The organism is Kitasatospora sp. NPDC101235, assembly GCF_044767505.1.
Classification (GTDB): Bacteria; Actinomycetota; Actinomycetes; order Streptomycetales; family Streptomycetaceae; genus Kitasatospora.
Genome location: NZ_JBIWNZ010000001.1, coordinates 521,367 through 722,568 on the forward strand (window position 1 = coordinate 521,367; position 201,202 = coordinate 722,568).

Consider the following 201,202-nt stretch of genomic DNA (forward strand, 5'->3'; position numbering starts at 1 on the left):
GCCCCGCGCGGCCCGCGCCGCGGGGCCGCCCCCCCCGGCGCTATCGGAGCCGCGGGCCCGACCCCCCCCCGGCGGGGGCGGCCCGCCCCCCCCCGCCCCCCCCCGGCTCGTGTCCGGATCAGGATTCCGGATCAGGATTCCGGTGTGGACCGCTTGCGCCGGCCGAGGATCCGCCGCACCGGCGCGGAGACCGTCTCGACCACCCGGCCGAGCCGGGTGCCGACCACCGCCCGGGCCGCCCGCACCGCGTCGGAGATCCGCCACCACAGCTGGGCCGAGGACGGCGGCAGCAGCAGAGCCCTGGTCCGCCCGGCCCGTCCGGCGCTCGCCAGCAGCCCGCGCCGGACGGTGTGGACGTCGGCGGCCAGCGGCTCCGCGGTGAGCTGCCCGGGCGGGGCGTAGAGCACCCGCTCGGTGGCCAGCGCCAGCCGGCCGGTGGCCGCCGCCGAGTCGGCGTCCAGTTGGGCCTTCTCGGTGATCCGGCGGGCCGCCGAACGCGGGGTGCGTGACTCGTCCGGGGGAATTCCGAGGTCCCAGGCGGAGTCGATCAGCTCGTCCCAGGCGGCCAGCACCTGGGCGTCGGTCAGCTCCGCCGGTCCGCTCCCGCCGGGCCCGCGCCGTCCGCCGCCGCCCAGCCGGCGGCGGCGCACGGCGGCGCGCCAGACCATCGGGGCGAGCAGCAGTGCGATCAGTGCGAGCACCGCGGCCAGGGTGCCGAGCACCTGGCCGGAGAGCAGCCAGGACTCGTCGGCGGCCTTGGTGACGGCCTTGCCGTCGGTGCCGCACTCGCCCAGCTGGCGCTGCTTGGCGGTGCAGTCCGAGCCGGAGGTCGGCGCCGGGGCGGCCGGGGCGGTCTGCGGGGCGGCGGTGGCCTGCTGGGTCGGCGCGGTGGTCGGTGCGCCGGACGCCTCGGTGTAGCGGGTCGGGACGCCGCGGCTCGGGGTCGGCTCGAAGCGCAGCCAGCCGTAGCCCGCGAAGTACAGCTCGGGCCAGGCGTGGTACATCCGGCCGGTCACCGAGTAGACGTTGCCGCCCTTGCTGTCGCCGGGGGTGAAGCCCACGGCCACCCGGGCCGGGATCTTCAGCACCCGGGCCATCGCGGCCATGGTGGAGGCGAAGTGCACGCAGAAGCCCCGGCGGTCGCGCAGGAAGACGGCGATGGCGTTGCTGCCGGTGCCGCCGTTGACCGTGGTGTCGTACTTGAAGCCCGGCCCGGTGAACCAGTTGACCAGCGCCGTCGCCCGGTCGTAGTCGTTCTGCGCGCCGGCGGTGACGGCCTTGGCCTGCTCGGCGACCACCGACGGCAGGTCGGACGGGACGGTGGTGTAGTGCTCCCTGATGTCCTGCGGCGCGGCGGACGCGAGGCGCAGCTCGTTGGCGGTGGGCCGCAGGTCCAGGGAGCTGACGTGGTAGCGCAGGCCGCGGATCGCCTTGTCGTTGGCCGGCAGGACGGTGCGGGTCAGCGGGTCGAGTTTCCAGTCGCCGCGGTCGGGGACCTGGACGGACGCGGCCGGGTAGGGCATCGGCAGCCAGCTCCCCTCCAGCCGGTCGCTGACCTGGAAGTCGCCCTCGATCCGGGGGACCTGGGCGTTGCGCAGGCCCTCGGGCGAGGGCAGCGTCGCCGGGAGGTCGTTGACCGTGGTGCTGCCGAGCTTCCAGTTGGTGCCGTCGAACTGGTCGAGCGAGCCGGTCCGCAGGTAGATCTGGTCGGCCAGCGGACTGTCCAGGGTGTAGGTGAGCAGCTCCGCGTCGGTGGGCTTGGAGATCGCGGCCTCCAGGCTGACCAGCGGGTCGAGACTGGTCGACAGGCTCCCGCCGACGCCCTTGCCGTTCGATCCGCCGGAGCCGGAGTGCAGCAGCCCGAAGCTCCAGTTCGGCAGGGCCACCGGCAGCAGCAGTGCCACCGTCAGGGCCAGCACGCCGACCTGCCGCCCGCCCGGGTTGACCCGGCCGGACTCCACGGAGCCGCGGGCGCCGCCGTAGAACACGCGGCCCCAGCGGGAGACCCGGTCCTGGCCCTCGGCGAACAGCAGCAGCAGGTAGCCGGCCGCGGCGACGGCGAACCAGACCCAGCTGCCGTGCTCCTCGGCCAGGCCGTTGCCGACCGAGTACAGCGCCAGCAGCGGCAGCCCGGCCAGCGCCGAGCGCCGGTAGGTCACCGCGACGGTGTCCACCGCGACGGCGATCAGACCGACCGCCGAGACCAGGATCAGCCGCAGCCCGGCGGTGGGCGGAGCCGGGATGGCGTACTGCTGTATGTCGTCCAGACCGGAGGAGAAGACCTGGTCCAGGACCCGCATCGTGGACGGCCCGGGCAGCACCCCGCCGGCGCCGGCGAAGCCGAGCAGCATCAGCAGGAGCAGCACCAGCAGCTGCCCCACCGGCACCGTCCAGCGGTACACCGGGGAGCGGCGCAGGCCCGCGCCGACCGCGGCGATCACGGTGATCACCAGGAGGGCGTGGGCGAGCCAGTTGTCGGTGGTGAGCAGCGGCCTCAGGCACAGCGAGGCCAGGGCGGTGGCCAGCGCCGAGTACACGGTCAGTTTGGCCCGGGTGGTCACGCGCCGGCCTCTTCTCGGTAGGGGGCGGTCGTCCTGCTGCCGTCGGCGGCCCGCCACAGGTCCGGTACGGAGTCCCCGGCGCGCACCGGGATCACCGTCCAGCCGGCCTCGCGCAGCTGCCGGACCCGGGCCTGGAACTCGTCGCCGCCGGTGTCCGGGGCGAGCATCCGCAGGCCGGCCCAGGTGCCGGTGTCCAGCAGGAAGGCGATCGCCCCGCCGGTGCGGCTGCGCAGCCGGCCGAGCCGGGTGGCCTGGGTGTCGTCCAGCTCGCCGAGGACGGCGACCAGCAGGCCCTCGCCGCCGGTGCGCAGCGGGTCCTCGGCGCGGGAGAGGGTGCCGCCGTCGGACAGGTCGGCGACGGCGAGGGCGTCCAGGATCAGCCCGGAGGTCTCGGCGTTGCTCTGGTTGCCGCCCGCGCCCGGCCCGGGTACGGACTGCCCGGTGTCGGTGAGCATCCGGGTCCGGTAGCCGCGCTCCAGCAGGTGCACGGCGACGGAGGCGGCGCAGCTGACCGCCCACTCGAAGGAGGAGGCGGGGCCGCTGCCCCGGTGGGCGATCTCCCGGGTGTCCAGCACGATGGTGGCCCGGGCCTGCTGCGGCTGCTCCTCGCGGCGCATCATCAGCTCGCCGTACCGGGCGGTGGAGCGCCAGTGCACCCGGCGCAGGTCGTCGCCGGGGCGGTACTCGCGCAGGATCACGTCGTCGTCGCCGGCCAGCGCCAGGGTGTGGCTGTGGCTCTCGCCCTGGCCGATCCACTCGCCGCTGAGCCGTACGGAGGGCAGCGCCTGGACCTGGGGGACGACGGTGAGGACGTCGGAGGCCGTGAAGGCTCGGGTCACCTCGCACATCCCGAACGGGTCGGACAGCCGCAGCTGGAGCGGCCCGAGCGGGTAGCGGCCGCGCAGGTCGGAGCGGACCCGGTAGGAGACCTCGCGGTTGCCGCGCGGCTCGACCCGGTCCAGCACGAACCGCGGGCGCGGCCCGAGCACGTACGGGACCTTGTCCTCCAGCAGCAGCACCCCGGTGGGCACCCGGGAGACGTTGTCGACCCGCAGGTGGACCCGGGCCTCCTGGCCGGCGATCGCCCGGCGCGGGCTGAGCCGGCGTCCGCTGGCCACCCGGTAGCGGGTGTTCGCGACCACCACGACGGCGACCAGCGGCAGCGCGGCGAGCAGGACGCCGACGCGCCGCAGGGCGTCCTGGTCGAGCAGGTAGGAACAGACCACCGCGGTGACCCCGGCGGCGAGGAAGGAACGCCCCCGGGTGGTGAGACCGCGGAACCCGGCCCGCAGTCCTGATGCGGAGTCGGACTGGGTCACCTCAGCCCCTCCGGACGGCCGGGCCGCCCTGCGGGCGAGGCAGCGGCAGCCGGGCGACCAGGTCGGCCACGATCTGCTCGGAGGTGCGGCGGCTGAGCTGGCTCTCGGCGGTCGCCATCAGACGGTGCGCCAGGACCGGGACGGCGAGGCGCTGGATGTCGTCCGGGGTGACGTAGTCGCGCCCGTCCAGCGCGGCGGCGGCGCGGGCGGCCCGGACCAGGTGCAGGGTCGCGCGCGGCGAGGCGCCCAGGCGCAGCTCGGGGCTGGTGCGGGTGGCGCCGACCAGGTCGACGGCGTAGCGGCGGACCGGGTCGGCGATGTGCACGCTGCGGACCAGGTCGATCAGCTTGAGGATGTCGGAGGCGTGCGCGACCGGCTGGAGGTCCTCCAGGGGACTGGCGCCGGCGTGCACGTCCAGCATCGCGAGCTCGGCCTCGGGGCTGGGGTAGCCGATCGAGATCCGGGCCATGAAGCGGTCGCGCTGGGCCTCCGGCAGCGCGTAGGTGCCCTCCATCTCGACCGGGTTCTGGGTGGCCACGACCATGAACGGCGAGGGCAGCTCGTAGCTGGTGCCGTCGATGGTGACCTGGCGCTCCTCCATCGACTCCAGCAGTGCGGACTGGGTCTTGGGCGAGGCGCGGTTGATCTCGTCGCCGACCACGATCTGGGCGAAGATCGCGCCCGGGCGGAACTCGAAGTCGTGCCGCTGCTGGTCGTAGATGTTGGTGCCGGTGACGTCCGAGGGCAGCAGGTCGGGCGTGAACTGGATGCGGCGCACGGTGCAGTCGAGCGAGCGCGCGAGCGCCTTGGCCAGCATGGTCTTGCCGACGCCGGGCACGTCCTCCAGCAGCAGGTGGCCCTCGGCGAGCAGGACGGTCAGGGCGATCCGTACGGCCTCCGGCTTGCCCTCGATCACGCTCTCGACGTTGGCACGGACACGGTCGACGACCGCGGCGAGCTCGGGAAGCCCTACCTGCTGGTACCCGTTCGCCCTCTGCTGCCCGCCCCTCGCAGGACTGCCGAGTCCGGCCTGGTCGTTGTAGCTCGTCACCCGTTTACGCTCCCTGGCACCCTGTGCCCGCCCCGTCCCGAGGCCGGGCCCCACCCCATGCTTGACGCGGCCGTCCCGGGGGCGGTTCCGAAGGAGGATCCGGCGCCGGGAAGGCGGCCCGCGGCCTGGCCGCCCCAGGTGGTTCGGGGTCCGACCGGCAGGCGCATTCTCCCCTGCGCGATGGCCGGAAGTCACCATGCGGCGGTACCCGAGTGCCCGGACGGCCGGGACGCGCCGGACCGCCTCCGGGCACTCGGGCCCCGACGGCTCGGCGGGGCCGGGTCGGTCGCTCAGTCGATCTCGCGCAGCAGTCCGGTGTGGACGTCGAAGACGAAGCCGCGGACGTCGTCGGTGTGCAGCAGGAACGGAGAGGTGCGGACGCGCTGCATGGACTGGCGGACGTCGCCGTCCAGGTCGACGAAGGCCTCCACCGCCCACTGCGGGCGCTGGCCGACCTCCAGCTCCAGCTCGCGGCGGAAGTCCTCGGTGAGCCCGAGCAGGCCGCAGCCGGTGTGGTGGATCAGCGCGATCGAGCGGGTGCCGAGGGCGCGCTGGCTGATGGTCAGGGACCGGATGGTGTCGTCGGTGACGACGCCGCCGGCGTTGCGGATGACGTGCGCGTCGCCGAGTTCGAGGCCGAGCGCCGCGAACAGGTCCAGGCGGGCGTCCATGCAGGCCACCACGGCGATCTTCTGCACCGGGCGGGCGTCCATGCCGCCGTCCTGGAAGGTCACCGCGTAGGTGCGGTTGGCCGTGACGAAGCGGTCGATGACGGTGGGTCTGGCAGGGGCGGCAGCGGCGTTCGGCGAGGGCCGGTCGGGTGTCACTGTCATGGTGGCGACGTTAGTGCCGATCGGGCCCGCGCGGTGGGGCGAGGAGCTACAGAACAGGGCGCTGTGATCGAGTGCATAGCCACAACGGGAAGGTTTGTCCGGGCTGGTCCCGCAGTGGCCCGCACGCGTGGTGGGCAGGGGGCGCGCGCCCGCCGCCGAAGGCCCCCGATCCGTACCGTCGACGGGCCGCCCCGACGGCCGCGACCTGCGGTGATCCGTACCGCCGCCCGGGTGGTGCGCCGGAGCGGACCATTGACGGGCAGGGCCCGCGCGATAGAGTTTGCGGCGCAGTGGAGCACACCCGCCGGGGCCCGTCAACGGGGCCTTCCCGGCCGGTGCGGCCCGGTCGACGCGGTCCGTGGCCTCCACCCGCTCCGTGCCCACCTGACGCACCTTCCCCGGCGCCGGGCGGTCACGACCTTCCCCTTGAGCGGGCGGGGACCACGGGCCGCTTCGTCGTGCCGGGGCGCGGTGGGCGAGAATGGTCGCAGCTCCCGGACGTCGGGCTGCTCCGCACCGAGGAAGGGCGCCACCGCGCATGACCACCAACGAACCGGGCCCCAAGCACGTTCCGGTGATGCTCCAGCGGTGCATGGACGCGCTGGCCCCCGCGATCTCGCGCCCCGGTGCCGTCGTGGTGGACGCCACCCTCGGTCTCGGCGGGCACAGCGAGGCGCTGCTGACCCAGTTCCCGCAGGTGCGGCTGATCGCGGTGGACCGCGACCCGCAGGCGCTGAAGCTCTCCGGCGAGCGGCTGGCCCCGTTCGGCGACCGGGCCACCCTGGTGCACGCCGTCTACGACGAGATCCCCGAGGTGCTGGAGCGCCTGGGCATCGAGAAGGTGGACGGCGTCCTGTTCGACCTCGGCGTCTCCTCGATGCAGCTGGACGAGGCGGAGCGCGGCTTCGCGTACGCGCAGGACGCGCCGCTGGACATGCGGATGGACCAGACCCGGGGGATCAGCGCGGCGGAGGTGCTGAACACCTACAGCCACGGCGACCTGGCCCGGATCCTCAAGGTGTACGGCGAGGAGCGGTTCGCCGGGAAGATCGCCTCGGTGATCCTGCGGGAGCGGGAGAAGGAACCGTTCACCAACAGCGCGCGTCTGGTCGAGTTGGTGCGCAACGCCATCCCGGCCGCGACCCGTCGGACCGGCGGGAACCCGGCCAAGCGGACGTTCCAGGCACTGCGGATCGAGGTCAACGGCGAGCTGGAGGTCCTGGACCGGGCGATCCCCGGGGCGCTGGACGTCCTCGCGGTCGGCGGCCGGATCGTGGTGATGTCCTACCAGTCGCTGGAAGACCGGCTGGTGAAGCAGTACTTCGCCGCCGGCGCGACCAGCACCGCCCCGCCGGGGCTGCCGTTCATCCCGGAGGAGCACCAGCCCTGGCTCAAACTGATCACTCGCGGTGCCGAGCTGGCCACCGAGGAGGAGATCGAGGAGAACCGGCGCGCCGCGCCCGTACGGCTGCGGGTGGCGGAGAGGATCAGGGACCGAAGCAAGCGGGGCTGACGAACCGGCCCCGGCGGGGTCCGAAGGGCGGAGGAAGGCAGTGGGGCCGGTGGCCGGTGAGGTCCGGGCGGGGCGGGGAGGACTCCCCGGGCAGGGCAGGGCGCGGATCACGGTCCGGCCGGGCAAACGTCCGGTACGGGGGCGCACACCGTTCGCGGTGCTCGTCGTGGTGCTGCTGGCGGCCGGGCTGCTCGGCCTGCTCGCGCTGAACACCGCGCTCAACGAGGGCTCCTTCGAGCTCTCCCGACTGCAGAAGCAGACCACCGTGGCGACCGACGAGCAACAGAGCCTCCAGCACGAGATCGACCAGAGCTCGGCCCCGGACGCGCTGGCCAGGCGCGCCGCCGAGCTGGGCATGGTCCCGGCCGGCGGGATGGCCTTCCTGGACGTCCCGAACGGCGGCAAGGTGATCGGCACCCCGGGTCCGGCCCAGGGCAGCCCGCCGGTCAAGCGCTCCACGGCCGAACCGTGGCCGACCAAGGCCCAGCCCAGCGCGGCTCAGCCCGCTGCCGGGCCGTCGCCGGCCGCGCCGCAGCAGGGCGGTGCCCCGTCGCCGGCCGCCCCGTCGCCGGTGCCGACCCCGGCGGCGTCCGCCGGTGACTCGGTGATCCAGCTCAACCCCGTCCCGCCCACCGCGGCCGCGAAGCCGAGCGGGGGTGCGGGCCGATGACCACGCCACGCTCCGGCGGGTCCGGCGCCTCCGGCGGCGGCAACGGCCGCCGTCCGGCGCCCCGGGGCAGTGCGCCGCGCGCGCAGTCCGCCTCCGGCCGCAGTCAGCCCGCGAAGCCCCAGCCCGCGAAGGGCCAGCCCGCCAAGGGACAGTCCGCGAAGGGCCAGCCCGCCCGCAGCCAGTCGGCCAAGGCCCAGCCCGCCAAGTCGGCCTCCGCCGGCCGTACTCCGCGGACGCCGCAGCAGCGCCGCCCCGAGGGGCGGCCGCCGGCCCGCAGCCAGGCGGCGGTGCGCCCGAAGAGCCGTCCGCCGCTGCGCCCCAAGGCGCTCAAGCTGGCCGAGCCGAAGCGCCGGCTGCGGGTGATCACCGTGGTGCTGTCGCTGGTGTTCTCCGTCTTCGCGGGCCGCCTGGTGCAGCTCCAGCTGGTGGACGCCGACGCGCTGGCCGCCGACGCCAACACCAACCGCTACCTGAACATCCCGATCACCGCCGAGCGCGGCTCGATAACGTCCTCCGACGGGGTCGCGCTGGCGGCCACCGTGGACGCGTACGACATCACCGCCGACCCGGCGATGTTCACCCCGGAGGCGACGGGCCTGCCGGACGCGCCGGAGCAGGCGGCCGCGCTGCTGTCGCCGATCCTCGGCGTGCCCAAGGAGAAGATCGCCGCCGACCTGCACACCCCCAAGAGCCGCTACAAGCGGCTCGCGGCCCAGCAGACCCCGGCCGCCAAGAGGCAGATCAGCGACCTCAAGTCGGGCCTGGAGAAGCAGGCCGGCTCGCGGGCCTGCCAGGCCCAGAAGAAGCTGCTCGGCAAGCCCGCCGACCAGGGCGGGCGCACCCGGGTGGACAACGAGTGCGCCAATCCGCTGGCCGGGGTGTTCAACCGGGAGACCCAGAAGCGGATCTACCCGGCGGACGGGCTGGCCGCCAACCTGGTCGGCTTCGTCAACGCCGAGGGCGAGGGCGCCGGCGGCCTGGAGCTCCAGTACCAGAAGCTGCTGGCCGGCAAGGACGGCCACAGCAGCTACGCCCAGTCGGGCGGGCGGCTGGTGCCCACCGCCGGGGGCTCGATGGAGCCGGCCGTGCCGGGCAGCGACGTGAAGCTGACCATCAACCGGGACATCCAGTGGGCCGCCCAGCGGGCGATCACCGACCAGGTGGCCAACTCCGGCGCGGAGAAGGGCTACGTGGTGGTCCAGGACGTGAAGACCGGTCAGGTCCTCGCGATGGCCACCGCACCCGGCTTCAACCCGAACGACCTGAGCCTGTCCAAGCAGACGCAGCTGGGCAACGCCGCCCTGGGCGACGCGTACGAGCCGGGCAGCACCGCCAAGCTGATGAGCATGGCCGCCGTGCTGGACTCCGGCAAGGCCACCTGGGACACCAAGGTGACGGTGCCCAACCGGCTGGTCCGGGCCGGGCAGCAGTTCAAGGACGACGTCGACCACGACACCTGGTACCTGACCCTGGCCGGGGTGCTGGCCAAGTCCTCCAACATCGGCACCATCGAGGCCGTCGAGACCCTCGGCGGCGGCGACCAGCTGGAGGCCAACAAGGTCCTGGACGGCTACATGCGCAAGTTCGGCGTGGCCCAGCCGACCGGCCTGGGCTTCCCGGGGGAGACCTCCGGAAAACTCAAGAAGCCGGAGGACCTGGTCGCCTCGGAGAAGTACAACATCTCCTTCGGCCAGGGCCCGATGCAGATGAACGCGCTCCAGGCCACCTCGGTCTACTCGACCATCGCCAACGGCGGGGTGCGGGTCGCGCCCAGCATCGTCCAGGGCGTCAGCGACCCGAACGGCAAGTACACGCCGAGCGCGCCGGCGGAGCAGACCAGGGTGGTCAGCCAGGAGACGGCCAAGACCCTCACCTCGATGCTGGAGTCGGTCGTCGACGACGAGCAGGGCACCGGCGGCAAGGCCGCCATCCCCGGCTACCGGGTCGCGGGCAAGACCGGCACCGCCAACCGGGGCGCCGCCAACGGCGTCGGCTACGACGGCTACACCGCCTCCTTCATCGGCTTCGCCCCTGCCGACGCCCCCCGCTACACCGTCTCCTGCACCCTCCAGGGCCCGGTCAACGGCCACTTCGGCGGCCAGCTGTGCGGCCCGGTGTTCAAGCAGGTGATGGAGTTCACCCTGAAGACCATGCAGGTCCCGCCGAGCGGCAGCCAGGCCCCCAACCTTCCCGTCGACTGGAAGCCGTGAGCGAGCGATGAACAACGAACCGGCCGGGCCGGAGCACGGCGCGGCGGAGGGCCGGTTTGGCCCTGGACACCCTTCGGCGGATAGCCTTCCCGCCGTGCCGAAACCCGATCAAACCACCGTGAGTCCGCCCCGCCCGACCGGGACCACCGCCCTGCCACTCGCCGAGCTGGCCGCCGCACTGGGCCTGGCGCCCGTCGAGGGCGGCGCCGTCAGCGGCGTCACCCACGACTCCCGCGCGGTCCGTCCGGGCGACGTGTACGTGGCCTTCCCGGGCGCCAACCACCACGGCGCGGCCTTCGCCGCCAAGGCCGCGGAGTGCGGCGCGGTGGCGGTGCTCACCGACCCGGCCGGCGCCGAGCTGGCGGCCCCCACCGGCCTGCCGCTGCTGGTCGTCGACCGGCCGCGGGCCGTCATGGGCGAGCTCGCCGCGATCGTCTACGGCCGTCCCTCCCAGCGGCTGCTGATGATCGGGCTGACCGGCACCAACGGCAAGACCACCACCTCGTACCTGGTCGAGGGCGGCCTGCGCGGCGCCGGGCGCAGCCCGGGCGTGATCGGCACCGTCGAGATGCGGGTCGGCGAGGAGCGGATCAAGAGCGAGCGCACCACCCCCGAGGCCACCGACCTGCACGCGATCCTCGGTGTGATGGCCGAGCGCGGCGCCGACGCGGTGACCATGGAGGTCTCCAGCCACGCCCTGGTCTTCGGCCGCACCGACGGGGTCGCGTACGACGTCGCGCTGTTCAACAACCTGACCCCCGAGCACCTCGACTTCCACCCGGACATGGAGGACTACTTCCAGGCGAAGGCCCGGCTCTTCCAGCCCGGCAAGTCCCGCCACGGCGTGATCAACCTGGACGACGAGTACGGCCGCCGGCTCGCCGCCGAGGCCAAGATCCCGGTGACCACCTTCTCCGCCACCGGCGCCGCCGAGGCCGACTGGCGGGCCGTGGACGTCCGGCTCGGGCCGGTCGGCTCGACCTTCCGGGTGCTGGGCCCGGACGGCGCCGAGGCCGAGGCCTCCGTCCCGCTGCCCGGCCCGTTCAACGTCGCCAACGCGCTCGCCGCGATCACCGTGCTGGTCGCCGCCGGGCTGCCGCTGGAGCGGGCCGTGGCCGGTGTCGCCGCCGTCCCCGGCGTGCCGGGCCGGCTGGAGCGGGTGGACGCCGGACAGCCGTTCGTCGCCGTCGTCGACTACGCGCACAAGCCGGACGCCCTCCAGGCGGTCCTCGCCTCGCTGCGCGAGGTCACCAGGGGCCGGCTGCACGTCGTGGTCGGCTGCGGTGGCGACCGCGACCCGCACAAGCGCGGCCCGATGGGCGCCATCGCCGCCCGCCTCGCCGACACCGCCCTGCTGACCAGCGACAACCCGCGCAGCGAGGACCCGCTGGCGATCCTCGCCACCATGCTGACCGGCGCCGCCACGGTGCCCGAGGCCGAGCGCGGGGACGTCGTGGTCGTCCCCGACCGGGCCGAGGCGATCAGGATCGCCGTCGCCCGCGCCCAGGCGGGGGACACCGTGCTGGTGGCCGGCAAGGGCCACGAGCTCGGCCAGTACGTACGAGACGAGATCCGCCCCTTCGACGACCGGGAGGTGCTGCGCGAATCCATCACGCAGACCCCGGCCGCGCGGGGCGACCGAGGAGTAGAGCAGCAGTGATCGCACTGACCCTCGCCGAGGTGGCCGCCGCCGTCGGAGGCACGCTGGACGGCGCCGACCCGGACGCCCTGGTCACCGGCCCGGTCGAGGTCGACTCGCGGAAGGTGAGCCCCGGCGGCCTGTTCGCGGCCTTCGTCGGCGAGCACGTGGACGGCCACGAGTACGCGGCCAAGGCGGTCGAGGACGGCGCCGTCGCGGTGCTGGCCTCCCGCCCGGTCGGCGTGCCCGCCGTCCTGGTCGACAGTGTGGTGGAGGCGCTCGGCCGGCTGGCCCGCGCCGTGGTCGCCCGCGCCGAGGGCACCGCCGTGGTCGCGCTGACCGGCTCGGCCGGCAAGACCAGCACCAAGGACCTGATCGCCCAGCTGCTCCAGCGCCACGGCGAGACCGTCTACCCGCCCGGCTCGCTCAACAACGAGATCGGTCACCCGATGACCGCGCTGCGGGTCGAGGCCGGCACCCGGCACCTGGTCATGGAGATGGGCGCCCGGCACAAGGGCGACATCGAGTACCTCACCTCGATCACCCCGCCCCGGATCGGCCTGGTCCTCAACGTCGGCACCGCCCACGTCGGCGAGTTCGGCTCCCAGGAGGCGATCGCCGAGGCCAAGGGCGAACTGGTCGAGTCGCTGCCCGCCGACGGCGCCGCGATCCTCAACGCGGACGACCGGCTGGTGCGCGCGATGGCCTCCCGTACCAAGGCGAAGGTGGTCCTGTTCGGGGAATCACCGGACGCCCACGTACGGGCCACGGACGTTCGCCTGGACGCCACCGGGCGGCCATCGTTCACGCTCACCACCCCGGCCGGTTCCGCGCCCGTGCAGCTGCGCCTGTACGGTGAGCACCACGTCTCGAACGCCCTCGCCGCCGCCGCGGTGGCGGTGGAGCTCGGGATGTCCGTCGACGACACCGCGGCAGCCCTGGGCGAAGCGGGTGCGCTGTCCCGCTGGCGCATGGAGGTCGTCGACCGGGCCGATGGTGTCACCGTCGTGAACGACGCCTACAACGCGAACCCCGACTCGATGCGGGCCGCGCTGCGGGCGCTGGTCTCGATCGGGGGCCGGGGCCCGGAGCGCCGCCGCACCTGGGCGGTGCTCGGCGAGATGCGGGAGCTCGGCGAGGAGAGCCTGGCCGAGCACGACGCCATCGGGCGGCTCGCCGTCCGGCTCGACGTCACCAAGCTGGTGGCGGTCGGCGGACGCGAGGCGGCCTGCATGGAACTCGGCGCGAGGAACGAAGGTTCGTGGGGTGAGGAGTCGGTGCTGGTGTCCGACGCGGACGCGGCGGTCGAGCTGCTGCGCAGTCAGCTGCGGCCGGGGGATGTGGTCCTGGTGAAGGCTTCCCGTTCGGTGGGGCTGGAGAAGGTGGCCGAGGCCCTCCTGGCGGACGGTGTGGCCGAATAATGAAGCAGATCCTTTTCTCCGGGATGATCGGCCTCATCCTGTCGCTGCTCGGCACCCCGGCCCTGATCAAAGTGCTCGCGAAGCACGGCTACGGCCAGTACATCCGCGACGACGGCCCCAAGGCGCACCACAGCAAGAAGGGCACGCCCACCATGGGCGGCATCGCCTTCATCCTGGCGACCCTGATCGCGTACTTCGCCACGAAGGCGATAACGGGCGAGAGCCCGACCGCCTCCGGGCTGCTGGTGCTCTTCCTGACCGCGGGCCTCGGCCTGGTCGGCTTCCTGGACGACTACATCAAGGTGGTCAAGCGCCGTTCGCTGGGCCTGCGGGCCAAGGCGAAGCTGGCCGGCCAGTCGATCGTCGGCCTCGGGTTCGCCGTCCTGGCGATGCAGTTCCCGGACGACCGCGGGCTCAACCCGGCGTCCCAGAGCCTGTCCTTCGTCCGGGACTTCAAGTGGGCGATCGGCCCCGTCCTGTTCGTCATCTTCGCGTACTTCATGATCGCCGCGATGTCGAACGGCGTGAACCTGACGGACGGTCTGGACGGTCTCGCCACCGGTGCCTCGGTGATGGTCTTCGGCGCCTACACCTTCATCGGCATCTGGGAGCACACCCAGAGCTGCGCCTACGCCATCACCGCGACCGCCAACTGCTACGACATCCGCGACCCGCTGGACCTCGCCGTCGTGGCTTCCGCCCTGATGGGCTCCTGCTTCGGCTTCCTGTGGTGGAACACCTCGCCCGCCAAGATCTTCATGGGTGACACCGGCTCGCTCGCCCTCGGCGGCGCCTTGGCCGGTCTGGCGATCTGCTCCCGCACCGAGCTGCTGCTCGCCCTGCTCGGCGGCCTCTACGTGATCATCACCCTCTCGGTGATCATCCAGGTCGGCTCCTTCCGGATGACCGGCAAGCGCGTCTTCAAGATGGCGCCGTTGCAGCACCACTTCGAACTCAAGGGCTGGACCGAGGTCCTGATCGTCGTCCGGTTCTGGATCATCCAGGGCCTGTGCGTCGCCGTCGGCCTCGGCCTGTTCTACGCGGGATGGGTGACCGGATGACCAACCCCGACCAGGCCAACCCCGAATTCGGCGGCCTGCCGGTCGCCGTGGCCGGGCTCGGCGTCTCGGGCATCAGCGCCGCGCGCGTCCTGCACGGCCTCGGCGCCCGGGTGACCGTCGTGGACGGCGGCAGCGGGCCCGGCCTGGCCGCCCGGGCCGCCGAGCTGGAGGCGCTGGGCGTCACCGTGCGGCTCGGCGACGGCGCGAGCCTGCCCGAGGGCACCGAGCTGATCGTCACCTCGCCCGGCTGGGCGCCGGACAGCCCGCTGTTCGCCGCCGCCGAGGCGGCCGGGGTGCCGGTCTGGGGCGACGTCGAGCTGGCCTGGCGGCTGCGCAAGCCGCTGCCCGGCACCGGCGAGCCCGCCCCCTGGCTGGCCGTCACGGGCACCAACGGCAAGACCACCACCGTCCAGATGCTCGCCTCGATCCTCACCGCCGCCGGCAGGCGCACCGCCGCGGTCGGCAACGTCGGGGTCTCGGTGCTGGACGCGGTGCTCGCCGAGGAGCCGTACGACGTGCTCGCCGTCGAGCTGTCCAGCTACCAGCTGCACTGGGCGCCCTCGCTGCGCCCGTACTCGGCGGCGGTGCTCAACCTGGCGCCCGACCACCTCGACTGGCACGGCTCGATGGAGGCGTACGCCGCCGACAAGGGCCGGATCTACGAGGGCAACGCGGTCGCCTGCGTGTACAACCTGGCCGACCCGGCCACCGAGGCGCTGGTCCGCGAGGCCGACGTCGAGGAGGGCTGCCGGGCGATCGGCTTCGGCCTCGGCGCGCCCGGCCCGTCGAACTTCGGTGTGGTGGACGGGCTGCTGGTGGACCGCGCCTTCGTCGAGGACCGGGCCAAGAACGCGGCCGAGCTGGGCGCCGTCGAGGACGTTTACCCGCCGGCCCCGCACAACATCGCCAACGCGCTCGCCGCGGCGGCGCTGGCCCGGGCGTACGGGGTCGAGCCGAAGGCCGTCCGGGAGGGCCTGCGGGCCTTCCGGCCGGACGCCCACCGGATCGCCGAGGTCGGCGTGGTCGGCGAGGTCACGTACATCGACGACTCCAAGGCCACCAACACCCACGCGGCGGCCGCCTCGCTGGCCGCCTACCGGCCGATCGTCTGGATCGCCGGGGGCCTGGCCAAGGGCGCGACCTTCGACGACCTGGTGCAGGGCGCGGCCGAGCGGCTGCGCGCGGTGGTGCTGATCGGCCAGGACCGGGCGGTGATCCGGGAGGCGCTGGAGCGACACGCTCCGGATGTGCCGGTGATCGAGGCGGCCGAGGGCCAGACTGGCGCGGTGGCGATGACCGAGGTCGTTCGAACGGCCGCATCGCTCGCCCGATCGGGTGACACGGTGCTGCTGGCACCGGCCTGCGCCTCGATGGACATGTTCACCAACTACGGCGAGCGCGGCGACCTCTTCGCGGCGGCCGTCCGGGAGCTGGCGGGCGAGTAGGCGGGCCGGCGAGGGCGTCGGACGGGACAAGTGAGCGGGGAGCGGTGGCGGGGCAGGGCAGAGCGGATTCCGGCGTTGTGAAGCGGGATGCCGCCGAGCCGATGAGAGTGATCTCCGCCACCACGACCAAGTACAAGTCGGCCGGTCCGCTGGCCCGGGTCCAGGTCTTGCGGGCCAGGGTCCGGTACTGGCTGGACCGGCCGCTCACCCCGTACCTGCTGGTCCTCGGCAGCACCCTGCTGCTGGTCGTGCTCGGCCTGATGATGGTCTTCTCGGCCTCGCAGATCCTGGCCCTGAACCAGCACCACGCGGCGCAGTACTACTTCCTCAAGCAGCTGATCGCGGCCATCCTCGGCCTGGTCCTGCTGATCGGCTTCGCCTCCGTCCCGCTCGCGGTGCTGCGGGTGATCGTCTACCCGGTGATGATCGGGGTGATCGGCGCCCTCACGCTGGTCGCCATCCCCGGCATCGGGGTGCGGATCAACGGCAACCAGAACTGGCTGGATTTCGGCTTCTTCCAGTTCCAGCCCTCGGAGTTCGCCAAGCTCGCCCTGGTGCTCTGGGGCGCCGACCTGCTCGCCCGCAAGCAGAAGGCCGGCACCCTCAACTCGTGGAAACACCTGCTGGTGCCGCTGGTGCCGGGGGCCCTGCTGCTGCTCGCGCTGATCATGTTCGGCGGCGACATGGGCACCTCGATGATCCTGGTGGCCATGGTGTTCGCGCTGCTCTGGATGGTCGGCGCGCCGCTGCGGCTGTTCGTGTCCACCCTCGGGGTCGCGGCGGTGGTCTGCACCGCCCTGGTGGTCACCGTCCCGCACCGGGCGGAGCGGCTGAGCTGCATCGGCGTCACCAAGATCGACCCGGAGGGCGCCTGCTTCCAGGCCCTGCACGGCGTCTTCGCGTTCGCCAACGGCGGCGGCTTCGGCACCGGCCTCGGCGCCGGCGTGGAGAAATGGGGCCAGCTGCCCGAGGCGCACACCGACTTCATCTTCGCCGCGACGGGTGAGGAACTCGGTCTGGTGGGGACGCTGTCGGTCCTCGGTCTCTTCGCGGCACTAGGCTACGCGGGTATCCGTGTGGCCATCGGTACGAAGGATCCCTTCGTCAGGTACGCCGCGGGAGCCGCCACCACCTGGATCATGGCGCAGGCCATGATCAACCTGGGGTCGGCGCTGGGACTGCTGCCCATCGCGGGTGTCCCGCTCCCGCTGTTCTCCTACGGCGGTTCCGCCATGCTGTCGGCCATGTCCGCGATCGGAGTGCTGCTGTGCCTGGCGCGCAGCTCCTCGGGCGCGAAGGCGGCCCTGGCCGCCCGGAGCAAGAACTCCCGGATCAGGAGACAACTGGCCCGGGTGCTGCCACGACGACGAACCACAGCGCGCCCGGCCCCGGGGCCGGCACGCAGGGAGCGGTGAATTTCGGTGCATGTCGTACTCGCCGGCGGGGGGACCGCCGGTCACATCGAGCCGGCCATGGCCCTCGCGGATGCCCTCCGCAGGCACGACCCGTCCGTCGGGATCACCGCCCTGGGCACCGAGCGCGGACTGGAGACCCGGCTGGTACCCGAGCGCGGCTACCAGCTGGAGCTCATCCCGGCCGTCCCGCTGCCCCGCAAGCCCACCCCGGAGCTGATCACCGTCCCCGGCCGGCTGCGCGGCACCGTCCGGGCCGCCCAGGAGATCATCGAGCGGGTCAACGCGGACGCCGTGGTCGGCTTCGGCGGCTACGTCGCGATGCCCGCCTACCTGGCCGCCAAGCGCGCCGGGGTGCCGATCGTGGTGCACGAGGCGAACGCACGCCCGGGCCTGGCCAACAAGATCGGTGCCCGCTACAGCGACTTCGTGGCGGTCTCCACGCCGGACAGCAAGCTGCGGGACTCCCGGTACATCGGCATCCCGCTGCGCCGGACCATTGCCACCCTGGACCGCAACGCGGTCCGCCCGGAGGCCCGCCAGTACTTCGGCCTCGACCAGCGGCTGCCCACCCTGCTGGTCTCCGGCGGCTCCCAGGGCGCGCGCCGGCTCAACGAGACGATCACCGCGATCGCCCCGCGGCTCCAGCAGTACGGCGTGCAGATCCTGCACGCGGTCGGCCCGAAGAACGAGCTGCCGCAGGTGGCGGACGTCCCCGGGATGCCGCCGTACCGCCCGGTGCCGTACCTGGACCGGATGGACCTCGCCTACGCGGCCGCCGACATGATGCTCTGCCGGGCCGGCGCCATGACGGTGGCCGAGCTGGCGGCCGTCGGCCTGCCCGCCGCCTTCGTCCCGCTGCCGATCGGCAACGGCGAGCAGCGGCTGAACGCCCAGCCCATGGTCAAGGCCGGCGGCGGCCTGCTGGTGGACGACGCCGAGCTGACCCCGGACTGGGTGCTCCAGAACGTGCTGCCGGTGCTGACCGACCCGCAGCGGCTCTGGGACATGAGCCGGGCGGCCGCCGAGTTCGGCCGCCGGGACGCCGACGACCTGCTGGTCGGCATGGTCTACGAGGCGATCCAGGCCCACCGCGGCGGCCGCCGCCGTGGCTGACGGCCGGCTCGCCGACCCGCTGGAGGAGGAGCTGGAGGAGGAGGAGTCCGCTCCCCGCCTCCGGCTCTCCCGGCGGGGCATCGTGGTGCTGGGCGCGCTCGGCGCCACGGTGCTCGGCGTGCTGGCCTGGCTGGTGTTCTTCTCCTCGGTCCTGGACGTGCGCAGCGTCGCCGTCCAGGGGACGAGCGACGACAAGCTGACGGCGGACCAGGTCCGCGAGGCGGTCGGCGGGCTCGGTGACGGGCCGCTGGCGCGCGTGGACCTGGACGACGCCCGGCACCGGGTGGAGGCGATCCCCCGGGTGGCCAGGGCCGAGGTGTGGCGGGGCTGGCCGCACACCCTGCGGGTGAAGGTCGTCCAGCGCACGGCGGTGGCCGCCGTCAAGGGGGAGGACGGCCAGTTCACCCAGGTGGATGCCGGGGGCGTGAGCTTCGCCACCGAACCGGCTCCTCCGGACGGTGTTCCGGTGGTGGAGCTGCGGCTCAGTCAGCAGGCGAACGACGTCGACGGGGTGATCTCCCGTTCGCAGTTGGTGCAGGGCGCGGTGGCGGTGGCCGCCGGGCTGCCGCCGGAGGTCGCCAAGCGGGCCGGCTCGGTGCTGGTGCACTCGTACGACGATGTCGAGTTGCAGCTCAGCGGGGGTGTGACGGTGCGCTGGGGGAGTCCGGAGCAGATCGACCGGAAGGCCCGGGTACTGGTCGCGCTGATGAACCAGAAGGGCACGAACTTCGACGTGACGGCGCCGGAGGCGCCGGCGGTGTCGGGATGATCCGGTAGGTTCTCTGCCTGAGGGAGGGGTTGACGCCTCGGAGTGTCGGCCCGACTCTTGGTGGTCACCCCCGGTTTCCTATGCCGGCCGATGATCACATAGGCTCAAAAGAAAAAGGGAAGCTCGGCGTGTTCGTTGAAACACGTGCCTGGAGCCACCTAGTGTCCTGTGTCACCAGGCTGTGTTTCCTGGTGATGTGACGGAGACACAGAACTAACCCTAAAGGTCAAGTTTAGGGTTGGGGTCGGCGGTCGGCATTTCGGACATTCAGTCAGAAACCAGGCTCCCTACCCATCGACATCCGTCGGTACGGCCCCGCTCCGGGCCGGGCCGACCCGGAAATTCGAGGCGAGAGGCCTTCGACGTGGCAGCACCGCAGAACTACCTCGCAGTCATCAAGGTCGTCGGAATCGGCGGCGGTGGTGTCAACGCCATCAACCGGATGATCGAGGTCGGTCTCAAGGGCGTCGAGTTCATCGCGATCAACACCGATGCGCAGGCCCTCCTGATGAGCGACGCCGACGTCAAGCTCGATGTGGGCCGTGAACTCACCCGGGGCCTCGGCGCCGGCGCCAACCCCGAGGTCGGCCGCAAGGCCGCCGAGGACCACCGCGAGGAGATCGAGGAGGTCCTCAAGGGGGCCGACATGGTCTTCGTGACCGCCGGCGAGGGCGGTGGCACGGGCACGGGTGGCGCGCCCGTCGTCGCCAACATCGCGCGCTCGCTGGGCGCCCTGACCATCGGCGTGGTCACCCGCCCGTTCACCTTCGAGGGCCGGCGCCGGGCCAACCAGGCCGAGGACGGCATCGCCGCCCTGCGCGAAGAGGTCGACACCCTCATCGTGATCCCCAACGACCGGCTGCTGTCCATCTCGGACCGCCAGGTCAGCGTCCTGGACGCGTTCCGCTCGGCCGACCAGGTCCTGCTCTCCGGTGTCCAGGGCATCACCGACCTGATCACCACCCCGGGTCTGATCAACCTCGACTTCGCCGACGTCAAGTCCGTCATGTCGGACGCCGGCTCGGCGCTCATGGGCATCGGCTCGGCCCGCGGCGAGGACCGCGCCAAGGCCGCCGCCGTGATGGCGATCTCCTCGCCGCTGCTGGAGGCCTCGATCGACGGCGCCCGCGGCGTGCTGCTGTCCATCTCGGGCGGCTCCGACCTCGGTCTGTTCGAGATCAACGAGTCGGCCCAGCTGGTCAGCGAGGCGGCGCACCCCGAGGCGAACATCATCTTCGGTGCGGTCATCGACGACGCGCTCGGCGACGAGGTCCGGGTCACCGTCATCGCGGCCGGCTTCGACGGCGGGCAGCCGCCGGCGATCGTCCGCGACCCGGTGGTCAAGTCCACCACCCCGGAGCGCCCGGCCACCCCGCCGGCCGCCCCGGAGCGCCCGGCCGGCCGCCCGTCGTACGGGAGCATCGGCTCGGTGACCTCCCGTTCGGAGAGCGAGTCCTCGACCGCCGCGCCGAGCCGGACCGCCGAGACCCCGGCCACCACGACCGCCTCCGCCCCGGTGCCGCCGCAGGTGCAGCCGGCCCGGCAGCCGTTCGTGGAGAGCCCGGCCGAGGAGCTTGACGTCCCGGACTTCCTTAAGTGATCGATCACGCGATCCGCGCGGGTGCTCACTTCGCCTTCACCTCCCGGTGGGGCGGGGTGAGCACTTCGCCGTACGGGGAGCTCAACCTCGGCGGCGCGGTGGGGGACGACCCGGAGGCCGTGCGGGAGAACCGGGCGCTGGCCGCCCGGCAGCTGGGGCTCGACCCGGCCGACGTGGTGTGGATGAACCAGGTGCACGGCGCCGAGGTCGCCGTGGTGACCGGGCGCCAGCCGCTCGGGCAGGCCCCGACGGTGGACGCGGTGGTCACCGACCGGCCGCTCGCGCTGGCGGTGCTGACCGCCGACTGCACCCCGGTGCTGCTGGCCGATCCGGTGGCGGGCGTGGTGGGCGCGGCCCATGCGGGCCGGCCCGGCCTGGCGGCCGGGGTGGTGCCCGCGGCCGTCCGGGCGATGGTCGAACTGGGCGCGGAGCCCGGGCGGATCACCGCCGCCACGGGGCCCGCGGTCTGCGGCCGCTGCTACGAGGTGCCGGCCGAACTGCGGGCCGAGGTCGCCGCGGTGGTGCCGGAGGCCTTCGCCGAGACCTCCTGGGGGACTCCGTCCCTGGACGTGCCGGAAGGCGTCGCGGCCCAGCTGGCCGTGGCCGGGGTCAACGAGCTGGTGCGATCACCGGTCTGCACGCTCGAATCCGCCGATCACTACTCCTATCGCCGCGAGCAGCGCACCGGCCGGCTCGCGAGCTACGTCTGGTTGGGCTCTGATCACTGATGACGAACGACATCTACGGACCGTTCCCGGGAAGCACCGAGTTCGTGGCGGCGCTGACGGACGGCCAGCGGGCCCGCTACGAGGAACTGGGCACCAACCTCGACGTGGTCGAGCGCCGGATCGCGGACGCCTGCGCGGCCGCCGGGCGCGCCCGGGACGAGGTCACCCTGGTCGTCGTCACCAAGACCTACCCCGCCGAGGACACCGCGCTGCTGGCCGGACTCGGGGTGACGGACGTCGCGGAGAACCGCGACCAGGATGCCGCTCCCAAGGCGGAGCAGTGCAGAAACCTTCCTCTTGACTGGCACTTCGTCGGCCAGCTCCAGACCAACAAGGTCCGCTCGGTCGTCCGGTACGCGAACCACGTGCACTCGGTGGACCGGCTGCGGCTGGTCGGGTCGCTCTCCGCGGCGGTGCTCAAGGCGGAACGCCCGGACCTGGGCTGCCTGGTGCAGGTGGCGCTGGACAAGGCGTACGGGGAGGGCGAGCACCGGGCGGGGGTCGCGCCGGAGGACGTCGCGCAACTGGCCGACGCGATCGCCGACACGCCCGGGCTGCGTCTGGACGGTGTGATGACCGTCGCTCCGCTGGCCGGCCCGCTGGCCGGGGACCCGGCCCGCGCCTTCGATCGGCTGGCGGAAATCGCAACCGCCGTACGGGCGGACCATCCGGCTGCCACCATGGTCTCCGCAGGAATGAGCGGTGACCTTGAGCAGGCGATTGCCGCCGGGGCGACACATGTGCGCGTCGGAACGGCGGTACTCGGAGTGAGGTCACCCCTCAGGTAACGTCACCGGGTAAGTAGATCAGACAGCAGGACAAAATAGGACAGAATCTAGCAGCTCTTCGGAGCGCTAGCGAACCGTGGATCGCAGCTCCGCGGCCCCCACTCCACGAATCTGACCGGCCGTCGGGCTGACACGCCGTCGTGGAGGGACCGCGGAATCCGCAGGCGGGGCCGTACGGCCCGGGCCGGAGCCGGTCCGCACGGAGCGAGCGAGCGAGCGACCATCAGAAGGTGCGCGTTTCGCGAAGCTGCCACCGAGCGTCAGCGAGGTGGCTATGAGCGGAGGAGACAGGAGCATGGCCGGCGCAATGCGCAAGATGGCGGTCTACCTCGGCCTCGTGGAGGACGAGACGTACGACGGCCAGGGGTACGACCCCGATGACGACTACGACGCGGACCCCGAACCGATCCGGACGGGCCAGCGGACCGAGGACATCCCCCGGCCGGCCCCGGCTCCCGCGGCCGCCGCGCCCGCCCCGGTCTCCTCGATCACCCCGCAGCCGGTGCCCGCGGCGGTGCCGATCCGGCAGGAGACTCCGAGGATGGCCCCCGTGTCGTCCATCACACCCGAACGCCGCCACAACCTGGAGAAGAGCGCACCGGTGATCATGCCCAAGGTCGTCAACGAACGAGAGCCCTACCGCATCACCACGCTGCACCCCCGAACCTACAACGAGGCCCGTACCATCGGGGAACAGTTCCGTGGTGGGACTCCCGTGATCATGAATCTGACCGAGATGGACGACACCGACGCGAAGCGCCTCGTAGACTTCGCCGCTGGACTCGTCTTCGGTCTGCACGGCAGTATCGAGCGCGTGACACAGAAGGTGTTCCTGCTGTCGCCTGCTAACGTCGATGTCACGGCGGAGGACAAGGCTCGGATCGCCGAGGGTGGGTTCTTCAACCAGAGCTGACCCGGCCACGACTTTACGTGTGGATCTGATCAACAGTGGGTTAGCGACAGGTGACGAGCGGCAGGCCCGAGGGATCGGGACCGGGGAGAGGGAAACGCGATGGACATCGTGTGGGCGGTGCTCTACTACGCCCTGACCGTCTTCCTGGTGTTCCTGCTCGTACGGCTGGTCATGGACTGGGTCTTCCAGTTCGCGCGTTCGTGGCGGCCCGGCAAGGCCATGGTCCTGGTCCTGGAGGCCACGTACACTGTCACGGATCCGCCGCTCAAGCTTCTTCGGCGGCTCATTCCGCCGTTGCGTTTCGGGGGCGTGGCGCTCGACCTGTCCTTCTTCGTACTGATGATCATTGTGTATGTCCTGATCTCGCTTGTGCACCCCTAGTCGTAGGTGAGCGATGCGACAGGATGCCGGTGTGCCGACGATCACGTTGAGGTGAAGAGATGCCATTGACCCCCGAGGACGTTCGGAACAAGCAGTTCACGACCGTCCGCCTGCGTGAAGGCTATGACGAGGACGAGGTCGATGCCTTCCTCGACGAGGTCGAGGCGGAGCTGACCCGCCTCCTCCGGGAGAACGAGGACCTGCGCGCCAAGCTGGCCGCCGCGACTCGTGCCGCCGCGCAGAACCAGGCCAACCTGCGCAAGGAGCCGCAGCAGGACGCGCCCCGCCAGGGCGGCGCCCCGGTGCCCGCCGCCATATCCGGCCCGCCGGTCCCCGGCCAGCAGGGTCCGGGTGGTCCGCAGCAGATGGGCCCCGGTGGTCCGCAGCAGATGGGTCCGGGCGGTCCGCAGCAGATGGGTCCCGGTGGTCCCCAGCAGCAGATGGGTCCGGGTGGTCCGCAGCAGCAGATGGGCAACCAGCCCCTCGGCCTGCCCGCCGGCTCCGCGCCGCAGCTTCCGGCTGCCGGCGGCCCGCAGCAGCAGATGAACCAGACCATGGGCGGCCAGCAGCAGCTGGTCCAGCCGATGGGCGGGCAGATGCTGCAGCCCATGGGCGGTCCCGGTGGCCCGCAGCAGATGGGCAACCCGATGGGCCAGGGCATGGGCCAGGGCATGGGCCAGCAGCAGATGCAGCCGATGGGCGGCCCCATGGGCGGCCCGCAGCAGATGGGCGGCCCCATGGGCGCCCCGATGCAGCAGCAGGGCCCCGGTGGCGACAGCGCCGCCCGCGTGCTCGCGCTCGCTCAGCAGACCGCCGACCAGGCGATCTCCGAGGCCCGTTCCGAGGCCAACAAGATCGTCGGCGAGGCGCGCAGCCGGGCCGAGGGCCTGGAGCGCGACGCCCGTGCGAAGGCCGACGCGCTGGAGCGGGACGCGCAGGAGAAGCACCGCGTCGCGATGGGCTCGCTGGAGTCGGCGCGGGCCACGCTGGAGCGCAAGGTCGAGGACCTGCGGGCGTTCGAGCGTGAGTACCGCACGCGTCTGAAGTCGTACCTGGAGACCCAGCTGCGCCAGCTGGAGTCGCAGGCCGACGACTCGCTCGCCCCGCCGCGGATCCCCGCCACCGCGTCGCTGCCGCCGGCGGCCTCGTCGATGGCTCCGGCCGGTGCCGGCGCGCCGAGCTTCGGCGGCAGCCAGCCGTCCTTCGGGGGCAACTCGCCGTCCTTCGGCGGGAACGGCTCCTTCGGCAGCAGCTCCTCGGCGCCGAGCTTCGGCGGGCAGTCGACCGGCGGCAACAGCGGTGCTCCGCAGATGCAGCCGGCCGGCATGACCCAGCCGATGGCGGCCGTCCGTCCGCAGCCGCCGCAGCCGATGCAGCAGGCTCCGGCACCGATGCGGGGCTTCCTGATCGACGAGGACGGCGACAACTGAGGTTGTAGCAGGGCCTTTTGAGGGCGCCCCCTTTCCGACCCGAGGGTCGGGGAGGGGGCGCCCCTCTGTGCGCTCGGAGACTGTGCCGGATCGGGGAGCGGAGGGGTGCTCTCCTGCACTAGGGGAGGGGCGCGCGGGGGTGGAGAGGGGCGCGTGCTCTGAGGTGGAGCGCGGGCGTGGAGAACTGGGAGGGGGCGTGCGGGAGTTGGGGAGACTGTGGGGCGTGGGCAGGTACGGCGAAGCCGCCGTCACCCTGGGGTGACGGCGGCTTCGTGGTCGGTCGTCAGGCCTTGCGGAGCTGGAAGGCGAGGCCGAGGGAGTCGTCGGCGAAGGTCTCGGAGTCCCAGTCGGCTGCGCCGGCGGCGAAGTCGGTGGCGAGGACCTCCTCGGCGACGAGGGGACCGTGCTCGGTGATGGCCTCGGTGGTCTCCTCCGAGGTGGCGCGCCAGCGCAGGACGATGCGGTCGGCGACGTCCAGGCCGGAGTTCTTGCGGGCCTCCTGGATCTGGCGGATCGCGTCGCGGGCGATGCCGAGGCGCTTGAGCTCCGGGGTGATGGCCAGGTCGAGGGCGACGGTGGCGCCGGACTCGTTGGCGACGGCCCAGCCCTCGCGCGGGGTCTCGGTGATGATCACCTCGTCCGGAGAGAGGGTGATCGTCTCGCCGCCCAGCTCGACCGAGGTCTCGCCGTTGGCGCGCAGCTCGGCGGCCAGGCGGGCGGCGTCGGTGGCGGCGACCGCCTTGGCGACGTCCTGCACGCCCTTGCCGAAGCGCTTGCCCAGCGCGCGGAAGTTGGCCTTGGCACTGGTGTCGACCAGCGAGCCGCCGACCTCGGCGAGCGACTCCAGGGTGGAGACGTTGAGCTCCTCGGCGATCTGCGCGCGCAGGTCGGCGGGCAGTTCCTCCCAGCCCTGGGCGGCGACCAGCGCGCGGGAGAGCGGCTGACGGGTCTTCACGCCGGACTCGGCGCGGGTGGCCCGGCCCAGCTCGACCAGGCGGCGGACCAGCGCCATGTGCCGGGAGAGCTCGGTGTCGATCAGCGACTCGTGGGCCTGCGGCCAGGTGGTCAGGTGCACCGAGGCCGGGGCGTCCGGGGTGACCGGGACGACCAGGTCCTGCCAGACCCGCTCGGTGATGAACGGGGTGAGCGGGGCCATCAGGCGGGTGACCGTCTCCAGCGCCTCGTGCAGGGTGGCGAGCGCGGCGGCGTCGCCCTGCCAGAAGCGGCGGCGGCCGCGGCGGACGTACCAGTTGGACAGGTCGTCGACGAAGCCGGAGAGCAGCTTGCCGGCACGCTGGGTGTCGTACGCCTCGTAGGCCGCGTCGACCTCGCGGACCAGGGTGTTCAGCTCGGACAGCACCCAGCGGTCCAGCTGCGGGCGGTCGGCCGGGGCCGGGTCGTTCGCCGAGGGCGCCCAGTTCGAGGTGCGGGCGTACAGGGCCTGGAAGGCGACGGTGTTCCAGTAGGTGAGGAGGGTCTTGCGGACCACCTCCTGGATGGTGCCGTGGCCGACCCGGCGGGCCGACCAGGGCGAGCCGCCGGCCGCCATGAACCAGCGGACGGCGTCGGCGCCGTGCTGGTCCATCAGCGGGATCGGCTGCAGGATGTTGCCCAGGTGCTTGGACATCTTGCGGCCGTCCTCGGCCAGGATGTGGCCCAGGCAGACGACGTTCTCGTAGCTGCTCTTGTCGAACACCAGGGTGCCGACCGCCATCAGCGTGTAGAACCAGCCGCGGGTCTGGTCGATTGCCTCGGAGATGAACTGCGCCGGGTAGCGCTTCTCGAACAGCTCCTTGTTCTGGTACGGGTAGCCGTACTGGGCGAAGGGCATCGAGCCCGAGTCGTACCAGGCGTCGATGACCTCGGGCACGCGGGTGGCGGTGCCGCCGCAGTCGCGGCAGGCGAAGGTCACCGCGTCGATGTACGGGCGGTGCGGGTCGAGGCCGCTCTGGTCGGTGCCGGTGAGCTCGGTGAGCTCGGCCAGCGAGCCGACGCAGGTGAGGTGGCCCTCCTCGCAGCGCCAGATCGGCAGCGGGGTGCCCCAGTAGCGGTTGCGGCTGAGCGCCCAGTCGATGTTGTTGTTCAGCCAGTCGCCGAAGCGGCCGTGCTTGACCGTCTCCGGGAACCAGTTGGTGGCCTCGTTCTCGCGGATCATCGCGTCCTTGACGGCGGTGGTCCGGATGTACCAGGACGGCTGCGCGTAGTAGAGCAGCGCGGTGTGGCAGCGCCAGCAGTGCGGGTAGCTGTGCTCGTACGGCAGGTGGCGGAAGAGCAGGTCGCGCTCCTTGAGGTCCGCGACCAGGGCCTCGTCGGCCTTCTTGAAGAACTGGCCGCCGACCAGCGGGACCTCGGGGGCGAAGGTGCCGTCGCCGAGCACCGGGTTGACCACCGGCAGGCCGTACCTGCGGCAGGTCGCGAGGTCGTCCGCGCCGAAGGCGGGGGACTGGTGGACGATGCCGGTGCCGTCCTCGGTGGTGACGTAGTCGGCGGTGACGACGTAGTGCGCGTTCTCGATCTCGACCAGGTCGAAGGGGCGGCGGTAGGCCCAGCGCTCCATCTCGGCGCCGGTGAAGGACTCGCCGGTGGTCTCCCAGCCCTCGCCGAGCGCCTTGGCGACCAGCGGCTCGGCGACGACGAGCTTCTCGTCGCCGTCGGTGGCCACCACGTAGGTGACCTCCGGGTGGACGGCGGCGGCGGTGTTGGAGACCAGGGTCCACGGGGTGGTGGTCCAGACCAGCAGGGCGGCCTGACCGGCCAGCGGGCCACTGGTCAGCGGGAAGCGGACGAAGACCGAGGGGTCGACCACGGTCTCGTAGCCCTGGGCCAGCTCGTGGTCCGAGAGGCCGGTGCCGCAGCGCGGGCACCAGGGGGCGACGCGGTGGTCCTGGACCAGCAGGCCCTTGTCGAAGATCTGCTTGAGCGACCACCAGACGGACTGGACGTACGACGGGTCCATCGTCCGGTAGGCGTCGTCGAGGTCGACCCAGTACCCCATGCGGGTGGTCAGCTCGGAGAAGGCGTCGGTGTTGCGGGTCACCGACTCGCGGCACTTGGCGTTGAACTCGGCGATGCCGTACGCCTCGATGTCCTGCTTGCCGGAGAAGCCCAGCTCCTTCTCGACGGCGAGCTCGACCGGCAGGCCGTGGCAGTCCCAGCCGGCCTTGCGGGCCACGTGGTAGCCCTTCATGGTCCGGTAGCGCGGGAAGACGTCCTTGAAGACGCGGGCCTCGATGTGGTGGGCGCCGGGCATGCCGTTGGCGGTGGGCGGGCCCTCGTAGAACACCCACTCGGGGCGGCCCTCGGACTGCTCCACGCTGCGCTGGAAGATCTTGTTGTCCTGCCAGAAGGACAGGATCTGGTGCTCCAGGGCAGGCAGATCCACCTGCGCGGGGACGGGGTTGTAGGTCATGGCCATCGCGGGCGTCTACCTCCGGCGGATGCTGGGACTGGATCCTCCGGAGGGACGAGACGGCACGGCCGTCCCGCGGTACCACCCTCCTTGGCCGCGGTGCTGCGTTCGCGGCCCTCTTGTTTGGGCTTGCTGCCGGGTCTAGTGGGCCGCCGCGTCCGGTGTGCGGTGGCCGTTCTTCCGGCGGCTCCGGGGTGATCTTCCCGCCGTGCACACCCCCGGGCTCGCACCGTCCCCGGGTCGCTGGTGGCTGCGTACGTCGGTACTCGTCCCATCTGCGCCTTGCAGAGCCAGTGTATCGGCCGGGCGAGTCGGTTTGTCCAAACCGTTTCCGGACGGGCGCCCGGGGGCGTTCGGCGGCGGAGGTTAGCCGGAGTCGATCTGGGCACAAATCCCTGAGCGCAACGGGGCGTGACGATTGGGGCGGCTGCCTGGGTGGGATCGTTATGAGGCGCCGGTATGTCACGTTGTGACCGGTTTTGCTCGGGATTATCGTTCCGGCACTGGAAGCCGCCGGGAACCGGCGGCTCGATTCGTTCGTAGATGGGGTCGAAAGCCATGGCTGAGAAGGGAACCGGCGCGGGTACCGCCACCAAGCGGGCACGCAAGGCCGTGGCGGTCGACCCAGGGGAGGGGACCGTGACCACTACCGCACCGAAGAGCAGCACCGACACCGTCACCGCACCGCGCGGCGCCGAGTCCGTGGACCCGGCCACGCTGCCGGTCCGGCCCGGCGAGGACCCGTGGACCACCGAGGAGGTCCACGAGCTGCACGACGAGCTGATCAGTGAGCTGGAGCGGCTGCGCAACGAGATCGGCGCCGCCGAGGCGGCCATCTCCGGCCTGATGCGTGACTCCAACGACGGAGCCGGTGACGACCAGGTGGACGCCGGTACGAAGAACATCTCGCGGGAGAGCGAGCTGGCGCTGGCCAACAACGCGCGGGACAGCCTGGCCCAGACCGAGCGCGCGCTGGAGCGGCTGGAGGGCGTCGGCTTCGGCATCTGCGAGTCCTGCGGGCAGGCCATCGGCAAGGCCCGGATGCAGGCCTTCCCCCGGGCGACGCTCTGCGTGCAGTGCAAGGCCAAGCAGGAACGCCGCTGAACCGGGCGACCGGAGCGACGTGGGGGGTCGGGCTTGCCGTACGCTCGACCCCGTAACGTCGCCTGACGCGTTCGCGAACGCGGGCAGGTCGTCACCGGCCCACCACCCTCCCCCTCCTGCGGACCGGGGGAGCTCCATCGGCAGCGGAGCGGATCATCAGTACGCAAGGTTCCCCCCAGACCCGGGACGACGCCGTCCCGTCCCCCGCCGATGCCGTGGAGGTGCCCGTGGCCGATCCGAGCGGGGCGGCGTCCGTGGACGACACGACGGCGGAGCGGCCCAAGGGCCCGCGCCGGGTCGGCGTGCTGCTGGTCGTCGCGGTGCTCGCCTTCCTGATCGACCTCGGCAGCAAGCTGCTGGTCGTCGCCCGGCTGGAGAACCACGCCCCGATCAAGGTGATCGGGGACGTGGTCACCTTCCAGGTGATCCGCAACTCCGGCGCCGCCTTCGGGATGGGGCAGGCGCTGACCGTCGTCTTCACGATGATCGCCTCCGCCGTCATCGTGGTGATCTGGCGGATCGCCCGCCGGCTGTACAGCCTGCCCTGGGCGATCGCGCTCGGGCTGCTGCTCGGCGGGGCGCTCGGCAACCTCACCGACCGGCTGTTCCGCGCGCCCGGCGTCTTCCGCGGGCACGTGGTGGACTTCATCTCCGTCCAGCACTTCGCCGTCTTCAACCTCGCGGACTCGGCGATCGTCTGCGGCGGGATCCTGGTGGTGCTGCTCTCCTTCCGGGGCAGCAACCCGGACGGAACCGTCCACCAGCAGCCCGAGAAGGCCGAGAAGGCGGAGCGGACCGAGAAGTAGCGCCCGGGCCACCGGCGCGCAGGGGCGTGTCGTGTTTCCGGCATACTCGTACGGGTGAGTACCGCAGCGCAGATCCGCAGCCTCCCCGTACCCGACGGCCTGGAGGGTGAGCGCCTCGACGCCGCCCTGGCCCGGATGTTCGGCTTCTCCCGGACCAAGGCCGCCGAGCTGGCCGCCGACGGCAAGGTGACGCTCGACGGCGCCGTGGCCGGCAAGTCGGACCGGGTCACCGCCGGCTCCTGGCTGGAGGTCGAGATCCCGGCCCCGGCCGCCCCGGTGCGGATCGTCGCCGAGCCGGTCGAGGGCATGCGGATCGTGCACGACGACGAGGACATCGTGCTGGTCGACAAGCCGATCGGCGTCGCCGCGCACCCCAGCCCGGGCTGGACCGGCCCCACCGTGATCGGCGGACTGGCCGCGGCCGGGTACCGGATCTCCACGTCGGGCGCCGCCGAGCGCCAGGGCATCGTGCACCGGCTGGACGTCGGCACCTCGGGGCTGATGGTGGTCGCCAAGTCCGAGCGCGCGTACACCGACCTCAAGCGGCAGTTCCACGACCGGATCACCGAGAAGCGGTACCACACGCTGGTGCAGGGCCACCCGGACCCGATGAGCGGGACGGTGGACGCGCCGATCGGGCGGCACCCCAGCTCGGACTGGAAGTGGGCCGTCACCCAGGAGGGCAAGCCGTCCGTCACCCACTACGACCTGATCGAGGCGTACCGGGCCGCGTCGCTGCTGGCGATCAAGCTGGAGACCGGGCGCACCCACCAGATCCGCGTCCACATGTCCGCGCTGCGGCACCCCTGCGTGGGCGACCTGACGTACGGCGCCGACCCGACGCTGGCCAAGCGGCTGGGGCTGACCCGGCAGTGGCTGCACGCGGTCTCGCTCGGTTTCGAGCACCCGTCGGACGGGCAGTGGGTCGAGTTCTCCAGCGAGTACCCGGCGGACCTCAAGAAGGCGCTGGACATCATCGCGGCGGAGAGCTGAGGTGCCGGCCGCTGCCATCCGGGTCGCCGAGGACGAGGCGGACCTGGAGCTGGTGCGGGCCGTCCGGCGTGAGGTGTTCATCGTCGAGCAGGACGTGCCGGAGGAGCTGGAGTACGACGAGTACGACGCGACCTCGGTCCACCTGCTGGCCGTCGCGGCGGACGGGGCCGCCCTGGGGACGGCGCGGCTGATCTTCGGCGAGCAGGCGCGGAAGCTGACGGGCGGCATCGACGGACGGGTGCTGCTCGGGCGGCTCGCGGTCGTCCCGGCGGCCCGGGGGACGGGGCTGGGCGCGGAGCTCGTCCGGGCGATCGAGGCCGCGGGCGCCGAGCGCGGGGGCGTGGAGGTCGAGCTGCACGCGCAGGTGCAGGCGCTCGGGTTCTACGAGCGGATGGGTTACGCGGCGCAGGGGCCGGTGTACGACGACGCGGGGATTGCGCATCGGACGATGACGCGGGTGCTGTAGGCGTTCGGGGCAGGTGGGGCCGGACCTTCGGGACGGGTTTCCGGTGGTCGCCTCCCGCTTCGCGCGGTTCCGCCCCCAGCCTTCGGCCGGGACCACCCCCAGTACCCCTCTCGGGGTGCTGGGGGCTTTCGTCTTCGGGGGGCGCGGGTCAGCAGTCCGTGGTGCGCAGGCGGGGCAGGGCGTGGGGGTGCTCGTCGCGCAGGTGGGCGATGAGCTGTTCGCGGATGTCGAAGCGGAGCTGCGCGGCGTCGTCGGGGGTGCGGGCGGTCATGGTGGCGCGGACGACGATGGTGCTGGGCGTGGTGTCGGTGACCTGGAGGGCCCATTGCGCGCCGTCCCAGAGCGGGTGCCGGTCGAGGCGGGCGCGCAGCGCGGTGCGCAGCTCGTCCACCGGGGTGGTGTGGTCGAGGTGGAGCAGGACGGCGGCGAGCAGGCCGGGGTCGCGGCGGGTCCAGTTCTCGAACGGCCGGCTGACGAAGTACGAGACCGGGACGATCAGCCGACGCTGGTCCCAGAGCCGGACCACCAGGTAGGTGAGGGTGATCTCCTCGACGGCGCCCTGCTGGCCGTCCACCACCACGATGTCGCCGATCCGGACGGTGTCGCCGAAGGCGATCTGGAGGCCGGCGAAGAAGTTGCCCAGGGCGCTCTGGGCGGCGATGCCGGCCACGATGCCGATGATGCCCGCCGAGGCGAGCAGGCTGGCGCCGATGGCGCGCATGGCGGAGAAGGTCAGCAGCATCACGGCCACCGTGACCACGACGATCAGGGCGCTGACCACCCGGCGCAGCATGCTGATCTGGGTGTGCACCCGCTGGACGCGTGCCGGGTCCTCGATGCGGGTCTCGTAGCGGCTGAGCAGGGCCTCCAGGACGGCGGCCACCACGCGGACGGTGAGCCAGCCCAGGGAGGCGAGCAGGAACAGCAGGAGCAGGTGCTGCGCGCCGTCTTCGCGCTTCAGGTGGAAGACCCGCTGGAGCGGCTTGGCGGCGATCAACAGGGCTGACACGACGGTGAGTTGGAGCGGGATCCGGCAGCGGCGGAGCAGCGGCCAGACCGGTGCCGCGGGGTGGCGGGCGGCGGTCCGCTGGAGGGCCTGGTCGACGATCCAGCCGATCGCCAGGGTGGCGGCGACGGCGGCGAGCAGCGAGATCAGCAGCCAGGGCATGCGCCGTACGATACCCGGGCAGGGTGGGGTGAAACGGACGAAACAGTGTGGTGGCTTTATCGGACGCCTACCCGGACGGCGGATACGATCAGCGCCCATGGAGTTCGGTGGGGCATGGCGTCGCTGGCGCGCCCGGGGAACAACGGTCAGACGCAGGCTGCTCGCCGGGGCGGTGGCCCTGGTGGCGGTGGCCGGAGCCGGTACCGCGACGGTGGCGTCCGGCGGTGAGCAGGCGGTCCATCAGGAGGACCGTTTCCTCAGCATGCCGGAGACGCCCGGCAGCGCCCAGCAGGTCCAGCTGGACACCTCCTTCTTCACCGCCGGCGGCGGCGGTCCGCGCCCGGCGGTGCTGCTGGCGCACGGCTTCGGCGGCTCCAAGGAGGGCGAGCGCGAGCGCGCCGAGCAGCTGGCCCGGCAGGGGTACGCGGTGCTGACCTGGTCGGCGCGCGGCTTCGGGCACTCGGGCGGCAGGATCGGGCTGAACGCGCCCGACCGCGAGGTCGAGGACGTCAAGCACCTGGTGGACTGGCTGGCCCAGCGGCCCGAGGTGCAACTGGACGCGGTCGGCGACCCGAAGGTCGGCATCACCGGCGCCTCGTACGGCGGGGCGGTCTCGCTGCTGGCCTCCGCGTACGACCACCGGATCGACGCGGTGGCCACCCAGATCACCTGGTGGAACCTGGCCGATGCGCTGTTCCCGCAGGGCGTGCAGGGCTCGGGCGCGGCGGACGGCGTGTTCAAGAAGCTGTGGGCCGGGATCTTCTTCACCACCGGCTCGGCCGGGGACCTCGGCCCCTCGGGCGAGGCGCCGCGGGAGAACGGCGGGCCGAAGCCGAAGGCGGACGAGCCGGTCGGCTGCGGGCGGTTCCTGGAGTCGCTCTGCCAGATGTACGACCGGGTCGCCACCGCCGGGCACGCCGATCCGGAGGCCGTCGCGCTGCTGGAGCGCTCCAGCCCGTCCTCCGTGGCGGCGCAGCTCAAGGCGCCCACGCTGGTGGTGCAGGGGCAGCAGGACTCGCTGTTCCCGCTGGACCAGGGGGACAGGATCGCCAAGGCGGTGGCCGCCAACGGCGCGCCGGTGGCGGTGGACTGGTTCGCCGGCGGTCACGACGGCGGGACGGACACCAGCGCGCGGGTCGACGACCGGGTGACGGCCTGGTTCGATCATTTCTTGAAAAATCACAGCCCGAAGGGGCACGGCAACGACACCGGCGCCGCGTTCCGGGTCACCCGCACCGGCGGGGTCGACTCGACCGGCTTCCAGGCGGTGCTGCGCGGGGCCACCGCCGACCGGTACCCGGGGCTGGGCGGGACCGGCTCGCGGACCGTCGAGCTGACGGGCGGTGAGCAGACCCTCGCCAATCCGCCCGGCGGCGCGCCGCCCGGGATCTCGACGCTGCCGGGCGTCGGTGCGCTCAGCCAGGCGGCCTCCCTGGGCGCCGGGCTGTCACTGGACTTCCCCGGGCAGAACGCCGCCTTCGACTCGGCGCCGCTGGACTCGCCGCTGCACCTGACCGGGCAGCCGACCGTGCCGGTGCGGGTGACGGCGGACCGGCCGGACGCGGTGTTGTTCGCGAAGCTGTACGACGTCGGGCCGGACGGCAAGGCGGTGCTGCCGCAGCAGCTCGCCGCCCCGCTGCGGGTCACCGGTGCGGACGCCGGGCAGACGGTCACCGTGGCGCTGCCGACCGTGGACCACACCTTCCCGGCCGGGCACCGGGTGCGGCTGGTGCTGGCGAGCACCGACCTCGCGTACGCCTCGCCGGCCGAGCCGGCCACCTACCGGGTGGTACCGGCCGGGGCGCTCACCGTGCCGACCGTCGAGGAGCTGGTCACCGAGGCGGCGCCGCTGCCCTCGCGCACCTGGGCGCTGCCGGTCATCGCCGTACTGGCGGCCGCGGCCCTGGTGCTGGCGCCGCGGCTGCGGCGCCGGCGGGGCGCCGCCGGGCCCGGCTTCGATCCGGAGCTGGCCGCGGTGCCGCTGCAGATCAGCGGGCTGAGCAAGCGCTACAAGGGCGCCCAGGACCGCTACGCCGTACGGGAGCTGGGTTTCCGGGTGGAGCAGGGGCAGGTGCTCGGACTGCTCGGGCCGAACGGCGCGGGCAAGACCACCACGCTGCGGATGCTGATGGGCCTGATCCGGCCGGACGCCGGGGAGATCCGGATCTTCGGGCACCTGGTGCGGCCCGGTGCGCCGGTGCTGTCGCGGGTCGGTGCGTTCGTGGAGGGGGCGGGCTTCCTGCCGCACCTCACCGGGCGGGCCAACCTGCGGCTGTACTGGCAGGCGACCGGACGCCCGGAGGCCGACGCGCGCTTCGACGAGGCGCTGGCCATCGCCGGGCTCGGCGAGGCGCTGGACCGCGCGGTGCGGACGTACTCGCAGGGCATGCGGCAGCGGCTGGCGATCGCGCAGGCGATGCTGGGGATGCCGGACCTGCTGATCCTGGACGAGCCGACCAACGGGCTGGACCCGCCGCAGATCCGCGAGATGCGCGAGGTGATGATCCGGTACGCGGCCGGCGGGCGGACCGTGATCGTGTCGAGCCACCTGCTGTCCGAGGTCGAGCAGAGCTGCACGGACCTGGTGGTGATGGACCGCGGGCAACTGGTCACGGCCGGCCCGGTCGGGGACATCGTGGGCGCCGGCGAGCTGCTGATGATCGGCATCGCCGGCCCGTACGACCCGGTGCCCGTGGCCGAGAAGGTGGCCGCGCTGGCCGGGGTCGGCTCGGTGGAGGCCGTCGAGGGCGGACTGCTGGTGCGCCTGGAGGGACTGACGGCCGGCGGGCTGCTGGCCGAACTGGTGCGGCTGGAGGTGCCGGTGGAGAGTGCCGGCCCGCAGCGGCGGCTGGAGGACGCGTTCCTGTCGTTGATCGGAGGTGGAGCGTGAGCGTCGTCCCGATGGACCACGCGGAGTCGATGGACCATGCCGAGGGGTACCGGGCGAGCCGGACGCTGCCGCTGCGGGTGGAAGCGATGCGGCAGCTGCGCCGGCGCCGCACGCTGGTGATCGGCGCGGTGCTGGCCGCCATGCCGTTCGTCATCCTGGCCGCGTTCCAGATCGGCGGCACCCCGGGCCGTCCGGGCCGGACCACCTTCATCGAGCTGGCCACCGCCTCGGGGGCCAACTTCGCGGTCACCATGCTGTTCGTCGGCACCGGCTTCATGCTGGTCATCCCGGTCGCGCTGTTCTGCGGGGACACCGTCGCCTCCGAGGCCAGCTGGTCCTCGCTGCGCTACCTGCTGGCCGCACCGGTGCCCCGGGCCCGGCTGCTGGCCCGCAAGTTCGCGGTCGGGCTGGCGTTCTCGGCGGCGGCGGTGGTGATGCTGCCCGCGATCGGGCTGGTCGTCGGCACGGCGGCGTACGGCTGGGGGGACCTCAAGCTGCCCGCCGGGGTCAGCCTGCCCGCCGGGCAGGCGCTGCCCCGGATCGCCATCGCGGTGGCCTTCGTGTTCCTCAGCGAGATCGTGGTCGCGGCGCTGGCGTTCTGGCTCTCCACGGCGACGGACGCGCCGCTGGGCGCGGTCGGCGGCGCGGTGTTCGCCTCGATCATCACCGGGGTGCTGGACGCCGTCACCGCGCTGGGCGACCTGCGGGAGTGGCTGCCGGCGCACTGGCAGTACTCCTGGGCGGACGCCTTGCAGCCGCAGCTGGAGTGGGGCGGCATGGTGCAGGGCGTCTCGCTGTCGCTCTCGTACGCGGTGGTGCTGCTGGCGCTGGCGTTCCGGGGGTTCGCCCGCAAGGACGTGGTGTCCTAGCCGGACGTGGGGTCACGGGGCCCGGCGGGGCATGCGGGATCATGGGTGGGTAGCTGACCTCCCTGGTGAAGGACCCGAACCGTGGCCCAGATCGTCCTCTTCCACTCCGCCTACGGCCTGCGCCCCGCCGTGCACGCCGCCGCCGAGCGGCTGCGCGCCGCCGGGCACACCGTGCACACGCCGGACCTGTTCGACGGGCGGACCTTCGAGTCCGTCGAGGAGGCGCAGGAGTTCCAGGAGGAACTCGGCGGCCGCGACGAACTGCTGCGGCGGGCCGTGGCGGCGGTCGCGTCGGTGTCCGAGAGCGGGCTGGTGTACGCCGGCTTCTCGCTCGGCGGCGCGGTGGCGCAGAATCTGGCGCTGGCCGACGAGAAGGCGCGCGGGCTGCTGCTCCTGCACGGCACCTCGGACCTGCGGGAGGACGCCGCCACCGAGATCCCGGTGCAGCTGCACATCGCGGAGCCGGACCCGTTCGAGCCGGAGGACTGGCTGAACGCCTGGTACCTGCGGATGCGGCGGGCCGGGGCGGAGGTCGAGGTGCACCGCTACCGGGGCGCCGGGCACCTGTTCACCGATCCGGAGCTGCCGGACTACGACGCCGAGGCGGCCGAGCGGGCCTGGGTGGCGTCGCTGGACTTCCTCGCGGAACTGGACGCCTGACGCGGGGCTGGGCGGCCGGCGCGGGGCTGGGGGTGGTTCGACCGGCGCGCGGGTGAGGCGGGAGCGGCGGCCAGGGCCGGCACGGCCGGGCCAGGTTTCCATAATCCATGGAATTATGGAGAATGTCTCGGGCGGGAAGCGCCCGGGCCGCCCGTCCGCACCGCCCGACGCTGCCCCGGAGACAGACATGGCCGGCACCGCCCCCGCCGAGACGACCGCCGGCATACCCGACGATCCCGGCGAGGCACAGCGCCGCATCCTGCGGGTGCTGGTCGCCTCCCAGGTGCTCAGCGGTGCGGGGCTCGCGGCGGGAGTGACGGTCGGCGCCCTGCTGGCGCAGCAGATGCTCGGTTCCACCAGCCTGGCCGGGCTGCCGAGCGCGCTGTTCACCGCCGGATCGGCGCTGGCCGCCGTGGTCGTGGGCCGGATCTCGCAGAGCCGGGGCCGCCGCCCAGGGCTGGCCGCCGGGTACCTGACCGGGGCGGTCGGCTCGGCGGGTGTGATCGCGGCGGCCGTGCTGGACAACCCGCTGCTGCTGTTCGTCGCCCTGTTCGTGTACGGGGCGGGGACGGCCACCAACCTGCAGGCGCGGTACGCCGGGGCCGACCTGGCGAGTCCGGACCGGCGGGCGCGGGCGGTGTCCACCGTCCTGGTCGCCACCACGCTCGGCGGCGTGGCCGGGCCCAACCTGGCCGCGCCGACCGGGCGTCTCGCCGAGGGGCTGGGGATTCCGGCGCTGGCCGGCCCGTTCATCCTGTCCGGCCTGGCCTACGGGCTGGCGGGGCTCGTCCTCGCGCGGTGGCTCCGGCCGGACCCGCTGCTGCTGGCCCGGACGCTCGTCGGGGCCGGGCCTGTGGGCGGCAGCGCGGTGACGGACGCGGCCGACGAGCGGGCCGGGCGCGGGGGTGTGGCGCTCGGGGGGCTGGTCATGGTGCTCTCCCAGCTGGTGATGGTGGCGATCATGACGATGACGCCGGTCCACATGCACGACCACGGGCACGGATCGGCCGCCTCCGGGCTGGTCATCGCGATCCACATCGGCGCGATGTACCTGCCGTCGCCGGTCACCGGGTGGCTGGTCGACCGGTACGGGCGGCTGGCGGTCGCGGCGTCGTCCGGGGTGGCGCTGCTGGCGGCGGGGATGCTGGCCGCCGCGGCACCCGGAGACTCGGTGGCGCTGCTGGCACTCGCGCTGGCGCTGCTGGGGATCGGCTGGAACCTCGGCCTGGTCTCGGGCACGGCGATCATCGCCGACACGGTGCCGCTGGCCACCCGGGCCAGGACGCAGGGCCTGGTGGACGTCTCGATCGCGATCGCGGGCGCCACCGGCGGGATGGCCTCCGGGATCATGGTCGCGGCCACGAGCTACCCGCTCCTGGCCCTGGCGGGTGGGCTGGTGGCGCTCGGGCTGGTGCCGGCGGTCGCGGTGAGCGCCTACCGGCGGTGAGGGCCCTTCGGGGCTCCCGTGCCGGCCGGGTGGTAATCCGATGGCCCCGCCGGGGCGCGGTCGGTACGGTGTCCGCCGACCGGTGTCGGGGTGGACGGGGGAGTGCCGATGGGCGCGGCGGAGCAGGTGGACCGGACGCGGGCGCGGGTGTTCGGCGAGGCGGCGGAGCTGTACGACGCCGCCCGGCCGGGGTACGCGGACGCGCTGGTGACGGACGTGCTGGCGTACGCGGAGCTGGGCGGGCGCCCGGCGGTCGAGGTCGGTGCGGGGACGGGCAAGGCCACCGTGCTGTTCGCCGGGCGCGGGGTGCCGCTGGTCTGCGTCGAGCCGGACCCGCGGATGGCCGAGGTGCTGCGGCGCAACACCGGGGGGTACCCGCAGGTCCGGGTCGAGAGCGGCGGCTTCGAGGAATGGGCGGCGGACGGGCGGGAGTTCGGACTGCTGTTCGCCGCCACGTCCTGGCACTGGCTGGACCCGGCGCGCCGCTGGGACCTGGTGCACGACTCGCTCGGACCGGGCGGCACGGTGGCGCTGTTCTGGAACCCGCACGGGGTCCTGGACGGCGGACCGTACGACGAACTCGCCGAGGTGGACCGGAAGTTCGGGGTCGAGAACGCGCCGCACGGGCAGCGGGCCTCGTTCTACGGCCCGGAGGCGGGCGGCGGGGACCGGGGCTGGCCGGAGCCCGAGTGCCGGCGGGACGGCCGGTTCACCGATCTGCGGGCCGTCCGGTACCGGGAGGAGGTCTGGTACGAGACCGGGCGCTACCTCGACTTCCTGGCGTCCGTCTCCACCTACCGGGTGCTGCCGGATGAGCGGCGGGAGGGAGCGCTGGCGGAGACGGCCCGGGTGCTCGACGCGCGGGGCGGCGGGATCGGGATGCTGCGCGTCAACGATCTGTTCCTGGCACGGCGGGGCGCTTAGGGCGTGGGGCGCGGGGGGAGTCGGGCCGGCCGGCGTTCCCCCCCGGGGGGGGGCCCACAGCGGGGGGGGGGGGGGGGGGTGTGGGGGGGGGGGGGACGGGGCGGGGGAGGAGGAGGGCCCGGCGGCGCGACAACGACCGGTCCCGGGCCCGGGGGGGCGCGGGGGGGGGGGGGCGGGGGGCGCGGCGGCGGGCCCCCCCCCCCCCGCGGGCGGGTAGCACAGGCCGGGGGCCGGTGAGGGGCTGGTCAGGGGCGGCGGAAGCGGCCGTGGACGAAGAGGGCCAGGAAGACGACGGCGCCGAGGCCGCAGGCCGCGATGCCGAGGCCGAGCAGCATGATCGTGGTGTCGCCGACGCCCCGGACGAACTCGCGGACGGTGTGGCCGGAAGCGTCGACGGTGACCCGCTCGCCGCCCGGGTGGTCGGAGATGTAGCGGACCATGGCGATGACGCCGCCGACGCAGAGCGCCGCGCCCAGCAGCAGCCGGCCGCCGGCCCGGCGGGTCCACGCCTCGGCGTCGAGCATCCGGGCGTCAGGGCAGTGGTCGATCACCGCGTTGCCGAGGGTGGAGGCGCCGGCGGCCAGGCCGTCCACCCGGACGCGTCCGCCGTCGGACAGGCCGAGGACGCAGCGGTAGTCGTTGCCGAACCGGTGGGCGTAGACGCCGGCCGCGCCGCTGCGGGCCGGGACGGTGATGGTGGCGATCTGCGCCCAGGTCCAACGTCCCTTGAGCCCGCGGGCGTTGCCGTGGACCAGGCCGTACGCCCGGACCTCGAAGTACTCGCCGGCGCCGCCGCGCAGGGCCCGTACGGCCTGGGAGGTGCCGAGGACGAGCCCGCAGATGCCGAGGCCGAGGGCCACGCCGAGCGCCTGGCCGCCGCCCGGGTCGCCACCGGAGCCGCCGTCCTGAAGGAGGGCCCACAGGCCCAGCCAGGAGGCGAGGGCGCCGATCGTCAGAGCCCAGACGGCGTTGATCCACCGGGTGCGGATGGCGACCGGGTGGCGGCTGACGAGGGCGCCGAGGGCATCGGGGGTGGCGGCGGTTTCGGTCACGGCGGTCAGTCAAGCAGGGGTGACCGGTCCGCCTCAAGGGTGGTGGTCCGTAAGAGGATTGACGAGCGGTCGGAACATGGTCCGCCCGCCCGGGTGGAGGTCCGGGCGGGCGGAGCGAAGAAGGACGGGGTCAGCGCGACGTGGGCCTGATCACGGCGAAGGGGGCGCCCTGCGGGTCGGCGACCACGCTCATCCGGCCGGCCACCATGTCGAAGGGCGGGGCGAGGACGGTGCCGTTGCGCTTGACCAGGGCGTCCACGGTGGAGTCGACGTCGTCGACCGCGAAGTAGGTCAGCCAGTGGGCCGGAGTGCCGGGCGGGTCGTTGGCGAGCAGGGTGGCGCCGCCCACGGCGCGGCCGCCGACCCGCAGCTCCCAGTACGTGTCCGCGCCGTCCAGCGGCTCGAACTCGATGCCGAACGCCTCGCCGTAGAAGGCGGTGGCGGCCGGGATGTCGCTGGTGTGCAGCTCGTTCCAGATCAGCGCGCCGGCTTCGTTGACGACCTTGACGCCGGAGAACTCGCCCGGCTGCCAGGCGCCGAACACCGCGCCCTGCGGGTCGGCGGCGATCAGCATCCGGCCCAGGTCGCCGACGTCCACGACCGGGACGAGCAGGGTGCCGCCCGCGGCGACGATCGCGTCCTGGGTGGCCTGGGCGTCGGTGGTGGCCAGGTAGCTGGTCCAGACGGTCGGCGGCTGCGGCATCCCGTCGGGGGACGTCGCCGCGCCGATGCCGGCCACGGCCTTGCCGTCGAGCTCGCAGACGGCGTAGCCGCCGAACTCCGCCTTGCCGACTTGTCCCTGCCAGCCGAAGAGGTCGCGGTAGAAGTCCAGTGCGGCCTGCTGGTCCTTGGCCATCAGATCGACCCAGCACGGGGTGCCGGTCGCGTACGGGGTGGTGACCTCGGGCATTTTGACCCTTTCTGGTGGGTTTTGCTGCCGGTCACGATTTCGTCGCGGGAGGCGAATCGCCACTCGACACGCCGCCACAGGGCGTGCCCCTGGCCGGCGGGTCCGGGACTTCCTGCGCGGGGCTACCGGCGGGGCGGGATGAGCGCGGTGCCACCGTCGAGGTCGATGCCCGTGCGGGGCGGGGCGCCGGCGTGGTCGTCGTCCCGCAGGGTGAGCCGGGCCTGGCGCTGCTCGATCTGGACGCGCTTGTTGGCGTTGAGGAAGGCGTGCAACTCCTCGGTGGCGGTCGCGCCGAGGCCGAGCTCGCCGGTTCGGGCGCGGGCGGAGAGCCGTCGGGAGAGCCATCCGGGGCGGCCCGAGTGCACGATGACGTGCCGGGCGGACGCGAGCGTGAAGGGCACGATCACCAGCACCGCCATGAGGAGCAGACTCGCCGTCATCACCATGTCGGCCCCAACGTGCCGTGGTGGCAGGCCAGTTCCCTGGAGGAGGAGAAGGGGCGTGCGTGTGCGGGAAGTCGGCTCGGCCGACTTCCCGCGCGGCGGGGGCGGGGCAGGAGGCGGGGTGCGGCCCCTCGCAGGGGTGGGGGCGAGGGGCTCAACTCGCCTTCACCCGAACGAGTTACGCGAGGAGTGGGAAGCCCTGGGTGTCGTCACCGCCCTCCGTGCGGTCCCGCCCGACGAGGGCGCCTGACCGCCGGCCCCCGCCGCCCGTGCTCCGGGGGCTGGGGCACGATGGACCCCATGCACACCGACCGCTACGCACCGGCGACCACCCTCCCCGGCCTCCTCCAGCGCGGCCGGGGCCAGGGCGCACTGATAGCCGCCGAGGACCGGGCTTCGGTCGCCGACCTGGTCCACGGCTGCATCCGCTGGGACTGGCGGTGGGACGCGCAGGTCGACGACCGGCACCTCTACCTCGCCCGGCTGATCCGGGACTTGGAACTTCCGCTCGCGCCGGTGGTGGAGTTCCTGTCCGGCGACGAGGACACCCGGTACCGAGCCACCAGCGTTCTGGAGCTGCTCGTGCTCGGCGGCTCGGAGGAAGCCCGGGCGGCACTGCCGGACATCGTTGCGGAGGAGGACGAGCCGACTCCGCGTCACCGCATGACGGATCCGCACCCTGACCGCGACAACGCGAGCCTGCTCGCCCTGCTGCGCGATCCGGAGGAATCCGAACGCGCCAAGGGAGCCGCTCTGCGCGCACTGTCGCTCCGCCCGCCGGAGCCCGCGCTGATCCCGCTGGCGCCCCGGCTCGGCGCCGCCGACGGCACCCGGCAAGTGCCGTATCTGGGGAGGGCCGTCGAGCAGCTCGCCGAGCAAGCCGTACCAGCGGCCCGGGAGTGGGCGACCTCGGAGCAGGGCTGGCTGTCCGGGCTCGGCTTCGCGGTGCTGGCAGGCCACGGCGACGAGAGTGACATACCGGCCCTCGTCGCCGAGCTGGAGCGGCGCTGGGCGATCCAGGCCTGGTGCGGCCCGGACACCCTTGCGCGCGGCCTGGCGCGCTTCGGCTCGAAGGCCGCCGACGCCGTCTCCCTGCTGCGCCGCTTCTGGCTCTCGACCCCGCACTCGTACGAGCGCCCCGCCTACCTGGAGGCGTTGGCGGCGATGGGGGCCGCCGGCACGGCCGAGGCGTACATCGAGTCACTGTGGGACTGCGAGGCGCAAGCCCGGCTCCTCGGCGTCGGGCACGCCCCCGACCGGGCCGACGTGAGGGCCCGCTTGACGTACCTGCGGGACGATCCGATGGAGGAACCGGAGGTCCGCGAGGCCGCCGGGGCACGACTCGCCGGGCTGGTGTAGCGCATGCCGGAGCAGACGGACCCGTACGCCTACGCGCCGGTGGACACCCTCCTCGGCCTGCTGCAACGCGGCCGGGGCCTGGGCGCGCAACTGGCCGCCGAGGACCCCACCGCCGCCGACTCCGTGTACGCCTGCATCCGTACGGACTGGCGCTGGGACTGGCTGGTCGACGAGCGCCGCGTCTACCTCGCCCGGCTCCTCCGGGACCTGGCCCTCCCGCTCGCCCCGGTCGCCGAGGCACTGGCGGCCGCCGCGGACGGCCACGACGCCGAGGAGGTCGCCCGCATCCTCGAACAGCTGGCGCTCGCCGGCTCCGGCGAGGCGCGGGACATCCTGCGGGCGTACATCCGCGAGGGCGAGCAGTGGCTGTCCGTCCTGGAGTCCGTGTCCGAGCGCTGGCCGGTGCAGTGGTGGGCGGACCTGGGCGACGTCGCGCGGGCACGCCTCGGCGGCGACGACGACCCGACGCCCTGGGCGAAGGCCTGGGAGCACTGGGGCGTCTCCATCCCCACCCCGGAACGCCGGCCCCCGCGGCCCGACCCGCCGGCCGAGCCGACGAACGCGGAACTCCTGGAGGTCATCGCCGACCCCGGCTCACCGGAGGAGCGCAGGACGGACGCCATGTACGTCCTCTACCACCACCGCGCCCCGGAGCCCGGCCTGGTCCCGCTCGTCCCCTCGCTCGGCACGGCGGACGGCAGGCACGCGCTGCCGCTGGTGACGGGCCTCCTGGCGAGGCTCGGCGTCCACGCCATGCCCGCCGCCCGCGACTGGGCGGCCTCGGACACCCGCTGGCTGGCCTGGGAGGGCCTGAGGGTGCTGGCCGAGCACGGGGAGCCGCAGGACGTCCCGGTGCTCCTCGCCGAGCTGGAGAAGGACTGGGCGCACCGCACCTGGTGCGGCCCGATGCTCATGGCGCAGGGCCTGGCCCGCCTCGGGCCCGAGGCCGCCGGAGCCGTCCCCTTCCTCCGCCGTTTCTGGGTGCGCACCCCGCACTCGTACGAGCGCCCCGCCTACCTCAGGGCGCTGGCCGCCATCGACCCCGCCGGACTGGACGAGGCGTACGTCGAGTCGCTCTGGGACTCCCAGGCCGAAGCCCGGCTGCTGGGGGTCGAGCGGGCCCCCGACCGCCCCGGCGTGCGGGAGCGCCTGGCCCACCTGCGGGACGATCCGATGGAGGAGTCCGAGGTCCGCGAAGCCGCCGGGGCGCGACTCGCCGGGCCGGCCTGGGCGCCCCTCCCGGCGGACGGGGAAGCCGTTCGAAGGGGGCTAGAGTAGACACGTGAACGTGTGAGTGATGGTCCGGACCCCGCGAGGTGCTCCGGGCCACATCCATTTCCAGGCCACCTCCGTTTCCAGAGGCGCCCCCTGTGACCTGCACGTTCGCCGGCCCACCAGACCAGCACCAGAGCCTCCGGAGGCCCCGCCTTGAGCGACCAGCCGTTCGCGCATCTGCACGTCCACACCGAGTACTCGATGCTGGACGGTGCCGCCCGGCTGAAGCAGATGTTCAAGGAGGTCGAGCGCCTCGGTCAGACCCACGTGGCCATGACCGACCACGGCAACATGTACGGCGCCGCCGAGTTCCACAAGCAGGCCACCGCCGCCGGGATCACCCCCGTCATCGGCATCGAGGCGTACGTCGCCCCGGAGTCCCGCTCCAACACCAAGCGCATCCTGTGGGGCCAGCCGCACCAGAAGCGGGACGACGTCTCCGCGTCCGGCGCGTACACCCACAAGACCATCTGGGCCCGCAACAAGGAGGGCCTGCACAACCTCTTCAAGCTGACCTCGCGCTCCTACGCCGAGGGCTGGCTGGTGAAGTGGCCCCGGATGGACAAGGAGCTGATCTCCGACCTCTCCGGCGGCCTGATGGCCACCACCGGCTGCCCCTCCGGCGAGGTGCAGACCCGGCTGCGCCTCGGCCAGTTCGACGAGGCCCTGAAGTCCGCCGCCGACTACCAGGACATCTTCGGCAGGGACAACTACTTCCTGGAGCTGATGGACCACGGCCTCGACATCGAGAAGCGGGTCCGCGACGGGCTGCTGGAGATCAGCAAGAAGCTGAACATCCCCCCGGTCGTCACCAACGACTCGCACTACACCACCGAGGCCGACGCCGGCGCGCACGACCTCCTCCTCTGCGTCCAGACCGGCAAGAACCTGTCCGACCCGGACCGCTTCCGCTTCGACGGCACCGGCTACTACATCAAGTCCGCCGCGGAGATGTACGCCCTCGACTCCTCGGACGCCTGGCAGGAGGGCTGCCGCAACAGCCAGCTCCTCGTCGCCTCCCGGGTCGACACCGAGGGCATGTTCAAGTTCAAGAACCTGATGCCCCGCTTCCCCATCCCGGAGGGCTTCGAGTCCGAGGCGGACTTCTTCAAGTCCAAGGTCTGGGAGGGGATGGACTGGCGCTTCCCGGGCGGGTACGACGAGGAGCACAAGAAGCTCGCCGAGTACGAGATGGACACCATCATCCAGATGGGGTTCCCGGCGTACTTCCTCGTGGTCGCCGACTTCATCATGTGGGCCAAGAGCCAGGGCATCGCGGTGGGCCCCGGCCGTGGTTCGGCGGCCGGCTCGCTGGTCGCGTACGCGATGGGCATCACCGACCTCGACCCCATCCCGCACGGCCTGATCTTCGAGCGCTTCCTCAACCCCGAGCGCATCTCGATGCCCGATGTCGACATCGACTTCGACGAGCGTCGGCGCGGTGACGTGATCCGCTACGTGACGGAGAAGTGGGGCTCCGACAAGGTCGCCATGATCGTCACGTACGGCACCATCAAGGCGAAGGCCGCCATCAAGGACTCCTCGCGAGTCCTCGGCTACCCGTACGCGATGGGCGACCGGATCACCAAGGCGATGCCGCCGGACGTCATGGGCAAGGGCATCCCGCTCTCCGGCATCACCGACTCCTCGCACCCCCGCTACAGCGAGGCCGGCGAGATCCGCGGGCTGTACGAGACCGACCCGGACGTCAGGAAGGTCATCGACACCGCGCGCGGCATCGAGGGCCTGATCCGCCAGCCCGGTGTGCACGCCGCAGGCGTCATCATGTCCGCCGAGCCGCTGACCGACCACATCCCGGTCTGGACCCGGCACACCGACGGCGTCACCATCACGCAGTTCGACTACCCGACCTGTGAGGGCCTCGGCCTTCTCAAGATGGACTTCCTCGGCCTGCGCAACCTGACGATCATGGACGACGCCGTCAAGGCGATCGAGAAGAACAAGGGCATCAAGATCAACCTGCTTGATCTGCCCCTGGACGACAAGCCGACCTACGAACTCCTCGCCCGTGGTGACACGCTCGGCGTCTTCCAGCTCGACGGCGGGCCGATGCGCTCGCTGCTGCGGCTGATGAAGCCCGACAACTTCGAAGACATCTCCGCGGTCCTGGCGCTGTACCGACCGGGCCCGATGGGCGTCAACTCCCACACGAACTACGCGCTGCGCAAGAACGGCCAGCAGGACATCACCCCGATCCACCCGGAGCTGGAGAAGCCCCTGGAGGAGGTGCTCCGGCCGACGTACGGCCTGATCGTCTACCAGGAGCAGGTGCAGAAGGCCGCGCAGATCCTGGCCGGCTACTCGCTCGGCCAGGCGGACCTGCTGCGCCGGGCCATGGGCAAGAAGAAGAAGGAGATCCTGGAGGCGGAGTTCGTCCCCTTCCAGAAGGGCTGCCGCGAACGCGGCTACTCGGACGCGGCCATCCAGGCCGTGTGGGACGTCCTCGTCCCCTTCTCCGGCTACGCGTTCAACAAAGCGCACACCGCCGGCTACGGGCTGGTCTCGTACTGGACGGCCTACCTCAAGGCCAACTACCCGGCCGAGTACATGTCCGGGCTGCTCACCTCCGTCAAGGACGACAAGGACAAGTCCGCGGTCTACCTCAACGAGTGCCGCAAGATGGGCATCCAGGTGCTGCCGCCGGACGTCAACGAGTCGGACTCGGACTTCACCCCGCACGGTGACACCCTGGTCCGCTTCGGCCTCACCGCCATCCGCAACGTCGGTGGGCCGGTGGTCGAGTCGATGATCCGGACCCGGAAGGCCAAGGGGAAGTTCGCGTCCTTCCCGGACTTCCTGGACAAGGTGGAGTCGGTGGTCTGCAACAAGCGGACCGTCGAATCGCTGATCAAGGCCGGTGCGTTCGACTCGCTCGGGCACACCCGCAAGGGCCTGAGCGCGCAGTTCGAGCCGATGATCGACAACGTCGTCGGGGTGAAGCGCAAGGAGGCCGAGGGACAGTTCGACCTCTTCGGCGGCGACGCCACCGCGGACGAGCCGAGCTTCGGGCTGGACGTGGTGTTCTCCGAGGAGGAGTGGGAGAAGTCCTTCCTGCTCACCCAGGAACGGGAGATGCTCGGCCTGTACGTCTCCTCGCACCCGCTGCACGGCATCGAGCACGTGCTCGCCGACAAGGCGGACTGCGCGGTGGCCGACCTCGCGGAGCGGCCGGACGGGACGATCGTCACCATCGGCGGCATCATCTCGGGCCTCCAGCGGAAGATGACCAAGCAGGGCAACGCCTGGGCCATCGCGACGGTCGAGGACCTGGCGGGCTCGATCGACTGCATGTTCTTCCCGGCCAGCTACCAGCTGGTGTCCTCGCAACTGGTCGAGGACGCCGTCGTCTTCGTGCGCGGCAAGCTGGACAAGCGGGAGGACGTGCCGCGACTGATGGGGATGGAACTGTCCGTCCCGGACCTGTCGAACGCGCACGCCGAGGCGCCGATCACCATCAACATCCCGAGCGGGAAGGTCACCCCGCCGCTGGTGGCCCGGCTCGGCGAGGTGCTCGGGAGCCACCGCGGCACCACCGAGGTACGGGTGCGGCTGGAGAGCCGCAACAAGACCACGGTGCTGCGGCTCGACCGGCACCGGGTGAAGTCGGACCCGGCGCTGTTCGGGGACCTGAAGCAGCTGCTCGGGCCGAGCTGTCTGGCGGGATGACGTCGGACGTGCTTCGCGCAGTTCCCCGCGCCCCTTCGGGCGCGGGGAACTTCCGTTTCGGGGGGGAAGTGAAAGAAGAGGGGCGGGCGGGGGCCTCAGGCGCCGCTGCCGAGCCCCGGCGGGACGGCCGTGTGCAGGGCCGAGACGAAGGCCGAGATGGCCGGGTGGGAGCCGGCGCCGGCGCGGAACGCGGCGCGGGTGCGGCGGTACATCGGCAGGCGGGTGAGGACGACGCCGGGCGGGGGCCCGGCCGTGCCCAGGTGGGGGACCAGGGCGACGCCCTGGCCGGCCGCCACCAGGGCCAGCACGGTGGTGAAGTCGTCGATCTGGTGACGGATCCGGGGCGCGAAGCCCGCCGCCTCGCAGGCGCGGACGGCCATGGTGTGGCAGAGCGTGTCCGGCGGGGACATGATCCACGGCGCGCCGCGCTGCTCGGCGACGGTGCCCGGGGTGCGGGCGGCCAGGTACATGGGCTCGGTGAAGACCGGGCGGGTCACCGCGAGGCCCGGCTCCGGGTCGGTCGGGACGAGGTCGTACTCGTGCACCAGCGCCACGTCCAGCTCGCCCGCCCGTAGCGCCGCGCCGACGGCCGCCGGGTCCACCTCGGTGACCATCGGCTCCAGCCCCGGGTGCCAGCCGGCCAGTTCGGCGAGCACCGCCGGGATGATCGCCCGGGCCGCCGAGGGGTAGGTGCCGATCCGCAGTGGACCGGCCAACCCCCGCTTGGCGTGGGCGAGTTCGGCGCCGGCCTGCTCCAGCAGGGCGAGCACCGCCTCGGCGTGCCGGACCAGGTTGCGCCCGGCCGGGGTGAGGGTGACCCGCCGCCCGGTGCGCTCCAGCAACGGGACGCCCGCCTCCTTCTCCAGGACGGACAGCTGCTGGGAGACCGCCGAGGGGCTGAAGGAGAGCGCCTCGGCGACGGCCGCGATGGTGCCGAGGTGGGCGAGTTCGCGCAGCAGGCGCAGGCGTCGGACATCCAGCATCGGGCCAGCCTAGGGCCTGCCCCGAGACCCGCCCCCGAGACCTGGTTCCGAGTCCCTTCGCGGCCCTTCGGTGTCGAGCATCGGCTCAGCTTACGAGAAGCGTCGGAAATGTGAACTGGACCTGGGCGATCGGCGGGCCGCAGGATCGTTGGCATGGAACTCAAGGGCATCCACATCCCCCTGATCACCCCCTTCGCCGCCGACGGCTCCGTCGCCCTCGACGCGCTGGAGAAGCTCGCACACGAGGTCCTGGACGCCGGGGCGGCCGGACTGGTCGCGCTCGGCACCACCGGCGAGCCGGCCGCGCTGAGCGCCGAGGAGCGGGACGCGGTGGTCGACGTCGCCGCGGCCGCCTGCGCCGCGCGCGGGGCGCAGCTGACCGTCGGCGCCTCCGGCGGCGACACCCGGGCCGTCGGCGAGGCGCTGGCCGCGCTCGGCGCTCGGGTGCCGCAGGCGGCGGCGCTGGTCACCACGCCGTCCTTCGTCCGGGCCGGCGAGGCCGGGACGGTCGCGCACTTCCGGGCGCTGGCCGCGAGCAGCCCGCTGCCGCTGCTCGTCTACCACATCCCGTACCGCACCGGGCAGCAGCTCTCCACCGCCGCGCTGCGCGAACTCGCCGCGATCGAGGGCGTGGTGGGCGTCAAGTACGCGACCGGCGGGCTGGACCAGACGGCCGCCGAGCTGCTCGCCGACACCCCCGAGGGGTTCGCCTTTCTCACGGGCGAGGACGCCTACCTCTCGCCGATGCTGGCGCTCGGCGCGGCCGGCGGCATCCTCGCCTCCGCGCACCTGGCGACCGCCCGGTTCGTCGAGCTGGTCGAGGCCTGGCAGGCCGGGGACGTGGAGCGGGCGCGGGCGCTCGGGCACCGGCTGACCGGGCTGGCGCTGTCCGCCTTCACGGCGCCGAATCCGACGGTGACCAAGGGCGTGCTGCACGCCCAGGGCCGCATCCCGACCCCGGACGTGCGGCTGCCGCTGCTGCCGGCCGGGGAGGCGGAGGTCCGCGCCGCACTGGCCCTCGCCAGTGGTCTGGACCAGTAGGCGCGCTCTCACACCGTGGAACGCCAGGCCGTCCCACCCGCGTGACAAGGCATGATGGGCAGAGTGCGGCTGTGAACAGCACCATTCAGAGGAGTAGTCGGAGATGAAGATCGGCATTGTCGGTGCCACCGGCCAGGTCGGCGGCGTGGTCCGCGAGATCCTGGCGGAGCGCGCCGGACTTCCCGGTGGAATCGGCCCCGTGGAGCAGCTGCGGCTGTTCGCCTCGGCCCGCTCGGCCGGGCGCACGCTGCCCTGGCAGGGCACCGAGATCACCGTCGAGGACGCGGCCACGGCCGACTACACCGGCCTGGACATCGTGATCTTCTCGGCCGGCGGCTCGACCTCCAAGGCCCTGGCCCCCAAGGTCGCCGCGGCCGGTGCCGTGGTGATCGACAACTCCTCCGCCTGGCGCCGCGACCCCGAGGTCCCGCTGGTCGTCTCCGAGGTCAACCCCGAGGCCATCGCGGACCGCCCCAAGGGCATCATCGCCAACCCGAACTGCACCACCATGGCCGCCATGCCCGTGCTGCGCCCGCTGCACGAGGAGGCCGGCCTGGCCGCGCTCGTCGTCTCCACCTACCAGGCCGTGTCCGGCAGCGGTGTGGCCGGCGTCGCCGAACTCCAGGACCAGGCCGCCAAGGTCGTGGACGGTGCCGCCGCGCTCGCCCACGACGGCGGTGCCGTCGAGTTCCCCGAGCCCAAGGTCTACCAGCGGCCGATCGCCTTCAACGTGGTCCCGCTGGCCGGCTCCCTCGTGGACGACGGCTCCAACGAGACCGACGAGGAGCAGAAGCTCCGCCACGAGAGCCGCAAGATCCTCGGCATTCCCGCCCTGAAGGTCGCCGGCACCTGCGTGCGGGTCCCGGTCTTCTCCGGCCACTCGCTGCAGATCAACGCCCGCTTCGAGCGCCCGATCAGCCCCGAGCGCGCCGTCGAGCTGCTCAGCGGCGCCCCCGGCGTCGAGCTGTCCGACATTCCCACCCCGCTCCAGGCCGCCGGCCGGGACCCGAGCTACGTCGGCCGCATCCGGGTGGACGAGACGGTGGACAACGGCCTGTCGCTGTTCGTCTCGAACGACAACCTGCGCAAGGGTGCCGCCCTGAACGCCGTCCAGCTGGCCGAGCTGGTCGCCGCCGAGCTCAGGGGCTGAGCCCCACCGGCCGACCACCGGCCGACCAGCGGCGTCCGCCGGTCGGAGCACCGCTGCGTGACCTCGGGCGGGCCTCGTCGTTGAACGGGGCCCGCCTTCTTGTCGCCGCGCCGCCCCGTCGCTCCACGTCGGGCCGGCTGTTGCCGGACCGGGACAACCGGCGAGGTTCGGCAGGCGAACCGCGGGTAAAAGGTGACCCAACGATCGGGCGACGACGGGGGCCCCTCACCTCGGCACGCCCGGACGGCGGGCGGACCGCCCATTCCCGAATCGACCCACCCGACAGATTCCGAGGGCGAGCGAAAAGAGGTGCGCGATGGACCGCTGTGTCGTCCTGGTGGACGCCGGATACCTGCTGGGCGCCGCCGCCAGCCTGCTCGCGGGGGATCCGTCCCGCTCCAAGGTCACCGTGAACCACACGGCCCTGATCACCGCGCTGCGCGAGCGCGCCGAGGCCGAGACCGGGCTGCCGCTGCTGCGGATCTACTGGTTCGACGCCGCGCCCGACCGGCGCCCGATGCCCGAGCACCGGCGGCTGCGGGTGCTGCCCAGGGTCACCGTACGGCTCGGCGCGCTCACCCGGGCCGAGGGGCGCTGGGTGCAGAAGGGCGTGGACGCCGCGATGCACGCCGAACTCTCCGAACTCGCCCGCAACCGGGCCTGTGCCGACGTCGTGCTGATCACCGGCGACGGGGACCTGCTGCCCGGCATGATGACCGCCAAGGAACACGGCGTGGCCGTCCATCTGTGGGCCCTCCAGGCCGCCGACGGCGACTTCAACCAGTCCGAGGACCTGGTCGGCGAGGCGGACGAGCGGCGGGTGCTGGACCGGGAGTGGATCGAGGGGTCCTTCTCGCTGCGCGAGCACTCCAGCATGTTCCCGGCCCAGGGGGCCCGGCAGGAGATCGCCAAGATCCTCGCCGCCCCACCCGCCGCGCTGCCCACCGTGGTGCCGCCGGTGGTCCGCCCCGCAGCCGCGGCCGAGGCCCCGGCGAGCGCCGCACCCGCCGCCAACGGGGGGCCGCAGCCGGCCGCGGCCGCGCTCAAGGTCGTACCGACGCCGAAGGACCTGGCCGGGCGGGCCTCCTCGGTCACCCCGATCACCCCGGTGGCGAACGGCACCAGCGGGCACAGCACCAACGGGCACGGGGCGAACGGGCACGGGGCGAACGGGCACGGGGCCGTCGCGCAGACCGGGCCGGTGCTGCGGTGGTCCTCCGACCGGGGCTGGGTGGACCGGCCCGCCCCGGAGCCCGCCGTCACCGCCGGCGACAGCCTGCCCACCCTCGCCCAGCTCACCACCGCCGAGCAGCGCTGGGCGGACCGCGAGGAGGACATCACCTCCATCGGCGGCGACGCCCACGAAGTCGGGCAGGTCTTCGCCCGCCGCTGGAGCGAACGCGTCGGCGACGCCGAAAGACTCACCACGCTCTGGCCCGACTACCCGCGCATCCCGCACCGGGTGGACGGCGAGCTGCTGCGCTACGCCGCCCGCTTCGGGCTGCTGGCGCACAAGGACGACCAGATCGACGAGCACGACCGCTACGCCATCCGGGCCGGGTTCTGGAAGGAACTGGCGGCGCGGGTGCCGGGCGGGTCGATGGTCGTCGACGACTGAGCCGGCCGATCCGTCGACCGATCCGCCGACCGATCCGTCGGCCGGGGGTGGAGCCGGGCCCCGTTGTCCGGTTCGCCCGTATGAGCGCGTAGAGTCTTCGGTCGTGAACGAGACGGCCGGGCGAGCACCCGAGGAACCCCTGCCGTGCGTGGCCGTGCGCGACCTGGTCAGGACCTACCGCAGCGGGCGCGGCGCGGCCGCCGGCGAGATCCGGGCCAACGACGGGATCAGCCTCACCGTACGGCCGGGCGAGATCTTCGGGCTGCTCGGGCCCAACGGAGCCGGGAAGTCGACGCTGGTGCGCCAGCTCACCGGGCTGCTGCGCCCCGACTCGGGATCCGTCGAACTCTTCGGCCACGACATCGTGCGGCACCCCGAGCGGGCCGCGCGGCTGCTCGGCTACCTCGGGCAGGAGTCCACCGCGCTGGACGAACTGACGGTGGCGCTCGCCGCCGAGACCACCGGGCGGCTGCGCGGGCTCACCCGGGCGCAGGCCCGGAGCGCGGCCGCGGACGTCCTGGCCGAACTCGGGCTGGAGCCGATCGCCACCCGGCCGCTCGCCAAGCTGTCCGGCGGACAGCGGCGGCTCGCCTGCTTCGCGGCCACCCTGGTGGGGGAGCGGCCGCTGCTCGTCCTGGACGAGCCCACCACCGGGATGGACCCCGTCGCCCGGCGGGCCGTGTGGAGCGCCGTCGACCGGCGCCGCGCGGAGCACGGGACGACGGTGCTGCTGGTCACCCACAACGTGATCGAGGCGGAGACGGTGCTAGACCGGGTCGCCGTGGTGGACGACGGCCGGGTGATCGCCTGTGACACGCCCGGCGGGCTCAAGGCGCTGGTGGACGGCGACGTCCGGCTCGACCTGGTCTGGCGGGACGAGGCGCCGCTCGGGGTGCCCGCCGTCGCCGCGCTGCGCGAACGGGCCGAGCGTACCGGGCGCCGCTGGACCGTCCGCACCACCCCCGAGCAGGCCCGCGAACTGGTCGCCGCCGTGACCACCGGCCCGGCCTTCGCCGCGCTCGACGACTTCACCCTCGCCACCCCGAGCCTTGAGGACGCCTACCTCAAGCTGGGTGGCCGCCACGGAGGACTGGCCAAGTGACGCTGCTCTCGGTGCCCCCGCGGACCGACCGGTCCACGGCCGCCCCCGCCCCGCTCGCCCCCGCGGCCAGGCTGCTGCCGGCGCTCGCGGCCGTCTACCGGGCGCAGCTCGCCCGGGCGCGGGTGGCGCGCATCCCGTTGCTGTTCGTGGCCACCTTCCAGTCCGTGGGCATCCTGGTGATGATGCGGGGCGTGGTGGACGCCGGGCAGTCCTCGGAGGCGCGGTCGGTGGTCGCCGGGTCGAGCGTGCTGGTGGTGGCGTTCGTCGCGCTGAACCTGCTCGCCCAGTACTTCGGCAAGCTGCGGGCCACCGGCGGGCTCGACCACTACGCGACCCTGCCGGTGCCGGCCGCCTCGGTGGTCCTGGGGGCGGCCGCCGCGTACGCCTCCTTCACCCTGCCGGGGACGGTCGCCACGGCGGCGATCGGGGCGGTGATGTTCGGGCTGCCGCTCGGGCAGCTGTGGGTGCTGCTGGCGGTCGTGCCGCTGGCCGGGGCCGCGCTGTCGGGGCTGGGGGCGGCCTGCGGGCTGCTGGCACCCCGGCAGGAGATCGCGACGATGCTCGGACAGCTCGGGATGTCGGCCGCCCTGCTGCTGGGCGTGCTGCCGGTGGACCACCTGCCGCAGCCGGTGCAGTGGCTGCGGGACCTGCTGCCGTCCACGTACGGGGTGGACGCCTTCGCGCGGACCTTCACGCCGGATCCGGACTGGGCGCTGGTCCTCGGGGACCTGGCGGTCTGCGCCGGGGTGGGCGTGGTGTCGCTGGCCGTCGCCACGTGGGCGTACCGGCGGGCGGTCTCGCGGTAGGCCGTTCCCAGCGGGCCGATTCGTGGCAGGCCGTTTCGCGTCGGGGTGTTTCGTGCCGGGGCGTTTCCCGGCAGGCCGTTTCGTGGCAGGGCGCCGAGTGGGTGTGGTGGGTCGTTCGAGTGGCCGTCGTGAAACGATGGGGCCTGTGACCGTACCGAACACACCTCCGGATCCCGCGCCCGCCGATGTGCAGGCCGTGCCGGACGCAGCGTCCGACCCGTTCGCGCCTCCGCAGGGGGTCACCGACCTCGGGCACGGGACGACCCCGCTGGGGCAGCGGCTGCTGCCGGAGGTCCGGGTCGGGGCCGGGGTCGTGATCGCCTGCCTGGTGGCCGGCCTGGTGGTGGCCGGGCTGTGGGCCTGGCTGGCGCCGAAGGTGCCGCTGGTGGTGGACGGGGACCGCATCCTCTACGCGGACCCCGAAGGGGAGCAGCGGGCCGGGGCCGACGCGCTGTTCGTGCTCATCGCCCTGGGGGCCGGCATCGTGACCGCGCTCGGGGCCTTCCTGGTCACCCGGCGGCGCGGCGGCGGCATCTCCGTCGCGCTGGGGCTGACCATCGGCGGGCTGCTCGGATCGATCGGGGCCTGGCGGATCGGGCGGTGGCTCGGGCCGAGCAGCGACCTGATCGGCGAGGCCCGGAGGGTCGGCGACGGCGGGCACTTCGACGCGAGCATCGACCTGGGGGCGCTGGGAGCGCTGCTGGTGTGGCCGATGACGGCGATGGTGGTGCTGCTCATGCTCTCCGCGGCGTTCGGGAAGCGGGAGGAGGACCCGCCGCCGTACTGGGGGGCTCCGATGGGGGCGGCTCCGGCGGGGGCTCCGCTGGGGCCGTGGGACGGGCCGGGGACGGGGAGCGGTACGGAGACGGGGAGCGGTACGGGGCACTGAGCGTCGCCGCGTGCGGGGGCGGTGCCTTCCGCCCCGCACGGGTTCCCCGCGCCCCTGCTGTGAGGGCGCGGGGGTGTTCTCAGCGGGCGATGGGGGCGGTGCGGGCCCCGGTGAGGGAGACGAGGTCGGTGGGGGCGAGTTCGACTTCGAGTCCGCGGCGGCCCGCCGAGACGTAGATGGTGGGGTGGCCGAGCGCGCTGGCGTCGACGACGGTGCGCAGCGGGCGGCGCTGGCCCAGGGGCGAGATGCCGCCGCGGACGTAGCCGCTGCTGCGCTCGGCGGCGGCCGGGTCGGCCATGGCGGCGCGCTTGCCGCCGACGGCCGCCGCCAGGGCCTTGAGGTCGAGCTGGCCGGCGACCGGGACCACGCCGACCGTGAGGGTGCCGTCCACGTCGGCGACGAGGGTCTTGAAGACCCGCTCGGGGGCGATGCCGAGCACCTCGGCGGCCTCGCCGCCGTAGGAGGCGGCGGCCGGGTCGTGGTCGTAGGCGTGCACGGTGAACGGGACGGCGGCGGCTTCCAGGGCGACGGTGGCGGGTGTGCCCTGGCCGCCCTTCCTGGTCTTCTTGGCCATGCGGGGTCCTCAAGGTCCTCGGTCAGTTGGGGCTGAAGGACTGGCGGGTGAGGTCGACGGCGGGCAGCGAGGGCAGCCAGCTGAGGACGGCGGTCTCGCGGCGCAGCAGGTCGAGTTCGGCGCGCAGCCGCTGGGCGGTGTCCGGGCAGGCGAGCAGCTGCTGCTTGACCGGCGTCTCGAACACCGAGGCGGCGGCGACCAGGTAGGAGAGCACCTGGGGGTCGTCCGGGAGGTCCTGGTGGCCGACGGTGCTGGCCTCGCGGGCACCGGCCAGGCGCTTCTGGTAGACCCGGAACGCCCGCTCGACCTCGGAGGCCAGCGCGCCGGAACCCTCGCCGGGGCGCTCCTCGATCGGCTCGATCTCGCCGGTCAGGTACGGGCCGGAGGCGTCCACCGAGCACAGCCGGAACCGGGTGGTGCCGGTGACCAGCAGCTCGTAGTGGCCGTCCGGCTGGTGCTGGACGGAGGCGACGTCGGCGACGCAGCCGATGGGGAAGATCGCCTCCAGCGGGTCCCCGGTGACGGTGCCGAGGCCGTCCAGCGGACCGGCCGGGCCCTCCTCGGGCCTGACCGGAGCGACCTCCCGGCCGTCCTTGATCGCGAGCACGCCGAACCGCCGGGGGGTGTCCTCGGACTGTTCGAGCAGGTCGGCGACGAGACGGCGGTAGCGCTCCTCGAAGACGTTCAGGGGCAGCACCAGGCCCGGGTAGAGCACGGTGTTCATCGGGAAGAGCGGCAGCCGTTCTGTCACGGCGGACAGCGTAGTTCCCCGGACGGGGGCCTTGTCGCGCGGTTGACGGTCAACCGCGCTGGAGCATCCGGGTGGCGCCGGCGACGACCGTGGAGGCGAGCAGCCAGCCGATGACGACCAGCCCGGCGGAGATCCACTGGGTGAGGCCGCCGGGGTTCCAGCCGCCCTGGTTGAGGTCCACGATCGGCAGCAGCTGGTTGAGGGTGTAGAGCACCGGGTTCCAGTGCGGGCGCTCGTCGGCCTTGAGCGGCTCCAGCGGGTGGGTGGCGAACCAGAGGCTGCCGAGGATCCAGGCGAGCAGCAGCCACAGGCCGGCCCGGCCCGGACGGTAGCCGTAGCCGACGGTGGCGTCCTGGACCGCGCCCCAGACCCGGGCGGGCAGCGGCAGGGTCCGGCGGCGCCGGCGCTGCTTGGCGTAGAGCACCTCGCGGGCGTCGTCGTCGGCGCCGTCGCGGCGCAGGGCGGCGGCGAGCTGCTCGTAGGACTCGGGCTGGAAGTCCACCGAGGAGCCCTCCAGCCAGGCGATCCGCTGCCGGACGGTGAAGGGGGTGATCGGGCGCAGGTTCTCGTACACGAAGCCGGTGAGGCCCAGGTGCCTGCCCAGCGGCCAGGCCTCCGGGTCGTCGACCAGGTTGCCGACCCGGGCGCGGGAGAGCGAGACCTTGCCGGTGGGACGGGACTTGCAGGAGAAGCGCAGCTCGGGGGTCTGGATGCGGCGCAGGGCGAGTTCGTCGTCACCCTCCAGGTGGAACTCGCCGGAGATCAGGCAGGCGCTGTCGAAGCGGGAGTCGGAGAGGCGGACCTGGCCCCAGGCGCGGAACGGGGTGACGGGACCGTCGGGCGCCGGGACCCGGCCGTAGCCGGAGCCGTAGTAGCCGCGGGAGTCGGCCCAGCCGTTGTCGGCGGAGCCGGTCAGGTAGAGGGTGTGGCCGACGCTGACGCGCACGGCGTTGAGGCAGACGCGGTTCTTCTGCGGGACGGCGCGCAGCTGGGCGCCGCGCAGCGAGAGCCGGCCTCCTATGCGGGCCGTGCGTATGCTCAACTCGCCGTTCGTCTCCAGGCGTTCGGCCTCGAAGTCCTGGTTGACGGTGATCCCGTCGGCGGAGACGGCACGGGCGTAGCGGTCGCCGCCGACCACGGTCTGGTTGAGCAGCAGGTCGGTGCCGATCTTGGAGTCGGTGAGCCGGATGCCCTCGGGGACGCGGCAGCGGGCCAGGTGGAGGTCACCGGTGGTGGAGAGCCGGGAGGCCTCCAGCCGGGGGATCAGGCAGCTCACGAAGCGCAGCGTCGAGGCCGCGGCCTCGGAGATGAGGATCTTCTGCTCGAAGCGGCAGCCCTGGAGCTCGACGTAGCGGTCGATGGTGGCGCCGGCCAGCGTGAGCGGGCCGGTGACCAGCACGCCGCTGAGCCGCAGCGAGGCGACGCGCCCGGGAGCGGGCTCGGGGCCGGCCAGCAGCAGGTGGGCGAGCACCTCGGCGCGGACGGTGCGTTCGGGGCCCCAGAGGGCGTCGCCGAAGGGGTCGTCGGTGTCCGCCGCGCCGGTTCGCAGATCCAGGATCTCGCCCTGGCGGTAGGCCTCCCAGAGCCTCTGCTCGATCCCGTCCCAGCCCTCCGGAGCGCGCTCCGCCATGGTTTCCCCCGTCCCCCCGGTCGTCTCGCCTTTCGTATCACGGACTGAAATGCGGGACCAGCGGTTCCGGCCACTCCTTACACTGGGTGGCGTGATCTCTCGAATCGACCTCCGCGGCTCGCTGGACGACCCGCGTGACCTGCTGCCCCGTGCCGAGTTCGACGTCGCGGCCGCCCTGGAGAAGGTGCGGCCGATCGCCGAGGACGTACGCCATCGCGGGGTCGCGGCGCTGATCGAGATCACCGAGCGCTTCGACGGCGTCCGACTGGAGTCGACCAGGGTCCCGGCCGAGCAGCTGACCGCGGCGCTGGAGACGCTGGACCCGAAGGTGCGGGCCGCGCTGGAGGAGTCGATCCGCCGGGCCCGCGCCGTGCACGCCGACCAGCGCCGCACCGGGCACACCACCCAGGTGGTGCCCGGCGGCACGGTCACCCAGCGCTGGGTGCCAGTCGAGCGGGTCGGCCTGTACGTGCCGGGCGGGCTGGCGGTCTACCCGTCCTCCGTGGTGATGAACGTGGTGCCGGCCCAGGAGGCGGGTGTGAAGGGCATCGCGGTCACCTCGCCGCCGCAGAAGGCCCCTTTCAACAGTGAGTGGGGCGAGGGCCGCGTCCACCCGACCATCCTGGCGGCCTGCGCCCTGCTCGGCGTGGACGAGGTCTACGCCGTCGGCGGCGCCCAGGCGGTCGCGATGTTCGCCCTCGGCACCGAGGAGTGCGAGCCGGTGAACATGGTCACCGGCCCCGGCAACATCTACGTGGCCGCCGCCAAGCGCTACTTCGCCGGCCGGATCGGCATCGACTCGGAGGCCGGCCCGACCGAGATCGCCGTCCTCGCCGACGACAGCGCGCTGCCGAGCGACGTCGCCGCCGACCTGATCAGCCAGGCCGAGCACGGCCCGACCTCCGGCTCGGTGCTGGTCACCGACTCCCCGGCACTGGCCGACGCCGTCGAGGCCGAGCTGGCCGTGCAGGTCGCGAAGACCAAGCACAGCGAGCGGGTGGCCGAGGCGCTGGGCGGCAAGCAGTCCGGCATCATCCTGGTCGACGACCTGGAGCAGGGCCTCGCCGTGGTCAACGCGTACGCGGCCGAGCACCTGGAGATCCAGACCCGTGACGCGCACGCGGTGGCGGCCCGGGTGGTCAACGCCGGCGCGATCTTCATCGGCCGCTGGACCCCGGTCTCGCTGGGCGACTACGCGGCCGGCTCCAACCACGTGCTGCCGACCGGCGGCTGCGCCTGCCACTCCTCCGGGCTGTCGGTGCAGACCTTCCTGCGCGGCGTCCAGGTCGTCGAGTACGACCGGGACGCGCTCGCGGGCGTCGCCGCGCACGTGGTCACCCTGGCGAACGCGGAAGACCTGCCGGGGCACGGGGACGCGATCAAGGCCCGTTTTGTCGGAGACGAACAGAACTGGCACAGCGTCGGAGACGAACAGAACTGGCACAGCGACTGGACGGTGTCGGGCTCGTGACTCCTGTGACTCGCATCGACGACCTGCCCATCCGGGACGAGCTGCGCGGCCAGACCCCGTACGGCGCGCCGCAGCTGGACGTGCCCGTCCAGCTGAACACCAACGAGAACCCGTACCCGCTGCCCGAGGAGCTGGTGGCCCGGATCGCCGAGCGCGTCGCCGAGGCCGCCCGCGGGCTGAACCGCTACCCCGACCGGGACGCGGTCGAGCTGCGCGAGGGCCTCGCCGCGTACCTCGGGAAGACCACCGGCTTCCCGGTCCGGCGTGAGCAGGTGTGGGCCGCCAACGGCTCCAACGAGGTGCTCCAGCAGCTGCTGCAGACCTTCGGCGGCCCCGGCCGCAGCGCGCTCGGCTTCGAGCCCTCGTACTCGATGCACGCGCTGATCTCCCGGGGCACCGGCACCGCCTGGATCTCCGGCCCGCGCAACGAGGACTTCACCATCGACGTGGACGCCGCTGCCGCCGCCATCGCGGAGCACCGGCCGAACGTGGTCTTCATCTGCTCGCCGAACAACCCGACCGGCACCGCCGTGGACGCCGACACCGTGCTGCGGCTGTACGAGGCCGCGCAGGCCGCCCGGCCCAGCCTGGTGGTGGTGGACGAGGCGTACGTCGAGTTCTCGCACCGCGCCTCGCTGCTGCCGCTGATCGAGGGCCGCCCCGACCTGGTGGTCAGCCGCACCATGTCCAAGGCCTTCGGCGCCGCCGGGCTGCGCCTGGGCTACCTGGCCGCCGACCCGGCCGTGGTGGACGCGGTGCAGCTGGTGCGCCTGCCGTACCACCTGTCGGCCGTCACCCAGGCCACCGCGCTGGCCTGCCTGGAGCACACCGACACCCTGCTCGGGTACGTCGGGCGGCTCAAGGAGGAGCGCGACCGGCTGGTCGACGCGCTGCGCGGGATGGGCCTGGAGGTCACCGACTCGGACGCCAACTTCGTCCAGTTCGGCCGCTTCGCCGACACCCGCGCGGTGTGGCAGGCCATCCTCGACCAGGGCGTCCTGGTCCGCGACAACGGCGTCCCCGGGTGGCTGCGGGTCACCGCCGGCACGCCGGCCGAGAACGACGCCTTCCTGGACGCCGTCCGCACTGTGATCAAGGAGCTGTAACCCCCATGTCCCGCATCGGACGCGTCGAGCGCACCACCAAGGAGACCTCGGTCCTGGTCGAGATAGACCTCGACGGCACCGGGAGGACCGACATCTCCACGGGCGTCGGCTTCTACGACCACATGCTCGACCAGCTCGGCCGGCACGGCCTGTTCGACCTCACCGTCAAGACCGACGGCGACCTGCACATCGACACCCACCACACCATCGAGGACACCGCCCTCGCGCTCGGCGCCGCCTTCAGGCAGGCGCTCGGCGACAAGGTGGGCATCTACCGCTTCGGCAACTGCACGGTGCCGCTGGACGAGTCGCTCGCCCAGGTCACCGTGGACCTCTCCGGCCGGCCGTACCTGGTGCACACCGAGCCCGAGGGCATCGCGCCGATGATCGGCTCGTACGACACCACGATGACCCGGCACATCCTGGAGTCCTTCGTGGCCCAGGCACAGGTCGCGCTGCACGTCCACGTGCCGTACGGGCGCAACGCGCACCACATCGTGGAGTGCCAGTTCAAGGCGCTGGCCCGGGCGCTGCGCTACGCCGCCGAGCGCGACCCGCGCGCGGCCGGAATCCTTCCGTCGACCAAGGGTGCGCTGTGAGCAATACTGCGATGATCCTCATCTTCGTCGGCCTCTTCCTGGCCGGCGGAGTCATCTCCTTCTGGAAGCAGAAGCACTCGAAGAGCGTCATCCTGGTGCTCGCCTTCGGCTCCGTGATGTGCCTGGCCTCCGGCCTCATGCGCCTGTAGACCCGCCGCCCGCCGCATAGAGACTGGACACCTGAACATGGGCAAGAACGTCGTCGTCCTCGACTACGGCTCCGGCAACCTCCGCTCGGCGCAGCGCGCCCTGGAGCGGACCGGAGCGGACGTCACCGTCAGCTCCGACTACGACACCGCGATGGCCGCGGACGGCCTGCTCGTCCCCGGCGTGGGCGCCTTCGAGGCCTGCATGCGCGGGCTCAAGTCCGTCCGCGGGGACTGGATCGTCGGCCGCCGGCTCGCCGGGGGCCGACCGGTCATGGGCATCTGCGTCGGCATGCAGATCCTCTTCGAGAAGGGGGTCGAGCACGGCGTGGAGACCGCCGGCTGCGACGAGTGGCCGGGCACCGTGGAGCCGCTGGAAGCCCCCGTCGTCCCGCACATGGGCTGGAACACCGTGGACGCGCCCGAGGAGAGCCGGATGTTCGCCGGCCTCGACCCGCAGACCCGCTTCTACTTCGTGCACTCCTACGGCGTGCGGCACTGGGAGCTGGAGACCCACAGCGCGCGGATCAACCCGCCGCTGGTCACCTGGGCCACCCACGGGCACCCGTTCGTCGCGGCCGTCGAGAACGGCCCGCTGTGGGCCACCCAGTTCCACCCCGAGAAGTCCGGCGACGCCGGCGCCGCCCTGCTGACCAACTGGGTCAACACCCTCTGACTGTCTGAGAGTTGGATCTGATGAGCCTCGAACTGCTGCCCGCCGTCGACGTCCGGGACGGTCAGGCCGTCCGCCTGGTCAAGGGCGCCTCCGGCACCGAGACCTCCTTCGGCGAGCCGCTGGCCGCCGCCCTCGCCTGGCAGAACGCCGGCGCCGAGTGGCTGCACCTGGTCGACCTGGACGCTGCTTTCGGGACAGGCAGCAACTACGAGCTGCTGCGCGAGGTCACCGGACAGCTGGACATCAAGGTCGAGCTGTCCGGCGGCATCCGCGACGACGAGTCGCTGGCCCGCGCGCTCGCCACCGGCTGCACCCGGGTCAACCTCGGCACCGCCGCCCTGGAGGCCCCGCAGTGGGTCGCCAAGGCCATCGCCGAGCACGGCGACAGGATCGCCGTCGGCCTGGACGTGGTCGGCACCACCCTGCGCGGCCGCGGCTGGACCCGCGACGGCGGCCAGCTCTTCGACGTGCTGGAGCGCCTCGACCAGGAGGGCTGCGCCCGCTACGTCGTCACCGACGTCAACCGGGACGGCACCCTGACCGGCCCCAACCTCCAGCTGCTGCGCGACGTCTGCGCCGCGACGGACAAGCCCGTGGTCGCCTCCGGCGGCGTCTCCTCGCTGGACGACCTGCGCGCCATCGCCTCGCTCGTCGGTGAGGGTGTCGAGGGCGCCATCGTGGGCAAGGCACTCTACGAGCAGAAGTTCACCCTCGAAGAGGCCCTGGAGGCGGTTTCAGGATGACGGACGGTCCGATCGTACGCGGCAGGGTCGGCGGTTTCTCCCCCTGGGAGGACGAGTTCGGATACTCCCGGGCGGTTGCCGCGGGTGACCACGTGCACGTGGCCGGCTCCACCGCCTGGGTGGACGGCCGGATCGAGCACGAGGGCGACCCGTACCGGCAGGCCCTCGCCGCGTTCGGCGTCGGGCTCCAGGCCCTGGCCGCGTACGGTCTGACCGTGGACGACGTGGTCCGCACCCGGATGTACATCACCCATGTCCGCGACGCCGAGGAGGTGGGCCGCGCCCACCGCGAACTCTTCGACGCCGCACGCCCGGTGGCCACCATGGTGGTGGTCGAGGGCCTGATCGACTCCCGGATGATGGTCGAGGTCGAGCTCGACGCCTACCGATCCGGGCTGGCAAAGACCCTGGAAGGCAAACAGCCGTGACCCTCGCAGTACGTGTCATCCCCTGCCTGGACGTGGACGCCGGGCGGGTGGTCAAGGGCGTCAACTTCCAGAACCTGCGGGACGCCGGCGACCCGGTCGAGATGGCCAAGCTCTACGACGCCGAAGGCGCCGACGAGCTGACCTTCCTCGACATCACCGCCTCCTCCGGCGACCGGGAGACCACCTACGACGTGGTCCGCCGCACCGCCGAACAGGTCTTCATCCCGCTGACGGTGGGCGGCGGCATCCGCGCCGTCGAGGACGTCGACAAGCTGCTGCGGGCCGGCGCCGACAAGGTGGGCGTCAACACGGCCGCCATCGCGCGGCCGGAGCTGATCCGCGAGATCGCCAAGCGGTTCGGGCGGCAGGTGCTGGTCCTCTCGGTGGACGCCCGGCGCTGCCCTCCCGGCACCGAGACCGATTCGGGCTACGAGGTCACCACGCACGGCGGCCGCCAGGGCACCGGCCTCGACGCCGTCGAATGGGCCGGCCGCGCCGCCGAGTTGGGGGCCGGCGAGATCCTGCTCAACTCGATGGACGCGGACGGCACCAAGGACGGCTACGACCTGGACATGATCCGGGCCGTGCGCAGGACCGTCTCCGTGCCGGTGATCGCCTCCGGCGGCGCGGGCAAGCTCGCGGACTTCGCGCCCGCCGTCGACGCGGGCGCGGACGCGGTGCTCGCCGCCAGCGTCTTCCACTTCGGGGACCTGCGGATCGGCGAGGTCAAGAGCGCGCTGCGGGAGGCCGGACACCCGGTGCGGTGATCGCTCCGTACGGTTCGAGGGCCCGCTGCGCCGGTGCGCAGCGGGCCCTGCCGTGTTCGCACGGTTCTCACGACTCCCGCGGTTCGCCGTGGATCAGGGCGAACGGGGCACCGTTCGGGTCCGCCAGCCAGGCGAGCCGGCCGACGTTCTCCACGTCCGAGGCCGGCATCAGCACCGAGCCGCCGGCCGCCGTCGCCCTGGCCACCCGCGCGTCCACGTCCTCGGTCGCGAAGTACGGCGTCCAGGCGGAGGGCTGCTCCGGGGACATGGTCGGGGCGATGCCGCCGAAACCGGTGGCCCGCTGGTCGCCCTCGGCGGTGGAGATCACCCGGTAGGCCATGCCCGGCGAGGGCTCGAAGTTCTCCTCCCGCCAGCCGAACAGCTGCCGGTAGAAGGTGAAGGCGCCGTCCTGGTCGGAGGTGTGCAGCTCCGCCCAGACCAGGGCGCCCTCCTCGGACACGGCGTCCAGCCCCTTGGTGTTGCCGGCCTGCCAAACGGCGAACCGGGCGCCCTGCGGGTCCGAGAACTGGGCCAGCCGGCCCTCCCGCATCACGTCCGTCGGCTCGACCAGGACCTTGCCTCCGGCCTGCCGGGCGGCATTGGCGGTGGCGTCCGCGTCGGCGCTGCGGAAGTACGTCGTCCAGGAGGACCGGTCACCCTCGTTGAGCGCGCCGATCGCGCCGACCGTCCTGCCGTTCAGCTGGACGAAGCCGTAGCCCATGGCATCGGGGATCTCCTGGAAGGTCCAGCCGAAGACCTGGCCGTAGAACCGGGCGGTGGCGGGGATGTCCGGGCTGCCCAGGTCGAGCCAGCAGGGCGAGCCGATGGGGAAGTCGGTGGTGAGCATGGGGGGTGCCCTTCGACGGAGAGTGACCGGGACGGTTCCGTCGGGCGTGCACACGCCCCCGCCCGGCCACCTGCGAGTCTGCACCCGGGCACCGGCATCCGCAGCCGGAGAGAAGGCCCGGCCCGTGGGGTGCGCGCTACTTCGGGGGCAGTGGCAGGACGTGGCGGAGGGCCTCGACGGCGTCCGGGGCGCCGTCGACGGCGAGGGTGGTGCGGGCGCCGCGGCCGTAGGTGAAGAGGACCAGTTCGCCCGGGTCACCGGTGATGCGGACGGTGGGGGCGCCGGCGGGGCCGACGGTGAGGGACTGGCCGTCAGGGCGGGCGAGGACCAGACGGACGGGGGAGCGGCGGCCGGCCTTGAAGCGGGCGATCATGGGCAGGCGGCGCCACAGGGCCTCGGCGCGGCCGGGCGGGACGGGCTGGGGGGTCCAGTCCTCGACCGCGCGCAGGACGTCCTCGGCGTGGACGTAGTACTCGACGGTGTTCGCCGCTTCGTCCGCGCCGGGCAGGGCGAAGGGGGAGTAGACCGGCGGGCCGGAGCGGAAGAGGCGGATCAGTTCTTCGTACGGCCGCTCGGCGTAGTCGTCCTGCACCCGCCGGGTCCGGGCAGCCAGGGCGGCGATCCGGATGCCCGCCGCGGCGTCGGGGCGGCGCTCGCGGATCACCAGGTGGGCGGCGAGGTCCCGGGTGGTCCACCCCTCGCAGAGAGTCGGGGCGTCCGGCCCTGCGGCGGTGAGGAGTTGGGCGAGGCGGTGGCGTTCGGCGAGGGCGTGGTTCGACATGGCGCCAGCCTAGGGCCCGTCGCTCGTGGGGCCGGTCAGATGTAGAGGGCGGCGGCGCGGCGGGTCGCCTCGGCCAGGCGGGCGCGGAGCTCGGGCGGGTGGAGGACCTCGGCCTCCGGGCCGAGGCGGAGCAGCTCGAAGTAGCCGATGTCCCAGGTCTCGACCGGCAGGCTCACGGTGACCCAGCCGTCGGCGTCCGGGGGGCCCGCGGTAGCGAGGGCGTCGTCGGCGGCGGTCGGCTCCAGCAGGACGGCCAGGTTGTCGACGGCGGCCGGGCTCAGCCGCACCACCGCCCGCTCGCGCAGCATGGCGCGGGTGAACTCCCGCGCCGCCGCGGCCCAGTAGCCCGCGAGGTCGAACTCCGGGTCGCGCTCGAACCGTTCGTCGCCGGCCTCGGCGGTCTCGAAGCGGTTGACCCGGTACGAGCCGACCCGGCCGGACGGGCCGCGCGCCGCGACGTACCACTGCCCGGCCTTCAGCACCAGGCCGTACGGCTCCAGCCGCCGCTCCCGGGTGCCGCCGCGCGCCGTGTAGCGGGCGTGGAGCACCCGGTCCTCCCACACGGCGCGCGACACCTCGGCGAGCAGCGGCGGGGGCTCGGCCTCGCGGAACCAGGCCGGTGCGTCCAGGTGGAACCGCTGGACGGCGGCCGCGGGGGCGTCGCCCACGGCGGCGGCGACCTTCAGCCGTGCGGCGAGGGCGTGCCCCGCCAGGCCCATGTCGCGCAGCGGACCGGGGAGCCCGGCCAGGTGCAGCACCTCGGCCTCGGCGCGTTCGAGGCCGGTGAGGCGGGTGCGGTAGCCGTCGACGAGCCGGTAGCCCCCGCCGCGGCCGCGTTCGGCGTACACCGGCACGCCGGCCTCGACCAGGGCGGCGACGTCCCGCTGCACGGTGCGCTCGGAGACCTCCAGCTCGGCCGCGAGCTCCGGGGCGGTCATCGTCCGCCGGGCCTGGAGGAGGAGCAGCAGCGCGATGGTCCGGCTCGCCCGCACGTCGTTCCCTCCCGGTCGTCCGCTCTGGTCGTGGGTCCGGTGGTCCGGGCCCCGCACCATTGTCGCCGGGAGCGGTGGCCGTCGCCGCGCGTCCGTCAGCGCCTGTCCGTCAGCGCTGGGCGTCCTGCGCGGCGTCCAGGAGCGGCAGACCGGCCGCGTACCGGCGCAGGTAGCCGGCGGTGGGGGTGTCGGCGGCGGCGACGGTGTCCGGGGTGCCCTGCGCGACCACCGCGCCGCCGTCCGGGCCGGCCCCCGGCCCGAGGTCGATCACCCAGTCCGCGGAGGCGGCGACCGGGATGTCGTGCTCGGCCACGACGACGGTGTTGCCGGAGTCGAGCAGCAGGTCGAGCGCGTCGACGACCCGCTGGACATCGGACGGGTGCAGGCCCGAGACGGGCTCGTCGAGGACGACCAGGCCGGCTCTGCGGCTGGTCGCGCCGCGCTGGACCGCGGACGCGAGCCTGAGGCGCTGGGCCTCGCCGCCGGACAGCTCGGTGGCGCTCTGGCCGAGCCGGAGGTAGCCGAGCCCGACCCGGTCGAGCGCGGTGAGGGTCTGCGCGAGCTGCCGGGGTCCGGTGAAGACCTCCAGGGCCTCGGCGACGGTCAGGTCCAGCACCCGGTCGACGGTCAGCCCCTGGTACGTGACCGCCAGGGCCTCGGGCGCGTAGCGCCGGCCGTCACAGGTGTCGCACACCACCCAGATGTCCGGGAGGAAGTGCATGTCGACGAGCCTGCGGCCGTGGCCGGCGCAGGCCTCGCAGCGGCCGCCCGGGGTGTTGAAGCTGAACCAGGAGGCGTCGGCGCCGCGCGCGCGGGCCGCTTCGGTGGCGGCGAACAGCTTGCGGACGAGGTCGAACGCCTTGCTGTACGTGGCCGGGTTGGACCGCGGCGTGCGCCCGATCGGCTCCTGGTCGACCACGGCGACCCAGCCGAAGCCGTCGAGCCCGGTCACCTCGCGCACCGTGCCGGCGTGAGTCGTGTCCTCGACCGCCGTGCCCCTGGGCGCCGTGCCCTTGAGAGCGGCCGCCACGCCCGCGCCGAGCGCGCCCAGGACGCTGCTCTTGCCGCTGCCGCTGACCCCGGTCAGGCAGGTGAGCCGTCCGATGGGCAGGCGCAGCGACTCCGCGGCCGTGTTGTGGGCGCGCACCCCGCGAAGCTCCAGCCAGCCGGTGCCCGCGCGGACCGGGCGCGGGGTACGGCGCAGCCGCGGCCCCCGCCCGGCCAGGTGGCGGCCGGTGGCCGAGGCGGGGTCGGCGGCGACCAGCGCGGGCGGGCCGCAGACCAGGACCTCGCCGCCCAGCCGGCCCGCGCCCGGCCCCATGTCGACGACCCAGTCGGCGCGGGCGATCAGCTCGGGGTCGTGCTCGACGAGCAGGACGGTGTTGCCGGCGTCGCGCAGTTCCAGGGCGATGTCGAGCAGGTGCCGCTTGTCCGCCGGGTGCAGCCCGGCGCCGGGCTCGTCCAGGACGAAGACGACGTCGCTCAGCTCGGTGCCGAGCTGGGCGGACAGCCGGGTGCGCTGCAGCTCGCCGCCGGACAGTGTGGCGGCGCCGCGGGACAGTTGCAGGTGGGCCAGGCCGAGCCGGTCCAGGAGGCGCAGCCGGCGCCCGAGGTCCTGCAGCAGGGGCTCGCCGACGGCGCGCTGCCGGTCGTCGAGGGTGTCGGCGAGGTGCCCGGCCCAGCGGCGGACCTCCCGGACGTCCACCTCCAGCAGCTCGGGGTAGGACAGGCCGCCGAGGCGTACGGACCGGGCGACCCGGTCGAATCCGCTGCCACGGCAGGTGCCGCAGGGCTCCTCGCGCAGGTACGGCAGGTACCGCTGCTTGGCGTCGGCCGTTCGGGCGTTGGCAAACACCCGCTCCACCTCGGCGAGCGCGCCGCGCAGCGGCTGGCTGGAGGTGTACGTCATCCGGGCCGTCTCGTTCCGGTTCGGGATGTCGACCGTGGCCTCGACGGCCTCGTCGCCGGTGCCGTACAGGACGTCGTGCCGGAACGCCGCGGGCAGCGACCGCCAGGGCAGGCCGAGGTCCACGCCGCGGGCGGCGGCGAGCGCGGGGACGAACACGTGCTCCCCGGAGCGCCACTTGGCGAACCAGGGGGAGGCGCCGTCGAACAGCGGGAGGTCCGGGCGGGTGATGACGAGGTCCTCCGCCGCCTGCCGGCGTCCGCCGGCGCCGTGGCAGTCCGGGCAGCCGCCTTCGGGGGTGCGGCGGTCGAAGTGTGCGGTGGTCAGGGGGCCTTCGGCGGTGTCCGGGCCCGGGCCGACCTGTGGAAGGCGGGAGAAGAGCAGGCCGAGGTGCCCGTCGATCCCCGTGATGGTTGCGACGGTGGAGCGCGGGTTGCGGTTCAGACGGCGCTGGTCGACCGCGAGGGTGGCGCCGAGGCCGAGGATGCGGTCGACCTGGGGACGGTTGCGCTGGCTGATGTACTGGCGGACGAACGGCGAAAGGCCTTCCAGGTACCGCAGTTGGGCCTCGCTGTGCAGGGTGTCGACCGCCAGCGACGTCTTTCCGCTGCCGCTGACGCCGGTGAAGGCGACGAGCCGGCCCTTGGGGATGCTGACGGACACGTCGCGCAGGTTGTTGGTCCGGGCGCCGACGACCTCGATGGTGCCGCGCGGGTTCACGCCCCGTCCGCCTTCTCCGCCGTTTCCGCCTTCTCCGTGAGCTTGGCCAGGTCGGGGGCGAACGCGGTCATCCACTGCGGGTGCAGCCGGTAGTAGACGACGTCGTTGTCCCAGTCGAAGGCGTCGTCGCCGTAGAACCCCTGGAAGTACGCGAGCAGCTCCGGCCAGTCGGCGGCCGGCTCGCCGCCGTACGGGTTGAGGACCTCCACGCTCCCGTGCGTGAACACGCCCAGGTCCTCCCCGCGCAGGTGCGCGGCACTGACCGCGGGCCGGGCGGCGAGGTGCCGGGCCTTGGCGGCACCCCGCGCGGTGCCGAAGTGCCACTTCCCGTGCAGGAAGTGCCCGTCCACGCCGCTGATCCGCGGCTCCCCCTTCGCCGTCACCGTGGACAGCGCGAGCGTGCACATCCCGGTCAGCACACCGGTGAGCTGCCCGGCGGTCAGCGTGCGCTCACTGCTGATGATCGACCGCAGGTGCGCCGTCGACCGGGAGAGCGAGGCATCGAGAAGGGCCTGGAGCCGCCGGAGCTCCTCGGGTGTTTCACGCATCAGGTTCCTCTGTCCATCCGTCCGTCGTCCCGGCCCGGCACCACCACGGCCCGACCGGCAACCCCCACCCTCCCCGGAAAACCCGACACCTCCTGTCGCCTTTCCCACGACATCCCCCGGCACACCGACAGCGGCCACCCGGACATCGGAGGTCCGACGGGAGCGGGGCTGTCGAAGGTCCTGGTGGCGATGTTCTGCGGCGCCGCCACAGGCCGGGTGGCCGCCCCCGTACGGGGCGAGTTCGGTGAAGCGGCTGTCAGACGGCGGTCGGGTGGGCCATCCTCGTGGCCATGACCTCCGAGCAGCCGTCGTCCGCAGCCGGCTCCCGTCCGACCCGCGGCCTGGTCCTCACCGTTGCCGCCGTGCTGGTCGTCCTGCTCGCGGTGGTGGCCACCGCGGTGCTCTGGCCGGACGACAAGAAGCCGGCCGCCGCGCCGCCGCCCACCCCGACGGCCACGCCGACGCCGACGCCCACCCCGACGCCCACGCCGACCAAGCCGCAGCCGCCGTACGCGTACTTCCCGGTCGGCGCCTGCTTCGACCACCCGCAGCTGAGCCCGGTGATCACCAAGCCCGAGGAGCGGCCCTGCGCGGGCGACCACGACGGCGAGGTGATCGCCGACCCGGTGCTCCCCGACGGCATCACCGGTGACATCCCGCTGGCCCTCGCGATGCGGGACGGCTGCAAGGACGCCGAGACCGCCGCCAAGGCCCGCCAGGGCGACGGGAAGACCTACTACGGCCGCCAGTTCGGCCCGTCGATGGCCACCTACCAACAGGGCTGGCGCGACTACACCTGCACCCTGGCCGCGAGCAACAAGCAGGGCGGCCCCAAGCTCACCGCGCCGCTGCACCCGTAGCGGGCGGTGCGGGCCGGGCTGACACAATGGCCCCATGTCCACCACACCCGCCACTCCCGGCAGCACCGCCCTCGCCCCCGAGATCGCCGCCCGGCTCAAGCGCACCGAGGACGGCCTGATCCCGGCCATCGCCCAGCAGTACGACACCGGCGAGGTGCTGATGCTCGGCTGGATGGACGACGAGGCGCTGCACCGCACCCTGACCACGGGCCGCTGCACCTACTGGAGCCGCAGCCGCCGTGAGTACTGGGTGAAGGGCGACACCTCCGGCCACGTCCAGGCGGTCAAGTCGGTGGCCCTGGACTGCGACGGCGACACCCTGCTGGTCAAGGTCGACCAGACCGGCGCGGCCTGCCACACCGGCGACCGCACCTGCTTCGACGCCGACGTGCTCCCGCTGTCCTGACCCCACTCCGTCCACAACTCCAGAAGGTGCCGCCCGTCATGGATCTCGAAGCCTTCCGCAAGCTCGCCGTCGACACCCGGGTCATCCCGGTCACCCGCAGGCTCCTCGCGGACGGTCTCACTCCGATCGGCCTCTACCGCAGCCTCGCCGAGGAACGGCCCGGCACCTTCCTGCTGGAGTCCGCCGAGCAGGGCCGCAGCTGGTCGCGCTACTCCTTCGTCGGGGTGCGCAGCGCCGCCGCGCTCACCGTCGGCCCGGACGGCGGGGCCCGCTGGCTCGGCACCCCGCCGGTCGGCATCCCCACGGCCGGTGACCCGCTGGAGGTGCTGCGCGCCACCCTGCAGGCGCTGCACACCCCGCGCCAGGAGGACGACGGCCTGCCCCCGCTCACCGGCGGCCTGGTCGGCTACCTCGGCTACGACATCGTCCGCCGGCTGGAGAAGCTGCCCGACCTCAACCCGGACGACCTGGGCCTCCCCGAGCTGACCATGCTGCTCGCCACCGACCTCGCGGTCCTCGACCACGTCGACGGCACGGTGCTGCTGATCGCCAACGCCGTCAACCGCAACGACCTGGCCAGCGGCGTGGACGAGGCCTGGGCGGACGCGGTGGCCCGGCTGGACGCGATGGAGGCCGAGCTGTTCAAGCCGGTCGACCCGGGCCTGGCCACCTTCACCCCGGTCGGCCCCGGCGAGGTGCACTCGCCGTTCGGCGGCGCGCCGTACCGGGCCGCGGTGGAGGAGGTCAAGGAGCGGATCCGGGCCGGCGAGGCCTTCCAGGTGGTGCCCTCGCAGCGCTTCGAGGCGCCCTGCCCGGCCTCCGCGCTGGACGTCTACCGCGTGCTGCGCACCACCAACCCCAGCCCGTACATGTACCTGTTCCGCTTCCCCGGACCGGACGGCGGGGCCGAGGGCGGCTTCGACGTGGTCGGCTCCAGCCCGGAGGCGCTGGTCAAGGTCACCGACGGCGAGGCGATGCTGCACCCGATCGCCGGCACCCGGCACCGCGGCGCCACCCCGCACGAGGACGCGGAGCTGGCCGCCGAGCTGCTCGCCGACCCCAAGGAGCGGGCCGAGCACCTGATGCTGGTGGACCTCGGCCGCAACGACCTCGGCCGGGTCTGCGAGCCGGGCAGCGTCGAGGTGGTCGACTTCATGCAGGTCGAGCGCTACAGCCACGTGATGCACATCGTGTCGACGGTGACCGGAAAGGTCGCCCCGGGGCGGACCGCCTTCGACGTGCTGACCGCCTGCTTCCCGGCCGGGACCCTCTCCGGTGCGCCCAAGCCGCGGGCGATGCGGATCATCGAGGAGCTGGAGCCCACCCGCCGCGGCCTGTACGGCGGCTGCGTCGGCTACCTGGACTTCGCCGGGGACTCGGACACCGCGATCGCGATCCGCACCGCGGTGCTGCGCGACGGCACCGCGTACGTGCAGGCCGGCGCGGGCGTGGTCGCCGACTCCGACCCGCACGGCGAGGACACCGAGTGCCGCAACAAGGCGGCCGCCGTGCTGCGGGCCGTCGCCACCGCCAATACGCTGCGGACGCCGGAACTGTCGTAGAGGTCGTGGAACCGGTGTGGTGACTGCCGGAGCACGCGAGGAGGCGGCCGGGATGCCCGAGGTAACCGAGGTGCCGTACGACGAGCTGCGCTGGGCGGTCGTGCTCGGCGCCGCCGGACAGCTGGGCGAGCAGCCGGCGGGCCACGGCCGGGTGCTGTCCGGGGTGGCGATCGACTTCCCGGCGGCGCCCGGCGGCCCCGGCCGGGACCGGCCCGACCCGGGCGCGGCGCTCGCCCCGGACCTGGCCGTGCTCGCCCGGGACGCGGTGCGGGGCGGGCGGGGCCGGTTCGGCGCGGCCGGGGTCGAGGCGGTGCTGGAGGTGGCCCGGCCCGGCCTGGCGGAGGCGGCGAAGGCGTACGCGCGCGGCGGCGTGCCGGTGTACCTGGTGGTCGATCCGGCGGCGGCGGTCTGCACCGTGCACACCGCGCCGTCCCCCGAGGGGGTGTACCGGGAGGCCGAGCGGGTGCCCTTCGGCAACGACCTGTTCCTGCCGCTCGGCGGCCGCACGGTGGTGCTGCGGACGGACGAGTTCCCCACCCCGTCCCCCACCCCGGGTACGGACCCCGGCGTCGGCCGGGGGATAGTGGACGGGTGACCGCTGAGCAGACCCCCGCCCCCGCCGCCCCCAGCCGCCGCACCCTCGGCGTGATGCTGCTACTGACCGTGCTGAGCGCCGTGCTGGTGCTGACCGCGGCCGGGCGGACCTGGGCCGAGGGCCGGGCCGGCACCCTGGACGTCTCCGTCACCGGCGGCAGGATCTCCGAACTGCCCGGCGGGCTGGCCCTGGTGGGCCTCGCCGCGGCCGTCGCGGTGTTCGCGGTGCGCGGCGCCGGCCGGCTGGCGGTCGGCGCGCTGACCCTGCTGGCCGGGCTCGGCGCGGCCGCCGCCTCGGTGGCCGGGGCGGGCGACACCGCCGCGCTGGACGCCGAGGCCGCCCGCAAGCTGGCGCTGACCGGCTCGGCGGCCACCGAGGTCTCGCACACCGGGTGGCCCTGGGTCGCGCTGGTCGGCGGGGTGCTGCTGGCCCTCGCCGGACTGCTCACCCTGCGCTACGGCCGGGGCTGGCCGGCCATGGGCAGCCGCTACGAGGCTCCGACCCGCCGGACCCCGGTGAAGACCGACACACCGGGCGACCTGTGGAAGGCGCTGGACCGCGGCGAGGACCCGACCGCGGTGTGAGCTGCGCGCATGTGACGCGATAGACCCGCCACCCGCTTTGGGTCACCGATGTGTGGCCCGGCACAATGGAACCCGTCAACCCGCCGGCGGCCCCGCAGGCCCGGCCGGGCCCCGAGAGCCAAGGAGCACCATTCAGATGGCAGCAGCAGCACACGGCCACACCCCCGCCGCCTGGACCGGCGTCGTCATCTCCTTCGTCGGCTTCGGCGTCGCGGGCGTCGCGATGATCCTGCCGTCGGTGCTGCTCGTGTGGGTCGGCCTGGCGGTCGTCCTGGCCGGCGGCGTGGTCGGCAAGGCGATGTCCCTCGCCGGCATGGGCAAGCAGGCCAGCGCCAACGTCTACAAGTCGACCGAGGAGCAGCTCGCGGCCCGTGAGGCCCGCGCCGCCGTCGCCGCCTGACGACCGGCTCGTCGCACCACACGTTTGTCGTACATCGGAACGGCGGGCGCGCCACGCCCGCCGTTCCGTCGTGTCCGGGCCCGACCCGGGCAGAATCGGGGCGTGAACGCCGCCCCCACCGCCTCCGCCCTGCCGCCCGTGCTGCGCCGGCTGAGCCCGCCGCTGACCGCGCTGGCGGCGGTGGCCGTCCCCACCGCGTACGTCGCCGTGGTGGACCCGAACACCCCCGGGCACTACCCCGACTGCCCGTTCCTGACCGCCACCGGCTGGTGGTGCCCCGGCTGCGGGGGATTGCGCTGCGTCCACGCGTTGACCCACGGGGACCTCACCGGCGCCCTGCACGACAACGCCGTCGCCGTCCTGCTGTTCGGCGTGCTGGCGGTGCTCTGGCTTCGCTGGGGCTGGGCCGCGCTGACCGGCGGGCCGCCGCCCCGGATCACCGTCGGGGCCCGGCGCTGGGCGCTGATCGCCTTGCTGGTGCTGGTGTTCACGGTGGTGCGGAACTCGCCGGTCGGCGCGGGGCTGGCGCCGCCGCTGGTCTGAGCCGGCCGCCGAACCGTGCTCCAGGGCCGTCGAACCGCGTTTCCCGGCCACCGAACCGCCCTTCCCGGCCACCGGCCGCAATCGGCCCCAAGTCCGTCCGAAAACCGGTGCGGGGCTGGCGAAAGCGCAGCTGAGGACCGCCGGAACGGGCGTCCGGTCCGCGAGACGCGGCTCGAACCAGTGCGCCCCCCGCTCCCGGGTGCCGATACCATCGAAGAGCTGGTGGGCTGTCGCCCGCCGGCTCGTGTTGGCCAACTGGCAGAAAAGATGGGGGCTCCTGAGTGAGTGTGCTCGACTCGATCATCGAAGGGGTCCGCGAGGACCTCGCCGAGCGGCAGGCCCGGGTCTCCCTGGACGAGCTCAAGGAGCTCGCCGCCAAGGCGCCGGAGGCCAAGGACGGCGTCGCCGCCCTCAGGGGCGACGGGGTCCGGGTGATCTGCGAGGTGAAGCGCTCCAGCCCGTCCAAGGGCGCCCTGGCCTCGATCGCGGATCCGGCCGCCCTGGCGGTCGACTACGCGGCCGGCGGTGCCGCCGCGATCAGCGTGCTGACCGAACAGCGCCGCTTCGGCGGTTCGCTGGCCGACCTGGACGCCGTCCGCGCCGCGGTGGACACCCCGCTGCTGCGCAAGGACTTCATCGTCACCGCCTACCAGCTGTGGGAGGCCCGCGCGCACGGCGCCGACCTCGCGCTGCTGATCGTCGCGGCCCTCGACCAGCCGGCCCTGGTGTCGCTGATCGAGCGCGCCGAGTCGATCGGCCTCACCCCGCTGGTCGAGGTGCACGACGAGGAGGAGATCAAGCGCGCGGTGGACGCCGGCGCCCGGATCATCGGCGTCAACGCCCGCAACCTGAAGACGCTCGAAGTGGACCGCAACACCTTCGAGAACGTCGCCCACGCCATCCCGGACGGCATCGTCAAGGTCGCCGAGTCCGGCGTGCGCGGCCCGCTGGACGTGATCAACTACGCCAACCTCGGTGCCGACGCGGTGCTGGTCGGCGAATCCCTGGTGACCGGCAAGGACCCGCGCGCTGCGGTCGCCGACCTGGTCGCCGCCGGGGCCCACCCCGCCGTCCGGCACAAGGACTGACACCACCCGATGAAGATCGCCACCCGACTCGCCCCCGGCTGCCGCCCGCGCGGCTGCCGCGCGCCCGCACGCCGGGTGCTGGGGCGTCGGGTGCGGTACGTCATCGGGTGCGAGCCCGGGCAGGTGCCGGGGCGGCGATGGCGCGTGACGTCCGGCTGAGGAACCAGCCGATCGGCCGGATCCCCGGCCGGTCAGACGTCACGTCGTTCATCTCCGTCTTCGTCAAGGGAAAACACCATGTCCGAAAAGGACTACCTGCCCGGTGCCCAGGTGCCGGACGCGCGCGGCTACTTCGGCGCGTACGGCGGCCGCTTCATCCCCGAGGCGCTGGTCGCCGCGGTCGAGCAGGTCGCCGAGGAGTACGAGAAGGCCAAGGCCGACCCGGCCTTCGCCGCCGAGCTCGACGCGCTGCTCAAGGACTACACCGGGCGCCCGAGCCCGCTGACCGACGTGCACCGCTTCTCCGCCGAGGCGGGCGGCGCGCGCATCCTGCTCAAGCGCGAGGACCTCAACCACACCGGCTCGCACAAGATCAACAACGTGCTGGGCCAGGCGCTGCTCACCAAGCGGATGGGCAAGACCCGGATCATCGCCGAGACCGGCGCCGGCCAGCACGGCGTGGCCACCGCGACCGCCTGCGCGCTGTTCGGCTTCGACTGCACCATCTACATGGGCGAGGTCGACACCGAGCGCCAGGCGCTCAACGTCGCCCGGATGCGGATGCTCGGCGCCGAGGTGGTGGCCGTCAAGTCCGGCAGCCGGACGCTCAAGGACGCCATCAACGAGGCGTTCCGGGACTGGGTCGCCAACGTCGACTCCACCCACTACCTGTTCGGCACGGTTGCCGGGCCGCACCCGTTCCCGATGATGGTCCGGGACTTCCACCGGATCATCGGGGTCGAGGCACGGCAGCAGGTGCTCGACCGGACGGGGCGGCTGCCCGACGCGGTCGTGGCCTGTGTGGGCGGCGGCTCCAACGCGATGGGGATCTTCCACGAGTTCATCCCGGACGCCGGGGTGCGGCTGATCGGCTGCGAGGCCGCCGGCGAGGGGGCCGAGACGCCCCGGCACGCGGCCACCCTCACCAAGGGGGACCCGGGGGTGCTGCACGGCTCCCGGACGTACGTCCTCCAGGACGAGGACGGGCAGACCATCGAGTCGCACTCGATCTCGGCGGGGCTGGACTACCCGGGGGTCGGGCCGGAGCACGCCTGGCTGAAGGACACCGGGCGGGCGGAGTACCGGCCGGTCACGGACGCCGCCGCGATGCAGGCGCTGCGGCTGCTGTCCCGTACCGAGGGGATCATCCCGGCCATCGAGAGCGCCCACGCGCTCGCCGGGGCGCTGGAGCTGGGGCGCGAGCTCGGGCCGGAGGCGACCATCCTGGTCTCGCTGTCGGGGCGCGGGGACAAGGACATGCACACCGCGGCCGAGTACTTCGGGCTGTACGACGAGAAGACCGACGGCTCGGGCAACGGCTCCGCCGAGGGGGGTAAGTGATCATGACTTCCAAGCTGAGCGCCAGCAAGCTGGGCGGCATTCTGGCGGCCGCCAAGGCGGAGGACCGGGCCGCGCTGATCGGGTACCTGCCGGCCGGGTTCCCGACCGTGGACGGCGGCATCCGGGCGATCAAGGCGCTGATCGAGGGCGGCTGCGACGTGGTCGAGGTCGGGCTGCCGCACTCCGACCCGGTGCTCGACGGTTCGGTCATCCAGACCGCCGACGACATCGCGCTGCGGGGCGGTGTGCGGATCAAGGACGTGCTGCGGACCGTCCAGGAGGTCGCCGCGGCGCACCCCGAGGCGGCGGTGCTCGTGATGACGTACTGGAACCCCGTCGACCGCTACGGCGTGGCGCGCTTCGCGGCGGACCTGGCGGCCGCGGGCGGGGCCGGATGCATCCTGCCGGACCTGCCGGTCGAGGAGTCCGAGGAGTGGCGCAAGGCGGCGGACGAGCACGGACTGGACACCGTGTTCGTGGTCGCCCCCAGCAGCAAGGACGCGCGGCTGGCGGAGGTCACGGCGGCGGGGAGCGGGTTCGTGTACGCGGCCGCGGTGATGGGCGTGACCGGGACCCGGACCGCGGTCGGCTCGATGGCCGAGGACCTGGTCGCCCGGACCCGGGCGACGACGGACCTGCCGGTCTGTGTCGGGCTCGGGGTCTCGGACGCGGTGCAGGCGGCGGAGGTCGCCCGGTTCGCGGACGGGGTGATCGTGGGGTCGGCGTTCGTGAAGCGGATCCTGGCCGCGGGCCAGGACGAGGCGGCGGCGCTGGATGCCGTGCGGGGGCTGGCGGAGGAGCTGGCTTCGGGCGTGCGGAGGCGCTGACGCGCGGTGGAAACGCCGGACCGGCGGCCCCTCACTCCTTCGGGAGTGGGGGGCCGCCGGGCTTCGGGGGCTGGGGACGTGGTGGGGTGCGGGCCCGAACGGGTGAACAAAGAGCGGGGACACGCATCAGCCGGGGTTGACCGACGTTGAGAGGAGGGACGAGTACACGAACGGTTGTGGGGGTGAGTGGAAGGGGTAAGCCGGTGCGGGGTCTCCAGCGGGCCGTTCTGCTGCGGGCGGCGGCCGCCGTGTTGGTGCTGGGTGGTGCGGTCGGGGTGCATGCCCAGGTGGGGCACGCGCTGGCCAAGCGGGGGGCCGAGCGGGCGGAGCGGGAGGCGGTGGCGTGCGCGGAGGCGGCTCGGCATCCGGATCTGTTCGAGGCGGGGTGGCCGGCGGGGTGCCGCTGACGTGCGGGTGTTCGGTCTGTTCGGACAGAACGTCACCCGTCCGGCTTAATTCCTGAATGCGGAGGAACCACCCTTCATCCCTGACGGTTCATCAGGGAGTGAACGAGTTTCCCGAGGGGGGTTCCCTGGTGGTCGCGCAGCCCGACGGCTCCGCGCCCACGCCGACGGCGGGCCGGCCGGTGCCGGTCTGGAGTGAGTGGCTCGGCACGGTCGTCCGGCTCGGCCTCGCGGTGGTCTGGGGGTGGGCCGGGCTGGCGAAGATCTCCGATCCGGCGGAGGCCGCGCAGGCCGTCCGGGCCTACGAGATCCTGCCCGAGGGCCTGGTCAAGCCGATCGGTTACGGCCTGCCGTTCCTGGAACTGGCGCTGGCACTGCTGCTGCTGGTGGGCCTCGGTGTCCGGCTGGTGGCCGGGGTCTCCGCGCTGCTGTTGCTGGCCTTCATCGCCGGGATCGCCTCCGCCTGGGCGCGCGGCATCTCGATCGACTGCGGCTGCTTCGGCGGCGGCGGGCACGTCGACGAGTCCCAGACGAAGTACCTCCAGGAGATCCTGCGCGACACCGGCTTCCTGTTGCTGGCCGGCTGGCTGCTGTGGCGGCCCCGTACCCGGCTGTCGGTGGACCGCTGGCTGGCGAGCTGACCCCCCACATCCCTGCACCCGACGAAGGCCCCCGACCGTGGATGTCAAGGCAATGAGCGAGAAGAACCGAGAAGGCAAGCGCACCGCCCGCGAGCGGATGCTGGAGCACCGGGCGGCCGAGGAGGTCTCCTCCCGGCGCAGGAAGAAGCTGATCGTGGGCGGTTCCGTGCTCACGGTGATCGCCGCCGCGGTGATCGTCGGCGTCGTGGTGCAGAACCAGCGCTCCAAGCCGGAGACGCCGGCCGCCGCCCCGGCCGGGACGATCGGCGACAAGAACCTCGTCATCCCGGTCGGCGCGGGCAACGCGCCCTCCGTCCTGACGGTCTACGAGGACCCGCGCTGCCCCGCCTGCGGCATCTTCGAGCGCGAGTTCTCGTCGACCATCGACCAGCTGGAGGACGCCGGGAAGATCTACACGAACTACCACATCGTGTCGTTCATCGACCGGGCCGCGGGGGGCAAGGGCTCCAGGACGGCCGCCAACGCGCTGGGCTGCGCCCAGAACGCCGGGCACTTCCGCGACTACCACGACGTGCTGTACCGCAACCAGCCGGACGAGACCAACGACGCCTTCGCCGACAAGGCCGTCCTGATCGGCCTGGCCAAGCAGGTCAACGGCCTGGACACGCCCGAGTTCCAGTCCTGCGTCAAGGACAACAAGTTCGGTGGATGGGTGTCCGCGGTGCAGCAGGACTTCGACAAGTCCAGCTTCAAGTCCACTCCCACGGTGCTGCTCAACGGCCAGCCGATCTACCCGAAGAACGGCAGCGAGGAGATCACCCCGGCGAACCTGGTGAAGTGGGTGGACGCCGCGAACCAGGGCAAACAGCTGGGCACGGCCGGCTCGCACGGGCAGACGCCGGCGCCGACCAGCACCGCGTCGGAGGCGAACAACCCGTCGCCGACGGCCGGCTGAGCCCGTTCCGCCGTGCCGCCCCCTCCCCGTCCGGAGGGGGCGGCGCCGCCCGTTGTTCGATTTCTGTGACCCCAAGGGTGTCCGAGCGGGCCTTCGGACCCTGTAGCGTCGGAACTGCCATGGATATCGCCTACATTCCCAGCCCGTCGCGGGGCGTCCTGTACCTCGGACCGATCCCGCTGCGCGCCTACGCCTTCTGCATCATCCTCGGTGTCGTCGTCGCCGTCTGGCTCGGCAGCAAGCGCTGGGTCGCCCGGGGCGGTGCCAAGCACACCGTCGGCGACATCGCCGTGTGGGCCGTGCCCTTCGGCCTGGTCGGCGGCCGCCTTTACCACGTGATCACCGACGGCGGCCGACTGTACTTCGCCGAGGGGAAGAATCCCTGGGACGCCCTCAAGATCTGGGAGGGCGGCCTCGGCATCTGGGGCGCGGTCGCACTGGGCGCGGTCGGCGCCTGGATCGGCGCCCGACGCCGGGGCGTGCCGCTGCCCGCGTACGCCGACGCCATCGCGCCGGGCATCGCGCTCGCGCAGGCGCTGGGCCGCTGGGGCAACTACTTCAACCAGGAGCTGTACGGCCGGTCGACCACCCTGCCGTGGGGCCTGGAGATCAACAAGACGCTGCCCGACGGCGAGGTCGTGAAGGGCGTCTACCACCCGACCTTCCTGTACGAGTCGCTGTGGTGCGTCGGTGTCGCGCTGCTGGTGATCTGGGCGGACCGCCGGTTCAAGCTGGGCCACGGCCGGGTGTTCGCGCTGTACGTGGCCGCGTACACGGTGGGCCGGTTCTGGACCGAGTGGCTGCGGATCGACGAGGCGCACGTCTACCTCGGCCTGCGGCTGAACGACTGGGTGTCCATCGGGGTGTTCATCGGCGCCGTGGCGTACTTCGTGATCGTGGGGAAGAAGCGGCCCGGGCGGGAGGATCCGGCGAGCATCGATCCGGCCGCGCACGTGGCGGAGGACGCCCAGGCCGAGGGGAAGGGCGACGAGAACGGCAAGGGGAAGCCGGTGCCGCGCAAGCCGGCGGAGCCCGAGGACGAGAAGGTGGCCGCCGAAGCGGTCGGCGAGGACGCCAGGAACCCGATCTGACCTGGGACTTCCCCCGGCTGAGGCCACCCTTCGCGAGGTTTGCGAAGGGTGGCCTCAGTGGTGTTCGGACAGCCTTACTTTGCTGGAAATGCCCAGGTCAGACGGGCTACGTTCGGGGCTGACGAACGACGACGGAGGGGAACGACGATGAGTGCGATCGCTGTGGAAGCCGATGCCGGACACCAGCCCCGGATACCCGCGGCCGACCACCACCGGGATGTCAACGGCGGTTGGCTGCGGCCGGCCGTGTTCGGTGCGGTGGACGGGCTGGTGTCCAACTTCGCGCTGATGACCGGGGTGGTCGGCGGTGCGGCGTCCAACGGGACGGTGATCCTGACCGGGCTGGCGGGCCTGGCGGCCGGCGCCTGCTCGATGGCGGCGGGGGAGTACACCTCGGTGGCCTCGCAGCGGGAGCTGGTGCAGGCCGAGATCGAGGCCGAGCGGCTGGAGCTGAGCCGCAACCCGCACGGGGAGCTGGCTGAGCTGGCCCAGCTGTACGTCTCGCGCGGGGTGGACCCGGAGCTGGCCCACGAGGTGGCCCGGCAGCTGTCCGCGGACCCGGAGCTGGCCCTGGAGGTGCACGCCCGCGAGGAGCTGGGCATCGACCCGACCGAGCTGCCCTCGCCGCTGGTGGCGGCCGGCTCGTCGTTCCTGTTCTTCGCGCTCGGTGCGCTGCTGCCGCTGCTGCCGTACCTGCTGGGGGCGACCTCGCTGCTGCCCGCACTGCTTCTGGCGGGGGCCGGGCTGTTCCTGTGCGGCGCGGTGGTGGCCCGGGTGACGGCGCGCAGCTGGTGGTTCAGCGGGCTGCGGCAGCTGGTGCTGGGCAGTGCGGCGGCCGGGGTGACCTACCTGCTCGGGTGGCTGATCGGCGGCCACGTGGGGTGACTCGCAGTCGTGCATGGTTATGCTGGACAGTGAGTGATGTTTCACACATGGGCATCGGGCAACGCCTGGCCTGGTCTCATCATTCGGGCCCCCGTGCCGCGGATTCGCAACCGCGGACGGGCTCCCGAGATGGATTCGCAGGCGCCCATGATCGGGTCCTGTGGCGACCCGGTTTCGCCCCTGTTTCAGGCCGTGGACGGTTGGGCACAATCGTCGGGACGTGCACTGTGGCACGTCCTCCTCACACAGCCCCTGGCCAGCGCATCATCCCGCCATGTGGACGGGGTATTCCGCTTCTCGGGATCACGGGCATCATGGAACTTGCACGACACCGCACCATCGCATCAGGGCCAACGTCGTCCCTCCTTGCACCACTTGCCGAAAGACGACGACGGGAGAGCCGATGCTGTCTGCATCCATGCACTCCGCCAACGAGCCCCAGGCCGGCGCCGCCCGCCGCCCGTACGCGCTCGTGCCGGATGCGCGACCTGCTGCCCAGGGCCTGTACGACCCGCGGAACGAGCACGACGCCTGTGGCGTCGGTTTCGTCGCCACACTGACCGGCATCGCCGACCACACCATCGTCGAGCAGGCGTTGAACGTCCTGCGCAACCTGGAGCACCGCGGCGCCACCGGCGCCGAGCCGGACTCCGGCGACGGTGCGGGCATCCTGACCCAGATCCCGGACGCCTTCCTGCGCGGGAAGGTCCCCTTCGAACTCCCGGCGGCCGGGTCCTACGCCGTCGGCATCGCCTTCCTCCCGGACACGGACGAGGCCGACGCCGCCGTCGCGCGGATCGAGGACATCGCCGCCGAAGAGGGGCTGACCGTCCTCGGCTGGCGCGACGTGCCGGTCACCCCGGACCTGCTCGGTGCCACCGCGCGCAGCGTGATGCCGCGCTTCCGCCAGCTCTTCCTCGCGTCGGAGCCCGTCGGACAGGGCCCGGCCGGTGCCGGCAAGGCCGGCATCGAGCTGGACCGGGTCGCCTTCGTGGTCCGCAAGCGCGCCGAGCGCGAGGCCGGGGTGTACTTCCCGTCGCTGTCCGCGCGCACCATCGTCTACAAGGGCATGCTGACCACCGGCCAGCTGGAGCCCTTCTTCCCCGACCTGTCGGACCGCACCTACGCCTCCGCCATCGGCCTGGTGCACTCGCGGTTCTCCACCAACACCTTCCCGAGCTGGCCGCTCGCCCACCCGTACCGCTTCGTCGCGCACAACGGCGAGATCAACACGGTCAAGGGCAACCGCAACTGGATGCGCGCCCGGGAGTCGCAGCTGGCCACCGACCTCATCCCCGCCAACAGGAACGGGCAGGGCCTGGAGCGGATCTTCCCGATCTGCACCCCGGAGCACTCCGACTCCGCCTCCTTCGACGAGGTCCTGGAACTGCTCCACCTCGGCGGCCGCTCGCTGCCGCACTCGGTGCTGATGATGATCCCGGAGGCGTGGGAGAACCACGCCACCATGAACCCGGCCCGCCGCGCCTTCTACCAGTACCACTCCAACCTGATGGAGCCCTGGGACGGCCCGGCCTGCGTCACCTTCACCGACGGCACCCGGATCGGCGCCGTGCTCGACCGCAACGGCCTGCGCCCGGCCCGGTACTGGATCACCGAGGACGGCCTGGTCGTCCTCTCCTCCGAGGTCGGCGTGCTCGACATCGACCAGGAGAAGGTCGCCAAGAAGGGCCGCCTCCAGCCCGGCCGGATGTTCCTGGTGGACACCGCCGAGGGCCGGATCGTCGAGGACGAGGAGATCAAGTCCGCCCTCGCCGCCGAGCACCCGTACGAGGAATGGGTCGGCGCCGGGCAGATCCAGCTCGCCAAGCTGCCCGAGCGCGAGCACATCGCGCACACCCACGCCTCCGTCACCCGCCGCCAGCAGACCTTCGGGTACACCGAGGAGGAGCTGCGGGTCGTCCTCGCGCCGATGGCGCGCGCCGGCGCCGAGGCGCTCGGCTCGATGGGCACCGACTCGCCGATCGCCGCGCTGAGCGAGCGGCCGCGCCTGCTGTTCGACTACTTCGTGCAGCTCTTCGCGCAGGTCACCAACCCGCCGCTGGACGCCATCCGCGAGGAGCTCGTCACCTCGCTGCTGTCCAACCTCGGCCCCGAGGGCAACCTGCTGGCCGCCGAGTCCGCCTCCTGCCGCTCGGTCGGCATCACCTTCCCGGTGATCGACAACGACGAGCTGGCCAAGCTCGTCCACATCAACGCCGACGGCGACCAGCCCGGCCTCAAGGCCGTCACCCTCTCCGGCCTCTACAAGGTCGCCTCCGGCGGCGAGGGCCTGGCCTCCCGGCTGGCCGCGATCGCCGCCGAGGCCGACGCCGCGATCGCCGACGGCGCCCGGATCATCGTGCTCTCCGACCGGCACTCGGACGCCGAGCACGCGCCGATCCCCTCGCTGCTGCTCACCTCGGCCGTTCACCACCACCTGATCCGCACCAAGCAGCGCACCCAGGTGTCGCTGCTGGTCGAGGCGGGCGACGTCCGCGAGGTGCACCACGTCGCGCTGCTGATCGGCTACGGCGCCGGGGCGGTCAACCCGTACCTGGCGATGGAGTCGGTCGAGGACCTGGTCGCCCAGGGCGTCTTCATCGTGGGCGTCGAGCCCGAGAAGGCGATCCGGAACCTGATCAAGGCGCTCGGCAAGGGCGTGCTCAAGGTCATGTCCAAGATGGGCATCTCGACCGTCGCCTCCTACCGCGGCGCCCAGGTCTTCGAGGCCATCGGCCTCTCCCAGGGCCTGGTCGACGGCTACTTCGCCGGCACCACCACCAAGCTCGGCGGCATCGGCCTGGAGGAGATCGCCCGCGAGACGGCCGCCCGGCACGCCAAGGCGTACCCGGCCTCCGGCATCCCGGCCGCGCACCGCGCGCTGGAGATCGGCGGCGAGTACCAGTGGCGCCGCGAGGGCGAGCCGCACCTGTTCGACCCGGACACCGTCTTCCGGCTCCAGCACTCCACCCGCAACCGCCGGTACGACATCTTCAAGCAGTACACGGACCGGGTGAACGAGCAGTCCGAGCGGCTGATGACGCTGCGCGGCCTGTTCCAGCTGGACGGCCTCGGGCGGGAGCCGATCCCGGTCGAGGAGGTCGAACCGGTCTCCGAGATCGTCAAGCGCTTCTCCACCGGCGCCATGTCGTACGGCTCGATCTCGCGCGAGGCGCACGAGACCCTGGCCATCGCGATGAACCGCCTCGGCGGCAAGTCCAACACCGGCGAGGGCGGCGAGGACCCGGAGCGGCTGTACGACCCGGAGCGCCGCTCGGCGATCAAGCAGGTCGCCTCCGGCCGGTTCGGCGTCACCTCCGAGTACCTGGTCAACGCGGACGACATCCAGATCAAGATGGCCCAGGGCGCCAAGCCCGGCGAGGGCGGCCAGCTGCCCGGCCACAAGGTGTACCCGTGGGTCGCCAGGACCCGGCACTCCACCCCGGGTGTCGGCCTGATCTCGCCGCCGCCGCACCACGACATCTACTCCATCGAGGACCTGGCACAGCTGATCCACGACCTCAAGAACGCCAACCCCGCGGCCCGCATCCACGTGAAGCTGGTGTCCGAGGTCGGCGTCGGGACGGTCGCCGCGGGTGTCTCCAAGGCGCACGCGGACGTCGTCCTGGTGTCGGGGCACGACGGCGGGACGGGCGCCTCGCCGCTCACCTCGCTGAAGCACGCGGGCGGGCCCTGGGAGCTCGGGCTCGCCGAGACCCAGCAGACGCTGCTGCTCAACGGGCTGCGCGACCGCATCGTCGTCCAGACCGACGGCCAGCTGAAGACCGGCCGCGACGTGGTGATCGCCGCGCTGCTCGGTGCCGAGGAGTTCGGCTTCGCGACCGCCCCGCTGGTCGTCTCCGGCTGCATCATGATGCGCGTCTGCCACCTGGACACCTGCCCGGTCGGCGTCGCCACCCAGAACCCGGTGCTGCGCGAGCGGTTCTCCGGCAAGCCCGAATTCGTGGTCAACTTCTTCGAGTTCATCGCCGAGGAGGTCCGGGAGATCCTGGCCTCGCTGGGCTTCCGCTCGATCGAGGAGGCCGTCGGCCACGCCGAGCACATCGACGCCCGCGCCGCGATCGACCACTGGAAGGCGGCCGGGCTGGACCTCGCCCCGCTGTTCCACGTGCCGGCGCTGCCCGAGGGTGCCGCCCGGCACCGCACCACCACCCAGGACCACGCGCTGGACAAGGCCCTGGACAACCAGCTGATCGCGCTGGCCGAGGACGCCCTGGAGCGCGGCGACACCGTCCGCATCCAGCTGCCGATCCGCAACGTCAACCGCACGGTCGGCACCATGCTCGGCCACGAGGTGACCAAGCGGTACCGGGGCGAGGGCCTGCCGGAGGGGACCATCGACGTCACCTTCACCGGCTCCGCCGGGCAGTCCTTCGGCGCGTTCCTGCCGCGCGGCGTGACGCTGCGCCTGGAGGGCGACGCCAACGACTACGTCGGCAAGGGCCTCTCGGGCGGCGTGGTCGTCGTCCGCCCGGCCCGCGAGGCGGCGGCCATCGGCAACGACGCGCAGAACCACGTCATCGCCGGCAACACCATCGGCTACGGCGCCACCTCGGGCCGCGTCCACCTGCGCGGCAAGGCCGGCGAGCGCTTCGCCGTCCGCAACTCCGGCGCCACCCTGGTCGTCGAGGGCGTGGGCGACCACGGCCTGGAGTACATGACCGGCGGCCGGGTCGTCGTCCTCGGCGAGACCGGACGCAACCTCGCGGCGGGCATGTCCGGCGGCATCGCGTACGTCCTGGACCTGCGCCCCGCGAACGTCAACGACGGCATGGTGGGCATCGAGGCCCCCACCGCCGCCGACCGCGACTGGCTGCGCGAGACCGTGCAGCAGCACTACGAGGAGACCGGCTCCACCGTCGCCGCCGAACTCCTGGCGGACTGGGGCAGCGGGGTCTCCCGCTTCTCCAAGATCATGCCGACCGACTACAAGGCAGTGCTCGCCGCCAAGGACGCCGCTGAGCGCGATGGCCTCTCCGAGGCCGAGACCACTCGCAAGATGATGGAGGCGGCTAATGGCTGACCCCAAGGGCTTCCTGACCACGCCCAAGCAGCTGGCGGAGCGCCGCCCGGTCGACGTCCGGATCAAGGACTGGAGCGAGGTCTACGTCGAGCGCAGCCTCCTGCCGATCATCACCAAGCAGGCCGGCCGCTGCATGGACTGCGGCATCCCGTTCTGCCACAACGGCTGCCCGCTCGGAAACCTCATCCCCGAGTGGAACGACCTGGCCTACCGGGACGACTTCGTCGGCGCGATCGAGCGGCTGCACGCCACCAACAACTTCCCGGAGTTCACGGGCCGCCTGTGCCCGGCCCCGTGCGAGTCCGCGTGCGTCCTCGGCATCAACCAGGACGCGGTGACCATCAAGAACGTCGAGGTCACCATCATCGACAAGGCCTGGGACCGGGGCGGGGTCACCCCGCAGGTGCCCGAGCGGCTGTCCGGCAAGACCGTCGCCGTGGTGGGCTCCGGCCCGGCCGGCCTCGCCGCCGCCCAGCAGCTCACCCGGGCCGGGCACACCGTGGTGGTGTACGAGCGGGCCGACCGCATCGGCGGACTGCTGCGCTACGGCATCCCCGAGTTCAAGATGGAGAAGCGCCACATCAACCGCCGCATCGAGCAGATGCGGGCGGAGGGCACCCGGTTCCGCACCGGCGTGCACGTCGGCGAGGACGTCACCGGGCAGCAGCTGCGCGAGCGCTTCGACGCCGTGGTGGTCGCGGCCGGCGCCACGACCGCCCGCGACCTGCCGGTGCCCGGGCGCGAGCTCAAGGGCGTGTACCAGGCCATGGAGTACCTGCCGCTGGCCAACAAGGTGCAGGAGGGCGACTTCGTCGAGTCGCCGATCAGCGCCAAGGGCAAGCACGTGGTCGTGATCGGCGGCGGCGACACCGGCGCGGACTGCGTCGGCACCGCGCACCGGCAGGGGGCGGCCTCCGTCACCCAGCTGGAGATCATGCCGCGGCCCGGCGAGGAGCGGCCCGGCCACCAGCCGTGGCCGACCATGCCGATGACGTACAAGGTCACCTCCGCGCACGAGGAGGGCGGCGAGCGGATCTACTCCGTCAGCACCACCCACTTCAGCGGCGACGAGGACGGCAACGTCCAGGAACTGCACCTGGTCGAGGTGGAGTTCAAGGACGGCCGGTTCGAGCCGGTGCCGGGCACCGAGCGCGCCGTCCCGGCACAGCTGGTCACCCTGGCCATGGGCTTCACCGGGACGGACGTGAGGAACGGGCTGGTCGAGCAGCTGGGAGTGGACCTCGACGCGCGCGGTAACATTGCCCGCGATGGCCGGTTCGCCACCAATGTCGATGGCGTGTACGTCTGCGGAGACGCCGGCCGTGGCCAGTCGCTGATCGTCTGGGCCATCGCGGAGGGCCGTTCGGCCGCCGCCGCGGTGGACGGATACCTGGGCGGCAAGACCCCGCTTCCGGCCCCGATCCGGCCCACGGACCGCCCCCTGGTGGTCTGACGGGCGGACGGTCCCGACCGGCCCCCACCGAACGCCCGGCGCCGCATCGCCGGGAGCTCAACCCGCTGCCCCCGCCAGTGTCGCCGGGCCAACGCGGTCTCCTGGCGCCTGCCCTCTTCCCCGACCAGTTGGAGGGCGGGCGCCGTCGCGTTCTCCGGGGAAGGTCCGCTCAGCTCCTCCCCAAGCGACGCTCCATGCTGACGGCCGTCCCGCTCTCCAGGTCGAGGACCGGGCGGGTGCCGAGCGGCCGGGAGAGGCGGAAGACGGTCCTGTCCGGCCGCCCGGTCCTCCAGCAGCCGACGGAGCCGGTCGGCGGCAGGGCACGGGCGATCAGCACCACCACCTCCTCGGTCTCGTACACCAGGGGCGGCAGCGCGGCGGTGCAGCGGGCGTACCGGATGCGGGCCTCCACCGCCTGCCCGTCCTCGCGGTACGACGTCCCGCGGGTGTCCACGACGTCCTGCGGACGATCCCGGGAACCGACACCACGGGGCTCCTGCGGGTCCACCGCGACCACCACCAGGGGCTCCGGGTACCCGGCCAGGGTGAACTCCCAGACCGGGGCGGTCGCCGGACCGCGGCCGGTCTCCACCCGGTGGGTCGAGAGACGGGCGGCGGTGATCACGAGCGGAGGCCCGCAGGGCGTCCGGGCGCACTCCCGGAAGGGCGGGGCGAGGGTGCGCAGCGCGGCGGCCGCGTCGAGCAGCGGCAGGGCGAGGCCCCGGCGGGATCCCGAACAGTAGGCTGTTGTCCGTCGGTGCCAGGTGGCAGACTGCCGCCGACGGCCGGGGGGCTGGGCTAGCGCGGAGGTTGACTTCGATGGGCACGACTCAGGCAGGTGGGGGCGCCACCGTACGGCGGCTGCTGCTCGGCACCCAGCTGCGCAAGCTCCGCGAGGCCAGAGGCGTCAGCCGGGAGGAGGCCGGGTACTCGATCCGGGCCTCCGAGTCCAAGATCAGCCGGATGGAGCTCGGCCGGGTCGGGTTCAAGGAGCGCGACGTGGCCGACCTGCTGACCCTGTACGGGGTCGAGGCCGAGCAGGAGCGCGCCACCGTCCTCGGGCTGCTGAACGACGCCAACGCCAGCTCCTGGTGGCACGAGTACGGGGACGTGCTGCCCGGCTGGTTCCAGAACTACCTGGGGCTGGAGGAGGCCGCGGCCGAGATCCGCAGCTACGAGGTCCAGTTCGTCCACGGGCTGCTCCAGACCGCCGACTACGCCCGGGCCGTGGTCACCGCCGGTGGGCACGCCAACGGGTCGGAGGAGATCGAGCGCCGGGTCGACGTGCGGATCAGGCGGCAGGCGGTGCTGACCGGCGAGCACGCGCCGCACCTGGTCGCGGTGCTGGACGAGGCCGCGCTGCGCCGGCCCTGGGGCGGGCCGGAGCAGATGCGCGGCCAGCTGGACCGGCTGCTGGAGCTCGGCGAGCTGCCCAACGTCCGGCTCCAGGTGCTGCCGCTGGGCAACGCCGGGCTGAGCGCGGAGAGCGGTGCCTTCACCGTCCTGGGCTTCGCCGAGGCCGAGTTGGCGGACGTCGTGTACCTGGAGCAGTTCACCACCGCGCTCTACCTCGACAAACCCGCCGAGGTGGCCGAGTACCGGCAGGCGATGGACGCCCTGGTCGCCGACAGTCTGAGCCCGGAGCGGACCCGTGAACTTTTGTACGCAGTGCGCCAGGAGTTGTAGTACGTCAGTACGATGAATTTCCATCAGGTCGGTGCATGAGAGGGATCAGATGTCGTACTTCTCCGAGTTGGCGCTGCAGTACATCGATGGTGAGTGGCGCACTGGCAGTGGCTCCTGGGACATCGTGGACGTCGACCCCTACACCGGCGACAAGCTCGCCACCATCACCGTCGCCACCGTCGCCGAGGTCGATCTGGCCTACCGCGCCGCCGAGCGAGCCCAGAAGGAGTGGGCCGCCACCAACCCGTACCAGCGGCGGCTGGTCTTCGAGCGTGCGCTGCGACTGCTGGAGGACCGCGAGCCGGAGATCGTCCGGGCGATCATGACCGAGCTCGGCGGCACCGCGCTGAAGGCGGGCTTCGAACTGTCGCTGGTCAAGGACCTGCTGCGGGAGTGCCTGCACCTGTCGGTGGCCTCCGAGGGCCGGCTGCTGGCCTCGCCCGCCCCGGGCCGGGAGAACAGGCTCTACCGGCTGCCGGTCGGCGTGGTCGGCGTGATCAGCCCGTTCAACTTCCCGCTGTTCCTGGCGCTCAAGGCCGTCGGCCCGGCGCTCGCGCTCGGCAACGGCGTCGTCCTCAAGCCGCACCAGGAGACCCCGGTCGTCGGCGGCGGGCTGATCGCGAAGCTCTTCGAGGACGCGGGGCTGCCGCCCGGCCTGCTGAACGTGGTGGTCACCGACATCGCCGAGATCGGCGACAGCTTCATCGAGCACCCGGTGCCCAAGGTGATCTCCTTCACCGGCTCCGACAAGGTCGGCCGGCACGTCGCCACCGTCGCCGCCGCGCACTTCAAGCGGACGGTCCTGGAGCTCGGCGGCAACAGCGCGCTGATCGTGCTGGACGACGCCGACGTGGACCACGCCGTGGACGCCGCGGTGTTCAGCCGCTTCGTTCACCAGGGGCAGGTCTGCATGGCCGCCAACCGGGTGCTGGTGGACCGCGGCATCGAGGCCGAGTTCACCGAGAAGTTCGTCGCCAAGGTCGCCTCGCTCACCGTCGGCGACCCGAAGGACCCGGCCACCCACATCGGCCCGCTGATCAACTCCGTCCAGGCCGACGTCCTCTCCGCCCAGGTCGACCAGGCGGTCGCGGCCGGCGCCACCGCGCTGCTGCGCGGCAGCACGGTCGGCAGCCTGATGGCGCCGACGGTGCTCACCGGCCTGGCGGAGGACGCGCCGATCCTGCGGAACGAGCTCTTCGGCCCGGTCGTGCTGCTGGTGCCCTTCGAGGGCGAGGACGAGGCCGTGCGGCTCGCCAACAACACGCCGTTCGGGCTCAGCGGCGCGGTGCACACCGCGAACGTCGAACGCGGCGTGAGGCTCGCCCAGCGGATCGAGACCGGCATGATCCACGTCAACGGCGCCACCATCGCCGACGAGCCGGGCGTGCCCTTCGGCGGCGAGAAGAACTCCGGCGTCGGCCGCCTCAACGGCGAGTCCACGGTGGACGCCTTCACCACCCTGAAGTGGATCTCCGTCCAGCACGAGCGCGCGGTCTTCCCCTTCTGATCCGGGGGGTACCGAACGCGCGGGTCTCCCGGCGGCAGCCGCCGGGAGACCCGCGCTGCCCGACCGTTCAGGCCGGGTAGCGGATCAGGCCGTCGGTGGCGAGCTCGAAGCCGAAGGGAGCCGGGATCGGGACAGGAGCGCCGAACTCACCGCTCCGAGCCGTCCGACAGCGGCTGGTTCGACGGGGAGACGATCTCCACCGGACAGGCCGAAAGGCCGTCGCCGGCGGGGCGACGGCCTTTCGGCGAGGACCGTCGGTCAGAAGACCGGCTGGCCGGCGCGGACGAGGCGCCAGGAGTCGGTGAAGAAGTCGGCGGGGTCGATGGTGCCCTTGGCCTTCACCCAGGCGATCATGGTGTTGCGGATCTCGTCGGAGTTCGACCAGACCATCTTGGCCTTGGCGACGTGGGGGAAGTTGCCGCCGCCGTTGGCGCGGTAGTTGTTGACGGCGAGGACGAACTCGGCGGCCGGGTCGATCGGCTTGCCCTGGAAGGACAGGTTGACGATCCGCGAGCCCTTCGGCTGGGCGATGTCGATGTCGTAGCTCAGGCCGTAGACCGAGTCGTAGTTGTAGTCCGGGGTGGCCTCGGCGCCGGTCAGGGCCTCCTTGTCGACCGGGGCGCCCGGGGCGAGCTGGTTGTAGTACTTGACCGAGTACTCCAGGTAGTCCTTGAGCTGGGCGCCCGTCAGGATGCGGGCCTCCAGGGTGTTCTCGTAGATGTAGAGGCCCGCGGCGTCGCGCAGCTTGACCTGGCCGGACGGGATCAGGGCGGTGCGGTTGAACGGGGCGGCCTGGGCCAGCACCGGGAGGTTGGCGTACTGCCCGCTCGCCAGCGCGGCCTTGACGGCGTCGGCCTGGACCTTGCCGATCAGGTCGATGATCGGGGTGGCCTTGAAGCGGGCGTCGGCGATCGACAGCTCGATCTTGCTGGTGCCGATGTTCTGGTTGACGTACGCGACGACCTTCTTGTGCTGCTTGGTGATCGCGTTGGTGATCTCCGGGTTCTCCGGCACGGTGTTGGAGTTCAGCAGCCGCGAGGAGGCCGAGGTGACCTTCCAGACGCCGCCCGCGAACTCGACCTCGAAGTCGAAGCAGGTCAGCCGCTGGCCGTAGCAGAGCGGCTCGGAGAGCACGACCGTCCTGCCGGTCTTCTTGTTGACGACCAGGCGCTGCGCGATCTCCTTGTGGGCGTGGCCCACCAGCACCGCGTCGATGTCGGGGACGGTCTCCGCCAGCGCCACCGAGGCGTTCTCGGCCCAGGGCAGCTGGTCGCCCCAGGTGGTCGCCTCGTCGCAGCCGGAGTGCGAGGAGACCACGATGACGTCCGCGCCCGCAGCCTTCATCCGCGGTACCCAGGTGGCGGCGGTCTCGACGATGCCCGGGAAGACCATCTTGCCGCTGACGTTGGCCTTGTCCCAGATCGCGATGCCCGGGTTGGTGAGGCCGAGGATGCCGACCTTCACCGGACGGCCCCCGCCCAGGCGCAGCTCCTTGATCACGTACGGCTTGAAGGCCGGCTTCTCGTTCTTCGCGTTCAGCGCGTTGGCGCCCAGCAGCGGGAACTCCAGCTGGTCCTGGTAGGCCTTCAGGAGCGGGATGCCGTAGTTGAACTCGTGGTTGCCGAGCGCGGCGGCGTCGTACTCCATGAGGTTCATGGCGACGGCCATCGGGTGGTCCGGCACGGTGTTGGCCTCGGTGTCGATCGACTCGATCCGGGCGTAGTAGTAGGACAGCTGGGTGCCCTGGATGGTGTCGCCGGCGTCGATCAGCAGGCAGCGGTCCCAGCCCTTCTCCTCGCGCACCTGGTTGGCCAGGGTGGAGATCTTGGCGAGGCCGACCGCGTTGTGGGCCTTGTCGGTGTACTCGGCGTCGGTGAAGTAGTCCCAGTTGAGCACCCGGCCGTGCAGATCGGTGGTGCCCATGACGGTGAAGGCCTGCTTGTGCGGGTTGCGCTGCTGGCCCTTGGCGGCCGCCGTGTCCGGCTGAGCGGCCGCGGCGGAGGGGGCGGCGGCCAGGGCGGCACCACCGGCCAGGGCGGCGCCGGCGGCGGTGGCGGCGGACCGGGTGACGAAGTCACGGCGGTTCAGGGGCATGGACGACTCTCCCGAGTGGGAACGACGGCAGATGGACCGTCAACTGGCATTCGTTGGCAAGTGTGCGTGTACGCGTCCACGCGCGTAGAAGGACGCGCGTAGAAGTGTGCCGTGCGGGCCGGGGTGCTGGATAGTCCCCGGACCTGTCCAAGAGGTGAGATCTTGGCGACTCGTTCGTGACGGGAACGGGGGAGGTCCGGGGTGGTAGGGCGGACGGTGGGTCAGGACAGTTCGCCCATGAGCCGGTCGACCTCGTGGCCCAGCCGGAGCGCCGGGTCCGGATCGTCCGGCGCCGCCCAGGGCTGCCAGGTCCGCGCCCGAAGGTAACCGGCCACCGCGACCGGCAGCCGGTGCCGGACGATCCGCTCCGCCACCGGGCCCGGCCCGGCCTCGCGCAGCGCCGCCAGCAGGCCGTCCACCCCGGCCGAGGGCGGCAGCGGCACGCTCTCCAGGTACGCGGCCAGCGCCACCAGCTCCGGGTCGGGCACGGGGGCCGGCTCCGGCTCGGGCAGCGCGGACGGCGGCTCCCCGTGCTCCGGCACGTGCGACCCGGGAACCTCCGTCCGCCCCTGGCGTGGCGTTCTCGGGCGGGGCTCCGGGGCGGGCGTCAGCAGCGCGCCCACCCCGTACAGCCCGGCCACGACCCCCGGCCACCAGGCCCCGCCCAGCCCGGCGAAGTGCAGCCCCAGACCGACCGCGCCGCCCGCGCAGCCGACCAGGTTCCGGGCCGACTCCAGGTAGCGCAGCACCCGGGGGCCGAACCCGTCACTGGTAGCCACGGATCTCCTCGAACACCCCGTCCAGCGAGCCCGTCCCGTCGAACAGCTTGCCGCCGCTCAGGTCCGCGATCCCCTGGAGCTGGTTCACCGCCGCCTCCCCGAACTTGATCGGGAACACCGGGATCGACTTCTCCCCGGCCGGCAGCGCGTCGTGGAAGCGCTTGAAGTCGCCGTCCGTCGCGCCGGCGTTGCTCTCCCCGTCGGTCATCAGCACGATCGAGGTGAACCGGTCGTCGCCGGCCGCCGCCTGCTGGCGCTCGATCACCCGGTACGCCTCCTCCAGCGAGGAGTACACCGCCGTGCCGCCCGAGGCGGCCAGCGACTGCACGTCCGCGTTGATCGACGCCAGCTCCGCCTGAGGGCCCGGCTGACTGCCGGTGGCCGGCACCACGTGGGTCTTGGTCCACTTCACCGAGGAGGCGAAGGAGAGCAGCGTGATCTCCTCGCGGTCGCGGAAGCGGCGCACCCCGCGGGTGTCGTCCGCCCCGGTCAGCCGGCCCAGCGCGGTCTTCAGCGCGGCGATCCGCGAGCCCTCCATCGAGCCCGAGGTGTCCAGCACGTACACCGTCCGGGACGGGCGGCGCAGCTCGTTCTGGTACGCGGCCAGCAGGCCGTCCGCGACCGCCCTGGTGCCAGGGAACGGCAGCTCCTTGCGGCGGTCCGTGGGCAGCCCGGCGGCCGGGGCCACGCCCGCCGTCACCGGGCGGCGCAGCGTCACCTCGGAGATGCGTTTCTGCACGTCCTCCTTGAGCAGGTACGCGGTCAGCCGCTGGAAGGAGTCGCGCTGCTCCGGCGCGGCGGAGGACATCAGCGAGAGCGGGTAGTCCGCCGACACCACGCCGTCCACCGGCCGCACCACGGTCAGCTGCTGCTGCGGCGGCAGCGTCTTGTTCAGCGACAGCAGCACCGACTCGTAGTTCACCAGCGCGCCCACCACGCCCGACTCGGCCCGGGTGTACGCCTGCGCCAGCCAGCCGGAGGAACCGGAGGTCAGCTTCTGGCCCTTGAAGAACTCCTTCAGCTGCGGGCTCGCCTTCTGCACGTCCGCGTCGGTCAGCGCCGCGCCCGCGCCGGAGAAGGCCGAGGCCACCGCGACGAGCGTGGAGAAGCCCGAGTTGGAGCGGGACGGGTCGGCCATCCCGTACGGCAGCTTGCCGGCCGCGGCCGCGTCGCCGACCTGCGCCCAGGTGACCTTCGAGCCGTCGCCCCAGCCAAGTTCGCCGAGCGCGGAGGAGCGCACCCCGATCGCCACCGGCGAGACCATCACCGGGGTCTCGGAGACCACCTTGGACTTGCCGGCCGGATCGAGTCGCAGGTACTGGTTGGACGGGAACCACACGGCGTCGTACTTGCCGTCGGCCCGGCCCGAGGAGACGGTGTCCGCGCCGTCCAGGGAGCCCGTCCAGGAGAACTGCACGGTCACCCCGGTGGCCTTCCGTGCGTCCTCCAGGACCGGTGCCAGGTCCTGGAGTTCACTGCCGGCCAGGACGCGCAGCACCCCGGGACGGGCCGTCTCGGCGGGCGGGTCGGTGGGCTTGGGGCCTGGGCCGGGGCCACCGGAGGAGGTGCAGGCGGTGGCCGCGGCGAGCACGGCGGCCACCGCGGCCACGAGCCGGCCGCGGCGTTTCGTCGGGATGGTCACTTGGTCCCCTTCGCCGCGGCGGTCAGCTTGATCAGGTTGTCCAGCGAGGGCAGGGTCGCCTGCTTGACCTTGGCGGCGGTCAGATCGGGTGCGAAGGTCGGTTTCTTGTCCCGCATCAGGTTCGCGAAGGCCTCCGGCCTGGCCTGCGGCCGGAGCCCGAACCGGGCCTCCAGACCGCGCAGCACCTCGTTGTTCTGGAGGACGTCGGCGAGCTTGCGGCCGTTGTCGGTGTGGGCCACGACGGTGTGGTCCGAGTAGACCGTGGTGTCCGGGTAGAGCACCACCATGTCCCCGGTGGGCTTGCCCTGCAGCGACAGGGCGGCGGCCTGCGACTCGTACGCGAAGATCAGCGGGCTGCCGATCCCCGCGCCGAAGTCCCGGAACGGCTCGTCGCTGCTGCTCTTCTGGATGCCCTGCAGCGCGTTCGCGGTGTGCAGGACGTCCTTGACGGCGGCGACGCCGGTGTCGTCCGACACCACCTGGTGGTTGTTCGCGATGTAGGAGAGCAGCGCGAGGTACATCGCGCCGGAGGACGAGCTCTCCGGATCGGTGGTGGTCACGAAGAGCTGGCCGGACAGCTCGGGGTGCTCTCGGGCGCCGGCCAGGTCCTCCCATCTGCGGCCGCTCTTCAGCGCGTTGACGTACTCGTCCATTCGGAACGTCCAGACGCCGGTGGCGGTGTCCACGTCGGCCAGCTTGTTGTTCCTCAGGACCTGGGCCACCGGCTCGTGTGCCACGATCACCAGCGGCGAGTAGAACGGCACCAACGGGGAGTCCTGCAGCTTCCAGATGCGCTGGATCTCCCGCGCCGGTGCGGCGCTCGCCGGGAAGGCGAAGTCCAGCCCCGGGGTCTTGCCCGCCTGGTCGCTCATCGTCCAGGAGCCGGTCGAGTCGGTCCGGACGTCCAGGCCCTGATTCGCCAACTCGGCCTTGACATCGGGGTTTTCGAAGAAGGCGCGCTTCTCCGAGCCGATCAGGCCGGTGACGGTGACCGTCTTGGCGGTGTCCTTCTTCGGGTCGTCGGGGATCAGCGCGAAGGCGACCCCGCCTAGCAGTGCCAGGGCCGCAACCACCCCCAGTGCGCGTCGCATGCCGAACGCCTCCCCCTCGTCCGCTACTTCGTCCGGGTGGTCACCCGGGGCGCCCGGGCAGCCGCCCGGGGGTGACGAGCGTCCCGCCGGGCGGGGAGCGGTGGCGGAAGCGGCGGTGAACCGCGGGTGAACACCCCTTCACGGAATCGCATCGGAGGGTGGCTCGGCGGGCGTGAGGGAGGGGCGTGGGGAGGGGCGCTCGCACAGCGGTCCGAGGATGTGTCAGATTGTTCAACTGGCCTTATGGCAACGGTCATCCCGCAGTCCGGACCCGCGTCGTGGTTACGCGCCGGTAATGCCTAGTCTCAGCACTATGCGCCGAGCAAAAATCGTCTGTACCCTCGGGCCCGCCACCGACTCGTACGACCAGATCAAGTCCCTGGTCGACGCCGGGATGGACATCGCCCGACTGAACCTCAGCCACGGCACGCACGCCGAGCACGAGGAACGCTACCGCCGCGTCCGCAAGGCCGCCGACGAGACCGGCCGCAGCGTCGGCATCCTCGTCGACCTTCAAGGCCCGAAGATCCGGCTCGACACCTTCGCCCACGGGCCGGTACTTCTCGAACGCGGCGACGAGTTCACCATCTCCACCGACAAGGGCGTCGTGGGGGACAAGGACCGCTGCGGAACCACCTATTCCGGGCTCGCCGGGGACGTCAGCCGCGGTGAGCGCATCCTGGTCGACGACGGCCGGGTCACCCTGGAGGTCGTCGCCGTCGACGGGCCGCACGTGCGGTGCCTGGTCATCGAGGGCGGCCTGGTCTCCGACCACAAGGGCCTCAACCTCCCCGGCGTCGCCGTCTCCGTCCCCGCACTCGGCGACAAGGACGTCGCCGACCTGCGGTGGGCGCTGCGGACCGGGGCCGACCTCATCGCGCTCTCGTTCGTCCGCAGCGGGCGGGACATCGAGGACGTCCACCGGATCATGGCGGAGGAGGGGCGCCACGTCCCAGTCATCGCCAAGATCGAGAAGCCGCAGGCGGTGGAGAACCTGGAGTCCGTCGTCGACGCCTTCGACGGGATCATGGTGGCCCGCGGCGACCTGGGCGTGGAGATGCCCCTCGAACAGGTCCCGCTGGTCCAGAAGCGCGCCATCAAGCTGGCCCGCCGCAACGCCAAGCCGGTCATCGTGGCGACCCAGATGCTCGACTCGATGATCAACGCCTCCCGGCCGACCCGCGCGGAGGCCTCCGACGTCGCCAACGCCGTCCTGGACGGCACGGACGCGGTGATGCTCTCCGGGGAGACCTCGGTGGGCAAGTACCCGGTCGAGACGGTCAAGACCATGGCCCGGATCGTCGAGGCCGCCGAGACCGACATCCTCGCCGCGGGCCTCCCGCCGCTCACCACCGGCAGCAAGCCGCGGACCCAGGGCGGCGCCGTCGCCCGCGCGGCCGCCGAGATCGGCGACTTCCTGCACGCCAAGTACCTCGTCGCCTTCACCCAGTCCGGCGACACCGCACGCCGGCTGACCCGCTACCGCTCGCCGATTCCGGTGCTCGCCTTCACCTACGAACCGGCCGTCCGCAGCCAACTCGCCCTCACCTGGGGCGTGGAGACCTTCCTCGGCCCGTTCGCCCCGACGACGGACCAGATGGTCGAGCAGGTCGACGCGGCGCTGCTCTCGCTCGGCCGCTGCCAGAAGGGCGACATCGTCGTCATCACGGCGGGTTCGCCCCCGGGCCTGGCCGGCTCCACCAACCTCGTCCGCGTCCACCACGTGGGAACGCTGGACGCCTGAGGCCCCTCGGCGGCGCGGCCCTCTCGGGGGCTGCGCCGCTGTCAGTGCTTGGGGCCGATGTGGGCGTCCATGAGGGCGACGGAGTCCTTGCGGGCGACGGAGATGTTGACCTGGCCGGTGGAGCGGGGGATTGCAGCCTTCCACTGGACGCCGACGGCGTCGAGGGTGGCGGTGAAGATGCCGATGATGTCGGTGGACGTGTTGGTAAAGAAGTACCTCGGGTACTCGTAGCGCTTCTTGACGCCGCCGACCGTCCTGGTGGCCCAGTTGGTGATGCGGCAGCCGTCGGAGTGGATCAGGCCGCGGAGGAACTCCCAGGGGTGGGCGTCGACGATCTTCTGCTGCCAGGGCTCCAGGGCTATGGTGCGCTCGTGCTTCTTGCCGGGACCGTGTTGGGGGAAGTAGCACGTCAGGTGGTTCGAGTAGACCTTGACGTCGCGACAACCGGTGCGCTGGACTCGGCATGGCTTGTTGTTGGGGAGGACCTGGCGCATGGCCTGCTCGACGGAGTCCATGACACCCGGCCACTTCTCGTCGCAGGTGATCTGGAGGCTTTGGGTCCTGCGGTACTCGTTGGGCAGCAGGATGTGCCCGTCGCCGAGGTAGAGGCCCAGGAGGTAGGCGTATGCAGGGTGGTTCAACTGGTCGCCGTAGCAGTGCGGACAGGTGGAGCGTTTGCGGCCGGGGAGCTTGCCGTGCTTGGCGCGGTCGTAATGCTTCCAAGCGCCGACCGTGCCGTTCGGGACGCCGAGTCGGCGGGCCACCTCGGCGTTGCGGACGCCCCGGCGAAGGAGGCGGACTGCTTGTTCGCGCACAGAAAGAGTGGTCATGTGCGTCAGATTGAGACACGTTAGACCGGGTGGTGGACGCTTTGGGTGTGGTCCACTGGATAAGGTGAATTCCCCCAGACCTGGGAATATGAGGAAAATTCTGGTGCCGAGTGTGGGATTCGAACCCACACGCCCTTTCAGGCAATCGCTTTTGAGGCGATCGTGTCTGCCCTTCCACCAACTCGGCTTGTTCGCGTCCGTGAAGGATACCCTGTGAGCACTGTCTGGCGCAGCTAGGTACCCTCGTGCATGCAGTACCCCGCCGGAAGCACTGTTGCAGTACTAGGAGCCCCGTGAGCACCGCCGACGAGCAGGCGCAGCCGCTTGAGACCGATCCGCCCCAGATCACCCGAATTGTGATCGCCGAGGACGAGGCGCTGATCCGCCTCGACCTCAAGGAGATGCTCGAGGAGGAGGGGTACACCGTCGTCGGTGAGGCCGGCGACGGGGCGACGGCGGTGCGGCTCGTGGAGGAGCTGAAGCCGGACCTGGCGATCTTCGACGTGAAGATGCCGGTGCTGGACGGGCTGTCCGCGGCCGAGCAGATCCACGAGAAGCACCTGGCGCCTGTTCTGATGCTGACGGCCTTCTCGCAGCGGGAGCTGGTGGACCGGGCCCGCGATGCCGGGGCGATGGCGTACATCGTCAAGCCGTTCTCGAAGTCGGACCTGGTGCCGGCGATCGAGATGGCGGTCTCCCGGTACGCGGAGATGCGGGCGCTGGAGAAGGAGATCGGGGACCTCAGCCAGCGACTGGAGACCCGGAAGCTGGTGGACCGGGCGAAGGGCGTGCTCCAGACCAAGTTCGGGCTGAACGAGCCGGCGGCCTTCCGGTGGATCCAGAAGACCTCGATGGACCGTCGGATGACGATGGCGGCGGTGGCCGAGGCGGTCATCGAGGAGGGTGAGGCCCAGGACCGCAAGAAGGCGGAAGAGGGCAAGTCCGAGTAAGGCATGCGCGAAGGGCCCGGCAGAGCGTTTCTGCCGGGCCCTTCGCGCGTTCAGGGGCTCAGTCCTCGCCGAGGTAGGCCTTGCGGACGGACTCGTCGTGCAGGAGGTCGGCTCCCGTCCCCGAGAGGACGATGCGGCCGGTCTCCATGACGTAGCCGCGGTCGGACAGGGAGAGCGCCGCCTGGGCGTTCTGCTCGACCAGGAGGATGGTCGTCCCGGACGACTTCAGCTCGACGATGGTGGACATGATCTTCTGCATCATCAGCGGGGACAGGCCCATCGAGGGCTCGTCCAGCATGAGCAGCTTGGGCTGGGACATCAGCGCCCGTCCCATCGCGAGCATCTGCTGCTCGCCGCCGGAGAGCGTCCCGGCGGCCTGCCGGCGGCGTTCGCCGAGGATCGGGAACAGCCCGTAGGCCCGCTCGACGTCGGCCGTGATGCCGGCCGCGTCGGTGCGCAGGAAGGCGCCGAGGAGGAGGTTCTCCTCGATGGTCATCCGGGGGAAGATGTGCCGCCCCTCGGGGGAGTGGGCGAGGCCGAGTGCGACGATCTTGTGCGCGGGCACCGCACTCAGGTCCTGGCCGTCGAAGGTGATCCGTCCGGCGGTGGGCTTGAGCAGGCCGGACAGGGTGCGCAGGGTGGTGGTCTTGCCGGCACCGTTGGTGCCGATGAGGGTGGTGACCTCGCCCTGGGCGACGGTGAAGCTGATGCCCTTGACGGCCTCGATCTTGCCGTAGGCGACGCGGAGGTCCTGAACTTCGAGAAGTGCGGTCACTGGTCGGACTCCGTAGCAGCCGGGGTGGTGCCTTCGAGCGGGGCGCCCAGGTAGGCGGTGATGACGCGTTCGTCGTTCTGGACGGTCTCGCGGTCGCCCTCGACGATCTTCTGGCCCTGGACGAGTACCGCGGTGCGGTCGCAGAGGTTGAAGATGAAGCGCATGTCGTGCTCGATGACGAGGATGGAGATCCCCTTGTCGCGGATCGCGAAGACGAGTTCCTCGGCGGCCCGGGTCTCCTGGGGGTTCATGCCGGCGGTGGGTTCGTCGAGCAGCAGCAGGCCGGGTTCGGAGGCCAGGGCGCGGGCGATCTCCAGCTTGCGCTGCTCGCCGTACGGGAGGTTGCGGGCGAGGTGGTCGGCCTTCTCGGCGAGGCCGGTGAACTCCAGGAGTTCCATGGCCTTCTCGCGGCTCTGCGCCTCGGCGCGGTGGTAGCCGGGGCCGCGCAGGATGGCGGAGAAGATGCCCTCCTTGGTGCGGGTGTGCCGGCCGACCAGGACGTTCTCCAGGACGGTCATGTTGGCGAACAGCCGGATGTTCTGGAAGGTGCGGGCGATGCCGGCCTGGGTGACCAGGTGGGGCTTGGGCGGCAGCAGGGTGTCGCGGAAGCGGACGGCGCCCTCGGTGGGGACGTACAGGCCGGTGAGGCAGTTGAAGAAGGTGGTCTTGCCGGCGCCGTTGGGGCCGATCAGACCGATGATCTCGCCCTCGCCGACGGTCAGCGAGACGTCGTTGACCGCGGTGAGGCCGCCGAAGCGCATGGTGACGCCGGTGACTTCGAGCAGGGGTGCGGCGGTGGTGGTCATCGGGTCGGTCACGCCCCTGCCTTGGTGAGTGCGGTCGGCTCGTCGGAGGCCTGGGCCGGGACGGCGGCCTCGTGGAACTCCAGCTGCCGGCGCCGGTTGGGGATGAGGCCCTCGGGGCGTACCCGCATGAGCACGATGAGGGCGGCGCCGAAGGCGAGGAGCTGGTAGTCGGCGAGGAATTCGAGCTTCTTCGGGATGAGGAAGAGCAGGGTGGCGCCGGCCAGCGGGCCGCTGATGGTGCCCATGCCGCCGAGGATGACCGCGGCGAGCAGGAAGGCGGAGTTCGGCGGGAGGGCCTCGGCGAAGGTGTACTGGTCGGGGGTGACGGTGTAGCTGACGTGGGCCTGGACGGTGCCGGCCAGGCCGGCCAGGAGGGCGCCGAGGGCGAAGGCGAGCAGCTTGAGCCGGAAGCCGTTGATGCCCATGGCCTCGGCGGCGGTCTCGTCCTCGCGGATGGCGACCCAGGCGCGGCCGATGCGGGAGTTGCCGACCCGGGCGAAGACCAGCACGACGAGGGCGGTGACCAGCAGCATCAGCAGGTAGTAGTTGGAGAAGCGGCCGAGTTCGACGCCGAGGACGGTGTGCGGGTTGCCGAGGTCGAAGCCGAGGATCTGGAGGTCCGGGATGCGGGGGATGCCGTTGGAGCCGTTGGTGACCTTGGGGCCGGTGGTGCCGTTGAGGTTGAGCATGGTGATGCGGAAGATCTCGCCGAAGCCGAGGGTGACGATGGCGAGGTAGTCGCCGCGCAGCCGCAGGGTGGGGGCGCCGATCAGTACGCCGAAGATCATCGAGACGACGGCGCCGGTGAGCATCGCGGCCCAGAACGGGAACTGGACGTGGATGGGCGAGGCGGGGGAGCCGGAGACCAGGGCGGCGGCGTAGGCGCCGACGCCGAGGAAGGCGACGTACCCGAGGTCGAGCAGGCCGGCCAGGCCGACGACGATGTTGAGGCCGAGGGCGACGGTGGCGAAGATCAGGATGTTGGTGGCGACCGAGGTGTACTGGTCGCTGGTCTGGGTGAACGGGAAGCCGGCGGCGGCGGCGAAGGCGGCGCCGGTGGTGACCGGGCGGTGCTTGACGGTCAGCGCGCGCAGCCGGGCGAGCAGGCCGGACTTGGCGAGGGCGGGGACGGCGAGGGCGACGAACAGCAGGTAGCCGGTGAAGAGTTCGCCGTACTCGGTGTCGATGCCGAAGGTGATCGCGAACAGTCCGATCCCGAAGGCGAGGACGATCAGCAGCACCTCGACCCAGGAGGGGAGCGCGCGCGGCGTGGCCAGCGGGCGGTCGATCCGGCCGAGCCGCAGCCCGCTGTTGGCGAGGTGGCCGAGCTGGAGCAGCAGGACGGCGCCGGCCGCGATGGCGAGGCCGCCGGCCAGGGCGGTCATGACCGGGGCGACCGGCTTGTCCTCGGGGATGGCGTGGGCGCCGAACCAGGCGGCGGGGGCGACCGGGACGAGCAGGAAGAGGCGCTTGTCGAGGATCCGCAGCGGGACGGCGGTGCGGCGGTCGAGCGGCAGGCCGAGGGCGCCGAGGACGGCGATCAGGCCGCCCGCGGCGAGCACCCAGCCGCCGGGTTCGAGGTTGGCGAGGCCGCCGAGTTCGGCGGAGATGGAGGCGACCGCGTAGACGGCGACGGCGAGGGCGCCGGTGGCGGCGTACAGGACGGCGTTGTTGCTGCGGGCGGGGGCGGCCCAGCGCAGGCCGGGGACGCCCTGGCCGGCGAGCAGCAGGACGAGGGTGAGCAGGCCGGCGGCGAGGGCGAGCCACTGGAGGCCGGCCGGGGAGCCGTAGTACGTGAGGTCGCCGGGGAATTCGGAGGTCCAGGTCCAGGACATGGCGGCGGAGGCGGCGGTGGCGAGGGCGCCGAGTCCGGTGACGGCCGCGGCGGCGCGGGCCGGCAGCGGGATGACCGGGGTCGTCTCGGTGTGGGTGGTGGTCATGGTGGTCACGCCCTGTCCGCGACGCGCTCGCCGAGCAGGCCCTGGGGCCGGATCAGGAGTACGAGGATGAGGAGAACGAAGGCCCAGACGTCCTTCCAGGCGCCGCCCCCGAAGAGGTGCATGCCGGGCAGGTGCTGGATGTAGCCGGTGGCGAGGGCTTCGGCGAGGCCGAGGGCGATGCCGCCGAGCATGGCGCCGTAGATGTTGCCGATGCCGCCGAGGACGGCGGCGGTGAAGGCCTTGAGGCCGAGGATGAAGCCCATCCGGAAGTCGACCTGGCCGCTGCGCAGCCCGTAGGCGACGGCGGCGACGGCGGCGAACGCGGCGCCGATGGCGAAGGCCATGACGATGATGCGGTCGGTGTCGATGCCCATCAGCTTGGCGGTGTCGGGGTCCTGGCTGGTGGCCTGCATGGCGCGGCCGGAGCGGGTGCGGGTGACGAACCAGCCGAGGGCGAGCATGCACAGCGGGGCGGCGATGATCAGGAAGAGGTCGCTGCGCTGGATGGTGACGGAGCCGAGGCTGAACGGGTCGCCGGGGAGCTTGGGGAAGACCCGGGCCTTCTTGGCGTCCGGGTAGAAGGAGAAGACGAGCTGCTGGAGGAAGATGGACAGCCCGATGGCGGTGATCAGCGGGGCCAGCCGGGGGGCGTTGCGCAGGGGGCGGTAGGCGAAGCGCTCGGCGGCGACGGCGGTGAGGGTGGAGACCAGGATGCCGGCGATCAGCATGAGCGGCAGGGCCAGCCACAGGGTGGTGCCGCCGGGGAGGGCGAGGTAGGCGGTCAGGGCGCCGAAGCCGCCGACCATGACGATCTCGCCGTGGGCGAAGTTGATGAGCTGGACGATGCCGTAGACCATCGTGTAGCCGATCGCGACGAGCCCGTAGAGGGCGCCGAGGATCAGGCCGTTGGCCAGCTGCTGCGGTAGGTCGTGCACCGCTGGGCCTCCGTAGTGCGTTCGGGGGTGTCCGCGTGGGTGGTGGATGTGGGTGCGCGCGGGGGCACTCGTGGCGCCCCCGCGCGCGGTGGTGGAGAAGTGGCGCTGGTGGTGCTGTTGGTGACTTGGCGTCAGCCCTTGAAGGTGCCGGACTTCTCCACGGCCCACTTGCCGTCCTTGACGACGTAGACGGTGAGCTGCTTGTTGGTGGTGTCGCCGAACTCGTCGAAGGAGACCGTGCCGGTCACGCCGTCGAAGGTGACCTTCTGGACGGCGTCGCGGACGGCCTGGCGGGTGGGGGCCTTGCCGTTGCTGTCCTTCGCGGCCTGCTTGACGCCCTGGATGATGGCCCAGGCGCTGTCGTAGGAGTAGCCGCCGTAGGTCTCGTAGGCGTCCTTGTAGCCGGCCGTCTTGTAGTCGGCGATGTACTTCTTGGCGGTGTCGAGGGTCTCGACGGGCAGGCCGACGGCGGTGGCGTAGTCGCCCGCGCTCTTGGGGTTGAGCTTGATGTAGTCGCCGCTCTGCATGCCGTCGCCGCCCATCAGCGGGATGTTGACGCCGGCTTCCTTGAGCTGGAGGGAGAGCGGGCCGGCCGCGGGGTACTCGCCGCCGTAGTAGACGGCTTCGGCGCCGGAGCTCCTGACCTTGGTGACGATGGCGGCGAAGTCGCGGTCGTCGGGGTTGACGTGCTCCTCGCCGACCAGGGTGCCGCCGAGCTTGGTGAACTCGCCCTTGAAGGTGCCGGCCAGGCCCGCGCCGTAGGTCTTCTGGTCGTCGATCAGGAAGACCTTGGTCTTCTTGGCGTCGTTGTAGAGGAACTGGGCGGCGAACGGGCCCTGGACGGCGTCGGTGGTGGCGGTGCGGAAGTAGGACTTGAAGGGGCGCTTCTTCTCGCCGTTGGCCCACTTCTCGCCCTGGCTGAGGGCGACGCCGGTGTTGGCGGGGGAGACCTCGACCAGGTTCGCGTCGTCGAAGATCTGCTGCATCGACTGCGCCACACTGGAGTTGAGCGGGCCGACGACGCCGAGGACCTTGGAGTCGCCGACCAGCTGGGTGGCGTTCTGCTGGCCGGGGGCGGGCTTGCCGGTGTCGTCGAGGGCCTTGATCTCGAACTTGATGCCGGGGACCTCGTTGGTCTCGTTGGCCTTCTTGACCGCGAGGTCGACGGAGTTGCGGATGCCGAGGCCGAGGGCGGAGAGGTCGCCGGTGAGCGGGGCGTCGACACCGATGACGACGGTGGTGGAGCCGGAGTTGGCGTTGCCGCCGTCGCCGCCCTTCTTCTCTCCGCGGGAGCCGCAGGCGCTGAGGCTGAGGGCGCCGATCACGGCAATGCTCACGACAACTGCTGAACGGTGACGCACGAGGGTCCCCTTCGGTTCAGGAGGCGCCCGCGCCTGAGTGGCGGGAGCCGAAATGCGCGGAGGGCCTGGCCCAATCGAATGGCGCGGTGACTGGCCGTGACTCTAGATGCCGTTGGGCGGCTCGGGCAGTGTTGGGGGCAGGCTGTGATTCTCTTGTTATGAGCACACGGAGCATTTGTCTCACCATGTGGTCGTTCCGGCTCGATCGACCCTGCGATGTCGGGCGTTTACGCGCTGATGGGGCGATGTAAGGGCCAGAAATGGGGGTTGCAGCTGGCAGCGTCGACTATCGGACACTGGTGTCCGATGCCCTGGTTTCGGCCTTGAGCGTCCGCATTGCGGACATCGAGGGCGCGACCGAGCGGCCCCGGGGCGCCTGAAGGCCCCGGAACCGGCAATTGATCGGATTTCTCACTTGTTACGCAGCGTTACGGGCGCCGGTTTTGCGCCGGATGCGCCCGGACATGCGAACGCCCCCCTGTCCAGACCAACGCCTGCCCAGGGTGGCGGAAGGTCAAACAAGGGGGCGGAAAAGGGACTTGATGTCGTCCGGAGTGAACTCGCGGATGCCCGACGGACGTTGTCGGGTCTCCGGGCGTCAGAGGTCGCGCAGCATGCAGGTCAGCCGGCAGCTGGTGATCCGCCGGCCGGTGTCGTCGGTGATCGCGATCTCGTAGGTGGCGGCGGTACGGCCCTTGAACACGGCCGTCGCGACCCCGGTCACCAGCCCGGAGGTGGCCGAGCGGTGGTGGGTGGCGTTGAGGTCCACGCCGACCGCGTACCGGCCGGGGCCGGCGTGCAGCATCGCCCCGATCGAGCCCAGCGTCTCGGCCAGCGCCGCCGACGCGCCGCCGTGCAGCAGCCCGTACGGCTGCTGGTTGCCCTCCACGGGCATGGTGCCGACGACGCGGTCGCCGGAGGCCTCGACGACCCGGATGCCGAGCTTCTCGCCGAGGTGGCCGCCGGAGAAGGTCTCCGGGTTCACGCCGAGCTTGGCGAAGTGGTCCAGCACGTCCTGCGGGACGTGCAGGACGGGGGCGGTGTCGGGGGCCGCATCGGTCATGGGGAAGCTCCTGCCGCTCGGGGATGTGCCGCCTGTGATCGTACGACCGTCCTACTCGTAGGTAGCAGGTGCGGTCGGACCGGCGCGGCGTCCTTTTTGTCGGTGCCGGGCCATAGGATCGGTGGCCGGTAGTGGAATCGGCAGGAACGGACGTTGACGTGGCTACGCAGAGTACGGACAAGGGCGCGACGGGTGGCGGCGGGGCCGGCCCGCGGCCCCGGCTGATGCTGCTCGACGGGCACTCGATGGCCTACCGGGCCTTCTACGCCCTGCCCGTGGAGAACTTCAACACCTCCACCGGCCAGCCCACCAACGCGGTCTACGGCTTCGCCTCGATGCTCGCCAACACCGTCCGGGACGAGCAGCCCACCCACCTCGCCGTCGCCTTCGACCTCTCCCGGCAGACCTTCCGCTCCGTCGAGTTCCCCGACTACAAGGCCAACCGTGCCAAGACGCCGGACGAGTTCCGCAGCCAGGTCGGCCTGATCGGCGAACTGCTCGACGCCATGAACGTCCCCCGGCTGACGGCCGAGGGCTTCGAGGCCGACGACATCATCGCCACCCTGGCCACCGCCGCCGAGGCGGCCGGCTACGACGTCGACATCGTCACCGGCGACCGTGACTCGCTCCAGCTGGTCACCGACCACATCACCGTGCTCTACCCGACCAAGGGCGTCTCCGAGCTCACCCGCTTCACCCCGGAGAAGGTCACCGAGAAGTACGGCGTCACCCCCCACCAGTACCCGGACCTCGCCGCGTTGCGCGGGGACCCGTCCGACAACCTGCCCGGCATCCCCGGCGTCGGCGAGAAGACCGCCGCCAAGTGGGTCAACCAGTTCGGCTCCTTCGACGAACTCGTCGCCCGCGCCGACGAGGTCAAGGGCAAGATCGGCGAGAAGCTGCGCGACCACCTCGACTCGGTCAGGCGCAACCGGGTGCTCACCGAGCTGGTGCGCGACGTCGAACTCCCGCTCGGCGTAGCCGACCTGGACCGCAAGCCGTTCGACAAGGGCGCCGTCGGCACCCTGATGGAGTCGCTGGAGTTCCGCAACGCCAACTTCCGCGACCGGGTCTTCGGCATCGACCCGTCCGCCGGCGAGGAGGAAGCCGCCGAGCTCTCCCCCGGCGTCGAGGTGGACGGCGAACTCCTCACCGACCCGGGCACCCTGGCCGCCTGGCTGGCCGAGCACGCCTCCGACGGCAAGACCACCGTCGCGCTCGCCGCCGTCTACCAGTGGGCGCTCGGCTCCGGCGAGGTCACCGAAGTGGCCCTCGCAACAGTAGGGGCGGCGCAGAGCGCCTCGGACAAGGGTGGGGGTGGGCGACGGGAGGGCGAGGCCGCCGCCTGGTTCGACCCGGCGCTGCTCGCGGAGGAGGACGAGCGGGCCTTCGCCGGCTGGCTCGCCGACGCCACCGCCCCCAAGGCCCTGCACATCGCCAAGCAGGTCATGCGCGCCTTCGCCGAGCGCGGCTGGACGATCCGGGGCGTCGTCGCCGACACCGCGCTCGCCGCCTACCTGGAGAAGCCCGGCCGCCGCACCTTCACCCTGGAGGTGCTCTCCGAGGAGTACCTGGCCCGCTCGCTCAGCCCGGCCCCCGCCGCCGAGAGCGGCCAACTCGCCTTCGACGCACCGGAGGAGGACCCGACCGCGCACGCCCAGTCGCTGATGCTGCAGGCCCGCGCCGTGCTCGACCTCGCCGCGCTCTTCGACACCCGCCTCGCCGAGGTCGGCGCCGCCGGGCTGATGCACGACATGGAACTGCCCATCGCCGCCCTGCTGGCCCGCATGGAGCGCTACGGCATCGCCGCCGACCGCGAGTGGCTCACCGGCCTGGAGGCCCAGTTCGCCGCCGAGATCCAGCGCGTGGTGGAGGAGGCGCACGCCGCCGCCGGGCACGAGTTCAACCTCGGCTCGCCCAAGCAGCTCCAGGAGATCCTCTTCGGCGAGCTCGCGCTCCCCAAGACCAAGAAGATCAAGACCGGCTACACCACCGACGCCGACGCGCTCACCTGGCTGGCCACCCAGACCGACAACGAACTGCCGGTCATCCTGCTGCGCCACCGCGATCAGGCCAAGCTGCGCACCACCGTCGAGGGCCTGCTCAAGACCGTCTCGCCCAAGGGCCGCATCCACACCACCTTCAACCAGATGGTCGCCGCCACCGGCCGGCTCTCCTCGCAGGACCCGAACCTGCAGAACATCCCGGTCCGCACCGAGGAGGGCCGGGCGATCCGCCGCGCCTTCGTCGTCGGCGAGGGCTACGAGTCGCTGCTCACCGCCGACTACTCGCAGATCGAGCTGCGGATCATGGCGCACCTGTCCGAGGACGAGGCGCTGATCGAGGCCTTCGCCTCCGGCGAGGACCTGCACACCACCGTCGCGTCCCAGGTCTTCGAGGTCCCGGGCGCCGCGGTGGACGCCGAGATGCGCCGCAAGATCAAGGCGATGTCCTACGGCCTGGCGTACGGGCTGTCCGCGTACGGGCTCTCGCAGCAGCTCGGCATCAAGCCGGCCGAGGCCCAGGGCCTGATGGACACCTACTTCGAGCGCTTCGGCGGCGTGCGGGACTACCTGCGCCGGGTCGTCGACGAGGCCCGGGCGACGGGCTACACCGAGACCCTGCTCGGCCGCCGCCGCTACCTGCCGGACCTCAACAGCGACAACCGCCAGCGGCGCGAGATGGCCGAGCGGATGGCCCTGAACGCCCCGATCCAGGGCTCGGCCGCCGACATCGTCAAGATCGCCATGCTCCGGGTGGACGAGGCGCTGCGCACGGCCGGCCTCACCTCCCGGATGCTTCTCCAGGTGCACGACGAAATCGTGCTGGAGCTGGCCCCGGGCGAGCGCGAGCAGGTCGAGGCCCTCGTCCGCGAGCAGATGGCGGGCGCCTACCCGCTGCGCGCCCCGCTGGACGTCTCGGTCGGCGTCGGCCCGAACTGGGAGGCCGCCGCGCACTGACGCCCCTCGGGCGGGCCCGGGCACGCGAGTGTCCGGGCCCGTCGCTACGATCCTGCCGGTCCGCCGCGCAGTGGGCGCGGCTGTGAGCGGGGGGAAACGGCGATGGCGGAAACGGACGAGGGAGCGCGGCCGCGGAGGTTCCTGCGGCCCCGGCTGGTGGTGCCGGCCGGGCTGGCGGCGCTGCTGTTGGTGGGCGGATCGGTCTGGGCGGTGTCCGGTGGCGAGGGCGGGCCGACGGCGCCGGTCGGGGCAGGCGCGGCCACGCCGAGCGTGACGGTGACCGCCGAGCCGTCGGCGACGCCGACGCCCGAGCCGACCGAGGCGCAGCCCTCGCCGAGTCCGTCCGCGGTGCCGGAGCCCGCCCCGGCCCCGGCTTCCGCTTCTGTCGAGCCGGAGGCCGAGGAGCCCGGGAGCAGCGCCCCGACCGCCGCCCGGAAGCCGACCGCGAAGGCCGAGGCCACCCCCGCGTCCAAGCCGCAAGGGGCGCCCGCGGGGAAGCCCAAGGCCCCGGCGGCGCAGGACCCGCACAACCTGGCCCCGACGGCCTGCACCGACTGCCACTCCAACCCGCAGGAACCCGACCCGCAGCACACGTGCATCCACGACGCGGCCGGCAGGCTCATCACGTGCAGCCCCGTCCAGACCGGCATCCCGATCCTGCGCCCGGGCCAGTCGATGGGCACCCCCACTCCGGGCTGGCCCGACCACACCCACTGACCAAGAGAGGCGGGGACGTGGCAGCTGTCATCGACAAAGTGGCCTGGATCCACACCGAGGGCGGGAAGGTGCTGAGCACGCGTTCACGCGGCAAGGACGCCTACTACCTGCCCGGCGGCAAACGGGAGCCCGGGGAGAGCGACCCGGACACCCTGCTGCGGGAGATCAGGGAGGAACTCACCGTCGCCATCGCGCCGGAGTCGGCGGTACTGCTGGGAGTGTTCGAGGCTCAGGCCCACGGCCACCCGGACGGCGTCCTCGTCCGGATGACCTGTTACACGGCAGCGTGCGAAGGGCGCCTGGAGGCGAGCAGCGAGATCGAGGAGGTCGCCTGGCTCACCTACGGTGACCGGCACCGCTCGTCTCCCGTCGACCGGCTCGTCTTCGACCATCTCCACACGGCGGGCCTGCTGAGCTGACGCCGGGCCGGGGCGCTTCCCGCGCCGTTACCTGGACCTCCCGTCAGGCCCCGGCCTCCTCCGGTCAGGCCCCGGCTTCGGCCTCGGCCCCGGGGTCGGCCCTTGGGTGTGCGGGGCCGGCCGTCGGGCGCATCCGTGCCGCGACGACGAACGTGAGGACGACGACCGCGGCCATGGCCAGGAAGACGTCGGAGTAGGCCGAGCCGCCGTCGCCGGAGTAGAGGGGGTTGATGGCGGCACTGCCGCCCTGCTGCCGCGCGGACGCCAGCACGCCGAACACGGCGGGACCGGTACCGGCCCCGAGGAACTGGGCTCCCTGGAGGATCCCGAGGCCCACACCGACCTGCTCGGGGGGCAGTTCGCCGGCCGCGGCGCCGATGACGGTGGTCATCACGAGCATGAAGCCGATGCTCAGCCCGAGGACCCCGACTCCGGCGAAGACCACCGAGGAGCCGCCGGTGAAGGACGAGAGGAACAGCGAGAACAGCCCGATCAGGCCGAGCCCGGAGAGCACCGGGAGCCGGGTGCCGACCCGGCCGGCCAGGCGTCCGATCCACGGCGAGAGCAGCGCGGTCACGATTCCGGCCGGGACCATGACCAGAGCGCCCTCACCCGGGGCGAGTCGATCGACCTCCACCAGCTGCAGCGGGACGAACACCAGGCCGCCGAGGTTGACGGCCATGGCCAGGAACGCGACGAGGACACCGGTCCGGTAGACGCGGTTGGTGAACAGCGGCGGTGGAACGAACGGCTGATCGACCCGGACGGTGCGCACCCCGAGGAGCACGAGCGCCGCGACGGCCGTCACGAGGCTCCCCCAGGACAGGGGTTCGGTGAAGCCGGAGACCTGTGCCCGGGTCATGCCGAACAGGACGAGACCGGCCCCGAGGCCGAGGAGCACGCCGCCGGGGAGGTCGAGCCGCCCCGAGCCCCGAGGAGTCTCGTCCGGGAGCACGCGTACGGCCGGGAGGAGTAGCAGCGAGACCGCGAGCGTGATCCAGAACAGCGCGTGCCAGCCGAGGGCCTGCCCGATGCCGCCGCCCAGGGCCGGTCCGGCGGCGGTGCCGACGCCCGCACCGGCGGAGACGACGCCGATCCCGACGCCGCGCCGCTCCGGCGGCAGCAGCGTCGTGACGGCGAAGACGGAGAGCACGGGGATCGCGGCCGCGCCGATGCCCGTCACGATCCGCCCGGTCACGAGTACGGCCAGACTCGGGGAGACCGCGCAGACCAGGCTGCCGACGGCGTAGGTGAGGAGCGCGAAGGCGAAGAGGCGGCGCAGGCTCACGCGGTCCGAGACGCGGCCGTACAGGGGGATCCCGACCGAGAACATCAGCAGGAATCCGGTGACGACCCAGGCGAGTTCAGCCTCGGAGGCCCCGAACTCGGAGCCGATCGTCGGAAGCATCAGATTGACCATGTCGCTGGCCGTGACCGTGACGAGGATCGCGGGCATCAGCACGGCGAGTAAGCCGAGTCCCGAGCCGGTCCGTCCGGTCGTTGTCGATGCGGAAGTCATACGGGGCCCTCCGGGCGACTTACTGCCACCATGATGGTGGCAGTTTGGGTAAAAGAAAGGCGGAGGGCAGTGCCTCCGCCGTCGGTCAGTCGGTGACGCGCTGCGCGACCTCGCGCTCGCTGTCCAGCACTTGCCGGACGAGGTGGGCGATCGTCGTCCGCCCGAGCCGTTCCTCCAGGGCCCGCTCCGCGTCCTGGAACTCCACCTCGAGCAGCTTCTGCATGTTCCGTCCCACCTCGCATTCGGCGCTCGGCGGATGCGGGTGCCGCGAAAGGATCGGCCCCGCCTCCACGGCGGTGTACGCGTGGTGGAGCGTGATCTCGCGGGCGGGCCGGGCGAGCGACCAGCCGCCGTTGCGCCCCTCGGTGGACCGGACCAGGCCGGCGTCCCGCAGGCTGCCGAGGATCCGCCGCACCAGGACCGGATTGCCGGCCAGGCTCTCCGCGATTTCCGCGGAGGTCAGTGAGCGGTTCCAGCGTCCGAGCATGGTGAGTGCGTGAATCGCCACCGCGCTCCTGCTGCTGATGCTCACCGTGCTCCCTTCGGGACCGTCGCCTCACCGATCAAACTGCAACAACACTAGTGGCAGTTCGAACTGAGCGTCAATTGGCTCTGCATGTCGGCGAAGTGGGGGATGGTCGACGCCCCTGAGCGGTCGCGCCACGGTGGCGGCTTCCACCTGCCCCCACGGGTGTCGGGCTTTCGCGGGCGGGCCGGGGCGAGGGGGTGGAGTGGGAAGTCGATGAGGTCGACTTCCTACGTGGCGGCGATGGTTCATCTCCCCGCGGTCCGCGTACTCGCGGGTGGCCCGGCTGGTGGAGTGGAGCATCAGGTACTCGGCGACGGTCTCGAAGTACAGGTAGCCGAGGTAGGGGAGGACCGGAACCGTGGCGGCGAGTGCGTCGATGAACGGCCCGTCGGGTGTCGCCTTGCCGCTCGCGTTGTGCAGGAGGGCGTCGAGGAACGGTGCCGCGACGCGTACCCGGTCCACGATGGATCGCAGCACCTGGGTGTCCTCGGCGGCGGTGAGGACGTGTCGGTATTCCCGGTAGGCGCGCAGGTGGACGCCTCCCAGGCGCAGGTAGTGGAGCCCCTTCAGCGACGCCGGGCCGACGGGGTTCACCTCGATGACCAGCGGTGTGCTGTTGCTCCGGCTCGCCAGGCTGCTGCGGCTCTCCAGGAGGTACGAGCCGAGGTTGTGGGGCCGCAGCCCGCCGCCGGGCACCGGGGTGAGCGGGGAGCCGTAGACAGCCCCGACCAAGCAGCCGGTGGAGGCCCGCAGGTGGCCGCTGGCGCGCACGGCCGCCAGGTCGCGGGTCAGGTGGAGGAGGTGGATCGGGGTGCCGGCGGCGAGCGAGCGAAGCATCGAGTTGTCGCGCAGCAGCCACCCGTTGGGGGTTTGTTCGAGGCGCTGGTACCAGTCGGCGTCGGTGTCGGCGAGTCCCGCCGGTGACGGGCGGCCGGGCAGGGCGCCGTAGTCGGTGTGGGCGTGGTCCCATTCGGCGTGCACGGGGGTTCTCCTACTCGGGCAGGGTGGCGCGGAGCGCGTGTTTCAACGCCTGGGTGTCGGGTGCTCCGTGGAGGCGCGCCTGTTCGCTGTGGACCACCAGGTCGTGGGCGAGGGGGTGGAGCCAGGCGGGGACGGACAGGCGAACCCGGCTGGGGTCGGGCCACCAGCGGGTGAGGGGCAGCCGGTAGCGGTCGAGGGCGTCGGCAGCCTTGAGGAGGTCCGCCGCGTCCTGGTGCCGCCGGTAGGCGCTCGCCCCGGCCGTCCGTGAAGGCGTGGTGGGCGATGTCGTGGAGGGCGACGACCGTGATCGCCTCGGGCATGGGGGCAGCGCTGAGGACGGCGCGCTGTCCGTGGCCCGGGTCATCGCGGTCGTGGTGGCGCCGGCAGTCGTGGCAGGCCGCCGCAACGGCGAGGGCCTGCGGTCGGGGTCGATGCCGTGGATGTGAGCAAGGAGCTGCACCAGGATCGCGACCCGGGCGCCGTGTCGGATGCCATGGACGGAGTCGGCAGTCTCCCTACGGGCGAACCAGGAGCCTTCGGGTACCAGCAGGAGTGGACGGTGTGGGATGGTGGCCCGGACACCCACACCGGTGGGACGGTTGCCGGCGATCCAGGCCAGAGTGGTCCGGTCCATGTACTGGTGGTCCGGGAGTCGACCGGTCTCGGCCAGCACGCGCAGCGGCGCGTTCCCGGGCCGCGGTGGCGGCAAGATCATGAAGGGTTCCTCAGCTTGGGGTCGGGTGCGATGGGCGTCACGCTGGGCGTGGTGGTGCTGACGATGGGAAACCGCCCTGCGGAGCTGACGGCGCTGCTGGACTCGGTACGGGCCCAGGACGGCGGCGGCAGCGGCGTTCGGACCGTGGTGCTCGGGCAGGGCGTGAAGCTGCCCGAACTGCCGGACTGGGTGGACGCCGTGGAGCTGCCGGAGAACCTCGGCATCCCCGGCGGCCGCAACGCGGGCGTCGAGCGGCTGCGCGAGCTGGGCGGCGCGGACGTGCTGGTCGTCTTGGACGACGACGGCCTGCTGCCCCGTACCGACACCTTCCGGCTGATCCGGGAAGCCTTCGAGCAGGGCCCGCAGCTCGGGATCGTGTCCTTCCGCATCGCGGACGAGACCGGGTTCACCCAGCGCCGGCACGTCCCCCGCCTCGGTGAGAGCGACCCGATGCAGTCGGGGCCGGTCACCACCTTCCTGGGCGGCGGCCACGCCATCCGCATGAGCGTGATCGACCAGGTCGGGCTGTTCCCCGCCGCGTTCTTCTACGCCCACGAGGAGACCGACTTCGCCTGGCGCGCCCTGGACGCGGGCTGGCGCATCGACTACCGCGCCGACATGCTGCTCCAGCACCCCCGCACCGACCCGGCCCGGCACGCCACCTATTACCGGCTGACGGCCCGCAACCGGGTCTGGCTGGCCAAGCGCCACCTGCCCGCGCTCCTCGTGCCGGTCTACCTCACCTCCTGGGCGCTGTACACACTGGCCCGCCGACCGCCGCTGTCCGGCCTCAAGGCCTGGTGGTCCGGCTTCTTCGAAGGCCTGCGCACGCCGTACCCGCCGCGGCGGCCGATGCGGTGGAACACGGTGTGGCGGATGGCGAAGCTGGGCCGACCGCCGGTGTTCTGACAGGCGGCCCAAGCACGCCGGGCCGGGCCGGATAGTACGGCAGGGGGGACCGAAAGGGGACAGCTCGCCGACTTTCTGTGCGGTAAGGCTGTGGGGGTGTGTAGGAAGTCGATGGGATCGACTTCCTACACACGGCAGTGCCCCGGGATGCGATGCGGGAAGCTTCCAGGCGCTGCCACGCGGGCGCGAGGTGCTCGTTCTCCTGGACCGCACACGGCCGCCGTGTTCGGTTGGTCAGATCAGCGACGGGAACGCCCCGATCGGCCAGTGGTCGAGCCAGAACGCGGCGGTGGAGGGTTCGGGGATGTCCATCGTGGAGCCGTCGTGGGGCAGCAGCTCGGTGGGGGCGAGGTATCCCTCACCGGGGGCGAGCCGCAGTCGCAGGCAGCGCAGCACACACCGGAAGGCGACGAGCTCGACGGCCTCGGCTTCCGGTACGTGGTGCGGTGCGCGCAGGAGATCGGCCTCGGCGGGGCTGATGGGCGTCCACTGGCCGGTCGGGACCACCGCCCCGTCCTCGTAAGCCGGGTGGTCGCGGACGACCACCGTGGTGATCTGGCAGCGGTCGCGGAGCTTGGCGCAGTCGGTGAAGACGATGAGCGGCCGCACGTGGGTCTCCCTCCGAGTGACGGTCAGTGGTGCTGTGGCAGGTCCTCGTTGTAGGTGAGGTTCAGTTCGGCGAGGAGGGCATCGGTGAGCTGGTACTGCTGGGCGCGGCTGATCACGACCTCCCGCAGGTTGCCGACGCCACGAACGGTGGACAGGTCGCTGCCGCTCAGGTCGAGGTCCTTGTACGCGCCGGCCTCGAACCCGGTGGCGCGCAGCACACAGTCACGCATCACCACGCCGGTGAGGTCGCAGCCGGTGAAGGTGGCCTCGGAGAGCACGCACCGATCGAAGACGAGCGGGCCGCTCGCGCGGACCTGGTCGAAGATGGCGTAGTCGAGACGGCAGTTCTCGAACAGGACGCTGTCCAGGACGGCGCCGGTGATGGCCGCGCCCATGAGCCGACAGTCGCGGAACAGGGTGCGGGATGCCTTGGTGCCGCTCAGTTGGAGTGAGCCGAGGTCGCTGGCGGTGATCTGGACGGAGCTGAACCGGACGTTCTGGTGGTGCGCTGGGCGGTGATGTTGTGCAGGATGCCATTGCGCAGATCGGCCTCGGTGAGGTCGAGGTCTCGCAGGTCCTGGTCGGTGTAGCGGAACTCGGTGACGGTGCTGCCGGGCCTGGGCGGGGAGGTGATGACGCCCAGGTAGGGGTCGTTGTCCAGGTCCGGGAGGGTGACGGTGGTGCGGCCGTAGCGGCGGGTGGGCACGGGGGTTCTCCGGCCGGTGGTCGGGTGCCGCCCGCTGCCGGGGAGGCAGCGGGCGGCATTGGTGGGGGAGGGCCCCACGCCCAGGGCGCGGAGGGCATCATGGAGCAGATCCAGCTCACTGTTCAGGCGCTGGACGAAGGAGTGACGGTCGGATTGCCCGACAGGCTGCGTCCTGCCGGAAGGGAGCCGGGTCAGAAGGTCCATGCCGGGTCGGTGAGCGTGCCGTTCTCGGTGAGCTGGTCGACCAGGGCGGCGCGCAGGGTGTCGGACGTGGTCATTCTTCGTGGCCTCTCTCCAGTTGGTCGGCGATTGCGTGCGCAATCCGGTTGGTGGTCTCGGCGGGCTGCCATGCCCATTGCCCGTTCGGGTTGCACTCCAGGAAGTGCCACGTGCCATCCGCGGTGACGGCGAAGTCGAAGGCGCCGAAGACCAGTCGAAAGGTGGCGAGGTAGCGGGTGACGGCCTCGGCAACCGGCGCGGGCACGTCGATCGGGCTACAGCGCATTCGGTCCTGTCGATGCCGCCAGTCAAGATCCGGGCTGTCGATGCGGGCGCCGAAGAGTCGGTTTCCGACCGCGGTCACCCGGGTGTCGAACACCTTGGGAATCTTGGCTTGGAACATGTGCGGACACGCCGTCACGGCCTCGGTGATCTCAACGCTGAGGACTTCGCGGACCCATACGGCCCGAGCCTGCCCGCCGACCGAGTACGGGGTGTTCCACAGGGGCTTGTAGACGGTGCCACCGACTTGGTGGGCAGTGAAACTCCGTGCCTCGTGCTCGTTGTCGGTGATCAGGGTGTCGGGCACTCGGAATCCGCAGCGCTGTGCGGCGGCGAGCTGAGCCGGCTTGCACTCCGCGGCCCGGTTGAGCCAGGGGTGGTTCACGTAGTGCGCCCCGGGAAGTGAGGCCAGGATGCCACCCACCCCCCAGAACGCCTGCGAGGCGGCGAACCGGCGGTCCTGGCCGTCAAGGTCGGGCGGCCCGTCGTAGGGCGAGGGCCTGCGGACCCAGACGGATCGAACGGCCGTGAGGTCCAGCTCGCGGCTCGACGTGCGGAGGGAACCCCGCTGGCTGCCCGTGCGGTACGTGGCGGTCAGCGAGGCACCCGTGTGCAGGTCGGTGCCGGGATCGAGACGGACCGCCGGAACCCGACGCTCAGCGAGCATCCGAAGCACCGTATCCGCTGTCACCAGATCTCTCCCAGGATGCCCCCGGCTTCAGCCGGGGGAGGAATGGGGGACTTGGAGCCGCGTAGCGGCGGAGTTCTCTGTGCGGCTTCTGGCCTGCACTTTCTTTCGTTGTCAGTGGGGGCTGTTAGGTTGCGGAGTATGACGACACGACAGGTGGCGGAGGGTGCCGGGCATGCCCGGTACACCTATCGGCTTCGTGTGTCGTCGACCGCGTGCGCGCTGTTGGACGCGGAGTGGGGCCGGTGTCGGTGGGTGTGGAACGAGTGTGTCCACATGTCGCGGAAGATCCATCTGCGCAACCGGGCCGACGTTGAGAACAGGCGCACCTGCGGGCCGGCCGACCTGGACAAGCTCCTGACTCAGGCGCGCGGCGCGATGGCGTGGCTGCGTGAGGGGGCGTCGGTCCCGCAGCAGCAGACCATCCTGGACTTCGCCACGTCCCGCGCCAAGGCTATGAAGGACATCAAGGCGCAGCTGCCGGTGCGTCGGCGTGCTGGGATGCCGAAGCCGAAGCGCAAGCGGGAGTCGCGGCCGTCGCTGAACTACACGCGGCGCGGTTTCCGGATCAGGGACGGCCGGTTGCACCTGGCGGGCGGCATCGTGGTGACGGTGGTGTGGTCCCGTGATCTGCCGGGCGATCCGTCCTCGGTCCGGGTGTATCAGGACGCCATAGGGCACTGGTACGCGAGCTTCGTGGTCCCTGCGGTCGTCGAGCCGCTGCCCGCCACCGGGCGCGCCATCGGGATCGACTGGGGTGTCACGGAGATCGCCACGACGACCAGCGACGCCCACGACCTTCCCCATCCCCGGCACGGGAAGAGCGTCGCGCGGAAACTCGCCCGCTACCAGCGGCGGATGGCCCGACGGCGTCAGCCGAAGGGGAAGGCGCAGACCAAGGGCTACCGCAAGGCCCAGCGGCAGGCCGCGAAGCTGCAGCGGAAGGTCGCGAACCAGCGGCAGGACACCGCCCGCAAGTGGGCCAAGTCGGTTGTGCGCGACCACGACACGATTGCGGTGGAGGACTTCCGGCCGAAGTTCCTCAGCCGTACCACCATGGCCGGCAAGGCGGCCGACGCCGCGATCGGCGCCACGAAGACGGCGCTGGTCGAGATGGCCCGCAAACACGGACGGACCGTACACCTGGTCAACCCCGCGCACACCACAATGGACTGCGCGCACTGCGGTGCGAGAGCCAAGCACCGCCTCCCCCTCTCCGAGAGGGCCTACTCGTGCACCGCATGCGGAGCCTCGTCCCCCAGGGACAAGAACTCCGCACGCGTGATGCTCGTCCGGGCTGGTCTCAACCCGGCTGGTGCTGATCGTGGAAGACCTGAACGCCCGCAGGGCGACCAGGCAGCGTGAGCCAGGAATCCCCTCCCATTTCAGGGAGGGGAGGATGTCAAGTCAGAGGAGTTGGTCAGTACCAGCACCGACCTGCTTCGGTCGTCCATCAGCCAGAACTCTGGTCCTGGTCGTAGGACTCGGTCACGGGAGTGAACGCCGGGAGCGTGGCAGTGGCCGCGTAGGGCCCCATCCTGCCGATGCCCCACGGTACGGGCGTCTGCGTCATGCATTCTCCTCGAAGCGGTGGTCCGAGTTGTTTCAGCAACCCTGCGGAAGAGTTGAGTTGTTGCATTCCCATCCCGGCTGGGAGGGGAGTTCCAGGCCCGGGAGGAGCTCTGGCCATGGCTCGGCGGGACTCAAGAGGCTGGAGAAGCCGAGGACGAGGGGGCGGAAGGTTCATCGGAGGCTCGCTTCGGACGGCGATGAGGGCGGGGGTGCGCTGGAAGTCGGCGGGTCCGACTTTTGGTGCTGGGTTGCTTGGGTGCAGCAGTGGGTGAGGGCGTACTTGATTCGGGTGTCGGGGTTGGGGGTGGTGGTGAGGAGTTCGCCGGCGGTGACGAGGGTGGTCCAGTAGGTGGTGGGGTCGCCGGTGCGGGGGAGGGGTTGGGCGGCGGCGAGGGAGAGGTAGGCGGTGGTGAGGTTGCCGGTGGTGAACCAGCGGGTCAGGCCGTGCTGGTGGCCGGGACGGATGCCGCCCATGGCGTCGATGGCGGTCAGGAAGAGCTCGACGACGGCGAGTTCGGTGGGGGTGAGACTTTTGGGGATGTCGAAGACGCCGAGGGCTTCGAGGAGTTCGCCGGTGTCGGTTTCGGAGTTCGGGCGGGGGTTGGCGAGGAGGGCGTCGTAGCAGTCGTTGAGGCGGCGGGTGGCTTCGGCGAGGGGGATGGTGAGGGCGAGGCAGACGGCGCGCGCGGAGGGCAGGGGTTTGCGGGTGCGGCGGGCGAGGAGGGCGTACGCCTCGGCGGGAGTGGTGCCGCGGGAAAGGGCGTGGCGGGCGAGAGTGGGGAGGTGCATGAGGGGTTCGGGCTTTCAGACGGTGACGAGGGCAGGGGTGGGGGCGACGAGGGCCCAGACGAACTTGCCGATGCCGCCGGGCCGGGAGGCGCAGCCCCAGCGTTCGGCGAGTTCGTTGACGAGGAACAGGCCACGGCCGTGCTCGTCGTCGGAGGCAGGGGTGTGGAGGGAGGGCTGGCCGGTGCCGGCGTCGTGGACTTCGAGGCGCAGGCGGTCGCCGGTGAGGGCGAAGCGGATCTCGATGTGGCGGTCGTCGGGGGCGTCGCAGTGCTGGACGGCGTTGGCGAACAGCTCACCGAGGAGGAGTTCGGCGGTGTCGCCGTAGCGTTCGCCCGAGGGGAGGCCGGAGAGGTAGGCGCGGAGCAAGTACCTGGCCAGGGGCGTGGATTCGGTCCGCGAGTCGAGGCGCGCGACAAACGTGCGGGGGCGGTGGGACATGAGCATGGGGGGAGTACCTCAGGGGGGCGGAGGGGAGCACGAAGGTAGTGCGCATCCACACTGCGTATGCTGAGAGTTGCGTTCCGGTCTCAGTGGTCCGGAGCGGTGGTGTGGGCGACGGCGAGGAAGCCGCCCCGGTCGCCGAGGGCCGCGGCGAGGCGGTCGTAGGCCTCGATGCCTCGGGAGGCCTGGCTGCCGGCCACCATGTCGCGGGTCCAGATGGCCACGCCGTGGATGGTGCGGGCGTTCAGGGCATCGATGATGGCCTGCCAGCCGGGCCGCTGGTCGAGCGGGCGTGTGGGGTCGTCGTCCACCATGGTGAAGGTGACCGTCCAGTCGCGGGCCTCGGCGAAGGCGCGGGCGTGGCCGGTGAGGATGAGGGTGGCGGCCTCGCTGCTGGTCGCGATGTACACGGCGACAGGAACGCGGCGGACGGGCGGCCGGTCAGGCTGATTCAGCGGCATGATGCCAAGGCTGCCGCCGGGTCAGGGCATCGTGAACGTGCGGAGCGTGCCACTTCCGGAAGTCGTACCGGCCTTGTGTGATACGCCTCGTATCAGCGCGATCTCAGCGAGTGAACAGACTGATACCAAGGATGCCGCCGAGCTTGCGCACGCGGGTGGTGCTGGCGTGACCGGCGCGCTGCATGATCGCCCCCGGAAGGGCCTGGTGGCGGGCCCAGTCAGGGTGTGTGCTGCACACCTGGAGCAGGGTTTCCAGGGCGGCGTCGTACTGGCGGGTGTCGGCCTGGGCAAGGGCGATGTCCAGGGCGAGCCGGTTGCGGGCGGCCTGCGGCAGCGGGGTCAGGTCGCCGAGGTTGCGGGCGAGTGTCAAGGCCTTGCCGGGGTCGCCCATGACGGTGTGGATGCCGATGGCCTGCGCGGTTACCGTGGTCGGCCCGTAGCTGGTGCCGTTGATCATCACATCGCGGCCCATGCGAGCGGCGACCGCGTGTCCCTGGGAGAGGAGGTCACGGGCCCGGTCGGCGTCGCCGTGACGGGAGGCGACCACAGCCGCGAAGGTGACATGCCATCCGTAGGTAGCCAGCGTCTCCGGATCCCGTTCCGTGTAACGGGGTTCGATCGACGCGAACGCGTCCTCGGCGGTGGCGGCGGCTTGGTCGAGGCGGGCGTCGCGCATGTAGATCCAGGACCGGCCGCAGTCCACCATCGCGGCCCGCAGTGGGTCTGCGGCCATGTGGACGTGGTGGCGGGAATGGCCGATCGCCGCGTACGCGAGGTCTCGGGCGCCATGGAACTGAGCGGTGTAGGAGGCGAGCCGGTAGGCATCGGCGAGGATGCCGTGTGCGGCGCACCGCTCACCGTCCGGGGCAGAACGCAGGAGGGCGGCGGCCTCGGTGATGGAGGGTGCGACGAGGCTGCCGGCGCGGGTGTAGTCCCCGGCCCGGTAGTCCGTCCATGCCCGCTCCAGATCGGCCCGCAGTGACGCAGCGTCAGTCGGCTCAACGTCGGTTCCGACCCCTGCGGCAGTGTCGTGCACGGTGCGGGACAGTCCCCGCAGCATCGCCCGGTCGCCGATCAGTGAGGCCCTTCGAGGTGCCTGTTGTCCGAGGATCACCGATACGTCCGCGTGCAGCGCGCCGGACAGTTTGAGGAGCGACGGAAGCCCGATGCTGCCTCCCTCCTTCTCGGCCTTGCGGACAGTCGGCACGGACACTCCGGCGGCCTCGGCGAGTTCTTCCTGCGTCATGCCGGCCCTCAGCATTTTGATGCGCTGACCGGTGGAATAGTCGGACCACTGCGTCATGGGTGCCTCCGAAGGTGAGCGGTCTCACAGCGGACCGTACCTCCGCCACTCCGCGTCCGGTGCCGGAATGGTGTGACTGTCAGTCGTGTTGACGGCCATTCAAGGTGGTGGCGGGGACACCGAGCAGGGTCGCGATGCGGGCAGCATTGCCGGGTGTGCCGTCGGCGAGGACGGTGGCGATGCCGAGTGCTTCGGCTGGGGGCAGGTTCCTCGGGTGGTCGTCCACGAACAGGCATGCTTCGCCGGGTAGCCCGAGTCGATCCAGCATGAGTTGGTAGATCGCCGGATCGGGCTTGGCGATGCCCTCGCGTTCGGAGATGACCGTCACATCGAACAACTCCCAAACTCCCAGGGCCTCGTACGGGTCGTACGGGTCGAGGCCGAAGGAGTTGGACAGCAGCGCGACCGTCAGGCCGGACTGACGTGCCGAGCGGGCGAGCGCAATCATGTCGTCGGCCGGACGGACGCCCGCCCACGCCCGGCCCATCAGGTTCTCGTGCTCCGCCACACCGAGGATCGGCGCCACTTGCCGGTTCCACTCCGTCTGGCTCAACTGACCGGCTTCGAGTTCCGTGTACAGGCGGCTGGCTTCCGGGGCATGGTTGAGCGTGTGCCGCCACGCATCGGCGTCGAGGCCCTGAGCGAGGCACCACGCCCTGTGTGTGGCCCCGGCGTCGGCGGTCAGTACACCGACGAAGTCCAGGATCAAAGCTGCGAAGGGGAGTTCGGCCTCGTGGGGGCGGGTGACGGTCGGGGCGGTCAGTGTCATGGCGGGTGTCGTCCTCCGGTGGAGTGGCCTCTCTAGGACCGTACTCGCTGGACTTCGGTCATTTCCGGGCGTTGGTGCGACGGGTGGGTTCCGCCGTCGTGGGGTCTTCGGGCCAGGGGTGGCGGGGGTAGCGGCCCCTCAAATCCGCGCGGACGGCGCGGTAGCCGTCGCGCCAGAAGGACGCCAAATCACCAGTGACGGCGGCGGGGCGGCCGGCGGGGGAGAGCAGGTGGATGGTCAGCGGGACGCGTCCGCCGGCCAGGGCGGGGGCGGCCGTCCAGCCGAAGAGTTCCTGCAACTTGACTGCCAGGACTGGGCGTTCGGTGGTGTAGTCGACGCGGATCTTGGAGCCGGACGGCACGGTGATGCGTTCGGGGGCGAGTTCGTCCAGGCGGCCCGCCTCGCCGGTGGCCCAGGGCAGGAGGCGTTGGAGGGCTGCCGTCGTATCGATCCTCGCGAGGTCGGTGCGGCGGCGGGCGCGGGAGAGTTCGGGTTCCAGCCACTCGTCGGCGCGGTCCAATAGCGCCTCGTCGGAGACGTCGGGCCAGGGGTCGCCGATGGCGGTGTGGAGGAAGGCCAAACGCTCGCGGAGGTTGGACGGGAATGTGAGGAGCGTGCTGATGCCCTCGCGGGTGAGGCCTTCGAGGAGGGCGGCGCGGACGAGGGCCGGGTCGGGGCGGTTCAGTGGCTTCTCGGCGAGTTCGATCGCGCCGAGGGATTCCACCTGGCGGGAGACGACCTCTCCCCGCCGAGTGTCCCAGTGGACCTCCTCGCGCGCAGTGACCAGCGCCGCTCCGGCGGCCAACGCGGTGTCCTCGTCCAGCGCCGCAGCGTGCAGGATGCGGGCCGAGTGCGAGCCGGCCGGGCGGTCGGCGACCGCGACGGCGAGCCAGGGCAGGGCGCCGAGCGCGGTGCCTGGGGCGAGTTCGGCGGCCGTGCCGGAGGCCATCAGGTACGGGCTGCGCTCGCCGGGGGCGGGCCGCTCGACCCGGGCGCGGGCGATGCGTTCGGGGAAGGCGAGGGCGACGACGAGGCCGACGGCGGTGGCGTCGGGGAGGTCGGTGGCGGGCTCGTCGGAGGTGGCGCGCAGCAGGCGGCGCACTTCGTCGCGCCAGCGGCCGGCGTAGGGGTCGCGGGAGTTCCGTACGGTCCGCCAGACCGCGCCGAGGTCGTCGCCGAGCGCCCGTGGCGGTTCCTCGGAGAGCAGTGCGACCACTTCGGCCGCTCGCCGAGCGCCGACCGCCGCCGCCCCGTCGACCAGGGCGCGGCCGAGCCGGGGGTGCAGCCCCGTGCGGGCGAGCTGGACGCCGCGCGCGGTGGCCCGCCCGTCCGAGGAGACGGCCCCGAGCGCTTGGAGGGTCTGCCGGGCGGCGGCCATTGCGCCCGCCGGGGGTGCGTCGGGCAGGGCGAGGCCGGTGGCGTCCGGGTCGCCCCAGCAGGCGGCCTGGAGTGCGAACGGGGTGAGGTCGGCGAGCGCGATCTCGGGGGTGGGGAAGCGGGCGGCGAGGGCGTCCTCGGCCTCGTGCCAGCAGCGGTAGACGGTGCCGGGGGCCTCGCGGCCGGCTCGGCCGGCCCGCTGGCGGGCGGCGGCGAGCGAGGCGCGGACGGTGACCAGCCCGGCGAGCCCGCGGGCGTGGTCGGTGCGCGGTTCGCGGGCGAGCCCGGCGTCGACCACGATCCGGACGCCGGGCACGGTGAGCGAGGATTCGGCGACGGCGGTGGTGAGGACGACCCGGCGGCCCTGCCCAGGAGAGAGCGCGGCGTCCTGGACGGCCTGCGGGGCGCGGCCGTGCAGTTGCAGCACCTCGGCCGCGACGCCGCCGAGCTGCCCGGCGACCCGGGTGATCTCGCCGACGCCGGGCAGGAAGCAGAGCACGTCGCCGTCGTGCTCGCTCAGAGCCCGTCGGACGGTCAAGGCGACGTGGTCGAGCAGCGCCGGGTCGACCCGGGTGCCGTGGGCGGGCCGGACGGCGCGCGGCGGCGGCGCCCAGACCACGTCCACCGGGTGGGAGGTCCCGTGCGCCTCGACCACCGGGGCACCGCCGAGCAGTGCGGCCCAGGCCTCGGTGTCGGAGGTGGCCGAGGCGCAGACCAGCCCGAGTTCGGGCCGCAGTGCCGCCCGGACGTCCAGCAGGAAGGCGAGCGCGGTGTCGGCGTCCAGGTGCCGTTCGTGGCACTCGTCCAGGACGACGACGTCCACGCCGGGCAGTTCCTGGTCGCGCTGGAGCCGTTGCAGCAGCACGCCGGTGGTGACCACCTCGACCACCGTCTCGGGCCCGACGCGACGCTCACCGCGCACGGTGTACCCGACCCTGCCGCCGACGGCCTCGCCGAGCAGCCAGGCCATCCGCCGGGCCGCCGCCCGGACCGCGAGCCGGCGCGGCTCGGCGACCAGTACCCGGCGCACCGGACCTTCCGGATCCAGCAGCCCGGCCAGGGCGAGCGGCACCAGCGTGGTCTTGCCGGTGCCGGGCGGTGCGGCGAGGACGGCGGTGCCGTGCTCGTCCAACGCGCGAAGCAGGGCGGGCAGGGCGGTGCGGACGGGCAGTTCGCGCCAGGCGGGGTGCATCGAGGAGCTCAGCCCCGCTCGGTGACGAAGATCGCGGTACCGGGAATCAGCCGTCCGCGCAGCGGGGACCAGCCGCCCCACTCCTGCTCCAGGCCGGCCGGCCACTCGGGCTCGACCAGGTCCACCAGCCGGAATCCGGCGGCGACGAGTTCGCGGACCCGGTCGCCGAGGGTGCGGTGGTGCTCGACGTAGGTGGCCCGGCCCTGCTCGTCCTGTTCGACGTACGGGGTGCGGTCGAAGTAGGAGGACGTCGCGGTGAGGCCCTCGACGCCGGGCTCGTCCGGGAAGGCCCAGCGGATCGGGTGGGTCACCGAGAACACCCAGCGCCCGCCGGGCCGCAGCACCCGGTGCACCTCGCGCATCAGGGCGGCGGTGTCGGCGCTGAACGGGACGGCTCCGTAGGCGGAGCAGGCGAGGTCGAAGGAGGCGTCGGCGAAGGGCAGCACGGCGGCGTCGGCCTGGACGACGGGGACGGGGGCGGCGCCCCGGCCGAGGTCGATCCGGCGGGAGTGCTGGAGCTGGCGGTAGGAGATGTCCAGGGCGACCGGCCGGGCGCCCCGGGCGGCCAGCCAGCGGGAGCACTGGGCGGCGCCGGCCCCGATCTCCAGCACGTCCTTGCCGACGACCTCGCCGAGCAGCCGGGCGTCGGCCTCGTCCAGGCCCTCGGGGCACCAGGTGAAGCGGTCGTCGCCGAGGAACTCGCCGTGCTCGTCCTGGTACTCGTCGGCGTTGCGGTCCCACCAGTGCCGGCTGGCCCGGCTGCTCTCCCCGGTGCCGGCCGCGCGGCGCACCGCGTCGTCGCCGTCCTCGACCTCGTCGGCGCCCGTGTCCGTGAAGGGCCCGTCGACGGAGGTGTCAAGATCGTGCAGGTCGGACTGGGGGGTGGTGGCCACGGTGACAATGCCCATCGCGTAGGGTATGGAGTGCGGAAGCGCCGCTGCCGCGAACCGGCCCGTGAGGGTCCGGATCCTGGCGGTGGCATCCGGGGACAAGGCCCCTTCGGGCGCCGCCGCGAGGTGCGCATTCGGAGGATATGGCCTGATCCGTACCGGGCTCCACCGTCTTGCCGTCCTTCGGCATTGACCGTGCCTGGCCGTCCCCGTATGCTACAAGTTGCGCTGCGGGCCTGCGCGCCTCGGACGGAGCAGGTCGCGCTCGCATCTGTCGAAGACCCCACGGTCGCAAGACGGACGCCGGTTCTCGTTGGACGGGAATCCCGGTGTGCCGTGTTCTTGGCTGTCCGGCTTTCGGTGGGAGCGATACGGGCCCTCCGCGTGGCATTACCTACGACTTTCATGTCCGTACCGGAGCCCTTTTCCTAATGACGAGCCCCACCGACTCCTCCCTCAGCACCACCCCGCAGGTCGCGGTCAACGACATCGGCGACGCGGAGGCCTTCCTCGCCGCCATCGACGAGACCATCAAGTACTTCAACGATGGCGACATCGTCGAGGGCGTCATCGTGAAGGTCGACCGTGACGAGGTCCTCCTCGACATCGGTTACAAGACCGAGGGCGTCATCCCGTCCCGCGAGCTCTCGATCAAGCACGACGTTGACCCGCACGAGGTCGTCGCCGTCGGTGACAACATCGAGGCCCTGGTTCTCCAGAAGGAGGACAAGGAGGGTCGTCTCATCCTGTCCAAGAAGCGCGCTCAGTACGAGCGTGCCTGGGGCACGATCGAGAAGATCAAGGAAGAGGACGGCATCGTCACCGGTACCGTCATCGAGGTCGTCAAGGGTGGTCTCATCCTCGACATCGGCCTCCGCGGCTTCCTCCCCGCCTCGCTGGTCGAGATGCGTCGCGTCCGCGACCTCCAGCCCTACGTGGGCAAGGAGCTCGAGGCCAAGATCATCGAGCTGGACAAGAACCGCAACAACGTGGTCCTGTCCCGCCGTGCCTGGCTGGAGCAGACCCAGAGCGAGGTCCGCCAGACCTTCCTCACCACCCTGCAGAAGGGCCAGGTGCGCTCCGGCGTCGTCTCCTCGATCGTCAACTTCGGTGCCTTCGTGGACCTGGGTGGCGTCGACGGCCTGGTGCACGTCTCCGAGCTGTCCTGGAAGCACATCGACCACCCGTCCGAGGTTGTCGAGGTCGGCCAGGAGGTCACCGTCGAGGTTCTCGACGTTGACATGGACCGCGAGCGCGTCTCCCTGTCGCTGAAGGCGACCCAGGAGGACCCGTGGCAGCAGTTCGCCCGTACCCACCAGATCGGCCAGGTCGTTCCGGGTAAGGTCACCAAGCTGGTTCCGTTCGGTGCGTTCGTCCGCGTGGACGAGGGCATCGAGGGTCTGGTCCACATCTCCGAGCTGGCCGAGCGCCACGTCGAGATCCCGGAGCAGGTCGTCCAGGTCGGCGACGAGATCTTCGTCAAGGTCATCGACATCGACCTCGAGCGTCGCCGCATCAGCCTGTCGCTGAAGCAGGCCAACGAGGCCCTGGGTGCCAACCCGGCCGAGGTCGAGTTCGACCCGACCCTGTACGGCATGGCCGCCTCGTACGACGACCAGGGCAACTACATCTACCCGGAGGGCTTCGACCCCGAGGCGAACGACTGGCTGCCCGGCTTCGAGAAGCAGCGCGAGGAGTGGGAGCGCCAGTACGCCGAGGCGCAGGCCCGCTTCGAGCAGCACCAGGCTCAGGTCATCAAGAGCCGCGAGGCCGACGCCCAGGCTGCCGAGGAGGGTGGCGACGCCGTCGCCGCTGCCGCCGGTGGCTCCTACTCGTCCAGCAGCGACGAGGGCTCGGGCGCCCTGGCCTCCGACGAGGCCCTGGCCGCCCTGCGCGAGAAGCTGGCCGGCGGCCAGAGCTGAGGCTCTCGCTTCCCGCTAGCCGATAGCTAGACGGTGGGCCCCACCCGGAATTTCCGGGTGGGGCCCATTTCGTTTTTCGCCTTGGCTTATACGGGCCCGACTTATGTGTGCCCGACTTATGTGAAGCAGATGTGAAGGAAAGTGTGAGATGGGGCTCATTGCCCATCTATAGGTCGTAGTTCGGGTTGCACCTAGATTGAAAGGAGCTGCCCGAAAGGCTTCTTATGCGCTATCCCTCTTCCGCCGCCCCCACCGCCCTGATCGGCGGCCGACTCGCGGCCGTCGGCCGGTTCTGCTTCCGCCACCGCCGCTGGGTGCTCGGCCTGTGGGCCGTCGTCCTGGTGGTCGGCGTCCTGATCGGGGGCCGGGTCTTCGAGGACTCGGTGGCCGGGGCCTCCTCCGCCAGCGCGGAGGCCGACCGGGGCAGCGCGGTGGTCGCCGCGGCCGACCCGGTCAAGGGCACCGTCACCGCCGTGGTGGACGGCAGGCCGGTGGACGATCCGGCGGTGAAGGCCGCCGTCGAGCAGGCCACCGCCGAGATCGGCGGCCTGCCCGGGGTCTCCTCGGCGCTCGACGCGTACGGCCCCGGCCCGGCGTCGGCCGCGCTGCACTCCGCCGACGGGACGGCGAGCCTGGTCACCGTACGGATGGCCGACACGGCGAGCACCGCTCAGACGGACGCCGTCACCCAGCGGCTCACCGCGCTGAACGGGGCGGGCAGTGCCCACGTCACGGTCGGCGGGGACTTGGTGCTCCAGCAGGAGGTCAAGCAGCAGACCGAGAAGGACACCCGGTTCGGCGAGCTGGTGACGCTGCCGCTCACGCTGATCGTCATGGTGCTGGTCTTCGGCGGGCTGGCGGCGGCCTCGCTGCCGGTGATCGGGGCGGTCGCCTCGGTGGGCGGAGCGCTGCTGGCCATGTTCGGCTTCAGCCGGATCATGGACATCGACACCAGCGTGCTGCCGATCGCCACGGTACTGGGGCTCGGGCTCTCGATCGACTACGCGCTGCTCATGGTGAATCGTTTCCGCGAGGAACGCGGCCACGGTGCGGACATCGCCGCCGCCGTCGAGAGGACCGCGGCGACCGCCGGCCGCACCGTGGCCTTCTCCGGGCTGACCGTGGCCGTCGCACTGTCGGGCCTGTTCGTCTTCACCAGCCCGGTGCTGGGCGCGGTGGCCGCGGCCGGGGTGAGCGTCGTAGTGATCGCCGTCGCCGCCGCACTGACCCTGATCCCCGCGCTGCTCGGCTTCGCCGGCGCGCGGATCAAGGCGCCGACCGCGCCCGTGGCGGACGAGGGGTTCTTCAGCCGGATCGTGCGCCGGGTGCGCAAGCGGGCGGTGGCGGTCACGCTCGTCTCGGTGGCGCTGCTGATGGCGGCCGGGGCGCCGTTCCTCCACGCCGACATGCGCAACTCCGGCGCCGCGGTGCTGCCCGCCTCCTCGGCCGGGCGGCAGGTCGCCGAGACGGTCGACCAGCGCTTCCCGCAGGCCGCGGCCGCGCCGATCACGGTGGTGGTCGAGGGCGGGGCGTCGGTGGCGCAGGCGTACGCGGACGAGGTGGTCGCCAAGCTGCCCGGGGTGAGCGGGGTGCGGGCGGTGAGCCCGGTGAGCGACACGGTCTCCACGATCGACGTGCTGGTGCACGGGGACCCGCAGGGCGGGCCGGCCAAGCAGGTGGTGCAGGAGCTGCGGGACGACCGCGACGGACTGACCACCTACGTCACCGGCGGCGCGGCCTCGGTGGTGGACTTCCAGGACGAACTGCTCTCGCGCGGACCGTGGGCGCTCGGCCTGGTCGCGGCCGGGACGCTGGTGCTGCTCTTCCTGATGACCGGCTCGGTGGTGATGCCGGTCAAGGCACTGCTGATGAACCTGCTCTCGCTGGGCGCCTCGCTCGGCGCACTCACCCTGGTGTTCCAGGACGGCTGGTTCAGTGGGCTGCTCGGATTCAGCCCGACCGGCGGGCTGGAGACCTTCATCCCGGTGCTGGTCTTCGCCTTCGCCTTCGGACTGTCGATGGACTACGAGGTGTTCCTGCTCTCCCGGATCAGGGAGCTGACCCTGCGCGGGCACGACTGCGTCCGGGCGGTGGAGCTGGGCGTGCAGCGCAGCGGTCGGATCATCACCTCGGCGGCGCTGCTGATGGTGATCGTCTTCGCCGGGTTCGCGCTCGGGGACATGCTGATGGTCAAGCAGATGGGCATCGCGCTGGCCGTCGCCGTCGCGGTGGACGCCACCCTGGTGCGGTGCCTGCTGGTGCCCGCCGCGATGAGCCTGTTCGGCGAGTTCAACTGGTGGGCGCCCGCCCCGCTGCGGCGGCTGCACCGGCGGTTCGGGCTGAGCGAGCACGTGGACCTGCCGGAGATCGAGCCGGCGGCGGTCCCGGCGGCGCGCGCCGAGACCGGGGATGCCGAGACCGAGAGCGCCGAGACCGACGGCGCCGAGCCCGGGGAAGCCGTGTCCCAGGGCCTGGTGGGCTCAGCCCAGCCGGCGTAGCAGGTCGACCGCGGCGCGGAGCCGGTCCTGTTCGGCGGGGCTGAGGCGGGACTCGATCGCGGTGGCGATCCGGTGTTCGCGGCGGGCGCGCTGGTCGAGCAGGGCGGTGCGCCCGGCCTCGGTGGCGGCGATGAGCAGCTTGCGGCCGTCGGTGGGGTGGGGCTGCTGGGTGACGAGTCCGGCCTCGGTCATCAGCGCGACGGTGCGGGCCATCGACTGGTGGCGGACCCGCTGGAGCGCGGCGAGTTCGGCGACCGTGCAGGAGCGCTCGTCGCGGACCAGCAGGCCGAGGACGGCGGCCTGGTTCTGCGGCAGCTCGTCGCCGCCGCGCAGGGAGCGGACCAGGCTGCCGAGGGCGGCGCGCAGGTCGGCGGCGAGTTCCAGGGTGTCCGGGTGCGGGGCTTCGCTGGGCATGGGACGAGTCTACCGACAAGATGTGCAGCCTTGCTGTACAGCTTTGCTGTATGGTTTTCGGCATGCGAATCACCAAGTTCGGACACGCCTGCGTACGCGTCGAGCACGGCGGCACCACCGTCGTCGTCGACCCCGGGAGCTTCACCGACCCCGCCGCACTGGCCGCGGTGGACGCCGTCCTGATCACCCACGAGCACATGGACCACTTCGAGGAGTCCCGGCTGCGCGCCGCGCTGGCGGCCGACCCGGCGCTGCGGGTGTGGACCAACCGGGCCGTCGCGGACCGGCTGGAGGGCGTGGCGCAGCGGGTCGGCGTGGTCGGCGAGGGCGACGCCTTCGAGATCGGCGGGCTCGGCGTCTCGGTGCACGGGGAGTGGCACGCGGAGATCCACCCGGACATCCCGCGGGTGCGGAACATCGGCTTCCTCTTCGACGGCCGGCTGTTCCACCCCGGTGACGCGTTCACCGTGCCGCCGCACGCCGTGGACACCCTGCTGCTGCCGCTCGCGGCGCCCTGGAGCAAGGCTTCCGAGGTGGTCGACTACGTCCGGGAGGCCGGGCCGCGCCGGGCGGTGCCGGTGCACGAGGCGGTGCTCAGCCCGATCGGGTTCGCCGTGCAGACCCGGCTGGTCGGGCCGCAGGGGCCGGGCACGGGTGCGGAGCTGGCGGTGCTGGGCGAGGGCGAGAGCCTGGAGCTGGGCTGACGGGGGGGGCGTGCGCCGGCGGCCCCGCACTGACGTCCCCGACGTCGCGCCGGTAGCCTGACGCCATGCTGAAGATCGGACTGACGGGTGGCATCGGCGCGGGCAAGAGCGAGGTGTCCCGGCTGTTCGCCGCGCGCGGCGCGGTGATCGTGGACTCCGACGTGATCGCCCGCGAGGTGGTCGCCCCCGGGACGGACGGTCTGGCGGCCGTGGTCGCCGAGTTCGGACCGCAGGTGCTGCGGGAGGACGGCATGCTGGACCGTCCGGCGCTCGGGGCGGTCGTGTTCGCCGACCCGGAGCGGCTGAAGGCGCTGAACGCGATCGTCCACCCGCTGGTGCGGGCCCGTTCCGCCGCGCTGGAGGCGGCGGCCGCGCCGGACGCGGTCGTGGTGCACGACGTGCCGCTGCTGGCCGAGAACGGCCTGGCGCCGCTGTTCGACCTGGTCGTGGTGGTGGACGCGGCCGACGAGGTGCGGCTGGAGCGGCTGGTGCGGCTGCGCGGGATGGCCGAGGAGGAGGCCCGGGCCCGGATGGCCGCGCAGGCCTCCCGGGAGGACCGGCTGGCGATCGCGAACCTGGTGATCGACAACGGCGCCGGCCTGGCGGAGCTGGAGGCGCGGGTGGCCGAGGTCTGGGCGGAGCTGGCGCGGCGCGCGGCGGCCTGACGGCGCTTCGGGCCGCTGCTCGGCCGGTGCCTCCGCCCGGCCGGCGCTTGCGCTCGGGCGGTGCCGTTCAGGCGGTGCCGAGCGGCAGCCGGGCCCGGACGGCGAAGCCGCCCTCGGGGGTCGGCCCGGCGTGCAGGGTGCCGCCGAGGTCGCCGGCCCGGGTGTGCATGCCGCGCAGGCCGTGGCCGCCGGAGGGCAGTTCGGCTCCGGTGCCCGTCGTCCCGTCGTCGGCCGGCCCGGGGTCCGGCGGCTCGGTGGGGGAGTTGACCACCGCCAGGCGCAGTCCGTCCGGTGCGACCTCGACGGTGACGGCCACCTCGGCGGCCGGGGCGTGCTTGTGCGCGTTGGTCAGCGCCTCCTGGACGATCCGGTAGGCCGCGTACTGCACGGCGGGCCCGGGATCGGGCAGCCCCTCGGCCGGGCCGCTGACGGTCAGCCCGACCGCCAGCCCGGCCTGCCGGGACTCCTCGACCAGGGCGGGCAGCCCGCGCAGGGACGGCGCCTGGTCGGCGGAGGTGGTCAACACGCCCAGCAGGACGCGCAGTTCGGTGAGCGCCTGGAGGCCGAGGGCGCGGATCAGGCCGAGCGTCTCCCGGACGGCGGCCGGGTCCTCGGCCCGGGCGACCTGCCCGGCGCCCGCGTGCAGGGTGATCAGCGAGACCCGGTTGGACACCACGTCGTGCATCTCCCGGGCGAGCCGGGCGCGTTCGGCGGCCGCCGCGCGCTCCTCGGTGTGCCGGCGGGCCTCCTCCAGCAGCCGGTTGCGCTCGCCGAGCAGCCGGTTGCGTTCGGCCAGCACGGCGACGGTGCGGGCGCGCTGGTGGGCGGTCAGCCCGAGGGCGAGCGGCACGGCGCCGAAGACCAGCGGGTCCTCGATCAGGTTGGCGAGTTCGGACGGGGTGCCGACGTCCCCGAGGTCGAACGGGACGAACAGCCGCAGCTGGGCCAGGGCCGCCAGGACGTACACCGGCGCGGTGCCGCCGCGCCGCGCGGCCAGCCCGTGGAGCGCGACGGCCAGCGGGAATTGGCCGCTCACCAGGGTGACCGCGGTCGTCGCGGCCGGGTGGCGGCGCCGCAGGACCAGGGCGAGCGCGCCGACCGCCATCAGGCCCGCGTTGGTCTCCGGCGAGGCGGTCGGCCCGAAGTCAGGCTCGTTGGCGGCGAGCGGGACGAGGACGAGCAGCACCAGGGCCGTCGGCGCGATGGCCCGGACCGGACGGGGCAGGCGCAGCGGCGGGCCGGGCAGCGGTGCGGCGAGGTCGGCGGCCGACTGGTCGGTGGGCTGCTGCATGAGGGGCATGCTTCCACACCGGCGCGGTGCCGGGACGGTCGTCGGACCGAGTGGCCGGGAAGGGACTGGTTGAAGGCACTGGTGGGAGGAGAGCATGGCGGAATGGATGATCGTTTCTCGCCCGAGCAGCACCTCGCCGGGGCGCCGGTGGTCGAACGGCTCGCGCAGTACAGCCGTGCCGAGCAGGATGAGATCCTCGGCCCCGGGGACGACCCGTACGGCGTCGCGTACACCGGGCTGGCCTTCCTGCCCAAGGAGATCCACTTCGGCGTCCGGGCCGCCGACGGCCGGCTCGTCGCCCACACCGGACTGCTGCCGCTGCCGCTCACCGTGGGCGGCACCGACCTGACCGTGATGGGCGTCGGCGGGGTCTGCGTCGCGCCCGACCGGCGCCACGGCGGCCTCGCGCGGACCGTGGTCGGGGCCGGCCTCGACCACGCGCGCACGCTCGGCCACCGGTACGCGCTGCTGTTCTGCCGCCCGCCGCTGACCGCGTTCTACCGGGGGCTCGGCTTCCGGGAGGTGGCGGAGGAGGTGACGGTGGAACAGCCCGAGGGGCGGCTGGCGGAGATGCCGCTGCGCACCATGTGGGCCCCGCTGGTCGCGGGGGCCGGGTGGCCGGAGGGGCCGGTGCGGCTGCGGTCGCTGCCGATGTGAGGCGCGTTCAGGCCGTTGCGGCCGGGGTGCCCGCGTCCGCGTGTGCCACGGCGGCGCCGGCCAGGGCGCGGATCATGGGGTGCGCCCGGGTGCCGTCGCCGGACAGCTCGGGCTGGAACAGCGAGGCCAGGAAGAACGGGTGGCCCGGCAGCTCCAGGATGCGCACCTCGCCCGACCCGTCGGCGCCGCTGAACCGCAGGCCGTGCGCGGACAGCCGGTCCAGGTAGGCGCCGTTGAGGCCGTACGCGCAGTGGTAGCGCTCCTGGGTGCGGGTGGCGCCGAGCACCCGTTCGGCGAGACTCCCGGGGGTGACCGTGACGGCCCCCTCGTGGCCGACCAGGGAGCAGGCCAGCGGGGCGATCACCTGCTGCTCCCCGTCGGGGTGCTCCTCGCCGTGGACGGCCCCGGCCAGGCCGCAGACGTTCCGGGCGTACTCCAGCACCGCGTGCTGGAAGCCGGCGCAGGTGCCGAGGAAGGGGATGCCGCGCTCGCGGGCGGTCCGGACGGCCGCCAGGGCGCCCGCCTCGCTGCGGTACGGGCTGCCCGGCAGCAGCCAGACCGCGTCGAAGCCGTCCAGGGCGCCGGGCTCGGCGGCGTCCCCGGTCGGGATCCAGTAGGCGTCCAGGACGAGGTGGTCGTGCTCGGCGAGGGCGTCCAGCAGGCCAGGGATCCGGGCGTGCGAGCGGACGGCGGGGGAGCGGTCGCCGACCAGGGCGACCCGAGGGGTGCGGTAGGTCATGCGGCTATCCTGACCCCGCACCCGAGATCAGCGCCAACGATGATTCCTTAAGCTTCGATCAGATCGGTTGATGACCGCCGTGGACCCGCAGCAGCTGCGCACCTTCGTCACCGTCGCCCGCCTCGCCTCCTTCTCCGAGGCGGCCCGGGAGCTCGGCTACACCCAGTCCGCGGTCTCCCAGCAGATCGCGGCGCTGGAGGCGGACCTCGGGACCGCCCTGCTGGTCCGCCGCCCGGTCGGCCCGACCGGGGCCGGGCAGCGGCTGCTGGAGCATGCCGCGCCGCTGCTGGTCCGGCTGGAGGCGGCGCGCGCCGACGTCGCACGCCTGGCGGGTGCCCTGAGCGCCCGGCTGGTGCTCGGGGCCACCCCGCTGGCGGTCGGAGCGACCCTGGGGCGCGCGCTCGGCGAGGTGCGCCGGGCCTATCCGCGGGCGGAGCTGGTGGTCCGGGTGCTCGCCCAGGACGTGCTGCCCGCCCGGCTCGCCACCGGCGAGGTCGATCTCGCCCTGATCGACGGGCTGGCCGCGCCCAGCGACCCGCTGCCGCTGCCCGACGTCGGCCCGCTGCGCACCGTCGCGGTGGCCGAGCGGCCGGTCGCCGTCGCCCTGCCCGTCGATCATCCGCTGGCCGGGCGCGGCGGCCTCGCGCTCGCCGACCTCTCCGCCGCCCGCTGGCTGGACGCCCCCGACCTCACCCCGACGGCGGCCCGGCTGCGTGCGGCCGCGGGCGTCGACGGCTTCCGGCCCGCCACCCGCTACCAGGGCACCGACCTGCACGGACTGCTCGCGCTGGTGGCGGCCGGGCACGGGCTCACCCTGCTGCCCGAGCCGGTGCTCGCGGCGGCGCCCGGGGTCGGGCACGCGTCGATCGCCGCGCCCAGGCTGGTGCACCGCACCGAACTCGTCCACGGCAGCCTGCCGGAGGGGCCGGCGGCGCTGCTGGCGCGACTGCTGGAGGCGTCCCGGGCCGATCCGGTCCGACCGGTGGTGCCGAATTCGGTTGCGGGGGCTGTCGGTGCCGATGAAATGATCACGCGATGAACACCAGTGCCACCATCATCAGACGGGTACGGGCCGAGGACTGGCCGCAGGCCAGGGACATCCGCCTGGAAGCGTTGCTGGACCCGGTCGCGGCCGTGGCCTTCCTGGAGACGCACGAGCAGGCCGCCGCCAGGCCCGACGAGTTCTGGCAGGACCGCATCACCCGGGCCGCGACGGGCCCGCACGTGGCGCAGTTCATCGCGGAGGCCGAGGACGGGCGCTGGCTCGGCACGATGACCGGGCTGGTCGAGCGGCCCGGCGGGGACGGGGCCCTGGAGGGCGACGTCATCGCGGTCGACCAGGTGCACGTGGTCGGGGTCTACGTCCGGCCGCAGGCGCGGGGCACCGGGCTGGCGCAGGACCTGATCCGGGCCGTCCAGGAGTGGGCGTGGTCGCTCACCGAGCCCCGGATCGAGCGGGTGCGGCTGTTCGTCCACGAGGACAACGGCCGGGCCGAGGCGATGTACCGGAAGGCCGGCTTCGAGCCCTCCGGGGTGGCGCTGCCGGTGCCCGGAGACCCGACCGGCCGGGAGATCGAACTGGCGGTCCTGCGGGGCTGACCGCTCGGCGGGGGCCCGCGGCGTGGCGTCCGGGACGGTGGAGGTTGTGGAGGCGCGGTCACCAGGCGTTCACGTCCCGGGCCTGACGGTGGTCGGCCGGTCGGTGCTGTCATGAACACAGTCGCCCGGCGAGGGGCCGGGCCGGCCCAGGAGTGCTTCCCCCATGATGCTCCGTCACCGTCTCACCGTCATCGCCTCGGTGGCCGCCCTCGCCGCCGCCGGGCTCGCCGCCGGCACCGCGCAGGCCGCCGCACCGGCCCACGGTGCCACCGTCAAGCCCCGTACCCTCGCGGCGAGTTGTTCGCAGGCGTACCTGCCGCTGCCCGACCCGTACTGCACCCCCGGTGCGTACAACCCGGACGTCACCCAGGCGACCATCGGGCAGACCATCTGCGTCTCGGGCTGGACCGCCACCGTCCGCCCGCCGACCAGCTACACCAACCCGCTGAAGGTGCAGCAGATCGCCGCCTACGGCTACGCGGACACCAACACGGCTGACTACGAGGAGGACCACCTCGTCCCGCTGGAGCTCGGCGGCGCCCCGCGCGACCCGGCCAACCTGTGGCCCGAGCCGCGCTACGGCAACCAGCCGGCGCAGAGCAAGGACTCCGTCGAGACCAAGCTCAAGAACGCGGTGTGCAACGGCCGGGTGGGCCTCGACGACGCCCGCAGCGCGATCGCGAACGACTGGACCACCGCGCTCGGCGTCCTGGGGCTGTGAGCCCGGCTCCCCGGGAGCGGGCGTGACAGTGCCGCCCGGGCCGTCCGGTCCCCTGTGCCGGACGGCCCGGGCGGCCGTCTGTGTGGGCGGGTACCCCGCCGTGCGATGTCCGGGAGCCCGCGGGGTGCGGTGCCCGCCGGGGGTCAGTGCCCGTCGCAGCCCGGGAGGGCCTCGCACATCGGCGCCGTCATGCCGGTGCCGACGAACTTGTCCTCGGGGGCCTTCCAGGCGTCCTTGGGCTGGGCGCCGGCCTTGGTGGTGGCCCAGACGGCCAGCTCGCTGACCGCACCGCCGTCGCTGACCACGTACTCGTGCAGGGTGACGGTGCTGCCGTCGGCCTGCGGGACGGTCAGCACGGCGGCGAAGTAGGGGGCGTCCGGGGCGCTGTCGACCTTCACGGTGGCGCCGGGCGCGGTCTTGGCGCAGGACTTGAGCGCCTCCGTCAGGCGGCCCTCGGCCAGGTTGGTGGTCTGCTTGGTGCCGCTGCTGCGGGTCGGGTCGCCGTGGAACAGCAGGGTCTGCTGGGCCGCCCAGCGGTCCCCGTCGAAGCCGACCGAGGCCTTTGCGGCGGCGGCGCCGGTGAACAGCGGCTCGTCGTCCTTGGCGATCGCGGCGTGGCACAGCTCCATGCCCTTGAACTGGACCGGGCCGGAGACCGGCTTGGCGTTGGCCGCCAGCGGCGTGTAGTGGTAACTCTCGTCCATCGGGATGCTCTTGGTGTCCATCCAGGCCTTGTCCGGGATGCCCTTGTCGGAGCCGGCCGGCTTGGTGGGGTTGGTGCTGGGCGTGGCGCCGGCGGCCCCGGCCGGTGCGGCGGTCTTCCCGGCGTCCTGGCTCCCGTTGTCCGGGCCGCAGGCGCTGAGCGCGCCCAGGCAGACGAGGGCTGCGGCGGTGGCGGTGGCGAGTCTGGTGGTGCGCAACTGACGGTTCCTCGGGTGTCCGGTGGCGTTGGTCGGGGTCGGGCGCGCACCGGCCGTGGGCCGCTGGTGCGCGGCGCCGTCCGTCCGTCCTCGCCGCCCGGTCGACCCGTGGTCGCGGGCATGCGGCATGGCAGCTCCTCCCCACTCTGCGTACGGCCGTCGTGCTCCTCGCCCGGCCGCCCGCCCCGGGATTGAGGGGTGGTCAGGGCCGATGGCGTGCCGACGGCGGTCGAAACTTATGCCACCGGGGCGCCGGTCGCCAAGCCGGGTTCCGGCCGGAGGCCCGGATTCCCTTTGGGGCCGATGTGGTTTGTGGGGCAAGTGTGAATGGAAGTGGAGGGCGTGTGGGGGGATTCCTGGAGCGTGCATTCGCGTCCGTGTGCGGGTCGGGGCGGCGCATCCGGCCTGGTGGGAGCGGGTGTGCCGGGCCTGTGCGACGTTCTCGGACGTGCGGGAGGGCGGGGCGCGGGAGGCCCCGGCGCCCGGGGCCTCCCCGTCCGGGGCCGGTGCCGGCGACCGGTCGGAACGGATGCGGTCAGCCGACCCGGCCGCCGAGGCCGGAGCGGCCCGCCGGAACGCCGTCGAGGGTGACCACGGTCTGCCGCCCGACGGCCTCGCCGAGCACGCCGGCGACCGCCCCGGTGGCCGCCGTGACCAGGCGGGCGGGCGCGTCCGGGACCTGCGGCAGGTGGTAGGCCGCCTCCCGCATGCTCAGCGTGACCACCGGCGCGACCTCGTCGGTCGGCAGCCCGCCGATGCCCCGGCGGCGCTGCGGGACCCCGATCAGCTCGACCGCGACCAGGGGGCGGACCTGCTCGCCGAAGACCGTGGTGACGGCCTCGGTGAGGCCGGCGATGAGCGACCGCTCGACGTCGGGGTCGAGGGACTCCTCGCGGATGTGCAGGCTCAGGTGCGGCATGGTGGAACTCCGTTCGGCTCGGTTCGTACCATGGGCTGACAGGTTTGCTTTGCGCATAAAACAGCTTTGCTGTCAAAGATAAATGGGAAGGGGTGTGCGATGTCAACGCCCGGGAGTGAACCGCGCGACGTGCGGCAGCCGTCGAACGGGGAGGAGCTCGACGACGCCGTACGGTCGATGCTGCTGCTGATGCCCCGGCTGGTCGGGCGGGCCAAGCGCATTCCCGTCCCCGAACCGCTGCGCGGCTTCGCACTGGCGCCCCGTCACCTGTCCCTGCTGGCCTGCCTGCTGCTGGACGGGCCGATGGGCGTCAACGACCTCGCCGCCCGACTGGAGGTCGCCCCCACCACGGTCAGCCTGATGGTCGGCGACCTCAGCCGGCAGGGCATCCTGGAGCGGCGCGAGGACGAGGCCGACCGCCGGCGCCGCATCGTCGCGATCACCGCCGCCCGGCTGCCCGCCATCGAGGCCTGGCTCGCCCCGGGGGCCGCCGCCTGGCGCACGGCCCTCGGGCCGCTCGGCGCGGCGCAGCGGCGCCTGGTGGTGGACACGCTGCTGGCGTACGAGGAGGCCGTGGGGCGGGAACGGGACTGACCTCTCGGGGAGCGCGGTTACGCGTGGGTGCCCGGGACGCCGAGCTGCTGGGCGAGCCAGGGGAGGGCCTGGGCGAAGGCCGTGGAACCGGTCTGCCAGGTGTGCCCGCCGGAACCGACCGCGTTCACGGTCCGGATGCCGTCCTTCCTGGCCGCCGCCTCCAGGGCCCTGGCGGACTCGATCTGGCCGTGCTCCTCGTTTCCCTGGGCGAAGTAGCCGGAGACGCCCTGGTACCTGGGGTGGTGGGCGAGCACGGTCAGTGGGTCGTGGGCGGCCCAGGCGGCCGCGTCGCCGCCGTACAGCTCCTGGACGGTGTGGTCCCGGTCGCCGATGAACGGGCCCTTGTCGCCGGAGAAGTCGGCGAAGTGGGTGAAGACGTCCGGGTGCTCGACGGTGAGGTCGAACGCGCAGGTGCCGCCCATCGACCAGCCGGCCACGCCCCACCTGTGCGGGTCGGTGGCGGCGTTGAAGGTCTTCTGGACGAACGGCGGGACGTCCCTGAGCAGATGGCTCTCGGCGTGGCCGTGCGGGCCGTCCACGCACTCGGTGTCCACCCGGAAGCCGCCGGTGGCGTCCACGAAGACCAGGATCGGCGCGAAGCCGTTGTGCCGGGCGGCGAAGGCGTCGGCGGTCTTCACGGCGTTGCCCGAGCGGATCCAGTTGTCGGGCGCCGCGAACTCGCCGCCGATCATCTCCAGCACCGGCAGCCTGGGCCGGTTCCGGCTGCGGAACCAGGCGGGCGGAAGGTAGACCAGCTCCTGGCGGTGGGCGAAGCCGCTGGCGGTGTCCGGTATGTCGACCTGGACGATGCGGCCGGTGCCGGTCCTGCCGTGGACCGACCCGAGCTCGTCCAGGGTGATCTGGTCCGGCAGCGGCTGCCCGCCGAGCTCACCGATCGCGTCTCCCAGGGTCGGGTAGTAGCCGGTCGCGATGTTCACGCTGTTCGCCGCGCAGAACAGCGCCAGCAGCACGGTCGGCGCCACCAGCACCCGCCGCCACCACCGCGCGCCGCGCCAGCCGAACCCGAGCACGCACAGGGCCGCGACCGCCACCCCGCTCCACAGCCACACCCCGAGCGGGACCGGGTCGGTGATCCCGCTCAGCGCCGGCAGGGCGACGGCGCCGGCCGCGGTGGCCGCCAGCGCCGTCCCGAGCGCGAGCGGCCCCCGCTTGCGCCGCCACGCCCGGTCCCGCAGGCCCACGGCGGCCAGGAACAGTGCGAGGGCCGCGGCCCGGACCGTCCACGGGAACCAGCCGTCGAGCAGTGAGACGTTCATACGGCCGCAGGCTAGGGGCGGAGGATGAGAGGCCGGTTAGAGGCCTGCAGATCGCCGGAAGAGCGCCGTGAGCAGGAAGGGGACACCGAACAGCGCCGAGTCGGGGCCCTGGGCGGCCATCGGGCGGATCTCCAGCGGGGTGAACTCGCGGAACAGCGATCGGAGTTCGTCCGCCGAGTAGGCCAGGCCGCCCTCCAGCGCGCCGAGTCGGTAGAGCTCCTCGTCGGGCCGCTCGGAACCCATCGCACCGGCCGCGAAGGCGGTGACGGCGAAGTGCCCGCCCGGCGCCAGGACCCGGTCGAGCAGGGCCAGGTAGCTGACCCGGCGGTGCGGCGGGAGATGGTGCAGGCAGCCGGAGTCGTAGACCAGGTCGTACTGGTCGTACGGGAGTTCGGCGTCGAAGATGCTCGCCCGGTGGAACCGCAGCTCGGTGCCCGTACCCGCCTCGCGGGCACGCTCCTCGGCCCAGGCGATGGCGGTGGCGGAGAGGTCGACGGCATCCACCTCGAAGCCGAGGGAGGCCAGGTGGATCGCATTGCGGCCGGCGCCGCAGCCGAGGTCGAGCGCCCGGCCGGGGGAGAGCAGACCGCGGTCGAGACAGGAGGCCAGGTTCTCGTCCGGTTCGGGCGCGAAGAACGGGCGCTGGACGGACCGGTCCGCGTAGAACCGGTCCCAGAACGGTTCGGCCGGCGGGAAGAGGCCGTCGAGGAGGGCGAGGACGTCTTCGGTGGTGCGGATCGTACGGTTCATGCGGCCGAGCCTAGACGGGCCGGCCGGTGGGCGCTCAGGCGGCAAAAGCCGTTGTGCGGCAGGCTGTTGGGGCTGTCCGGGGCATGGCCTGGGCGGATGCTTCGGCCCTGGGCCGCCGCACGGCAGCGCCCCCGCCCGGGGCCGGGAAAGGCCGTTTCCGCAGGGCGAGGAGGAGCGCCCGGGAGACCGTTCCGGAATTCCGCCGAGAAAATTCCACGCGAGGAATCGGAGGACACATTCAGGCCGGACAATCAACGTTTACTTTCCCGGATTCCCTCTGCATAGTGGCGGGTCGAACCGAGAGGGGGCTCATCCGTGTCGCAGATCAATGACACCGCCGCACAGCAGGTGGAGCTGGAGCAGGTGCAGGTGTCCGTCATCGGCGAGCTGTTCGATGAGCGGCTCGCCGGGGCGCGGGCGCAGTTGGGGCGGGTGCTCGCGTCGGCGGCGGACAGCGCGGGCGAGGTGTACGAGCGGGAGGTGGCGGCCGGGCGGCTGGCGGGCGAGGTGCGCCGGCTGGAGGGGGCCGAGGGCGGGCTGGTCTTCGGCCGGATCGACCTGGCGGACGGGACCGCGCTGCGGATCGGGCGGCTGGGCCTGCAACGGGAGGAGGACGAGCTGCCGTTGCTGGTGGACTGGCGGGCGGAGGCGGCACGGCCCTTCTACGAGGCGACGCCGGTCCATCCGCTGGGGCTGCGGCGCCGCCGTCATCTGAGCCTGACGGGCCGTACCGTGGTCGGGATCAGCGACGAGCTGCTGGACGGCTCGGAGCCGACCGCCGGGGACGTCGTCGGAGACGGGCCGTTGACGGCGGCGCTCCAGGAGCGGCGTACGGGGCGGATGGGGGCGGCGGTCGCGACGCTCCAGGCGGAACAGGACGCGATCGTCCGCTCCTCGCACCGCGGGGTGACGGTGGTGCAGGGCGGCCCGGGCACCGGAAAGACGGTGGTGGCGCTGCACCGCGCCGCGTACGTGCTGTACGCGTTCCCGAAGGCGGCCGAGCGCGGTGTGCTGGTGCTGGGGCCGAACGCGCGGTTCCTCGACTACATCTCCCAGGTCCTGCCCTCGCTCGGGGAGAGCGACGTCGTCCTGGCGACGTGCGAGGAGCTGGCCGGCGTCGTGCCGGGTGCCGTGGACCCGTTCGAGGCGGCGCGCCTCAAGGGCGGTGCCGAACTGGCCGAAGCGCTGGCCTCGTCGGTCCGGTCGCGACAGGCCCCGGGCGGGGACTTCACCATCCGGGTCGGGCGGGAGTGGGTCCGCCTGGCGGAGGAGGAGGTCGCCGGGGCGCGGCAGGCGGCGCAGGCGAGCGGGCTCGCGCACAACCGGGCGCGCCGGCTGTTCCTGGAACTGCTGGTCGACGCCCTGACCGACGCGCTGGCCCGCGGCACGGCCGAGGCGCTGGAGCGCATCGACGCCGAGGTCGCGCAGCTCACCGGGATCGACCTCGACCGGATGGCGGCCCGGGACCTGCGCCGTCTCGGCATCGACGACGCGCCCGCCACGGGGGCCGACGAGTTCGACGCCGACGCCGTCCGCGCCGAGCTCCTGGAGGACCCGCACCTCGACCGGGCGGTCGAGGAACTCTGGCCGCGGCTCGTGCCCGGCGACGTCGTCGGTGCCCTGCTGGCCGACGCCGATGCGCTGACCGCACACCTTCCGCAACTCGGCGAAGACGAGCTGGCGTTGCTGCTGCGCACGCCCGGCGCGCCGTGGGCCGACGCGGACGTGCCGCTCCTCGACGAGGCGGCGAGCCTGATCGACGGGCCGCCCGAGCAGACCTTCGGGCACGTCGTCGTCGACGAGGCGCAGGAGCTGACCGCCATGCAGTGGCGGATGATCGCGCGCCGGTGCCCGGGCAGGTCGATGACGCTGGTCGGCGACTTCGCGCAGGCGGGCCCGGCGGCAGTGGCGCGGGACTGGAACGAGGCGCTCGAACCCCACGTCGGCCGCCGCTTCGACCTGCGGACGCTGACCGTCAGCTACCGGACCACGCAGGAAATCCTGGCCACCACCGGGGAGTTGCTCAGCCGCATCGCCCCTGACCAGCCGCCGGTCCGGTCGATCCGGCACGGGGACGAGCCGCGTGCCGTCGCGGTGGCCCCGCAGGGGCTGGCGGCCGAGCTCGTCCGCGAGCTGCGGGCGCAGGCCGCCGCGCATCCGGGCGAGCTGCTCGGCGTGATCTGCGCGGACGGCAGGGTGGCGGAACTGGCGGCCGCGGGGGTCGAGGAGTACGCCCGGCTGGTCCCGGCCTCCGAGGCGCGCGGCCTGGAATTCGACGAGGCCGTCGTGGTCGACCCGGACGGGATCGCGGCGGCCCGCCCCGCCGGCGAACGCGACCTGTACGTCGCCCTCACCCGCGCCACCAAGCGCCTGTGCACGGTCACCGCGCGGTCGGCCACCGGCGGGTAGGCGATGCGCCGCCGCGCGGGAAGTCGGCCCGGCCGACTTCCCGCGCACCGGCTCCCCGAGGACTGTGCGCGAGTGCGCGACCACGTCCTCGCCGTGATCGCGGGCGACCGGTTCGCCTGACGCGGCCGATCCGCCGCATGCTAGGTTTGAACGCGTTCAAATGGTCTGTGTGCAGGGGGAAGCATGGTCAGGGTGCCGGTGAGTGCCCGGTGGCTGTCCGGGTTGGGTGCCGCCGCCTTCCTGTTGCCGGTGTGGTGCATCGCGCAGGGGTACGGCTTGGGCGGGGTGGAGCTGTACGTGTTCGGGCTGGGGTGTGCCGCAGCATGCGCCGTGCCGCCGTTCTTCTCGGACAGCAAGCGGCTCCGGATCGCGTGCACGGTCGGCGGCGTGGTCGTCGTGCTGGTGTCGACGCCGTTCGCGTTCGTGGGCATGCTCTTCCTGATGTGGCTCTACCACGGCGTCGGGTACCTGGCCTTCCTCGCCCTCCCCGTCACCGCTGTCGCCGGACTGGTCGCCGGGTTCCAGCGCGCCAACGGGCCGCAGTTCGGTCGTCGGGCGGCCGGGTTCGCCTGGGCGTGCGCGGCGATCACGACGGCCGGCTGGTTGAGCATCACCGGCTGGGTTTCGGCGGTGGACTGATGATGGGTGGTGTCGTCAGCCGGGGTGTCCGGCTCGGGATGTGGATCGGGTCCGCCACGGCCGCGATCTTCGGCTCGTTCGCGTTCGTGGCCGCGGCGATGTGGCTCGGTGAGGGGCTCCCCGGTGAGGCCGTAGCATGCCTCGTCCGAGGCATCGTTTTCGTGGCCGGGAGTCTGGGGGTCGGTGTCCTGGTCGGTGCGGCGGTCGGTGTGGCGCTCGCCCTGTCGCCCGGATGCCTGGCCTCGCGGGCTCCGCTGCGGGGGCTGCTCGCCGGCTCCGTCGCCGGTACGGTGTACCTCGGTGAACCCATCGTCATCGCGGTCGCCACCAACAACGGCTATGGGCCGATGCTTCTCGCGCTCCTCTTCACCCCGATCGCCAGCGCCGTGGCAGCAGCGCACAGCGGGGACATCCTGGGACGCACGCACTACCACCCGTGGCTGGCGGGCGAGCGGTGTCCGAAGCGGGGCTCCGCTTAGGATCGGTGGATGATCACCGTACCGTCAGGCCGGGTCACCCTCTCCGACCGTCGCACCCAGCGCAGTTGGGACGTCGACGTCGCCTCCTACCGGCTGGCGGCCTGTCCGGTGACCCGCGAGCAGTACGAGGGTGCGACCGGCGACCGCCGCCCCGCGCACAGCGTCTCCTGGCTCGACGCCGTCCGTCACTGCAACGAGCTGTCCCGGCGCGAAGGCCTCGCCCCCGCCTACCGGGTGGACGGCGAGGAGGTCTCCTGGGACCGCGCCGCCGACGGCTACCGGCTGCCCACCGAGGCCGAGTGGGAGCACGCCTGCCGCGCCGGAACGGACGGCCCGCGCTACGGCCCGCTGGACGAGATCGCCTGGTACCGCGGCAACTCGGGCGAGCGGCCGCACGAGGTGGGCGGGCTGCGCCCGAACGCCTACGGGCTGTGCGACCTGCTCGGCAACGTGTGGGAGTGGTGCTGGGACCACTACGACCCCGAGGTGTACGGCAGCTACCGCGTCCTGCGCGGCGGAGGCTGGTTCGACGAGCACTGGAGCTGCCGCGCCTCCGTCCGTCGCCGCAGCCACCCGACCCTGCGGATCGACGACGTGGGATTCCGGCTCGCCCGCTCGATCGTCGAATGAGGACGGTCGCGGTAAAAGGGGACCTGGTGCAGCGAAGGAAAGTCCGGCGCAGTGAATCTCGGACCCCGTGAGCATGCGCGTGAAATTTCCGGTGAACTGAGGAACCGTCACGGCGAAACCCGCGTTGACGCCGGCATGAGCGAAGAAACCGTCACCCTGCGCCCGATCTCCGAGGCCGACCTCTCCGCGATCGAGGACATGCTGGACGACCCCGAGGCGCTGGGCGAGTTCCAGTGGTACGGCTGGCGGGACCCGCTGCGGTTCCGCCGCCGGTGGCTGGAGGACGGCATGCTCGGGGAGGAGCATGTGATGCTCGGGGTCGTCGCCGGGGGCGGGTTCTGCGGCTTCGTCGCCGCCAACCGCACCGGGGTGAGACCGTCCGCCCCGTACTGGAGCCTCGGCGTGCAGCTGCTGCCGCAGGCGCGCGGGTGCGGGATCGGCACCCGGGCCCAACGGCTGCTGGTGGACTACCTGTTCGCGCATTCGCCGGCGATGCGGCTGGAAGCGGACACCGAGGCGGGCAACCTGGCCGAGCAGCGCGTCCTGGAGAAGCTCGGCTTCACCCGGGAGGGCGTGCAGCGCGCGGTGACCTTCCGCGCCGGCGAGTGGCGCGACGTCGTCCGGTACAGCCTGCTGCGCACCGACCCGCGACGCTAGGCGACCCCGAACCACTCCTCGGCGAGGGCGTCCGGCGTCCGCGCCGAGGGCTTCAACTCCCGCAGGTACCACGGCAGGTTGCTGTACACGTGGAGCAGGGTGTGCGCCATCAGCAGGCGCAGGCCGACGGCTGCGACGCAAAGGGGCTTTCAGTGCCCGCCCCGGCGGGTCCCGCAGGGGTCGGCGGCCGGGGGCAGCGGCTCGGGTCCGTCGTCCGGGTCGCGGGTGAGCAGGTAGCGGGCGCCGGGTCCGGCTTCTGCGGCGCGGTCGGCGGCGTTGTAGAGGGCGCAGCGGGAGAGCGAGAGGCAGCCGCAGCCGATGCAGCCGGTGAGCTTCTCCTTGAGTCGTTGCAGCTCGGCGATCTGGTCGTCGATCCGGCTCTGCCAGGACTCGGCCACCCGGTCCCACTCGGCGCGGCTGGGGGCCGGGCGTTCGGGGAGACGGTCGAGGGCGACCTTCGCCTCGTCCAGGGAGAGGCCGACCCGCTGCGCGGCGCGGACGAAGGCGATCCGGCGCAGCGTGCCGCGGGTGTAGCGGCGCTGGCCGCCGGAGGTGCGGGTGGCGTGGATCAGGCCGAGGCTCTCGTAGTAGCGCAGCGCGGAGGCGGCGAGGCCGCTGCGGTGGGCGAGTTGGCCGATGGTGAGCAGGTCGCTGTGGTGCGGGCCGGGGTCGCGGTGGCCGTCAGGGCGGGCGGTCATGGAAACCCACTGTAGCCGCTTGACCTCAAGTCGGCTTTAAGTTGCACGATCGTGGTCATGACGACGAACGCGACCGCCACGACCACGACGGGCACCCGCTTCGAGGACCTGCCCGCCCTGATGAGCCTGATGACCGGCGACGAGAAGCACGGTCCCGCCGCCACCTCCACCCTGGACGCGCTCTGGGTGCTGTACGACCGGGTGCTGCGGGTGACCCCGGACACCGCCGACGCGCAGGACCGGGACCGCTTCCTGCTCTCCAAGGGCCACGGACCGATGGCGTACTACGCCGTGCTGGCGGCCAAGGGCTTCCTCGACCCGGCGGTGCTGCCGAGCTTCGGCGGCTACGACTCGCCGCTCGGCCACCACCCGGACCGCACGCTGGTCCCGGGCGTGGAGATCGCCTCCGGTTCGCTCGGCCACGGCCTGCCGCTGGCCGTCGGCACCGCGCTCGGGCTGCGGGCGCAGGGCCTGGCCGACCCGGCGGTGTGGGTGCTGGTCGGCGACGCGGAGTTCGACGAGGGCTCCAACGCCGAGGCGGTGGCCTTCGCCGGGGCCTACGGACTGGACCGGCTGCACGTGGTGGTGATCGACAACTCCTCGGCCACGCACGGCTGGCAGGGCGGCATCGCCCAGCGGTTCGCGGCCGAGGGCTGGTCGACCGCCACGGTGGACGGCCGCGACCACGAGGCGCTGTACCGCGCCTACGCCACGGAGCACCCGGGCCGCCCGCACGTGGTGGTCGCCCGGGTCGAGCCCAAGGACCCGCACTGAGCATCCGGCCGCATCCCGAGCACGCCAAGACCGAGCCCCTGAGAGGAACTTCACCGATGGACACCATGCGTGACCGCTTCGTGGACGTGACCACCCGACTGCTGGACGAGGACCCCCGGCTGGCCCTGGTGCTCGCCGACATCACCGCGGCCGCCTTCGCCCCGGCCCAGGAGCGCCATCCCGACCGGGTGGTCAACGTCGGCATCCGCGAGCAGCTGCTGATCGGCGCGGCCGGCGGCCTGGCGCTCACCGGGATGCGTCCGATCGCCCACACCTTCGCCAGCTTCCTGATCGAACGGCCCTTCGAGCAGGTCAAGCTGGACCTCGTCCACCAGGGCGTCGGTGCCGTGCTGGTGAGCGCGGCGGGCTCGTACGACTGGCCGGCCGGCGGCCGCACCCACATGTCCCCGGGTGACGTCGCCCTGCTGGACACCCTGCCGGACTGGACGGTCCACGTCCCCGGCCACCCGGACGAGGCCGAGCAGCTGCTGCGCCACGCCTACGCGGACGGTGACCGCAACGTCTACGTCCGGCTCTCGGCGCACCAGAACGCGGCCCCGGTGCCGGTCGAGCCGGGCCGCTTCGCCACCGTCCGGACGGGCTCGCGCGGCGCGGTGCTCGCCGTCGGGCCGATGCTGGACGCGGTGCTCGCGGCCACCGAGGGCCTGGACGTCACCGTGCTGTACGCGGCGACGGTGCGCCCCTTCGACGTGGCCGGGCTGCGCGCGGCGCTCGGCGACCGGGAGGACGTGGTGCTGGTCGAGCCGTACCTGGCGGGCACCTCCGCCAACGAGGCGCACGCGGCGCTCGCCGACCGCCCGCACCGGGTGCTGGGCCTGGGCGTGCCGCGCGAGGAGCACCGGCACTACGGGTCGATGCCCGAGCACCTGGCCGCCTACGGCCTGGACGCCCCGTCGCTCCGGGAGCGGATCGGCACCTTCCTCCGGTGAGCCCGCCGGGTCAGCCGGTCAGCACGATCGCCACCGTGTCCGGCGCCGCCCGCACCGCCGTCCCCTCCAGCGTCGCCGACCCGAAGGCCGCCACCACCTCGCGCCCGGCGGCCCCGAGCGGCAGCGCGGCCTCGTCCGGCCCGAGGTTGACCGCGATCCGGTACGGCCCCCGGTGCACCACCAGTCGGCCCGCCGCCTCGTCGAACGTCACCCGCACCGCGCCGAGGTCCGGGTCGGACAGCTCCGGCCGCTCGCGCCGCAGCCGGATCAGCCGCCGGTACCACGTGAGCAGTTCGGCGTGCGGGGCGCGCCGGGGCTCGGTCCAGTCGAGGACCGAGCGCAGCACGGTGGCGGGCTCCTGCGGGTCGGGGACGACCTCGGCGGCCCAGCCGTGTGCGGCGAACTCCCGCCGCCGGCCCTGCCGGACGGCCTCGGCGAGGTCCGGGTCGGTGTGGTCGGTGAAGTACTGCCAGGGGGTGGCGGCGCCCCATTCCTCGCCCATGAAGAGCATCGGGGTGAACGGCGAGGTGAGCACCAGTGCCGCGCCGCAGGCGAGCCGGCCGGGGGAGAGGCTGGTGGAGACGCGGTCCCCGAGCGCCCGGTTGCCGACCTGGTCGTGGGTCTGGAGGTAGCCGAGCAGCCGGTGGCCGTCGGCGGGCGGGAAGGGCCGCCCGTGGCTGCGGCCGCGGAAGGAGGACCGGGTGCCGTCGTGGAAGAACCCCCGGGTGAGCGTCTTGGCGAGGGCGGCGAGCGGCTGGTCCGCGAAATCCCGGTAGTAGCCCTGGGATTCGCCGGTGAGCGCGCAGTGCAGGGCGTGGTGGAAGTCGTCGCTCCACTGCGCGGTGAGGCCCTGCCCGCCCGCCTCGCGCGGGGCGGTGGTGGCCGGGGTGTTGCGGTCGGACTCGGCGATCAGGAACAGCGGCCGGTTGGTGGCGACGGCCAACTTCTCCACCTCGTGGGAGAGTTCCTCCAGGAAGTGGACCGCCCGGTCGTCCGCGAGGGCGTGCACGGCGTCCAGCCGCAGCCCGTCGATCCGGTAGTCGCGCAGCCAGGCCAGGGCGCTGCCGATCAGGTAGGCGCGCACCTCGTCCGAGCCGGGCGCGTCCAGGTTGACCGCCGAACCCCAGGGGGTGTGGTGCCGGTCGGTGAAGTACGGCCCGTACGCGGGAAGGTGGTTGCCGGACGGCCCGAGGTGGTTGTGCACCACGTCCAGTACCACCCCGAGGCCCTTGCGGTGGGCGGAGTCCACGAAGCGCTTGAGCCCCTCGGGCCCGCCGTAGGGCTCGTGGACGGCCCAGAGCGAGACCCCGTCGTAGCCCCAGCCGTGCTTGCCGGGGAACGGGCAGACCGGCATCAGCTCGACGAAGTCCACGCCCAACTCGACCAGGTGGTCCAGGCGTTCGGCGGCGGCGTCGAAGGTGCCGCGGGGGGTGAAGGTGCCCACGTGCAGCTCGTACAGCACCGCGCCGGGCAGCGCCCGCCCGCGCCGGCCGGAGTGCGACCAGCGGAACGCGGCGTGGTCCACGGCACGGCTGGGCCCGTCCGGGCCGTGCGGCTGCCGGGCCGAGCGCGGGTCGGGCAGCGGCGGGCCGTCGTCGAGCCGGAAGGCGTAGTCGCCCGCCGGGGCCTCGCCGGACCACCAGCCGTCCCGGTCCGGGCAGCGGGCCAACTCGTGGGCCGCGCCGTCGACGTCGACCCGGACACGGGAGGCGGCGTTGGGCGCCCACACCTCGTAGACCGGCATCAGGCCCTCCTCGTCAGCAGCGCGACCGGCAGGGCCGCCAGCAGCTCCGCCACCGCCACCGTGCCCGCCGGGAAGTTCCGCCCGGTCAGCTCGTCCGTCCACGGTCCGCCCGCGGGCAGCTCCAGCACCGTGTCGCGCCAGCCGCCCGCCCGCTCCAGCCCGTACGGCAGCCGGGTGACGGCGGTGACCACGTCGTCCCCCCGGGCGAAGGCCAGCAGGTGGTCGCCGGAGAGCCCCACGGCGTGCAACGGCCGGTAGGCGCCGAGCGGGCGGGCGCGGCGCAGGTGGAGTGCCGTGGTGGTGAGGTGCAGCTTCTCCCGGGCGAGGTCGCCGGGGCGCGGCGTGGCCGCGTCGGTGAGCCGCACGGCGAGCGCACCGAGGTCCACCACGCCCCGGTTGTCCGGGTCCACCAGGGTGTACAGCGGCTCCTCGCTGCCCTGGTAGAGGTCCGGCACGCCCGGCACGGTGAGGTGCAGCAGGGCGGCGGCCAGGGTGTTGGCACGGGCGTACGGGGCGAGGGCGTGCACGGCGCCCTCGATCCGGGGGAGCAGCCCCGGGTTGCCGTAGACCGAGCGGGCGCGCTGTTCCAGGGCCTGCTCGTAGCGCGGGTCGGGGGTGGTCCAGGAGGTGCGCAGCTTGGCCTCACGAGCGGCCTTGAGCAGGGCGGCGACCAGCCGGTCCGGGTCGATCGGCCAGGCGGCGACCAGGGTGTGCCAGAGCAGCCAGTCGGCGTCCCGGTCGAAGCCGGGGCCCGCGGCGGTGGACCAGGAGGCGGCCTCGGCGGCCCACGCGTCCGGCCGCTCGGCGAGCACGGCGAGCCGGGCCCGGGCGTCGGCGCTGCGCTTGGTGTCGTGGGTGGAGAGCACCGTCATGCTGTGCGGCCAGGTGCGCTCCAGGTAGCGGCACCAGTCGTGGAACTCCTCCGGGTGCAGTCCGGGCCGGGCGGGCTCGCCGCCGACCTCGTTGAGGCCGGGCAGCGCGTTCCAGCGGTAGAAGGCGGTGTCCTCGACGCCCTTGGCGGCCACCGCGGCGGCGGTCTGGGCGAAGCGCGCGCAGAACTCGTCCTTGTCCGCGCCGCGGCCCAGCTCGCCGAGCGCGAGCGCGGCCACCAGCTGGTCGGTCGCGTCGGCGGAACCGTCCAGGGCCGCCCGCAGCTGCTCCACGGACGCCGTCGAGGGCGCCTCGCCGGGCCGGGTGTACGGCCGGTACGCCGGGTAGCCGGTGAGCAGCCGGCCGAGCGACGCGCGCAGCTGCCCGGGCGAGTGGTCGGCGTGCGCGGGCTCGGCGGCGCCGATCCGCAGCGCGATCCGCACCAGTCGCTCGACCTCGGCGGCGAGTTCGCCGTCCGGCCCGGTCATGTCGGCCCGGCCGCGCCGGGCGGCGGCGATCGCGGGGTGCGGGTCCTCGCAGAGGTCCCGGATCGGGCCGCCGTGCCGGAAGGACTCGTAGGCCCCGGCCAGCCGGCAGGCGCCCGCGTGGTCGGTGAGCACGCCGTCGATCCGGCGCAGCGCGTCGTAGCCGGTGGTGCCGGCCACCGGCCAGTCCTCGGGCAGCCGCTCGTCGCCGGTGAGGATCTTCTCGACCACGACGTACGCCCCACCGGTGGCCGCTGCCAGGCGCCGCAGGTAGCCGCGCGGGTCGGCGAGCCCGTCCGGGTGGTCGATCCGGAAGCCGTCCAGGACGCCGTCGGCGTGCAGCCCGAGCAGCACGGCGTGGGTGGCGGCGAACACCTCCGGGTCCTCGGCCCGCAGTGCGATCAGCTCGTTGACGGTGAAGAAGCGGCGGTAGTTGAGCTCGGTGCGGGCCAGCCGCCACCAGGCCAGCCGGTACCACTGGCGGGCGAGCAGCTCGGGCAGCGGCAGCTCCTCGGTGCCGGGGCGCAGCGGCAGCTCGTGCTCGTGGTAGCGCAGTGTGCCGGCGTCCACGGTGAGCTGGTCCAGTACGGCGCCGAGCCGGTCGCCGAGCAGCGGCAGCAGTACCCGTCCGCGCCCGGGCGCGTCGACGGGGCCCGCCTGGGCGGTCCAGTCGATGTCGAACCAGTGCGCGTACGGCGAGTCGGGCCCGTCGCGCAGCACCTGCCACAGCGGCCGGTTGAGCCGTTCGGGGGCGGGCACGGCCATGTGGTTGGGCACCACGTCGGCGATCAGCCGCAGGCCGTGGCGGTGCGCGGCGGCGGCCAGCTCGCGCAGCGCCGGCTCGCCGCCGAGTTGCTCGCTGATCCGGGCGTGGTCGACGGTGTCGTAGCCGTGGGTGGAGCCGGGGACGGCCTCCAGCAGCGGGGACAGGTGCAGGTGGGAGACGCCGAGCGCGGCGAGGTAGGGGACGGCGGCGGTGGCGTCGCGGAGAGTGAAGCCGGGCTGGAGCTGGAGACGGTACGACGACGAGGGGACGGTGGCGGCCGGGCGGGGCTGCGCGGGCTCGGCGGCGGGGGTCATAGCTCCATAGGTACCCGGGGGAGCCCGCCGCCAAGACCCGCTGCTGATCCGAACAGGTGACCGCCCCCGGCTGTCCGAAGGTCCCGCGCGTTCCCTAGGCGGGCCGTTGCAGCACCATCAGCGAGCGGTCGGTGAGCCACAGGGCGTCCCCGGCCTTGACCCGGGCGCCCGTGCCCGGGGCGGGCAGCCGGGGTTGCGCGGTGTCGACCACGACCTGCCACTCCTGCCCGTGGTCGGCGGGCACGGTGAACTCCAGCGGTTCGAAGTGGGCGTTGAACATCAGCAGGAAGGAGTCGTCGACGATCCGGCCGCCGCGCCGGTCCGGTTCGGAGATCGCGTAGCCGTTGAGGAAGACGGTCAGCGACTTGGCGTAGCTGGCGCCCCAGTTGCGCTTGGTCATCTCCTCCCCGGCCGGGGTGAACCAGGCGATGTCGGTCAGGTCGTCGAACCCGCCGGTGGACGGCGCGGCCGCGCCCCGTGCGCCCGGACCGTGGGTGCCCGCACCCGCGCGCCCGGACACCGGCCGGCCGTGGAAGAACCGCCGCCGCCGGAACACCGGGTGGTCGCGGCGCAGCCAGATCATTCCCTGGGTGAACTCCAGCAGCCGCGCCTGCGGCCCGTCGCCCTCGGGCCAGTGCACCCAGGTGAGCTCGTTGTCCTGGCAGTAGGCGTTGTTGTTGCCCAGCTGGGTGCGGCCGAGCTCGTCGCCGTGCGAGAGCATCGGCACGCCCTGGGAGAGCATCAGGGTGGCGATGAAGTTGCGCTGCTGGCGCTCCCGTAGCTCCTCGACGGCCGGGTCGGCGGCGGGGCCCTCGACGCCGCAGTTCCAGGAGCGGTTGAAGGCCTCGCCGTCCCGGTTGTCCTCGCCGTTGGCCTGGTTGTGCTTCTCGTTGTACGAGACCAGGTCGCGCAGGGTGAAACCGTCGTGGCAGGTCACGAAGTTGATCGAGGCGATCGGGCGGCGGCCGTCGTCCTGGTAGAGGTCGGAGGAGCCGGTGAGCCGGGAGCCGAACTCGGCGAGGGCCGCGTTCTCGCCGCGCCACAGGTCGCGCACGGTGTCCCGGTACATGCCGTTCCACTCCGTCCACAGCGGCGGGAAGTTGCCCACCTGGTAGCCGCCCTCGCCGAGGTCCCAGGGCTCGGCGATCAGCTTGGCCTGGGAGACCACCGGGTCCTGCTGGACCAGGTCGAAGAAGGAGGAGAGCCGGTCCACCTCGTGGAACTGCCGGGCGAGGGTGGCGGCGAGGTCGAAGCGGAAGCCGTCCACGCGCATCTCGGTGACCCAGTAGCGCAGCGAGTCCATGATCAGCTGGAGCACGTGCGGGCTGCGCATCAGCAGGCTGTTGCCGGTGCCGGTGGTGTCCTCGTAGAAGCGCTGGTCCTGGGCGAGGCGGTAGTAGGAGACGTTGTCCAGGCCGCGCAGCGACAGCGTCGGCCCCAGGTGGTTGCCCTCGGCGGTGTGGTTGTAGACGACGTCCAGGATCACCTCGATCCCGGCCGCGTGCAGCGCCTTGACCATGGACTTGAACTCCTGTACCTGCTGGCCGCGGTCGCCGGTGGAGGAGTAGGAGGAGTGCGGGGCGAAGAAGCCGACGGTGTTGTAGCCCCAGTAGTTGGCCAGGCCCAGGTCCCGCAGCCGGTGGTCGCGGACGAACTGGTGCACCGGCATCAGCTCGATCGCGGTGACGCCGAGTTTGGCCAGGTGCTCGATCACCGCCGGGTGGGCCAGGCCCGCGTAGCTGCCGCGGATCTCCTCGGGGATGCCCGGGTGCAGCCGGGTGAGGCCCTTGACGTGGGCCTCGTAGATGACGGTGCGGTGATAGTCGGTGCGCGGCGGGCGGTCGGTGCCCCAGTCGAAGTACGGGTTGATCACCACCGAGTGCATGGTGTGCGGGGCGGAGTCCAGGTCGTTGCGGCGCTCAGGGGCGCCGAAGTGGTAGCCGTAGACCGACTCGTCCCAGTCGATGTGCCCGCTCATCGCCTTGGCGTACGGGTCCAGCAGCAGCTTGGCGCTGTTGTGCCGCTGCCCCAGGCCCGGGTTGTACGGGCCGTGCACGCGGAAGCCGTAGCGCTGGCCGGGCTGGACGCCCGGGAGGTAGGCGTGCCGGACGAAGGCGTCCGTCTCGCGCAGTTCGACGGCCGTCTCGGAGCCGTCCTCGGCGATCAGGCACAGCTCGATCCGGTCGGCGCTCTCCGAGAACACCGCGAAGTTGGTGCCGGCCCCGTCGTAGGTGGCGCCGAGCGGGTAGGGCGTACCGGGCCAGACCTGCATGACTCCTCAACTTCCTTGCTGCCGACAGAAACTGACATGTAGTCCGACAACGGCCCGACCGCCTGCCCGGACCCGGACGCTCTCTTCCCGGCCGGACGGCCGGGCATGTGCGTGACCGTGCGCCGTGACGCACGGCACAGCGCATACTCCCCGAGCCCGTCCCCGGCGGCCGGGAGATCCGGCCCGGGTTGGGCCGAATGAGCGTCCGTCGGGCATTCGTGTGAAGAACGCGGCGGATGGTGCGGAAGGGCCCCCGGGCATCCGGCTGCGAGCGGCTCGTGGCGGGCAGTACCCTTGATCGTCCCGCCGCCCGGGCGGGCCGCCAGGAATTTCGACGGTCCCCGCGCCCGCGGGGGCCAGCCGCAGCAACCAGATGAGGTGGCGCATGGTGTTCCCCGCCGGCGGCCGTGGCTCCGGGCCCGGCGGCCCCGACCGGGGCGCGGCCCGCAGCGAGGCGCCCACGGTGGTCATGCGCCCCACCCTGACCGGCCGGGCCCTGGTGCCCGCCCAGAGCGGCCCGGTCGAGATACCCGCACTGGCCTGGTCGGTCGCCGAGTGGGAGGACGCCTACCAGCGGGTCCGGCTGTCCGGCCGCGCCTACGTCTGGCTCAACCTGGTCGAACAGCGGCTGCGCGCCCTGGTCGACGAGGTGCTGCACCCGATCTACGCCCCCGCCCACGGCGAGGACTGGGTCACCGCCGCCGCCGGGCCGGCCGGCGAGGAGTGGGCCCACCGCGCCGGGGCCGTGCGCGAGGTCAGCCGCCGCAAGGGCTACCTGCTCGACCCGGCCGACGACGACCCGCTGGTCTTCCTCACCCTGCCCCAGCTGCGCGAGCTGATGGTGCAGCACTGGCCGTGCTTCGAGCCGTACCTGGCCGACCGGCGCGAGATCGAGCTGGCGCTCGACGAACTGGAAGTGGCCCGGCACGTGGTCTCCCGCAACCGGGTGCTCACCCAGACCGTGCTGGCCCAGACCGAGCGGGCCGCCGCCCGGCTGCTGGCCGTGCTGGACGGCGGCGCCGGCGGCGTGCCCGCCGACGTGGTCGAGTCCCTGGTGGCCGGCCGGTACGCGGACGTCGTCGCGGTGCACGCCGACCGCGTCCGGCTCCAGCGCGACCTGCCGGTGGAGGACCTGCTGGACGGCGCCCGGCGCCTCGACGCGCTCGGCATCGGCCTCGGCATGCTCTGCCAGAACTACACCGGCAAACGCCTGGTACGCCTCGCCGGCGAGGGCTGCCGGGTGCGGCTGCTCTTCCTCAACCCGGCGAGCAGCGCGGTGCGCCGCCGCGAACGCGAACTCGGCCTCGGGCGCAGCGAGCTGTCGCGCTCCATCGAGATGAACATCATGCACGTGCGGCGGGTCCGGGCCCGGCTGCGGGACCAGGGCGGCTTCGAGATCCGGGTCTTCGACGAGACCCCGCGCTTCACCGCCTACCTGGTCGAGGGCCCCCGCACGACCGGCCAGGCGGGCGGCCGCCGGCAGGGCCGCGACCTCGGCGTCATCCAGCCCTACCTGCGCCGCGCCCGCGGCATGGAGTCCCCGGCCCTGGTGCTGCGCGGCGGCGCCGGCCAGCAGCCCGGCGGCACCGAGCCGGGACTGCTGGAGGTCTACCGCGAGGAGTTCGAGGGCGTCTGGGCCGACTCCCGGCCCGTGTCCTGACAAAATCCATGGTCGGCGCGGTGGCGCGGCTGTCAGACTGCGGCTCGTGAACACCTATGCCGACTGGAGCCTGCGCCCCGCCACGACCGCCGACGTCGAAGCCGTCGCCGAGCTGCGGGCCGAGGCCATGCGGGCCGACCTCGAACGGCTCGGCCGCTACGACGAGCACCGGGTCCGCCAGCGGCTGCGCGACGGCTTCTCACCCGGGCACACCTCGATCGTGCTGGTCGGCCGCGCGTTCGCCGGCTCCGTCACCGTCCGCCCCGCCGAACAGGGCGGTCGGCTGCTGGAGCACTTCTACCTCCGCCCCGGCCACCAGGGCCACGGCCTCGGCACCGCCGTCCTGCGGCACCTCCTCGACGAGGCCGACGCGGCGGGCGAACCCGTCCGCCTGAACGTCCTGCAGGGCAGTGCCGCCCGCCGCCTGTACGAGCGGCACGGTTTCCGGCCGGAGCACGAGGACCCGGTCGACGCCTTCCTGGTCCGCCCGGTGCCGACAGTGTGCACCGACCCGGCCGCCGAACGGCTGCGGGCCGCGGCCCTGCTGTGGAGCGCCGGGGAACTGACCGCCGTCGAGGTGGTCGACACCGCCTGCGCCGCGCTCGTCGCCGGCTTCGACGGCGAGGCCCTCACCGCCCTCGCCGCCTGCCCGAACGGGGAGGCGTCCGGCCTGGTGCCGGACCTGCTGCCGCCCGCGCTCGCCGAGTTCGGACTGGCCTTCCACCCGCCCGGCGGCGTGCCCGGCAAGCAGGCCGTCCTGCGGGCGCTCGCCGCCCGGCTGCTGGCCGGCGAGTACGGGCCGCAGGACCTGACCTACCGGGTCCACAGGCGGTTCGGGCACGAATTCGACCCGGCCGACCCGCTCGCGTGCCTCGACGACGAGTACGGCACCCTCGACTACAGCACCAGGACCAGGGCGGAACTGGACGCCGAAGTCCTTGCCGAGGCCCGCCGGCTGACGGCGTAACGATTCCCCCAAGCCACCTGGTCCGGACCGCGGAGCCCGTGGTAGGTGTGGCTACCGTGAAGATCACGGGGGAGGACGGGGCCGTGCTGCGCCTCGTCGACGTACACCGCACCTACGGAACCGGGCCGGAGGCCGTACGGGCGCTCAGGGGGGTGAACGTCGAGTTCGCCCGCGGTGGCTTCACCGCCGTCATGGGGCCCTCCGGCTCCGGCAAGAGCACCCTGCTGCAGTGCTGCGCCGGCCTCGACCGGCCCGACAGCGGCCGGGTCACCCTGGACGGGACCGACCTCGCCGGGCTCGGCGAGACCGAGCTGACGGTGCTGCGCCGGCAGCGGATCGGCTTCGTCTTCCAGGCCTTCAACCTGGTCGGCCCGCTCACCGCCGAACAGAACGTCGGCCTGCCGCTGCGACTGGCCGGCCGCCGCCCCGACCGCGCCGAGGTGCACCGCGCCCTCGCCCAGGTCGGCCTCGGCGAGCGCGCCCGGCACCTGCCCTCCCAGCTCTCCGGCGGCCAGCAGCAGCGCGTCGCGATCGCCCGCGCACTGATCACCCGGCCGCGGATGCTGTTCGCCGACGAGCCGACCGGCGCCCTCGACTCCACCAGCAGCCGGGACGTCCTCGCCCTGCTGCGCGACCTCGTCGACCGCGAGGGCCAGAGCACCGTCATGGTCACCCACGACCCGGTCGCCGCCGCCCACGCCGACCGCGTGCTCTTCCTCGCCGACGGCCGGATCGTCGACGACCTGCCCCACCCCACCGCCCAGCAGGTCGCCGAGCGGATGACCGCCCTGGAGACGGCGGCATGAACGAGCGAAGCGAGAGAGTCATCGAAAGGCGTGCGTGGGCGAATGCCCCTGCCGAGCGCAGCGAGGCGGGCGCATGACCTCGCTCGCCACCCTGCTGCCGGTCGCCGCCGCGAGCCTGCGGCGGCGCAAGGCCGCCTTCGCCGGCTCCTACGTCGCCCTCACCCTCGGCGTCCTGCTCGTCGCCACCACCGGCAGCCTGCTGAACGACACCGCCGGCGACGACTCCCCGCTCGGCGCGCCCTCGCTGCACAAGGTGCTCCAGTTCACCGCCGCGATGGCCGCCTTCGTCGCCGTCTTCGTCGTCGCCGGGACCTTCGCCTTCGCCGTCGCCCAGCGCCGCCAGGAGATCGCGATGCTGCGCGCCGTCGGCGCCACACCCCGGCAGATCGTCTGGCTGATCACCGGCGAGGCCGCCGTCGTCGCCCTCGCCGCCGCCGTTAGCGGCTGCCTGCTCGCACTGCCCGGCGCACCCGCGCTCGCCGCCTGGCTGGTCGCCCGCGGCGCCGCCCCCGAGGGCTTCACCGCGCACCCCGCCGCCGGGCCGATGCTGCTCGCCGCCGCCGTCGGCCTCCTCGTCGCCCTGCTCGGCGCCGTCACCGCCGCCCTGCGGGCCGGCCGGGTGCGCGCCGTCGAGGCGCTCGGCGACGCCGCCGCCGACCGCAGGGTCATGACCCCGCTGCGCTGGACCTGCGCCCTGCTCGGACTGCTCGCCCTGGCCGCCACCGTCGGCTACTACCTGGCCGCGCCCACCATGCCCCCCGCCCCCGGTGACCAGCCCGACGACCCGCAGCTCGCCTCCCAGTGGGTGCTCGGCGCCGACCTGCTCACCATCACCGCGCTCGCCCTGTTCGCACCCGTCCTCGTCCCGCCGCTGGTCCGGCTGCTCAGCGCCCCGCTCACCCGGGCCGTCGCCGCCGCGCCGCTGCTCGCCCGGCAGAACGCCCTCACCGCCGTGCGCCGCACCGTCTCCACCGCCACCCCGGCCTTCCTCACCATCGCGCTCACCGGCACCGTGGTCGGCTCCACCGCCGCCTTCGCCGACGCCATGACCGCCCAGAACCGGGCCACCACCGCCGCCCGGTACGTGCTGCGCCCCGCCGCCGCCCCGCTGCCCGCCGACGCCGCCCACCGGCTCACCGCCACCCGGCCAGGCCTGCACGCCACCGCCACCACCGCCACCGTGGTCACCGGCCTCGGCGCCGCCGCCCCCGCCTTCGACGACCACGGCGAGGACTCGCCCGCCAGCGTGCCGTCCGCCGCCACCGTCGTCGACGGCGACCTCGCCACCGCCTGGACCCTGCCCACCGTCGGCGGCAGTGCCGCCGACCTGCGCGGCGCCACCCTCGCCGCCTCCACCGACCAGGTCCGCGGCCACGGCTGGAAGCTCGGCGACCAGGTCAACCTGCGCCTCGCCGACGGCACCGTCACCAGCCTGCGGCTCGTCCTGGTCTACCGCACCCAGCTCGGCCTGGACGAGGTCCTGCTCAGCGGCGAGGCCACCGCCGGCCACCTGGCAGGCGCCCGCCCCGCCGCCGTCCACCTCGACGCCGAACCGGCCGACCGGCTCGGCGGCACCCTCACCGATGCCCGCGACCCCGGGCCCGACCCCGGCGCCCACTACGCCTGGATCGCCACCACCACGATCCTCGGGCCCGCGCTGCTCTACGCGCTGATCGCGATCGTCAACACCATGGTGATGAGCACCGCCGACCGCCGGGGCGACTTCGACGTGCTGCGACTGTCCGGCACGGTGCGCCGCCAGGTGACGTGGATGGTCGCGCTGGAGGCCGTCCTGGTCGTCGCCACCGCCGCCCTGCTCGCCCTCGCCGTCACCGCGCTCACCCAGTACGGCACCACCGCACTGCTCAACCACCGCATCCTGGCCGGTCAGACCACCCTCGACCTGCGGCTGCCCTGGGCGCCCCTCGGCGCGAGCACCGCCCTGTGCCTGCTGCTCGCCGTCGCGGCGAGCGTCCTCCCCAGCCGCCTCGCCCTCGCCCGCCCGGCCGGCCGGGCGGCCTGACCGGGCCCGTGCCCGGCCGCACCGAGCGGCCGGGGCACGAGGCACGGTGACGAGGACGACCGGGCTCCCCCCGGCCGGGTTGTCGGTGGGGCGGGTGATGATAGGGGCTGTTTCGAGAGGCAGGACGGAAGGACACACCTGATGAGCTGGTGGCAGCAGCCACTGGTCGGCTTCGACCTGGAGACCACGGGCACCGACCCGGCCGTGGACCGCATCGTCACGGCCGCGCTCGTGGACACGGTCGGGGCCGCCCGGGTGGGGGCCGCGCACTGGCTGATCGACCCCGGGGTGCCGATACCCGCCGAGGCGGAGGCGATCCACGGGATCGGGGACGAAGTGGCGCGGAGCAAGGGCAGACCGGCGAAGGAGGCGGTGGAGGAGATAGCCGCCGCACTGTGCGAGCGGATCGCCGCCGGACGGCCGGTGGTGGCGTTCAACGCACCGTTCGACCTGTCGCTGCTCGACGCCGAGCTGCGCCGATACGGGCTGGCGACGCTCGCCGAGCGCCTGGGCCGGCCGGTCGGGCCGGTGCTGGACGCGCTGGTGATCGACCGGGCCGTGGACAAGTACCGCAAGGGCTCGCGCACCCTGCAGCGGGTCTGCGAGCTGTACGGGGTGGAGCTGACGGACGCCCACGAGGCGGGCAGCGACGCGCTGGCCGCCGTCCGGGTCGCCGTCGCGCTGGCCGGGCGTTACCCGGCCGAGGTGGGAGCGGTGCCGCTCGCCGAACTGCACCGGCGGCAGATCGACTGGTACCGGCAGTGGGCCGAGGGCCTCCAGGCCTGGCTGCGCCGCGGCAAGGACCCGCAGGCCGTGGTCGACCCGCGATGGCCCGCCCGGTGACGGTACGCCCGGCCCTCCCCGCGGACCTGCCCGGCTTCCTCGCCCTCGCCGCCGAGGTCGAGCACTGGTTCGGCCCGATGGTCGCCGAGCCGGGTTTCCACCGCGCGGTGCGCAGCAGCACCGACCGGGGCCTGGCGACCGTCGCCGAGGATGACCGGGGGCTGCTCGGCGGCCTGCTGTTCGGCGCCGGGAACGCGGGGCCCGAGCGGCCCCCGGTGCACCACCTGCACTGGCTCGTGGTGGCCGGGCGCGCCCGGGGCACCGGCGTCGGCCGGGAGCTGGTCGAGGACGTGCTGTGCCGCCACGTCCGGGGCCCGGCCACCGTCGAGGTGGTGACCTTCGGCCCGGACCACCCGGGCGCGGTGGCGAGCGGCGCCCGGGTCTTCTACGAGCGGCTGGGCTTCACCCCGGCCGAGGCCGCCGGCCCGGGCCCGGAAGGCGGCTCGCGGCAGGTCTACCGGCTGCGCGTCGACTGACGCCCGGCCGGCTGTGGCGGGCGGCGTGTGCGCCCTCGTCCACCGGGTGAACGAGGGGGAGAGCCTCGGGCCGACCGCCGACCGCCGACCGCCGACCGCCGACCGCCGACCGCCGACCGTGCTACGCGGCCGGGAAGTCGAAGGTGTACCCCTGGGCGACCATCCAGGGCAGCAGCTGCTTGAGCGCGGCCACGGTCTGGCTGCGGTCGCCGCCGCCGTCGTGCATCAGGACCACGCCGCCGGGCTTGAGCTGCTTCTGCACGGCCGAGACGATGGCCGGCGTCCCCGGACGCGACCAGTCGCGCGGGTCGACGGACCAGCCGAGCGAGGACATCCCGAGGCCCGCGGTGATGTGCTCGTTGTCACTGTTGAAGCCGCCGCCCGGGGCACGGAACCAGCCGACCTCGGTGCCGGGGCCGCCCGCCTGGACGATCATGTCCCGGGCGGCGGTGATCTCGTACACGGCCTTGTCGTGCGGGAGCTTCGCGAACGGCTGCGGGTGGTGGACGCTGTGGTCGCAGAGCCGGTGCCCGGCGGCCAGTATGCGCTTGACCATGGCGGGGTTGGCGGCGGCGTTCTGGCCGATCTCGCAGAAGGTGGCCTTGGCGTGGTACTGGGCCAGCAGGTCGAGGATCTGGCCGGTGGCCGGGCCGGGGCCGTCGTCGAAGGTGAGCGCGACGGTGCGGCCGCCGGAGGCGGTGGAGCCGATGACGGTGCCCGCCCCGGTGTGCGGGGGCGGCGCGGCGGGCGAGGACGGCGCGGCGGCCGGTGCGGTCAAAGTGGCTGGTGCGGTCGGAGTCGCCGACGCGGTCGGGGCGGCCGGCGCGGCGGAGGCCGCCGGGGCGCCCGTGGCCGCCGGCGGGGTCGACTTCGGCGCAGCCGCCGGGGCGGAGGAGGGGGCGGCCGGGGCCGGGGAACCCGGCGGTACGGCGTCCGGGCCGGGGGTCGGCGCGATGGTGGCCGCCGCCGTCCCGCTCGGCTGGGCGGCGACCGGGGACTGCGTCCCGGACGGCGCCGCCGCGCTCGGCGACCGGAGCGCCCCGCTGGCGGTCCCGCACGCGGCCAGCCCCAGGGCGGCGGCCACCGCGACGCAGCCCGCGAACAGTCGGCGCCGGGAGCGGGACGGTCGGGTCGGGGTGGAGGGGCGGTGGGCGGTCCGGTGCATGGCGGCGGCTCCTGAGGTGCGAGTAGGGTGCCGGTCTCTCGGGTCAGGACGACTGTCCGACAGGACGCCGATCGTACGTTCCCCGGTTGCGGGCCGGACCGAACCGCCGTAAGAGTCTTCTCACACCCGCCCCGGTGGCGTCTTCGCGCCGACGCCGGTAACGGAGAGCGCCGTCAGAACGGGTACCAGCGCACCTCGGTGGCCCCGTCCCGCAGCGAGTCGACCCGGCGCCGGAACTCCTTCAGCGCGGCCGGGCTGCTGGCCGCCTGCTGCGCCACCCAGGAGGCGCTGGCGGTCTCCCGGGCGCCGCGCAGCACCGTGAAGCCGGACCACTCGCGCACGTCCCAGCCGTACGCCGCGGTGAACGCCCGGTACTCCTCGGCGGGCACGCCGTACCGGTCCTGGCTGAGTGCGAGGACGACCAGGTCGTGCTCGCGCAGGTCGTTCGCCATGAACTCCAGGTCGAGCAGCACCGGCCCGTCCGGGCCGATCTGGACGTTGCGCGGCAGCGCGTCGCCGTGGATCACCCCGGGGTGCAGCTGCGGGACGAGGTCGGGCAGGGCGGCCTCGAAGGCGTCCCGGCGGTGGCGCAGGAAGGCGACGTCGGCGGGGTCGACGTGGCCCTCGGCGGAGGCCAGCCAGCGCTCGACCGGGGCCAGCAGGTCGCGCCGGCCCAGCGTGAAGGGCGGCAGCGGCAGCCGGTGCAGGGCGCGCAGCAGCGGGGCGAGGTCGACCGGACGGGCGGGCCGGACGGCGGGCGCGAGCCGGTGCCAGAAGGTGACCGGGTGGCCGTCGGCCAGCTGCGGTTCGGGTGCCACCGCGTCGTACGGGCGGACCACCGGCACGTCCTGCCCGGCCAGCCAGTGGGCGAGGGCCAGCTCGCGGTGCGCCCGGTCGTACAGCTCGGGGCCGCGGCCGACCTTGGCGACCACGGCCGGGTCGCCGAGGTCGAAGACGGCGTTCTCGCCGAGCGCGAGCAGCGTGGCCCCGTCGGGGGCGGCCAGCCCGGCCGACTCGCAGGCCCGGGCGAGCAGCAGCCGGGCGCGGCCCTCGTCGAAGGGGATCATGACTGGGGTTCCGTTCCGCCGACGTTCATCCCGGGGGATCCCGGACGGTGATCATCATGACGCACGGACGCCGGGCCCCGCGCGCTGCGGGGCCCGGCGTCGGACGCGTCTTGGGTGCCGGGAGGCTCAGACCCCGGCCCTGCGGTGGCGCGCACCCTCCGCCGGGGCGGCCGGCTGGGCGTGCAGGGCCCGATCGGCGTCGAGCGGCGGGACGGATTCGCCGTGCGAGAGGTCCGGCAGCCAGTTCAGCCAGCGCGGCAGGTACCAGTTGCGGTCGCCCAGCAGGGTCATCACCGAGGGCAGCAGCACCCCGCGGATCACCGTGGCGTCGATCAGCACCGCGACCGCCAGGCCCACGCCCATCTGCTTCATGACCTGCATGGACAGCGATCCGAAGACGGCGAACACCGCCACCATGATCACCGCGGCGCTGGTGACCACCCCGGCCGTGGAACGGATGCCGTGGGCGATCGCGGCCCGGGTCGGCAGGCCGCGGTCGTGGCCCTCCTTGATCCGGGAGACCACGAAGACGTGGTAGTCCATCGAGAGCCCGAAGAGGATCACGAAGAGGAACAGCGGCACCCAGGACTCCACCGCGCCGACCCCGGCGGTGCCCAGCAGAGAGGCGCCCACGCCGTGCTGGAAGACCAGCGTCAGCACCCCGTACGCGGCGCCCACCGAGAACAGGTTGAGCACCACGGCGGTGACGGCGACGGCCAGCGAGCGGAACGAGGTGAGCATCAGCAGGAAGGCGAAGGCGATCACGAAGGCGAAGACCAGCGGCATCGAGCCGGTCATCTTGTGGTTGAAGTCGTACGACCCGGCGGTGCGGCCGGTGACCGGGGCCTCGGTGCCGGGCACCTTGAGGACGGTGGCGGGCACCAGGTCCTCGCGCAGGCTCTTCAGGGCGTCGTTGCTGGTGGCGTCGTTGCCGGTGCCGTTGAGCGGGATGTCGACGGTGGCGACGTTCCGGTCGGCGTGCACGGCGACCTCCACCGGGCCGTGCATCAGCGTGCTGGCCAGGGCCTTCGCCCTGAGGTCGGCGATCGCGGCGGTCATCGCGGGGGAGTCGATGTCGGCGGCCTTGATCACGACGGTGGCGGGGCCGGGACTGCCGGGGAAGGCGGCCTCGATCTTCTGCGAGGCGGCGACCAGCGCGTTGCCCTTGGGCAGCTGCTGCTGGAAGGTCAGGTTGGCGGTGTGCATGGTGAGCATCGGCGCGGCCAGGGCCAGCAGGAAGGCGCCGGCGAGCACGGTGGCGGCCAGCGGGCGGCGCAGCACCGGGGTCAGCACCGCGTTCCAGAACCGTCCGCCGGTCTGCGCGGCGTCCGGCCGGCGCAGCTTGGCGAGGAACGGCACCCGGCCCTTCTCCACCCGGTCGCCGAGCATCGACAGCAGCGCGGGCAGCACGGTGAGCGAGCCGAGCACGGCGGTGATCACGACCACGATGGTGGCGTAGGCCATCGAGCGGAAGGTGGCGATCCCGGTGAGGAACATCCCGGCCATGGCGACCACCACGGTGACGCCGGAGACCAGCACCGCCCGGCCGCTGGTGGCGGCGGCCACGGCCAGCGCGGTGGCCGCGTCCCGCCCGGCGGCCCGCTCCTCGCGTTCGCGGCGCAGGTAGAAGAGGCAGTAGTCGACGCCGACGGCGAGGCCGACCAGCAGCATCACCGAGCTGGCGTCGTTGCTGGTGTGCAGGAACCCGCTGCTGAGCGCGACCAGTCCGGCGGCGGCGACGAAGGCGGTGAGCGCGAGCACCACCGGCAGCACGGCGGCGACCAGCGCGCCGAAGGCGACCAGCAGGATGCCGAGGGCGAGCGGCACGGCCGTCCACTCGGCGCGGGCGAAGTCGTTCGTGAACTGGTCCTGCATCCACTTGCCGGAGCTGGCGTCGCCGAGCTGGACCACGGTCAGGTCCGGGTTCTGCTTCTGCACGCCGGCCACCGCGTCCAGCACCGATTGGACGTGCTCCACCGCCTCGGTGCGGTCGCCCTTGAGCGTCAGCATCACGAGCGCGGAGTGGCCGTCCGCGGAGACCGCCTTGGTGTCGTACGGCGAACGGACCTCGGCGGCCTGGCCGGTGCCGTTCACGGCGGCGATCACCTGGCCGACGGCGGCGCGGAACTCCGGTTCGTCGGCGCTGCGGGTGGAGCTCTGGACCAGGACGGTCTCGCCCGCCGGGCTCTTCAGCCCCGCCTCGTCGAGGATCCGCGCGGCCCGGGAGACCTGTCCGGGGATCGACTCGGCGTCGGTCACCTTGGTGCTGCCGTGCACGGTGCCGAGCGCGGCGGCCAGGACGACGAAGAGCAGCCAGCCGAACACGGCGGTCTTCCGGTGCCGGGCGCTCCAGGCACCCATCGCGGCCGCCAGGCCGAGTCTGGACTTCACGGACTTCACGGGCTTCACGGTGGTTCCCCCCTGGGAGAGCGGCGGTCGTCGCCGGACGGGAGCGGCGGCGGCCCTGGGTCGGGAGAACCGCCGGTCGGCGTGCGCCGGGTGCGGTCCGGCGTCCCGATCGACAGTAGGGAAGCGGGGGTTGACGGGTAATCCGGCTGGCGGGTGGCCCTTCCCTGGTGCTCGCCTCGGGGCCGGGGTGGGGTTTTCCCTACCCCGGGACCCCGAGATCTCCTCCTGGGGGGTAGGGGGTGCGCCTCCACCCTGAGGGGGAGAAGTCTCCACCCGGAGCACGAGGTCAACGGGGTTGCGCCCGGGAGAAACTGGAGCGGGGCCGCTTCGGGGCGGCCACGGGGGTTGAATGCGACGGGGGCTCCTTGCCGGGCGGCAAGCAAGTACTCGTAGGATGATGCCCCAGACCTACTTACCTGCCGACCGGCAAGGGAGTGTCCACAGCACTCCGCACGCCGGTCCTGCCGTCGCCCAGCGTCCCGTCCCCCAAGGGCTGCGGTGAACCATGCCCAGGAGGCATCGAGCATGTTCCACCGACTAGGACAATTCGTCGTTCGCCGCCCGTGGTGGGTGATCGGCGCATGGCTGATCGCCGCGGTCGCGATCATCGCGACCGCCCCGCCGCTGAAGGCCAACTCCGATGAAGCGGCCTTCCTGCCCAAGCACTACGAGTCCATCCAGGCCTCGGAGGTCCAGCAGAAGGCCTTCCCGTCCAACATCTCGCCCTCCGCGCTGCTGCTCTTCGAGCGCACCGACGGCGGCAAGCTGGACGACGGCGACGCGGCGGCCATGACCAAGGTCACCCAGGGCCTGGCCGACAAGAAGATCCCGCTGGTCGAGATGGTCACCCCGGTCTCCCCGGCGTCCTACTCCGAGGATCACAAGTACGCGATGTCGATGGTCTCCATCGACAAGACCAAGATGCAGACGGACGAGTTCACCGACGCCGCGAAGAAGCTCCGCGACGAAGGCACCGCGCTCGCCTCCGGCAGCAACCTGAAGTTCCAGGTCGGCGGCCCGGCCGCGATGAACCTGGACCAGAAGGACGCCGGCAAGACGGCCGGCATGCTGATCGGCCTCGGCACGGTCGTGATCATCCTGCTCACGCTCGGGATCATCTTCCGCAGCCCGATCATCGCGCTGCTGCCGGTCCTCTCGGTGGTCATCTACTCGATGGTCGCCAACGGACTGATCTCGGACGCCAGCAAGGTGTTCGGGCTCAAGGCCGACAACTCGATGGAACAGATCCTCACCGTCGTGCTCTACGGCGTCGGCACCGACTACTTCCTGTTCCTGATGTTCCGCTACCGCGAGCGGCTGCGCGCCGGCGACGACCGCAAGCAGGCCGTCGCCAACGCGGTCGGCCGGGTCGGCGAGGCCATCGCCTCCGCCGCCGGTGCCGTCGTGGTCGCCTTCGCCGTGCTCGTCCTGTCCAGCCTCGGCATGTTCAAGGCGCTCGGCCCCTCGCTGGCGATCGCGGTGGCCGTCACCGCGATCGCCTCGGTCACCCTGGTGCCCGCGATCCTCTGCCTGATCCCGGAGAAGGTCCTGTTCTGGCCCTCCAAGGCCTGGCAGCGCGAGCCGTCCAACGCCCGCTTCGCCGCGATGGGCCGCGGCGTCGGCCGCCGTCCGGCCGCCGCAGCCCTGCTCTCCGGCCTGGTGATGGCCGGCCTCGCAGTCGCCGCGCTCGGCTACCAGGGCACCTTCGACATGGCCGGCAGCTCGATGCCGAAGAACAAGGAGTCGATGGTCGTCCAGGAGACCATGATCAAGGCCTACTCGGCCGGTGCCGCCGACCCCGCCCACATCTACCTGACCAGCCAGAACGGCAACAGGATCGACGTCGCCGGCCTCAAGGGCTACGTGGAGGACCTGGGCAAGGTGAGCGGGGTGTCCAGCGCCGCCATGCCGGACCCCGGCCACGGCGTCAGCAAGGACGGACTCACCGCCGACATCACCGTCGTCCTCAAGGACGAGGCGGCCAGCAACAAGGCCATCGACACCATCGGCGAGGTCCGCAAGGTCGCCCACGACCACGCGCCCGCCGGTACCAAGGCCTACGTCGCCGGCACCACCTCCGTGTACAAGGACATCAACACGGCGATGGCCCACGACTACAGCCTGGTCTTCCCGATCGCCGCGGTGCTGATCATGGTGATCCTCGGCCTGCTGCTGCGCAGCGTGGTCGCCCCCTGGTACCTGATGGCCTCGGTCGGCCTCGGGTTCGGCGCCACCCTCGGTGCCACCACCCTGCTGTTCCAGAACATCAAGGGCGAGCAGGGCCTGATGTTCATGCTGCCGATCCTGATCTACCTGTTCGTGGTCGCGCTCGGCACCGACTACAACATCCTGATGATCGCCCGACTGCGCGAGGAGGCCCGCGAGGGCCGCAGCCCCCGCGAGGCGGCGAGCCAGGCGATCCGCCACGGCGGCCCGACGGTGGCCGCGGCCGGCTTCATCCTGGCCGCGACCTTCGGCACCATGCTGCTGGCCGGAAACACCCTGATGAGCGAGATGGGCTTCTCGATCGCCATCGGCATCCTCATCGCGGCCTTCGTGATGGCGATGTTCTTCACCCCGGCGCTCACCGCGCTGCTCGGCCACCGCGCCTGGTGGCCCGGCCACGCGGACACCCCGGGCCACGGCCACGGCGAGGGCCCGGCCCCGCTGGCCGGTGCCCACGGGGTGCCGGAGCCGGCCGGCCGGCACTGATCCGACCGGTGTGCACAGGCGGCGTCCCGCTTCGGCGGGGCGCCGCCTGCCCTGTTTGCGGAGCCACCAAACGTGATCTGTAGGGCGGGAAAATCCCCGGTCAACCCCGATGGCACCGTGCTACAGTCGAAGCAGTTGCAGTTTTGGTTCCCATGAACGTGGTGTGCGCCTGCTGGTTCCAACCGACAGGCGCATTTGTTTTGTCCGGTGTTTCAGTCTCCGGATGGGGATCGCGGCTACTCCGGGATTCACGAGGTGTGGGTCCCTGATGCCCCAGTAAGAGGAGACGGTTATGGCTACCGGCACCGTGAAGTGGTTCAACAGCGAAAAGGGCTTCGGCTTCATCGAGCAGGCCGAGGGCGGCCCGGACGTGTTCGCCCACTACTCGAACATCCAGGCCAATGGCTTCCGCGAGCTGTTCGAGGGCCAGCAGGTCGAGTTCGACGTGACCCAGGGCCAGAAGGGCCCGCAGGCCGAGAACATTCGCCTCATCGGCTGACGTCAGCCTCCACGCTGACTCGCGATCAGCGAAGCGAGGGCCCGCGCCTCACCGGTGCGGGCCCTCGCCCATGCCGCCGTACGGCCGGGGCGGCGCACCTCCCTTTCCGACGGCCGACCCAGCCCGCAGCGCGGGCTGCCGACCGACGGACGGAGATCCCGTGACCACCCCTGCCCGCTCGCCGCGCGACCGCGGCCCCCGCACCACCGACCAGGCCCGCCGCAGCGCCGGCGGCGACCGCACGCGCAAGCCGCGCAGCCGCGGCGGCGCCCCCAAGCAGGGCCGGCCCGCCGTCGCGCCCGAGGCCGCCGACTTCACCGTGGTCCAGGGCACTCCGGCCCGGCCCCCGGCGGCGTCCTTCGCCGAGCTCGAACTGCCCAAGGCGATCCTCTCCGCGCTCGGCCGCGAGGGCGTCACCGAGCCGTTCCCGATCCAGGCCGCCACGCTGCCCGACTCGATCGCCGGGCGCGACGTGCTCGGCCGCGGGCGCACCGGCTCCGGCAAGACCCTGGCCTTCGGCCTGCCGCTGCTCGCCCGAACCGCCGGGCGCCGCGCAGACGCCCGGCACCCGCTGGCGCTCGTCCTGGTGCCCACCCGCGAGCTGGCCCAGCAGGTCACCGATGCGCTCACCCCCTACGCGACCGCCGTCAACCTGCGGATCACCACGGTCGTCGGCGGCATGTCGATCAACCGGCAGGCCAACGCGGTGCGCCGCGGCACCGAGGTGCTGGTGGCCACCCCGGGCCGGCTGGACGACCTGATCGGGCGCGGCGACGTCAATCTCTCCGACGTCGCGATCACGGTCCTCGACGAGGCCGACCAGATGGCCGACATGGGCTTCCTGCCGCAGGTCAGCAAGCTGCTGGAGCAGGTCGCCGAGGGCGGGCAGCGGATGCTGTTCTCCGCCACCCTGGACCGCAACGTCGACCGGCTGGTCAAGCGCTTCCTGGCCGACCCGGTGACCCACTCGGTCGACCCCTCGGCCGGCGCGGTCACCACCATGGACCACCACGTGCTCCAGCTGGAGCTGACCGACAAGGCCTCCGCCACCGCGCACATCGCCTCCCGCGACGGCCGCGTGATCATGTTCGTGCACACCAAGCACGGTGCCGACCGGCTGGCCAAGCAGCTGCTCGCCAACGGCGTGAAGGCCGCCGCGCTGCACGGCGGCAAGTCCCAGCCGCAGCGCAACCGGGTCCTGGACCAGTTCCGGGACGGCCACGTCACCGCGCTGATCGCCACCAACGTCGCCGCCCGCGGCATCCACATCGACGGCCTGGACCTGGTCGTCAACGTCGACCCGCCGGTCGACCACAAGGACTACCTGCACCGTGGCGGCCGCACCGCCCGGGCCGGCGAGTCCGGGACGGTCGTCACCCTGGTGCTGCCCGAGCAGCGCCGCGAGGTCAACCGGCTGATGACGGTGGCCGGCATCCGCCCGACCGTCACCAAGATCCGCCCGGGCGACGCCGACCTGGCCCGGATCACCGGCGCCCGCACGCCCAGCGGCGTCCCGGTGACGCTGGCCGTGCCGGTCGTCGCGGACCAGGCCGCGTCCGGCGGAGCGGTCCAGGCCGGCGCAGACAAGCCCGCCGGGGCCAAGTCCGGCGCCCCGCGCCGCCGGCCCGGCAAGCGCTCCGCGCTGCCCACCGACGTCGACATGAACGGCAACCCGCGCCGCCCCCGCCCCAAGCAGCGCCTCGGCGCCGCCGCCCAGGGCGACCGCCCGCAGGCGGCCGGCTTCATCGGCCGCTCCGCCGGCCGCGCCAAGCCCGGCAGCGGCTCCAAGTCCGGCGCCAACTACGGCACCGGCCGCCAGCGCCGCAAGTTCGACTGACGGTCGTCCGGACCGCCGAACGGGCCCCGCACCTCCCCGCACCAGGGGGGCGTGCGGGGCCCGTTCGGCTTTCCCGGGACGCCCGCCGGGGCATTTCCTCCAGCCCCGGTGAAACTGCCGCCCGGGACGGCGGTGCTGCTCAGCCCGACCGCACCCGGCAGTTGCCGGTGGACTGCCGGTTGACGGCCGACCGGGCACCCCCGAGTCTTTCACGCGGCCCACACATCCGACGCTCCGTCACCACGGCGGTGCGGATGGTGAGTCGACGTGATTCCCCGACCCGGAAGGACGACCGACCGATGCGCCGAACCTCCGCCCTGCTGACCACCGCCCTGCTCGCCGCGGCCGCCGCCCTGGCCACACCGGCCACCTCCGCCCAGGCAGCCCCCGCCTGTGCCGCGTGGGCCTCCGCCTGGAACGCCATCGGCAGCTGTAGCGGCCTCGACCCGATGCAGACCTGGACCGTGACCGCCAACTGCCTCTACTGGAACTCCACCCACACCGTGCAGTTCTCCCGCCCCGCCATCGGCGGCCTGGCGATGGGCGACGGCAGCGCCTCCGCCTCCTGCGGCATCGGCGACACCGTCCAGTTCCCGCGCGTCATCCTCGGTGCCGCGCCGCCGGCCGGCCCGACCGGCCAGATCTCCGGCTACGCGAGCAAGTGCGTCGACGTGAAGGGCGCCAACGTCGGCAACGGCACCCCCGTCCAGATCTACGACTGCAACGGCACGGTCGCGCAGAAGTGGCGGATCGGCGTCGACGGCACGATCCGCGCCCTCGGCAAGTGCATGGACGTCTCGGGCGGCGGCACCGGCAACGGCACCAAGGTCCAGATCTACGACTGCAACGGCAGCGGCGCCCAGCAGTGGCAGGCCCGCGGCGACGGCTCGCTGCTCAACCCCCAGTCCGGCCGCTGCCTGGACGACCTGGGCTTCTCCACCACCAACGGCAACCAGCTCGGGATCTGGGACTGCAACGGCGCCGAGAACCAGAAGTGGAACCTCCCGGTCTGACGGCCGGCCGGGTCCGCCGCCCCCGCGCCGTGCCGGGGGCGGCGGACCGCCTTCTTCTGCGCTACACCGCCGGTGCCGGTGCCGGGGCGAGGAGGCGCAGCCGCTCCTCGGTGTCGGCGTCGCGCGGGGACATCACGATCAGCTGCAGGCCCTCGGCGGCCAGCAGCACGTGCTGGTCGATCCGCAGCAGGCCCACCCGCTCGTGCCGGATGACCTTCTCGGCGCCGGAGCGCTCCGCGACCTGGTGCTCGTCCAGCCAGCGGTCCGCCTCCGGGTACTCGGCGCGCACCTGGCGGATCATCCGGGCCAGATGGCGCCCCACGGCCGTCGCCTCGCCGCCGCGCTCCGCGTAGGCGGAGCGCAGCTGGGCCAGGAAGCGCCGGGCGTGCTCCTCCCAGTGCTCGACCCGGGCCCGGTGCACCGGGTTGCCGAACACCACCCAGGCCAGGTTGCGCTCCTGCGGCGGACGGCCGGTCAGGCCGAACAGCGCGTCCGCGCCCGGGTTCCAGGCCCGGATGTCCCAGTTGGCGTCCATCACGAAGGACGGCGCCGGCCACTGCGTGTGCATCAGCCGCAGCAGGGGGGCCGGCACGTCCCCCGGTGCGGCCACCTCGCCGTCCAGCGGGTGGCCGCCGGCCAGCCGGAACAGGTACGCCGTCTCCGCCCGGTCCAGCCGCAGCGTACGGGCGAGGCTCGCCAGCACCTCCGGCGACGGGTGGATGTCCCGCCCCTGCTCCAGCCACGTGTACCAGGTCACCCCCACTCCGGCGAGCAGCGCCAGCTCCTCGCGGCGCAGCCCCGGGGTGCGCCGCCGCACCCCGGGCGCCAGCCCGACCTCCTGCGGCGTCAGCCGCGCGCGGCGACTGCGCAGAAAGCTCGACAGTGCCGAGCGGCGCTCCTGGGCGTCCTCCACGTCCACCATGCCCCCGTCCTTCCCCGGTAGTCGGACTACCAGTATTCCCACGCACTGCTGCGGACCGGCCGGCCGGGCGAGGCTGGATCACGTCAACGGACCGCACACGCAAGGGAACACCGATGAGCCACCGCCAGAACCGTACTGCCCGCCGGGCCCTGGTCGCCGCCGTCGCCGCGGCCGCCCTCCTCGGCACGGCCGGCGCGCTGCCCGCCGCGGCCGCCGGCCGCCCGGCACCGGCCGTGATCTCCGGTCACGCGCCCGCCCTGGTGCCCGAGTCGGGCGACTGGGACGCCGCCCACCACCGCTTCCTGCTCGGCTCGCTGCGGCACGGCACCGTCTCCGCCGTCGGCACCGACGGCAGCGTGCACACCCTGGTGGACGACCCCGCGCTGACCGAGATCGCCGGCCTGCGGATCGACCGGGCCCGCCACCGCGTCCTGGTCACCGACCTCGACAACGGCCTCGGCGAGCGCAGCAGCGCCGCCACCCAGGGGAAGCTCGCCGGGATCGGCGCCTACGACCTGGACACCGGGCGGCGGATCTTCTACACCGACCTCGCCGCCGTCGCCGCCGACGGCGGCAACCACCTCGCCAACGACATCGCGCTCGGCCCCGACGGCACCGCGTACGTCACCGACTCCCTCGCCCCGGTGGTCTACCGGGTGACGCCGGACGGCACCGCCTCCGTCCTGCTGCGCGACCCGCGACTGGCCCCCGCCCCCGGCGGGTACGGCCTCAACGGCATCGTCCACCGGGACGGCCGGCTGGTCCTCGGCAAGTGGGACGACGGCACGCTGTGGCAGGTGCCGGTCCGCGACCCGGCCGCCCTGCGGCAGGTCGAGGTGGCCGGCGGTGGGGCCCTGCTCCACCTGGACGGCCTGCTGGGCCGCCCGGACGGCTCCATCGCAGGCGTCACCAACGCCTTCGTCGGATCCGGTCGCGACGCCTCGGTCGAACTGCGCTCGGACGACCACTGGCGCACCGCCCGCCTCACCGCCGTCCGCCCCTCCGACGACCCCACCCCCACCGCGGTGGTCGCGGGCCCGGCCGGCAGCCTCTACCGGCTCTCCGGCGGCCTCGCCGCCGCCTACGCCGGCCACCCGGCGGACACCTTCACCCTGCGGCGGGTCTGAGCGCGTCCCGGCGCCTCCGGCGATGTTGGTGAGATACAATACTATGTACATCACCAACATCGTCGGAGGTGCCGGATGTCCGTAACACAGATCGACATCGATGAAGAGGCCCTGGAACGCGCGATGGTCCTCGCCGGTGTCCGGACCAAGAAGGACGCCGTCAACCTGGCGCTGCGCTACTACGCCGAACGGCAGGAACGTGCCGCCCGCATCAGTCGGCACTTCGAACGGGCGCGACACTGGGGAGCCGTCGAGGACGCCGAGCGGCTGCACCGGGCGGAGAAGGACGCCCGGTGATCTATCTGCTCGACACCTCCGCGCTGTTCAGGCTGCTCGGTGAGCCCAAGGTGCAGGCCGCCTGGTTCGACGCGATCGACGCAGGGTCGATCGCGTCGTGCTATCCGCAGCGCGCCGAGTTCCTCTACAGCGCGCGCAGCGGCCAGGAGTACGACGAGATCGCCGAGATGTTTGCCGAGCTTTACCCGGACGTCTCCGTACCGAAGAGCGCAGGACGGTGGATCGACACGGTGCAGCGGAGGATGGCGCTCGCCGGCCAGGGCCGTAGTGCCTCCGCGGTCGACCTCGTGATCGCTGCGACCGCCGCACACCATGGACTCACGGTCCTCCACGATGACGCGGACTACCGAACCGTGGCGCGCCATGCCGCGGACCTGAGCGAGCACAGCATCCTCGACTACGCCTGAGCAGCCCGCGCTCAGGCCGTGAGGGCCGGGACGGACTCCTGTGCCCGGCGCGCCTCGTCGTGGCGCAGCAGCAGGAGGGCGGCCAGCTCCGGGGCGGGGCCGAGGACGCCCGCGAGCACGTCGGCGTCCTCGGCGGCCGCCGCGATGCGGTCCGGCAGCAGGCCTGGGGCCAGCAGGTAGGGGGCGACGGCGGTGCGCCCGGCGCCGGCGGCCCGCAGGGCGGCGAGGGCGTCGGGGACGCGCGGGCCCGCGGCGGAGGCGTAGGCGACCTCGACGGCGGCCCAGCCCCGGGTGCGGCGCCACTCGTCGGCGACCGCGCGGGTCGCGGCGTCGGCGGCCGGGTCGGAGGAGCCGGCCGCCGCCAGCACGACGCCGGTACGGGCCCGGACGGCGGGCGAGCCGACCGCGAGACCGGCCTCGGCGAGGCGGCGGTCCAGGGCGGCGAGCAGCAGGGGAGAGGGGCCGAGCACGTCCGCGACCGGCAGCCGGGAGCCCGCGGCGCGCAGCGCGGCCGGGATGTCGTGCTTGGCGTGGAACGCCCGGTTGAGCAGCAGCGGCACGGCCACCGCGTCCGCCGTCCGTCCGACCACCTGCGGGATCCGCGGCGCGCAGTGGTCCAGGTAGGCGGTGGCGACCTCGATGCCGGGCCGCTGTGCCCGCACCTCCTCCACGAGCGCGGCCACCGTCGCGGCGTGGCGCGGGTCGCGGCTGCCGTGGGCGATCAGGAGGAGGGCGGGCATCAGCGGTGCCTCACTTGCCCGCGGCCAGCAGACCGCGGTTGCGCAGCACCCGGCGCTCGACCGGGGTGAACACCAGCAGCTCGATGGCGATGCCGACGAAGAGGATGAGGACGATGCCGAGCAGCACGCCGGACATGTCGGAGAACTCGCGCTGGTCCTCCAGGAAGCGGCCGAGGCCGCGGCCCAGGTCGGGGGAGGAGGCGACGAGTTCGGCGGCCATCAGGGAGCGCCAGGAGAAGGCCCAGCCCTGCTTGAGGCCGGCGAGGTAGCCGGGCAGGGCGGCGGGGATGAGGACGTGGCGGGCGCCGGTGAGGCCGGTGGCGCCGATGGTGCGTCCGGCCCGCAGGAACAGCGGCGGGACCTGGTCGATGCCGGCGACCAGCCCGTTGGCGATGGAGGGGACGGCGCCGAGCAGGATGACGGCGTACATCATCGAGTCGTTGATGCCGAGCCAGATGACGGCGGCGGGCACCCAGGCGACCGAGGGCAGGGACTGCAGACCCTGCAGGACCGGCCCGATCGCGGTGCGCACCGGCTTGATCCGGGCGACCACCAGCCCGATCGGGGTGCCGATCACCACGGCGAGCAGGAAGCCGGACAGGCCGCGCCAGACGCTGGTCCAGATGATCGAGAACAGCGTGCCCTGGTACCAGAGGTCCTCGGCGGAGCGCCACACGTCCGCCGGGCTGGGCAGCTTGTACGAGGAGGTGACGTGCAGGCTGTAGGCGCCCTGCCAGAGCGCGAGCACCACGAGCACGCCGATCAGCGGCGGCAGTGCCTTGCTGCGCAGCGCCTCGCCGAGCGATCCGCGCTGCGCGGCGACGGTGTCCAGGGCGTCCAGGCCCGCACCCACGTCGGCGGTGTCGCTCGTGCCCTGCGCGTCGTTCTTGTCCACGTTCTTGTCCAGGACGGGGGTGGTGTCAGTGCTGGCCATGGCGACGGATCTCCCCACGCAGTTCTTCGGTGATCTCGATGGACAGGTTGGCGACGCCGGAGGACTCGATGCGGCGCGGCTGCGGCAGGTCGATCCGCCACTCGCGGGCGACCCGGCCGGGGCGGGAGGAGAGCAGGACGACCCGCTGGGCGAGGCGGACGGCCTCGCGGACGTTGTGGGTGACGAAGAGGACGGTCAGCTGCCGTTCGGCCCAGATCCGGGTGATCTCGTCGTGCAGGACGTCCCGGGTGATGGCGTCGAGGGCGGCGAACGGCTCGTCCATCAGCAGCACCTGGCTGCCCTGGGCGAGGGCGCGGGCCATCGCCACGCGCTGGCGCATGCCGCCGGACAGCTCGTGCACCCGCTTGCCGTACGCGCCGTTCAGGCGGACGAGTTCGAGGAGGCGCTCGGCCTCGGCGCGGCGTTCGGGGCGCGGGACGCCGGCCAGCTTGAGGGCGAGCTCGATGTTCTTCCCGGCGGTGAGCCAGGGGAACAGGGCGTGCTCCTGGAACATCAGCGCGGGGCGGCCGCCGGGCACCTCGATGCCGCCGGCGGTGGGCCGGTCGAGGCCGGCGACCAGGTTGAGCAGGGTGGACTTGCCGCAGCCCGAGGCGCCGAGCAGGGTGACGAACTCGCCGGGGGCGACATCGAGGGTGATGTCGTCCAGGACGTGGGTCCGGGCGCCGGGGCGACCGAAGGACTTGTGCACGTGCGAGATCCGGACGGCGGGCGCGCCGCCGCGGGCGTCGGCGCCGGGGGCGTCCGCCGAGGTGGTCAGTGCCGGAGTCATCCGGGCACCTCCTGCGTGAGTGGTCATGGGCCCCTCCTCGCCCGCTGGTGGGCGAGGAGGGAGAGGTCAGGGCCGTGGCCCGGGCCCCGCCCGCCACGGTGGGCATCGATCGGGGATCGACCGGGCGGGCGGGGGCCGGACCGCGGAGTCGGGCCGAACGGCGGTGCTGCGGAAGCTACTTGGCGCCGAGTCCGGCGTCCGCGACGGCGGGCCCGCCCTGGGCGGCGAGGACCTTGTTCAGCAGGGTGAGGTCGTAGATGCCGTTCAGGTTTGCCCCCGCGCCAGCGGCACTTGATTTGGGCAGCTTGAGGAGCCCGGCGGTGACGGCGTGGTCGGCCTCGGCCTGGAGGGTGTTCGCCAGCGGGTCGTCCAGGAAGTCGATGTCGGCCCAGGCCGGGTCGAGGACGGCGGGCTCCAGGGAGTTGCCGGCCTCCTTCCTGATCGCCTCGTTGGCGTCGGCCTTGGCCTTGTCGGGGTCGGCCTTGATGAAGGCGTTGGTCTTCACCGAGCCGCGCAGCACGGCCTCCACCACGTCCGGGTGCTCCTTGAGGAACTTCTGCGAGACGATGATGTTGGTGATGACGAACTTCTTGTCGGGCCAGACGTCCTTCTCGTTGAGCAGGACCTTCGCGCCGAGCGTGACCAGCTTGGAGGCGGTGGGCTCGGGCACCCAGGCGCCGTCGACGGAGCCGGACTTGTAGGCGTCGGGGGTGACCTTGTTGTCGGTGCGGACCACCGAGACGTCACCGGCGCCGGAGGCCGCGTCGACCTTGTAGCCCTTGCCCGCGAGGTAGTTGAGCAGGGCGACGTCCTGGGTGTTGCCGAGCTGCGGGGTGGCGATCTTCTTGCCCTTGAGGTCGTCCAGGGAGGCGATCTTGTCCGGGTTGACGACCAGCTTGACGCCGCCGGAGGCCGAACCGCCGATGATCTTCAGGGACTTGCCGTCGGACTTGGTGTAGCCGTTGATCGCGGGGGAGGGGCCGATCCAGCCGATGTCGATCGATCCGGCGTTCAGCGCCTCGATCTCGGCGGGGCCCGCGTTGAAGACCTGGGTCTTGACCTGGGTGGAGCCGAGCTCCTTCTGGAATATGCCTTCCTGGAGGCCGACCAGCGGGGTGCCGTGGGTCAGGTTGGCGAAGTAGCCGATCTTCACCGTGTCCGCGGACAGCTTCGCGCCGGAATCCCCGGCGGCGGCCGTGGCGTTGGGCTTGGTGTCGGAGGACTTGTCGTCGGACTTGGAGCCGTAGCCGCAGGCGGAGAGCAGCGCCACCGCGGTCAGACCGGCCGCGGCGGCCGCGGCGGAGCGTCTGACCCGTCCGGCGTCGGGGCGGACGGGCCTATGCGCGGACGAGGCGTGCGGAAGTGCCGGGAGAGATGCCATGGTGAAGTCCAGTTCGTTGACGGACCGTCAGGAGTCGGTCTCGGGGACATGGCGGCCGCCCGTCGGGGCGGCCGGGGATCGCAACTCAGCGCTGCCGGCCCGCACATCGGGTCAGGCCGCCCTGGCCGCTGCCGAGGACGCCGCTGCCGATGCGGCCGCCTTCCTTGTCCATGCCCGAGAACGCCTCGTTGGGCATCAGACCCATTCCTCCTCGTCGGGTGCGTCGGTGGTGCGTACGGTCTCGAAGGCCTCGCCCGCCATCCCGGCGGTGAGGGTGGTGCCGTCGGCCGGGTCGATCAGCAGGAACGATCCGGTGCGGCGGTTGTCGGTGTAGCTGTCGAGCGCCAGCGGTTCGGCCGTGCGCAGGACGACGTGGCCGAGGTCGTTGACGTCCAGCCCCTCGGCGCCGGAACGCTGTTCGAGCTTTCCTTCCCTGATCGGCGCAGTGATGTCGATCCGGTAGGAGATCTCCTTGACCAGCGCGCGCACGGTGCGGGTGGTGTGCTTGAGGAGGACCTTGTCGCCGGCGCGCAGGGGCCGTTCGCTGAGGTGGCTGACGGTGGCCTCGATGTCCTTGGTGGGGACGGGGGCGGGGCCGGCGGCGATGAGGTCGCCGCGGGAGATGTCGATGTCGTCGGCGAGGCGGACGGTCACCGACTGCGGGGCCCAGGCGATGTCGCTCTCGCGGCCGAGTGCGTCGATCCCGGCCACCGTGGTGGTGTGGCCGGAGGGCAGGACGGTGACGGCGTCGCCGACGCGCAGGACGCCGGAGGCCAGCTGGCCGGCGTAGCCGCGGTAGTCGGGGTGCTCCTCGGTCTGGGGGCGGATCACGTACTGGACCGGGAAGCGGGCCGGCTCGGCGCTGGGGTCGCTGCCGACCGGCACCGTCTCCAGGTGCTCCAGCAGGGTCGGGCCGCCGTACCAGTCCATGTGGGCGGACGGCTCGACCACGTTGTCCCCGGCCAGTGCGGAGATCGGGACGGCGAGGACGTCCTTGACGCCCAGCGAGGCCGCGTAGGCGGTGAACTCGGCGGCGATGGCGGCGAAGACCGGCTCCGCGTACTCGACCAGGTCCATCTTGTTGACGGCCAGCACGACGTGCGGCACCCGCAGCAGTGCGGCGACGGCGGCGTGCCGGCGGGTCTGCTCGACCACGCCGTTGCGGGCGTCGACCAGCACCACGGCGAGTTCGGCGGTGGAGGCGCCGGTGACCATGTTGCGGGTGTACTGCACGTGGCCGGGGGTGTCGGCGAGGATGAACCGCCTGCGGGGGGTGGCGAAGTAGCGGTAGGCGACGTCGATGGTGATGCCCTGCTCGCGTTCGGCACGCAGGCCGTCGGTGAGCAGTGCGAGGTCGGGCGCCTCCTGGCCGCGGCCCAGGGAGACGCGCTCGACGGCCTCCAGCTGGTCGGCGAGGACGGACTTGGAGTCGTGCAGGAGGCGGCCGACGAGCGTGGACTTGCCGTCGTCGACGGAGCCGGCGGTGGCGAAGCGCAGCAGCGAGGTGGCGGTTGCAGTGGTCATTAGAAGTATCCCTCGCGCTTGCGGTCTTCCATCGCGGCCTCGGAGAGCTTGTCGTCGGCGCGGGTGGCGCCGCGTTCGGTGAGGCGGCTGGCGGCGATCTCGGCGATGACGGCCTCGATGGTGGTGGCGTCGGAGTCGACGGCGCCGGTGCAGGACATGTCGCCCACCGTGCGGTAGCGGATCAGCCGGCGCTCGACCGGTTCGTGGTCCTTCGGGCCGCCCCACTCGCCGGCGGTCAGCCACATGCCGCTGCGGGCGAAGACGTCCCGCTCGTGGGCGTAGTAGATCTCCGGCAGCTCGATGTCCTCGCGCTCGATGTACTGCCACACGTCGAGTTCGGTCCAGTTGGACAGCGGGAAGACGCGCACGTGCTCGCCGACCGCGTGCCGGCCGTTGTAGAGGGACCACAGCTCGGGGCGCTGGCGGCGGGGGTCCCAGGCACCGAACTCGTCGCGCAGGGAGAAGACGCGCTCCTTGGCCCGGGCCTTCTCCTCGTCGCGGCGGCCGCCGCCGAACACCGCGTCGAAACGGTTCGACTCGATGGCGTCCAGCAGCGGCACGGTCTGCAGCGGGTTGCGGGTGCCGTCCGGGCGCTCGCGCAGCACGCCGCGGTCGATGAAGTCCTGGACGTGGGCGACGTGCAGGCGCAGGTTGTGCTCCGCGACCACGCGGTCGCGGTAGGCGATGACCTCGGGGAAGTTGTGCCCGGTGTCGACGTGCAGCAGGGAGAAGGGGATGGCCGCGGGGTGGAAGGCCTTGAGGGCCAGGTGCAGCATGACGATGGAGTCCTTGCCGCCGGAGAAGAGGATCACCGGGCGCTCGAACTCCCCCGCGACCTCGCGGAAGATGTGCACCGACTCGGCCTCCAGCGCGTCCAGGTGGGACAGCGCGAAGGGGTTGTCGTCGGTGCGGACGGGACTGTCGGTCGCGGTGGTCATGCCAGGCCCCTATCGCTCAGGAAGGCGTGCAGTTCGGCGGCGGAGTCGGCCACCTCGCGGCCCTGCGTCCGGAGGCGCAGCTCCGGGCTCTCCGGTGCCTCGTACGGGTCGTCGACGCCGGTCAGCCCGGAGATCTCGCCGGCGGCCTGCTTCGCGTACAGGCCCTTGACGTCGCGCTGCGCGCACAGCTCGACAGGGGTCGCGACGTGCACCTCCAGGAACACGGTGCCGTTGGCGTCGTGGCGCTCGCGCACGGCGGCGCGGGAGTCGGCGAACGGGGCGATCACCGGAGCCAGCACCTTCACGCCGTTGGCGGCGAGCTTCTCGGCGACGAAGCCGATCCGCGTGACGTTGGTGTGGCGGTCCTCACGGGAGAAGCCGAGACCCTTGGAGAGGAACTCGCGGATCTCGTCGCCGTCGAGGACCTCGACCTTGTGGCCCTCGGCGCGCAGCCGTTCGGCGAGGGCGAAGGCGAGGGTGCTCTTGCCCGCGCTGGGGAGCCCGGTCAGCCACACGGTGGCGCCGCGCTCGCAGGGGGCGGCCGCGCGGGCCGCCGCCGTGTCTGCGACGGAGCCGCGGCGGCTCGGGGTGTGACCTGTCACGGTGTCTTCCTTACGCAGTAGTCGACGGTCGTCGGCGGACGGTCAGAGGTGGATGCCGCACTCGGTCTTGCCGGAGCCGGACCAGCGGCCGGCCCGGGCGTCCTCGCCCTCGGCGGGCTTGCGGGTGCAGGACAGCGGGGAGCAGCCGATCGAGGTGTAGCCCTCCCACAGCAGCGGGTTGAGCAGCACCCCGTTGGCGGCGACGTAGGCGTCCACGTCCTCCTGGGTCCACCGGGCGATCGGGGCGATCCTGACCTTCCGGCGCTTCGGGTCCCAGGACACCACCGGGGTGTTCGCCCGGGTCGGCGACTCGTCGCGGCGCAGCCCGGTCGCCCAGGCGTCGTAGGCGGCCAGGCCGCGGTTGAGCGGCTCGACCTTGCGCAGCGAGCAGCACAGGTCCGGGTCGCGGTCGTGCAGGCCGGGCCCGTGCTCGGCGTCCTGCTCGGCCACGGTCGTCAGCGGGGTGAGCGTGATGACGTTGACCGGCATGGTCGCGGCCACCGCGTCCCGCGTCCCGATGGTCTCGGCGAAGTGGTAGCCGGTGTCCAGGAACACCACGTCCACGCCGGGGAACACCGAGGAGGCGAGGTGGGCGACGACCGCGTCCTCCATCGAGGAGGTGACGCAGAACCGCTTCCCGAAGGTGTCGGCGGCCCACTTCAGGACCTCCTGCGGGGTCGCCTCCTCCAGCTCGCGGCCGGCCCGGACGGCTGTCGCCTCGTAGTCAGTCGCGGTGCTGCTCATGTGACGTACCCCCGTGGTCGGTCGGTGACAGTAGGCCGAGGAACTTCAACCCGAAGGCGCGGCGGCATCCGCGGCACTCCCAGGCGCCATGCCCGGCCTCCGAGGGACGCAGGTCCTCGTCCCCGCAGTACGGGCAGAAGAAGGGGGCGGCACGCTCGCTCATCGCCCACCTCGCCGCGCTCGGCGCCCGCCACGCCCACTCACGAGAGCTGCTCCTCGGTCGCCCGGGCCGCCCACTGGGCGAAGCGCTCGCCCTCGGCGCGGTCGGCCCGGTAGCGGGTCAGCACGCGCTCGACGTAGTCGGGCAGGCCCGCGCTGGTGACCTTGAGGCCCCGGACCTTGCGGCCGAAGCCGGCCTCCAGGCCGAGCGCGCCGCCGAGGTGCACCTGGTAGCCCTCGACCTGGTTGCCGTGCTCGTCGGTGACCAGCTGGCCCTTGAGGCCGATGTCGGCGACCTGGATGCGGGCGCAGGCGTTCGGGCAGCCGTTGATGTTGATGGTCAGCGGCTCGGCGAAGTCCGGCAGGCGCTGCTCCAGCTCGTCGATGAGCGTGCGGCCGCGCTCCTTGGTCTCGACGATGGCGAGCTTGCAGTACTCGATGCCGGTGCAGGCCATGGTGCCGCGGCGGAACGGCGACGGGGTGACCCGCAGGTCGAGCTCCTCCAGGCCGGCCACCACGGAGTCGACGTGCTCCTCGGCGACGTCGAGGATGAGCATCTTCTGCTCGGCGGTGGTGCGCACCCGGTCGCTGCCGTGGGCGGCGGCGAGGTCGGCGATGCGGCCGAGCAGCTTGCCGTCGACCCGGCCGACGCGCGGCGCGAAGCCGATGTAGAACCGGCCGTCCTTCTGGCGGTGGACGCCGACGTGGTCGCGCCAGCGGGCGGCGGGCTCGGCCGGGGCGGGACCGTCGACCAGCCGGTACGTGAGGTACTCCTCCTCCAGCACCCGGCGGAACTTCTCCACGCCCCAGTCGGCGACCAGGAACTTCAGCCGGGCGCGGTTGCGCAGGCGCCGGTAGCCGTAGTCGCGGAAGATGCCGATGACGCCGCCGAAGACGTCCGGTACCTGGTCCAGCGGGACCCACGCGCCCAGCCGCACGCCCAGCTTGGGGTTGGTGGACAGGCCGCCGCCGACCCACAGGTCGAAGCCGGGGCCGTGCTCGGGGTGGACCACGCCCACGAAGGAGACGTCGTTGATCTCGTGCGCGACGTCCAGCAGCGGGGAGCCGGAGACCGCGCTCTTGAACTTGCGCGGCAGGTTGGAGAAGTCGGGGTTGCCGATGAAGCGGCGCTGGATCTCCTCGATGGCGGGGGTGCCGTCGATGATCTCGTCCTCGGCGATGCCGGCCACCGGGGAGCCGAGGATGACGCGCGGGGTGTCGCCGCAGGCCTCGGTGGTGGACAGGCCGACGGCCTCCAGCTTCTGCCAGATCGCGGGGACGTCCTCGATCCGGATCCAGTGGTACTGGATGTTCTGGCGGTCGGTCAGGTCGGCGGTGCCGCGGGCGTACTGCTCGGAGACCTCGGCGATAGCCCGCAGCTGGGGGACGGTCAGCCGGCCGCCGTCGATGCGCACGCGGAGCATGAAGAACTCGGCGTCCAGCTCGTGCGGGTCCAGGATCGCGGTCTTGCCGCCGTCGATGCCCTCCTTGCGCTGGGTGTAGAGCCCCCACCAGCGCATCCGGCCGCGCAGGTCGGCCGGGTCGATCGAGTCGAAGCCCCGGTGCGCGTAGATCGTCTCAATACGTGTCCGCACATTGAGACCGTCGTCGTCCTTCTTGAACTGCTCGTTGGCGTTCAGGGGGGTGTAGTGGCCCATGCCCCACTGCCCCTCGCCGCGGTGGCGGGTCACCTTGCGGGCCACCGCGGGGCGGCGCTCGGCGGCGCGGTCGGCCGTGGGCTCGACGGTCTCGGGAGAGGTGGCCATGCTGAAGTCCTTCTGGGCAGGTGGCGCTGGCGCCGAATGGGTCGCGGGGCGTGCTCGGCCGTACGGTGCTGCTCTGACCTGCGGATTTCTCAAGGCCTTGAGGGCAGTGACCAGGACCGGGCGGGCGCCTGCGCACCCGCTTCGGCGGGGACGGCGGGAAGGGCGGCGCCGGGTGCGGTGGTGCGGCGGAGGTGCGGGCTCAGGTCACCGGACAGATGGCGCTGGACACGCGAAGGAGATCGACGTGGAGTCGACCTACTAGGGTGGTTCCGGCGCTGGGCATGGCAAGAGATTCGCACGGCGCGGGACTCGCGGTCCACTAACATCCGGATGCTGGACGCTGACGTTTCGTCATGTGGGACACCTGGATGTTCCCGCCGCTCCCCGCCCGGGCGTCCGGCCACGCGCCCGTACCCGGGGGAGATCAACCGCGCGGGCCCCGGCCCGATACGGTTGGACCTGTGCAAGCAGCAGGCGATACGAGCAGACCGAACGCCGAGCGGCCCTCCCGGCGCCGGGGCAAGGGCTCCCGGCGCGCGGCCAAACAGGCCACCTGGCGCCGCACGGCGTGGGAACTGGTGAAGGACACCACCAACACCTGCGTCGAGTACCGGGTCACCGGGCTCGCCGCGGAGGCGGCCTTCTTCACCCTGCTGTCGATCCCACCGCTGCTGCTCGGCCTGGCCGGCACCCTCGGCTACCTCGACGAGTTCCTCGGCGCGGGCACCATCGACCGGCTCAAGCACGACATCGTCTCGGCCGCCGGGACGGTGCTGTCGGACTCCTCCGTCAAGGAGGTCGTGGTCCCGCTGCTGAACCAGGTGTTCGACACCACCCGGCCCGACCTCGTCTCGATCGGCTTCCTGCTGTCGCTGTGGTCCGGTTCCAGGGCGCTCTACATCTTCATCGACACCATCACCGTCATGTACGGGCTCGACGGCAAGCGGGGCATCGTCAAGACCCGGCTGATGTCGCTCGGCCTCTACCTCGGCGCCCTGGTGATCGGCTCGCTGGTGCTGCCGCTGCTGATGGCCGGGCCCGGGCTGGTGGAGAACGCCGTGCCGGGGGTGGCCGGGCTGGTCGGCGCCCTCTACTGGCCGGTCGCGATCGTGCTGCTGATCGTCTCGCTGACCACCCTCTACCACCTGGCCGTCCCGGTCTCGACCCCGTGGCGCGAGGACATCCCCGGCGCCCTGGTCGCCCTGGTGGTGCTGGTCTTCTGCAGCGTCGGCCTGCGGCTCTACCTGGTCAGCTCGGTCGAGGGCCCCTCGGTGTACGGCTCGCTGGCGGCGCCGGTGGCCGTCCTGCTGTGGATCTTCGTGGTGGCGCTCGCGGTGCTCATCGGCGCCGCGATGAACGCCGCGATAGACCGCCGCTGGCCCACCCTGGAGACCGCCGACGCGCGCGCCGAGAACGAGCGCGCCCAGGAGGAGGCGGCCGCGGCCGTGGTCCGCGAGGTCGCCGCCCGGCGGGCCGTCGAACGGGCCCGGCGAGCCCGCGAACTCGGGCTCGCCGAGGGCGTCGAGGAGGAGTGGGGAGAGGACGAGGACGAGGACGTCGACGTGCCCTCCGAGTACCCGGAGCGGTGGGCCGACGTCCTGGCCGCCGACAACGTGCGCGGCCGGCTCACCACCCGCGGCGGGCCGCACCACCGGCCCGCCCCGCCGCCGCCGGACAGCGACCGGCCGGCCGGGCCGCCGCCGGGGGCCCGGCCGGGACCGCAGCCGGGACCTGTGCCGGGGCCGCAGTCGGGACCTGTGCCGGGACCGCAGTCGGGACCTGTGCCGGGGCCGGTGCCCGGGCCGCCGCTGGGCCCGCCCGGGCAGCAGGTGCCGGGGTACCCGCCCCGGCCGCCCCGGCCGCCGTGGGAACAGCGGTAGCGGGGCGGACGGCAGGAAACGGACAGGGCCCCTCCCGCGGGTGCGGGGGGAGGCCCTGTTGCGTCGGTGGTGGCAGGTCAGGTGGCGGCCGGGTTCGGCGGGTGGCCGTACGCGGGGCGCAGCTGGGTCGGAGCGGAGGGGTCGGCCGCGCCGGGGGCGGCGGGGGCCGGGTTCGGTGGGCTCGGGTCCGCCGGGTTCGGGACTGACGGGTCCGGGGCTGACGGACCGTACGGGTCGTACGGGTCGTACGGGGCGGAGGGCAACGGGCCGGCCGCGGACGGATCGGCCTGCCCCGGCCGCTCGACCGGGCCGGCCTGGGCCGGGAGCGGCTCGGGGGAGGGCTGGACCGGGTCCAGGGCGGTGCGCCCGGAGGAGTCGCTCAGCTTGATCAGCAGTGCCACCATCAGCCAGTTCGCCAGCAGCGACGAACCGCCGGCGGCCAGGAACGGCAGCGCCTTGCCGGTCAGCGGGACCAGTCCGCTCACCCCGCCGACCACCACGAACACCTGGAGCGCCAGCGCCGCCGACAGACCGGTGGCCAGCAGCTTGCCGAACGGGTCGGTCAGGCCGATCGCGGTGCGCAGGCCGCGCTGGATCAGCAGCACGTAGACCAGCAGGATCGCGGTCACCCCGGCCAGGCCCAGCTCCTCGCCGATGGTGGTGAAGATGAAGTCGCTGCGCCCGGCGAAGCCGATCAGCCAGGGCCGTCCCGAGCCCAGGCCGGTCCCGGTCAGGTGTCCGGTGCCCAGGCTGAACAGGGCCTCGGCGGGCTGCTCGGAGATCGCCTTGTCGTGCACCGGCTTGTAGTAGTCGAGCGGGTGCAGCCAGGCCTCGACCCGGCCGTGCACGTGCGGCTCCACGGTGCCGACCACCGCCGCGCCGCCGACCGCCATCAGCAGGCCGAGCACCACCCAGCTGGTGCGCTCGGTCGCCACGTACAGCATCACGATGAAGACGCCGAAGAAGATGAGCGAGGTGCCCAGGTCGCGTTCGAAGATCAGCACCAGCAGGCTGACCACCCAGATCGCCAGCACCGGGCCGGCGTGCCGCCCGCGCGGCAGGGTCAGCCCCCAGACCTTCCGCCCGGCCAGCGCCAGGGCGTCCCGGGAGGCCATCAGGTACCCCGCGAAGAAGATCGTGATCGCGACCTTCACGAACTCGTCCGGCTCGAAGGAGAGCCCGAACAGCCGGATCCAGCGCTTGGCGCCGAAGCTGTCGCCCGGGGAGAGCACCGGCGCGGCCAGCAGGATCAGCGCACCCGCCATCAGCAGGTAGACGTAGCGCTGGAAGAAGCGGTGGTGCTTGACGAGGACGATCAGCGCGAGCGCCACCGCCACCGAGATGAACACCCACATCAGCTGGGAGGGCGCGGCCGGGATCTTCTGGTAGTCGCCCTTGGCGGTGTGCGCGGCCTTGTAACTGAAGTCCAGCCGGTCCAGCAGCACCAGCCCGAAGCCGGTCAGGAAGGCGGCCAGCGGCAGGATCAGCGGATCGGCGTACGGGGCGAACCGGCGCACCGCCAGGTGGGCCGCCCCGGCCAGCGCGCCCAGCGACAGACCGTGCACCAGCAGCCCGGGCGGCATCCTGCCGGTGAGCGCCAGGGCGGCGTCGACGTGTCCGGCCAGGCAGACGGCCACCGCGAGGGCCAGCAGGCCCAGTTCGATGTTGCGGTGGCGCGCCGCGAGCCGTCGGCCGTCGCCGCGTGCAGTGGTTCGCACCTCTTGTCATCCCCTTGTCGACCACGTGGCGGGTGTCGCCGACGGTGCATCCTGCCAGACGTTTGTGTCTTCGCCGCGGTTGCGAGAAAGAGGGGGTGGAGGGCAGAACTTTGCCTGGGCAAAGCTTTGTTGGGGCCCGGTAAAGCTTTGTTCAGGGCCGGGTATAGAGGTGGGCCCCGGGTGCGGCCGGGCCGTCGCGCAGGGACATCATGGCCGGGCGCCGGGGCGTCCCGGCGGCGGGGTTCCCGACCGGTGGGGACCGCCGGAACGAGCGAGGTGAGCGGGCGGATGGACGCAGCGGTGGACGGCGTGGTGGGCCGCCCCGCCTCGGTGCTCGCCTACAGCGGGCCGCCGCCGTGGCAGTGGTCCGACCTGGCGACCTCCTGGACGGCCGAACCGCTGGTGCTCGTGCTGTCGGTGCTGCTCGGCGCCTGGTACCTGGCGGCGGTGCGCAGCGTCAACCGGGCGGCCGGGGAGCGGGCGGGGGGCGGCGGCGGGCAACCGGGGGCCGGGTCCGGCGGGGGGCGGCCGGGGCGCGGGTCCGGCGGAGGGCGCTGGCAGCCCATCCGGACCGCCGCGTTCCTGGGCGGGCTGCTGCTGTGGATCTGGTGCACCTGCTCCGGCCTCGGCGTGTACGAGCGGATCCTCTTCACCGACCGGGCCGTGCAGGTCGTGCTGCTGCTGATGGTCGTCCCGCTGCTGCTCGCGCTCGGCGCGCCGGTCTCGCTGCTGGTCGAGGCAGCGCCGGCGGCCCGGCGCGATCGTGTCCTGCGGGCGCTGCGCAGCCGTCCGTCCAAGGTGCTGATGTTCCCGGCGGTCTCCACCGCGCTGCTGATGGCGCCGCCGTGGCTGCTCTACTTCACGCCCTGGTACGAGTGGTCGGTGTCCAGCGGGCTCGGGAACGCGGTGCTGCACCTGGCGCTGGTGCTGCTGGGCCTCGCCTACTTCTGGCCGCGGTTGCAGCTCGACCCGGTCGGGCACGAGTACCCGCACCTGGTCGGGCTGTTCATCACCTTCGCCGAGGTGATCTTCGACGCGGGGCTCGGGATCGTGCTGATCTACGGCGGGCACCTGGTCGCCGAGCACTACTACCTGGCGCTCGGCCGGCCGTGGGGGCCGAGCCTGGCGCAGGACCAGACCTGGGGCGGCAACGCGTTCTGGGTGCTGGGGGACCTGGTCGGGCTGCCGTTCCTGGCCGCGCTGGTGCGGCGGATGGTGGTGCAGGGACGGGAGGAGAACGAGGCGGTGGACGCCGAGCTGGACGCCCGCTTCGCGGCGGCGGCCGCGCAGGCCCGGGCGGCGGGGCAGCCGGAGGAAGAGGAGACCGGGATGCGGCCGTGGTGGCTGGACGACCCGAACCTCAAGCACCGGTTCGGGGGCTAGGTGTTCTGCCCCGTGAGGTCGGGGCGCGCCGTGGCCGAGTGACCGTTTGCGGCGGGCCGATTGTGGTCCGTCAAAGCCTTCCTGGCGACCTCTGCGCCGCATTTCCGCACCCATGAGGGTTGGGCCTGTCAACGGCAGGCTACTGCTCCCCGGGGGGTGGATGGTAGCCGGTAGTCCTCCAGGAGTTCCACCAGCCAGCCCCAGCCGTAGGCGGCCTCGAATGCGACCGGGGTGCCGATCGGCAGGTCCCCGATCACCCCGAGGACCGTTTCCACCCCGTTGGGTACGTTCCGATTTACCCTGACCGTCCCCTCCTCGTCGAGAACGGCGATCTGCGACCGCTTGCGGTGCACGTCGATGCCGACGTAGACAGACATTGCCGGGCCTCCTTCCCGAGCTCGTGTGTACCCGGACGATAGGCATCGCCGGGCTGAGTACGGAAGGGGGCCCGGCCCTCATAGGGTCAGGTCAAAAACAGGTTGGCCAGGACCCCCCGGTCCGCTAGCGTGTGACGCGTTCGGTTCGGGGGCCATTGGGCCGCCCGAGGAGTAGAGAGCAGGAGGTGACCCCCGTGGTCGTTGTCGCCCCGATAGCTGCCCAGGGCAGCACTCGCGTTCACCTCCTTTTCCCGGCCGCCGGCTGAGCCCTTCGCGCCAGCCGTAGCCCGCCGGGACCATCTCCCCGAAGGGCCACTGCGTTGTTCAACGCTGCCTCCGTTCCGTCGTTCTCTTCCTCCTCCTCTTCTTCGTTCTCCGCTGAGCCCTCCGCGCTGACCGGCTACGGCTGGACGGCCGAGCTCGCGGAGCTGTTCACCCCGTTCGGCGAGGCCGGGCTGCTCCCGGCCCGGATCGTCCGGGTCGACCGCGGCCAGTGCGACGCCGTGATCGCCGACCCGGAGACGGGCGAGCCGCGCACCGTTCGGTTCGACACCCGGTCGGTGGGCGACGCCGACATGATCAACTGCCCGTGCACGGGCGACTGGGCGGCGGTCGACCTGTACGCCCAGCCGATGGCCTCCGTGGCCGCGCTGCTGCCGCGCTCCACCGCGATCATCCGCAAGGTGGCCGGCAAGCGTTCCGACGGCCAGGTGCTGGCCGCCAACGTCGACACCGTGCTGATCGCCTCCTCCCTCGCGACCGATCCGGACCTCGGGCGGATCGAGCGCTTCCTCGCCCTGGCCTGGGAGTCCGGCGCCGATCCGCTGGTCGTCCTCACCAAGGCCGACCTGGTCGACGACGCCGACTTCATCCGGGCCGACGTCGAGGCTGTCGCTCCCGGGGTCACGGTGCTGGTGGTGAGCGCCGAGACCGGCGAGGGCATGGACGTGCTCCGCGCCTGCACCCCCGGCACCACCGCGGTGATCGGTCAGTCCGGCGTAGGCAAGTCCACGCTCACCAACGCGCTGGTCGGCTCCGAGGCGATGACCGTCCAGGAGGCCCGCGCGGTCGACCAGAAGGGCCGCCATACCACGACCACTCGCGAGCTGATCTCGCTGCCCGGCGGGGGCGTGCTGATCGACACCCCCGGGCTGCGCGAGGTCGGCCTCTACGGTGGCGAGGGCGTGGACCTGGCCTTCGCTGACATAGCCGAGCTGGCCGAGGAGTGCCGCTTCCACGACTGCAGCCACCACACCGAGCCCGGCTGCGCGGTGCAGGAGGCCTTGGCCGACGGCACCCTGCCGCAGCGCCGGATGGACAGCTACCTCAAGCTCCAGCGCGAGAACGAGTGGATCGCCTCGCGTTCGGACGCCCGGGTGGCCAAGGCGCGGCTGAATAAGTGGAAGACGATCAGCAAGTCGATGCGAGCCGCGGGAGGTCCGGTGAAGCGCTGACCCCCGGCACCGGCTGCCGTGCAACGGACGCCGACCGGCCTCCGCCGGGCCCGCCCGGCTCAGCGGAGGTCGGCCACCGGGCGGAAGCGTTGCAGGACCACCGGAGTGCTGTCGTCCACGGTGAAACCCGGGTCATCGAGGGCGTCGAGCATCTCCGGGCTGCGCCAGAACCGCTCGTGCACCGCACGCCACTCGGCCACGCTGGTGCACCCCTCGCCCTCGTCCAGGGCGTGCTGGAGGTCGACCTCCGCGAGCGGGACCACCCGGACGTCCGTGGTCTCGATCACGGCGACCCTGCGGCTGTGCGAGTCGAGGACCGCGGAGCGCTCACCGGCCAGCGGCAGGGGCTCGCCCTCGTGCTCGTAGCAGGCGACCAGGCCGGTGGTGCTGGTCTTGGCGCCGTCGAGGATCGCGGAGACCAGCTGGTCCCGCAGGGGGCCGGGGAACGCGAACTCGGCCGGAGGCAGGGCGAGGACACGTGGGTCGTCCGGGCCGGTGTAGGGCGGCTGATCACTCATGCGGCGAGGGTAGCGGCGGGGTGGCCGGCGGGCTCGCGAATTTCCGGCCCGGGGCCCGGCGGGCGCCTGTGGGCCCTCGCGGGCGCGGGCGGGTCGGCGGGCCGGGCTCCGGGGGCTCCAGGGGCTCCGGCCGCTCAGAGGCCCGACGGGCACGACGGGCCCGTGGCCCGGTGGGCCCACCGGGCCACGGGCCGATGGGCCATGGGGTGAGGTGGCGGGTGGGCGGGCGGCGGGGGAGGGGTGGGGCGGGGGAGGGGGAGGGCCCCCGAAGCGACGATCAACGGCGATGTCCGATTCCCGCCAGTCACCCCCCGCCCAGTGCCGCAGACTGGACAACGTGATCGACGACGACATCCGGTACCGAGCCGTGGACAGCCGCGACTCCCGCTTCGACGGGGTCTTCTTCACGGCGGTCACCTCCACCGGCATCTACTGCCGTCCGAGCTGCCCCGCCGTGACTCCCAAGCGCGTCAACTGCGTCTTCTACCCCAGTGCCGCGGCCGCCCAGGGGGCCGGCTTCCGCGCCTGCCGCCGCTGCCGCCCCGACTCCGTTCCGGGCTCGCCCGAGTGGAACCACCGCGCCGACCTGGTCGGCCGGGCGATGCGCCTGATCGGCGATGGTGTGGTGGACCGCGAGGGCGTCGCCGGGCTGGCCGGCCGCCTCGGCTACAGCGCCCGCCAACTGCAGCGCCAGCTGACCGCCGAGCTGGGCGCCGGCCCGATCGCGCTGGCCCGCGCCCGCCGCGCGCAGACCGCCCGGCTGCTCCTCCAGACCACCGAACTGCCCGTCACCGACATCGCGTTCGCGGCCGGCTTCGCCTCCGTCCGCCAGTTCAACGACACCGTGCGCGAGGTCTACGACCGCACCCCCAGCGGCCTGCGCTCCGAAGTCTCCGCCGGCCGCCGCACCGCGACCCCGGCCGGCGGTCTCACCCTGCGCCTCGCCTACCGCGGCGCGCTCGACAGCGAGCACCTGATCGACTTCCTCGCCCTGCGTGCCGTCCCCGGCGTGGAGGAGGTCGTCTCCGGCGTGCGCCCCGGTGTGCGTACCTACCGTCGCACCCTCGCGCTCCCGTACGGCCACGGCATCGCCGAGGTCGACGGCCTGGCGCCGGGCGAGCCGCCCACCCGCGGCTGGCTCGACTGCCGCCTCCTGCTCGCCGACCTCCGCGACCTGCCGACCGCCGTCCAGCGCCTGCGCATCCTCTTCGACCTGGACGCCGACCCGCTCGCGGTCGACGAGCAGCTCGGCGCCGACCCGCTGCTCGGCCCGCTGGTCCGCGAGCGCCCCGGCCTGCGCTCGCCCGGCCACGTGGACCCGCACGAGCTCGCCGTCCGCGCCGTCCTCGGCCAGCAGATCAGCGTCGCCGCCGCCCGTACCCTGGCGGGACGGCTCGCCGAGAAGTACGGCACCGCGCTGCCCGAGCCCAGCGGTGGCCTGCGCCTGCTCTTCCCGACCGCGGCGGCCCTGGCCACCGCGGACCCGGAGGACTTCGCGATGCCCGCCGCCCGCCGCCGTGCGCTCACCGGCCTGTGCGCCGCGCTCGCCGAGGGCGTGGTCCGGCTCGACAGCGGAGCCGACCGGGAGGAGTCCGCGGCCGCCCTGCTGGACCTGCCCGGCATCGGCCCCTGGACGGTCGGCTATCTGCGGATGCGGGCCCTGGCCGACCCCGACGTCTTCCTCCCGAGTGACGTGGGCGTCAAGCACGGCCTGCTCCGTCTCGGCGCCGCAGGCGACCCGAAGTCCGCCGCCCGTGCCGCCGAGGCCTGGGCCCCGTGGCGCTCGTACGCCGTCCACCGGCTGTGGGCAGGCCCGGCGAGCACCGGAACCGGCATCGACTCCGGCATCAGCACTGGCAACACCAGCAACACCAGCAGCACCAGCACCGGAACGGAGAACGAACGAGCATGAGCACCACCGTCTACACCACCATGGAGAGCCCCTTCGGCCGGCTGCTGCTCAGCGGGGTGCTGCCCGAGGGCGGCGGACCGGCCGCGCTGGCGACCGTCACCGCGCCCGGCCAGAAGTACGCACTGGCCGAGCCCGCCGACGAGTGGGTGCCGGACCGGGAGGCGCTCGCCGAGCCGGTGGCCCAGCTGACCGCCTACTTCGCCGGCAAGCGCACCGGCTTCGACCTCCCGCTCGCGCCCGAGGGCACCGAGTTCCGCCGCAGGATCTGGGCCGCACTGGACGAGATCCCGTACGGCACGACCGTCACCTACGGCGAACTCGCCGAGCTGGCCGGGCAGGAGCCGCGCATGGTCCGGGCGGTCGGCGGCGCGGTCGGAGCCAACCCGCTGCTGATCGTCCGCCCCTGCCACCGGGTGCTCGGTGCGAGCGGCGCGCTCACCGGCTTCGCCGCCGGCGTGGACCGCAAGCGCTGGCTGCTGGACCTGGAGAGCGGCACCCTGTTCTGACCGCCGAGGCCCCGTGGCCGCTCACCCCGTGCCCCCCGACCCCCGAACGCCCACCCTCGGAGCGCCCGACCCCCGGCCGGTCACCCCCTGAGCGGTCAAGCGCCGGACGCTCGACTCCGCAGGTCCACCCGCCAGTTGTTGCTGCGCATGAACCGCCCGGGCGGGAACTCGAAGTCCGTCTCGCCGAGCAGCGCGAACCCGGCCTTCGCGCAGACCGCGTTGGAGGCGGGGTTGTCCACCGAGGGGAAGGCGTGCAGGTGGGGGTGCGCGGCCTCGCGGCGGGCGGCCGCAACCGCCGCACGGGTGGCGGCGACGGCGATGCCCCGGCCCTGGAACCCGGGCAGCACGTTCCACCCCATCTCGTGGACGGTCCGCCCCTCCCAGGTCCGGGTGCCGTAGCCGACCGTCCCGACCGCCTCGCCCTCGGGCAGTAGCACGATCCGGTACATGCAGCCGAGCCCGGACGGGACGAAGTCCAGATAGCGTCGGTGCCGTACGAGCAGGCGCTCCTCGCTCTCCGGCCCGCCGACGTGCTTCTTCATCTCCGGCGTGTTGACCCGGCGCAGCAGCGCGAGGTCGTCGTCCGTCCAGGGCTCGATCAGTACCTCTGCGGTGGTCATGCCGGGGACGGTAACGCCGGGCGGGCCCAGGCGACCAGTGGTTTTCAGTCGGCCGTGGACTCCTGCGCAGGCCTCTGGTCGGTCCCCTGCTCGGGCCCCGGCCCCGGGCCCGGCTGGGCGAGGGCGCGGGCGAGCTGTTCCAGTGCCGGCAGGGCGTCGACGACCGCCGCGCGGTCGGCCGGGTCGAGGGTGGCGAGCGCGGTGGCGATCCGGCGCTCGTGGGCGTGCTGCCAGTCGTCCAGTTGTCGCCGGCCGGCCGGGGTGAGGGCGATCCGGGCGGTGCGGCGGTCGCCGGGGTCGGCCTGGCGGTCCACGAAGCCGGCGTCGAGCAGCTTCCCGACCAGCCCGCTGACGGTGTTGGGCGCGAGCCGCTGTCGCGCGGCCAGCTCGCCGACCCGCAGCGGGGCGGCGGCCAGCGTCTGGAGGAGTTCGACCTGCGCCATCGGCAGGGACTCCCACGGGTAGTCGGTGCGGATGCTGCTGCGCAGCGCGCGGCGCAGCCGGGTGACGGTGTCGGTCAGCCGCCGGGCGTGCTCGACCGCCGGGTCGGGGCCTGCGGTGGCGGGGTCGGGAACGTGTGGTGACGACGGCATGGCGGACAGCGTATCGCCTGGTACGGGGCGGTTCGGCGGCTGGTTCGGTGGCCGGTTCGGGGCCCGGGGCCGTGCTGTGTTGCGGCTCTGGTGCGGGCCTCGCGGCAGGTGTCCGTCCGGCACCGTCCGTACCGTGGGACGCATCCTGTCGCAGGGCGATCAGCTCGTAGAAAGAACATGTCTGTATCCGATATATTCGTGGGCATGAACGCCACCGCCTTCGCCTCGCGGCTGCTCACCGAGCGGCCCCGGCCGCGCGGCATAGCCGGCTGGCGCCACGCCCACTGGCTGGCCGTCGGCACGGTCTGCCTCGGAGCCTTCCTCGGCCAGCTCGACGCCAGCGTCATCGCCCTGGTCTTCCCCGCCCTCGGCCGCCACTTCGACGCGGGCTTCGCCGCCGTCGAGTGGGTCGCCCTCGCCTACCTGCTGGTCCTGGTCGCCCTGCTGGCCCCGATCGGCTGGCTGTCGGACCTGGTCGGCCGCAAGACGATGTACATCGGCGGCTTCGCGGTCTTCGGCCTCTCCTCGCTCGGCGCCGGATTCGCCGGCAGCCTCTGGGCGCTGGTCGGCTGCCGCGCCGTCCAGGCGGTCGGCGCCGCGATGATGCAGGCCAACAGCGTCGCCCTGGTCGCGCGCGGCGTCCCGGAGCACGCGATGCGGCGCGCGCTCGGCATCCAGGCCGCCGCCCAGGGCCTCGGCCTGGCGCTCGGGCCCAGCCTCGGCGGGCTGCTGGTCGAACACGCCTCGTGGCGCTGGGTGTTCTGGGTCAACGTGCCGATCGCGGTGTTCGGCATCCTGGCCGGCTGGTACCTGCTGCCCCGCACCAGGACGGCGGGCGCTCCGGCCGCCGTACCGGGCCTCCGCCCGCGCGCCGAGGCCGGGCGGACGGGTGCCCGCCGGACCGGGGCCCGCGAGGACGCCCGCTTCGACCTGCCCGGCATGCTGCTGCTCACCGGGGCGACCACCGCCCTGCTGCTCGCCCTGTCCACCGCCTCCGGGCTGCCCCTGCCCGGCTGGGCGGTGGCCGCCCTGCTGCTCGCCTCCGCCGCTCTGACCCTGGCGCTGGTGCACCAGGAACGGAGGGCGGCCCGGCCGATCCTGGCGCCCGGACTGGTCAACACACCGGGCGTGCGCTCCGGCCTGGTGGTGGCGCTGATCGGCTACCTGCTGCTGTTCTGCCCGCTGGTGCTGGGCCCGGTGCTGCTCACCGGCGCAGGCGTGTCGACGGCCCACGCGGGCCTGGTGGTCACCCTGCTGCCCGCCGCGTTCGCGTTCGCCGCGACGGTCGGCGCCGGGTTGCTGCCCCGGGGCTGGTCGGACGTGACCAGGTGCCGCTTCGGTGCGCTGCTCGCGGCCGGCGGACTGCTGCTGTTCGCCCTGCTGCCGGCCTCGGACGTGGCGGCGGTCCCGCTGCTGACCGCCGGGTACGGGCTGGGCCTGCTGCTGCCCGCCAACAACGCGCTGGTGATGCGGGCGATACCGGCGCGGTGCTCGGCGGTCGGCGGCGGCATGGTGAACATGGCGCGCAGCCTCGGCACGGCGCTCGGCATGGCGCTGTCCGTCCTCGGCGTCCACCTGGCGGGCGCCGAGTCCGGTGGGCGGACGGTGCTGTTCGTCCTCGCCGCCGTCGCGGCGGCCGCCGCCCTGCTCACCCGGCCCGTCCGGGCCTGAGGCCCACGGGCCTCATCGGCCCCCCCGGCCAGGCGTCCGTGCGGGCGTTGAGGGCGTCCTGGGCGCGGTTCAGGCCGCGCCGCACCAGTGTCTCCAGGGCGTCCGCGCAGCGGTCCAACTCGTCCGGCATGGCGGCCAGTTCCTGCTCCGAGAACTTCCTCAGCACGAAGTCCCCGACGCTCTGGCCCTTCGGCGGTCGTCCGATGCCGAACCGCAGCCGGACGAAGTCCCGGATGCCGAGCACCTCGCCCACCGAGCGCACCCCGTTGTGGCCGCCGGGGCCGCCGCCGCGCTTGAGCCGGGCGGAGCCGAACGCGAAGTCCAGGTCGTCCTGCACCACCACCAGCCGCTCGACCGGGACGCCGTGGCGGCGCAGCAGCGCGGCCACCGGGCGTCCGGACAGGTTGATGGACCACAGCGGCTTGGCCAGCAGCACCCGGTGACCGTCGACGGCGATCTCGGCCACCAGGGTGGCGATCCCGCGCCGGCGGAACCGGGCGCCGTGCCGTTCGGCCAGCCGGTCCACGGCCAGGAAGCCCGCGTTGTGCCGGGTGAGCCGGAACCACGGGCCGGGGTTGCCCAGTCCGGCGATCAGCCAGGGGGCGTCGGGGGTCATACGGGGGTTCTCCGGAGGGGTGGGGAAGGAGGGCGGACGGGCCGGGGCCCCCCGGGGGGGGGGGCCGCCCCCCCGGCCCCCCCCCCCGGGGGGGCGCCCCCCCCCCCAAGCCAGGAGGGCGGCGCCGGGCGCGCCGCGGACAGG

At 72.8% G+C, this 201,202-nt stretch carries 180 protein-coding genes, 1 tRNA gene and 1 pseudogene; 103 read left to right on the plus strand and 79 right to left on the minus strand.

Annotated features, from left to right (window positions below; genetic code table 11):
- Positions 1-131: 131 nt before the first annotated feature.
- From ACIRRH_RS02465 to ACIRRH_RS02480, 4 genes are all read right to left on the minus strand, one after another.
- On the minus strand, positions 132-2,561 hold the full coding sequence (locus tag ACIRRH_RS02465) for a DUF3488 and DUF4129 domain-containing transglutaminase family protein (RefSeq protein ID WP_403060556.1): 2,430 nt from the start codon (positions 2,559-2,561) through the stop codon (positions 132-134).
- A complete protein-coding gene (locus ACIRRH_RS02470) occupies positions 2,558-3,880 on the minus strand; it encodes a DUF58 domain-containing protein (protein WP_403060559.1) in 1,323 nt (440 codons plus the stop codon). Before ACIRRH_RS02470 ends, ACIRRH_RS02465 begins: the two co-directional genes overlap by 4 nt.
- A 1-nt stretch (position 3,881) precedes the next feature.
- Complete coding sequence (locus ACIRRH_RS02475) at positions 3,882-4,931, minus strand: AAA family ATPase (protein ID WP_403060562.1); 1,050 nt, start codon at positions 4,929-4,931, stop codon at positions 3,882-3,884.
- A gap of 290 nt (positions 4,932-5,221) precedes the next feature.
- Positions 5,222-5,764, minus strand: coding sequence for a carbonic anhydrase (locus ACIRRH_RS02480; protein ID WP_224283459.1), 543 nt, complete (start codon positions 5,762-5,764; stop codon positions 5,222-5,224).
- Positions 5,765-6,302: 538 nt separating this feature from the next.
- On the opposite strand from ACIRRH_RS02480, the gene rsmH reads away from it, so the two are divergent.
- The 16 genes from rsmH (at position 6,303) to ACIRRH_RS02560 (ending at position 24,860) form a co-directional block, all read left to right on the plus strand.
- On the plus strand, positions 6,303-7,277 hold the full coding sequence (gene rsmH, locus ACIRRH_RS02485; RefSeq protein WP_403060565.1) for a 16S rRNA (cytosine(1402)-N(4))-methyltransferase RsmH: 975 nt from the start codon (positions 6,303-6,305) through the stop codon (positions 7,275-7,277).
- Between the two features lie 157 nt (positions 7,278-7,434).
- Complete coding sequence (locus ACIRRH_RS02490) at positions 7,435-7,947, plus strand: septum formation initiator family protein (protein ID WP_403060568.1); 513 nt, start codon at positions 7,435-7,437, stop codon at positions 7,945-7,947.
- Entirely contained in the window at positions 7,944-10,157 is a 2,214-nt protein-coding gene (locus tag ACIRRH_RS02495) for a penicillin-binding transpeptidase domain-containing protein (protein WP_403060571.1), read from the plus strand. The genes ACIRRH_RS02490 and ACIRRH_RS02495 overlap by 4 nt, the downstream gene beginning before the upstream one ends.
- A 7-nt stretch (positions 10,158-10,164) precedes the next feature.
- Positions 10,165-11,817, plus strand: coding sequence for a UDP-N-acetylmuramoyl-L-alanyl-D-glutamate--2,6-diaminopimelate ligase (locus tag ACIRRH_RS02500; protein ID WP_403060574.1), 1,653 nt, complete (start codon positions 10,165-10,167; stop codon positions 11,815-11,817).
- A complete protein-coding gene (gene murF, locus ACIRRH_RS02505) occupies positions 11,814-13,217 on the plus strand; it encodes a UDP-N-acetylmuramoyl-tripeptide--D-alanyl-D-alanine ligase (RefSeq protein ID WP_403060577.1) in 1,404 nt (467 codons plus the stop codon). Before ACIRRH_RS02500 ends, murF begins: the two co-directional genes overlap by 4 nt.
- Complete coding sequence (mraY, locus tag ACIRRH_RS02510) at positions 13,217-14,278, plus strand: phospho-N-acetylmuramoyl-pentapeptide-transferase (RefSeq protein ID WP_359827635.1); 1,062 nt, start codon at positions 13,217-13,219, stop codon at positions 14,276-14,278. The genes murF and mraY overlap by 1 nt, the downstream gene beginning before the upstream one ends.
- Positions 14,275-15,723 (plus strand): UDP-N-acetylmuramoyl-L-alanine--D-glutamate ligase, encoded by a 1,449-nt coding sequence (murD, locus tag ACIRRH_RS02515; RefSeq protein WP_403060580.1) that lies wholly within the window; start codon positions 14,275-14,277, stop codon positions 15,721-15,723. The genes mraY and murD overlap by 4 nt, the downstream gene beginning before the upstream one ends.
- Before the next feature lie 101 nt (positions 15,724-15,824).
- Positions 15,825-17,138: a putative lipid II flippase FtsW gene (gene ftsW, locus ACIRRH_RS02520; RefSeq protein ID WP_403060582.1), complete on the plus strand. Its 1,314-nt coding sequence runs from the start codon at positions 15,825-15,827 to the stop codon at positions 17,136-17,138.
- 6 nt (positions 17,139-17,144) lie between these two features.
- Entirely contained in the window at positions 17,145-18,251 is a 1,107-nt protein-coding gene (murG, locus tag ACIRRH_RS02525; RefSeq protein WP_224281576.1) for an undecaprenyldiphospho-muramoylpentapeptide beta-N-acetylglucosaminyltransferase, read from the plus strand.
- The gene (locus ACIRRH_RS02530; RefSeq protein WP_403060586.1) at positions 18,244-19,020 is read left to right on the plus strand and encodes a cell division protein FtsQ/DivIB; all 777 of its coding nucleotides are present in this window, start codon (positions 18,244-18,246) and stop codon (positions 19,018-19,020) included. Before murG ends, ACIRRH_RS02530 begins: the two co-directional genes overlap by 8 nt.
- 364 nt (positions 19,021-19,384) lie before the next feature.
- Positions 19,385-20,620, plus strand: coding sequence for a cell division protein FtsZ (gene ftsZ, locus ACIRRH_RS02535; protein ID WP_403060589.1), 1,236 nt, complete (start codon positions 19,385-19,387; stop codon positions 20,618-20,620).
- Positions 20,617-21,348, plus strand: a complete 732-nt coding sequence (pgeF, locus tag ACIRRH_RS02540) for a peptidoglycan editing factor PgeF (RefSeq protein WP_403060592.1) — start codon at positions 20,617-20,619, stop codon at positions 21,346-21,348. Before ftsZ ends, pgeF begins: the two co-directional genes overlap by 4 nt.
- The gene (locus ACIRRH_RS02545) at positions 21,348-22,136 is read left to right on the plus strand and encodes a YggS family pyridoxal phosphate-dependent enzyme (protein ID WP_403060595.1); all 789 of its coding nucleotides are present in this window, start codon (positions 21,348-21,350) and stop codon (positions 22,134-22,136) included. Before pgeF ends, ACIRRH_RS02545 begins: the two co-directional genes overlap by 1 nt.
- Before the next feature lie 295 nt (positions 22,137-22,431).
- On the plus strand, positions 22,432-23,049 hold the full coding sequence (locus tag ACIRRH_RS02550) for a cell division protein SepF (protein ID WP_224276937.1): 618 nt from the start codon (positions 22,432-22,434) through the stop codon (positions 23,047-23,049).
- A 99-nt stretch (positions 23,050-23,148) separates the two neighbouring features.
- Positions 23,149-23,430, plus strand: coding sequence for a YggT family protein (locus ACIRRH_RS02555; RefSeq protein WP_030060143.1), 282 nt, complete (start codon positions 23,149-23,151; stop codon positions 23,428-23,430).
- Between the two features lie 59 nt (positions 23,431-23,489).
- Positions 23,490-24,860, plus strand: a complete 1,371-nt coding sequence (locus tag ACIRRH_RS02560; RefSeq protein WP_403060598.1) for a DivIVA domain-containing protein — start codon at positions 23,490-23,492, stop codon at positions 24,858-24,860.
- 283 nt (positions 24,861-25,143) lie between these two features.
- Here the strand turns inward: ACIRRH_RS02560 and ileS are convergent, their stop codons facing one another.
- Positions 25,144-28,275, minus strand: a complete 3,132-nt coding sequence (ileS, locus tag ACIRRH_RS02565; RefSeq protein ID WP_403060601.1) for an isoleucine--tRNA ligase — start codon at positions 28,273-28,275, stop codon at positions 25,144-25,146.
- Between the two features lie 633 nt (positions 28,276-28,908).
- Here ileS and ACIRRH_RS02570 point away from each other — a divergent pair.
- The 4 genes from ACIRRH_RS02570 (at position 28,909) to ACIRRH_RS02585 (ending at position 31,638) form a co-directional block, all read left to right on the plus strand.
- Complete coding sequence (locus tag ACIRRH_RS02570; RefSeq protein ID WP_224276950.1) at positions 28,909-29,373, plus strand: TraR/DksA family transcriptional regulator; 465 nt, start codon at positions 28,909-28,911, stop codon at positions 29,371-29,373.
- 116 nt (positions 29,374-29,489) lie between these two features.
- Positions 29,490-30,179, plus strand: coding sequence for a signal peptidase II (gene lspA / locus ACIRRH_RS02575; RefSeq protein WP_403061079.1), 690 nt, complete (start codon positions 29,490-29,492; stop codon positions 30,177-30,179).
- Between the two features lie 54 nt (positions 30,180-30,233).
- Positions 30,234-31,172 carry an RluA family pseudouridine synthase gene (locus tag ACIRRH_RS02580; RefSeq protein ID WP_403060604.1) on the plus strand — a complete coding sequence of 313 codons (939 nt, stop codon included), beginning with the start codon at positions 30,234-30,236 and terminating at the stop codon, positions 31,170-31,172.
- A 1-nt stretch (position 31,173) separates the two neighbouring features.
- A complete protein-coding gene (locus ACIRRH_RS02585) occupies positions 31,174-31,638 on the plus strand; it encodes a GNAT family N-acetyltransferase (protein WP_403060607.1) in 465 nt (154 codons plus the stop codon).
- Positions 31,639-31,786: 148 nt separating this feature from the next.
- On the opposite strand, the gene ACIRRH_RS02590 is transcribed toward ACIRRH_RS02585, so the two are convergent.
- Entirely contained in the window at positions 31,787-32,806 is a 1,020-nt protein-coding gene (locus ACIRRH_RS02590) for a mechanosensitive ion channel family protein (RefSeq protein WP_403060610.1), read from the minus strand.
- Positions 32,807-32,903: 97 nt separating this feature from the next.
- On the opposite strand from ACIRRH_RS02590, the gene ACIRRH_RS02595 reads away from it, so the two are divergent.
- The 5 genes from ACIRRH_RS02595 to ACIRRH_RS02615 all read left to right on the plus strand — a co-directional run bounded on the left by ACIRRH_RS02595 (position 32,904) and on the right by ACIRRH_RS02615 (position 39,596).
- The gene (locus ACIRRH_RS02595) at positions 32,904-35,696 is read left to right on the plus strand and encodes an alpha/beta fold hydrolase (protein WP_403060613.1); all 2,793 of its coding nucleotides are present in this window, start codon (positions 32,904-32,906) and stop codon (positions 35,694-35,696) included.
- An 11-nt stretch (positions 35,697-35,707) separates the two neighbouring features.
- Positions 35,708-36,565 (plus strand): ABC transporter permease, encoded by an 858-nt coding sequence (locus ACIRRH_RS02600; protein ID WP_403061082.1) that lies wholly within the window; start codon positions 35,708-35,710, stop codon positions 36,563-36,565.
- Positions 36,566-36,646: 81 nt separating this feature from the next.
- Positions 36,647-37,225, plus strand: coding sequence for a dienelactone hydrolase family protein (locus ACIRRH_RS02605; protein ID WP_403060616.1), 579 nt, complete (start codon positions 36,647-36,649; stop codon positions 37,223-37,225).
- 187 nt (positions 37,226-37,412) lie between these two features.
- Positions 37,413-38,672 (plus strand): MFS transporter, encoded by a 1,260-nt coding sequence (locus tag ACIRRH_RS02610; protein ID WP_403060618.1) that lies wholly within the window; start codon positions 37,413-37,415, stop codon positions 38,670-38,672.
- A gap of 108 nt (positions 38,673-38,780) precedes the next feature.
- Complete coding sequence (locus ACIRRH_RS02615; protein ID WP_403060621.1) at positions 38,781-39,596, plus strand: class I SAM-dependent methyltransferase; 816 nt, start codon at positions 38,781-38,783, stop codon at positions 39,594-39,596.
- A gap of 245 nt (positions 39,597-39,841) precedes the next feature.
- Here ACIRRH_RS02615 and ACIRRH_RS02620 read toward each other — a convergent pair whose 3' ends face one another.
- The 3 genes from ACIRRH_RS02620 to ACIRRH_RS02630 all read right to left on the minus strand — a co-directional run bounded on the left by ACIRRH_RS02620 (position 39,842) and on the right by ACIRRH_RS02630 (position 41,998).
- Positions 39,842-40,648, minus strand: a complete 807-nt coding sequence (locus ACIRRH_RS02620; protein WP_403060624.1) for a hypothetical protein — start codon at positions 40,646-40,648, stop codon at positions 39,842-39,844.
- A gap of 130 nt (positions 40,649-40,778) precedes the next feature.
- Positions 40,779-41,558: a VOC family protein gene (locus tag ACIRRH_RS02625; RefSeq protein WP_403060627.1), complete on the minus strand. Its 780-nt coding sequence runs from the start codon at positions 41,556-41,558 to the stop codon at positions 40,779-40,781.
- Positions 41,559-41,680: 122 nt separating this feature from the next.
- Entirely contained in the window at positions 41,681-41,998 is a 318-nt protein-coding gene (locus ACIRRH_RS02630; protein WP_403060630.1) for a DUF6191 domain-containing protein, read from the minus strand.
- Positions 41,999-42,301: 303 nt separating this feature from the next.
- Here ACIRRH_RS02630 and ACIRRH_RS02635 point away from each other — a divergent pair, with 303 nt between their 5' ends.
- From ACIRRH_RS02635 to dnaE, 3 genes are all read left to right on the plus strand, one after another.
- Positions 42,302-43,360, plus strand: coding sequence for a hypothetical protein (locus ACIRRH_RS02635; protein ID WP_403060633.1), 1,059 nt, complete (start codon positions 42,302-42,304; stop codon positions 43,358-43,360).
- Positions 43,361-43,363: 3 nt separating this feature from the next.
- On the plus strand, positions 43,364-44,638 hold the full coding sequence (locus tag ACIRRH_RS02640) for a hypothetical protein (protein ID WP_403060636.1): 1,275 nt from the start codon (positions 43,364-43,366) through the stop codon (positions 44,636-44,638).
- A gap of 150 nt (positions 44,639-44,788) precedes the next feature.
- Positions 44,789-48,322 (plus strand): DNA polymerase III subunit alpha, encoded by a 3,534-nt coding sequence (dnaE, locus tag ACIRRH_RS02645; protein ID WP_403060639.1) that lies wholly within the window; start codon positions 44,789-44,791, stop codon positions 48,320-48,322.
- 95 nt (positions 48,323-48,417) lie between these two features.
- Here the strand turns inward: dnaE and ACIRRH_RS02650 are convergent, their stop codons facing one another.
- Positions 48,418-49,305: a LysR family transcriptional regulator gene (locus ACIRRH_RS02650; RefSeq protein WP_380769412.1), complete on the minus strand. Its 888-nt coding sequence runs from the start codon at positions 49,303-49,305 to the stop codon at positions 48,418-48,420.
- 153 nt (positions 49,306-49,458) lie between these two features.
- On the opposite strand from ACIRRH_RS02650, the gene ACIRRH_RS02655 reads away from it, so the two are divergent.
- From ACIRRH_RS02655 to ACIRRH_RS02680, 6 genes are all read left to right on the plus strand, one after another.
- A complete protein-coding gene (locus ACIRRH_RS02655) occupies positions 49,459-50,346 on the plus strand; it encodes a dihydrodipicolinate synthase family protein (RefSeq protein ID WP_403060642.1) in 888 nt (295 codons plus the stop codon).
- 103 nt (positions 50,347-50,449) lie between these two features.
- Positions 50,450-51,496, plus strand: a complete 1,047-nt coding sequence (locus ACIRRH_RS02660; RefSeq protein ID WP_403060645.1) for an aspartate-semialdehyde dehydrogenase — start codon at positions 50,450-50,452, stop codon at positions 51,494-51,496.
- A 316-nt stretch (positions 51,497-51,812) separates the two neighbouring features.
- On the plus strand, positions 51,813-53,114 hold the full coding sequence (locus ACIRRH_RS02665) for an NYN domain-containing protein (RefSeq protein WP_403060648.1): 1,302 nt from the start codon (positions 51,813-51,815) through the stop codon (positions 53,112-53,114).
- A gap of 103 nt (positions 53,115-53,217) precedes the next feature.
- A complete protein-coding gene (locus ACIRRH_RS02670) occupies positions 53,218-54,216 on the plus strand; it encodes an ABC transporter ATP-binding protein (protein WP_403060651.1) in 999 nt (332 codons plus the stop codon).
- The gene (locus ACIRRH_RS02675) at positions 54,213-55,022 is read left to right on the plus strand and encodes an ABC transporter permease (protein ID WP_403060654.1); all 810 of its coding nucleotides are present in this window, start codon (positions 54,213-54,215) and stop codon (positions 55,020-55,022) included. The genes ACIRRH_RS02670 and ACIRRH_RS02675 overlap by 4 nt, the downstream gene beginning before the upstream one ends.
- Positions 55,023-55,167: 145 nt before the next feature.
- On the plus strand, positions 55,168-55,911 hold the full coding sequence (locus tag ACIRRH_RS02680; RefSeq protein WP_403060657.1) for a hypothetical protein: 744 nt from the start codon (positions 55,168-55,170) through the stop codon (positions 55,909-55,911).
- A gap of 79 nt (positions 55,912-55,990) precedes the next feature.
- Here ACIRRH_RS02680 and ybaK read toward each other — a convergent pair whose 3' ends face one another.
- From ybaK to ACIRRH_RS02695, 3 genes are read right to left on the minus strand one after another with little or no spacing between them, the layout of a single operon-like run.
- Positions 55,991-56,485 carry a Cys-tRNA(Pro) deacylase gene (ybaK, locus tag ACIRRH_RS02685; RefSeq protein WP_403060660.1) on the minus strand — a complete coding sequence of 165 codons (495 nt, stop codon included), beginning with the start codon at positions 56,483-56,485 and terminating at the stop codon, positions 55,991-55,993.
- A 22-nt stretch (positions 56,486-56,507) separates the two neighbouring features.
- Positions 56,508-57,245: an LON peptidase substrate-binding domain-containing protein gene (locus ACIRRH_RS02690; RefSeq protein ID WP_403061085.1), complete on the minus strand. Its 738-nt coding sequence runs from the start codon at positions 57,243-57,245 to the stop codon at positions 56,508-56,510.
- Between the two features lie 40 nt (positions 57,246-57,285).
- Positions 57,286-58,866, minus strand: a complete 1,581-nt coding sequence (locus tag ACIRRH_RS02695; protein ID WP_403060663.1) for an oxidoreductase — start codon at positions 58,864-58,866, stop codon at positions 57,286-57,288.
- A 91-nt stretch (positions 58,867-58,957) separates the two neighbouring features.
- On the opposite strand from ACIRRH_RS02695, the gene hisD reads away from it, so the two are divergent.
- Genes hisD through hisF form a run of 8 tightly spaced genes read left to right on the plus strand, consistent with a single transcriptional unit; the run spans position 58,958 to position 64,802 of the window.
- Positions 58,958-60,337 carry a histidinol dehydrogenase gene (hisD, locus tag ACIRRH_RS02700; RefSeq protein WP_403060666.1) on the plus strand — a complete coding sequence of 460 codons (1,380 nt, stop codon included), beginning with the start codon at positions 58,958-58,960 and terminating at the stop codon, positions 60,335-60,337.
- Between the two features lie 5 nt (positions 60,338-60,342).
- The gene (locus ACIRRH_RS02705; RefSeq protein ID WP_403061088.1) at positions 60,343-61,443 is read left to right on the plus strand and encodes a histidinol-phosphate transaminase; all 1,101 of its coding nucleotides are present in this window, start codon (positions 60,343-60,345) and stop codon (positions 61,441-61,443) included.
- 5 nt (positions 61,444-61,448) lie between these two features.
- Entirely contained in the window at positions 61,449-62,042 is a 594-nt protein-coding gene (gene hisB / locus ACIRRH_RS02710; RefSeq protein WP_396301835.1) for an imidazoleglycerol-phosphate dehydratase HisB, read from the plus strand.
- Positions 62,043-62,053: 11 nt separating this feature from the next.
- Positions 62,054-62,191, plus strand: coding sequence for a hypothetical protein (locus ACIRRH_RS02715; RefSeq protein WP_355249799.1), 138 nt, complete (start codon positions 62,054-62,056; stop codon positions 62,189-62,191).
- 37 nt (positions 62,192-62,228) lie between these two features.
- A complete protein-coding gene (gene hisH, locus ACIRRH_RS02720; RefSeq protein WP_224280628.1) occupies positions 62,229-62,864 on the plus strand; it encodes an imidazole glycerol phosphate synthase subunit HisH in 636 nt (211 codons plus the stop codon).
- A gap of 17 nt (positions 62,865-62,881) precedes the next feature.
- Positions 62,882-63,607 carry a bifunctional 1-(5-phosphoribosyl)-5-((5-phosphoribosylamino)methylideneamino)imidazole-4-carboxamide isomerase/phosphoribosylanthranilate isomerase PriA gene (priA, locus tag ACIRRH_RS02725; RefSeq protein ID WP_403061091.1) on the plus strand — a complete coding sequence of 242 codons (726 nt, stop codon included), beginning with the start codon at positions 62,882-62,884 and terminating at the stop codon, positions 63,605-63,607.
- Positions 63,604-64,035, plus strand: a complete 432-nt coding sequence (locus tag ACIRRH_RS02730; protein WP_224280627.1) for a RidA family protein — start codon at positions 63,604-63,606, stop codon at positions 64,033-64,035. Before priA ends, ACIRRH_RS02730 begins: the two co-directional genes overlap by 4 nt.
- Positions 64,032-64,802, plus strand: coding sequence for an imidazole glycerol phosphate synthase subunit HisF (hisF, locus tag ACIRRH_RS02735; RefSeq protein ID WP_403060672.1), 771 nt, complete (start codon positions 64,032-64,034; stop codon positions 64,800-64,802). The genes ACIRRH_RS02730 and hisF overlap by 4 nt, the downstream gene beginning before the upstream one ends.
- A gap of 67 nt (positions 64,803-64,869) precedes the next feature.
- Here the strand turns inward: hisF and ACIRRH_RS02740 are convergent, their stop codons facing one another.
- The 5 genes from ACIRRH_RS02740 to ACIRRH_RS02760 all read right to left on the minus strand — a co-directional run bounded on the left by ACIRRH_RS02740 (position 64,870) and on the right by ACIRRH_RS02760 (position 70,596).
- Positions 64,870-65,649: a VOC family protein gene (locus ACIRRH_RS02740; RefSeq protein ID WP_403060675.1), complete on the minus strand. Its 780-nt coding sequence runs from the start codon at positions 65,647-65,649 to the stop codon at positions 64,870-64,872.
- A gap of 136 nt (positions 65,650-65,785) precedes the next feature.
- Positions 65,786-66,430, minus strand: a complete 645-nt coding sequence (locus tag ACIRRH_RS02745; protein WP_403060678.1) for a TIGR03085 family metal-binding protein — start codon at positions 66,428-66,430, stop codon at positions 65,786-65,788.
- A 35-nt stretch (positions 66,431-66,465) separates the two neighbouring features.
- Positions 66,466-67,422, minus strand: coding sequence for a helix-turn-helix transcriptional regulator (locus tag ACIRRH_RS02750; protein WP_403060681.1), 957 nt, complete (start codon positions 67,420-67,422; stop codon positions 66,466-66,468).
- Between the two features lie 109 nt (positions 67,423-67,531).
- Entirely contained in the window at positions 67,532-70,048 is a 2,517-nt protein-coding gene (locus ACIRRH_RS02755) for an excinuclease ABC subunit UvrA (RefSeq protein ID WP_403060684.1), read from the minus strand.
- A complete protein-coding gene (locus tag ACIRRH_RS02760) occupies positions 70,045-70,596 on the minus strand; it encodes a pyridoxamine 5'-phosphate oxidase family protein (protein WP_403060687.1) in 552 nt (183 codons plus the stop codon). The genes ACIRRH_RS02755 and ACIRRH_RS02760 overlap by 4 nt, the downstream gene beginning before the upstream one ends.
- A 290-nt stretch (positions 70,597-70,886) precedes the next feature.
- On the opposite strand from ACIRRH_RS02760, the gene ACIRRH_RS02765 reads away from it, so the two are divergent.
- From ACIRRH_RS02765 to ACIRRH_RS02845, 17 genes are all read left to right on the plus strand, one after another.
- Positions 70,887-71,456: a hypothetical protein gene (locus ACIRRH_RS02765; RefSeq protein WP_403060690.1), complete on the plus strand. Its 570-nt coding sequence runs from the start codon at positions 70,887-70,889 to the stop codon at positions 71,454-71,456.
- A gap of 34 nt (positions 71,457-71,490) precedes the next feature.
- Entirely contained in the window at positions 71,491-71,862 is a 372-nt protein-coding gene (gene hisI, locus ACIRRH_RS02770) for a phosphoribosyl-AMP cyclohydrolase (RefSeq protein ID WP_224284280.1), read from the plus strand.
- A gap of 38 nt (positions 71,863-71,900) precedes the next feature.
- Entirely contained in the window at positions 71,901-73,424 is a 1,524-nt protein-coding gene (locus ACIRRH_RS02775; RefSeq protein ID WP_403060693.1) for an anthranilate synthase component I, read from the plus strand.
- Between the two features lie 52 nt (positions 73,425-73,476).
- Positions 73,477-74,019: a Uma2 family endonuclease gene (locus ACIRRH_RS02780; RefSeq protein WP_403060696.1), complete on the plus strand. Its 543-nt coding sequence runs from the start codon at positions 73,477-73,479 to the stop codon at positions 74,017-74,019.
- A gap of 53 nt (positions 74,020-74,072) precedes the next feature.
- On the plus strand, positions 74,073-74,603 hold the full coding sequence (locus ACIRRH_RS02785; RefSeq protein ID WP_403061094.1) for a TIGR02234 family membrane protein: 531 nt from the start codon (positions 74,073-74,075) through the stop codon (positions 74,601-74,603).
- Positions 74,604-74,739: 136 nt separating this feature from the next.
- Positions 74,740-75,003, plus strand: a complete 264-nt coding sequence (locus tag ACIRRH_RS02790) for an HGxxPAAW family protein (protein ID WP_403060699.1) — start codon at positions 74,740-74,742, stop codon at positions 75,001-75,003.
- Positions 75,004-75,105: 102 nt separating this feature from the next.
- Positions 75,106-75,546: a DUF2752 domain-containing protein gene (locus tag ACIRRH_RS02795; protein WP_403060701.1), complete on the plus strand. Its 441-nt coding sequence runs from the start codon at positions 75,106-75,108 to the stop codon at positions 75,544-75,546.
- Positions 75,547-75,827: 281 nt separating this feature from the next.
- Positions 75,828-76,634: an indole-3-glycerol phosphate synthase TrpC gene (trpC, locus tag ACIRRH_RS02800; protein ID WP_403060704.1), complete on the plus strand. Its 807-nt coding sequence runs from the start codon at positions 75,828-75,830 to the stop codon at positions 76,632-76,634.
- 9 nt (positions 76,635-76,643) lie between these two features.
- A complete protein-coding gene (gene trpM / locus ACIRRH_RS02805; protein ID WP_374119904.1) occupies positions 76,644-76,793 on the plus strand; it encodes a tryptophan biosynthesis modulator TrpM in 150 nt (49 codons plus the stop codon).
- A gap of 78 nt (positions 76,794-76,871) precedes the next feature.
- Entirely contained in the window at positions 76,872-78,134 is a 1,263-nt protein-coding gene (trpB, locus tag ACIRRH_RS02810) for a tryptophan synthase subunit beta (protein WP_403060708.1), read from the plus strand.
- 2 nt (positions 78,135-78,136) lie between these two features.
- Positions 78,137-78,961: a tryptophan synthase subunit alpha gene (gene trpA / locus ACIRRH_RS02815; RefSeq protein ID WP_403060711.1), complete on the plus strand. Its 825-nt coding sequence runs from the start codon at positions 78,137-78,139 to the stop codon at positions 78,959-78,961.
- A 505-nt stretch (positions 78,962-79,466) separates the two neighbouring features.
- The gene (locus ACIRRH_RS02820; protein ID WP_403060714.1) at positions 79,467-80,006 is read left to right on the plus strand and encodes a MauE/DoxX family redox-associated membrane protein; all 540 of its coding nucleotides are present in this window, start codon (positions 79,467-79,469) and stop codon (positions 80,004-80,006) included.
- A gap of 52 nt (positions 80,007-80,058) precedes the next feature.
- On the plus strand, positions 80,059-80,922 hold the full coding sequence (locus tag ACIRRH_RS02825) for a DsbA family protein (protein ID WP_403060717.1): 864 nt from the start codon (positions 80,059-80,061) through the stop codon (positions 80,920-80,922).
- A gap of 119 nt (positions 80,923-81,041) precedes the next feature.
- Positions 81,042-82,013, plus strand: coding sequence for a prolipoprotein diacylglyceryl transferase (gene lgt, locus ACIRRH_RS02830; protein ID WP_403060720.1), 972 nt, complete (start codon positions 81,042-81,044; stop codon positions 82,011-82,013).
- A 147-nt stretch (positions 82,014-82,160) separates the two neighbouring features.
- Positions 82,161-82,898: a VIT1/CCC1 transporter family protein gene (locus ACIRRH_RS02835; RefSeq protein ID WP_224275505.1), complete on the plus strand. Its 738-nt coding sequence runs from the start codon at positions 82,161-82,163 to the stop codon at positions 82,896-82,898.
- A 418-nt stretch (positions 82,899-83,316) separates the two neighbouring features.
- Positions 83,317-87,942, plus strand: coding sequence for a glutamate synthase large subunit (gene gltB / locus ACIRRH_RS02840; RefSeq protein WP_403061097.1), 4,626 nt, complete (start codon positions 83,317-83,319; stop codon positions 87,940-87,942).
- Entirely contained in the window at positions 87,935-89,395 is a 1,461-nt protein-coding gene (locus ACIRRH_RS02845) for a glutamate synthase subunit beta (protein ID WP_403060723.1), read from the plus strand. The genes gltB and ACIRRH_RS02845 overlap by 8 nt, the downstream gene beginning before the upstream one ends.
- A 169-nt stretch (positions 89,396-89,564) precedes the next feature.
- Here the strand turns inward: ACIRRH_RS02845 and ACIRRH_RS02850 are convergent, their stop codons facing one another.
- Positions 89,565-90,020, minus strand: coding sequence for a hypothetical protein (locus ACIRRH_RS02850; protein WP_403060726.1), 456 nt, complete (start codon positions 90,018-90,020; stop codon positions 89,565-89,567).
- 194 nt (positions 90,021-90,214) lie between these two features.
- Between ACIRRH_RS02850 and ACIRRH_RS02855 the strand changes: the two genes are divergently transcribed.
- Positions 90,215-91,081, plus strand: coding sequence for a helix-turn-helix domain-containing protein (locus ACIRRH_RS02855; protein ID WP_403060729.1), 867 nt, complete (start codon positions 90,215-90,217; stop codon positions 91,079-91,081).
- A 49-nt stretch (positions 91,082-91,130) separates the two neighbouring features.
- Positions 91,131-92,588, plus strand: coding sequence for an aldehyde dehydrogenase family protein (locus ACIRRH_RS02860; RefSeq protein ID WP_403061100.1), 1,458 nt, complete (start codon positions 91,131-91,133; stop codon positions 92,586-92,588).
- A 258-nt stretch (positions 92,589-92,846) separates the two neighbouring features.
- Here the strand turns inward: ACIRRH_RS02860 and ACIRRH_RS02865 are convergent, their stop codons facing one another.
- The 4 genes from ACIRRH_RS02865 to ACIRRH_RS02880 all read right to left on the minus strand — a co-directional run bounded on the left by ACIRRH_RS02865 (position 92,847) and on the right by ACIRRH_RS02880 (position 98,194).
- Positions 92,847-94,682 carry a bifunctional metallophosphatase/5'-nucleotidase gene (locus ACIRRH_RS02865; RefSeq protein ID WP_403060732.1) on the minus strand — a complete coding sequence of 612 codons (1,836 nt, stop codon included), beginning with the start codon at positions 94,680-94,682 and terminating at the stop codon, positions 92,847-92,849.
- A 221-nt stretch (positions 94,683-94,903) separates the two neighbouring features.
- On the minus strand, positions 94,904-95,461 hold the full coding sequence (locus ACIRRH_RS02870; RefSeq protein ID WP_403060735.1) for a hypothetical protein: 558 nt from the start codon (positions 95,459-95,461) through the stop codon (positions 94,904-94,906).
- Complete coding sequence (locus ACIRRH_RS02875; protein WP_403060738.1) at positions 95,448-97,103, minus strand: VWA domain-containing protein; 1,656 nt, start codon at positions 97,101-97,103, stop codon at positions 95,448-95,450. The genes ACIRRH_RS02870 and ACIRRH_RS02875 overlap by 14 nt, the downstream gene beginning before the upstream one ends.
- The gene (locus tag ACIRRH_RS02880) at positions 97,100-98,194 is read right to left on the minus strand and encodes a hypothetical protein (protein ID WP_403060741.1); all 1,095 of its coding nucleotides are present in this window, start codon (positions 98,192-98,194) and stop codon (positions 97,100-97,102) included. The genes ACIRRH_RS02875 and ACIRRH_RS02880 overlap by 4 nt, the downstream gene beginning before the upstream one ends.
- A gap of 313 nt (positions 98,195-98,507) precedes the next feature.
- Between ACIRRH_RS02880 and pyk the strand changes: the two genes are divergently transcribed.
- Entirely contained in the window at positions 98,508-99,938 is a 1,431-nt protein-coding gene (pyk, locus tag ACIRRH_RS02885; RefSeq protein WP_403060744.1) for a pyruvate kinase, read from the plus strand.
- Between the two features lie 41 nt (positions 99,939-99,979).
- Here the strand turns inward: pyk and ACIRRH_RS02890 are convergent, their stop codons facing one another.
- Both ACIRRH_RS02890 and ACIRRH_RS02895 read right to left on the minus strand, forming a co-directional pair.
- The gene (locus ACIRRH_RS02890; protein ID WP_403060747.1) at positions 99,980-100,768 is read right to left on the minus strand and encodes a helix-turn-helix domain-containing protein; all 789 of its coding nucleotides are present in this window, start codon (positions 100,766-100,768) and stop codon (positions 99,980-99,982) included.
- Positions 100,769-100,869: 101 nt separating this feature from the next.
- A tRNA-Leu gene (locus ACIRRH_RS02895) sits at positions 100,870-100,955 on the minus strand.
- Between the two features lie 106 nt (positions 100,956-101,061).
- Here ACIRRH_RS02895 and ACIRRH_RS02900 point away from each other — a divergent pair.
- Positions 101,062-101,718 carry an ANTAR domain-containing response regulator gene (locus tag ACIRRH_RS02900; protein WP_403060750.1) on the plus strand — a complete coding sequence of 219 codons (657 nt, stop codon included), beginning with the start codon at positions 101,062-101,064 and terminating at the stop codon, positions 101,716-101,718.
- A 58-nt stretch (positions 101,719-101,776) separates the two neighbouring features.
- Here ACIRRH_RS02900 and ACIRRH_RS02905 read toward each other — a convergent pair whose 3' ends face one another.
- The 6 genes from ACIRRH_RS02905 to ACIRRH_RS02930 form a co-directional block, all read right to left on the minus strand.
- Positions 101,777-102,493 (minus strand): ABC transporter ATP-binding protein, encoded by a 717-nt coding sequence (locus tag ACIRRH_RS02905; RefSeq protein WP_403060753.1) that lies wholly within the window; start codon positions 102,491-102,493, stop codon positions 101,777-101,779.
- Complete coding sequence (locus tag ACIRRH_RS02910) at positions 102,490-103,299, minus strand: ABC transporter ATP-binding protein (RefSeq protein ID WP_403061103.1); 810 nt, start codon at positions 103,297-103,299, stop codon at positions 102,490-102,492. Before ACIRRH_RS02910 ends, ACIRRH_RS02905 begins: the two co-directional genes overlap by 4 nt.
- An 8-nt stretch (positions 103,300-103,307) precedes the next feature.
- Positions 103,308-105,239, minus strand: coding sequence for a branched-chain amino acid ABC transporter permease (locus tag ACIRRH_RS02915; RefSeq protein ID WP_403061105.1), 1,932 nt, complete (start codon positions 105,237-105,239; stop codon positions 103,308-103,310).
- Between the two features lie 5 nt (positions 105,240-105,244).
- A complete protein-coding gene (locus ACIRRH_RS02920) occupies positions 105,245-106,174 on the minus strand; it encodes a branched-chain amino acid ABC transporter permease (RefSeq protein ID WP_224275464.1) in 930 nt (309 codons plus the stop codon).
- A gap of 131 nt (positions 106,175-106,305) precedes the next feature.
- A complete protein-coding gene (locus tag ACIRRH_RS02925; protein WP_403060756.1) occupies positions 106,306-107,535 on the minus strand; it encodes a branched-chain amino acid ABC transporter substrate-binding protein in 1,230 nt (409 codons plus the stop codon).
- Between the two features lie 598 nt (positions 107,536-108,133).
- Positions 108,134-108,598 (minus strand): PaaI family thioesterase, encoded by a 465-nt coding sequence (locus tag ACIRRH_RS02930; RefSeq protein WP_224275458.1) that lies wholly within the window; start codon positions 108,596-108,598, stop codon positions 108,134-108,136.
- Between the two features lie 224 nt (positions 108,599-108,822).
- On the opposite strand from ACIRRH_RS02930, the gene polA reads away from it, so the two are divergent.
- The 3 genes from polA to ACIRRH_RS02945 all read left to right on the plus strand — a co-directional run bounded on the left by polA (position 108,823) and on the right by ACIRRH_RS02945 (position 112,694).
- On the plus strand, positions 108,823-111,558 hold the full coding sequence (gene polA, locus ACIRRH_RS02935; RefSeq protein ID WP_403061107.1) for a DNA polymerase I: 2,736 nt from the start codon (positions 108,823-108,825) through the stop codon (positions 111,556-111,558).
- Positions 111,559-111,660: 102 nt separating this feature from the next.
- The gene (locus ACIRRH_RS02940) at positions 111,661-112,275 is read left to right on the plus strand and encodes a hypothetical protein (RefSeq protein WP_403060759.1); all 615 of its coding nucleotides are present in this window, start codon (positions 111,661-111,663) and stop codon (positions 112,273-112,275) included.
- A gap of 17 nt (positions 112,276-112,292) precedes the next feature.
- A complete protein-coding gene (locus tag ACIRRH_RS02945; RefSeq protein WP_403060762.1) occupies positions 112,293-112,694 on the plus strand; it encodes an NUDIX domain-containing protein in 402 nt (133 codons plus the stop codon).
- Between the two features lie 64 nt (positions 112,695-112,758).
- Here ACIRRH_RS02945 and ACIRRH_RS02950 read toward each other — a convergent pair whose 3' ends face one another.
- The 4 genes from ACIRRH_RS02950 to ACIRRH_RS02965 all read right to left on the minus strand — a co-directional run bounded on the left by ACIRRH_RS02950 (position 112,759) and on the right by ACIRRH_RS02965 (position 116,438).
- A complete protein-coding gene (locus ACIRRH_RS02950) occupies positions 112,759-114,213 on the minus strand; it encodes an MFS transporter (RefSeq protein ID WP_403060764.1) in 1,455 nt (484 codons plus the stop codon).
- A gap of 85 nt (positions 114,214-114,298) precedes the next feature.
- On the minus strand, positions 114,299-114,745 hold the full coding sequence (locus ACIRRH_RS02955; protein WP_403060767.1) for an RrF2 family transcriptional regulator: 447 nt from the start codon (positions 114,743-114,745) through the stop codon (positions 114,299-114,301).
- 24 nt (positions 114,746-114,769) lie between these two features.
- Positions 114,770-115,723: a hypothetical protein gene (locus ACIRRH_RS02960; protein WP_403060770.1), complete on the minus strand. Its 954-nt coding sequence runs from the start codon at positions 115,721-115,723 to the stop codon at positions 114,770-114,772.
- A 10-nt stretch (positions 115,724-115,733) separates the two neighbouring features.
- The gene (locus ACIRRH_RS02965; protein ID WP_403060773.1) at positions 115,734-116,438 is read right to left on the minus strand and encodes a hypothetical protein; all 705 of its coding nucleotides are present in this window, start codon (positions 116,436-116,438) and stop codon (positions 115,734-115,736) included.
- Between the two features lie 30 nt (positions 116,439-116,468).
- On the opposite strand from ACIRRH_RS02965, the gene ACIRRH_RS02970 reads away from it, so the two are divergent.
- Positions 116,469-117,347 (plus strand): glycosyltransferase family 2 protein, encoded by an 879-nt coding sequence (locus ACIRRH_RS02970; RefSeq protein ID WP_403060776.1) that lies wholly within the window; start codon positions 116,469-116,471, stop codon positions 117,345-117,347.
- Positions 117,348-117,581: 234 nt separating this feature from the next.
- Here the strand turns inward: ACIRRH_RS02970 and ACIRRH_RS02975 are convergent, their stop codons facing one another.
- The 4 genes from ACIRRH_RS02975 to tgmB form a co-directional block, all read right to left on the minus strand.
- Entirely contained in the window at positions 117,582-117,956 is a 375-nt protein-coding gene (locus ACIRRH_RS02975; RefSeq protein ID WP_403060779.1) for a hypothetical protein, read from the minus strand.
- A gap of 23 nt (positions 117,957-117,979) precedes the next feature.
- A complete protein-coding gene (locus ACIRRH_RS02980; protein WP_403060782.1) occupies positions 117,980-118,351 on the minus strand; it encodes a pentapeptide repeat-containing protein in 372 nt (123 codons plus the stop codon).
- 44 nt (positions 118,352-118,395) lie between these two features.
- On the minus strand, positions 118,396-118,662 hold the full coding sequence (locus ACIRRH_RS02985; protein WP_403060785.1) for a hypothetical protein: 267 nt from the start codon (positions 118,660-118,662) through the stop codon (positions 118,396-118,398).
- A 274-nt stretch (positions 118,663-118,936) separates the two neighbouring features.
- Positions 118,937-119,857 carry an ATP-grasp ribosomal peptide maturase gene (tgmB, locus tag ACIRRH_RS02990; protein WP_403061109.1) on the minus strand — a complete coding sequence of 307 codons (921 nt, stop codon included), beginning with the start codon at positions 119,855-119,857 and terminating at the stop codon, positions 118,937-118,939.
- A 135-nt stretch (positions 119,858-119,992) separates the two neighbouring features.
- Here tgmB and ACIRRH_RS02995 point away from each other — a divergent pair, with 135 nt between their 5' ends.
- Positions 119,993-121,216 carry an RNA-guided endonuclease InsQ/TnpB family protein gene (locus ACIRRH_RS02995; protein WP_403060788.1) on the plus strand — a complete coding sequence of 408 codons (1,224 nt, stop codon included), beginning with the start codon at positions 119,993-119,995 and terminating at the stop codon, positions 121,214-121,216.
- Positions 121,217-121,594: 378 nt separating this feature from the next.
- Here the strand turns inward: ACIRRH_RS02995 and ACIRRH_RS03000 are convergent, their stop codons facing one another.
- The 7 genes from ACIRRH_RS03000 to ACIRRH_RS03030 all read right to left on the minus strand — a co-directional run bounded on the left by ACIRRH_RS03000 (position 121,595) and on the right by ACIRRH_RS03030 (position 128,663).
- Positions 121,595-122,212, minus strand: a complete 618-nt coding sequence (locus ACIRRH_RS03000) for a hypothetical protein (RefSeq protein ID WP_403060791.1) — start codon at positions 122,210-122,212, stop codon at positions 121,595-121,597.
- A gap of 15 nt (positions 122,213-122,227) precedes the next feature.
- The gene (locus ACIRRH_RS03005; RefSeq protein ID WP_403060794.1) at positions 122,228-122,656 is read right to left on the minus strand and encodes an ATP-binding protein; all 429 of its coding nucleotides are present in this window, start codon (positions 122,654-122,656) and stop codon (positions 122,228-122,230) included.
- 83 nt (positions 122,657-122,739) lie between these two features.
- Positions 122,740-123,114, minus strand: a complete 375-nt coding sequence (locus ACIRRH_RS03010) for a hypothetical protein (protein WP_403060797.1) — start codon at positions 123,112-123,114, stop codon at positions 122,740-122,742.
- Positions 123,115-123,217: 103 nt separating this feature from the next.
- Positions 123,218-124,417, minus strand: a complete 1,200-nt coding sequence (locus ACIRRH_RS03015; RefSeq protein WP_403060800.1) for a helix-turn-helix domain-containing protein — start codon at positions 124,415-124,417, stop codon at positions 123,218-123,220.
- A 79-nt stretch (positions 124,418-124,496) separates the two neighbouring features.
- A complete protein-coding gene (locus ACIRRH_RS03020; RefSeq protein ID WP_403060803.1) occupies positions 124,497-125,186 on the minus strand; it encodes an HAD-IA family hydrolase in 690 nt (229 codons plus the stop codon).
- 58 nt (positions 125,187-125,244) lie between these two features.
- Entirely contained in the window at positions 125,245-127,755 is a 2,511-nt protein-coding gene (gene hrpB / locus ACIRRH_RS03025) for an ATP-dependent helicase HrpB (RefSeq protein ID WP_403060806.1), read from the minus strand.
- A gap of 8 nt (positions 127,756-127,763) precedes the next feature.
- Positions 127,764-128,663, minus strand: coding sequence for a class I SAM-dependent methyltransferase (locus ACIRRH_RS03030; RefSeq protein ID WP_403060809.1), 900 nt, complete (start codon positions 128,661-128,663; stop codon positions 127,764-127,766).
- A gap of 413 nt (positions 128,664-129,076) precedes the next feature.
- Here ACIRRH_RS03030 and rpsA point away from each other — a divergent pair, with 413 nt between their 5' ends.
- Together rpsA and ACIRRH_RS03040 are read left to right on the plus strand one after the other, a co-directional pair.
- The gene (rpsA, locus tag ACIRRH_RS03035) at positions 129,077-130,567 is read left to right on the plus strand and encodes a 30S ribosomal protein S1 (protein ID WP_030061640.1); all 1,491 of its coding nucleotides are present in this window, start codon (positions 129,077-129,079) and stop codon (positions 130,565-130,567) included.
- A gap of 224 nt (positions 130,568-130,791) precedes the next feature.
- Positions 130,792-133,065 (plus strand): MMPL family transporter, encoded by a 2,274-nt coding sequence (locus tag ACIRRH_RS03040; protein ID WP_403060812.1) that lies wholly within the window; start codon positions 130,792-130,794, stop codon positions 133,063-133,065.
- On the opposite strand, the gene ACIRRH_RS03045 is transcribed toward ACIRRH_RS03040, so the two are convergent.
- The gene (locus tag ACIRRH_RS03045; RefSeq protein WP_224283178.1) at positions 133,048-133,479 is read right to left on the minus strand and encodes a MarR family winged helix-turn-helix transcriptional regulator; all 432 of its coding nucleotides are present in this window, start codon (positions 133,477-133,479) and stop codon (positions 133,048-133,050) included. The two genes, ACIRRH_RS03040 and ACIRRH_RS03045, sit on opposite strands and share 18 nt — an antisense overlap.
- A 62-nt stretch (positions 133,480-133,541) precedes the next feature.
- Here ACIRRH_RS03045 and ACIRRH_RS03050 point away from each other — a divergent pair, with 62 nt between their 5' ends.
- On the plus strand, positions 133,542-134,183 hold the full coding sequence (locus ACIRRH_RS03050) for an MBL fold metallo-hydrolase (RefSeq protein ID WP_403060816.1): 642 nt from the start codon (positions 133,542-133,544) through the stop codon (positions 134,181-134,183).
- 65 nt (positions 134,184-134,248) lie between these two features.
- On the plus strand, positions 134,249-134,848 hold the full coding sequence (coaE, locus tag ACIRRH_RS03055) for a dephospho-CoA kinase (protein ID WP_403060819.1): 600 nt from the start codon (positions 134,249-134,251) through the stop codon (positions 134,846-134,848).
- Between the two features lie 67 nt (positions 134,849-134,915).
- Here the strand turns inward: coaE and ACIRRH_RS03060 are convergent, their stop codons facing one another.
- Positions 134,916-136,139, minus strand: coding sequence for a sensor histidine kinase (locus ACIRRH_RS03060; protein WP_403060822.1), 1,224 nt, complete (start codon positions 136,137-136,139; stop codon positions 134,916-134,918).
- Between the two features lie 102 nt (positions 136,140-136,241).
- On the opposite strand from ACIRRH_RS03060, the gene ACIRRH_RS03065 reads away from it, so the two are divergent.
- Positions 136,242-136,796 carry a GNAT family N-acetyltransferase gene (locus ACIRRH_RS03065; RefSeq protein WP_403060825.1) on the plus strand — a complete coding sequence of 185 codons (555 nt, stop codon included), beginning with the start codon at positions 136,242-136,244 and terminating at the stop codon, positions 136,794-136,796.
- A 7-nt stretch (positions 136,797-136,803) separates the two neighbouring features.
- On the opposite strand, the gene ACIRRH_RS03070 is transcribed toward ACIRRH_RS03065, so the two are convergent.
- Positions 136,804-137,535: a hypothetical protein gene (locus ACIRRH_RS03070; RefSeq protein WP_403060828.1), complete on the minus strand. Its 732-nt coding sequence runs from the start codon at positions 137,533-137,535 to the stop codon at positions 136,804-136,806.
- 70 nt (positions 137,536-137,605) lie between these two features.
- Between ACIRRH_RS03070 and ACIRRH_RS03075 the strand changes: the two genes are divergently transcribed.
- From ACIRRH_RS03075 to ACIRRH_RS03085, 3 genes are all read left to right on the plus strand, one after another.
- Entirely contained in the window at positions 137,606-138,574 is a 969-nt protein-coding gene (locus tag ACIRRH_RS03075) for a LysR family transcriptional regulator (protein WP_403060831.1), read from the plus strand.
- Entirely contained in the window at positions 138,571-139,134 is a 564-nt protein-coding gene (locus tag ACIRRH_RS03080; protein ID WP_403060834.1) for a GNAT family N-acetyltransferase, read from the plus strand. The genes ACIRRH_RS03075 and ACIRRH_RS03080 overlap by 4 nt, the downstream gene beginning before the upstream one ends.
- A 163-nt stretch (positions 139,135-139,297) precedes the next feature.
- A complete protein-coding gene (locus ACIRRH_RS03085) occupies positions 139,298-139,855 on the plus strand; it encodes a hypothetical protein (protein ID WP_403060837.1) in 558 nt (185 codons plus the stop codon).
- A 143-nt stretch (positions 139,856-139,998) separates the two neighbouring features.
- Here ACIRRH_RS03085 and ACIRRH_RS03090 read toward each other — a convergent pair whose 3' ends face one another.
- Both ACIRRH_RS03090 and ACIRRH_RS03095 read right to left on the minus strand, forming a co-directional pair.
- Entirely contained in the window at positions 139,999-140,775 is a 777-nt protein-coding gene (locus ACIRRH_RS03090) for a hypothetical protein (RefSeq protein ID WP_403060840.1), read from the minus strand.
- 535 nt (positions 140,776-141,310) lie between these two features.
- A complete protein-coding gene (locus ACIRRH_RS03095) occupies positions 141,311-141,694 on the minus strand; it encodes a hypothetical protein (RefSeq protein WP_403060843.1) in 384 nt (127 codons plus the stop codon).
- Between the two features lie 99 nt (positions 141,695-141,793).
- On the opposite strand from ACIRRH_RS03095, the gene ACIRRH_RS03100 reads away from it, so the two are divergent.
- Complete coding sequence (locus ACIRRH_RS03100) at positions 141,794-142,288, plus strand: MarR family transcriptional regulator (protein WP_403060846.1); 495 nt, start codon at positions 141,794-141,796, stop codon at positions 142,286-142,288.
- Positions 142,289-142,305: 17 nt separating this feature from the next.
- Here ACIRRH_RS03100 and ACIRRH_RS03105 read toward each other — a convergent pair whose 3' ends face one another.
- Positions 142,306-143,565 carry an alpha/beta hydrolase gene (locus ACIRRH_RS03105; RefSeq protein ID WP_403060849.1) on the minus strand — a complete coding sequence of 420 codons (1,260 nt, stop codon included), beginning with the start codon at positions 143,563-143,565 and terminating at the stop codon, positions 142,306-142,308.
- A gap of 36 nt (positions 143,566-143,601) precedes the next feature.
- Positions 143,602-144,315, minus strand: a complete 714-nt coding sequence (locus ACIRRH_RS03110) for a class I SAM-dependent methyltransferase (RefSeq protein ID WP_403060852.1) — start codon at positions 144,313-144,315, stop codon at positions 143,602-143,604.
- A gap of 315 nt (positions 144,316-144,630) precedes the next feature.
- Between ACIRRH_RS03110 and ACIRRH_RS03115 the strand changes: the two genes are divergently transcribed.
- From ACIRRH_RS03115 to ACIRRH_RS03135, 5 genes are all read left to right on the plus strand, one after another.
- A complete protein-coding gene (locus ACIRRH_RS03115; protein ID WP_403060855.1) occupies positions 144,631-146,724 on the plus strand; it encodes a HelD family protein in 2,094 nt (697 codons plus the stop codon).
- Positions 146,725-146,907: 183 nt separating this feature from the next.
- Positions 146,908-147,363, plus strand: a complete 456-nt coding sequence (locus ACIRRH_RS03120) for a hypothetical protein (RefSeq protein WP_403060858.1) — start codon at positions 146,908-146,910, stop codon at positions 147,361-147,363.
- Positions 147,300-147,842 (plus strand): hypothetical protein, encoded by a 543-nt coding sequence (locus tag ACIRRH_RS03125; RefSeq protein ID WP_403060860.1) that lies wholly within the window; start codon positions 147,300-147,302, stop codon positions 147,840-147,842. The genes ACIRRH_RS03120 and ACIRRH_RS03125 overlap by 64 nt, the downstream gene beginning before the upstream one ends.
- A 9-nt stretch (positions 147,843-147,851) precedes the next feature.
- Complete coding sequence (locus ACIRRH_RS03130) at positions 147,852-148,472, plus strand: formylglycine-generating enzyme family protein (RefSeq protein WP_403060863.1); 621 nt, start codon at positions 147,852-147,854, stop codon at positions 148,470-148,472.
- A gap of 135 nt (positions 148,473-148,607) precedes the next feature.
- Positions 148,608-149,129, plus strand: a complete 522-nt coding sequence (locus tag ACIRRH_RS03135) for a GNAT family N-acetyltransferase (RefSeq protein ID WP_403060866.1) — start codon at positions 148,608-148,610, stop codon at positions 149,127-149,129.
- Here the strand turns inward: ACIRRH_RS03135 and ACIRRH_RS03140 are convergent.
- Together ACIRRH_RS03140 and soxR are read right to left on the minus strand one after the other, a co-directional pair.
- Positions 149,126-149,245: pseudogene (locus ACIRRH_RS03140) on the minus strand (aminoglycoside phosphotransferase family protein); the annotation flags it as partial. The gene ACIRRH_RS03135 and the pseudogene ACIRRH_RS03140 overlap by 4 nt on opposite strands.
- Positions 149,246-149,278: 33 nt before the next feature.
- Positions 149,279-149,827, minus strand: coding sequence for a redox-sensitive transcriptional activator SoxR (gene soxR, locus ACIRRH_RS03145; protein ID WP_403060868.1), 549 nt, complete (start codon positions 149,825-149,827; stop codon positions 149,279-149,281).
- A gap of 57 nt (positions 149,828-149,884) precedes the next feature.
- Here soxR and ACIRRH_RS03150 point away from each other — a divergent pair, with 57 nt between their 5' ends.
- Positions 149,885-150,601: a thiamine pyrophosphate-dependent enzyme gene (locus ACIRRH_RS03150; protein WP_403060871.1), complete on the plus strand. Its 717-nt coding sequence runs from the start codon at positions 149,885-149,887 to the stop codon at positions 150,599-150,601.
- A gap of 56 nt (positions 150,602-150,657) precedes the next feature.
- Complete coding sequence (locus ACIRRH_RS03155) at positions 150,658-151,551, plus strand: transketolase family protein (RefSeq protein WP_403060873.1); 894 nt, start codon at positions 150,658-150,660, stop codon at positions 151,549-151,551.
- A gap of 10 nt (positions 151,552-151,561) precedes the next feature.
- Here ACIRRH_RS03155 and treZ read toward each other — a convergent pair whose 3' ends face one another.
- The 3 genes from treZ to glgX all read right to left on the minus strand — a co-directional run bounded on the left by treZ (position 151,562) and on the right by glgX (position 158,002).
- Positions 151,562-153,295 carry a malto-oligosyltrehalose trehalohydrolase gene (gene treZ, locus ACIRRH_RS03160; protein WP_403060876.1) on the minus strand — a complete coding sequence of 578 codons (1,734 nt, stop codon included), beginning with the start codon at positions 153,293-153,295 and terminating at the stop codon, positions 151,562-151,564.
- Positions 153,295-155,730, minus strand: a complete 2,436-nt coding sequence (treY, locus tag ACIRRH_RS03165) for a malto-oligosyltrehalose synthase (protein WP_403060879.1) — start codon at positions 155,728-155,730, stop codon at positions 153,295-153,297. The genes treZ and treY overlap by 1 nt, the downstream gene beginning before the upstream one ends.
- Before the next feature lie 94 nt (positions 155,731-155,824).
- Complete coding sequence (gene glgX, locus ACIRRH_RS03170) at positions 155,825-158,002, minus strand: glycogen debranching protein GlgX (RefSeq protein WP_403060882.1); 2,178 nt, start codon at positions 158,000-158,002, stop codon at positions 155,825-155,827.
- Positions 158,003-158,471: 469 nt separating this feature from the next.
- Between glgX and ACIRRH_RS03175 the strand changes: the two genes are divergently transcribed.
- The 6 genes from ACIRRH_RS03175 to ACIRRH_RS03200 all read left to right on the plus strand — a co-directional run bounded on the left by ACIRRH_RS03175 (position 158,472) and on the right by ACIRRH_RS03200 (position 164,777).
- Positions 158,472-159,662 carry an SAV2148 family HEPN domain-containing protein gene (locus tag ACIRRH_RS03175; RefSeq protein ID WP_403061112.1) on the plus strand — a complete coding sequence of 397 codons (1,191 nt, stop codon included), beginning with the start codon at positions 158,472-158,474 and terminating at the stop codon, positions 159,660-159,662.
- 46 nt (positions 159,663-159,708) lie between these two features.
- Positions 159,709-160,629, plus strand: coding sequence for a GNAT family N-acetyltransferase (locus ACIRRH_RS03180; RefSeq protein WP_403060885.1), 921 nt, complete (start codon positions 159,709-159,711; stop codon positions 160,627-160,629).
- 86 nt (positions 160,630-160,715) lie between these two features.
- Positions 160,716-161,435, plus strand: a complete 720-nt coding sequence (locus ACIRRH_RS03185) for an ABC transporter ATP-binding protein (protein WP_403061115.1) — start codon at positions 160,716-160,718, stop codon at positions 161,433-161,435.
- Positions 161,436-161,508: 73 nt separating this feature from the next.
- Complete coding sequence (locus ACIRRH_RS03190) at positions 161,509-163,458, plus strand: FtsX-like permease family protein (RefSeq protein WP_403060887.1); 1,950 nt, start codon at positions 161,509-161,511, stop codon at positions 163,456-163,458.
- 141 nt (positions 163,459-163,599) lie between these two features.
- Complete coding sequence (locus ACIRRH_RS03195) at positions 163,600-164,301, plus strand: exonuclease domain-containing protein (RefSeq protein ID WP_403060890.1); 702 nt, start codon at positions 163,600-163,602, stop codon at positions 164,299-164,301.
- Positions 164,298-164,777 carry a GNAT family N-acetyltransferase gene (locus ACIRRH_RS03200; protein WP_403060893.1) on the plus strand — a complete coding sequence of 160 codons (480 nt, stop codon included), beginning with the start codon at positions 164,298-164,300 and terminating at the stop codon, positions 164,775-164,777. The genes ACIRRH_RS03195 and ACIRRH_RS03200 overlap by 4 nt, the downstream gene beginning before the upstream one ends.
- Before the next feature lie 121 nt (positions 164,778-164,898).
- Here the strand turns inward: ACIRRH_RS03200 and ACIRRH_RS03205 are convergent, their stop codons facing one another.
- The 3 genes from ACIRRH_RS03205 to ACIRRH_RS03215 all read right to left on the minus strand — a co-directional run bounded on the left by ACIRRH_RS03205 (position 164,899) and on the right by ACIRRH_RS03215 (position 169,370).
- Positions 164,899-165,942, minus strand: a complete 1,044-nt coding sequence (locus ACIRRH_RS03205) for a polysaccharide deacetylase family protein (protein ID WP_403060896.1) — start codon at positions 165,940-165,942, stop codon at positions 164,899-164,901.
- A gap of 173 nt (positions 165,943-166,115) precedes the next feature.
- A complete protein-coding gene (locus tag ACIRRH_RS03210) occupies positions 166,116-167,009 on the minus strand; it encodes a phosphotransferase enzyme family protein (protein ID WP_403060899.1) in 894 nt (297 codons plus the stop codon).
- A gap of 126 nt (positions 167,010-167,135) precedes the next feature.
- Positions 167,136-169,370: an MMPL family transporter gene (locus tag ACIRRH_RS03215; RefSeq protein ID WP_403061118.1), complete on the minus strand. Its 2,235-nt coding sequence runs from the start codon at positions 169,368-169,370 to the stop codon at positions 167,136-167,138.
- 573 nt (positions 169,371-169,943) lie between these two features.
- Between ACIRRH_RS03215 and ACIRRH_RS03220 the strand changes: the two genes are divergently transcribed.
- The 4 genes from ACIRRH_RS03220 to ACIRRH_RS03235 all read left to right on the plus strand — a co-directional run bounded on the left by ACIRRH_RS03220 (position 169,944) and on the right by ACIRRH_RS03235 (position 175,479).
- Positions 169,944-172,130 (plus strand): MMPL family transporter, encoded by a 2,187-nt coding sequence (locus ACIRRH_RS03220; protein ID WP_403060902.1) that lies wholly within the window; start codon positions 169,944-169,946, stop codon positions 172,128-172,130.
- Between the two features lie 292 nt (positions 172,131-172,422).
- Positions 172,423-172,629: a cold-shock protein gene (locus ACIRRH_RS03225; RefSeq protein ID WP_403060905.1), complete on the plus strand. Its 207-nt coding sequence runs from the start codon at positions 172,423-172,425 to the stop codon at positions 172,627-172,629.
- A gap of 70 nt (positions 172,630-172,699) precedes the next feature.
- Entirely contained in the window at positions 172,700-174,466 is a 1,767-nt protein-coding gene (locus ACIRRH_RS03230) for a DEAD/DEAH box helicase (RefSeq protein WP_403060908.1), read from the plus strand.
- Positions 174,467-174,765: 299 nt separating this feature from the next.
- Positions 174,766-175,479, plus strand: a complete 714-nt coding sequence (locus ACIRRH_RS03235) for a ricin-type beta-trefoil lectin domain protein (RefSeq protein WP_403060911.1) — start codon at positions 174,766-174,768, stop codon at positions 175,477-175,479.
- A 61-nt stretch (positions 175,480-175,540) separates the two neighbouring features.
- On the opposite strand, the gene ACIRRH_RS03240 is transcribed toward ACIRRH_RS03235, so the two are convergent.
- Positions 175,541-176,401: a helix-turn-helix transcriptional regulator gene (locus ACIRRH_RS03240; protein ID WP_403060914.1), complete on the minus strand. Its 861-nt coding sequence runs from the start codon at positions 176,399-176,401 to the stop codon at positions 175,541-175,543.
- Between the two features lie 113 nt (positions 176,402-176,514).
- Here ACIRRH_RS03240 and ACIRRH_RS03245 point away from each other — a divergent pair, with 113 nt between their 5' ends.
- The 3 genes from ACIRRH_RS03245 (at position 176,515) to ACIRRH_RS03255 (ending at position 178,232) form a co-directional block, all read left to right on the plus strand.
- Positions 176,515-177,528 carry a hypothetical protein gene (locus ACIRRH_RS03245; RefSeq protein WP_403060917.1) on the plus strand — a complete coding sequence of 338 codons (1,014 nt, stop codon included), beginning with the start codon at positions 176,515-176,517 and terminating at the stop codon, positions 177,526-177,528.
- A gap of 75 nt (positions 177,529-177,603) precedes the next feature.
- Complete coding sequence (locus ACIRRH_RS03250; protein WP_403060920.1) at positions 177,604-177,825, plus strand: type II toxin-antitoxin system VapB family antitoxin; 222 nt, start codon at positions 177,604-177,606, stop codon at positions 177,823-177,825.
- Positions 177,822-178,232, plus strand: a complete 411-nt coding sequence (locus ACIRRH_RS03255; RefSeq protein ID WP_403060923.1) for a PIN domain-containing protein — start codon at positions 177,822-177,824, stop codon at positions 178,230-178,232. Before ACIRRH_RS03250 ends, ACIRRH_RS03255 begins: the two co-directional genes overlap by 4 nt.
- Positions 178,233-178,243: 11 nt before the next feature.
- Here the strand turns inward: ACIRRH_RS03255 and ACIRRH_RS03260 are convergent, their stop codons facing one another.
- The 11 genes from ACIRRH_RS03260 to ACIRRH_RS03310 all read right to left on the minus strand — a co-directional run bounded on the left by ACIRRH_RS03260 (position 178,244) and on the right by ACIRRH_RS03310 (position 188,093).
- Positions 178,244-178,972 carry a sirohydrochlorin chelatase gene (locus ACIRRH_RS03260; protein ID WP_403060926.1) on the minus strand — a complete coding sequence of 243 codons (729 nt, stop codon included), beginning with the start codon at positions 178,970-178,972 and terminating at the stop codon, positions 178,244-178,246.
- A gap of 10 nt (positions 178,973-178,982) precedes the next feature.
- Positions 178,983-179,906 (minus strand): ABC transporter permease, encoded by a 924-nt coding sequence (locus tag ACIRRH_RS03265; RefSeq protein ID WP_403060929.1) that lies wholly within the window; start codon positions 179,904-179,906, stop codon positions 178,983-178,985.
- Complete coding sequence (locus ACIRRH_RS03270; protein WP_403061121.1) at positions 179,893-180,696, minus strand: ABC transporter ATP-binding protein; 804 nt, start codon at positions 180,694-180,696, stop codon at positions 179,893-179,895. Before ACIRRH_RS03270 ends, ACIRRH_RS03265 begins: the two co-directional genes overlap by 14 nt.
- Positions 180,697-180,871: 175 nt before the next feature.
- Positions 180,872-182,077: an aliphatic sulfonate ABC transporter substrate-binding protein gene (locus tag ACIRRH_RS03275; protein WP_403060932.1), complete on the minus strand. Its 1,206-nt coding sequence runs from the start codon at positions 182,075-182,077 to the stop codon at positions 180,872-180,874.
- A gap of 195 nt (positions 182,078-182,272) precedes the next feature.
- A complete protein-coding gene (locus tag ACIRRH_RS03280) occupies positions 182,273-183,601 on the minus strand; it encodes a sulfate adenylyltransferase subunit 1 (protein WP_403060935.1) in 1,329 nt (442 codons plus the stop codon).
- Positions 183,601-184,539, minus strand: a complete 939-nt coding sequence (gene cysD / locus ACIRRH_RS03285) for a sulfate adenylyltransferase subunit CysD (protein ID WP_403060938.1) — start codon at positions 184,537-184,539, stop codon at positions 183,601-183,603. The genes ACIRRH_RS03280 and cysD overlap by 1 nt, the downstream gene beginning before the upstream one ends.
- On the minus strand, positions 184,536-185,141 hold the full coding sequence (cysC, locus tag ACIRRH_RS03290; protein ID WP_403060941.1) for an adenylyl-sulfate kinase: 606 nt from the start codon (positions 185,139-185,141) through the stop codon (positions 184,536-184,538). Before cysC ends, cysD begins: the two co-directional genes overlap by 4 nt.
- 42 nt (positions 185,142-185,183) lie before the next feature.
- Positions 185,184-185,885, minus strand: coding sequence for a phosphoadenylyl-sulfate reductase (locus ACIRRH_RS03295; protein ID WP_403060944.1), 702 nt, complete (start codon positions 185,883-185,885; stop codon positions 185,184-185,186).
- A complete protein-coding gene (locus tag ACIRRH_RS03300; RefSeq protein WP_403060947.1) occupies positions 185,866-186,048 on the minus strand; it encodes a hypothetical protein in 183 nt (60 codons plus the stop codon). The genes ACIRRH_RS03295 and ACIRRH_RS03300 overlap by 20 nt, the downstream gene beginning before the upstream one ends.
- Positions 186,049-186,085: 37 nt before the next feature.
- On the minus strand, positions 186,086-187,810 hold the full coding sequence (locus ACIRRH_RS03305) for a nitrite/sulfite reductase (RefSeq protein WP_403060950.1): 1,725 nt from the start codon (positions 187,808-187,810) through the stop codon (positions 186,086-186,088).
- 199 nt (positions 187,811-188,009) lie between these two features.
- Positions 188,010-188,093 carry a putative leader peptide gene (locus tag ACIRRH_RS03310; RefSeq protein WP_310593185.1) on the minus strand — a complete coding sequence of 28 codons (84 nt, stop codon included), beginning with the start codon at positions 188,091-188,093 and terminating at the stop codon, positions 188,010-188,012.
- A 178-nt stretch (positions 188,094-188,271) separates the two neighbouring features.
- Here ACIRRH_RS03310 and ACIRRH_RS03315 point away from each other — a divergent pair, with 178 nt between their 5' ends.
- A complete protein-coding gene (locus ACIRRH_RS03315; protein ID WP_403060953.1) occupies positions 188,272-189,690 on the plus strand; it encodes a YihY/virulence factor BrkB family protein in 1,419 nt (472 codons plus the stop codon).
- A gap of 77 nt (positions 189,691-189,767) precedes the next feature.
- Here ACIRRH_RS03315 and ACIRRH_RS03320 read toward each other — a convergent pair whose 3' ends face one another.
- The gene (locus tag ACIRRH_RS03320) at positions 189,768-191,408 is read right to left on the minus strand and encodes an FtsW/RodA/SpoVE family cell cycle protein (protein ID WP_403060955.1); all 1,641 of its coding nucleotides are present in this window, start codon (positions 191,406-191,408) and stop codon (positions 189,768-189,770) included.
- A 288-nt stretch (positions 191,409-191,696) separates the two neighbouring features.
- On the opposite strand from ACIRRH_RS03320, the gene ACIRRH_RS03325 reads away from it, so the two are divergent.
- The gene (locus ACIRRH_RS03325) at positions 191,697-192,791 is read left to right on the plus strand and encodes a cytochrome c oxidase assembly protein (RefSeq protein ID WP_403060958.1); all 1,095 of its coding nucleotides are present in this window, start codon (positions 191,697-191,699) and stop codon (positions 192,789-192,791) included.
- 128 nt (positions 192,792-192,919) lie between these two features.
- Here ACIRRH_RS03325 and ACIRRH_RS03330 read toward each other — a convergent pair whose 3' ends face one another.
- Positions 192,920-193,168: a hypothetical protein gene (locus tag ACIRRH_RS03330; protein WP_403060961.1), complete on the minus strand. Its 249-nt coding sequence runs from the start codon at positions 193,166-193,168 to the stop codon at positions 192,920-192,922.
- A 320-nt stretch (positions 193,169-193,488) separates the two neighbouring features.
- Between ACIRRH_RS03330 and rsgA the strand changes: the two genes are divergently transcribed.
- A complete protein-coding gene (rsgA, locus tag ACIRRH_RS03335; RefSeq protein ID WP_403060964.1) occupies positions 193,489-194,622 on the plus strand; it encodes a ribosome small subunit-dependent GTPase A in 1,134 nt (377 codons plus the stop codon).
- Positions 194,623-194,681: 59 nt separating this feature from the next.
- Here rsgA and ACIRRH_RS03340 read toward each other — a convergent pair whose 3' ends face one another.
- Positions 194,682-195,140, minus strand: coding sequence for an ASCH domain-containing protein (locus ACIRRH_RS03340; RefSeq protein ID WP_403060967.1), 459 nt, complete (start codon positions 195,138-195,140; stop codon positions 194,682-194,684).
- A gap of 286 nt (positions 195,141-195,426) precedes the next feature.
- Between ACIRRH_RS03340 and ACIRRH_RS03345 the strand changes: the two genes are divergently transcribed.
- Both ACIRRH_RS03345 and ACIRRH_RS03350 read left to right on the plus strand, forming a co-directional pair.
- Positions 195,427-197,052 (plus strand): DNA-3-methyladenine glycosylase 2 family protein, encoded by a 1,626-nt coding sequence (locus ACIRRH_RS03345; protein ID WP_403060970.1) that lies wholly within the window; start codon positions 195,427-195,429, stop codon positions 197,050-197,052.
- Positions 197,049-197,558, plus strand: coding sequence for a methylated-DNA--[protein]-cysteine S-methyltransferase (locus ACIRRH_RS03350; RefSeq protein WP_403060973.1), 510 nt, complete (start codon positions 197,049-197,051; stop codon positions 197,556-197,558). The genes ACIRRH_RS03345 and ACIRRH_RS03350 overlap by 4 nt, the downstream gene beginning before the upstream one ends.
- Before the next feature lie 95 nt (positions 197,559-197,653).
- On the opposite strand, the gene ACIRRH_RS03355 is transcribed toward ACIRRH_RS03350, so the two are convergent.
- On the minus strand, positions 197,654-198,178 hold the full coding sequence (locus ACIRRH_RS03355) for a GNAT family N-acetyltransferase (protein WP_403060976.1): 525 nt from the start codon (positions 198,176-198,178) through the stop codon (positions 197,654-197,656).
- A 44-nt stretch (positions 198,179-198,222) separates the two neighbouring features.
- Positions 198,223-198,771, minus strand: a complete 549-nt coding sequence (locus ACIRRH_RS03360; protein ID WP_403060979.1) for a MarR family winged helix-turn-helix transcriptional regulator — start codon at positions 198,769-198,771, stop codon at positions 198,223-198,225.
- Between the two features lie 204 nt (positions 198,772-198,975).
- Here ACIRRH_RS03360 and ACIRRH_RS03365 point away from each other — a divergent pair, with 204 nt between their 5' ends.
- Entirely contained in the window at positions 198,976-200,442 is a 1,467-nt protein-coding gene (locus ACIRRH_RS03365) for an MFS transporter (RefSeq protein ID WP_403060982.1), read from the plus strand.
- Here the strand turns inward: ACIRRH_RS03365 and pth are convergent.
- On the minus strand, positions 200,420-201,058 hold the full coding sequence (gene pth / locus ACIRRH_RS03370; protein WP_403060985.1) for an aminoacyl-tRNA hydrolase: 639 nt from the start codon (positions 201,056-201,058) through the stop codon (positions 200,420-200,422). The genes ACIRRH_RS03365 and pth overlap by 23 nt on opposite strands.
- Between the last annotated feature and the right edge of the window lie 144 nt (positions 201,059-201,202).

Bases quoted from the DNA above. Each gene is read 5' to 3' on its own strand.
- ACIRRH_RS02480 (WP_224283459.1), bottom strand. From the start codon at position 5,764: ATGACAGTGACACCCGACCGGCCCTCGCCGAACGCCGCTGCCGCCCCT.
- rsmH (WP_403060565.1), top strand. From the start codon at position 6,303: ATGACCACCAACGAACCGGGCCCCAAGCACGTTCCGGTGATGCTCCAG.
- ACIRRH_RS02495 (WP_403060571.1), top strand. From the start codon at position 7,944: ATGACCACGCCACGCTCCGGCGGGTCCGGCGCCTCCGGCGGCGGCAAC.
- ACIRRH_RS02500 (WP_403060574.1), top strand. From the start codon at position 10,165: ATGAACAACGAACCGGCCGGGCCGGAGCACGGCGCGGCGGAGGGCCGG.
- mraY (WP_359827635.1), top strand. From the start codon at position 13,217: ATGAAGCAGATCCTTTTCTCCGGGATGATCGGCCTCATCCTGTCGCTG.
- murD (WP_403060580.1), top strand. From the start codon at position 14,275: ATGACCAACCCCGACCAGGCCAACCCCGAATTCGGCGGCCTGCCGGTC.
- ftsW (WP_403060582.1), top strand. From the start codon at position 15,825: ATGAGAGTGATCTCCGCCACCACGACCAAGTACAAGTCGGCCGGTCCG.
- ACIRRH_RS02545 (WP_403060595.1), top strand. From the start codon at position 21,348: ATGACGAACGACATCTACGGACCGTTCCCGGGAAGCACCGAGTTCGTG.
- ACIRRH_RS02550 (WP_224276937.1), top strand. From the start codon at position 22,432: ATGGCCGGCGCAATGCGCAAGATGGCGGTCTACCTCGGCCTCGTGGAG.
- ACIRRH_RS02555 (WP_030060143.1), top strand. From the start codon at position 23,149: ATGGACATCGTGTGGGCGGTGCTCTACTACGCCCTGACCGTCTTCCTG.
- ACIRRH_RS02560 (WP_403060598.1), top strand. From the start codon at position 23,490: ATGCCATTGACCCCCGAGGACGTTCGGAACAAGCAGTTCACGACCGTC.
- ileS (WP_403060601.1), bottom strand. From the start codon at position 28,275: ATGGCCATGACCTACAACCCCGTCCCCGCGCAGGTGGATCTGCCTGCC.
- ACIRRH_RS02590 (WP_403060610.1), bottom strand. From the start codon at position 32,806: ATGCCCTGGCTGCTGATCTCGCTGCTCGCCGCCGTCGCCGCCACCCTG.
- ACIRRH_RS02595 (WP_403060613.1), top strand. From the start codon at position 32,904: ATGGAGTTCGGTGGGGCATGGCGTCGCTGGCGCGCCCGGGGAACAACG.
- ACIRRH_RS02600 (WP_403061082.1), top strand. From the start codon at position 35,708: ATGGACCACGCGGAGTCGATGGACCATGCCGAGGGGTACCGGGCGAGC.
- ACIRRH_RS02610 (WP_403060618.1), top strand. From the start codon at position 37,413: ATGGCCGGCACCGCCCCCGCCGAGACGACCGCCGGCATACCCGACGAT.
- ACIRRH_RS02615 (WP_403060621.1), top strand. From the start codon at position 38,781: ATGGGCGCGGCGGAGCAGGTGGACCGGACGCGGGCGCGGGTGTTCGGC.
- ACIRRH_RS02625 (WP_403060627.1), bottom strand. From the start codon at position 41,558: ATGCCCGAGGTCACCACCCCGTACGCGACCGGCACCCCGTGCTGGGTC.
- ACIRRH_RS02630 (WP_403060630.1), bottom strand. From the start codon at position 41,998: ATGACGGCGAGTCTGCTCCTCATGGCGGTGCTGGTGATCGTGCCCTTC.
- ACIRRH_RS02635 (WP_403060633.1), top strand. From the start codon at position 42,302: ATGCACACCGACCGCTACGCACCGGCGACCACCCTCCCCGGCCTCCTC.
- ACIRRH_RS02640 (WP_403060636.1), top strand. From the start codon at position 43,364: ATGCCGGAGCAGACGGACCCGTACGCCTACGCGCCGGTGGACACCCTC.
- ACIRRH_RS02650 (WP_380769412.1), bottom strand. From the start codon at position 49,305: ATGCTGGATGTCCGACGCCTGCGCCTGCTGCGCGAACTCGCCCACCTC.
- ACIRRH_RS02655 (WP_403060642.1), top strand. From the start codon at position 49,459: ATGGAACTCAAGGGCATCCACATCCCCCTGATCACCCCCTTCGCCGCC.
- ACIRRH_RS02660 (WP_403060645.1), top strand. From the start codon at position 50,450: ATGAAGATCGGCATTGTCGGTGCCACCGGCCAGGTCGGCGGCGTGGTC.
- ACIRRH_RS02665 (WP_403060648.1), top strand. From the start codon at position 51,813: ATGGACCGCTGTGTCGTCCTGGTGGACGCCGGATACCTGCTGGGCGCC.
- ybaK (WP_403060660.1), bottom strand. From the start codon at position 56,485: ATGGCCAAGAAGACCAGGAAGGGCGGCCAGGGCACACCCGCCACCGTC.
- ACIRRH_RS02695 (WP_403060663.1), bottom strand. From the start codon at position 58,866: ATGGCGGAGCGCGCTCCGGAGGGCTGGGACGGGATCGAGCAGAGGCTC.
- hisB (WP_396301835.1), top strand. From the start codon at position 61,449: ATGTCCCGCATCGGACGCGTCGAGCGCACCACCAAGGAGACCTCGGTC.
- ACIRRH_RS02715 (WP_355249799.1), top strand. From the start codon at position 62,054: ATGATCCTCATCTTCGTCGGCCTCTTCCTGGCCGGCGGAGTCATCTCC.
- hisH (WP_224280628.1), top strand. From the start codon at position 62,229: ATGGGCAAGAACGTCGTCGTCCTCGACTACGGCTCCGGCAACCTCCGC.
- ACIRRH_RS02730 (WP_224280627.1), top strand. From the start codon at position 63,604: ATGACGGACGGTCCGATCGTACGCGGCAGGGTCGGCGGTTTCTCCCCC.
- ACIRRH_RS02740 (WP_403060675.1), bottom strand. From the start codon at position 65,649: ATGCTCACCACCGACTTCCCCATCGGCTCGCCCTGCTGGCTCGACCTG.
- ACIRRH_RS02745 (WP_403060678.1), bottom strand. From the start codon at position 66,430: ATGTCGAACCACGCCCTCGCCGAACGCCACCGCCTCGCCCAACTCCTC.
- ACIRRH_RS02760 (WP_403060687.1), bottom strand. From the start codon at position 70,596: ATGCGTGAAACACCCGAGGAGCTCCGGCGGCTCCAGGCCCTTCTCGAT.
- ACIRRH_RS02765 (WP_403060690.1), top strand. From the start codon at position 70,887: ATGACCTCCGAGCAGCCGTCGTCCGCAGCCGGCTCCCGTCCGACCCGC.
- hisI (WP_224284280.1), top strand. From the start codon at position 71,491: ATGTCCACCACACCCGCCACTCCCGGCAGCACCGCCCTCGCCCCCGAG.
- ACIRRH_RS02775 (WP_403060693.1), top strand. From the start codon at position 71,901: ATGGATCTCGAAGCCTTCCGCAAGCTCGCCGTCGACACCCGGGTCATC.
- ACIRRH_RS02780 (WP_403060696.1), top strand. From the start codon at position 73,477: ATGCCCGAGGTAACCGAGGTGCCGTACGACGAGCTGCGCTGGGCGGTC.
- ACIRRH_RS02785 (WP_403061094.1), top strand. From the start codon at position 74,073: ATGCTGCTACTGACCGTGCTGAGCGCCGTGCTGGTGCTGACCGCGGCC.
- ACIRRH_RS02790 (WP_403060699.1), top strand. From the start codon at position 74,740: ATGGCAGCAGCAGCACACGGCCACACCCCCGCCGCCTGGACCGGCGTC.
- trpM (WP_374119904.1), top strand. From the start codon at position 76,644: ATGAAGATCGCCACCCGACTCGCCCCCGGCTGCCGCCCGCGCGGCTGC.
- trpB (WP_403060708.1), top strand. From the start codon at position 76,872: ATGTCCGAAAAGGACTACCTGCCCGGTGCCCAGGTGCCGGACGCGCGC.
- trpA (WP_403060711.1), top strand. From the start codon at position 78,137: ATGACTTCCAAGCTGAGCGCCAGCAAGCTGGGCGGCATTCTGGCGGCC.
- ACIRRH_RS02825 (WP_403060717.1), top strand. From the start codon at position 80,059: ATGAGCGAGAAGAACCGAGAAGGCAAGCGCACCGCCCGCGAGCGGATG.
- lgt (WP_403060720.1), top strand. From the start codon at position 81,042: ATGGATATCGCCTACATTCCCAGCCCGTCGCGGGGCGTCCTGTACCTC.
- ACIRRH_RS02835 (WP_224275505.1), top strand. From the start codon at position 82,161: ATGAGTGCGATCGCTGTGGAAGCCGATGCCGGACACCAGCCCCGGATA.
- gltB (WP_403061097.1), top strand. From the start codon at position 83,317: ATGCACTCCGCCAACGAGCCCCAGGCCGGCGCCGCCCGCCGCCCGTAC.
- ACIRRH_RS02845 (WP_403060723.1), top strand. From the start codon at position 87,935: ATGGCTGACCCCAAGGGCTTCCTGACCACGCCCAAGCAGCTGGCGGAG.
- ACIRRH_RS02855 (WP_403060729.1), top strand. From the start codon at position 90,215: ATGGGCACGACTCAGGCAGGTGGGGGCGCCACCGTACGGCGGCTGCTG.
- ACIRRH_RS02860 (WP_403061100.1), top strand. From the start codon at position 91,131: ATGTCGTACTTCTCCGAGTTGGCGCTGCAGTACATCGATGGTGAGTGG.
- ACIRRH_RS02865 (WP_403060732.1), bottom strand. From the start codon at position 94,682: ATGCCCCTGAACCGCCGTGACTTCGTCACCCGGTCCGCCGCCACCGCC.
- ACIRRH_RS02880 (WP_403060741.1), bottom strand. From the start codon at position 98,194: ATGCGACGCGCACTGGGGGTGGTTGCGGCCCTGGCACTGCTAGGCGGG.
- pyk (WP_403060744.1), top strand. From the start codon at position 98,508: ATGCGCCGAGCAAAAATCGTCTGTACCCTCGGGCCCGCCACCGACTCG.
- ACIRRH_RS02890 (WP_403060747.1), bottom strand. From the start codon at position 100,768: ATGACCACTCTTTCTGTGCGCGAACAAGCAGTCCGCCTCCTTCGCCGG.
- ACIRRH_RS02910 (WP_403061103.1), bottom strand. From the start codon at position 103,299: ATGACCACCACCGCCGCACCCCTGCTCGAAGTCACCGGCGTCACCATG.
- ACIRRH_RS02915 (WP_403061105.1), bottom strand. From the start codon at position 105,239: ATGACCACCACCCACACCGAGACGACCCCGGTCATCCCGCTGCCGGCC.
- ACIRRH_RS02930 (WP_224275458.1), bottom strand. From the start codon at position 108,598: ATGACCGATGCGGCCCCCGACACCGCCCCCGTCCTGCACGTCCCGCAG.
- polA (WP_403061107.1), top strand. From the start codon at position 108,823: ATGCTGCTCGACGGGCACTCGATGGCCTACCGGGCCTTCTACGCCCTG.
- ACIRRH_RS02940 (WP_403060759.1), top strand. From the start codon at position 111,661: ATGGCGGAAACGGACGAGGGAGCGCGGCCGCGGAGGTTCCTGCGGCCC.
- ACIRRH_RS02950 (WP_403060764.1), bottom strand. From the start codon at position 114,213: ATGACTTCCGCATCGACAACGACCGGACGGACCGGCTCGGGACTCGGC.
- ACIRRH_RS02965 (WP_403060773.1), bottom strand. From the start codon at position 116,438: ATGATCTTGCCGCCACCGCGGCCCGGGAACGCGCCGCTGCGCGTGCTG.
- ACIRRH_RS02970 (WP_403060776.1), top strand. From the start codon at position 116,469: ATGGGCGTCACGCTGGGCGTGGTGGTGCTGACGATGGGAAACCGCCCT.
- ACIRRH_RS02980 (WP_403060782.1), bottom strand. From the start codon at position 118,351: ATGGGCGCGGCCATCACCGGCGCCGTCCTGGACAGCGTCCTGTTCGAG.
- ACIRRH_RS02995 (WP_403060788.1), top strand. From the start codon at position 119,993: ATGACGACACGACAGGTGGCGGAGGGTGCCGGGCATGCCCGGTACACC.
- ACIRRH_RS03000 (WP_403060791.1), bottom strand. From the start codon at position 122,212: ATGCACCTCCCCACTCTCGCCCGCCACGCCCTTTCCCGCGGCACCACT.
- ACIRRH_RS03005 (WP_403060794.1), bottom strand. From the start codon at position 122,656: ATGCTCATGTCCCACCGCCCCCGCACGTTTGTCGCGCGCCTCGACTCG.
- ACIRRH_RS03010 (WP_403060797.1), bottom strand. From the start codon at position 123,114: ATGCCGCTGAATCAGCCTGACCGGCCGCCCGTCCGCCGCGTTCCTGTC.
- ACIRRH_RS03015 (WP_403060800.1), bottom strand. From the start codon at position 124,417: ATGACGCAGTGGTCCGACTATTCCACCGGTCAGCGCATCAAAATGCTG.
- ACIRRH_RS03020 (WP_403060803.1), bottom strand. From the start codon at position 125,186: ATGACACTGACCGCCCCGACCGTCACCCGCCCCCACGAGGCCGAACTC.
- hrpB (WP_403060806.1), bottom strand. From the start codon at position 127,755: ATGCACCCCGCCTGGCGCGAACTGCCCGTCCGCACCGCCCTGCCCGCC.
- ACIRRH_RS03030 (WP_403060809.1), bottom strand. From the start codon at position 128,663: ATGGGCATTGTCACCGTGGCCACCACCCCCCAGTCCGACCTGCACGAT.
- rpsA (WP_030061640.1), top strand. From the start codon at position 129,077: ATGACGAGCCCCACCGACTCCTCCCTCAGCACCACCCCGCAGGTCGCG.
- ACIRRH_RS03040 (WP_403060812.1), top strand. From the start codon at position 130,792: ATGCGCTATCCCTCTTCCGCCGCCCCCACCGCCCTGATCGGCGGCCGA.
- ACIRRH_RS03045 (WP_224283178.1), bottom strand. From the start codon at position 133,479: ATGCCCAGCGAAGCCCCGCACCCGGACACCCTGGAACTCGCCGCCGAC.
- ACIRRH_RS03050 (WP_403060816.1), top strand. From the start codon at position 133,542: ATGCGAATCACCAAGTTCGGACACGCCTGCGTACGCGTCGAGCACGGC.
- coaE (WP_403060819.1), top strand. From the start codon at position 134,249: ATGCTGAAGATCGGACTGACGGGTGGCATCGGCGCGGGCAAGAGCGAG.
- ACIRRH_RS03060 (WP_403060822.1), bottom strand. From the start codon at position 136,139: ATGCAGCAGCCCACCGACCAGTCGGCCGCCGACCTCGCCGCACCGCTG.
- ACIRRH_RS03065 (WP_403060825.1), top strand. From the start codon at position 136,242: ATGGATGATCGTTTCTCGCCCGAGCAGCACCTCGCCGGGGCGCCGGTG.
- ACIRRH_RS03070 (WP_403060828.1), bottom strand. From the start codon at position 137,535: ATGACCTACCGCACCCCTCGGGTCGCCCTGGTCGGCGACCGCTCCCCC.
- ACIRRH_RS03075 (WP_403060831.1), top strand. From the start codon at position 137,606: ATGACCGCCGTGGACCCGCAGCAGCTGCGCACCTTCGTCACCGTCGCC.
- ACIRRH_RS03080 (WP_403060834.1), top strand. From the start codon at position 138,571: ATGAACACCAGTGCCACCATCATCAGACGGGTACGGGCCGAGGACTGG.
- ACIRRH_RS03085 (WP_403060837.1), top strand. From the start codon at position 139,298: ATGATGCTCCGTCACCGTCTCACCGTCATCGCCTCGGTGGCCGCCCTC.
- ACIRRH_RS03095 (WP_403060843.1), bottom strand. From the start codon at position 141,694: ATGCCGCACCTGAGCCTGCACATCCGCGAGGAGTCCCTCGACCCCGAC.
- ACIRRH_RS03100 (WP_403060846.1), top strand. From the start codon at position 141,794: ATGTCAACGCCCGGGAGTGAACCGCGCGACGTGCGGCAGCCGTCGAAC.
- ACIRRH_RS03105 (WP_403060849.1), bottom strand. From the start codon at position 143,565: ATGAACGTCTCACTGCTCGACGGCTGGTTCCCGTGGACGGTCCGGGCC.
- ACIRRH_RS03110 (WP_403060852.1), bottom strand. From the start codon at position 144,315: ATGAACCGTACGATCCGCACCACCGAAGACGTCCTCGCCCTCCTCGAC.
- ACIRRH_RS03120 (WP_403060858.1), top strand. From the start codon at position 146,908: ATGGTCAGGGTGCCGGTGAGTGCCCGGTGGCTGTCCGGGTTGGGTGCC.
- ACIRRH_RS03130 (WP_403060863.1), top strand. From the start codon at position 147,852: ATGATCACCGTACCGTCAGGCCGGGTCACCCTCTCCGACCGTCGCACC.
- ACIRRH_RS03135 (WP_403060866.1), top strand. From the start codon at position 148,608: ATGAGCGAAGAAACCGTCACCCTGCGCCCGATCTCCGAGGCCGACCTC.
- soxR (WP_403060868.1), bottom strand. From the start codon at position 149,827: ATGACCGCCCGCCCTGACGGCCACCGCGACCCCGGCCCGCACCACAGC.
- ACIRRH_RS03150 (WP_403060871.1), top strand. From the start codon at position 149,885: ATGACGACGAACGCGACCGCCACGACCACGACGGGCACCCGCTTCGAG.
- ACIRRH_RS03155 (WP_403060873.1), top strand. From the start codon at position 150,658: ATGGACACCATGCGTGACCGCTTCGTGGACGTGACCACCCGACTGCTG.
- treZ (WP_403060876.1), bottom strand. From the start codon at position 153,295: ATGCCGGTCTACGAGGTGTGGGCGCCCAACGCCGCCTCCCGTGTCCGG.
- treY (WP_403060879.1), bottom strand. From the start codon at position 155,730: ATGACCCCCGCCGCCGAGCCCGCGCAGCCCCGCCCGGCCGCCACCGTC.
- glgX (WP_403060882.1), bottom strand. From the start codon at position 158,002: ATGCAGGTCTGGCCCGGTACGCCCTACCCGCTCGGCGCCACCTACGAC.
- ACIRRH_RS03175 (WP_403061112.1), top strand. From the start codon at position 158,472: ATGCGCCCCACCCTGACCGGCCGGGCCCTGGTGCCCGCCCAGAGCGGC.
- ACIRRH_RS03190 (WP_403060887.1), top strand. From the start codon at position 161,509: ATGACCTCGCTCGCCACCCTGCTGCCGGTCGCCGCCGCGAGCCTGCGG.
- ACIRRH_RS03195 (WP_403060890.1), top strand. From the start codon at position 163,600: ATGAGCTGGTGGCAGCAGCCACTGGTCGGCTTCGACCTGGAGACCACG.
- ACIRRH_RS03205 (WP_403060896.1), bottom strand. From the start codon at position 165,942: ATGCACCGGACCGCCCACCGCCCCTCCACCCCGACCCGACCGTCCCGC.
- ACIRRH_RS03210 (WP_403060899.1), bottom strand. From the start codon at position 167,009: ATGATCCCCTTCGACGAGGGCCGCGCCCGGCTGCTGCTCGCCCGGGCC.
- ACIRRH_RS03215 (WP_403061118.1), bottom strand. From the start codon at position 169,370: ATGGGTGCCTGGAGCGCCCGGCACCGGAAGACCGCCGTGTTCGGCTGG.
- ACIRRH_RS03220 (WP_403060902.1), top strand. From the start codon at position 169,944: ATGTTCCACCGACTAGGACAATTCGTCGTTCGCCGCCCGTGGTGGGTG.
- ACIRRH_RS03225 (WP_403060905.1), top strand. From the start codon at position 172,423: ATGGCTACCGGCACCGTGAAGTGGTTCAACAGCGAAAAGGGCTTCGGC.
- ACIRRH_RS03230 (WP_403060908.1), top strand. From the start codon at position 172,700: ATGCCGCCGTACGGCCGGGGCGGCGCACCTCCCTTTCCGACGGCCGAC.
- ACIRRH_RS03235 (WP_403060911.1), top strand. From the start codon at position 174,766: ATGCGCCGAACCTCCGCCCTGCTGACCACCGCCCTGCTCGCCGCGGCC.
- ACIRRH_RS03240 (WP_403060914.1), bottom strand. From the start codon at position 176,401: ATGGTGGACGTGGAGGACGCCCAGGAGCGCCGCTCGGCACTGTCGAGC.
- ACIRRH_RS03245 (WP_403060917.1), top strand. From the start codon at position 176,515: ATGAGCCACCGCCAGAACCGTACTGCCCGCCGGGCCCTGGTCGCCGCC.
- ACIRRH_RS03250 (WP_403060920.1), top strand. From the start codon at position 177,604: ATGTCCGTAACACAGATCGACATCGATGAAGAGGCCCTGGAACGCGCG.
- ACIRRH_RS03260 (WP_403060926.1), bottom strand. From the start codon at position 178,972: ATGCCCGCCCTCCTCCTGATCGCCCACGGCAGCCGCGACCCGCGCCAC.
- ACIRRH_RS03265 (WP_403060929.1), bottom strand. From the start codon at position 179,906: ATGGCCAGCACTGACACCACCCCCGTCCTGGACAAGAACGTGGACAAG.
- ACIRRH_RS03270 (WP_403061121.1), bottom strand. From the start codon at position 180,696: ATGACTCCGGCACTGACCACCTCGGCGGACGCCCCCGGCGCCGACGCC.
- ACIRRH_RS03275 (WP_403060932.1), bottom strand. From the start codon at position 182,077: ATGGCATCTCTCCCGGCACTTCCGCACGCCTCGTCCGCGCATAGGCCC.
- ACIRRH_RS03280 (WP_403060935.1), bottom strand. From the start codon at position 183,601: ATGACCACTGCAACCGCCACCTCGCTGCTGCGCTTCGCCACCGCCGGC.
- cysD (WP_403060938.1), bottom strand. From the start codon at position 184,539: ATGACCACCGCGACCGACAGTCCCGTCCGCACCGACGACAACCCCTTC.
- ACIRRH_RS03295 (WP_403060944.1), bottom strand. From the start codon at position 185,885: ATGAGCAGCACCGCGACTGACTACGAGGCGACAGCCGTCCGGGCCGGC.
- ACIRRH_RS03300 (WP_403060947.1), bottom strand. From the start codon at position 186,048: ATGAGCGAGCGTGCCGCCCCCTTCTTCTGCCCGTACTGCGGGGACGAG.
- ACIRRH_RS03305 (WP_403060950.1), bottom strand. From the start codon at position 187,810: ATGGCCACCTCTCCCGAGACCGTCGAGCCCACGGCCGACCGCGCCGCC.
- ACIRRH_RS03310 (WP_310593185.1), bottom strand. From the start codon at position 188,093: ATGCCCAGCGCCGGAACCACCCTAGTAGGTCGACTCCACGTCGATCTC.
- ACIRRH_RS03325 (WP_403060958.1), top strand. From the start codon at position 191,697: ATGGACGCAGCGGTGGACGGCGTGGTGGGCCGCCCCGCCTCGGTGCTC.
- ACIRRH_RS03330 (WP_403060961.1), bottom strand. From the start codon at position 193,168: ATGTCTGTCTACGTCGGCATCGACGTGCACCGCAAGCGGTCGCAGATC.
- ACIRRH_RS03340 (WP_403060967.1), bottom strand. From the start codon at position 195,140: ATGAGTGATCAGCCGCCCTACACCGGCCCGGACGACCCACGTGTCCTC.
- ACIRRH_RS03345 (WP_403060970.1), top strand. From the start codon at position 195,427: ATGTCCGATTCCCGCCAGTCACCCCCCGCCCAGTGCCGCAGACTGGAC.
- ACIRRH_RS03350 (WP_403060973.1), top strand. From the start codon at position 197,049: ATGAGCACCACCGTCTACACCACCATGGAGAGCCCCTTCGGCCGGCTG.
- ACIRRH_RS03355 (WP_403060976.1), bottom strand. From the start codon at position 198,178: ATGACCACCGCAGAGGTACTGATCGAGCCCTGGACGGACGACGACCTC.
- ACIRRH_RS03360 (WP_403060979.1), bottom strand. From the start codon at position 198,771: ATGCCGTCGTCACCACACGTTCCCGACCCCGCCACCGCAGGCCCCGAC.
- ACIRRH_RS03365 (WP_403060982.1), top strand. From the start codon at position 198,976: ATGAACGCCACCGCCTTCGCCTCGCGGCTGCTCACCGAGCGGCCCCGG.
- pth (WP_403060985.1), bottom strand. From the start codon at position 201,058: ATGACCCCCGACGCCCCCTGGCTGATCGCCGGACTGGGCAACCCCGGC.